Origin of the sequence: Nonomuraea sp. NPDC050022 (assembly GCF_044460705.1) — a bacterium.
Lineage (GTDB): Bacteria > Actinomycetota > Actinomycetes > Streptosporangiales > Streptosporangiaceae > Nonomuraea.
In genome coordinates, this window is sequence record NZ_JBITKE010000001.1 from 1202841 (window position 1) to 1428591 (window position 225751).

A 225751-nucleotide genomic window follows, 5' to 3' on the forward strand; every position below is an offset into this window, starting at 1 on the left:
GGGATATATCCTCCGCAACCGGCACGCCGTCCATAGACAACATATCGGGCTCGACAGCGGACACGGCCGCCACGGCCCAGAAGGCCGACTCCACCCCTACGGCCCCGACCACAGACTCCACGGCGACCACAGGCTCCACCGCGACGGCGGACGCACCCGCGGCCACGACCGACACCGGCGAGTGCCAGGGAACGGACACTGGAACGCGCTCGACTGGCGACGGGTCGGTGGTCACACCGACGGATCCGCCGGGTCAGCAGGTGCCGGACCACAGGGCCGGTCACACAACACCGACCAACCCGCCGGGTCAGCAGGTGCCGGACCACAGGGCCGGTCACACAACACCGACCAACCCGCCAGGCCAGCAGGTGCCCGACAACAGAGCAGGTGACACGACACCGACCAACCCCTCGGGGCAGCGGGCCACGGATGTCTCGATGCCCACTGTCGGCGAACCGGTCGTGGTGCCTCCTACCGAGCCGTCGGCGGATCAGGGTGGCTCCACCCCGCCGCCTGCCACCGACAGCGCGACGCCCCCGCCCGCCGACAGCTCCACCCGCGAGGCCACCGCTACGACCGTCAACGCGGCGCAAGGGGCAGATACCGGGAAGTGGGCCGGCGACGTCGTCTCCATCGACGTGAAGCCGCTGGACACCGACGCGCTCAGGACCCTGGTCGAACACGCCCGTGACGTTCAGCCCATGGACATGCCAAGCGTGCAGGTGCCGCAGGACGAGTACGGCAGGGGCGAGTGGGCGCTCAGAGATGTTCAGCCAGATGGGCCGCCCGGCACGATTGAGCCGGGGACCCACGAGAGGAGCGTGTGATGTACCTGGACCCGCCCGCCCCTCAACCCCGCCAGCCGGGCGAGAACCCACCCGTCAACGGCAACGGAAACCCCCTGGAAGCCCACCCAAGGGCCTGGGAGTTCAATCCCGAGTACCAGCGCCTGGTCACCGCCTGGCAGACCGTCCTACCCCTGCTAGAGAGCCTCACAACGGCCCTTGACAAGGCGTACCAGCTTGCCAAGAGCCCGCAGACGTGGGATGCCCCCGTCGGCACCCGCTACGTCGAGGACATCGGCGCGTGGCGCTCCAGGCTCGCCCTCTACCGCCAGGCTGTGCTGACGTCGATCAGCGAGGAGGCCGCCGACACGCCTCGCTGGGTGCCTAGCGCGATCGGTGCCCCTCACGCGTTCTCCTGACAGCCCGATCCACTGACCGCCTACCTGACCGTCCGAGTGACCGCCCGACTGACCGCCCGGCTGGGCCGCTGCTGGGCCCATTCACTCGACTGGCCGCCACACCGGCTGCTCGGCTGGTCGCCTCCTCGGGGGCGGTGGCCCCAATGGTCCCCCGGTGTTTTGTCACCCGTCCGTCTCAATCTCAGTGACGGTCTGACCTGGCTGGGGTCTTTTGGAGGGATATCCCCTGCGGGGAGTAGGGGAAGGCGGTCCGTGGTGGTTGGGGTCGCTTCGAGCGGCCCCCGCGGCGAGCAGAGGAGATGGTCCGTGGTGGCTCGGGATCCCTTCACGCGGGCCCTGTTGGCAGGAGGAGGCAGCCCGTGGTGGTTGGGGTCTCTTCGGGCGCCCCCCTGTCGGGGGAGCGGGGGAAGGCGGCCTGTCGTGGTTGAGGCCGGGATGCCCCCTGCGAGGAGTGGGGGAGACGATCGTACTGGCTGGGGTCCCTTCGGGCGGGTTCTCCGTCGGGGGAGTGGAAGATGGCGGTCCGTCGTGGTTGGGTCCCCGTCGGGCAGAGGAAGGACGGATGTCCGGCGCACGTTCGTGGAGCGGCGCACTGACGCCCGCCGGACTGCCGGAGCGGCGGCGGGGCATGGGAAAACCGGACAAATGGCCGTACAGTGGGAGGATGGGTGTAGTGCCCTACTACGGTCCCGACTTCGGACGGCTCCAGCGGCAGGACCCCGAGCTGGCTCAGGTGCTGCTCGACGAGCTGGAACGGGTCCGCGGCGGTCTCCAGCTGATCGCGAGCGAGAATCTCGCTTCCCCGGCGGTCCTGGCCGCCCTCGGATCCACCCTCACCAACAAGTACGCCGAAGGTTACCCGGGCCATCGCTACTACGGCGGCTGCGAGGTCGTCGACCGGGCGGAGCGGCTGGCGATCGAGCGGGCCTTGAGGTTGTTCGGGGCCGAGCACGCCAACGTGCAGCCCCACTCGGGCGCTTCCGCCAATCTCGCGGCGTACGCGGCCCTGCTGCAGCCCGGCGACACCATGCTGGCCATGGATCTGCTGCACGGCGGTCATCTCACCCATGGCTCGAAGGTGAACTTCTCGGGAAGATGGTTCGACGTCGTGTCATACGGGGTGCGACGGGACACCGAACTCATCGACTACGACGAAGTACGGGACCTGGCGCTGCGGCACCAGCCGAAGGTGATCGTCTGCGGCGCCACCTCCTACGCCCGGCTGATCGACTTCGCCGTCTTCCGTGGCATCGCGGACGAGGTGGGCGCCTGGCTGCTCGCCGACGTGGCGCATCCGATCGGGCTGATGGCCGGTGGCGCCATTCCGTCCGCCGTCCCGTACGCGGACGTGGTCACCTACACCACGCACAAGGCGCTGCGCGGACCGCGCGGGGGTGGCATCCTCTGTACGGCGGAGCTCGCCGCGCGGATCGACCGGGCGGTGTACCCATTCATCCAGAGCGGTCCCCTCATGCACGCCGTGGCGGCAAAGGCGGTGGCGTTCGGCGAGGCGCTGCGGCCCGAGTTCGGCGAGTACGCCAAGCAGGTGGTCGCCAACGCCCAGGCCCTGTGCGACTCTCTGGCGGCCGAGGGGATGCGGCCGGTGTCAGGCGGTACGGAGACGCATCTGATGCTCATCGACCTGCGCGAACTGGGCGTGTCGGGCGCCGAGGCCGAGCGGCGGTGCGCCGCGGCGGGGATCACGCTCAACCGGAACGTCATCCCCTACGATCCGGAGCCTCCGGCCGTGACCTCCGGGATACGTGTCGGCACGCCGTGTCTCACCACTCAGGGGATGGGGCCCCAGGAGTTGAAGGAAGTGGGGGCCCTGCTCGTGCAGGCGGTACGCCATCCGGGCGCTGCTGCCGAGGTCAAGGGGCGGGTCGCGGCCCTGCTGGGGGCCTTCCAGCCATATGACAGCCAATATTAAGAGCCAAAATTAAGCTGGTGTGTGTCGATTTCCGGTCACAGCCGGTCGGAGCATCCAGGAAACTAGGTCCGTGCGCGAATACCTGTTCATGGCGCTCATTGCGGCAGCGGTGACGTATCTGCTCGTCCCGCTGGTGCGCCGCTTCGCCATCCGCATCGGCGCCATGCCCGAGGTCCGCGAACGCGACGTGCACACCACGCCGACGCCGAGACTGGGCGGTCTGGCCATGTACGGCGGGCTGGTCGTCGGGCTGCTGGTGGCCAGCGAGCTGACCAACACCGGCAAGGTGCTGAGCGAGGCCGAAGGCAACCCGGTGATGGCGTTGATCATCTCGGGCGGCCTCATCACGTTGACGGGGTTCCTCGACGACTGGTGGGGCATGGACGCCTTCATCAAGCTGGCCGGCCAGATCGCGGCCGCCGGCGTGCTCGTCTGGTTCGGCCTGCGGCTCACCTACATCCCGCTGCCCAAGGACTGGGGCGGCTCCACCAGCCTCGACTACACGCTGAGCACCGTCATCACGATCATGGTCGTGGTGGTGGCGATCAACGCGGTCAACTTCGTCGACGGGCTCGACGGCCTGGCGGCGGGCATCGTCTGCATCGCGGGCATGGCCACCTGGGCCTACTCGATCTTCCTCAAACAGAGCATCAGCGGCGACCGCATCGCCACCACGGCGGCCATCGCCGCCATCCTCATCGGCTGCTGCCTGGGATTCCTGCCGCACAACTTCCACCCCGCGAAGATCTTCATGGGCGACACCGGGGCGATGCTCATCGGGCTCGTGCTCGCCTCCTCGATCGTCACCGTGACGCCGGTCGACCCGTCGATCATCGAGGGCATGAACAAGGTGCCGGTGCTGCTGCCGCTGCTCGTGCCCGCCGCGGTGCTGGTGCTCCCGCTCATCGACCTGGTCACCGCCGTCGTGCGGCGCACCTCGCACGGCATGTCGCCGTTCGCGCCCGACCGCGGTCACCTGCACCATCGCCTGCTCGACATCGGCCACTCCCACCGCCGCACCGTGCTGATCATGTACGCGTGGACGTTCCTGTTCGCGTTCGGCATCGTCGCGCTGTCCACGATCGGCGTGCCCGTCCTGCTGTTCCCGGTGGTCATCCTGCTCGCGCTCGGCGTGCTGGTCCTGATGGCCGCGCCGCGCTGGCGGGGCAGGGGCGGCCTCCACTCCCGCGGCAGGTCCGACGACGACGGCCCGCCCACCGGCCCCATGCCGCCGATCGTGCCGGAAGCCGAGGTCAGGCGGCAGGTCCCGCCCTCTGTCGGCCCGCCGCCCGGCCCGTCGCAGGAGCGGGCGAACGCCGCGGCGAAACCGGTCATTCCTGCCGTTCCAGGCCGTTCATGATCGCGAACTAGAAACGGCAGGTAAAAGCGGTCTTCAGTGAGCTTGTGATATCTTTCACGAGCAGGGGCCCCCAATGCACCGGCTTTGGGGGTAGCAAACGCTCGCTTGATAACATGCTTACTGGAGCACCGATGCAGGCCAACGACGTGCGCGTACTCAAGAGTGCCGCGATCCCCACCCTCGCGGTTGGGGTGGTCGCCGTGGTCGTGGCCCTGCTCCTGGCGGGAGCGAAGGGAGCGCTGGGCGCGGCCATCGGCGCGGCGCTCGTCGGTGTCTTCTTCAGCATCAGCGTGGTGGCCGTCTCCTACGCGGCCCGAGTGTCCCCGCAAATCATGGCCATCGTCGCCATGGTGAGCTATCTCATCAAAGTCATCGCCATCATGGCGATGCTGGCGGCCTTCGGTGACACCACGGCGTGGAACAACAAGGCTTTCGCCTGGTCCGTCGTGGTATGCACGCTCGTCTGGACGGCCTTCGAGGTCCGGGCGTTCATGAAGACAAAAATGCTTTATGTCGACCCCGAAGCCAAGGTCCCGGGGAACGGTGGCCCATGAGGCTGGTAAAGGGATGGGGTCCGATATGACTAGTCCTCTACTTGCCTGCTATCGTCGGCCCCGCGATGAGCGAACAGGAACGCCGACCGGAAGACGACGGTCAGGACTTCGCCAACGCCGCATGGTCGATCCCCAGCTACCTGCTCGCCGGGATGGCGATCTACGGCGGCGGCGGCTGGTTGCTGGACCGTTGGCTCGACACGTCCGCGTTCTTCCCTATAGGCGTCGTCCTGGGGATCGTGCTGTCCGTGTACCTGGTCTACCGCAAGTACGGTCGCTAGCCGCACGGCGCGACCACTTCGCTGAGGAAACCCTTGTGATCCGCTACGACGTTGAAGGGAACGCCGCGTGAGTGCGCTGACGGTCCTCGCCGACGATCAGTTCAAGGCGCCGTCGCCTGATGAACTGTTCACTTTCGCCCCCATCATTCCCGGGGTGGACTGGTTCACCAAGCCGGTTCTTCTCGCGATCCTCAGCTCGATCATCGTGATCGGCTTCTGCTGGGCGGCCTTCGCCAACCCGAAGGTCGTGCCACGGGGCGTCCAGAATGTTGCCGAATATGGCTACATGTTCGTCCGCGACCAGGTCGCCCGGCCCTTCCTGGGCAAGGACGCCGACCGGTGGATGGGCCTGCTGCTGACGCTGTTCTTCATGGTCTTCCTGTGGAACATCATGGGCGTCATCCCGCTGCTCCAGTTCCCCGTGGCCTCGCACATCGCCTTCCCGGCCGTGCTCGCGATCTCGATCTACGTGCTGAAGGTCTACCTGGGCGTCAAGCACCAGGGTGCGATCGGCTACTTCAAGAACATGATGTTCCCGCCGGGACTGCCCAAGCCGATCTACGTGCTGCTGTCGCCGATCGAGTTCCTGTCGAACATGATCATCGCGCCGTTCACGCACGCGGTCCGACTGTTCGCGAACATGTTCGCCGGTCACATGCTCCTCGCGTTCTTCAGCATGGTGGGCTTCTGGTTCCTGTTCGAGAAGCTGACCCCGCTGGGCGCCCCCGTCGGCGTCATCGGTGTCATCATGACCATCATCTTCACCGGCTTCGAGATCTTCATCCAGTTCCTGCAGGCGTTCCTGTTCGCCATGCTGGCGTCGATGTACATCGGCGGAGCACTTCACGCAGAGCACTGAGAACCATCCATACCGGAATATCCATGACCGGTGGAGACACGCTTCACCGGCCGTCCAGTAAAGGAATACAGCAATGAGCGTTCTCGCTGAGGTCTCCGGCAACGTCACCGCCATCGGTTACGGTCTCGCCGCCATCGGCCCCGGCATCGGCGTCGGCATCATCTTCGGTCAGGGCGTGCAGGCCATCGCGCGTCAGCCCGAGGCCTACGGCCTGATCCGCCAGAACATGCTCCTCGGCTTCGTCCTCACCGAGGCCCTCGCCCTGCTCGGTCTGGTCGCGCCGTTCATCTTCCAGAACATCTGACGACCAGAAGAATCCCTGACGAAAGGCTGCATCCATGACTATGGCAGCTACGATCCTCGCCGCGGAGGAGGGCTCCAATCCTCTCATCCCGCACACATTCGAGCTCGTCGTCGGTATCTTCTCGTTCCTCGTCGTCCTTTTCGTAGTCGGTAGGCTCCTTGTCCCGCGTATCCAGAAGACGCTGGCCGAGCGGACCGAAGCTATCGAAGGCGGCATAAAGCGAGCGGAAGACGCTCAGGCCGAGGCCCTGAACCTGCAGAAGCAGTACCGCGAACAGCTGGCCGAGGCCAGGCAGGAAGCGGCTCGTCTCCGTGAGGAGGCCCGCGAGCAGGCAGCGGAGATCCGGGCGGAGCTCCGCGAGGAGGCGCAGGCCGAGGCCCGCCGTCTCGTCGAGGCGGCGCACGCCCAGATCGAGGCGGACCGGCAGGCGGCGTTCGCCCAGCTCCGTACCGAGATCGGCCGTCTGTCGACCGACCTGGCCGGCCGCATCGTCGGTGAGTCCCTGGAGGACGAGGCCCGGCAGAGCCGCGTCATCGACCGCTTCCTCGACGAGCTGGAGCGCTCGGACGCGCAGGCGGTGCGGTGAGCGACCAGATGAGGGGCCTCAGCAAGGACTCGCTCGCCGTGGTCGAGGAGCGGTTCAACGCTGTGGCGGGCTCGGCGGACCTGGGCCAGTTGGCCGAGGACCTCAACGCGATCGCGGACCTGCTGGACCGTGAGCACGGACTGCGCCGGGCCCTGTCGGACCCGGCCCGGCCCGGCGCTCAGAAGGCGCAGGTCATCCGGAATCTGCTCGATGGCAAGGTCAGCGCGGCCGCGCTCGCCACGGCCGAGGCCGCGGTCGAGGTCAAGTGGTCGCGCGCCGGAGACCTGGCCGACGTGCTCGAACGGCTCGGCGTCGTCGCCGCGGCCGCGGAGGCCGAGGCGCAGGGCAAGCTGGACGACGTGGAGGACGAGCTCTTCCGCTTCGGCCGGATCGTCGCCGCCAACCCCGAGCTCCGCCTGGCCCTCACCGACGCTGCCGCTCCCGAAGAGGGCAAGCGGCAGCTGCTGCAGGACCTGCTCGGCGGCCGGGTCGCCCCCACCACCCTGCGCCTGATCACGCAGGTGGTCGTGCATCCTCGTGGGCGTAGCCTGGAGGCAGGCCTGGAGGAGTTCAGCCGGCTGGTGGCGCAGCAGCGCCAGCGCCTCGTCGCGACGGTGCGCACCGCGGTCGAGCTGACCGGGGAGCAGAAGCAGCGCCTCACGGCGTGGCTGCGCACCTCCTACGGTCGCGACGTGCACGTCAACGTCGAAGTGGATCCCCGAGTGCTGGGTGGTTTCTCGGTCCGCATCGGCGACGAGATCATCGACACCACCATTGTGGGACGAATCGAAGAAGTCCGCCGCCGGTTGGCCGGCTAGGGCGATAGAGGAGACAGAGAAGAGATGGCGGAGCTTACGATCCGGCCGGACGAGATCCGGGACGCGCTTGAGCGCTTCGTCCAGGCGTACGAACCGGAAGGCGCCGCGCGCGAGGAGATCGGGACCGTCGTCGACTGTGGCGACGGCATCGCCCATGTCTCCGGCCTTCCCTCGGCGATGGCGAACGAGCTGCTCGAGTTCGAGGACGGCACGCGCGGCCTGGCACTCAACCTCGACACCCGCGAGATCGGTGTCGTGGTCCTGGGCGACTTCAGCAGCATCGAGGAGGGCCAGACGGTCCGCCGGACGGGCGAGGTCCTGTCCGTGCCCGTCGGCGATGGCTTCCTCGGCCGCGTGGTCGACCCCCTCGGCAACCCGCTCGACGGCAAGGGCGCCATCGAGTCCGAGGGCCTGCGCGCCCTCGAACTCCAGGCCCCGTCGGTCGTCCAGCGGCAGCCGGTGAAGCAGCCGCTGCAGACCGGCATCAAGGCGATCGACGCCATGACGCCGATCGGCCGTGGCCAGCGTCAGCTGATCATCGGTGACCGTGGCACCGGCAAGACCGCGATCGCCGTGGACACCATCATCAACCAGCGCGACAACTGGGCGTCCGGTGACCCGGACAAGCAGGTGCGCTGCGTCTACGTCGCGGTCGGCCAGAAGGGCTCGACGATCGCCCAGGTGCGGGCTCGCCTCGAGGAGGCGGGCGCGCTCGAGTACACCACGATCGTCGCCGCCCCGGCGTCCGACCCCGCGGGCTACAAGTACATTTCGCCCTACACCGGTTCCGCCATCGGGCAGCACTGGATGTACCAGGGCAAGCACGTTCTCATCGTCTTCGACGACCTGACCAAGCAGGCCGACGCCTACCGCGCGGTCTCGCTGCTGCTGCGCCGTCCGCCGGGCCGTGAGGCCTTCCCGGGCGACGTCTTCTACTTGCACTCCCGCCTGCTGGAGCGCTGCGCCAAGCTCTCCAACGACATGGGCGCGGGGTCGATGACCGGTCTGCCGATCATCGAGACGAAGGGTAACGACGTCTCGGCGTTCATCCCGACCAACGTCATCTCCATCACCGACGGGCAGTGCTTCCTGGAGACCGACTACTTCAACGCCGGTATCCGCCCCGCCATCAACGTCGGTATCTCGGTCTCGCGAGTCGGTGGCTCGGCGCAGATCAAGGCGATGCGGAAGGTCGCGGGCACGCTGCGTCTGTCGCTGTCGCAGTATCGCGACCTGGAGGCCTTCGCGGCCTTCGCGTCCGACCTCGACGCGGCGTCCAAGGCTCAGCTGGAGCGCGGTCAGCGTCTGACCGAGCTGCTCAAGCAGGCGCAATACTCGCCGTTCTCGGTCGAGCGCGAGGTCGTGTCGGTCTGGGCGGGCACCACCGGTGAGCTCGACGAGGTGCCGGTCGAGGACATCCGCCGCTTCGAGTCGGAGTTCCTGGACTACCTGCAGAGCAAGCACAAGGGTGTCTTCGACAGCATCCGTGAGACCAACGATCTGCTGGACGACACGGTGACCGTCCTCAAGGACGCCATCACGGAGTTCAAGAAGTCCTTCACCACCTTCTCCGGCGAGCTCCTGGTCAAGGACGAGCCGGTCGCACCGCTCGAAGAGGGCGAGGTCGGCCAGGAGAAGATTCGCAAGGTCGTCCGCTCGGCGGAGAAGAAGTAGCCCATGGGTGCCCAGCTAAGGCTGCTGCGGCGGCGGATCAAGTCGGTCAAGTCGACCGCCAAGATCACCCGCGCTCAGGAGCTCATCGCCTCTTCGCGGATCGTGAAGGCGCAGATGCGGATGCAGGCGGCGCTGCCGTACGAGCGTGAGATCACTCGCGCCGTCACCGGCGTCGTCAGCAACGCGGCGAGCGTCGACCATCCGCTGACCGTGGCGAAGGACAATCCCACCAAGGCGGGCGTGCTCGTCGTCACCAGCGACAGCGGGTTCTGCGGCGGCTTCAACGCCAACGTCCTGCGCGAGGCCGAGGCCCTGCGCGGACTGCTGAAGAGCCGCGGCCTGGAGGTCATCCCGTTCGTCACCGGCCGTAAGGGTGTCACCTGGCACTCCTTCCGCAACCGGACGATGGGCGGGCAGTGGGTCGGCTTCTCCAGGAAGCCCGCCTACAGTGACGCCAAGGAGATCGCCGAGCTGCTGATCGAGTCGTTCAAGGACGAGAACGGGATCGACGAGATCCACATCGTCTCGACCGAGTTCGTCTCGATGCTCACGCAGAACGTCGTGGTCAAGCGCATCCTGCCGCTGGAGGTCGAGGAGACCGAGGCGAGCGAGAGCGACGCGATCCCGCCCTACTTCGAGTTCGAGCCCACCGCGGCCGACGTACTCGAGTCGCTGCTGCCGCGTTACGTGGAGTCCCGCATCTTCACGGCGCTGCTGGAGTCGGCGGCTTCAGAGGAGGCCGCGCGTCGCCGCGCGATGAAGTCCGCCACGGACAACGCCAACGAGCTGATCCGCGTGTTCACCATGCAGATGAACCAGGCTCGTCAGGCGGAGATCACCCAGGAAATCAGCGAGATCGTCGGTGGCGCCAACGCGCTCGCTGACGCCGCAGCGGGGAAAGAGTGAAATGACTGCAGAGGCTGTTGAGACCGTTGAGACCCCCGCGGCCGGTGTCGGCCGCGTGGCTCGGGTCACAGGGCCCGTCGTCGACGTGGAGTTCCCCGTCGAGGCGATGCCCGACATCTACAATGCGCTGACCATCGACGTAACCCTCGGTGAGGACACCAAGCTGCTGACCCTCGAGGTCGCCCAGCACCTCGGTGACAACATCGTCCGGGCCATCTCCATGCAGCCCACCGACGGTGTGGTCCGGGGTGCGGCCGTCACGGACACCGGCCTGCCGATCTCGGTGCCCGTCGGCGACGTCGTCAAGGGTCACGTGTGGAACACGCTCGGCGAGTCGCTGGACGTGCCGACCGCTTCTCTCAAGATCAACGAGAAGTGGGGCATCCACCGGCCGTCGCCGCCGTTCGACCAGCTCGAGTCGCGCACCGAGCTGCTCGTCACGGGCATCAAGGTCATCGACCTGCTCACGCCGTACGTACAGGGTGGCAAGATCGGCCTGTTCGGCGGCGCGGGTGTGGGCAAGACCGTCCTCATCCAGGAGATGATCCGCAGGGTCGCCCGCAACTTCGGTGGCACCTCGGTGTTCGCCGGCGTCGGCGAGCGCACCCGTGAGGGCAACGACCTCTGGCTGGAGATGGAGGAGGCGGACGTCCTCAAGGACACCGCGCTCGTCTTCGGTCAGATGGACGAGCCGCCGGGCACCCGTCTGCGGGTCGCCCTGTCGGCGCTGACGATGGCGGAGTACTTCCGCGACGTGCAGAAGCAGGACGTGCTGCTCTTCATCGACAACATCTTCCGCTTCACGCAGGCCGGCTCCGAGGTGTCCACGCTCCTCGGCCGTATGCCGTCGGCCGTGGGTTACCAGCCCACGCTGGCCGACGAGATGGGTGTGCTCCAGGAGCGCATCACCTCGACGCGTGGTCACTCGATCACCTCCATGCAGGCGATCTACGTGCCCGCCGACGACATCACCGACCCGGCCCCGCACAACGCGTTCGCCCACCTCGACGCGCAGACCGTGCTCTCCCGGCCGATCTCGGAGAAGGGCATCTACCCCGCGGTGGACCCGCTCGACTCCAACTCCCGCATCCTCGACCCGCAGATCGTGGGCGAGGAGCACTACGCGGTGGCCCAGGAGACCAAGCGGATCCTGCAGAAGTACCGCGAGCTCCAGGACATCATCGCCATCCTCGGTATCGACGAACTGTCGGAAGAGGACAAGGTCACCGTCCAGCGGGCCCGCCGTATCGAGCGGTTCCTGTCGCACCCGATGTACGCCGCCGAGGCGTTCACCGGCCAGCCCGGCGAGAACGTGCCGCTGGAGGAGACCATCCGCTCCTTCAAGGGCCTGTGCGCGGGCGAGTACGACCACCTGCCCGAGCAGGCGTTCTTCATGGTGGGCGGCATCGACCAGGCCATCGCCAAGGCCAAGGAACTCGAGCGCTGATCGCCCGCGGTGGGGGTATGGCGCGAGCCGTACCCCCACTCCTGTCCGGAAAGGAGCCTACGTGGCGAAGCTACGAGTAGGCGTTGTCTCGCCCGAGCGTGAGATCTGGTCGGGCGAGGCCGACATGGTGATTGCCAAGACCGTGGACGGCGAGATCGGTATTATGCCGCAACACGCACCTGTGCTCGGCGTCCTCGTCGAGGGCGGCGTGCTGCGCGTGAAGCGGGAGGGCAAGGGCGACCTGGTCGCGGCGGTCCACGGCGGATTCATCTCCGTGGCCGACGACGAGGTGTCCGTGCTCGCCGAGGTCGCCGAGCTCGGCTCGGAGGTCGACATCGCGGCGGCCCGTGACGCTCTCGAACGGGCGCAGGCCTCGATCGAGGCCGACCAGGCGGACGCCGACGCGGCCGTCGAGGCCAAGCGTGCCAAGGCCCGGCTGCGTGCGGCCGGCGAAGAGGTCTAGATCCTTTGAGGTCTAGATCCTTGAGGTCTAGTTTTTGATGCGGGTTTGATGCAAGGGGGCGGCTTGGTAGCGACGGTTCTCATCTGTGTGCTGCTGGTCGCCGTCCTGGTGGTGTTGCGCGGGCTCCTGGTGGCGCGCTCCCGGGGGAGTGTGCCCTGCCGCCTGCGCGTGGGAGATCACGGCTGGCAGCGCGGGGTGGCCCGCTACGCCGACGGGGAGCTCCATTGGATCCCGCTCATAGGTCTGCGACTCAGGCCCCGCCACGCTATCGCGAGGCGGGGCCTCGTCGTTTCCTCGCGGCGGGAGCTGGACAGCGGGTTCTTCGCGGTGGACTGCTCTGGCACCACGCGGGACATCTCGCTGGCGATGAGTGCGGACGCGCTGACCGGGTTTCTGGCCTGGCTCGAATCGGCGCCGCCGAGCGCTTATCTGGACGTCGCCTAGATCCCCGGCACCGGGCTAGCGGGTGCCGCCTGGCTTCCAGAGGATCTCGTCGCCCGCGTGGGCGACCCTGCACAGGATGAACAGCAGGTCTGACAGGCGGTTGAGGTATTTGGCCGTCAGCGGGTTCATGTCCTCGTGCGCTTCCAGCGCCGCCCACGTCGTACGTTCCGCGCGCCGGACTGTGACCCTCGCCACGTGCAGCCCGGCTATCGACGGGTCGCCGCCGGGGAGGATGAAGCTGCGCAGCGGCTTGAGCTGCTCGTTGAACTCATCGCACCGCGCCTCCAGCCAGTCGATGTAGGACTGCTCGACCCTCAGCGGCGGGAACTCCGGATTGTCCGTGACCGGCGTCGCCAGGTCGGCGCCCACGTCGAAGAGCTCGTTCTGGACGCGGATCAGCACCGCCGTCAGCTCCATCGACAGCGTGCCGTGCGACATGGCCAGGCCCAGATGGGCGTTCGCCTCCTCCACGTCCGCGTAGGCCGCCAGGCGGAGGTCGGTCTTGGCGGTGCGGCTCATGTCGCTCAGGGTGGTCGTGCCGTCGTCTCCGGTGCGGGTGTAGATCCGGGAGAGGACGACCGGCTTGTCCTTGTCGGCACGCGTCATGAGGTCAGCGTAATGACAAAAGTCACCCGGAACGGACGCGGGGCGCATACGGCGTCGGTGATTTCCACGACTACCAGCGTGGGGCGCCACCCGAGACGATTGCTTGCATGACGAAGGAGAGGATCTGATGCTCGAGATCAGCGAGCTGCGTAAGCGCTTCGCCGGTGGGCCGGACGCGCCGGAGGGCAAGGTGGCCCTCGACGGGATCAGCTTCGCCGTACGGGCGGGCGAGATGTTCGGGTTCGTCGGCGCGAACGGTGCCGGCAAGACGACCACCATGCGGATCGTCATGGGTGTGCTGCAGCCCGACGAAGGCTCGGTCGGCTGGCAGGGCCGGCCGCTGGAGTACAACGACCGGCGGCGGTTCGGCTACATGCCCGAGGAGCGGGGGCTGTACCAGAAGATGCGGGTCGCCGAGCAGGTCGAGTACTTCGGCCGGCTGCACGGCATGGACGCCGCGGCGGCCAGGACGGCGGCCGGCGACCTGCTGGAGCGGCTGGGCCTGACCGAGCGGCGGGGTGACGCGGTCGAGGCGCTGTCGCTGGGCAACCAGCAGCGCGTGCAGCTCGCGGTGGCGCTGGTGCACGATCCCGAGGTGCTGGTGCTCGACGAGCCGTTCTCCGGGCTCGACCCGATCGCGGTGGACGCGCTGGCCACGGTGTTGCAGGAGCGGTGTCGCGGGGGCGTACCGGTCATCTTCTCCAGCCATCAGCTGGAGCTGGTGGAGCGGCTGTGCGACTCGGTCGGCATCGTGTCGGCGGGCCGGATGGTGGCCAGCGGCACGGTCGGCGATCTGCGGGCGGCGGAGAGCCGTACGCTCCGCGTCGTGGTCCGCGACCCGGCGCCCGGGTGGGCCGACGGCCTGCCGGGCACCGTCACCGTCACCGGCGACCGGCACGTGCTGCTCACCACCGACGGCGACGGCCAGGAGATCCTGCGCCGCGCCATGAAGGCCGGGCAGGTCGAGCACTTCGGCGCCGAGCAGCCGACCCTGACCGAGATCTTCAAGGAGGCCGTGGCGTGAACAGCGTGATGCTGGTGGCGAGGCGCGAGATCACCACCCATATCCGGACGAAAGCCTTCGTCATCGGACTGCTCATCACCGCCGCGCTGGTGGGCGCGGTGGCGTTCGCGCCGAAGGTCTTCGACCGCCCCGACTCGTACAAGATCGGCACCGTGAACTCCCAGCAACTGCCGCTCAAGGCGGCCCTGCCGGAGGCGGAGTTCGAGTGGCGCGCGTTCCCCGACGAGGCGGCGGCCAGGAAGGCGGTGCTCGACGGCGACGTGGACGCGGCGCTGGTGAACAACGCCAAGGTGCTCACCGACGGCGAGATCGAGTCCGAGCTCGGCGTGCTGCTGCAGAGCACCAACCGGGAGCTCAAGCTGGGCGCCGCGGGCGTGTCGATCCCGCCGCTCCAGATGGTGTCCGTGGGTGCCGACACCCGCTACCAGGCCGCCAGGACCGGGATCGCCGTGGTCCTCGTCCTCGTGCTCTTCATGCTGATCATCGGACAGGTCATGATGGTCGCCATGGGAGTGGTGGAGGAGAAGGGCAGCCGGATCGTGGAGATCCTGCTCAGCTCGGTCCGGCCGTGGCAGCTGCTCGCCGGCAAGATCATCGGCCTGGGCGTGCTCGGCCTGATCAACCTCGTCACGATCCTGGTGGTCGGTGTGTCGGCCTCGCTCGCCTCAGGCATCGCGGTGGACTTCCCGCCCGGCCTGCCGGGGATCGTGGCGGGAGTGCTGCTCTGGTTCGTGCTCGGCTACGCCTTCTTCGCCACACTCGCGGCCGCGCTGAGTTCGCTGGTCTCCCGGCAGGAGGAGGTGAGCAACGTGATGTCGCCCCTGACCATGCTGATCATGGTGACCTATTTCGGGGCCTTCTATGTCACCTCCGACCCCACCGGGACGCTGGCCAGGGTCGCCTCGCTCGTCCCGCCGTTCTCCTCGATGGTCATGCCGGTGCGGATGGCCGCGGCCGACGTGCCGCTCTGGGAGATCGGGCTGTCCACGGTGCTGATGGTGCTCGCCGTGGTGGGCGTGCTGTCCTTCGGCGCGAAGGTGTACGAGCGGGCGGTGCTGCGGACCGGGGCCAGGGTCAAGCTCGGCGACGTGCTGCGCGCGAAATAGCCTGAAATAGATGGGCGCGAAATAGATGGATGCGATCAAGCGAGCGCGGCGCATCTCCCTGTGCGTGCTGAACTCCATGATCGTGATGACGTGGATCGGCATCACCCTGGCGACCATCGGTGGCCTCGCCACCGGCACGGTTTCCTTGCTGCGTATCGTGCCCGCGACGATCGCCTTGATCGTTTTCACCTGGCTCTTCCTGCGCATCACCCGCGCCGCCCTGGAGCGCCGCTACCTCATGAGAGAGGTGGCGGCGGCCGGTGCTCTCGCCGTCCTCGCCGCGGCGTTGGGGGGCGCCGACCCGTTCGGATGGGGCTTCGGGCTGCTGGCCTGGGTGTCGGTGGCGCTGATCGGCATCCGCGCGTGGGCGGCCGTGGGACTGGCGGCGGGTACGGCCGTGGTCGGCACCGGGCTGGGCATCCTCTCCCTCCTCATGGGACGGCCCCTCCTGTCGATCGCCGTTCCCTACGACAATGGGGCGGTCTTCTTCCTGGGCCTCATCTACGCGGTCATGTGCGCCCTGTTGCCGCCGTCCAACCGGTTCTGGGCGTGGATCTACACGCTCGCCGTACAGGCCCACGAGGGCAGGGAAGCGCACACCCGGCTGGCGGTCGCGGAGGAGCGGCTGCGCTTCGCCAGGGACCTGCACGATCTCGTGGGGCACCAGCTCTCGGCCATCGCGGTCAAGACCGAGCTGGCCGTGCGGCTGTCGGGCGCCGACGCCGTCGCCGCGAAGGCGGAGATGGTGGCGGTGAACACACTGACCAGGACGGCGCTGCGGGAGCTGCGCCAGGCGGTGCGCGGCTACCGCGAACTTGACCTGAGCGCTGAGCTGAATAGCGTGAAAGGCGTACTCGAAGCGGCCGGCGTCCGCTGCGAGCTGCGATTGCCCTACCGCGAGCCGCCCGGCGGCGTGGCGCCCGTGTTCGCCTACGCGGTCCGCGAGGCGGCGACGAACGTGCTCAAGCACAGCACGGCCTCGTTCTGCGAGATCACGCTCCGCTTCACCGAGGAGGAGGCGGAGCTGAGCGTGCGCAACGACGGGGTGGTCCGCCATCAGGTGTCCGACCTGGGCAGCGGCCTGACGGGCATGGGGGAGCGGCTGGCGGACATCGGCGGCAAGGTGACGGCCCGTCCCACAGGCGATGGGGAGTTCCTTCTGCGGGCGGTTGTGTCACTTCCGCTGCGTGGGTAGGGGGACGGTGCCGGGTTCACCTCGGCGGACGCCCTGCGGAAGGGTATGAATACGCCGCGTGAGGTGTGCGGCGTGACTGAGGAGGTGGCATGCGCGTCCGGGGCAATCCCAAGGCCCAGGTGGTGCGGATCGGAGCGCGGCTCGACGCGGGCACGTCGGCGGGGGTGCGGGAACGTCTGCACGACGCGGTCGACTCCGGCGAGGGCGACCTGATCCTCGACCTCTCCAAGCTGGAGATGATCGACGCCACCGGTCTCGGGGTGCTCGTGGGCACGCATCGGCGCGCGCTCAGCGTGCAACGCCACCTCGTTCTTCGGGGGGTGCCACCGCGGATCATGCGGGTCTTGGCGGTGACCCGGCTGAATCGGGTCCTGCGGGTAGAGGTTCAGGCAGTCGCGGTGGCCTGAAGCGGCGCCCGGCGGGTGCTCGGGGGTGCGCCGGGATGTCGCGATATATAGGGGCGAGCAGCGATCAGCCGCTGCTCGCCCTCTTTTCCCCGGCCATACTCCCACACGCGGTAGTAGTTTCTGGAACTCAGATATCACCCTTTAGCTTGGTGATTATCTCCTTACCAGATCGCCAGATAAACACGAACCGTAATCAGCGCCTCACCGCGAACGGAGGGATCTGCCGAAGATGTGTACGGCCACACCGACCAGTTCGTCGATGGACGGCGGCTCCTCCGACAGCAGCCATTCGATGAGCAGCTCTTGTAGCGCTCCAATAACCCCGAGCGCCACCAGGCGCCGATTCGGTTCGGCGGCCAGGGGGAATTCCGCCGCCGCCTCCTCGACAAGCCGGGCGAAGGAGTCGACGGCCCGCTGCCGGGAAGCGGTCAGAATGTCGCCCGACCTGCGTACCTCAAGGTGCATGATGCGGGCGCGACGCCAGTCGGCCGTGGAGAACTCGATATACGCGCGAATCCCGGCCTGCATCCTGTCGTCCAGGGTCGCAGGCGCCTCTTGTAACGCCTTGGCCACAACTGCGAGGGTTTCCTCCGCGCACCGCTCGTGCAGCGCCTGAAGAAGTTCCTCACGGCCGCCGAAACATTCGTAGAAGGCGCGGTTCGAGATCCGGGCCTCCGAGCACAGCCTTTCGATGGTCGTAGCCACGAAACCTGGCTTCGCGTATAGCGTGTAGGCGGCTGTCATCAGCCGCTCGCGTCTGTCCGCCAGCCTTTGCTCAGCCGACATTCCCCGGTAAGACCGGTTCACATTCCACCCGTCCAACATGATCGTGGCCCCCAGAGCACACAATTATGGACGGATGATCCGTTTTGGGAAAGAGCATATACTTTATCTCTTACGTCGGCCGTGCAAGAACGTGACAAGCCTGATCAGCCGCTCAAGCTCAGCGGGGGCTCTGCTGAACGAAGTCAGGTTCATGCCGGGCATCGCGAAACGTTGGCGGCTGATCGCTTTGGGCCTGGCGAACTCCCGCAACCCGTCGGCCCCGTGGATGCGCCCGAAGCCCGAATCGCCGATTCCGCCGAACGGCAGCGCGGGCACTCCGGCGAACGAGATGACCGAGTTGACGGCCGTCATCCCGGTGCGCATCAGCCGGGCCAGCTCCGTCGCCCGACGCGCGTTTCCGGAGAAGACCGTGCCGGCCAGCCCATATGCGGAGGCGTTGGCCAGCTCCAGCGCCTCCCGCGCGTCGCGGGTGCGCCGCACGGTGATCGTCGGGCCGAACGTCTCCTCGCGCACCGCGGGGGAGTCCTCCGGCACGTCCTCGACGATCACCGGGTCGACGTACGGCGCCCGCACCGACTCGGGGCCGCCGGTCACGACTTTTCCGGACTTGGTGGCGTCGTCGATGTGGCGCCGGATGATGTCCAGCTGGCCCGGCATGGTGATCGGCCCGTAGTCCGCGCCGGCTCTGACCGTGGCGACCCGGCCCGACAGCTCGCGCATGAAAGTTTCATAGACCGCGTCCACGACGTACACCCGCTCGACACCTACACACGTCTGCCCGGCGTTGGACATCGCCCCCCACAGGCAGGCGTCGGCGGCGGCCTTCAGGTCGGCGTCGGCGTCGACGATGAACGCGTCCTTGCCGCCGCACTCGGCCACGATCGGCGTCAGGTTCTCGGCGCAGGCCGCCATGACCCGCTTGGCCGTGGCGGTCGAGCCGGTGAAGGCCACCTTCTTGACCCGCGGGTCCTTCGCCAGCAGCGCGCCCGTCTCCCCGAGCCCGGTCACGGTCTGGAACACCGGCTGCTCCGGCACCGACTCGGCGAACAGCTCCGCCAGACGTACGCCGACGCCGGGGGTGAGCTCGCTGGGCTTGAAGACGACCGCGTTGCCGGCCGCGAGCGCGTACGCGATCGAGCCCATCGGCGTGAAGACCGGGTAGTTCCACGGCCCGATCACGCCGACCACGCCCAACGGCAGGTATTCGAGCGTGGCGGCCAGGTTGAGGCCGATCATCCCGGTCGAGACGCGGCGCCGCCCCAGGACCTTGGCCGCGTTGCGGGCCGCCCAGTCGAGGTGCGTGATCGCCAGCACGATCTCCAGCGTGGCGTCGCCGACCGGCTTGCCCGTCTCCTCGTGCACGAGCCCGGCCAGCTCCTTGAGGTGCTGGGTGAGCACGGCCTTGTAGTCGAGCAGGCGGCGCCTGCGCTCGGCGGGGGCCAGCCCGGCCCACCAGGTCGCGGCCTGCTCGGCCCGGCCGATGGCATCGCGGACGCCATCGGCGGACTGCTTGGGGTGACTTCCGACGACCTCGCCGGTCGCCGGGTTCAGTGAGTCGAACGTCAGCGTGGTCATGGCGTCACCCTAGACCGGTAAGCCGTCACTTACCAGCTCAGGACGCCGCCCGCCACATGCCCCACACGGGCGGCCCGTCGGGGAGCCGGAACTCTTCGGTGACGTGGAATCCGTACTTCTCGTAGAGCGACACGTTGGACTCCTTGCTGCACTCCAGGTAGACGGGCAGCCCGGCGCATCGGGCCAGACCGGTTCGCAGCAGCGCCCCGCCCACGCCGCGGCCCCGCACTTCGGGCAGCGTGCCGATCTGCGCCAGGTACCAGTGCGGCTCGGCGGGCCGGTGCGCGGCGAACGCCTCCTCCAGCACCATGCCGTACGACACCCGCTCGCCCATGGCCTCGACGAAGCCGGGCAGGCCGGCCTCGTCCGGCTGGTGACCCGGCGGATCCCAGAGCGCGGCCCCCGCCATCGCGCCCTCGGCGTCGTAGGCGGCCTCGGTGATCGCGTGGCTGTAGCGGGCGAGCGTGGTGAACATCAGCGCCGTGCCCGGATCGTCCGGCAGCAGCCACCTGACCACCGGGTCATCGTGGAAGGCCCTGGCCAGCACCTCGCCGGCCAGTTCGGTGACGGCCGGGTCCGCGACGAGTGCGAGGTCCATGGCTCAGCCCTCCGCCAGCCACGTCCCGTGGAAGCCGGCCGGAACGCGCTGCGGCAGCCGGATCGACGCCACGTCCGACAGGTCGCTCGCGTCGAGGACCAGCAGCTCGGAGCTGCCGCCCGTGGTGACCACCGACAGCAGCCAGCCCTCGTCCTCGGCCCGTGCTCCCTCGGCTGCCACGAACACCGCCTCGCCCGTGTCGTCGCCGGTCACCCTGACCTGGGTCGTGCCGGTCCGATGGTCGTACTTGACGATGGAGTCGCGGCTCACCGTGTAGAGGTAGCGGCTCGCGCGGCCGAGCAGGGAGTCGTCGAACGTGGGGAACTCGATGCCCCGGTCGTCCCGCGCCTCCTCCTTGACCAGGCCGGACGCCGGGTCGAGCGTCCACTGGTGCAGTGTCGCGGCGCTGATCGTGGCCGCGTGTCTGGCCGGGTCGCCGGTGTTGCCGATGCGCGCCCAGACCCGGGTGAAGGACTCCCGCGAGTAGCGGGCGCCGTTGAGCACGATCCGGCCGTCCGCGTCCTCCCACGCGTTGCCGACGTGGAAGACATAGCACGGGTCGACCTCGAACCACTGGGTCGGGCCGCCCTGTCTGGGCGTCACGCCGATCCGCGCGCCGTATCCGTCCTCCCAGGCGTACGGCATGCCGCCTGCGCGCCCGGCCTCGAACACGAAGGGCAGGTCCAGCCAGACCAGGTAGTGCTCGGTGACGGCGAAGTCGTGCATCATCGTCGACTTCGGCACCTCGATCTCCCGGCTCTCCACCAGCTCGCCGCCCGCCGACAGGCGGTGGTAGGTGACGTACGGCGGGGCGTAGCCGTAGCCGAAGAAGTGCAGCTCGCCGGTGGCCGGGTCCTCCTTGGGATGCGCGGTCATGGCCGTGGTCAGCCGCCCGCCGAAGTCGCACGGGCCGACTGTGGCCAGTTCCGGCGTCATCTCGTACGGCAGGCCGTTCTCGACGAGCGCGAAGATCCGGTCGGCGTGCCGGATCACGGAGGTGTTGGCCGTGACGGCGGCCAGGTCGATGCCGCGCTCGCCGATGAAGGGCGCGTCGTCGGTGAACTTCTTGGTGCGGACCCACCGGTTTCGGTACCACTCCGCCCGGCCCCGGTCGATCCGTACGCCGTGCAGCATCCCCGCTCCGCCGAACCAGTGGCCGGGGTCGAAGCCCGGCTTTGGATTGGGTCCGTTACGGAAATATCGCCCGGTCAACTCGGCGGGCAGGGCGCCGGAGACGGGGAGGTCGTGGGCTTCGGTCTCGGCGGAGACGGGGGCGAGGTTGCCGCTCAGGTAGAAGGGCGTCGTCATATCACGCTCCAATCTTGATAGGTCAAAACTAGAATGTCTAGTCATGACATGTCAACACAGGAACGTCGCTGAGATCAGAAGAGCGTGGGGTTCTCCGGTTCGATCCCGCGCAGCGCGTCGTAGTCGAGTGTGACGCAGTGAATGCCCCGGTCGGTGGCCAGCACGCGGGCCTGGGGCTTGATCTCCTGGGCGGCGAAGACGCCGCGGACCGGGGTCAGCAGCGGGTCGCGGTTGAGCAGCTCCAGATAGCGGGTCAGCTGCTCGACACCGTCGATCTCGCCGCGGCGCTTGATCTCGACCGCCACCGTCGCGCCGACCGCGTCGCGGCACAGGATGTCGACCGGGCCGATCGCCGTCATGTACTCGCGGCGGACCAGCGTGTAGCCGGCGCCCAGCGTCGTGATGTGCTCGGCGAGCAACTCCTGCAGGTGCGCCTCGACGCCGTCCTTGATCAGGCCGGGGTCGACGCCGAGCTCGTGACTGGAGTCGTGGAGGACCTCGTCCATCGTCAGGACCAGCTTCTCGCCGGACTTGCCGTGGGTGACGGTCCAGGTCTGGCCGTCCTCCTTGAGCTTGCACGGCGGGTTCATCCAGTTGAGCGGCTTGAAAGCCCGGTCGTCGGCGTGGATGGACACGCTGCCGTCCGCCTTGATGAGAATGAGCCTCGGCGCCATCGGCAGGTGAGCCGTGAGCCGTCCGATGTAATCCACGCTGCATCGCGCGATGACCAGCCGCATGACGGCCAACCCTACCGGCTCTGGAAAACTGGACGCATGGCGTTCGCGATGGTGGGAGTGGTCGCCCCCGGCCCAAGGGGCGCGGGGGCCGGCGAGATGTCCGTACGGGCGGAGCCATTCGTACGGGCGGAGCCATGAGCCCGCGCCGCGCCCGCCGCAGGGAGTCCGCTCGCCCGCTCGGCCTGCCCGGAGGCATGGAGCGGGTGGAGGAATGGCCGGACGGCGACTGGAAAGTACGCATGCTCACCGGCTCCTCCTCGACCAAGGACTACCGTTGCCCCGGCTGCGACCAGGAGATCCGCGGCGGACAGCCGCACCTGGTGGCCTGGCCGAGCTGGAGCGGGGGCGACGACGAGCGCCGCCACTGGCATCCGGCATGCTGGCGAAAGCGACTGGATCGCGGCCCCGGCCGCAGCCGCTACTGAGCGGCCCAACCTCCCGCCCCCAGCCCCCGCCCCCAGGGGCAAGATCACACTGAAGGGACCGACCTTGGAGATTCGCGCGGCGACGGTGCTGCCCGCCCGGCGAGAGCCGATCGAGTTGCACACGGCCGACGGCCAGACCCTGGTCGGGGAGCTGGCCCTGCCCCTCGACCGGCCCCCCGTGGCGACACTGGTCACCTTCCACCCGCTGCCCACCCATGGCGGATTCATGGACAGCCATGTCTTCAAGAAGGCGGCCAACCGCCTGCCCGCCCTGGCCGACCTGGCCGTGCTCCGCTTCAACACGCGCGGCACCTCCTCCGAGCGCGGCACCTCCTCCGGCACCTTCGACGGAGGGGAGGGGGAGCGGTTCGACGTGGCGGCGGCGCTGGAGTACGCCGAATACCACGACCTGCCGCACGTGTGGGCGGTCGGCTGGTCGTTCGGCACCGAGCTGACGCTGAAATGGGCCCGCGACCCGCTCGTGGAGGGCGCCATACTCCTGTCGCCGCCGCTGCACCGGGCCACGGACGAGGACCTGGACGCGTGGACCGAATTCGGCCGGCCGCTGGTGGCGCTGGTGCCGGAGTTCGACGACTACCTGCGGCCCGAGGAGGCCAGGCGGCGCTTCGCGCGGGTGCCGCAGGCCGAGGTCATCGGGGTCGACGGGGCCAAGCACCTGTGGGTGGGCGAGCCGTACGTACGCATCGTGCTGGATCAGATCGTCAGCCGGGTGAACCCGGCCGCGGCCCCGCTGCCCGTCGACGCCTGAGTTGGCGATTATTTTCGGACATCGTGCAGTTCTTGATGAAATCCGCCGAAAGATCTAGACGAATCGTCTGTGCCGGGTGACAATCCGATCGTCAATTGAAGATCGAGGAGACGCCGAGCGGGCCTGACCTGCGTGGCGTCTCTTGCTCAGCAGCGGCGAGGGTGAATGCGCGTAGTTCGTGGGCTGGTCGTGGTGATGTTGGCAGGGGCGGTAGTGGCAGGGCCCCTTGATCATCTGGACGCCGTCGCCAGTGCGCGACACAAGAGCACGGACACTACCCTTCGAGAACAGAGCACGAACGGAACCCCCGGGGAGAGGTCCGCTCTCGCCCTGGCCCGCCGGGGCGGCCGGCCGGTCGAGGTGGCGGCGATGCGCACCGAGACGCGCCAGGTCTTCGCCCAGCCGGGCGGCACTCTCCTCCTGGAGCAGTACGCGCGGCCGGTACGCGTCCGCAAGGCGGGCGGCTGGGTGGCCGCGGACGCGGCACTCCGGTTTCAGCCGGACGGGACGATCGCCCCGGTCGCCACCTCGGTGGATCTCCGGTTCTCCGGCGGGGGCGGCGCGCCGCTCGCCCGGATGGCCCGCGGCGGCAAGGCGATGGAACTCAACTGGCCGGGGCAACTGCCCAAGCCGACGCTGAGCGGTGACACCGCGACCTACACCGAAGTGCTGCCGGGCGTGGACCTCCAGGTGAAGGCGGACGTCGACGGCTTCTCACATCTCCTGGTGGTCAAGTCGCGGGCGGCGGCCGAGAACAAGGCCCTGACCGAGCTGAGCTTCCCGATCTCGACCACCGGCCTGTCGATGAAGTCCACCGAAGGCGGCAACCTCGAAGCCAACGACGCGAACGGCGGTACGATCTTCACCGCCTCGCCGCCGATGATGTGGGACTCCTCCGGATCCTCGGCCGCGCGCACGCTGGCCGCCGGGGAAGGCTCACCAGCCGACGCCCGGCACGAGGTGATGGGCCTGCGGCTCGTGGGCAAGAAGCTGCTGCTCAAGCCGCACCGCGGCATGATCGAGGACCCGGCGACCCGCTATCCCGTCTACCTCGACCCGTTCTTCTCGGCGGCCCGGGGCGCGTGGACCTCCGTCTGGAGCAACAACCCCACCTCTAACTTCCTGAACGCCAACGACGTCGCCAGGGCGGGACACGTCCCCGGGCAGACCAACAGGTCGTTCTTCCAGATGAACACCGGCTCGACCATCCACGGCAAGCAGATCATCAAGGGGACGCTGCGGACGTACGAGACGTGGTCCTACTCGTGCACCAAGCGGCCGGTCGAAGCCTGGTCCACCAACTCCATCAGCAAGGCCACCACCTGGAACAAGCAGCCGACGTGGGTCAAGCTCCTCGACACCCAGAACGTGGCTAAGGGCTGGGGATCGTCCTGCCTGCCCGGCGGCGTGGAGTTCAATGTCACCAGCCAGGTCGTGGATGCCGCCGCGAAGAGCTGGCCCAACATCACCATCGGGCTCAGGGCGACGGACGAGGGCGACAACTACGGCTGGAAGAAGTTCAAGAACAACCCCAGCCTGGTGATCGAGTACAACTCGCTGCCGTCCGCGCCCGTCGCCGCCGACATGTGGTCGGACCCGGGAGGCGCCTGCGTCTCCGGCGACGCGCGCCCGGTCATCGGCGGCACGACGCCGAAGCTGTGGGCCAAGCTGCGTGACGTCGACAACTCGGTCAAGGGCCGGTTCGAGTGGTGGACCGAGGCCGGTGTGAAGGTCAGCGAGTACGTCACCGGGCTGCAGAGCACGGGCAGCGCCTTCTACGCGCAGGTTCCCGCGGGCGCCTACGCCGACGGTTCGGTGATCCGTTGGCGGGTCCGCGCTGAGGACGGCAAGGCCAACAGCGCCTGGGGCCCCTGGTGCGAGGCCACGGTCGACGCCTCCGCCCCCGGCAAGGAGCCGGGCGTGACGTCGTCGCAGTATCCCGAGGGCGGCTGGAACGACGGCGTCGGCCGGGCCGGCTCCTTCACCTTCACCTCCAACGGCGTCTCCGACGTCGCCACCTACGTCTACGGGCTCGACACCACGCCGAAGACGGAGGTCGCGGCCGGGCAGGCGGACGGCACGGCGACGATCCAGCTGACCCCGCGGCACGACGGCCCCAACGTGCTGTCGGTACGCAGCAAGGACCGCGCCGGACAGCAGGGCCCGATCCGCACCTACCTGTTCAACGTCAACGCGGGCACCGGCCCCGACGGCCACTGGGCACTCGACGAGGGCCAGGGCACCGTGGCCGCCGACCGTACGAGCGCCCACCACGCCACCCTGTCCGGCCAGGCCACCTGGACGACCGGCAGGACCGGGCTGGGCCTGCGGCTGGACGGAGTGAGCGGCCAGGCGCAGACCAACGGCCCCGCCGTGTCCACCCAGGGCAACTTCACCGTCACCACCTGGGCCCGGCTGACCAGCGCGAACGCCACCGCGACAGCGGTCAGCCAGGGCGGTACGCGGGCCGGCGGCTTCGCGCTGCAGTACTCCAAGGCCGACGACCGCTGGGCGCTGAGCCGTACCGTCGCGGACGCAGACGGGGCGCAGAGCGTGCGCGCGCTGTCGGCGGCGGCGCCGAGGCTCGGCGAGTGGACCCATCTCACCGGCGTGTACGACGCGGCGGCCAGGGAGCTGTCCTTGTACGTCAACGGACGGCTGGAGTCGACGGTCCCGTTCACCCAGCCGTGGGACGCGGCCGGGGCGCTGGCCATCGGCAGGGGGACGGTCAACGGCGCGGCGGCCGAATTCTGGCCCGGCGACCTCGACGAGGTCCGCGTCTATGGGCGGGCCATGTTCGCCGACGAGGTCGCCGATCTGGTGAACAGCGCCGCGACGCTGGTCGGGCACTGGAAGCTGGACGAGGAGTCCGGCACCACCGCCGCCGACTCCTCCGGCAAGGGCACGGCCGCGACACTGGCCGGCGCCGCGACCTGGGGTGAGGGCTGGCTGGACGGCGGGCTGGCGCTCGACGGGGTCAACGGCCACGCGCAGGCCGGCGCGCCCGCCGTCAACACCAAGGCCGGGTTCACCGTCGCGGTCTGGACGCAGCTCGACTACCTGCCGACTCGTGACGCCGCCGCGGTCTCCCAGTCCGGCACCCGGGCCAGCGGTTTCCAGCTCGGCTTCGACAAGGAGCAGGGGCGGTGGGTGCTCGGCATGGCCGCCGCCGACACCGACACCGCCGCGCTGGTGCGCACGCGCTCCGACGCCGTACCCGCGCCGATGGAGTGGACCCATGTGGCCGGGGTCTATGACCCGCTCCAGGGCGAGCTGCGCGTCTACGTCAACGGCCGCCTGTCGACCAGCACCATCACCGACCACGTAAGCGCGTGGAACGCCACCGGCCCGCTGCAGCTCGGCCGGGCCAAGACCGCGGGCGTCTTCGCCGGCTACTGGCCGGGGACCGTGGACGACGTCCGCACCTATGACGGTGTCCTCAACGCCGAGCAAATCTCCCAACTAGCCGCCCAGTAATCCCCCCATAGACCTAGCCGCCCAGTAACCCCCCATAGACCGGGAGAGGTCGAAATGGATCAACCGAGCGAGTTAGACCTGCCGGAAGCCTACTGGAATCGTTTACAGACACCCGCGAAACGGTCGTCGTGGCCCCGCCGGCTGGCGGCCACACTGACCGTGGTCATGGTCTCGACACTGGTGTCGGGGATGCCCGCCCAGGCCGCGACCCGTTCCGCGCCGAACGTGCAGAAAGAGACGCCGGTAACCGGGAAGAAGGTCCCGGTGCTGCCGCCGCAGGCCGATCCGGCGCAGAAACAGGCGTGGAAGGCGCCACCAGGCACGACCTGGCCGAAGGCGCAGACGGTCGAGCTGACCACGACCGGCGACGCGCAGGCCAGAACGCTCGGCGCCGACACCTTCCCGATCCGCCTGGCCGCCCCGAAGGCGGGCACGAAAACCGCCAAGGCGGCGGCCTCTCCCACCCCCGCCCGGGTCGAGCTGCTGGACCCCGCCCAGACCCAGCGGGCCGGCCTGCTCGGCCTGGCCCTGCGGGTCTCACCGGGTCAGGGACTGGCGGCCAAGAGCGGGAAGACCCGCCTGGCGATCGACTACTCGGGCTTCCGCTACGCCTCCGGCGGCGACTACGGCGCCCGGCTGCGGCTCGTACGGCTGGACGAGTGCGTACTGACCGCCACCGCGACCGGCTGTCCGCAGCCGCAGCCGGTGCCGGGCGACAACGACACCAAGGCGGGCACGCTGACCGCCGACGTGGACATGCCGGCGATGTACGCGCTGACGGCGGCCCCTTCGGGCTCGTCCGGCGATCACGCGGCCACCTCACTCGCCCCTTCGGCACAGTGGAGCGTCGGCGCCCAGTCGGGTGACTTCAGCTGGGGTTACGAGCTGCGCGCGCCCCCCGCGCTGGGCGGTGATGAGCCGGACCTGTCGATCGACTACTCCTCCCAGAGCGTGGACGGCCGTACCGCCTCCACCAACAACCAGCCCTCCTGGGCCGGTGAGGGCTTCGAGCTGAACCCCAGCGGCTACGTCGAACGCCGCTACAAGTCCTGCATGATCGACGGCAAGAAGACCGGCGACCTGTGCTGGGACCAGGACAACGCGACGCTCTCCCTCGGGAACTCGGCCGTCGAGCTGGTCAAGGACGCCACCACCAAGCTGTGGCGCCCCAAGCGCGACGACGGCACCCGGATCGAATACCTCACCGGAGCCGTGAACGGCGACAACAACGGTGAGTACTGGCGCGTCACGACCGCCGACGGCACCCAGTTCACCTTCGGCCTGAACCGCCTGCCCGGCTGGGCCACCGGCAAGCCGGAGACGAAGTCGGTCCAGACCGTGCCGGTCTTCGGCAACAACAGCGGCGAGCCTTGCTACAACAGCACCCCGGCCAACGCCTGGTGCCAGCAGGCCTACCGGTGGAACCTGGACTACGCGGTGGACACCCACGGCAACGCCACCACCTACTGGTACGCCCTGGAGAACAACTACTACGGCCGCAACATGAAGCCCGAGCTGGGCACCCTGTACGCGCGCAGCGGCTACCTCACCCGCATCGACTACGGCTACCTGCAGAACGAGCTGTTCACCAAGGCGCCCGCGGCCCGCGTGGTCTTCGACGTGGCCGAGCGCTGCCTGCCCAGCGGGACGATCACCTGCGCCGCCGACCAGCTCAAGAAGGAGACCGCGAGCAGCTGGCCGGATGTCCCCTTCGACCAGATCTGCGACTCCGGTGTGAAGTGCACCGACCGCCTGTCGCCGACGTTCTTCACGCGCAAGCGGCTGTCCAAGGTCACCACCCAGGTGGTCAACACCGACACCGCCAAGTGCGGCGGCGCGCAGTACTGTCCGGTGGACTCCTGGACGCTGACGCACCAGTTCCCCGCCACCGGTGACGGCCTCAGCCCGTCGCTGTGGCTGGCCTCGATCCAGCAGAGCGGCCACGTGGGCGGCACGATCACGCTGCCGAAGATCACCTTTACCGGTGTCCAGCTGCCCAACAGGGTGGACGCCAACGAGGGCCGCGCCCCGCTGGTCAAGTGGCGCGTCCAGGGCGTGAACAACGAGAGCGGCGGCGAGCTGCGCGTCAACTACGCCCCGGCCGACTGCAAGCCGGGCGACCTGCCGGCCGCCGACAAGAACAACAGGCGCTGCTTCCCGCAGCGCTGGGCCCCGCCGAACGAGGCCGAGGTCACCGACTGGTTCCACAAGTACGTGGTGACGCAGACGGTGGAGGCCGACCGGGTCGCGGGCTCGCCGAACGTGGTCACCGACTACGAGTATCTGGACGGCGGCGCCTGGCGCTACGCCGAGAACATCCTCGTCAAGCCCGAGCACCGCACCTGGTCGGACTGGCGCGGGTTCGGCCGGGTACGAGTGCGCGAGGGCGACGGCCAGGACACCAAGCGCACGCTCACGGAGTTCAGGTACTTCCGCGGCATGGACGGCGACCGTCAGGCCGACGGCTCCAAGCGCAGCGCGCAGGTCGTGGACACCGAGGGCGGCAAGCTGGACGACCTCGACCAGCTGTCCGGGTTCGAGCGGGAGGAGATCCTCTACGACGGCGACGGCGGGGCCATCCTGACCGCGACCGCCGAGGAGCCGTGGTCACTCAAGACCGCCGAGTCCACGCAGGGCGGAGTCACCAAGACCGCGTACGCGGTCGAGCCCAAGTCGATGGTCACCCGCACCGCGTTGAGCGGCGGCAAGTGGCGGCGTACCGGCGAGGAGCGCGCGTACGACGCCAAGGGCCTGCTGACCCAGGTGGAGGAGAAGGGGGACCTGGCCAGCGCCGACGACGACCAGTGCACCCGCTACACCTACGCCCGCAACGACACGGCCTGGATGCTCGACTACACCAGCAGGATCCAGAAGGTCGCCGCCGGCTGCGGCACCGGAGTGTCCGCGCTGGCCGCCGGTGACGTGATCTCCGACCAGCGGGTCCAGTACGACGGCAAGGCGTACGGCCAGGCGCCGAGCAAGGGCGACGTGACCGCCGTCCAGCTCGCCACCGGGGACGGCACGACGACCACCGACAGCACCCACACCTACGACACCTACGGCCGCGAGACCAGCGAGACCGACGCGGTCGGCACCAAGTCCGTGACCACCTACACCCCGACCGCGGGCGCGCCCGCGACGGAGATCACGGAGACCAACCAGCTCGGCCACGTCGACCGCACCCTGCTCGAACCGGCCTGGGGCGAGCCCGTCGCCGAGATCGACGCGAACAACCGGCGCGTCGACATGGAGCACGACGCGCTCGGCCGCCTGGTCAAGGTCTGGCAGCCCGACCGGAGCAAGTCGGCCGGGCAGACGCCGAACACCGAGTACTCCTACCTGATGCGCAACGACGGCCCCAGCGTCGTCACCACGAAGACCCTGCGCGCGGACGGCGGCTACACCACCAGCCACGAGCTGTACGACGGTCTGATGCGCGAGCGCCAGACCCAGGAGCCCGCGCCCCGCGACGACCAGACGCAGGACCCCGCGCTGCGTGACGGGCGCACGATCACCGACACCGTCTACAACTCGCTCGGCGAGGCGGCCAAGTCCAACACCGGCTACTTCGCCACCGGAACGCCGTCCACCGATCTGCTCGCGGTGGCCGACGCCGACGTGCCGACCCAGGTGGTGTCGTCCTTCGACGGGGCCGGCGACGTCAACGCCCAGGTCCTCAAGGCGAAGGGCGTGGAGAAGTACCGGGTCAGCGCCACGCAGGAGGGCGACCGGATCCACGTGACGCCGCCGCCCGGTGGCACCGCGACGACCCGCATCGGCGACGCCGACGACCGCCTCATCGAGCTGCGCCAGTACAAGGGCGCGACCCCGACCGGCGAGTACGAGTCCACCAAGTACACCTACGACCCCGGGGGACAGCTGTCCACCGTGACCGACCCCGCGGGCAACGTGTGGCGCCACCACTACGACCTGCGCGGACGGGAGATCAAGACCGAGGACCCCGACAAGGGCGTCACCTCGATGACCTACAACGACGCCGACGAGCTGGTCACCACGACCGACGCCCGTGGCAAGACCCTCTGGTACGGCTACGACGAGCTGGGCCGTAAGAAGGAGCTGCGTGACGGCTCCGCGACCGGTCCGCTGCTGGCCGAGTGGAAGTACGACGCGCTGGCCAAGGGCCACCTGAACGCCAGCATCCGCTACGCGGGCGGGCAGGCGTACAAGGCGGAGATCAACGCCATCGACACGAGCTACCGCTCGCTGCGCCAGACCGTCACCGTCCCCGAGCGGGAGGGCAAGCTGGCCGGTTCGTACCAGCTCAACACCCGCTACACGCTCGACGACCAGGTCCAGTCCGTCAGCTTCCCGGCAGCGGGCGGCCTGGCGGAGGAGTCGGTCGTCTACTCCTACGACGAGCTCAGCCAGCCGACCAAGGTCACCGGCCTGTCGTCGTACGTGACCGCGACCCGCTACTCCAAGCTGGGCGAGACCCTGCAGTACGAGCTGGGCACCGGCGGGAAGAAGACCTGGCTCACCTACACCCACGACGAGGCCACCCGCAGGCTGACCAGGATGCGGCTGGACAGGGAGAGCGCGGCCGCCACCGACCTCGACCTCAACTACACCTACGACGCCGTGGGCAACGTCACCAAGATCGCCGAGCGGGCGGGCGGTCAGGACACGCAGTGCTTCAAGTACGACCATCTGCGCCGCATGACCTCGGCGTGGACGGCCACCGACGACTGCGCCAGCGGCACCCCGCAGTCGGACAAGATCGGCGGTGTGGCCCCCTACGCGACCAGCTACACCTACGACGCCACCGGCAACCGGACCAAGGAGACCAAGCACGCCTGGGGCGGCGCGGCCGAATCCGTCCGCACCTCCGCCTACCCGGCGGCGGGCGGCAAGCAGCCGCACGCGCTCCAGAGCGTCGGGGCGGACGTGTTCGCCTATGACGAGGCGGGCAACACCACCAGGCGCAAGGTCGGCAACTCCGACCAATCCCTGGTCTGGGACGCCGAGGGCAACCTGGAGTCGGTGACGGAGGCGGGCAAGACGACCTCGTTCGTGTACGACGCGGACGGCGAGCGGCTGCTCCGCAAGACCACGACCGACGCCACCCTGTACGTCGACGACATGGAGCTGCGCTTCGACTTCGCCAAGGACGCGGTCGAGCAGACCCGCTACTACACCATCAACGACCAGCCCATCGCGGTCCGCACACCGGACAACCAGGTCTACTTCCTGGCCAACGACCACCAGGGCACCGGACAGGCCGCGGTCAACGCCGGGACCGGTGAGCTGGCCATCAGGAGGATGACGCCGTTCGGCGAGGACCGGGGGTCGCCGCCACCCTGGTGGCCCGGACAGCGCGGATTCGTCGGCGGCGGCAACGACCCGACGACCGGGCTGGTCCACCTCGGCGCCCGCGAGTACGACGCCAAGAACGGCCGCTTCCTGTCGGTCGACCCCATCATCGATGAGGAGGACCCGCAGCAGCTCAACGCCTACGCCTACGCCAACAACAGCCCCGTCACCATGAGCGACCCCGACGGGCAGCTGTTCTGGATCGCCGTCGGCATCGCGGCCAGGATCGCGGCCCGGATCATCGCCAGGAAGCTGGCCCAGGCGGCGGCCAGGCGGGCGGCACTCGCGGCGGCACGGGCGGCGGCCAGACGCGCGGCCATCGCGGCGGCCAAACGCAGGGCGGCGGCACTGGCCAGGAAGAAGGCCCTGGAGCTGGCCAAGAAGAAGGCCGCGGCGGCGGCCAAGAAGAAGGCGTTGGCGGCGGCAAGGAAGAAGGCGGCCGAGAAGGCCAAGAAGGCCGCTGCCGCGGCGGCGAGACGACGGGCCGCGGCGGCGGCGAAACGGCAGGCCAGAAGGGAGGCCGCGGAAGCGGCGGCGAAGAGGCGGGCCGCGGCGGCGGCCAGGGCGCGAAACCACCGGGCCGGCCGGCTCCCGCGCGGGATCCAGCAGGCACGGCAGCGTCCGGCGCACCGGCCGACCAGCCAACGGGCGGTACAGCGGCAGTCGCCGCCCAGGGCGAGCCGGCAGCCGGCACAGCCAAGACCGAGCCAGGTCTATCGCAACGACGGCACCACGCAGCCGACCCAGTCCTACACCGTTTACGGCAACGGCAGGATGTACCCCGAAGGTCGGCCGCCGACGAACCTCCCGCAGCGCGCCGGCGCCGGGCAGGGAGAGAAGCAGCTCTGGAGGAATGAGGAGATCGAGTTGACCAGGAGGTCCGGCGCGATCGCCGAGCTGGGCGCCCGAAGCCAGAAGATCGTGGACAACGTCATCGACACGATCGACACCATCCTGGGTGGCTTGGGTTAGCACCCTGGCCAGCCGATGATGGACCGGCGCGGGGCTCTCGCAGCCCCGCGCCGGTGGCGTTCCCGGACCCTTGGCCCCTAGAATCTTGTTCGGTTCCGAGGCGAGGAGGCTCCCATGGGCGCGTTCGATCTCACCGGTAAGCAAGCCCTGGTCACCGGGGCGTCGAAGGGGATCGGGCGGGCCATCGCGCTGGCCTACGCCGAGGCGGGGGCCGACGTGGCGCTCGTGTCCCGCTCGGCCGACGCTCTGGCCGAGGTCGCCAAGGAGGTTGAGGCGCTGGGCCGGCGCGCCGTCGTCCTGCCCGCCGACCTCACCGACCGCGACGCGGCCGTGGGCGCCGTGGCGGGGGCGATCGACGGGCTCGGCCACCTCGACATCGTCGTCAACAACGCGGGCGGGTCGAATTTCCTGGTCGAGTTCAAGGATCTGCGCCTGTCCGGCTGGGACAAGATCATCCGGCTCAACCTCGACTCGGCCATGGCGGTCTGTCACGCGGTGGCACCCCACCTGCTGGGCCGGGGCACCGGCTCGGTCATCAACGTGGCGTCGGTGGCGGCGCTGGGCGCGCCGTTCCTCGCCTCCTATGCGGCGGCGAAGGCGGGCGTCGTGGCGCTGACCAAGACTCTGGCCGTGGAATGGGCGCGGGCCGGGGTGCGGGTCAACGCCCTGTGCCCGGGGTGGACGGCTACCGGCCTGAACCGGAACCTGTGGGAAGACGTGGCGGCGAACGAGGCGACGGTGTCCAGTGTCCCGATGCGTCGTTGGGGGACGGTGCAGGAAATGGCGCACCCGGCGGTTTTTCTGGCCAGTCCGGCTGCTGCCTATATGACGGGTCAGGTGCTGTTCATCGATGGGGGCGCCACGGCCATCGGATAGGGCAGGGATGGTCAAGAACGCGCACGTCACGGCGCGCAGCCGGGGAACCGGAGGAGCGTTTCCCTGGAGGGGGTCCGGCCGCGTATGGCGGGTGGGGCCGGCCACTGCCGGCCGTAAAAAAGACTGGTGATACAGAAAGCGGTCAGCACAGCGGCGAATATCGGCATAAGCCGTGCAGTGATTGTCGAGGCGAAGAGGTCTACCGTATCGTCCGTGCAGCTTTACACGAGATCAGCCGGTACGGGACTCCCGGTCGTACTGCTTCACGCCTTTCCGCTCTCGTCGGCCATGTGGCTGGCACAGCGCGAAGGATTGGCCAGGTCATGTCGTGTGATCACGCCTGACCTGCGCGGCTTCGGGGGGTCGCGCCTGGGGGAGGAAGAGCCGTCGGTCGAGGTCATGGCCGACGACGTCGCCAGGTTGCTCGACGCGGAGGGAATCGACCGGGCGGTCATCGGCGGCCTGTCCATGGGCGGCTACGTGACGATGGCGTTCTGCCGTCGCCATCCCGACCGGGTGCTGGGCGTGATACTCGCCGACACGAAGGCGAGCCCGGATCCCGAGCCCGCGCGTGCGAACAGGGAGCGTATCGCCCAGGCGGTCCTGGCCGACGGCAGCGCGGTGCTGGTGTCCGAGGTGCTGCCCGCGCTCATCGGGCCGACCACCAAGGAGCGCCGCGCCATGGTGTTCGGCCGGGTCAAGGGGCTCGTGCAGTCGGCTCCACCCGGTGCGGTGGCGTGGGCGCAGCGGGCCATGGCCCGGCGGCCCGACTCCTTCGACACGCTGGCCGCGCTCAAGGTGCCGCTGCTGGTCGTGGTGGGGGAGGAGGACGAGCTGGCGACCGTGGCCGACGCGGAGGCGATGGCGCGGGCCGTACCCGACGGGCGGCTGGAGATCATCCCGAAGGCCGGGCACCTGACGGCGGTCGAGCAGCCGGAGGCGTTCAACGCGGCCGTGGCGAAGTTCCTCGACACCGAACTCGGCGGCGCCACCCGACCTCGCTGACGGCCGCACCGCGTCTGACGACCCGCACCGCGTCTGACGGCTCGTGCGGCGTCTGGCGGCTCTGTGCCGCATCCGTCGGGCTTCGTGCCGCGTCCGTCGGCTCGTGCCGTGCCTGTCGGCCCGCAGCGGGCCGACAGGCGGTCAGGCGCGGGCTTGGCGGGGGAGGACGAACTCGCGGATGATCAGCGCGATGGCGGCCGCGACCGGGATGGCCACCAGCGCGCCCACGATGCCGAGCAGCGCGCCGCCGAACAGCGCGGCGATCACCGTGACCGCCGGCGCCACGTCCACGGAGCGCTTCATGACGCGCGGGTAGATCAGGTAGTTCTCGACCTGCTGGTAGATCACGAAGAACACCGCGCACGCGATCCCCACGGGCAGCGACTGGAGCAGCCCGACCCCCGTCACCAGCACCGCTCCGATGGTGGCGCCGACGAGGGGGATCAGGTCCGTGAGCGCGACCACCAGCGCCAGCGCCAGCGCGTACTTCACGCCCACGATCGACAGGAAGATCCAGGTCAGCACGCCCGCGATGACCGAGATGAGGACGTTGCCGGCGACATAGCCGCCGATGCCGTCGAGAATCTGCTCGGTGATCTCACCGGTCCGCTCCCGCCGGGAGGCCGGGACCAGCTTGAGCATGTACGACTTGATGGTGTGCAGGGAGCCGAGGAAGTAGAGCATGAGCACCAGCAGCGTCACGGTGGTGAACACGCCGTCCAGCACCACCAGCCCAGCCCCCACGACCCCGCTGGCCAGCGAGGGTCCCAGCTCGCTGGTGACGAACGTGGCCAGCTTCGGCAGGATCTGGTAGTCGGCGTCGAGCTGCCGGAGCGTCGGATGGTTGCTGAGCTCGGTCACGTAGCCGGGCACGGCCGCGATGAACTCGGCCAGCTGCTTGCTCACCGGCGGCACCACGGCCAGCCCGAACAGCGCGAACGCCACGATCACCCCGGCGAACACGATCGAGATCGCCCCCCGCCTGGCCAGCCCGCGCCGTTGCAACGCCTCCACGGCCGGGTTCAGCCCGACCGCCAGGAACATCGCCACCACGATCAGGACGATCACGCTCAACGAGCTGACGACCATCTGCGCGATCGCGATCGCGGTCAGCACGCCCAGCCCGCCGATCAGCCCGAACGTGAACGGTCCCCGGGACAGCGGCAGCGCGTACGACGGCGCCTTGGCGACGTCCGCCACGGCAGGGGATTCGGCTTCTGCTGACACGGGGGTCTCCTGGGAATTGCGACAAACCACGACACATGCCGTTCGGAATAACAAAGAGAGCCTAGCGACCCCAAGGTCACCAGGCTCTCTTCAGCCGTCAGCCCACCCCCGTGTAGTCGGATATGTGACGGCTACTCCTGCCACCACTCCGCGTCGTCCTCGCCCTTGGACTCCGCCTTGGCGGGGGCCGGTGCGGGCTTGTCGCCGGCCGGTGCGGGGGCCGCTGCCGCGATCGCCGGCTTCGGCGGAGCCGCCGTGACGGCGGGCTCGGGCTCCATGCCCGGCAGAGCGGCGCCACCGAGCAGCTGACGCAGCTGCGCCAGGTGGCTGGTGATGCTGTCGCGCTGGCGGGTGAGCTCGTCGACCTGGCGCTGCATCGCGGTGCGCGTGCGCTCGGCGTCGTTCTTCGCCTCGGTCACTATCGTGTCGGCGCTGGACTTGGCCTCGGCGACGATCGTCTCGGAGCTCTTGCGGGCGTTGGCGACCAGCTGCTTGGCGTGCAGGTCGGCCTCGCGCCTGGTCTGGTCGGCCTGCTGGGTGGCCTTCGTGGCCCGCGACTCGGCCGTGGCCGCGCGCTGCTCGGCCTCGGCGACCAGCTTCTGCGTGTTGGCCTGCGCGGTGGCGTGGCGCTCGGCCTCCTGGCGCTCGGCCTCCTCACGCCGCGACGCGAGCTGGATCTCGAACTCCGCCTCGTCCTGCGCCCGCTTGGCCTCGGACTCCTCCAGCACCCGCTGAGCCTGCGCCCGCATCTCGTCGGCCTGCCGCTTCGCGGTGGTCAGCACCTCGTCGCGCTCGCGCTTGGTCGAGGCCCGCAGCTGCGCCACTTCGCGCTCGGTCGTCGTGCGCAGCTTGGCGATCTCGCGCTCGGCGTCGGCGCGCTTCTCCGCCACCTCGTGGTCGGCGGTGGCCCGCAGTTTGGCGACCTCGCGCTCGGTGGTGTTGGTCAGCTCGTCGGCCAGGCGGCGAGCGGTCGAGCGGGTCTCCTCCGCGTCGCGCTCGGCGCTGGTGCGCATCTCGTCGCTCTCACGCGTCGCCTGCGCCCGCTTGTCGGCGGCCTCGGCCTCGGCGGCGGCCCGTACGTCGGCGGCCTCGACCTTGGCGGCGGCCTTGATCTCGTTGGCCTCGGACCGCGCGGCCTGGACGAGCTCGGTGGCCTGCTCTTCGGCCAGGCGCAGCAGCTGCTCGATGCGGGCGCCGAGACCTGAGTAGGTCGGACGCTCCTGCTCCTGCAACTGGCGCTGGGAGTCGGATAGATCGCGCTGCAGGGACGTCACCTGCTCGCGGGACTGGCGAAGCTCGCCGTCGAGCTGCTTCAGATGATCGTGGACCTGGTGGCGGTCATAACCACGCAGCACGACGTCGAACTCGCGTGCTGGGGCATCCTCGAAGAAATTGTTGAGCTGGGCGTCGATGTCGGACTGCATGGAGGCTCGATCCTGGGTTGTCGAGACGGCTACACGGGCCGGACGGGGGGTTCGGGACAGCCGAGCCAGGAGCCTGTGCCTCGCGGCAGGCGCCTTGTCCGGTGGAAAGCCAGCGTACTCCGCCAGTGCCGCCTGAGAAGCCCCGTCCGACTATCTGCGTGACTAGTTACATACGAGCGGTTTTGGGGTTTGCTGGGGACTCGGTGGCCTGTACGAGCTCAGTGAGCATTCCTCCCACGTCCTTGGGGTGCACAAACGCGATCTCCGACCCCATCGAGCCGTGTCGCGGGCGCTCATCGAGCAGCCGCACACCCTTGCCCGCCAACCGATCCATCGCCTCGGCCACGTCCGGCACGCCGAACGCCACGTGATGCACCCCCTCGCCCCGTCTCGCCAGGAACTTTCCCACCGGCGTGTCGGGGGCCAACGGCTCCAGCAACTGAATGTAGGAGCTCCCGCCCTCGCCGTCGGCGATGTGGAGCATGGCCTCCCGGACCCCCTGCTCCTCATTCACCTCGCGCGCCACGACGGTCAGCTCGAACGTGTCCGAGAATAGCGCGATCTTGGCGTCAAGGTCGTGACAGGCGATACCGATGTGGTCGATCCGCATGAACATGTGTGGCCTGCCTCCATAGCGAGCGTGCACCTACTCGTGGGTATGGTGTCAAAGAACCCCTCACGTGCACAGGAGGCCGTCGCCATGTCTGGGTCCGTCATCGTAGCCGGAGCTCGTACGCCGATCGGCAGACTGCTGGGCGCTCTGTCCGGGCTGCCCGCCGTGGAGCTCGGGGGCATCGCCATCAAGGCCGCCCTGGAGCGCGCCGGCGTGTCGCCGGAGGACGTCGAATACGTGATCATGGGCCAGGTGCTCCAGGCGGGCGCCGGGCAGATCCCCTCCCGCCAGGCCGCGGTCAAAGCGGGCATCCCCATGACCGTCCCTTCGCTCACCATCAACAAGGTCTGCCTGTCGGGGCTCGACGCCATCGCCCTGGCCGACCAGCTCATCCGCGCGGGCGAGTTCGACATCGTGGTGGCGGGCGGCATGGAGTCCATGACGAACGCGCCGCACCTGCTGCCGGGCATGCGCAAGGGCGTCAAGTACGGCGGCGCCGAAGTGCTCGACTCGATGGCGCATGACGGGCTGTTCTGCGCGTTCGACCAGTGCGCGATGGGCGAGTCCACCGAGCGCTACAACGCCCGCCTCGGCATCGGCCGCGAGGAGCAGGACGCGCTCTCCGCCCGCTCCCACCAGCTGGCCGCCGCGGCCACCAAGAACGGCGTCTTCGAGGACGAGATCGTGCCGGTGGAGCTTCCGCAGCGGCGCGGCGAGCCGGTGGTCGTCAAGGAGGACGAGGGCATCCGCGGCGACACCACCGTGGACACGCTGGCCGGGCTGCGGCCGGCGTTCGCCGCCGACGGCACGATCACCGCCGGTTCGGCCTCGCAGATCTCCGACGGCGCCTGCGCCGTGGTCGTGATGTCCAAGGCCAAGGCCGAGGAGCTGGGGCTGCCCTGGCTGGCGGAGATCGGCAGGCACGGCAACGTCGCGGGGCCCGACACCTCGCTGCAGTCGCAGCCCGCCAACGCCATCAAGCAGGCCCTGGCCAAGCAGGGCCTGAGCGTCGGCGACCTCGACCTGGTGGAGATCAACGAGGCGTTCGCCAGCGTGGTGCTCCAGTCGGCCAAGGAGCTGGGCGTGTCCCTCGACCGGGTCAACGTCAACGGCGGCGGCATCGCGCTCGGCCACCCGATCGGCGCCTCGGGCGCGCGCATCGTGCTCACGCTGGCCCATGAGCTCAAGCGCCGGGGTGGCGGCCTGGGCGCGGCCGGGCTGTGCGGCGGTGGCGGTCAGGGCGACGCGCTCATCATCCGCGTACCCGCGTAACTCTATGCACAGACGGAAGGGGTGAGAGCTCGGCTCTCACCCCTTCGGCCTACGGAGGTAGGTAGGCCCGGCCGCGAGGGAGGTTGCGGCCGGGCTTTTTGGCGGTGGTCATGAGGAGAGGAACTTGGCGAACACCGAGCGGTGACGACGCTCGGCCTTCTGTCCCTTCAGTGCCTCGCGTACCCGGCGGTGCTCGGCCGCGGCCTCGCGCAGCTCGTCCGCGTGGTTCTTCATGACGACGTATTCGAGTTCGGCGTTCATCCGAATGCTCCCGGTTTCTTTCGGTCCTCTTCCCTGGCACTTTCTAGGTTGCTCCTAAGGCCCCTGCCGCCACATCGGGCGGATGCCCTATCTGTGGTCGTAGGCCGACATGAGGAGATACCTAGGGCGCCGGTCGGAGGACCTAAGGCACTTAGGGCTGGTCGGCGAACTTCACCGTCACCTTGGCGAACCCGAGCGACTTGAGCATCCCTTCGAGCATGGCCTTGGTGTTGGTGTCGGCGCGGGCCCGCAGGTCGCTGGACGCCGCGGCTTCGGCGATCTTGGTCTCGGCCAGGACGTACAGCTCCCGCTGGTCATTCGGAGACGACGACAGGAAGCCCTGTACGCGGTCCAGCAGCCCGCGCTGCTGCGCGAAGACGTAGGAACGCCGGTTGTCGAGGTTCGGCTTCTCCAGTTGCGCGCGGGGCAGGCGGATCGTGGCCTCCTTACGGTCCTTGGAGACCGTCACGCCGTTGGCCGCCATGCCGGAGAAGTCGACATAGGCGTCCACGTTGCCCGCTCCCACGAACAGCGTCCGGCTGCCCTTGATGGCGTCGGGCAGGAAGCGGGCGTCCTTCTCCAGGTCGACCACGACCTGGAAGTTGCCGGTCGCCGCCTCGAACCGGCTCAGGTCCTTGATGGACTGCAGGAGCACCGGCTGGCTGCGGTCGATGGTCTGCTCGCCGAACGGATTGAGCCAGGACCAGGCCAGGCGGCCGCCGACCACGAGCAGAACCACCACGACCAGGAACCCGGCCAGATATCGCCACCGGCGGCGCCGCTGCGGGGTGACCGCAGGGGGCGCCGTTTGGGAAGTCGTCATGCCGGTTGACTACCCGACGATCGATCATCATTGCCAGCTTTTAGGTGACATCTCCGATCCCCAGTCGGCAGAGCGCTCTTCGTCGCTGGGATTCGGATAGACCGGATAGACCTGTGGCGAGCCCGTCGAGGCCGCCACCGGAGCCGCCGCGGCACCCGCCGGGCCGCCGCCGAAGTGCGTACTCGACAGCTTGCACGCCTGGAAGTCGCTGAAGAACATGCGCAGCCACTCACGCCGCTGATGCTCGCTCAGCCCGGAGAACCAGGCCGCCGCGTACTGGTGCTCCGGCAGTGGCCCGCCCGGCAGCGGCTCACCGCGCAGCCAGGCCACCACGATCTCGCGGTAGCCGCCGGCGGGCGTGTCGGGGCACTTGGCGGCCAGCGACTCGACGTACTCGTACACGGCCTCGTCGGCGAAGCCCGCCGACAGGTCGGGCACGTGGATCTGCGCGAGCCCGGCGGACGGCTGCAGTGGCTCTTCCAGCGGCCGTTGTTCGACCCGGGTGAACCCGGCGGGCGTGCCCGCCAGCCGCGAGGCGATCTTGGTGAAGGCCGCGCCCAGCTCGGTCAGGCCCGCGCGCATGCCCGGATGCAGGCAGACCGTGATCGGCCAGTCCTGGCAGCTGTAGGCGATCCCCTGGGCGGCGGCGGGCTTGGTCGCGCCCAGCAGCCGGGCCACCCCCGTGCCCGCGGCGAGCACGGCCAGCAGGGCGCACGCCAGCACCAGGGCCTGCCTGGTCACCACCGCCGCCCAGCCGAGCAGCAGCGCCGCCGTGATGCCCAGCAGCCAGACCGTCTGGTCGAGGAACGCCGTGCCGCCGAGCCCCTGGAACAGGTCGTACGGCTCGCCCGTGCCGGGCGCCAGCTTGTCGGCCCAGCCCCGGCCGCCGGCCAGCCAGGTGAACAGCCCGTAGCAGGCCAGCCCGGCCAGTGGCGGCGTGTAGGCCCTGGGCAGCAGCCAGCCCGTGATCCACCCGATCACCGAGTAGAGGGCCAGCCCGGCCATGCCCACGCCGAGCCCGGCCAGGCTCAGCCGCCCCGACTGCTCGGTGAGCACCGTCTTGATGGCCAGCACCAGCACGGTCGCGCTGAACGAGCCCAGCACCACCACGACGATCGCCAGCGGGGCCTTCAGCGCCCGCCAGGTCGTCAGTGAGCGGCCGCGCAGCGCCCTGCGCTTGCGCATCGCCACCCACGCGGCGAAGGCGGCGGCCACGGGCCCGGTCAGCCGGAGCGAACCGATGACCGCGGCCACGATATTTTCCCACGCGTCTACACCAGGAATCAGGACGCTCCACGCCGCGATCAAGCCGAGCGCAAGGAGCACGGCAACCGTGACGGCCGCGCTCTGCTTCAACTCCTCACGTGTAACGCCCGCGTGCTCACGCACCCGTTTTTCCATTGAAGATCACCAAGCACCCCCCGTGCCCCGTGTCGGCGCGGCGGAAGCGATTCAGTTCGGGCCGGTCCCCACGGCGAGTGAACTTGGCTTCCGCGTCACCATCGATGCGAGAACCATAACGGAGCGTGATGATTGACGTCCGGATTCTTGGTCAAGCCGTGAGTCCGATCGCTCTCCGTAACCATACTAATCAGGACGAGCGGCGCGCTACGGTAGCGCTGTGTCGCAGCCCAAGCCGCTCAATCTGCCGTTCGATCCCATCGACCGCGCCGCGGAGACCTGGCGCGCTCACTTCGGGGCCTCCTCCGCCATGGCCGCCGTCACCTCGATCATGAGAGCCCACCAGATCCTGCTGTCGCAACTCGACTCGCTCCTCAAGCCGTACGGGCTGACCTTCGCCAGGTACGAGGCCCTGGTGCTGCTGACCTTCAGCAAGGCCGGCGCCCTTCCGCTGTGGAAGATCGGCGAGCGGCTCATGGTGCATCCGACGAGTGTGACCAACACCATCGACCGGCTGGAGAAGTCGGGATTCGTCTGCCGGATGCCCAATCCGCAGGACGGCCGCGGGGTGCTCGCCGAGATCACCGACGCCGGACGTGATGTCGTGCAACGGGCCACGGCCGATCTGATGGCGGCGGACTTCGGTCTGACCATGTACGGCGAGGACGAGCTGCGGCAGCTCTTTGACCGGTTGCGCACGCTGAGGGTGGCGGCGGGTGACTTCTCCGCCGCGTCCATGCGGCAAGATGAGGAGCATGGCGGACTTCTCTAGGCCTGGGTCGCTCTACGGAGCCGTTGATCTGGGCGCGCGTAAGCAGGCACTCGAGGCACAGTCCCGGCGGGAGGCCGGGGGTCCCCAGGCGGCCGCGCCGGGTTCGATCATCGACGTGACCGAGGAGACGTTCACTACCGAGGTCATCGACCGCTCGATGAGCGTGCCGGTCGTCCTCGACCTGTGGTCGCCACGTGCTCCCGGCAGCGCCCAGCTCAGTCCGGTGCTGGAGAAAGTGGTCGGCGACATGGGCGGCCGGGCGATCCTGGCCAAGGTCAACGTCGATGGCAGCCCGCAGATCGCGCAGGCGCTGCGGGTGCAGGCGGTGCCGACCGTGCTGGCCATCTTCCAGGGGCAGGCCGTCACCGGCTTCCAGCAGGTGCTGCCCGAGCAGGAGGTGCGCCGCTGGCTCGACGAGCTGATGGGCGCCGTCGAGCAGTTCTACCAGGCCAACCCCGACGCCCGCCCGGCAGACGTGGGAGAGCAGCAGGACGAGTCGGCCGGCCCGCCCGCCGACCCCGACGTGCTGGCCGCCGAGGAGGCCGTCGACAAGGGCGACCTCGACGCCGCCGAGGCGGCCTACCAGCGGCTGCTGGCCCGTTCGCCGGGCAACGAGGACGCGAAGATGGGGCTGGCGGGGGTCGGCCTGATCAAGCGGACCGCCGACGTCGACCCGGCCGACGTGCAGCGTCGCCTGCAGGACCCGGCCGACATCGACGCCCAGCTGCTCGCCGCCGACCTGGAGATGCTGTCGGGCGCGATCGACGAGGCGTTCGACCGGATCATCGGCGTGGTCAAGCGCACCTCGGGCGACGACCGGGACAAGGCCCGGCGCCACCTGCTCGGCCTGTTCGACGCGCTACCCGCCGAAGACCCTTCTTTGGCCAAGGCACGTAGAGCTTTGTCCAGCGCGTTGTTCTAACCTGGACATATGCGGGTCGTCACGATCTCGGCGACATATGGCACGGCCGGTAGCCACATAGGTCCGGCCGTGGCCGAACGCCTGGGTGTGCCCTTCGTCGACCGGGCCATTCCCAGCGCCGTCGCCGAGGAGCTCGGCTGCACGCTGGAGGAGGCGCTGGCCCACGACGACCGGGCCGAACACGGCCTCGGCCGGCTGCTCTCCGGCGCGATGCGGCTGCCGACGGTCACCTTCGGCGGCGTCGACATGTACGTCCCCGGCGCGATGCCGATCGCTCAGGAGGAGTTCGTCCGCCGTACCGAACGCCTGCTCGTGGACACTGCGCGGGACCGGGGCGGTGTCTTCCTGGGCAGGGCGGGGGCCCTGGTGCTGGCCGACCATCCCGGCGCGCTGCACGTCAGGCTCGACGCTCCGCTCAAACGCCGGGTGCGGCAGACCGCCACGCTGGGCGGGCTCAGCGAGCGCGAGGCGCGCAAGATCGTCGAGGACAACGACCGCGCGCGCACGGCGTACGTGCGCCACTTCTACCGGGCGGATCCGTCTGATTCGTCCCTGTATCACCTGGTTATCGATAGTACGAGCATTCCTGTAGCGACCTGCGTAGATTTGATCGCGACGGCGGCCGAGGCACTCGACTGACCGAACCCGCCCTACCATGGGATAACTTCTTGGTCAGTCCCGAAGGAGCAATTGACGTGGCGACCGTCCCTAGTGTCTCGTACTCGATCACCGTGCGGCTTGAGGTGCCCGCAGGCGGCAAGGCCGTCAGCCAGCTCACCCACGCCGTGGAGTCGGCGGGTGGTGTGGTCACCGCGCTCGACGTCACCAACGCGGGTCACGAGAAGCTGCGCATCGACGTCACCTGCGCGGCCAGGGACACCGACCACGCGCAGGAGATCGTCGACCAGCTCGAATCCGTCGACGGCGTGGTCATCCACAAGGTCTCCGACCGCACCTTCCTCATGCACCTCGGCGGCAAGATCGAGATGGTGTCGAAGGTCCCGCTGCGCAACCGCGACGAGCTGTCCATGGCCTACACCCCCGGTGTGGCGCGTGTGTCGATGGCCATCGCGCGCAACAAGGAGGACGCGCGGCGCCTGACCATCAAGCGCAACACGGTCGCCGTCGTCACCGACGGCTCCGCCGTGCTCGGCCTGGGCAACATCGGCCCGGAGGCGGCGCTGCCGGTCATGGAGGGCAAGGCGGCCCTGTTCAAACGTTTCGCCGGCATCGACGCCTGGCCGATCTGCCTCGACACGCAGGACGTCGACGAGATCGTCCGTACGGTCCAGGTCATCGCGCCGGGCTTCGGCGGCATCAACCTCGAGGACATCGGCGCGCCGCGCTGCTTCGAGGTCGAGCGGCGGCTGCGCGAACTGCTCGACATCCCGGTCTTCCACGACGACCAGCACGGCACCGCCATCTGCGTGCTGGCCGCGCTCACCAACGCGCTGCGCGTGGTGGGCAAGCCCATCGAGGGTGTCAAGATCGCCATGGCGGGCGCGGGCGCGGCGGGCAACGCGGTGCTGCGCCTGCTGCTCGCGGCGGGCGCGCGCAACGTCATTGTCTGCGACTACCTCGGCGCCGTGCACAAGGGCCGCGACGACCTCGACGAGTCGCTCCACTGGATCGCCGACCACACCAACGCCGAGGGCTACTCGGGCGACCTGCGCGGGGCGGTCAAGGGCGCCGACGTGTTCATCGGGGTGTCCGCGCCGGGCATCCTGACCGGCGACGACATCGCCACGATGGCCGACGGCGCGGTGGTGTTCGCCCTGGCCAATCCGGAGCCCGAGGTGTCGCCCGACGACGCCCGCGAGCACGCGGCCGTGGTGGCGACCGGCCGCTCCGACTATCCCAACCAGATCAACAACGTGCTGGCGTTCCCGGGCGTGTTCCGCGGCCTGCTCGACGCCCAGGCGACCGAGGTGAGCCAGGAGATGCTGCTGGCGGCGGCGCACGCGCTGGCGGCCGTGGTGTCTCCGGAGGAGCTCGGGCCCAACTACATCGTGCCCAGCGTGTTCCACCCGGACGTGGCGACGGCCGTGGCCGCCGCCGTCCGCGACTCGGCGGGGGGCCGTGCGAGAGGCTTTACAGAAGCCTGATTGCTTTTTAGAAGCAGACAATCGCCTCTTTTTACGGCACAGCCGCTCCCACCGCCACCCGCCGACCGTGCTTGAGGGCCTCCAGGAAGACGGCCGCTGACCGGTGGGTGGCGGGGCGCCGTTACGGCGCCTTCTGGGCCGGTGGCGACTCTTTCGTGACCGGCGGGATGATGCGGTAGTCCGACCGGGGGGCGCGGGTGGGCGTCGGCCCGAAGGGCTCGGGTGGGCGTCGGCCGTGGCTATCGCCCGCAGGGTCGGTAACTGGTGCTGGGCGCCCGCCTCGTCGGAGACGTTCAGCGGTCGGCTGGCTGCGTTCTTGTGTGGCGAGGGGCGGTCATGAAGCGTCGATCGAGGGCGCGGCCGCCCGGGGGTCTTCCCTTCTGAGTGCGGTGTGGGCTGCCATGGCCAGGACCAGGGCCGCGTTGATCAGGACCGCGGTCGTTACTCCTTGCAGGATCGTGCCCATGGCGGCCGTCGCTATCGCGCTCATGATCGGGATGCCCATCGTGATGCCGATCTGCTGCGTCATGGTGGCCAGGCCCGTCGCCAGGCCCTGTTCGGAGGCGGGCAGGCCAGAGGTGGCGGTCACCATGAAGGCGACGATCGCCAGCATGTTGCCGACGCCGCCGACGAAGGTGGCCACCAGGAGCAGCCAGATCCAGCCTGCCTCCGGGCCGAGCAGGGCCAACGCCGCCGTCGCCGCGGCCTGCACCGCGAAGCCGGTCGCCAGTGTCCTGCGGTTGCCGAGGCGGGACAGCACGCGCGGGGCCGCGAGCCCGCCGAGAACCGTGCCGAGCCCGAGCACCCCGAACGCCAGTCCCGTGGCCAGGGGCGAGTAGCCGAGGACCTTCTGCAGGTAGAGGGTCATGAGGAAGACCAGTGAGGTTTCCGTGGCGAACGCGACCAACCCCGCGAGGTTGCCCCACTTCACGCTGGCCCTGGCCAGGATCGTCACCGGCACCAGCGGTGCCTGCGCCCGCCGTTCGACGAACCAGAAGGCGACCAGCAGCCCCGCCCCAGCCAGCAGCCCGCCGATCCCGGCCGGGTCGGCGAAGCCGTGTTCGCCCGCGCGGGTGAGCCCGTACACCAGGGCCAGCAGGCCCGTGGTCACCGTCACCGCGCCCGGCAGGTCCATCTTGGGCCGGTCCGCGGGGCGGCTCTCGGCGGGCAGGGCCGGGGCGGCGGCCAGGACGGCGAGCGCGACCGGGACGTTCACGAAGAACGCCCACCGCCAGCTCAGCAGGTCGGTCAGCAGCCCGCCCAGGATCGCGCCGGAGGTGAAACCGGCCGACATGAGCGCCCCGTTCAGCCCCAGCGCCCGCGCCCGCAGCGGCCCCTCGGGGAACGAGGTGGTCAGCAGCGCCAGGGCGGCCGGGGTGACGGCGGCGGTGGCCAGCCCCTGGGCCACCCTGGCGACCAGGAGCATGCCGTGTGAGGTGGCCAGCCCGCCGGCCAGCGAGGAGAGCCCGAGCAGCGCCATCCCGCCCAGGAACAACCGGCGTCGCCCGAACAGGTCCGCGATCCGGCCGAACAGCAACGTGAACCCGGCCGCCGCGAGCGCGAACGCGGTCGCCACCCACTGCAGGTCGGCCAGCTCGAACCCGAGTCCGGCGCCGATCACCGGCAGGGCGACGTTCAGGATGGAGAAGTCGACGGCGAGCATGAACTGGGAGCCGAGCAACAGCACCAGGACCAGCCGCTGCCGCCCCGTCATCCGGACGGCTTGCAAGGCCACGGACATGTCATCCCCCTAATGGGTCTCTAGTTCCGTTAAGATGGGATGACGCTAGCACGCTAAGGAGGCTTAATGGAACAGGATTCCCGTTTGGCTGGAACGGTGCGTCCCGGTGGCCGCACGGCCCGGGTCCGGGCGGCGGTCCTGGAAGCCACCCAGGATGAGCTGGTGCTCCACGGCTTCCACGGCCTCAGCATGGACGCGGTGGCCGCCCGGGCAGGCGTCGGGAAGACCACGGTCTACCGCCGCTGGGCCGGTACGGCGGGCTTGGTGGCCGACCTCATGACGGAGCTGGCCGACCAGTCCGCCGCGCACGCGGACACCGGCACGATCGAGGAGGACCTGCGCGCCAACGCCCTGAGCGTCCTGACCGCCATCACGGACGAACGCCTGGGCGCCACGCTGCAGGCCGTCATCGCGGCGGCCACCTGCGACAAGGAGGCGGCGGCCGCCCTGAGCACCTTCTACGAGCGCCGGATCGCGGAGTGGGGCAAATCGATCGACCTGGCGATCCAGCGCGGCGAACTCCCGGAGGGTACCGACGGCCACGAGGTCATCAGGGCGATCTCGGCCCCTCTCTACTATCGCCTGCTGGTCACCAAGGAGCCGGTGGACAAGGCGACGGCCGAGCGGGCGGCGACGCGCGCTCTTGTCGCGGCCCGCAACGGGGCCTTCATTGGGTGACGGCCTTGCCGGTCGCGTCGCCGTACGGGATCAGGCGCGAGCTGTGGAAGGCGCCCGGCTGCAGGATCGTCCATTCCATCCCGGCCTCCGACGACGCGCCGCCCGGTCCTGCCGGTGGCGCCCAGGACCAGAAATCATGCGACGGGTAAACACCGGCTTGCCGTTGCCAGTTGTTTCAGTCTAGTCTGAAATAACTGGCAAAAAGGTGAACGTTAGGATGACCGCATGAGTACGCAGGACGGCCCCGACCGCGAGCAGGTGCTCGAATGGGTCGAGCGGGTGGCCGGGTTCGTCTCCGCGGAATGGGGCCTCGCCCCGATCACCGGCCGCGTCCTGGGCTGGCTCATGGCGTGCGATCCGCCGGCGCAGACCGCGGGCGAGATCGCCGACGCCATCGGCGCGAGCCGCGCGTCGCTCACGACGAACATGCAGCTCCTGACGTCCATCAAACTCATCCGCAGGTTCCGCAGGCCAGGGGAGCGGACCGTCTACTACCAGATCGAGGACGACGCCTGGTCCAAGGTCATCCGGCGGAAGCTCGCCGCGTTCACCGCGTTCGACGAGGTGGCCGCCGAAGGGCTGCGGCTCGGCTGGACCGACGAGGCGCAGACCAGGCGCATCGAGTCGGCCAGGACCGCCATCGCCGACCTCGCCAAGGTGCTCGACCAGGCCTCCGGCTAAAACCCTGCGCGGACGCGGCGGGCCCCACGCGGGCCACGCCGCCGTCTCGCGTGGGCCATGGGCTGGCGGCCGCGGCCACGCTCTTCGCCGGCCTCAGCGGCGTCGCGCCCCGCCTCGCCGACCAGCCCGGCTGGGTCCTCGACGTCTTCTTGAAGCGGTACGGGGCCCGTCGGGGGATCCGGTGGACGCGTACCTGTGGATCATCGTGCTCCTGCTGGCGTACACGGTCGCGCTCTACCCGGTGCTCGCCACGCTCCGGCTGCACCACGAGGAGGCCTCCGGCCACGCCGAGGCCCTGCTGTCGACCGCGGTGAGCCGGCTGCGCTGGGCGGCGGCGCACCTAGCCGTGGCAGCGCTCGGCACGCTGGCGCTCGGCGGATTCGTCACGGGGCTGATCTATTCGCTGGTCATGGTCGACCCGGCGGTGGGCCGGATGCTGCTCGCCGCGCTCGAACACGTGCCGGCCGCCTGGCTCGTGGGGGCGTTCGCCGCCTTCGCCGTGGGGGTGCTGCCGCGGGCGTCGGTGGCGCTGTCGTGGAGGGTCTGGGCCGTGGTGATCGTGGTGGGTGATCTGGGGGGACCGCTGATCGGGCTGTGGGGCTGGAGCCGCGTCGAGCCCTTCCACTACACGCCGAACACGGTGTCGGGCGAGCCGTACACCGTGGCGCCCCTGACGTTGATCCTCTCGCTGACCGCGCTGCTCACCGCCACCGCCCTGATCCGCCTCCGCGATCGCGACCTGGGTTGAACTGCTTGATTTCCGATTTCCACTAGGTCGTACGGGAACGGGTCGTACGGGCTCGGGTTCTGCGGGCTCGGGTTCTGCGGGCTCGGGTCGTGCGGGCTTGGGTCGTGCGGGCTTGGGTCGTGCGGGATCAGAAGGACCCGCGTGGCCAGATGGAGCTGTACCACCAGAAGGCCGCGCCGGTGAGGAGCAGTCCACCCGCGGTGGCCAGTTTGGCGAGCAGGTCGGTCGGCGGGCCGGTGCGGGGGAGGTGGCCGCTCGTGCGGGGGAGATGACGGCTCGTGCGGGGGAGGTGGCGACCCTGGCGTCCGGAGCAGGTGTTGCGTACCCGCGTCGAGTCGATCAGCGTGTCGGGGTGGTCGGCGGTGACCGAGAACGCCTCGATCTTCATGCTGTGGCCCCGGCGGACGTGGACGTTCCGGGTCACCGACTCGCGGGCGGGGATGGATCCGGTGGCGACACTGGCCGAGTCGGCCTTGAGGTCGAAGCGGGCCGGCTGGCGGCTCTGGTTGCGCAAGGTGACCAGCGCCTGCCCGCTCCCGCAGTCGGTCCGCCCGGCGGACATCGTGAAACGGTCGCCGGGATCGGACGATCTCGCCCAGGCCCCCACCGTCGCGGGGAGGAGCAGCCACGCGCCGAGCGGCAGGAGGGCGAGCGTGCGACGGTCCGCGATGCGCATTAGCTCCTCCCGAGCCCGCAGGATAGCGATCTTTGGTACCTATAGTGCCCGTATGACTACAGAAAGTAACATGCAGGTGGTGGGGGAGCGAGATGTGGGGTTGACCCTTCATGATGGAGGTATGGCGGAAGCGATCTACGTCGGCGGTTTACTGGTGGCGACGCCGCTTCTCGACGACCCCAACTTCCGTCGTAGCGTCGTGCTGATCCTCGAACACGACCTCGACGGCGGCACTCTCGGCGTAGTGCTGAACAGGCCGAGCGACATCTCGGTGACGCAGGTGCTGCCGGTGTGGGACCCGCTGGTGACCGGGCCACCTGTGCTGTTCGAGGGTGGTCCGGTGCAGACCGACAGCGCGCTGGCGCTGGCCGCGGTGCCGAGCGGCGAGGAGCCGCTGGGCTGGCGCAGGCTGCACGCGGGCACGCCCGCCGTCTCCCGCCTGGGCACCGTCGACCTGGACGCGCCGCCCGAGATCCTGCAGGGCGAGATCGCGCAGATGCGGATCTTCGCCGGTTACGCCGGCTGGACGTCCGGGCAGCTGGCGAGCGAGATCGCCGAAGGAGCCTGGTACGTCGTCGACTCGGAGGTAGGCGACACCTTCCACACCGACCCCGGCTCCCTGTGGCGCAACGTCCTGCGGCGTCAGCCGGGCGAACTGGCCTTCGTGGCAACCTGCCCGGACGACCCGACACTGAACTAGCTAGACGTCCCAGCCGGGGCGGAAGGCGTTCTGGGCGAGTTCGAGGGTCTCCTCCATGCGGTCCACGATGATCCGCACGTCCGTCAAGTCGGCCTGCGGGCACTCGAACCCGACCCGGAGGATCGACATCGCGAACGCGACGATAAGGTGCGAACGCTGATCGGTCGTAACGTCGACGCCCCTGCGGGCCGCGATCTCGACGGCCAGGCGCCGCTCCGTCTCCGAGCCTCTGGCGACGGACAGGCCGACCAGGCGCGGATTCTCGTCAAGAAGCCGCCGCAACTTCAGGAATCTCGCCGTGTCCTCGGGTGTTGAGTCGTCCATGTCGTGCGCGACCGCGCGCACCGCGTGGATCATCGAGGTGAACGGGGGCTCATCGGCCGGGCGGCTCCGCAGAGTCTCCTGCATGATCTCCTCGCCCTGGTCGTGGTACCACAGCACGAGATGGTCCTTGCTGGTGAAGTAGCGGAAGAACGTCCGCGGGGAGATCTCGACCGACCCCGCTATCTGGTCCACGGTGGTCGAGTCGTACCCTTGTTCGAGGAACAGGTCGAGCGCGGCGTCGAGGATCGCCAGGCGCGTCTTCTCCTTCTTGCGTTCCCTTAGACCCACTTGCGTCACTCCCTAGATACCTTCCTGGCATAGTGTGCCATAAGTCATAGTCCGACAAATAAAACTCGTTTGTCATCTGTCATGGACTGCCATAGATTACCTGAGGCTTAAGTGACTTATGCCCCGTTATGGGGCGGCATTGAGGGGGACTTCATGGCTCACGCGAGGACGGTCGACGCGCCGTCGTCGCCCGGCCCCAGGGAGACGGGGACCGGGGGCGGCAACCCATGGCTGGTGCTTCTGGCGGTCTGCCTGGGCGTCATCATGGTGATGCTCGACGGCACCGTGGTCGGCATCGCCAACCCGTCCATCCAGCACGATCTGGGCGCGTCGCTGTCTGATCTGCAGTGGGTGACCAGCGGTTACCTGCTGGCGCTGGCGGTGTTCCTGATCACGGCGGGCAAGCTCGGGGACCTGTTCGGACACAAGCGGGTCTTCCTGATCGGTGTCGCCGGGTTCGCGCTGTCCTCGATCGGTATCGGCCTCAGCCAGGAGCTGGCGGACATCGTCCCGGGCGTGTCGCCGATCGGCGCGCTGATCGGCCTGCGCGTGCTGCAGGGCCTGTTCGGCGCCCTGCTTCAGCCCGCCGCCCTGGCTCTGCTGCGCGGTGCCTTCCCCGGTGAGAAGCTGAACGCGGCCATGGGCGCCTGGGGCGCCATCATCGGCCTGTCCAGCGCGGCCGGCCCGATCGTGGGCGGCGTCCTGGTCGAGAACGTCAGCTGGCAGTCCGTCTTCTTCATCAACGCGCCGGTGGGGATCATCGCGCTGATCCTGGGCATCTTCCTCATCAAGGAGAACCGCATCCCGTCGCTGGCCAGGATCGACTGGCTCGGCGTGGTGCTGCTGTCGGGCGCGATGTTCTCGCTCGTCTGGACGATCATCAAGGCTCCCGAGTGGGGCTGGGGCGACAGCACGACGCTCACCTTCATCGCCGGGTTCGTGGTGCTCATCGCCGCCTTCGTCTTCTGGCAGAGCAAGGCCAAGCAGCCGCTGGTCCCGTTGTCGCTGTTCAAGAACCCGTCCATCTCCATCGGCACCGTGCTGATGATGATGGTGGCGTTCGCGATGTTCGGCGCGATGTTCTTCCTCGGCTTCTTCTTCCAGGGCGTTCACGGTCTGAGCCCGCTGGACGCGGGCCTGCGCATGCTGCCGATGAGCGCCGGCATGATCGTGGCCTCGCCGCTCGCCGGCATGATGATCGGCAGGGTCGGTCCGAAGATCACGATGGCCACCGGCCTGCTGATCACCGCGGCCGCGATGTTCCTCATGTCGCAGCTGAGCATCGACGCCTCGTTCATCGAGAGCGGCATTCCGTTCGTGCTGCTGGCGTTCGGCCTCTCGCCGGTATTCGTCGGCGCCACCGAGATCATCGTGGGCAACGCCCCGATCCAGCTCAGCGGTGTCGCGGGCGGTCTGCAGCAGTCGGCCATGCAGGTCGGCGGCGCGCTCGGCACCGCGATCCTGGGCGCCGTCATGGCCTCCGAGATCTCCAGCAAGCTGCCCGGCTACCTCGGCCCGGCGGCCAAGGGGATCCCGGCGGAACAGCTGCCGCTGCTGGAGAAGGCCGCCGCGTTCGGCGGGCTCCCGGCCGGCACCCCGCAGCAGCTCCAGCAGTTGGTGGGCGGGGCCGTGCACAACGCGTTCATGGACGGCATGCACCTGGCCTTCCTGGTCAGCACCTGCGTCGCGGTCCTCACCGCGGTTCTGGCGCTGTTCGTCAAGAGCGGCCGCAAGACCGAGGGCGCGCCGGTGCACATGGGCTGACCCTTCTTTTCATCTGTACGGCCCTCGCCTGATGGCGGGGGCCGTACGCGTGTCCAAGGGGTGGGCTGAACGATCTCGACCGGGAAGACGCGCTCGGAGGCGGGCATAGACTCGGTGGCGTGAGCACGAAGATCCTCCCTGAGCAGGAGACCACCCCGCGGACGTCGCATGGCGACGGCGATCATGAGCGGTTCGCGCACTACGCGGACAAGCACAAGATCACCGAGAGTATGGTAACCGGCACGCCGATCCGGGCCCTGTGCGGCAAGATCTGGGTGCCCAGCCGCGACCCCAAGAAATATCCGGTGTGCCCCGAGTGCAAGGAGATCTACGAGGGGCTGCCGTCGGGCGGCGACGACGACAACGAGTGAGTGTTGATCACGTGTGATCACCCACGGTAGGGCTACGGTCTGCATACGGACCTACTCATACCGTAACGGGGGATTGCATGGCCCGGCGCGCGACCGCCGTCTCGTTGGCATGCCTGCTCGCGGCCGGGCTCACACCGCCGCTTCGTCCCGCCTCCGGGGCCCCCGCACCTGACTGCGCCGCCGCGGACTCGCCGCGCGAGGTGGGTCTGCGCGCTGCCCACGATGGCGCCGTGGCCCGTGAGGGTGGGTCGCCCAGGCCGGGTTGGGGGCTGGGGGACGATCCGCGGTCCTTGGGGCCGCGGCAGCCCCGGCCACGGGACGTCGAGCAGGTGCTGGACGAGCTCGCCCAGCGGCTCGCCGGGGTGACGGTCCCGGACGAGGTCATCGTTCCTACCTGGGTACACGTACTCACCGACGGCGCCAGGCGGGCCTCCAACGCGGACGTCAGGGCGCAGATCGACGCGCTCAACTCCGCCTACAGCGGCGCGCTGGGCGGCGCCGCCACCGGCGTGCGCTTTCGCCTCGACGGCATCTCGGTCAAGGAGGACGCCTCCTGGTTCATCGACCCGATCGGCAACGAGCGCGCCATGAAGTCCGCCCTGCGCCGGGGCGGCCCCGAGACCCTGAACCTCTACATCGGCCAGCTGGGCGACCTCGTCCTCGGCTTCTCCACCTACCCCTACTGGTACAAGGACAGCCCTACTCTCGACGGCGTCGTCATCGACTGGCGCAGCCTGCCCGGCGGCACGCTGGTCAACTACAACCGCGGCTACACCGGCGTACACGAGATCGGCCACTGGCTCGGCCTCTTCCACACCTTCGAGAACGGCTGCGCGTACCCGGGCGACGGCATCACCGACACCCCACCCGAGGCCAGGCCCACGGAAGGCTGCCCCGACTCCAAGGAGACCTGCGCGGAGCGGGGTCTGGACCCCATCCACAACTACATGGACTACGCGCATGACCGGTGCATGTGGGAGTTCACGGCTGAGCAGGCGAAACGCATGCACCAGATGTGGGCCGTCTACCGGGGCCGCGGCTCACTGTCCGCCCTCTGACGGGGCGTCGCGTTGACATGTGCGTCGCGCTGACTGGTGCGTCGTCCTGAAATAGCGGCACAACTAGGATGTTTGGGTGACAGCACCGAAGGCACTCGACACTCCGTACGATCAACCTCGCATCTTCGGTTCGGCCTATCGGACGGCCACCATCGGCATCCTGCTGGTGATCACGCTGATCGCCTTCGAAGGCATGTCGGTGGGCGTGGTCATGCCGGTCATCTCCCAGCAACTCGACGCGCTCGACCTCTACGGCCTGAGCTTCTCGGCCTTCCTCATCGCCAGCCTGTTCGCGAACGTGGTGTCCGGGCTCTGGTCGGACCGGCGGGGGTACACGATCCCGTTCCTGGTCGGGGTGGTGCTGTTCGTGGTCGGGATGGGGCTGGCGGGCGCGGCGTCGACCAAGGTGTTGTTCCTGGCCGCGCGGGCCGTGCAGGGGCTGGGCGCCGGATGCACGATCGTCGCCGTGTACGTGATGATCGCCCGGGTCTATCCGGCCGACGTGCGGCCCAAGGTGTTCGCGGGGCTGTCGGCGGCGTGGGTGGTGCCCGCCATGGTCGGACCGGCCGTGGCCGGGTTCGTGGCGGACACGTTGGGGTGGCGGTGGGTGTTCTTCGGGATCATCCCGCTCGTCGTGCCCGCTCTGGTCATGCTGGTTCCCGCCCTGAACAAGCCCGCCCACGAGCCGGACGGGCCCCGGGCCTCCGGGGACGCGGACGAGCCACACACATCCGGGCGAGCGGCCGTGTCCCACACCTCCGAGGAATCGGCCGTGTCCCGCGCCTCCGGCGACGCGGGCGTGTCCCACACCTCCGGGCATGCGGGCGTGTCCCGCACCTCTGGGGACGCGGGCTCGGCCGACTTGTCCGGCTCGTCGGGGCCGTCCGGGTCATCGAGCTTGCCCGGCTCATCTGGCTCGTCTGGTGCGGGTGGTGGGTCGGTGGAAGGGGCGCGTTCCAGGCCATTCGCGATGACCGTGGCCGCCACCGCGTCAGCTGGTGGGGCGGGTGTGCTGCTGTACGGCGTGGACAAGCTTCATGTCTCGCCGGTGCCGAGCGCCGTCGCGGTCCTGGTCGGGCTGGTCTGCCTCGGGTACGGCCTGGCCAAGCTGCTGCCGCCGGGCGCGCTGCGCTTCAGCCGGGGGCTGCCGACCACGATCATGATGCGCGGCCTGTTCTCGGCCGCCTTCTTCGGCGTGAACTCCTTCATTCCCCTGGCCCTCCAGCAGGTCAAATCGTTCGGCCCCACGGCTGCGGGCATCGCGCTCACGACCGGGGCCCTTGGCTGGTCGACCGGGTCCTACCTGCAGAGCAGGCGCACTGTCGAGCCGCACAGGCGGATCCGAATGGGAGCCGCCTGCGTCATGACGGGTGTACTGCTCGGGCTGCTGTCGGTCCTGCCCGGGGTCACCGGCTGGGTCGCGGTGCCGGCGTGGATCGTGGCGGGGTTCGGCATGGGCATAGGAATGACCACGGTCAGCGTCACGGCGCTCAAGCAGTCGCCGGTCAACGAGCAGGGGGCCAACTCCGCCGCGCTCTCGGTGACGGACATGCTGGGGTCCGCGCTGGCGGTGGGGCTCGGGGGCGCGTTGATCAACGTCATCGGGCACAGCCCGGGAATGATCGCGCGGGGCTTCGTGGTCATCTGCTGTCTCATGTCGGCCATATCCCTCGCGGCGACCCTTCTCGCCTCTCGCACTCGTTCCGACTGACCCGGTTCAAGGGTGATTCTTGTCCCTCCTGTCACAGCGATCACGGAACGCCGGACCCGCGCGGGCAGGAGTGATAGGACAGCGGGCAGGAGGTGTCATGGAGGACGATCACCGCGTTTGGCCGCCGAGCTCGGGAGCCAGGCACCGCCGCACACCTCCCGCACCTCCACCCGACGACGCCGAGCCCCAGCAGTCGTCCGAGCCCCAGCCCCAACACTCATCCGACCCTCAGCCCCAGCAGCCGTCTGACCCTGAGCCCCAGCGGCCATCTGGCACGGCGTCACGGTGGTTGTCCGACACGGCACCCCTGCGGCCACCTGCCCCCGCGCCTCAACGGTCGACCGGCACGGAGGCCCAGCGGTCGTCCGGCACGGCGTCTCAGCGGCGCGAGGAGGCGCCGGGTCCGGGGCGCAGGGGCGCGGATCCGTACCCGCGGGTCGGGCGGCGGGAGCCCGTACGCGATGGCGGGCCCTCACGGCGGGACCCCCTGCGCGGTGATGAGTCCTCACAGCGGGATCCCGTGCGCGAGGACAGTGCCGCGCACGACCCCCAGCGCGATGGCGGGGCCGCGCCGCGGAACCCCCTGCGCGAGGGACAGGCTTCACGGCGGGACCCCCTAGACGATGACGGTTCCTCACGGCGGGGCCCCGGGCGCGATGGCGGGGCCGCGCGGCGAGGTCCCTTGTCCGGGGGGCTCGGGTGGGTGCGGCGGGGGTCTGCAAGTGACGATGACGAGGTCGGTGGGGGGTATTCGTGGCACGGGAGGGGCGATCCCGAGGGCGAGGAGGGGGACGAGCCGGAGGATCTGTGGAATCCGCGGTTGCGGCGGACCGCCGGGCGGGGGCTCGAGCGGGACGACGGCGATCCGCAGGTGCCCTGGGAGTCCCTGCCCCCGTCCGCCCGCCACTACGGGGTGCCCGCCGATCCCGGCCTGTCGGGGCGGGTACGGGGGCGCCGGTGGCGGCGGCCTACCGGGGCGGTGCTCACCCTGCTCCTGGCCACCGGGCTGATCGCGGCGCTGGTCATGGTCGTGCTGCGGCTGGTCGTCCCAGCGCCCGCGACGGCGCGGTTGAGCGACTCCCGGGCGGGGGTGACGATCACGCTGCCGGCGGGGTGGCAGGAGGCCGGGGTGCCGCCTGTGACCGGATTCACTTCGGCCGCCAGGAGCGGTGGCGCGCTCATCATGGCCAAGCCGGTCCCCGATCCCACGGCCGACGTGACGAAGGCCACAAAGGACGCGGCGGAGCTGTACTCCAGGCTGCTGCTCAAAGGCGACAAGGTCGACATCGTGGAGGACAAAGTTCTCCCGCAAGGGCACACGCGTGCGCTACGAGCGCAATACCAGGATGTGGCGAACACACCCGCCTACCTACGTGTCACACTCCTCACCCGGGACGGCAAGGCAGTGCTGCTCGTTGGCCTGCTCCAACCCGAAGAAACCACCAGAAGGCAGGCGCTCGACGCGGTGATGTCGAGCGTGCGATAAGCCCCGTACGCCCCTTAGCACGCAAGGATGAGCTTGGCCAGGATCCCCGGTGCACGGCACGTCTTGTCGGTGGGCCCGATTACTCTTGGGTCACTGTGAGACAGCGAAGCACACGAACCCCAGAGGTGATGCGGTGAGCACCTTCGCCGCATCCCACCTTTCGCCTTCCTACCCCGACCGCGCCGCATGGGGCACCGCCCCCAAGTTGCGTGCCTGGCAGCAGGAGGCGTTCGACCTGTATTTCAGGCGCGAGCCGCGTGACTTCCTCACCGTGGCGACGCCGGGCGCGGGCAAGACGACCTACGCCCTGCGCATCGCCAGCGAGCTGCTCGCCAATGGGGTGATCCGGGCGATCACCATCGTCACTCCCACCGAGCACCTCAAGCGCCAGTGGGCCGACGCCGCCAGCAAGGTCGGCATCGGCATCGACCCCGAGTTCAAGAACAGCCAGGGGGCCACCTCCCGCGACTACACCGGCGTGGCCGTGACCTACGCGCAGGTCGCCATGCACCCGGCCCTCCACAGGGCGCGCACGGAGGCCCGCAAGACGCTCATCATCTTCGACGAGATCCACCACGCGGGCGACGCCAAGTCGTGGGGCGACGGCATCCGTGAGGCGTTCGAGCCGGCCACCCGCAGGCTCCAGCTGACCGGCACGCCGTTCAGGTCCGACGACAACCCGATCCCGTTCGTCGGCTACGAGGAGGACACCGAGGGGCTCAAGCGCAGCGTCTCCGACTTCTCCTACGGCTACGGCCCGGCCCTCGATGACGGGGTCGTCCGGCCGGTCATCTTCCTGGCCTACTCCGGGGAGATGAAGTGGCGCACCCGCGCGGGCGACGAGCTCGCCGCCACGCTGGGCACGCCGCTCACCAAGGACCAGCTCTCCCAGGCCTGGCGCGCCGCGCTCGACCCCAAGGGCGACTGGATCCGCCAGGTCATGGAGGCGGCCGACCGGCGGCTGACGGAGGTGCGGCGCGGCGTCCCCGACGCCGGTGGCCTGGTCATCGCGACCGACCACGAGGCGGCCCGCGCCTACGCCCGCCACCTGCGCAACATCTCCGGCGAGGGCGCCACCGTCGTGCTCTCCGACGATCCGGGGGCGTCGAACAAGATCAAGCAGTTCGCCGCGTCCAATGATCGCTGGCTGGTGGCGGTCCGGATGGTGTCCGAAGGCGTCGACATCCCGCGGCTGTGCGTCGGGGTCTACGCCACTTCGACCTCCACGCCGCTGTTCTTCGCCCAGGCGGTCGGGCGCTTCGTGCGGGCCCGCAAGCGCGGTGAGATGGCCTCGGTGTTCCTGCCCTCGGTGCCGACCCTCATGGGCCTGGCCAACGAGATGGAGCTGGAGCGCGACCACGTGCTCAACCGCCGTCCGCCGGAGGACGGGCTCGACGACAGCCTGCTCGAACAGGCCAACAGGAAAAAGGACAATCCAGACGTCCTGGGTGACGAGCTGCCGTTCGAGATGATGGAGACCTCGGCGACGTTCGACCGGGTGCTCTACGACGGCGGCGAGTTCGGCACCGGGGCGGAGGTCGGCTCGGCGGAGGAGGAGGACTTCCTCGGCCTGCCCGGCCTGCTGGAGCCCGACCAGGTGGCCACGCTGCTGCGCAAGCGGCAGTCGGACCAGCAGGCGGCCAAGGCCAAGAAGGCCGAGAGCGCACCGCCCGCGCTGGCGCCGCACGAGCAGATCGCCGAGCTCCGACGGGAGCTCAACGGCCTCGTGGGCGCCTGGAACCACCGCACCGGCCAACCCCACGGCGTCATCCACTCGGACCTGCGCCGGGCGTGCGGCGGGCCGCCCATCGCCCAGGCCACCGCCGCCGAGATCCAGGAGCGGATCGCCAAGATCCGCCAGTGGGCCACCCAGCGACGCTAGGGCAACCGCCCGGCGAGGGGTTCCCTCCTCGCCGGGCGACCCCAAGACGGCGTGATAGGGATCTTCGCGATCCGGTGGCCATGGGCCCCGAATAGTGTCACGGTTAGGACACGGCAGCGAAGAGCCTGCTCATGGCCGTGCCGGGTGCCGATCCAGAGGTCAGTAACGCGGTTGGTCACACCGCGGTGGCCTTTCGGTGGACGCCCAGCCGCATCGGCTACGACCCACGATGGCTGCCTTGGGATGAACAGAAGGATTTCTTCCATGTCAGCTGGGGCCACGGGTAAATCGACGTTCGTCGTCACTTCCGGCCTCTCGGGAAACGCCATCGTCACCCGGCTGAACGGCGATCTCGATGCCTCCGCGGTGCCCCTCTTCCGGGAGCACATGGAGCGCGTCTGGGCGCACCCGGCGATGCCCGTCCTGATCATGGACCTGCGGGAGATCACCTTCTGCGACTCCCTGGGGATGAGCGAGCTGGTCGAGGTGCTGCAGCGGTGCGAGGCCAGGGGGACCCGGTTGCTGCTGGGCGGGGTTCAAGGGGTCATGGGGCGGGTGCTGTTCATCACGGGGCTGCGGCACGCGTTCGAGGTCTACGCCGATCTGGACGAGGCGCTGCGGCAGGGCTCCGTCATCTCATAGGACGTCGTCTGTCGGTCGCGGCTGGGCCGCCGGGGCGTCCGTCGGTCACGGCTGGGGTCCCAGGACGTTCATCGGTCCCGGCTGAGGTGCCAGGACGTTCATCGGTCCCGGCTGGCGCATCAGGGCGGTCGTCGGTTGCGGCCGGGGTGCCAGGACGATCGTCGGTCGCGGCTGGGATGCGGTGGCCGGTGTGGCCGTCGACCGGGCTGAGCCGCGCGGGGGCGGGCGGGTCGAGTGGCACTCGCAGCGAGGCGGCGCCCCCGACGACGTGTACGGGCACCGTACGCGCCCCCTTGCCCTCGCCCACCGTCGGCCCTTCGCGGATCCAGACGCGCAGCCCGCGTCCCTTGGGGCGGAGCGTGACCTGTGCCGTCGCGCACTCGTCGGGCGCGGCGGGCCAGGACAGCGTGAGATCGTCGCGCGCGCCGCTCAGCCGGGCCGTCTGCGGCATCGGCGTACGCGCCGCGCACGCCATCGAGAACACGCTCGGCGGCGCCTCATGGGCGACGACCGCGGCCTCCTGCTCCTCGGCGGTCATCGCGACCGTGGCCACCTCCAGCAGTGCCAGCGTCATCACCGCCCCGACCCTGGCTCCGTTGCGCCCGCGGACGAGCACCCAGAGGCTGAGCGGGGCGAGCAGCAGCCAGGCGAGGCCGAGGGAAAAGGTGAGCATGGGGAACCTCACACCAGGAAGAAGTCATATCGCTCTCCGTGGCGGGGTGGGCGCGGAGAGCGTTCGCCTTCTGGATATCACATGACCGCAGCGTCGCGCATCGCGTACTCTTCGTGGCCGATGCTTCGCGAGCGCGGGCGGCGTGGGAAAGGCCTCGAACGCGGGCGCTGACGGTCTGCTGGGAGCCCACGCGGCGTGGAAAGGCCGTGCATCGGGCGGCCTGCGATGGGCGGCACACGGACGGCGTGCGAGAGAAAGTTGCCGTGCGAGAGAAAGTCGCCGCGCGAAAGAAAGTCAGCGTGCGGAGGAAGGTCAGCCCACGGACGGTGTGCCCACGGACGGTGTGCCCTGCAGGACGGCGCCCGCGGCCCTCAGTTCCGCCAGCGCGCGGTCCGTGGTCTCCCGTGCCACCCCGGCCGTGAGGTCGAGCAGCACGCGTACGGCCAGACCGTGCTGGACCGCGTGGAGCGCCGTGGCGCGGACGCAGTGGTCCGTGGCGATCCCCACCACGTCCACCTCGCTCACCCCGTGCTCGTCCAGCCAGGCGGCCAGCGACACGTCGTCACCGGAGGTGCCCTCGAACCCGCTGTACGCGGCGGCGTGGGCACCCTTGGAGAAGACCTCCTCCACCGCCGAGACGTCGAACGCCGGGTGGAAGTCCGCCCCAGGCGTGCCCGCGACGCAGTGCGCGGGCCAGGTCGTCACGTAGTCGGGGGCGTCGGAGAAGTGGTCGCCCGGGTCCACGTGGTAGTCGCGGGTGGCCACCACGTGGTTGTAGCCGTGGTCGTCCACGTAGCGGGTGATCGCGGCGGCCACCTCGGAACCGCCCGCCACGGGCAGACTCCCGCCCTCGCAGAAGTCGTTCTGCACGTCCACGATGATCAGCGCGGTCCCCATACGAAGCACCCTACGTCAGGCGAACTCCGTAGCGATCGCCGCATACCCCCTGCCAAGGTGCAGCGCCTCCTGGGGCAGGTGTGCGATCGTCTCGGCGTGTCGCTCGCGGGCCGCGGTCAACGGCTCCCTGCCGATGACCTCGCCGTCTCGTACGAGCTGGTGCAGCAGCCGCACACCGCCCTCCGGCGCCGGCCCCGACGTGGTGATCAGCTCGGTGTCGGCGTGCCCGCTCTCGTCGAACAGGCGGTAGGACTCCTTGCGCCCCCCACGCGACGGCTTGCCGACCGACCGCTTGGCGACCGGCTCCATGACGCCCGCCGCGGTCTCGCGCGCCACCAGCTTGTAGACCAGCGCGGCGGTGGGCACGCCCGAGCCCGTCACCAGCGAGGTGCCCACGCCGTAGCCGTCGACGGGGGCGGCGGCCAGGGCGGCGATGGCGTACTCGTCCAGGTCGGAGGTGACCACGATGCGCGTGTTGAAGGCGCCGAGAGCGTCGAGCTGCTCGCGCACCTCCTGCGCGGCCGCCGCCAGGTCGCCCGAGTCGATCCGCACCGCGCCCAGCTTGGCGCCAGCCAGCTCGATCGCCGTGCGGACCGCGTCGGCCACCTCGTAGGTGTCGACCAGCAGCGTGGTCTCCGGGCCGAGGGAGGCGATCTGGGCCTCGAACGCGTCCCGCTCGGAGTCGTGCAGCAGCGTGAACGCGTGCGCCGCCGTACCGGCCGTCGGGACGCCGTAGACCCGCCCGGCCATCAGGTTGGAGGTGGAGGCGAACCCGGCGATGTAGGCGGCGCGGGCGGCGGCCACGGCGGCCCACTCGTGCGTACGGCGCGAGCCCATCTCGATGATCGGGCGCTTGCCCGCCGCGTTCGTCATCCGGGAGGCGGCGGAGGCGATGGCGCAGTCATGATTGAGGATGGAAAGGGTCAAAGTCTCCAGGAGTACGGCCTCCGCGAACGTTCCTTCCACCACCATGATCGGGGAGGCGGGGAAGTAGACGTCGCCCTCGCGGTAACCGTAGACGTCTCCGGAGAACCGGTAGCCGGCGAGGAAATCGAGGGTCGCCTCGTCGACCACCTCGTTCTCCCGCAGATAGGTCAGCTCTTCGTCACCGAAACGGAAGTTCTCCAGCTCGTCCAGGACACGTCCCGTCCCGGCGACAACCCCGTAGCGCCGTCCGCCCGGTAGATGCCGGGCGAACACCTCGAAAACCGCCCGCCGGTGGGCGGCGCCGCTCCGCAGTGCCGCCTGAAGCATCGTCAGTTCATAGTGATCTGTGAGCAACGCAGTGCTCATGGTCATTGCCACGACTCGAAGACTACGGCCGGGGTAGGGCAGGATGGGGGATGTGGGTAGCACTGCTCCAATGGCCGTCGAGCGTCCGTCAACGGACGTCCGGCCCGACCTGCCATGGGTGACGATCGTCTGGAACGACCCGGTCAACCTCATGTCCTACGTGACGTACGTCTTCCAGACGGTGTTCGGCTACTCCAAGGAGAAGGCCGAAAAACTCATGATGGACGTGCACAAGAAAGGCAAAGCCGTCGTGTCCAGCGGCACCCGGGAGGAGATGGAGCGCGACGTGCAGATCCTCCACTCCTACGGGCTGTGGGCGACGGTTCAGCCGGATTCGGTCAAGTGAGGCGGCACACGTGAACTCGGGGTTCTCGACGCGGGACGGCGGCGGCGTCATCGCGGAGTTCGAGGCGGCGGAGGTGTCGATCCTGCGCTCGCTGGTCACCCAGGTGCTCGGCCTGGTGGCGCCGGGCGAGACGGGCGACGACCCGCTGGAGCGGGCGCTCGGGATCGGCATCGGGGCCGGGACGGTGCCGTCCGATCCGGTGCTCGCCCGGCTGTTTCCCTCGGCCTACCAGGACGAGAAGGAGGCGGCGGAGTTCCGCCGCTACACCGAGGCGACGCTGCGCGACGGCAAGCGCGCCGACGCGCAGACCATGCTCGACAGCGCCCGGCCGGGCCGCAGCGAGCTGACGCCCGAGCAGGCCCAGGCGTGGCTGCGCTCGCTCAACGACGTGCGACTGGCGCTCGGCACCAAGCTCGAGGTGACCGAGGAGATCCACGACGAGATCGCCACGATGTCCGAGGACGACCCCCGCTACCCGGCCTACGTCACCTACGACTGGCTGACCTACCTGCAGGACACCCTGGTCCGGGCCCTCTGGTAATTTCCCCGACATGCTGACGATCTCGCAGGAACTCGTGGACAAGATCGTTGCCCACGCGCGGGCCGACCACCCGGACGAGGCGTGCGGCGTGATCGCGGGACGGGGCGGGGTGCCCGAGCGGTTCGTCCCGATGGAGAACGCCGAGCGCTCGCCCACCTTCTACCGCTTCGACTCGCTGGAGCAGCTGCGCGTCTGGCGCGAGATGGACGACCGCGACGAGGAGCCCGTCGTGATCTACCACTCCCACACGGCGACCGAGGCCTACCCCTCGCGCACCGACGTGACCTACGCCTCAGAGCCGGACGCCCACTATGTTCTGGTCTCGACGAGGGACGAGGACGAGACGGAGTTCCGCTCGTACCGGATCCTCGATGGGGCGATAACAGAGGAAGAGGTAAGGTTCGTACCATGATGGTCCGGCCGGTGCAGAGCTACCTCTTCGCGCATACCCCGGCTGTCGTCGTCTACGACTGTCGCTGATCAGGAATCCGTGTTCAGCCGTCGGCGTTGCTGCCGATGGGACGACGACCTGACCCGAGGAGACTGACCGCGATGGCCATCGAGGTTCGCATTCCGACCATCCTTCGTACGTACACCGCCGGCGCCAAAGCCGTCGACGCCGAGGGCGCCACCCTCGACGAGCTGATCAGCAACCTTGAGTCCCTGCACCCCGGGATCAAGGACCGCCTGGTCGACCAGGGCAACCTGCGCCGCTTCGTCAACGTCTACCTCAACGACGAGGACGTGCGCTTCCTCGGCGGCCTCGGCACGCCCGTGTCCGACGGCGACACGGTGACCGTGCTGCCCGCTGTCGCCGGCGGGTGACATGCGCTTCGAATCGTTGATCGACTCGGTCGGTCGCACGCCGCTCGTCGGCCTTCCCCGGCTCTCGCCGTCGGCCGAGGTACGCATCTGGGCCAAGCTCGAAGACCGCAACCCGACCGGGTCGATCAAGGATCGGCCCGCGCTCTGGATGGTCGAGCAGGCCGAGAAGGACGGGCTGCTCACACCCGGCTGCACGATCCTGGAGCCCACCAGCGGCAACACCGGCATCTCCCTGGCGATGTCGGCCAAGCTCAAGGGCTACAAGCTGATCTGCGTCATGCCGGAGAACACCTCCGAGGAGCGCCGCCAGCTGCTGCGCATGTGGGGGGCGGAGATCATCTCGTCCGCCGCGGCGGGGGGCTCCAACGAGGCCGTGCGAGTGGCCAAGGAGCTCGCGGCCGAGCATCCAGACTGGGTGATGCTCTACCAGTACGGCAATCCGGCCAACTGGCGCTCCCACTACGAGTCGACCGGACCCGAGATCCTTGAGGACCTGCCCACTGTGACCCACTTCGTCGCCGGGCTCGGTACGACGGGGACGCTCATGGGGGTGGGGCGCTTCCTGCGCGAGCGCGTGCCCGGCGTGCGGATCGTGGCCGCCGAGCCGCGTTACGGCGAGCTGGTCTACGGGCTGCGGAACGTGGACGAAGGGTTCATCCCGGAGCTCTACGACGAGTCCGTGCTCACCACGCGGTTCTCGGTGGGCTCGGCCGACGCGCTGCGCCGTACCCGCGAACTGCTCGCCGCGGAGGGGATCTTCGCCGGGGTGTCCACGGGGGCGGCGCTGCACGCCGCTCTGGGCGTGGCCGCCAAGGCGGTGAAGGCGGGGGAGAGCGCCGACGTCGTCTTCGTGGTCGCCGACGGAGGCTGGAAGTACCTGTCCACGGGCGCCTACGAAGGCACCCTGGACGAGGCCGAGCACCGCCTCGAAGGCCAGCTCTGGGCCTGACCGCGACCGCCTGACAGTGACCGCATGACAGTGGCCGCCCCCCGGGTAGGGGGCGGCCACTCGTGTTCGTGCTAGTTGAACAGGACCCGCAGCGAGAAGGTGGCCTCGGTGGCGGTCTGCTTGCCGCTCATACCGACCGCCTTCAGGACCTGGGCGTTGGCCTTGTCGTCGCCCTCCATGCTCGGCAGGTAGTACTTCTCGACCTTGTCGAGGTCCACGAACAGGGCGAAGGTGGCATCGTCGCCCTCCGGGATCGCGGTCTTGAAGGTCTCGCTCTCGCCGAGCGTGCCCTCCCCGCCCAGTGCCTTGGCGTACTCGTCGGTGGTCGCCACGGTGAACGTGCCGTCACCCGCGACCTTGGCGAGCTGGGGAGCGGGCTGGCCGCTGGACGTCATGGCCTTCTGGATCTTGTCGTAGACGGCCTGCGCCTTGGCCGGGTCCGTCGCGATGCGGAGGCCGCCCTTGATCTTGTCGCTGTCCAGGCCCTCGGCGTCGACCGCGAGGGTCAGGTTCTTGCCGAGGATCGTGGCCAGGTCGTCGGGCAGCTGCAGGCCGTAGGTCTGCTTGGCCTGGTCGACGAACTGCTTGAACTGCGCCCCCGCCGGCGACGCCGCTATGGACTGCTCGATCTCGGCCCACTTCTTGGTGATGATCTGGTCGAGGCCCGAGTAGGACAGCGCGCCCGCGGTGGAAGCGGGGAGCGTCGACAGCTTGGTGGGCTCCAGGTCGCCGTCGATCATGCCCTCGGCGCCGCTGACGATACCGGCCAGCTCGGCGTAGGAGCTGTCGAAGCGGAGCGCCCCGGCGAACCTGGCGTTCTTGACCTGCTCGAGCGCCTTGGCCTGCTCGCTCGACTTGTCGGTCAGCGCCAGCTCGCCGACCTTGCCGAGGTGCGCCCAGTACGACAGCACGCCCTGCTCACCGAGCGCGTTCACGTCGTCGTTGAACTCGGCGTTGTCGGCGAGGCTGGTGGTCTCGGCCGCGTACTTGTCGGCCAGCGACTGGCTGGAGGTCACCAGCGCGTAGTCGTCACGGAAGGCCAGGCCGAACTTCTCCTTGCCCATCAGCTTGGTGATGCCCGCCTTGGCCTGCGCCTCGTCCTTGACCTGGACGGCCACGGCGTAGTCGGGCTCCTTGCCGCCCGACGGGACGATGGCCAGGCCGATCCTGCTGCCCAGCCAGGGGTCGACGTCCTTGGCGAAGTCGACCTTGGAGAAACCGCTGTCCTGCGTCAGGTCGAAGAGCGCCTGGCGCGGGTCGTCACCTTTGAAGGTGTCCTTGGTGACGGTGAACTTCCTGGCGATCTGGAACAGCGCCACCTTCTGGTTGGCCGCCGGGTCCAGGTCGAGTCGTACATAGGCGATCGAGCTGGCCGGCAGCACCTCGTGCGGCTGCGTACCGCCGCCGCCGATCGCGCCGACCGCCCAGACCGCGCCGCCGCCGAGCAGGACCACGGCCAGCGCCGAGGCGATGGCGATGATCCAGCCCTTGCGGCTCTTCTTGGCGGGCTCGGCGGGGCCGAAGCCCTCGGGGCCCTGCTGCTGCCAACCGGCCTGGCCGTACTGTTCCTGCTGGCCAAACGCCTGTTGCCCAAGGCTCTGCTGCCCGTACTGCGGAGACTGCTGCTGCCCGTAGGACGGCTGCTGTCCTGTCGGGGCCTGCTGGCCGTATTGGGGGGACTGCTGACCGTACGAAGGCGGCTGCTGCCCATATTGGGGCTGTTGCTGGCCATATGGCTGCTGGCCGTATGAAGGCTGCTGCCCATACTGGGGGCCCTGCTGCCCGTAAGACGCCTGCTGCTCATAGGACGGCTGCTGCCCTGTCGGGGCTTGCTGGCCGTACTGGGGCTGCTGGTAGGACTGCTGCGGAGGATACGGCTGGCCCTGTGATGACAATGGCATTGTCGGTGGGTTCTCGGGCTGCTGCTCCTGGTTCCAGCGGTATGCCGTCGTCCGATTCGGATCCTGGCCACTCGGGGGATTATTAGCAGACATCACTCAACTCACAATGTGGACTTATGACCACAGAGACGGTAGCTGATGTTGCTAGACGGACGCTTGCAATGTACTTAGACGCGTGAGAGTTCCTTTCGAGAAGTGCTGATGTGCACCTCTCCGCCGTCGTGATCGGTGACGCTCGGCCAGGGCACAAAAGTGGATCCCACATAAAGCACCCGCGCCAGCGCCCGGGAGAACCAGCCCCAGCGGCCGTGCAAGTCGCGCGTCAGGCAGAGCAGGGGCCTGCGGTGGGCCGAAACCACCAGGCCGTAGACGGTGGCGCTCTGTTGCAGCTCGCCCCTGTGCTTGATCACGCGGATGTCGACGACGTGGCCGACCCACACCCCGTTGGGGTCCCAGACCGACTGCCCGATGAGTTCGGTAACGCTTCCCATGATCGAACTGTCTCAGCGAGAGGGCGTTTTCGCAGGTAGGCACGCTGATGGCCCAATGCTCTGGGTCTGCAATAGACTGTGTGGCTACTAGAATATAGTTCCGGATTGATTCGAGGGCGGCACCGATGACCAAGTTCGACGAGGCCACGCAGGCGATCCGGGTCGACGAGACCACCTACGACGTCTGCCTCGACCCCGGCTATGTGATCGGTGGCCCGCTCAACGGCGGCTACCTGCTGGCGGTGATCCTGCGCGCGGTCGTGGACGCGTCGCCATTCGAGCACCCGGTGAGCACGTCCGCCCAGTTCCTCAAGGCGCCCGTGCCCGGCCCCGCCCGGGTCCGGATCGAGCAGCTCAAGGCGGGCAGGACGGCGGCCTTCACCCGGGCGACGCTCATCCAGGACGGGGTGGCGCAGATCGAGAGCCTGATCACCACGGCCACGCTGCACGACGTCGAGCCCACTTACGCCGATAAATCCATCTATGTCATGCCGCGGCCGGAAGAATGCACCAAACTGCCCGAGCCTAAGCCCGAGTCCAACATGACGCTCAACGCCCGGATGGAGATGCTCTTCGACCCGCCCACGATCGGCTGGCTGACCGGCGAGCCCAGCGGCCGGCCCGAGTCCAGGGCGTACTTCAGGATGGCCGAGCCCCAGGACCCCGACCCCTACGTGCTCGCGCTGGCCGTGGACGCGCTGCCGCCCGTGGTGTTCTCGGCCGGAGCGCGGGGCTGGGCGCCCACCGTGGACCTCACCTGGCACCTGCGGGCGCTGCCCGCCCCCGGCTGGCTCACGCTGATCGGCAGCGGCCGCCTCATTTCGGACGGCTGGTTCGACGAAGAGGTCGAGGCGTGGGACTCCGAGGGCAGGCTGGTCGCCCAGTGCCGTCAGCTCGCGCGGGTGGGCCGCGGCTGACGCGCTGACTGTGAGCATTCTTACGCAGTGAGAATGTCGCAGGTCGCCTACCCTCTAAAGGTGCCGGACGCGAGCATTGGGATCTTCGACAGCGGGGTTGGCGGGCTGACGGTCGCCAGGGCGATCATCGACCAGCTGCCCCATGAATCCATCACCTATGTGGCCGACACGGCCCGCCAGCCCTACGGGCCCAAACGCCTGGCCGAGGTACGGGCCTACGCGCTGGAGGTGATGGACCACCTCGTCGAGAACGACGTCAAGATGCTCGTGATCGCGTGCAACAGCGCCAGTGCCGCCGTGCTGCGCGACGCGCGCGAGCGTTACGACGTGCCGGTCGTCGAGGTGATCCAGCCCGCCACCCGGCGCGCGGTGCGCGCCACCCGCACCGGCAGGGTCGGTGTGATCGCCACCAGGGCGACCATCGAGTCCATGGCCTATCACGACGCCTTCACCGCGGCTCCCGACGTACAGCTCACCGGCGTGGCCGCCCCACGCCTGGTGGAGTACGTCGAACGCGGAGAGACGGCGAGCGAGGAGCTCATCGAGGTCGTGCGCGACTACCTGGCCCCCATCAGGGCGGCCGGGTGCGACACGCTGATCCTCGGCTGCACCCACTACCCGCTGCTCACCGGCGCGATCTCCTATGTCGCCGGTGACGGGGTGACGCTCGTCTCCAGCGCCGACGAGACGGCCAAGGACGTCTACCGCATCCTGCACGACCGTGACATGGCGGCAGGAAGCGAGGCCACCCCCCGGCATCGCTTCCGCGCCACAGGCGACTCCTTGCTCTTCGCCCGGCTCGGGCGACGTTTCCTCGGCCCGGAGATCGATGCGGTCGAAGTCACACCAGTGGGGGGTACTACCTCTAACGGGAGGCCCACATGAAGGTGACCATCATCGGCTGTTCGGGGAGCTTTCCCGGCCCCGACAGCCCCTCGTCCTGCTACCTCGTCGAGGCCGAGGGGTTCAGGCTGCTCCTCGACTTCGGCAACGGGTCCCTGGGGGTGCTGCAACGCCATATCGGGCTCTACGACGTGGACGCCATCTGCCTGAGCCACCTGCACGCCGACCACTGCCTCGACATGTGCGCCTACCACGTGGCCCGGACCTACGGGCCGGCCGCGCCGTACCCCAAGGTGCCCGTCCACGCGCCCGCCGACGCGCCGCGCCGCCTGGCCGCCGCCTACGGCATGCCGGAGGAGCCGGGCATGGAGACGGCCTTCGACTTCGTACCGCTCGCACCGGGCCCGTTCGAGGTCGGGCCGTTCACGGTGATCGCCGGTCAGGTCAACCACCCGGTCGAGGCGTACGGCTTCCGCGTCACGCACGGGGGCCGGAGCCTGGCCTACTCGGGCGACACCGGCGAGTCCGCCGAAGTGGTGAAGCTGTCCGCCGGCGTCGACCTGATGTTGTGCGAGTCGTCGTTCCTCGACCAGCCGGAGCTGCCCACCGACCTGCACCTGTCGGGCCGCCAGGCCGCCGAGCACGCCGCCAAGGCCGGGGTGGGCCGGCTGGTGCTCACCCACCTCGTACCCTGGAACGACCAGCAGCGGATCCTGGACGACGCCTGCCGGGGTGGCTACAGCGGCCCGATCGACCTGGCCCGCAGCGGGGCCGTCTACGACCTGGCCTGAGCCTGTCTCACGACTTGGCCTGAATCTGCGAGAAGTCCCGCAGCCGCGGCAGCGGCGAGAACATCAGCGGCAGGAACGACAGCAGCCGCGCGCCCATGAACACCCAGAGGGCCTCTCGCACCCCGATGTGCTGAGCCACGATGCCGCCGAGCAGCGCGCCCAGCGGCATCGTGCCCCAGACGATGAACCTGACCGTCGCGTTGACCCGCCCCAGCATGCGCTCCGGTGTGACGGTCTGCCGGTAGGTGAGCTGGCCGACGTTGTAGATGATCGCGCCCCATGAGAGCGCGATCGAGGCGATCGCGAAGAAGGCGACCCGCCAGTCGGCCTGCGTCATGGGCAGCAGCAGGCCGAAGGGCGAGGTGACGGCGATGGCCAGCCAGGTCATCCTCGCCGTGCCGTACCTGCTGAACAACCGGCTCCCGGTGAGACCGCCGAGCAGCCCGCCGACCGCGCCCGACATGAGCATGACGCCGATCAGGCCGGGCGGCAGCCGGACCACGTCGGCCAGGAACAGCACGGACAGGCTGACCACGCCGCTGAGACTCAGGTTCGTCGCCGCGGTCGTGACGACGATCGCCCGTAACAGCCGGTCGCGCCGGACGAACCCGAGCCCCTCGGCGATGCCCTGGCGCATCCGCGGTCGTTCCTCGGCGACCGGCGCCTGGTCGGGCGTCTTGATGGCGCTCAGGAAGACCAGGGACCCCAACGCGGCCAGAGCCGTGGCCAGCATCGTGCGCGAGGCGCCGATCAGCTGTACGAGCGCGCCGCCCAGGCTGGGACCGGCGAGCGAGCCGCTCGACCGGACGAACTCCAGCTTGGAGTTGCCGTCGCTCAGACGGTCTCTGCTCACCAGCTCCGGCAGGTAGGTCTGGTCGGCGACGTCGTTGAAGACCTGGGCGGTGCCGGCCAGCAGCGCGACCACGTACAGCATGCCGACCGACAGCAACCCGAGCGCGTCGCTGACCGGGATGCTCGCCAGCAGCAGGCACCTGACCAGGTCGGAGGTCACCATCACACGGCGCCTGCGCAATCGGTCGACCCAGACCCCCGCGGGCAGGCCGATCGCGAGGAACGCCGCCGTCTGCAACGCCGAGAGCACGCCGACCTCAAGGGGTCCGGCGTGTAGAGCCAGCACGGCGACCAAAGGGAGCGCCACGCGGGAAATGTTGGCTCCGAGCTCGTTGGCCACGTGCGAACTGAGGAACCGAAGAAAGTCAGGGTTTCGCAACACCCCCGTTGTCATTGCGTAAGGATCCATGTGTCGGACACATTCGGTCAAGAGCGTTGCGGCGCGGAGATAGGGTGATCTGCATGTCGCGACAGGATGGCCGAAACCCCGATCAGCTCCGCCCCATCACCATTACCAGGCAATGGATTACCCATGCCGAAGGTTCGGTGCTGGTGGAGTTCGGTGGCACCCGGGTCCTGTGCGCCGCATCGGTCCAGGACAGTGTGCCGCGCTGGCGCCGGGGGAGCGGCCAGGGCTGGGTCACGGCTGAGTACGCGATGCTGCCGCGCGCCACCAACACCCGCAACGATCGCGAGTCGGTCCGCGGGAAGATCGGCGGGCGCACGCACGAGATCTCCCGGCTGATCGGCCGCTCGCTGCGGGCCTGCGTCGACTACAAGGCTTTGGGTGAGAACTCCGTCCTGCTCGACTGCGACGTCCTGCAGGCCGACGGCGGCACCAGGACCGCCGCGATCACTGGCGCCTACGTGGCGCTGGCCGACGCTGTCGCGTGGATGCGCGAGCGCCGGATGTGCCCCGGCGAGCCGCTGGTCGACTCCGTGGCCGCCGTCTCGGTCGGCGTGGTCGGCTCGGTCCCGATGCTCGACCTCTGCTACACCGAGGACGTGGCGGCCGAGACCGACATGAACGTGGTGATGACCGGCGCCGGCAGCTTCGTCGAGGTGCAGGGCACCGCCGAGGGCGCGCCGTTCGACCGCGCCGCGCTCAACCAGCTCCTCGACCTGGCCGTCACCGGCTGCGAGGAGCTCACCCTGATCCAGCAGGAGGCGCTGGGAGCATGAAGATCGTCCTGGCCACCCGCAACGCGGGCAAGATCGCTGAGCTGCGCCGGATCCTGTCGGGGTTCGACATCGTGGGGCTCGAGGAGTTCCCCTCGATCGGTGAGGTGGCCGAGACCGGCGTCACCTTCGAGGAAAACGCCCTGCTCAAGGCACACGCCGTGGCTCAGGGCTCGGGGCTGCCCGCGGTGGCCGACGACTCCGGCCTCTGCGTCGACGTGCTCAACGGCATGCCCGGGGTGTTCTCGGCCCGCTGGTCCGGGCGCCACGGCGACGACAAGGCCAACCTCGACCTGCTGCTGGCGCAGATCTCCGACGTGCCCGCAGACAAGCTGGCCGCCCACTTCGCGTGCGCGGCCGCGCTGGCGCTGCCGTCGGGGGAGTGGCGCGTGGTGGAGGGCACGCTGCCAGGCCACCTGGTCACAACCCCCCGCGGCACCAACGGGTTCGGCTACGACCCGATCCTGGTGCCCGAGGGCGAGACCCGCACCGCGGCCGAGCTGTCCGCCGACGAGAAGGACGCCATCAGCCACCGGGGCCGCGCCTTCCGCGCCCTCGCCCCGATCGTGCGCGACCTCATCGCGAGCTGACTGTGCGAGCTGACTGTGCGGGCTGACGTAACCATCGTGTAAGAACCACCGGCCGCCAGAGGCGTAGCGTCAGAATTGTGCAGAAGAACGATGTGATGCCGGCCTGGGCCGGTGCGCTGGCGGGAGTGGTGGCCGGGGCCGTGGCGCTCGGCGTCGCGCAGCTCGTCGCCGGGGTGCTGAAGCCCGCGGCCTTTCCCGTGGTGGCCGTGGGCAACGTGGTCGTGGACAACACGCCCGCGTGGCTCAAAGAGTTCGCCATCAGCAACTTCGGCTCCAACGACAAGACCGTGCTCATCGCGGGTGTGCTGGTGGTGCTCGCGGTGGTGGCGGCGCTCATCGGGGTGCTGGCGCGGCACCGGGTGGCGTACGGGCTGGTGGGGCTCGGGGTGTTCGGCGTCGTGGGCATCGCGGCGGTGGTGACCAGGCCGGGCGCGGGAGCGCTCGACGTGGTGCCGACCGTGGTGGGGGTCGGTGTCGGGGCTTGGGCGCTCACGTGGCTGTTGGCGCGGGGTGTGCGGGAGTCGTACGAGGGCGCGGGGGCGACGGTCTCGGGCTCGTCCGCTTCGGGCGCTTCGGGTGGTTCGGGCGTCAGGGCGGCGGCTCGGTCGGCTTCGGGCGCGAGGACGGCTTCGTCGGCTTCGGATGTTGAACCTGGCGGCGGCGGCGAATCCTTCACCGATGAGCACCCTTCTCCTGGGGCGCCCGGTGATGAGGCTGAGCGGCCTGCCGTGATGCGGACCGGGTCGGAGCCGTACTCGTTCGACCGGCGGCGGCTGCTCGGCGGCGTCGCGGGCGGTGTGGTGGTCGCGGGGGCGGCCACGCTGGCCGGGCGGGTGCTCGGCGGGCGGCAGACAGCGGAGACCGCCCGGGTGGCGGTCGCACTGCCCAGGCCCAGGGTGGCGGCCAAACCGCTGCCCCAGGGCACAGATTTCGGTATACGCGGCCTCTCCCCGTTCGTCACGAAAAATCAGGACTTCTATAGGGTCGATACCGCGCTCATCGTGCCGCACGTCGATCCCCGGCAGTGGACGCTGCGCATCCACGGGATGGTGGACCGGCCGGTCGAGATCACGTACGCCGACCTGCTGAAGCGCCCTCTCACCGAGTCGTACGTCACGCTGACCTGCGTCTCCAACGAGGTCGGCGGCGAGTACATCGGCAATGCCCGCTGGCTCGGCGCCCGGATGGCCGACCTGCTGCGCGATGCGGGCCTCCAGTCCGGCGCCGACATGCTGCTGTCCACCTCCGACGACGGCTTCACCGCCGGAACCCCGGTCGACGTGGTGATGGACGGGCGCGACGCGCTGTTCGCCATCGCGATGAACGGCGAAGCCCTGCCCGTCGAGCACGGCTTCCCGGTACGCCAGGTGGTGCCCGGCCTCTACGGGTACGTCTCGGCGACCAAGTGGGTGGTGGACATCAAGGTGACCCGGTTCGACAGGGACGAGGCGTACTGGACGCCGCGCGGCTGGTCCGCCAAGGGGCCCATCAAGACGGAGTCCCGCATCGACCTGCCCAAGCCGGGCGCGTCGGTGACGGCGGGCCGTACCACGATCGCGGGGGTGGCCTGGGCCCAGCACACCGGGATCGACGCGGTGGAGGTACGCGTCGACCGGGGCGAGTGGCGGCAGGCGAAGCTGGCCCAGGTGCCGGGCCCCGACACGTGGCGTCAGTGGTCGCTCGACTGGGATCTCACCGCCGGCAAGCACACGATCGAGGTCCGGGCCACGGACGCGGCCGGCCGTACCCAGACCGAGCAGCAGGCGCCGCCGGCGCCTGACGGCGCGAGCGGCTGGCACTCCATCCAGGTCAACGTCGCCTGAGCGCGGCCCTTCTCCCTGTTTGCGCAGGTACGGGGGCTAGCAGGGACCGCCAAAACTTGCCGACTTCCCCTCCTCGGGATGGCTCGTCGCCCTACGATCGGTCGTCGAGCCATGACAGGAGGCAGGACGTGTTCCGCGACCGCAAGTCCAGCGTGCGGTGGGTCCTTCCCGAGGGACATTACGACCCTGTGGTGGGTGACGGGGTCAGGTGGCGCGACTATGAGCGCGCCGCCGACTCGGACCTACTCGCCTCCCCCCTCTCGACCCCGGCCCCGCCCTCTTCCGCCCACCCATCGCCATCTTCCGCCCACGTATCGCCCAGCTCGCCCTCGCCTTCGGGCAGCCTGTCGCCCAGCTCGTCGTCTTCCGGTCGTGTATCGCCCGCCTCACCCTCTCCCGCCCACTCATCGCCCGACTCGCCACCCGAGTGGCCGGGGACTCCGTGGGGCGCCTCACTGACCGCGCTATCGAGTCCGTCGACCGGGCGGTCAGCCGCGCGATGGCCGGCCCCGCCGGAACGATCGGCCGTGGTCGGCGGGTCGACCGTAGGTGGGATGTCGGCTGTGGTGGGCAGGTCGGCCGCAGCTGCGACGTCGCCCGTGGCGGGCGGGTCAGCTGGAGCTGGGAGGCCGGTTGAGCGGGGGGCCACTCCGCAGGCTGGGGAGTCGGTCGCGCCGTGGGCCGACCCGTCTGGTGCTCCGCCTGCCGCGCCATCGGGTGCTCACCCAAGCACATCCTCGGCCAGTTCTGCGTCCGTACGGTCGGGGGCCTCGCCGGGGGCTTCGTCGGTCGGGCGACACGGCGCGCCTGCCACACCCCGGCACTCGGCGTCGAATGGTGTGCCGGGTGGCATGGCGCAAGTGGGGGAATCAGCTGTGGCCCCCGGGCCCGCGAGCGGCTCGGTTTCCGGGGGCGGCTTGGACTCCGGGAGTGGGCCGGACTCAGCGGGTGGCTCGGCGTTCGTGGAGGGCGCAGGGGTTACCGGCGCCGGGGTCAGCGGTGGCGGGGTCAGCGTCGGTGCGGGTGGGCCGGGCGCTGGGCTGACGGGTGGGATGGGGATGTTCGGGGGGTCGGCGGCGGCCATTCTGGGGCTCTCACCCGACAGCGCTTCGACGATCTCGGGCACTGCGGTGCTTGGGCCGCAGGGAGGTGGGGTCGGGTCGGCCGCCCTGCGGGAAGGCGGGGCCGGGGCCAGTGGTCCTGGTCGGCAGGAGGTTGGGGCCGGAGGTTCTGGGTGGCAGGGGAATGGGGCCGGGACAACTGGGCGGCAGACGGTCGCTGAGCGGGACTGGTTCGAGCGGTCGCATCGGCCGCCGAGGTTGGTCGGTTACCGGCCCTACGGTGTGCCTGGGGGGCTGGCGAAGCCCGATGCGCAGGTGGAGCACGATCTGGCGCAGGCGATTCCGCTCGGTACGCGGTTTCCCGATCCACGCGGCACGTGGGTCAGGCTGATCAACGGTGGCGGTCCGGCCGATGACCCGTTTCGTGCGTCCAATGCCGCCGACTGTGCGCTGGCCGTACTGTCCACCTGGCACGGCGAGCCCGCTGCGGCGGCGCCGAGGGTGGCGGAGTACGACCGGATCGGGCGGCCGCAGGTCACCGGTGAGCTCGGGGGCACTGCGCGGATCGAGCGGTGGGTGGGGCAGCGGTTCCAGTACCTGGGACAGGGGCGGCACGCCTATCCGATGGTGGCGCGGCGGCTGCTGGAAGCGGGGCACGGTGCGGCGGCCGTGATCGTGGTGCGCTGGCCCGGTGGCGGGTCTCATGCGTGGAACGCCGTCAACTCGGGCGGCGAGGTGATCTGGATCGATGCCCAGCGGGGCCACATGGCCGTCGAACCGCCCTATACGACCGTGACCGGGGTGTTCTGCGTGATCGTCGACAGGCAGGGGCAACCACGATGAACCTCGACCAGGCCAGGGCGTTGGCGGAGGAGTACTTCAACGGGGTGCGGCGGGCGGACGACTCCGTCTCGGTGGGGATTCATGGGTTCAATGAGGGTTACGTCGCTTGGGTGCGAGAGCCTGAGCTCGATGACCCGGCGACCCTGCCCAGTACGGTCGGCGGGGGCTGCATCGTGATCGACAAGGTGTCCGGCGAGGTGGTCACCCGGCCGCTCCTCGATCCGGAAACGGTCGCCGAGCTGTGGCCCGGCCGCACTCCTCGCTGACCGGCCGTATCTCTCATTGGCCAGGGGAGCGGGGTCTGGGTGTTGCGGGGCGTTGTCTCCGGGGTCGGGAGGCTCGGCTTCTGGTGTCCGCCGGGGCCGGGGTGCGGGACGGCGAGGGATGCGGCTCGCCGCCCCGCATAGTCTCTTTCCGGAAATTGTCGTCTCTATCGTGATTTGTCGGGGTTTATCCGGTTGCTAGTGAGCCCACGATCGACGCCCGAGCCGCCCGCCGCGCAGGCAGTACCGCGGCCAGCACCCCGGCCAGCCCCGACAGCACCACGAACAGCACGATCTGTCCCACCGGCAGCACGAACCAGGCGCCGTCGATCATCGCCCGCATCGCCGCCCACCCGAACACGCCGCCGAGCACCACCCCGACCACCGCCCCGATGAGCCCGAGCACCAGCGCCTCCACCGAGAGCATCCGCCGCAGCTGAGGCCTGGTCAGCCCGAGGGCCCGCAGCAGCGCCGACTCCCTGGTCCGTTCATGTACCGACAGCGACAGCGTGTTGGCGATGCCGAGCAGCGAGATCAGGATCGCCAGGCCCAGCAGCCCGGTGATGATCATCAGCAACATGTCCAGCGTGTCGTCGAACTGCCCGCGCACCTCCGTCGCGCTCGTCACCTGGACCATCGGGTAAGCCGCCGTCGCCGCGTCCACTGCTTTGCGGGCCTGTGCGGTGGGTACGCCGTCCTTGATGTTCACCATCAACCGCGTGTCGGGTATCTGACCGAAGTACTCGTCGAAGGGCCGCTCGGCCACGGTGAACATCGGCAGGGACGCATCGCCCGCGAGAACGGCGACCACCCGCAACGTGACGGTCCCGGCCTTGGCGGTCCGCACCGCGACCGTGCCGCCGACCCGCAGCCCGAACTGGCCGGCCGCGGGGGCGGTCACCGCGACCTGCCCCGGCTCCAGCCGGTCCATCGAACCGGACCGTACCTCCGGCTTGAAGGGTCCGTTGAACGTGCCGACCTGTACCGAATCACCGGAGCCGGAGATCTTGGCCTTGGCCGCGCGGATCTGTACGACCGAGGACAGCTCCGGACTGCGCCGCAACGAGTCGGCCACCGACCGGGGGACGGCGGCCTCGCGCTCCTGAGTGGCCACCAGGTAGTCGACGGGGAACTGGTTGTCGAGCTTGGCCGTCATCGTCACCCGCGTCGAGGCCGTGACCACCGAGATCAGCGTCATGAGCGTCACGCCGATCGTCAGCGCCACGGTCGTGGTGGCGGCCCGGCGGGGGTTGCGTCCGGAGTTGTCCACGGCCAGCCGTCCCGGTACGCCGAACAGCCTGGCCGGGATCCAGCCGATCAGCGCGCTCAGCGGCTTGACCAGAACTGGTCCCAGGACCAGTACCGCCAGGAAGGTCAGCGCGCCACCGCCCATGACGACGAAGAGCGGCACCATCTGGCCCGGCTCCATCACCAGCGCCCCGTAGCCGGCCGTGCCGAGCCCGGCGACGAGGAAGAGCGTGGCGAGGAGCACGCGTACGACGCCGGTACGGAACGTCTGCTCCTCCACCTGCGTGCGCAGCGCCGCGATCGGCGCGACCCGGGTGGCGGCCCGCGCGGGCAGCAGCGCCGCCCCCACGGTGACCAGCAGGCCGAGGCCCAGCCCGCTGAGCATCGCGACCGGCGTCAGCGCGATGGCCGCGTTCGTGGGCAGCGGGGCGTCGAGCGCGCCGAGTACGGCCAGCGTGGCCGCGCCCAGGCCGTAGCCCGCGAGCAGGCCGAGCGCGGACGACAGGAGGCCGACAGCGGTGGACTCCAGGATGATCGAGCCGAACACCTGCCCGCGCGTGGCGCCGATGCAGCGCAGCAGCGCCATCTCCCTGGCCCGCTGCGCGACGAGGATGTTGAAGGTGTTGTAGATGACCAGCGCGGCCACCAGCATGGCCACCAGGCCGAACAGCAGCAGACCGGTGGTCAGCGACTCCATCTGGATGCCGGACGCGGCCGCCAGGCTCTTGGCGAGCTCCGCGCCCGTCTTGACCTTCGCTCCCGCTCCGGCGGCGGCGGCGACCGCCTGCTTGAGCCCCGCGCCGTCGCCCGCGATGTCGATCTCGGCGAAGCCCTTGGCGCCGGTCATCCGCTGAGCCGTGGCCGGGGTGAAGCCGATCGCGCCGGTGTAGGCCAGCTCCTGGTCCAGGCCGGTGTCCATGATGCCGACCAGCCTGAACCGCTGCTCGCGGTGCCGGGAGTCGAGCACGGTGATCGTGTCGCCGAGCTTGAGGCCCTGGGCCTTGGCGGTGTTCTGGTCGAGCACCGCCACCTGGTCCTCGGATCCGGGGCCGGTGCCGCTGATCATGGTGGTGCGGTCGAGCCGGCCGGACACGATCGAGACGGCCGTGGTCGGCGCGTTCCCGACTACCTTGCCGTCCTTGCCCAGCAACGGCGCGCTGCCGCGGATCAGCCCTTGCGCCTCCAGCACGCCGGGCAGGCCGCGCACCTGGTCGAGCAGGCGTTCCGGTAGCACCGCCTCGCGGTCCTCGGGCAGTACGGCCAGGCCGACCTTGTCCGCCTCGGCCGTGGCCTGCTGCGACAGGCCGGCTTTCATGGTGTCGGTCAGCACGAACGTACCCGCGATGAAGCCGACGCCCAGCGTGATCGCCAGCGAGGTGAGCAGCAGCCGCAGTTTGTGCGCGCGCAGCCCGGCCAGCGTCGTCCTCAGCAACTCAGGCCTCCAGCTTCATCAGCGTGTCGAGCACCGACTGCGGTGAGGGCGCGCTGATCTCGCTGACCAGCTCGCCGTCGCGCAGGAACACCACGCGGTCGGCGTACGCCGCGGCCACCGGGTCGTGCGTGACCATGACGATGGTCTGGCCGAGCTCGCGTACGGACGTGCGCAGGAACGACAGCACCTCGGCGCCGCTACGCGAGTCGAGGTTGCCCGTCGGCTCGTCGGCGAAGATCACCTGTGGCTTGCTGATCAGCGCCCTGGCCACGGCGACGCGCTGTTGCTGGCCGCCGGACAGCTCGGTCGGCTTGTGGGCGAGCCGGTCCCGCAGCCCGACCGTCTCGATGACGCGGTCGAAGAGCAGCCGGTCCGCCTGGCGGGCGGAGATCTCCAGGGGCAGGCGGATGTTCTGCTCGGCGGTCAGCGTCGGCAGCAGGTTGAACGCCTGGAAGATGAAGCCGATCCGCTCGCGGCGCAGCAGGGTGAGCTGTTTGTCGTTGAGCCCGGTGAGCTCCACGTCGCCGATGTGCACGGTGCCGGAGGTCGCGGTGTCGAGCCCGGCCAGGCAGTGCATCAGCGTGGACTTGCCGGAACCGGACGGGCCCATGATCGCGGTGAACGCGCCCGTCGCGAAGGCGACGTCCACGCCGCGGAGGGCGTGGACCCGCGCGTCGCCTTGGCCGTACACCTTGGTCAGCGCCTTGGCCACCACCGCCGCGGGGGCTTGTCGGCGGGTATCGGTGAGGGTCACGTTCACTCCTTGTCGTCTGCGGGAACGTGACCAACCTAGAAGCGGAAAATGCAGGAAATATGGGCCCCGAGGAGGGGTTTCGTGTAGGTCCTGAGATGACCCGGGTCAGCCTTTCGGCTGACGTGACGGGACCACCAGGCCCGCCTCGTACGCGTAGACCACCACCTGGGCCCGGTCCCGCAGCCCCAGCTTGGCCAGCACCCGGCCCAGGTGCGTCTTCACCGTGGCCTCCGCCACCTCCAGCTCGGTGGCGATCTCCAGGTTGGACAGGCCGCGGGCCACCATGAGCAGCACCTCGCGCTCGCGTGGCGTCAGCTCCGACGCGGCCGCGAGCTCCTGCGTCGGCAACTGCGCGGCGAACTTGGTGAGCATCCGCTTGAGCGTGCTCGGCGCCACCACGGCGTCGCCCGCGTGCACCGACCTGATCGCGGTCAGCAGGTCGGCCGGCGGCACGTCCTTGAGCAGGAAACCCGAGGCGCCCGCCTTGACCGCCGCGAAGGCGTACTCGTCGAGGTCGAAGGTGGTCAGGATGAGCACCTTGGGGCCGTCGATGCGCCGGGTGGCCTCCACGCCGTCCATCCTCGGCATGCGTACGTCCATGAGCACCACGTCCACCTCGACCTCGCGCAGCACCTCCAGCGCCCGTACCCCGTCACCGGCCTCGGCGACCACCTCGATGTCCGGCTGAGCGCCCAGCACCATCCTGAACCCGGCGCGCAGCAACTCCTGGTCGTCGACCAGCATCACCCGGATCATCAGGCCGCCCTCGTGCCCGGCACCGGCAGCCTGGCCAGCACCTCGAACCCGCCACCCGATCTCGGCCCGGCCGCCACCTCGCCGCCGTACATGCCGACCCGCTCGCGCATCCCCACCAGCCCGTGCCCGTCGGGGCTGCGTGGTGCCGCCGCGCCCCTGCCGTCGTCGGTCACCCGCACGACCAGCTCGCGCCCGGCGTACCGCAGCTCGACCAGCGCGCGGACGCCGGGGCCGCCGTGCTTGAGCGCGTTCGTCAGCGCCTCCTGCACGATGCGGTAGACCGCGAGCTGCTGCCCCTCGGGCAGCTCGCCCGGCGGCCCGCCGACCCGCAGCCGCGCGGGCACGCCCGCGCCGCGCACCAGCTCCTCCAGCTGCGCGAGGCCCGGCTGCGGCGTGTAGTCCGTCCCGTCGGACCCGTCCTCCCGCAGCACGCCGACCAGCCTGCGCATCTCGGCGAGCGCCTCGCGCCCGGTCTTGGAGATGGCGTGTACGGCCTGCCGCGCCTGGTCGGGGTCGCTGTCGATGGCGTACCCGGCGCCGTCGGCCTGGACCACCATCACGCTGACGTTGTGAGCCACCACGTCGTGCAACTCCCTGGCGATCCTGGTGCGCTCGGCCGCGGCCGCCATCCGGGCCTGCTGGTCGCGCTCGCGCTCGGCCCGTTCCGCCCGCTCCTCCAGGCTCTCCAGATAGCGGCTGCGGGTCTTGGCGTACAGGCCGGTCAGCCAGACCGTCACGACGAGGATCGAGCCGCTGAAGAAGAGGCTGAACGTCGGCGCCTGCCAGTGCACCATGACCAGCAGCACGCCGACCTCGGCCACCGCGCCCGCGGCGATCGCCCAGCGGAACCCGCACCGGAAGGCCACCGAGTAGAGCGCCACCAGCACCGCGATGTTGGCCGGCATCGGATCGATCTTGGCCAACCACTGCCCGAAACAGGCCAGTGAGAGGATCGCGAAGACGGTCAGCGGCCAGTCACGCCGCCACAGCAGCGGGACGATCAGCACCGCGCAGAGCCCGAGGTAACCGGCCACCCCGATGTACAGGTTGCCGTTGTCGAACGGGCCGTTCTTCCCGTACGGCACGGCCATGAACAGGCAGAACACCGCCAGCGGCGCCACCCGGAGGGCGTCCATGAGCCTGCCGTGGCGTCCCGACCATCCCATTACCTTGCCGAACACATCATTACGATACGGAGGCTTCGGCGTGGGTTTGTCAGCCTGTAGGGGGAGGTTTGGGTACGACTCAGGTCTTACACCAGCCTTACGGGACGTAGGGCACTCTTGTCGTTGGGAGCGCCCTGAGGGGCGAGTAAAGGGAGATCGTGATGGCGGATCATGATCGTGACGCCGGGTCGCGTGGCGAAGAGGAAGCGCCACGCGACCCGACCCCTGGAGACCCTCCGCGCTCTGACGGCTTCCGCGACTTCTTCCGGCTGAAGCCCACGCCGATGCCCACCAAGACCGGTTAAGGCGCCCGCAGACCAGGCCCGCGGTCCAGGACCAGCAGATCGTGCTGCGCGGCCAGGAACCCGGCGTGAAACCGCGTACGGGCCCCCAGCCGCTCGCACAGCTCCTGCACCCGCCGCTGCACCGTACGCGGGCTGAGACCGAGCTGCCGCGCGATCGCGTCGTCCTTCATCCCCACCGCCAGCAGGGCGAGCACCTCGGTGTCGCCCGGCTGCGGCCATACGTCCCGCTCGATGTGCGCGGCCGGGTCCGCTGACAGCCGCAGTGGCACGGCCGCCTGCCACAGCACCTCGAACAGCCCGACGAGCGCGTCGAGCAACGCCGACGGGTGGACGACCAGCGCGCTCTCCACCGCCCGGTCCTCGTCGGACACCAGCGGCAGCATGGCCGTGCGGCCGTCGGCGATGGCCAGCTTGACGGGCACCTGCCCCAGCCGGGCCTGCTCGCCGTCGGCGATGGCCTGCCGCGTGTGCTCCAGCATGCCGGGCTCCTCGAACGCCAGCGGCCCGTAGATGCCGCGGACGACCGGGCCCTGGTGGGCGGCGCGCTGCTGGTTCTCCTGATCGTCTAGGATGTCGACCGCGTACGGCGGGCGCACCAGCACGAGCATCTCGGCCGTGACGCTGCGTTCGAGCTGGAGGTAGCGGCGGGCGACGGCGTAACGGCCGGTCACCACCTCCAGCACCTCCTCCGGATGCGGTCCGGTGCGGTCGGCCACCTCGGTGGCGAGCAGCGCCGCGGCGGCCCGGCTGTGCGTGATCTCCTCCTGGCGGCGGGCCACCAGCACGTCGATGGCGATGTTCGGCGGCGTGGCGATCAGCCGCAGGGGCCGGCCGGCCACCCGGGAGATCAGCCCGAGGTCCTCCAGCCGGGGCAGCATCCGGCGGATGGCGGCGTTGGACGCGCCGGTCTCGGTGGCCAGCTGGCTCAGCGTCGCGGGCCCGTGGCGGAGCAGCGCACGGTAGGCCGTCTCCTCGGTGACGCTGACGCCGAGGCCCTCCAGTAACCGCCGTTGCGCCATGCCGGCCCCCCGCTGTCCTGTCGTCTCGAACGCGAGCGTAGCCCAGGCGGGTTTACGACAAGTCGGGATCTCGCCAGACGAGTCCTATGGACCGGAACGCCCCCAGATCACTAGGAATTGGGTCGGCACTTTTCTCGCCTTCTGGAGGTGGCCGATGAGGCCCAGGCGTTGGACAGCGGTGGCCGCCTCCCTGGCGGTGGCCGCGGTCACCACGATCACCGGTACGGGCGCGCGGGCCGACGACGCTTCAGCCCTCGCGCGGGCCGACCGCGCTCCGGCCAACGGTGCTCCGGCTCTCGCGCCGGACCCCGCCAAGCACGGCTACGACATCACGCTGATCACCGGCGACCAGGTGCACGTCGCCGTCGCCGCCGACGGCCGCCAGAAGGCGAGCGTCACGGCCGCCCCGCGCGGGGACGGGCCGCCGGCCGGTTTCCGGATCACCGAGGACGGTGGGCAGCTCACCGTGCTGCCCAGCGACGTGGAGGGGCTGGTCCCCGGCCGCCTCGACCCCGAGCTCTTCAACGTGACCGCCCTCGCCGCGCAGGGCTACACCGACGAGCGGTCGGACGCCATCTCCCTCATCGTCACGTACGGGAAACAGAGCGCGATGCCGGCCGTCCCCGCGCTGAAGGCGGTCCGCACGCTGGAGAGCATCGGCGGTTCGGGCGTCCGGCTGGCCAAGAGCGCGGCGCGGGGCTTCGGTGGCCAGCTGTCCGCGCTGGCGGCGGGCCGTACGAAGAGCCCGCTCGATGGCGTCACCAAGATCTGGCTGGACCGCAAGGTGGAGCCGGCGCTGGACCGCAGCGTGCCGCAGATCGGCGCGCCGGCCGCGTGGTCGGCGGGCTACGACGGCGCGGGCACGACGGTCGCGGTCCTGGACACCGGCGTCGACACCGGGCACCCGGACCTGGCGGGGAAGGTCGCCGACGAGCGTGACTTCACCGACAGCGGCAGCGCCACCGACGAGTTCGGGCACGGTACGCACGTCGCCGACATCATCGCGGGCAGCGGCGCGGCCTCCGGCGGCTCGCGCAAGGGTGTCGCGCCCGGCGTCAAGCTGCTCAACGGCCGGGTCCTGGACGCCAATGGCGAGGGGCTCAGCTCGTGGATCATCGACGGGATGGAATGGGCGGCGGGGGAGAAGCACGCCGACATCGTGAACATGAGCCTGGGCGACCCCAGCCCCGGCGGGCCGCTCACCGACGCCTTGGGCGCCCTGTACGCGGGCTACGGAACGCTGTTCGTGGTGGCGGCGGGCAACAGGGGCTGCGAAGCCTGCGTCGGGAGCCCCGGAGACGCCCCCGCCGCGCTGACCGTGGGCGCGGTCGACGGCCAGGACCGGCTGGCCGAGTTCTCCAGCTTCGGACCCGTCGGGCTGGAACGCGCGGTCAAGCCCGACATCACCGCTCCGGGCGTCGGCATCGTCGCGGCGCGGGCGAAGGGCACCTCGCTCGGCGAGCCGGTGGACGAGTACTACACCCGCCTGTCCGGCACCTCCATGGCCACCCCGCACGTCGCCGGGGCCGCCGCGCTCCTGCGGCAGTCACGCCCCGGCATCTCGGCCGGGGAGCTGAAGTCCCTGCTCATGGGTACGGCCAAGCCCATGCCCGACACCCCGGTGGACAAGCGGGGCACCGGCCGGGTGGACGTGGCCACGGCGCTCGGGGAGCCGGTGCTGACCGCCGAGGGCTCGGTCGACTTCGGTCTGTCCGAAGTGTCCTCCGGACAGCCGGTGACCCGCGAGGTCACCTACCGCAATCCCGGCAAGACCCCGGTCACCCTCGGCCTGGCCACCGGCGGCCCGTTCAGCGTCTCGCCCGCCGGGCTGACCCTGCCCGGCGGGGCGCAGGCCACGGTCCGGCTCACCCTCGACCCGGCCAAGGCGCAGGCGGGTCGGCAGCGCGCGGAGCTCGTCGCGACGCCGCGCCAAGGGTCGCCGATCCGTACCTCGCTGACCGGCAACGTCGAGGTCAAGCGGGTCCGGCTGCGGGTGAGCGGGATCGCCAGGGACGGCCGCCCCGCCCAGGCGTACGCCGCCGCGCTGAACGTGGACGACGGGACCCGCGACGGCCGCGAGATGCCAGGGGACCCGGTGCGCCGGTGCGAGAGCGACCCGGGTGACTCGTGCGTGCTGGTGCCGCCCGGCACCTATTCCGTGCTCGGTGTCATCAAAACCCTGCGCCCGTCGGTCGACAGCATGGCCTACGGGGACCGAGGCACCGTGCTCAACCTGAGCTTCACCGGCGAGCCCGAGCTGAAGGTCACCGGTGACACCAAGGTCGTGCTCGACGCCCGCAAGGCGGTCGAGATGCGGGTCGACACGCCCGACCACGTGACCAAGCGGAACAGGGGCACCGCGACCAAGCTCATCTGGACCCGCGCGCCCGCCAAGGGCTCGCCGCTCACCGAGACGATCCTCCAGGACGAGAGCGCCGACGAGACGTACTACCTGCAGCCCACGAAGCGCGTCACCAAGGGCCGGTTCGCCGTCGCCACCCGCTGGCACCTGGAGGCGCCCGCCATCACCCTGCGTACCGCCGGGCTGGAGCTGAACCCCGACTACGTCGACCCCGTCTGGTTCAGCGACGTGTCGGCCGACTTCCCGCGCCTCGACGGCTCCGCGCTGCTCCCGGCCGTGGACGCCGGGACCGCTACGCCCGCGGACCTCAAGGGCCGCGACCTGCGCGGCCGGCTCGCGCTGATCCGCCGCACGGCCGACCTGACGGTCGCCGCCCAGTCCAACGCCGCCGCGGCGGCCGGGGCCCGGATGGTCGCGGTGTACGGAGACCTGCCGGTGTCCGAGAGCGGGGTGAAGCTGAAGGTCCCGACCGTCGCGCTCACCGGCAAGGAGGGCGCCCGGCTGGCCGGACGGCTGCGCAGGCTGCCGGTGCCGGTCCTGGCCAAGGGCGTCGTGGCCAGTCCGTACGTGTACGACCTGTACCTCAGCGAGGAGGGCGGGATCAGGGACCGGCCCGACCACACCCTGCGGACGAAGTCCCTGGCCCGGGTGGACTCGGACTTCTTCAGCCAGCTCGCCGACGACGTGACGCTCTCGGAGAACCGCTTCGGCTGGCAGCCGTGGGAGACCACCTCCTGGGACACCGGCCGGCCCGTCCCCCGTACGCCGCGCGACCGGGTCGACTACCTCACCGCCGGTCCCGGGGTGCGCTGGAGCAGCAGCATGGAGACGCCGGAGCGGCCCTACAACTACACGTGGGAGCACGACCAGGCCCACATCGGTGTCGCGGGCCCCGACGACGCGCCCTTCCGGGCCGGGGAGCGGATCGGCCGCACCTGGTTCAAGCAGCCGCTGCTGCCCGGCCCGGGTAAGGTCCGGCCGCTGCGCAGGGAGGGCGACCTGCTCCAGGTCGACATGTGGGGGCTCATCGACGCGGGGCGGAACACCGGCGTCGCCCAGACCGACAACTTCGAGACCGGCATGAAGACCGGCTGGCGGCTGTACCAGGGGGAGACGCTGCTGGCGCAGACCGAACGGCGCCCCCAGGGCATACTGCTCCTGCCGGCCGCCGCCGCCACGTATCGGATGGAGTACGACGTCGAGAACCGCGCCACCTGGGCCCGGCTGTCGACCAGGACGAAGACGGCCTGGACGTTCCCGTCGCAGCATGACGCCGGGTCGGGCACGACGATCCCGCTGCTGCTCGCCGACTATGACGTGGCGACGGACCTGAAGAACCAGGCCACCTCGCCGCGGCTCGGCCTGACCCTGCGCCACCAGGACGGCTCGGCGGCCGCCCCGATCAAGGACGTGTCGCTGGAGGTGTCGTACGACGACGGCGCCTCGTGGCGCGCGGTCCGGCGGCTCATCTCGAAGGGGAACGGCGCCTACGAGGCCACACTGGACCGGCCACGGTCCGCCGCACTCGTCTCGTTGCGCCTCAAGGCCACCGACACGCGCGGGGCGAGCCTGTCACAGGAGGTGATCAGGGCGTATGCGCTGAGGTAGCCCAGATGTGGGTAGCCGAGGTGCGGGCGGGGGGACTCGAACCCCCACAGTGTCGCCACCAACAGGACCTAAACCTGCCGCGTATGCCATTTCGCCACGCCCGCGCAGCCCCTGCCAGAGCGGGCCTGAGCCGAGTTTAGCGTCCCGGCAGTGCGCTGGGGGCCCGTCGCATGACCGGACGGGCCCCTGGCCTTTCAAGCCAGGCCGAGCTTCTTCTTCAGGCTCGCCACGTGGCCGGTCGCCTTCACGTTGTAGAGAGCTTGCTCGATCTTGCCGTCGGCGTCGATGACGAAGGTCGAGCGGATCACACCGACGACCTCCTTGCCGTACAGCTTCTTGGTGCCGTAAGCCCCGTACGCCTTGTGCACGTCAAGCTCCGGGTCCGACAGGAGCGGGAAGGTGAGCGAGTCACGCTCGGCGAACTTGACCAGCTTGGCCGGCTTGTCCTTCGACACGCCGAGCACCACGAAACCCTCGGCGGTCAGCTGGCCGAGGTTGTCGCGGAAGTCGCACGCCTGCTTGGTGCAGCCCGGCGTCATCGCGGCGGGGTAGAAATAGAGGATCACCCGCCGGCCGCGGTAGGTCTCGAGGGAGACGGTCTCGCCGTCGGCGGCGGGAAGGGTGAACTCGGGCGCGGCGTCGCCGGGCGCGAGCTTGGTTTCGGTCATGGGGCCCTCCAGAGTTCGTCGTGCAAAACCTACCGGCCTGCCCGGAGTGCCGGGCGGGTCGCCGACCTGACAGACTGATCAGCGAAGAGCGCTTCATCGATCACCGGGCGGAGCTCGCACGGAGCGCGGCCGAAAGGAGAGCCATGGCTGACACCGATCCCGACGAGCTGGAGCGGCGGATCGCGCGGACGCGCGCGGAGTTGGCGGACACGGTCGACGCCATCGCCGACCGGGTGAGCCCCAAGCGGGTCGCCGAGCGCACGGTGGCCGACGTGAAGACGCGGGCGAGCAATCTGGTGACCTCGGTCGGCGACGCGCTCGGGGTGACGCAGCGCCCCGTCGAGTACGCCGACGACCCCGACCAGCTGTGGGCCGAGGAGCGGCCCAGCCTTGCGCCGGTGCTGATCGGCGTGGGGGTCGTGCTGGTGGTCGGCGCCGCCATCACCCTCTGGCGCCGCCGTCGCCGCCGCTTCTAACGCGGCCTCCTGGGGCCCCGGGCACGACGGACCTTCCTCTTCCGCTCCCCCAGAGGGGGTATCTCGCCAAAGGGACGCCAGCCACGACGGACCGTCTTCATTCCCTCCCCCGGAGGGGGTATCCCGCCCAAGGGACGCCAGCCACGACGGACCGTCACAGGAGCCGAGACGGTCGTGTGACGAACCTCCCCGGGATCCAGAGCCGGCGTCAGAGGAACGTCCGCCCCTCCCCCCGGTACGTCGGCGCGGTCTCCACGATGGTGTCCCCGTCGACGAGGTGCAGCTCGCTGAAGCGCTCGCACATCTCGCCCGCCTTGGCGTGCCTGAACCAGACCCGATCGCCCACCCGCAGATCCCGGGCCGCCAGACCGAGCAGCGGCGTCTGCACCTCACCCGCGCCCTCGTCCCGCGTGTAACGAAGCCCAGCGGGCAGGTACGGCTGCGGCAGCAGACTCGTCCCCGGCCGCCCGGAGGCCAGATAGCCGCCCCCGAGCACCGTCACCGCGTCCGGCCCCGGCCGCCGTACGACCGGGAGCGCGAACAGCGCGGCCGGCCGGCCGGTGAAGGCGCGGTAGAAGTCGAAGAGCCGCGGATGGAAGAACCCGGAGCCCGCCGCCACCTCGGTGATCGCCTTCTCCCGCACGGTCCGCTCGATGGAGCCGGTGCCGCCGCCGTTGACGAACTCCAGGTCGCAGACCTGCCGGACGGCGTTCACGAGGCGGCCGCGGCGCAGGACCAGCTCGCGGGCCGACAGGCTCTGCATGATCCGGATGGCCCGGACATACGCGGCGTTGCCCGGCTGATCATCGCCGACCCCCGCGATCTGCCCCTCGTACGCCATCAGACCCGCCAGACGGAAGCCGGGCCGCTTGGCGATCTCGGCGGCCAGGTCGGCGGCCTGCTCGGGTTCGCGGATCGTGGAGCGCAGGGTCCCCGCCCGGAACCTGCCGCCCAGAGCGACATATCCCGCGTCGAGGTCCATCGATAACCGGATCTCCGACCGCGAACGGACCGCCGCCACCGCGTCGTCGACATAGTCGAGATGCTCGGCGGCGTCGATGGTCAGCGTGATCTCACCGGCCGCCCGCGCGTCCCCGGCCAGCGTCGCGAGCGCCTGCCTGTCCGCCGTCGGGTAGGCCACGAGTACGTCGGTGAACCCCCGCTCGACCAGCCAGAGCGCCTCGGGCAGCGTGAAGGCCATGATGCCGTGGAAACCGTCCATGGTCAGGATGCGTTCCATGACCGAGCGGCAGCGGATCGACTTGCTCGCCACCCGGATCGGCTTGCCGGCCGCGCGCCGTACGAGATCGGCCGCGTTGGCGCGCATGGCCGCGAGATCGAGGATCGCCAACGGCGGTTCGAGCGCCCTGGTAGCGCTGTCATAGCGGCGGATATCGTTCATAAAGGCAGCTTAACGACATATCGGGCGAATGAATATGAGGGCAGTTCATCTTAATTGCGGCCCTCGTAATGATCCTGCAAACCGGCGGCGAGGGCAGGGTCCGGGCCATGCCCGGTCCGTGTACCTCTGGCGTTGTGACCACCCTCCAGCAGATACTGTCCGGCGCCGGGATCGTCGCGCAGGAGAGCCCGCTGCGCAGGTCGGGCCGGGTGCTCAGACCGGCGCGTACGCCCGCCGGGACCGTCGTGGCACTCACGCTGACCGCCGGGCTGTGGCTCGGCGCCGCCGAGGTGGTCTCCGCCCTGCTGGGCCGGCCGCTCGGCTGGCTGCCGGTGTCCGACCTCCTCGACCTCGCGGCCCATCGCGCCTGGGCGCAGTTGTCCCTGCCCGCCGTGGTGACCATGGCCGTGGGGGTCGTGATGTTGCTGCTGGCCGCCGTACCCGGCCGGTGCAGGCTCGTGCCGGTCGAGACGTCCGACCCGCTGATCGTCATCGGCATCACCCGGGCCGGCCTCCGCCGTACGCTGCGGGCCGTCGCCCAGGAAGTCGACGGCGTGCAACGAGCGCGGGTACGGCTGCGCAGGCGCACGATCGAGGTCGTGGTCATCACCGGCCCGGAGAGCTCCGGTTCGATGCTCAAACAGGTCGGCACCGCGGTCGGTGACCGGTTGGCGGGCGTGGGCACCCTGGCCGCGGGCGAGGTCGTCGTACGGCTGCGCCGGAGAGGGCTGTGATGCGGCCGTACGTAGGCAACCGGAGGCGGCGGTACGTGGGCAACCGGAGGGGGCTGTGATGCGGCAGTACGCGGGCAACCGGATCGGCCTGGCCGTGGTCGGCGGGCTGCTGCTGCTCCTGGGCGGCTACGCCTGGCTGCGCGGCAAGGACAAGCTGCCGGGCCTGTCACCGCGCGCCAAGGTGCTGCCGGACCAGACCGCCCAGACCATCGCCGACCAGACCTGGGCCTTGTGGCTGGTGGCGCTGGTCATGCTGGTGCTGGCGTTGGTGACGTTCCGCTGGCTGCTGCTCTGCCTCGGGTGGGGCCGCCGCGGCACCCGCAGCGGCACGGGCACGGCCATGCTCTGCATCGGCCTGAAGGACGTGGAGGGTCTCACCGGGGTCAGCGCCCGCGTGGTCGGGGACGCCGCCCGCCTGCGCATCTCGCTCTGCTGCCCCGCCTCGGCCGACGTCGGCGCGGTGGTCCACAAACTGGACCGGGAGATCGTCAGCCGGATCCGCCGAGAGGTCCGCGATGACGAGGTCGGCACCGTGGTCCGGGTCCACGTCCGACGGTGTCCCTCAGTCCGCCGGTAGTGCCCGGCGCGGCGGCTCGTACGGCACCGCGGCGCGGTCGGTGTCGAAGGTCTGAACGTCCGGTCCGGTCGAGCCCCCATATGTGGTGATCTTGTACTCGACGGCCGTGAGGGAGAGGGTCAGCTCACGGATCCGGCGGCGGATGGTGTCGCGATGCTCGATCAGCAGGTCGAGCCGCTCGGGTGTGGTGTGCTGCCCGGCGTCGACGAGCGAGATGTAGTGCTGCAGGTCGCGCATCGGCATGCCGGACAGCCGCATCCGGGTGAGGAACACCAGGCGCCGCACCGCCTGGGCGTCGTAGACGCGATGACCGTTGCCGTCGCGGGCCACCTCGACCAGCCCGGCCCGCTCGTAGTAGCGCAGCGTGTGGGGCGAGATGTCGAGCAGGTCGGCGAGCTCGGCGATCGTCATCGACTCGGGTACGTCGGCCAGGTCGGTGAGGCGGTGGATCGCCTCGACCGACAGCGGGCCGTCGTCCCCGAGCGTGTCGAGCGCCCTGGTCATCAGTTCGTCGGTGGCCATGACAACCAGCTTAAATCGGGCGTACCGCGACTGGGACACCCTCGAAGTCGGCGCTGCGCGAGGTCTCGGCCCACCGCTCGACCTCGTCCAGGCCGCGCCGGTACGCGCCCGAGATGCGCTCGACCGCCTCGCGCCCGAGCGGCAGCCGCAGCGGCACCTCGTCACTGTGCGCGAGGGACACGATGATCTCGGCCGCCCGCGCCGGGTCGCCCTCCTGGAGGCCGTCGGCCCCGGCCATGTCCGCCCGGACGTTGGCGAGCAGCTCACGGTAGGTCTCGGACTCCTCGACGAACTCCAGCACGTCGTTGGCGTGGAAGTCGGTCCTGAACCGGCTGGGCTCGACGATCATCACGCGGATCCCGAGCGGCGCGACCTCCCCGGCCAGGGCCTCGGACCAGCCTTCGAGGGCGAACTTCGACGCGGAGTACGCCGACACGCCGGGGAAGGACATCCGCCCACCCTGGCTGCTCATCTGCACGATCGTGCCGGTGCCCCGCGCGTGCATCGCGGGCAGCGCCGCGCGGACGAGCGCGGCCGGGCCGAACAAGTGCAGGTCCATCAGCTCACGCAACTGCGCGTCGCCGATCTCCTCGACCGCGCCGACCATGCCCCGGCCCGCGTTGTTGACGAGCACGTCGAGCTGCCCGAAGTGGTCGAGGGTCTTCTGTACGAGGTCCGCGGCGGCGGTGGTGTCCCGGACGTCGAACGTGGCGATCAGGCAGGCGTCCGGGTACGCGGCCTTCAGGTCGGCCACGCTCTCGGGCCGGCGTACCGCCGCCACCACGTGGTCGCCCGCCGCGAGCGCCGCCTCCGCGAGTGCGCGCCCGAGTCCGCGGGACGCGCCGGTGATGATCCAGGTCTGTGTCTGTGTCTGTGTCGTCATGTCGGCGACGCTATGGCTTTGAGCGCACTCGAACGCAAACCCGCTTTTAACGCGAGCACACGAACGCGAGCGCGCTCGAACCAGAGCGCGCCCGGGTCAGCACTCGATGACGTTGACCGCGAGGCCGCCGCGCGAGGTCTCCTTGTACTTGTCCAGCATGTCCCGTCCCGTGTCACGCATCGTCTTGATGGCCCGGTCCAGGGCGACGAAGTGCTGGCCGTCGCCGCGCAGGGCGATGCGGGCCGCGGCGATGGCCTTGATGGAGGCCACCGCGTTGCGCTCGATGCACGGGATCTGGACCAGGCCGCCGACCGGGTCGCAGGTCAGGCCCAGGTTGTGTTCGATGCCGATCTCCGCCGCGTTCTCCACCTGCTCGGGCGTGCCGCCCAGGACCTCCGTGAGGCCCGCGGCGGCCATGGAGCAGGCCGAGCCGACCTCGCCCTGGCAGCCGACCTCGGCGCCCGAGATCGAGGCGTTCTCCTTGAACAGGACGCCGATGGCCGCCGCGGTGAGGAAGAAGCGGACGATGCCGTCGTCGTCGGCGTGCGGGATGAAGCGGGAGTAATAGGTCAGGACGGCGGGGATGATGCCCGCGGCGCCGTTCGTGGGGGCGGTGACGATGCGGCCGCCCGCGGCGTTCTCCTCGTTGACCGCCAGCGCGAACAGCGACACCCAGTCCATGGCGTGCAGCGGGTCGGTCTTCGGCGACTCGGTCTGCAGGCGGCGGTGCAGGCGGTTCGCGCGGCGCTTGACCTTGAGGCCGCCCGGCAGCACGCCCTCCTTGGCGATGCCGCGTTCGACGCACTCGCACATGACCCGCCACAGGTGCAGGATCTGCGCGCGGATCTCGGCGGCGGAGCGGCCGAACGCCTGCTCGTTCTCCAGCATCAGCGCGGAGATGGACAGGCCCGTGTTGGAGCAGTGCTTGAGCAGCTCATCCCCGGTCGTGAAGGGGTAGGGCAGAACGGTGTCGTCGGGCTTGATGCGATCGGCGCCGGTGGCCTGCTCGTCCACCACGAAGCCGCCGCCGACCGAGAAGTAGACCTTCTCCCGCAGCTTCTCGCCCGATTCGGAGAAGGCGGTGAAGCGCATGCCGTTCGGGTGCTCGGGCAGGGAGATCTTGCGCTCGAAGACGAGGTCCTCGCCCACGACGAAGGGGATCTCGCGCGTGCCGTAGAGCCGGACCGTGCCGGACTCGCGCATCGCGGCCAGGCGCGCGTCGATGGAGTCCACGTCGACCAGCTCGGGCTTCTCGCCCGACAGCCCCAGCAGGACGGCCTTGTCACTGCCGTGGCCCTTGCCGGTCAGGCCGAGCGAGCCGTACAGGATCGCCTCGACGCGGGCCGTACGCGCGAGCAGGTCGTCGTCGTGCAGACCGCGGGCGAACCGGTGCGCGGCGGCCATGGGACCGCCGGTGTGCGAGCTCGACGGGCCGATGCCGATCTTGAACAGGTCGAAGACGCTGATCGCCATTGATGGGCGCCCTTCAGAAGGGCCGGGGCCCGTCAGGACCCCGGCGGGTGGGTCAGGACTCGCCTGAGGTGAGCGCCGAATACTCCTCGGCGGTGAGCAGGTCCTCGGGGTCGCCTTCCACGCGCACGCGGAACATCCAGCCATCGCCGTAGGAGTCGCTGTTGGCCAGCGACGGATCGTCCACGACGGCCTGGTTGACCTCGACGATCTCGCCGCCGACGGGGGTGTAGATCTCGCTCACCGACTTGGTCGACTCGACCTCACCGATGGAGTCGCCCGCCTCGACGGTCGAGCCGACCTCAGGAAGCTGCACGAAGACGACATCACCCAGCGCCTCGGCCGCGTAGGCCGTGATGCCGATGGTCACGGTGATGCCGTCGTCGAGCCCGGCCACCCACTCGTGCTCCTTGGTGTAGCTCAGCTCGTCTGGGATGTTGCTCACTTGTTCCTCCTGTAAAAGGGCAGCTCAATGAGGTCCATAGGTTCATGGCTGCCCCGGATGTCCACGGCCAGACCTGCGTCGGCCCCATTGTCGACGTAGGCCATGGCGATGGGCTTACCCAGGGTCTGGGAGGGTGCCCCGCTGGTGACCTCGCCGACGACGGCGCCGTCCTTGGTCACCGGGTATCCGTGGCGCGGCACCCGGCGACCCCGCGCGACCAGTCCGACGAGCCGGCGCCGCGGCGGCGTGTCCTTGACCGCCTCCAGCGCCGACCTGCCGACGAAGTCGCCCGGCTTGTCGAATTTCACCACTCTGCCCAGCCCCGCGTCGAACGGGGTCAGCTCGACGCCGAGCTCGTTGCCGTACAGCGGCATGCCCGCTTCGAGCCTGAGCGTGTCACGGCTGGACAGACCCGCCGCTCGCAGCCCGTACGGCCGGCCGGCCTCGGTCAGCGCGTGCCAGAGCGGCACGGCGTCCTGGTTGGCCACGAACAGCTCGAACCCGTCCTCACCCGTGTAGCCGGTACGCGCGATGAGCGCCTGCCGCCCGTCGACCAGACCGGGCAGGCCCGCGTAGTACTTCAGCCCGGCGAGGTCGGCGTCGGTGAGCGTGGCGAGGATCTCCTGCGCGCGCGGCCCCTGCACGGCGATCAGCGCGTACTGCTCCGAGCGATCCTCGACCACCGCGTTGTACGACTTGGCGCGATTTTTCAGCTCTTCCCCGACTTTTTCATAGTTGGAGGCGTTAGCCACCACCATGAACTCTTCATCGCCGAACTCCTCGTCCCCGAGCCGGTAGACGATCAGGTCGTCCAGCACCCCGCCATGCTCGTTCACGATCATGGTGTAGCGGGCCCGGCCGGGCGCGAGCGCCGACAGGTGTCCCACCAGCGCGTAGTCGAGCGCCTGGCCCGCCTGAGGCCCGGTCACGAAGATCTCGCCCATGTGGGAGAGATCGAACAGCCCGGCCGCCTGGCGCACCGCGTTGTGCTCGGCGGACTCGCTGCCGTAGCGGAGCGGCATCAGCCACCCGGCGAAATCGGTCAATGTCGCGCCGAGGCTCTCGTGGACGTCTCGGAGCGGTGTAGGACGTGACATATGCGCACCTCAGGGCAGGATCGGATGCCAGACATCCTCCCCCTCTGTCATGGGTGCCTGAGAGCTTCGCCCGTAATTTGCCGGACTTTCACCTTCGGCGAGGCCGCCAGGCCTGCTTTCCAGAGGACACCTCGTCCGTGCGGTCCTTTGCCTTGAGAGGTTCGCGGGGAGGGCTTGCTCCTTCAGGGGACCTGGCCGGATGCCAGGACGCTCTCCCGCACGGTTTCGACGGTGATGTCCGCAAGCCTAGTGCTGTTATGGGGGAGTTGTCGCGTGCGGATCCGGCCGCTTGGGGCCAAAAGGGCTGTACCGGGGGCGGTTCAGCAGGCGGCGACGAGCGCCTCGAACAGCGCGCAGTCCTTCGCCGCCTCCGGATGCCACTGCACGGCCATGGCGAACGTCCTGTAGTCCAGCTCCACCGCCTCGATCGTGCCGTCGTCCGCCACGGCGGACACGGTCAGGCTGGGGGCGAGCCGGTCGATGGCCTGGTGGTGGTAGTGCGGCACGGTCGCCGGCTCGGCGCCGAGCGCCTTGCCGACGAGAGTCCCCGCCACGGGCCGGACGGGCAGGTGGCCGAACTCGCCGGGTGCGGGGGAGTGCCCGGTGTGTCCCACCACATCGGGCAGATGCTGGTGCAGGGTCCCGCCGAGCACGACGTTGAGCACCTGCATACCCCGGCAGATCCCGAGATAGGGCAGGTCGGCCTCAAGAGCCGCCTCGATCACCGCGAACTCCGCCGTGTCCCGAAATTTCCGGATGTAGCCGGTCTGGTCGTGCGGCTCCTGGCCGTACCGCTCGGGCGAGACGTCACCACCACCGGCCAGGATCAACCCGTCCAACCGCGCCACCAGTCGGGCGGGCGACCCGGCGGGCGGCAGGATCACCGGCTGTCCGCCGGCCCGGACCACCTGCTCCACGTACATGTACGGCAGCAGGGCGACGGGCAGCTCCCACACGGTGTAGCGGGCAGGCTCGACATAGGACGTGATCCCGATGACGGGTCGTTCCACAACTTCCCTTCCTTAAGGTCCCTTCCTAAAGGTCCCTTCCTAAAGAGGCGTGACGTGCTCCTAAAGAGGCGTGACGTAGGCGCCCGAGATGCCGCCGTCGACGAGGAACTCCGAGCCCGTGATGAAAGAGGCGTCGTCGCTGGCCAGGAACGCCACCGCCGCCGCGATCTCCGACGCCTCGGCGAAGCGCCCCACCGGCACGTGCACCAGGCGCCGAGCGGCCCGCTCGGGGTCCTTCGCGAACAGCTCCTTCAGCAGCGGCGTGTTGACCGGCCCCGGGCACAGCGCGTTCACCCGGATCCCCTCACGCGCGAACTGGACGCCGAGCTCGCGCGACATCGCGAGCACCCCGCCCTTCGAGGCCGTGTAGGAGATCTGCGACGTCGCCGACCCCATCACCGCCACGAACGACGCGGTGTTGATGATCGAGCCCTTGCCCTGCCGTCGCATATACGGGATCGCGTGCTTGCAGCACAGGTAGACGCTCGTCAGGTTCACCTCCTGCACCCGCCGCCACGCCTCGATGCCGGTCTCCAGGATCGAGTCGTCCTCGGGCGGCGAGATGCCCGCGTTGTTGAAGGCGATGTCGACGGAGCCATAGGTGTCGAACGCCGTCCGGAACATCCGGACGACGTCGTCCTCGCTGGTCACATCGACCTTGACGAAGAGCCCGCCCACCTCGGCGGCGGCCTTGGTGCCCGCCTCCTCGTCGACGTCGGCGCAGACCACCTTGGCACCCTCTTCGGCGAACCGCCGCGCGGTGGCCAGGCCGATGCCGCCGCCCGCGCCGGTGATCACGGCGACGCGGTTGTGCAAACGCTGCATGTGTGTCACTCCGTTGAGATGAAGACGTTCTTGGTCTCGGTGAACGCCATGAGGGCGTCCGGGCCCAGCTCCCGGCCGAGGCCGGACTCCTTGAAGCCGCCGAACGGCGTCCAGTGGCGGACCGAGGAGTGCGAGTTCACCGACAGCGCACCCGCCTCCACGGCCCGCGCGACGCGCAGCGCCCGGCCGACGTCGCGGGTCCAGATGGAGCCGCTCAGGCCGTACGGCGTGTCGTTGGCGATCCGCACCGCCTCCGCCTCGTCCGCGAACGGCACCACCGACACCACGGGCCCGAAGATCTCCTCGGTGAACGCCCGATCGGTGAGCGCCGGCGTCAGGACCGTCGGCGGGAACCAGAACCCCTTGCCCTGCGGGCAGTCGCCCTGCAGGTACGGCGGGCCGTCGATGAAGCCGCGCACCCGCTCCAGATGTTCGGCGCTGATCAGCGGGCCCATCTCGGTGCTCTCGTCGAGCGGGTCGCCGACTCTGATGTTCTGTACGGCCGGCAGCAGCAGCTCCAGGAACGCGTCGTAGATCCCCGCCTGCACCAGGATCCTGGATCGGGCGCAGCAGTCCTGGCCGGAGTTATCGAAGACGGCATACGGCGCCGTTTTCGCCGCTTTTTCCAGATCAGAGTCCGCAAACACGATATTTGCGGATTTGCCGCCTAGTTCGAGGGTTATCCGCTTTACCTGGGTTGCCGCCTTGGCGGCGATCTCCTTGCCCACCTCGGTCGAGCCGGTGAACACGATCTTGGCCACCCGCGGATGCTCGACCAGGCGGGCCCCCGCGACCTCCCCTGCCCCAGGCAGCACCTGGAGCACCCCCTCGGGGAGGCCCGCGGCGAGGGCCAGCTCGGCCAGCCTCAGCGCGGTCAGTGGGGTCCATTCGGCGGGCTTGACGATCACCGTGTTGCCCGCGGCCAGGGCCGGGGCGACGCCCCAGCTCATGATGAGCATCGGGAAGTTCCAGGGCACGATCACGCCCACCACGCCCAGCGGCTCCTGGAAGGTGATGTCCACGCCGCCGGGCACCGGGATCTGCTTGCCGTGGTTGCGCTCGGGGGCGGCGGCGTAGAAGTGCAGCACGTCGCGTACCGCGCCCGCCTCCCAGCGGGCGTTGCCGATCGGGTGGCCGGAGTTCGTGAGCTCCAGCAGGGCCAGCTCGTCCCGGTGCTCGTCCACCAGGTCGGCGAAGCGGCGCAGCAGCCGCGCCCGGTCGCCGGGCGCCACGTCGCGCCAGCTCTGATAGGCCCGCCTGGCACGCTCCACGGCCCGGTCGACCTCGGCCGCGTCGGCCAGTTCCACGTCGGCGAGGATCTCCTCCGTCGCCGGATTGATGATCTGCATCGTGCTCACATCCGCTCGAAACCCCGGAACAGCTCCCAGTCCGTGACAGCCGCGTCGAAGGCGGCCAGCTCGATCCGGGCGTTGTTCGCATAGTGCGCCACCACGTCGTCGCCGAACGTCTCACGCGCCAGCTTCGACCCCTCGAACAGCGCCAGCGCGTCCCGCAAGGTGTGGGGCACGGTCTCGGCGCCGGAGTCGTAGGCATTGCCCCCGAACGCGTCCTCCAGCGGCAACTCCTCGTCGATGCCGCGCAGCCCGGCCGCGATCAGCGCCGACACCGCGAGGTAGGGGTTCACGTCGCCGCCCGGCACCCGGTTCTCGATGCGCAGCGACTCCCCGTGGCCGACGAGCCTGAGCGAGCAGGTGCGGTTGTCCACGCCCCACTTGACGGCCGTGGGGGCGAAACTGCCGGGGACGTAGCGTTTGTAGGAGTTGATGTTCGGGGCGTAGAAGAGCGTGAGCTCGCGCATGTGAGCCAGCTGCCCGGCGATGAAGCGGGCACCGAGCTCGGACAGCCCGTGGGGGCCGTCGCCCGCCATTACCGGGTCGCCGTCCACGCTGCGCAACGAGATGTGGATGTGGCAGGAGTTGCCCTCGCGCTGGTTCGGCTTGGCCATGAAGGTGATCGACTTGCCCTCCTGAGCCGCGATCTCCTTGGCGCCGTTCTTGTAGATGGAATGGTTGTCGCAGGTCTTCAGCGCCTCGTCGTAGCGGAAGGCGATCTCGTGCTGGCCCAGGTTGCACTCGCCCTTGGCGGACTCGACGTACAGCCCAGCTCCCTCCATGTCCCGTCTTATCCGGCGAAGGAGGGGTTCGATGCGGGCCGTACCGAGGAGGGAGTAGTCGACGTTGTAGAGGTTCGCGGGGGACATGTCGCGGTACGCGCGCTTCCACGCGTCCTCGTAGCTGTCCTCGTACACGATGAACTCCAGCTCGGTGCCCACGAAGGCGGCCAGGCCGCGGTCGGCGAGGCGGGCGAGCTGCGCGCGCAGGATCTGCCGCGGCGAGGCGGTCACGTCGTCGCCGCTCTCCCAGGTCAGGTCCGCCATGAGCATGACGGTGCCCTCCTGCCACGGCACCCACCGCAACGTGGAAATATCGGGCTTCATCACGAAATCGCCGTAGCCGCGCTCCCAGGACGACATCGCGTAGCCGTCGACCGTGTTCATGTCCACGTCCACGGCGAGCAGGTAGTTGCAGCCCTCCGAGCCGTGCCCCAGCACCTCGTTCAGGAAGTAGCGCGCCGACAGGCGCTTGCCCTGCAACCTGCCCTGCATGTCGGCGAGCGCGAGCAGCACGGTGTCGACCCGCCCGGCGGCCACCTCGTCACGCAACTCGTCGACGGACAGTGGTCCGGGCTGTGGAAGACCTCGCTCGCTCACAGAAGTTCGCTCGCTTTCCCGCTAATTGGGCTACTCTTAGACCATTGATGTGCATATAGGGATCGCTTGTCAAGACCTGAGGACACGTTGGACGACTCGGCGCGGTTGATGACGGTGTTACGGCCGGTCAGGGCAGGAAACGCCTTCGAGGAGACGGTAGAACGGCTGCTCCAGGCGATCAAGCTCGGCGTGGTCGCGCCGGGCCGGAAACTGCCCCCGGAGCGTGAGCTGGCCGTTCAGCTCGGCATCAGCCGGGTGACGCTGCGCGAGGCGATCCGGGCGCTCCAGGACGCGGGTTACCTCGACGTACGGCGCGGCCGCTACGGCGGCGCGTTCGTCACCTACGCCCCGCCTCCGCCGGAGAGCGGCGACCTGCGCAGGGTCGTGGCCGACATGGGCACGGCCGACCTCACCGACGCGCTGACCTTCCGCATGGCGGTCGAATGCGGTGCGGCGGCGGTGCTGGCGGCGGCCACGCTGACCGACGACCAGCGCTCCCTCCTGCGCGGCCGGCTCGCGGCGCTCAACAAGGCGGGCATCGGGGACTACCGGCGGCTGGACACGGCCTTCCACCTCTCGATCGCCGAGCTGACCGGCTCCGCCCTGCTGGCCACCGCCTGCGCCGACGCGCGCCTGCGGGTCAGCGACCTTCTCAACGCCATCCCGATGCTCCAGGTGAACCTCGACCACTCCGCCCGCCAGCACGAGGCGATCGTGGCGGCCATCCTGGCGGGCGACCCGGAAGGGGCCCGCCGAGCAGTGGCGGAGCACCTGGAGGGCACGGCGGCGCTGCTGCGCGCGTTCCTGTCTTGAGTTCGTTTCCCGGTCCAAATGGTCAAGGGATGACGATTGGCCTCGTAGCATCGTTTTCAAGGTCATGGGGAACTGGTTCGAGCTGAGCATTGTCGACACGGGACGGCTGCCGCTGTTCTGTTTCTTCGTCGCGCTCATCGGGGCCTTCGTGGCCACCCGCGTCAACGTGCGGCTGATCAGGGCGAAGGTCGGCTGGTTCCGCAACGTCAACGTGGGCGAGATGCACATCCACCACGTGGTGTTCGGGGTCGTGCTCATGCTGGTCGGCGGGGTCAGCGGGCTGATCGTGTCCTCGGCGTCGCAGGTGGCCTACGCCGCGGCGGCCGCCGTCTTCGGGATCGGGTCGGCGCTGGTGCTGGACGAGTTCGCGCTGATCCTGCACCTGCACGACGTGTACTGGGAGGAAGAGGGCCGCACCTCGGTCGACGCGGTGTTCATCGCGGTCGCGATGACGGGGCTGCTGCTCACCGGGCTCCGGCCGCTGTCGTTCGACTACGGGACCCCGGTCAATCCAGGCGCGCTGCTCGTGGCGAACATGGTGCTCGCCGTGACCACCCTGTTGAAGGGCAAGATCTGGACCGGGATAGTGGGCCTGTTCGTGCCCGTACTGCTGCTGGTGGGCGCGGTGCGGCTGGCCAGACCCGGGTCTCCATGGGCCCACCTGTTCTACCAGAAGCGGCGCCCGCGGAAGCTGGCCACGGCCGCGCACCGGGAGGAACGGTGGCGCCGGCCGGTGATCAGGGCCAAGATCGCGGTCCAGGAGTTCGTCTCGGGGCGCCACGACCTGCCCTCCACCCGGCGCGGACGCCGGCAGATCTAGCCCGCGCTGTAGACGGGTTCGTCCCAGTCGATGTGGTGCTCGTAGATCCACCGGCTCGGGTTGTCGCCGGTGCGGGCCATGCGTCTCATGGCCAGGCTCATGATCAGGTCACGCGGCACCCGGGCGACGGGACCGAGTGTCTTCCAGCCGCCGGTCCGATTGCCCTGCGCGACGACGCGTTCCACGCGCTCGCGCCGTAGCCGCTGGTAGGCGGCGAACGCGGTGGCGATGTCCGGGCTGTCCCGCAGGCACTTGGCCAGCACGACGGTGTCCTCGATGGCCATGGCCGCGCCCTGCCCGATCGAGGGGGCGGTCGCATGGGCCGCGTCACCGATGATGATCATCCGATCGTTGTGCCACTTCGGCACGGTCGGCACGTCGTAGGTGCTCCAGCCCGCGAAGATCTCGCCGGTCGCCGCGATGATGTCCGCGGCGGGCCCGCGATCGTGCCGGAACAGGCCGATCAGCCGGGACCGCCACTGTTCGGGGGTGATCGCGGCCAGTTCGGCGGGGTCGGGCTCGGCGGCCTGGGCCGGATTCGCCGCCCACCACACCTCGCCGCTCGGATGCGTCGTATGGGTGAAGAAGCAGCGCTTGCCGAAGATCGCGTTCATGGTGCCCGGCTCGCAGCCGGTGGAGACGCCGCGGGCGTAGCCGCCCGTGTTGAGCAGCCCGCCGTAGCGCGCGTCCGGCGCGTGCGGGTCGATGATCTCGCGGGTACGTGACCGCAGGCCGTCCGCGCCGATGAGCAGGTCGCCGCGGACGGAGGTGCCGTCGGCGAACCTGGCCAGCACCCCGTCGTCGGTGCTCTCGGCGTCGACGAGCCGCTTGCCGTACTCGATGTGCACGCCGGATCCGACGGCCCGGTCGCGGAAGGCGCGGTAGAGGTCGGCCCGCTTGACGGTCCGGGTCACCATGCCGTCCAGCAGGGTGGTGCCGTACGGCAGCTCGCCGAGCCGCCTTCCGGAGCCGTTGGTGAACACGATGCGCGGCGTGTCGAAGCCGATGTCGCCGAGGTCGACGTCGAGGGCGCGCAAGGCGTCGAGCGCGTTCACCGCGAGCGTCAGGAAGGCGCCCGTGTGGTCGGCGGTCCGGTCGTACGCCTCATAGACGACCGGCGTGATCCCCACCTTGCGCAGGGCGACCGCGCATAACGAGCCCGCTATCCCACCACCGATGATCAGTGCTGTGTATGTCATACACCGAGTGTATGACATACACTTGGCGGGAGCGCAAGCGTGCGGCCCAGCTCGTCGGCGTCGGCGTCGGCGCCGGACGGACGTCGCGAAAGGCGAGGGCGATGGGCGAAGGTGAGGACCATGAACGACAAGCTGCCGCCGGGGCTCGACCTGCTCTGGGGAAGACTCGACGAGCCGGCGCCTGAGCCCAGGCAGGGGCTCAGCCCGCCGCGCATCGCCCGCGCGGCGGTCGAGCTGGCCGACGCCGGCGGCCTTGACGCCGTGTCGATGGCCAGGGTCGCCGAGCGGCTGGGCTTCACCACGATGTCGCTCTACCGGCACGTCAAGAGCAAGAACGAGCTGCTGCTGCTGATGCTGGACACGGTCGCGGCCGTGCCCGCCGAGCTCGACGAGCCCTGCGACGACTGGCGGCGTGGCCTGGAGCGCTGGTGCGCGGCGCAGTGGGTGATGCTGCGCGCCCACACCTGGATCGTGGATCTGCCCGTCACCGGACCGCCGATCACCCCCAACCAGCTGACGTGGACCGATCGCGCCCTGAATGCGCTGCGCGACACCGGGCTCCCCGAAAGCGACAAGGCGGGCGTGGTCCTGCTGATCGCCAACTACATGCTCACCACCGCGCGGATGAGCGCGCATCTCGGCCCCGCCGCCTCGGGGGAGTCGATCGCCGCCTACAGCGCGCTGCTCGGCGACCTCGTCGACGCGCGGCGCTTTCCGGCCCTGCGTACGGCGGTCGACGCGGGCGCCTTCGACTATCCGGAGGACACCGCCGAGCCGGATCGGCGCTTCGACTACTCCTTCGGCCTCGCCCGGATCCTGGACGGCGTGGACACACTCATCCTGCAGCGCGGCGGCCCCGGGCCGGGCTAGAGCGCGATGGCCGGGCGGAGGAAAAAACGGCACTCCAAGTGGTGCTGAAGCCTGTCGGAGCGTCCCGCCGGGTGCCATCCCTCTGCAAGCAGAGTGCTCCGGCGACAGGGCGGCAGCTACGTTCAAGCCCGACGAAGAGCATGATCACTTCCCTGAAGGGAGGAGGGCTTCGCATGCGGCACGACTGAGGATGCCTTGCGTGGTGGCGGACAAGCCAAGACGATTCCAATGGAAGATCACGAGGTGGGTGAGGACGTGCCGGACACCCCGGTCCAGATGGCCGGCGGACGCGGCTTCACCGAGGGACTGCCCGGCATCGCGAAAGACGGCTGCCCAGGGCGCGGCGAAGGCGCACGGCCCATCCAGGGCGATCGAGCCGGTGGGGGAGGCGACGAGGGGGCGGATCCGCTCGGCCAGGTCCTCCAGACAGGCGGAGGGAGCGTCGGTGGGAAGGGGGCGCAGTTCCGCGATGCGGTTCCAGGTGTCTCCGCGCTCGAACCGATCCAGTCCGGCCGCGCTCAGCAGGGTGGCACACAGCAGCATCGACACTTCTTTACGGCCGACGTCCGGCGGGGGCTGCCGCAGGTAGGCGAGGATGTGGCGGCTGTCGGTGCTGAACAGGGCGTGGGCGATCTCGGTTCCGACCGGCCCGCCGAACGAGGCGGTCTCCGGCTCGTAGATGGTCGGCCACCAGCGGGTGAGCACCCCGGACCCGGTCAGGTCGTTCAGCACGGCGTTGACGGCGGCCTTCACATCGGGGACGAGGCCATCGAGCGGGCGTAGCCGGAGCCGCCAGCATGGATGCTTGCGGATGAACCACCATCCGCTGATCAGCTTGCGCTCGCACAGGCGATCCAGGCGTGGGCTGAGGTGCGTCATGGCAGCCTGCTCGGCGCTCTCCCAATCGGCGAACTGGACGCGGATGCTGTACCAGCCATGATCAGCCGTGCGGGCTTCCAACGCCTGGTATCCGGCGGCCTGGTAGGCATCGACTGCGTCGGTGAGAGTCTCCGTGCGGGCGCTGATAGCGGCTGCGGCCACCTCGGCAGGGGTGCCGGACAGTACCGCGAGCACGGCATCGGCCATCTTGCTGGGTGGTACGGGTGGGCGTGAGGGGATCGAGTGTTGAGTAGGCATGTGTTCTCCAGGGTGCGGAGGCGTCGTTCGAGAAGCGCCCGGTAGGTGGCCAGCGCTGTACGCCTCCGTTCGATCAGTGCGGTCGCAGCCTGAGGGTTAGCCGTGGCGCGTAGCTGCGCGACCGCGACCGCGGAGTCGGCGGCGAACACGCCTTCGGCGGCGGCCAGGGCTGGGCCGGTGCCGAACCGGCCGATTTCCGGCCGGTAGGTGTCCAGGCAGAGATCGCGCAGCAATCCGGCACGGTGCACGGTGCGTGCCCACTGTCCGAACGACCGAGTGGCGGGCCCATACCGGTCGCCATCATGCAGGGGCAGCCGGATCCGCAGGTGCGGTGCAGGAGTGTTGTAGCGGATGAACCACCAGTTATCGCAGGGCCCATGCTCCCAATCGGCGAGCAGCCCCGGCAGATGGGTCGTGAGGAGTTCGGCTTGTCGTCCGGGGTGGCCGAACAGTTTCACGTACAGCCACGGTGAGTCTCCGGGCAGGTGGCCGGGACCATGATGGGTTCGCTCGCGCCGCAATGGTCGCGGCCAGGGGTGGGGCGGAGTGGTGGAGGCGAGGGGGACGACGATTTCGTGGGGGCGCCCGCCGAGCCAGGCGTCGTCGCTCACGTCCTCAATCAGCCGGGCTTCGCCGGTGCGGTCCAGGTGGTGGCGTAGCAGCGCCAGGTGTGCGCCCTCGGTCAGGTCCAGGCGGATCAGGACGTCATCGTCGCCCAACCGCACCACGTCCGGGATATGGCGTGAGTGCCGGTGCTCCTGGAAGCGCTCGGCCCATTCCCCGGTGGTGGCGGCCGCTGCGGGCAGGTCAGGGGCGGCGAGGTTCCACCGAGCCGGGCTGAGGACCGTCCGGCCGTACCGGACGCGTGGAAGGAAGGCGAACCGGTCGGCGATACGACCCCACCTGAAGGTGGTGCAGGGTGTCGAGGTCGCGGTGCTGACTTCGCACAAGAACCGGGCCAGGGGGTGGGCGCTGTGGTGCAGGTTGGTCGCGTTCAACATCAACGGCTCCACGGCGCGGCCGCGTGTGAGCGACATCAGGATCAGGCGGCGGGCGTCGGCAGTGACCGCCAAGTCGTCGAGATCAACCGCCGAGTCGCGCAGGTGGCGATGTTCTCCCAGCGACAGCACCGGCAGCACATCCGGAGTGCGGGCCAGGCCGTCCGTGCGGGCACGTAGCGGAGGGACCGACAACTGCACGGCCATCGCGCCGTCCGTGCTGGTCGGGAGGCGACGGTAGGCGCCGATGATCCGCTCCCGGTCCGCGGCGGGCAGAAGGTGCAGAAACCGGCCCACCGAGGTGCCGGCGTGCCGCGACGCGCACACCACCATGAGGGTGAAGTTCCCGGCGTCCAACGCGGCGGGAGTCGGGGCGCTGACGGCGACCCGCACCTCGGTGTGCGGGACGCCCGGCGCTGCCCCGCCGCCCGTCTTCTCCAGCTCGGCCACCATGTCATCGGTAAAGACCAGCTCGGCGTACCCGCTCAGGGCAGCCTTGTGTGCAAGGGCCGCCAGCGCGGTGTGGTACCCCTGCCACGCGGGCTGTCTGGGGGCCAGCCGAACCAGGATCGCGGCGGCCGCCTCGACCTCCTCGATCACCGGGGGAGGCAGGCTGATCGAGCAGTCCAGCCGCAGACCGACAGCCAGCCGGGAGCCCGGATCAAGGTCAGCAGAAGTGGCGGCCGGGCCTTGCAGTTGGGCAGTGATGTGAGCGACGGGGTCGGTGACGGTCATCGGCGGTCGCACGCTGGTGAGCAGGATCCGCAACCGCACCAGTTCGGTGAGCATGCCCTCGATGACCGTGACCGGTGCCTGCGGAGACTCGGCGGCCAGCTTCGCCAGCAGATCGCCGAAGACGACCGGAGTGGCCGCCTCCTCCAGGGCCATGCGGACCGCCGTGGTGTAGCGCACGGACACCTCCGACACCGTCCCCTCAGCGCTGGGCTGGTAGGGCAGCACCCAGTCCGCGCCGCGCGCGAACCCCAGGTTGTTCGCCTGGACCGGCAGAACTCGCAGCAAAGCTGGATCGTCTTCCAGCGCGCTGATCGTCTCGGCGAGCCACAGGGAATCCGGCCGCAGTACGGCGGTATGCCGGTCACCGAACGCGACCGAGGTAGCGGAAGCCAGGGTGACAGGGGCGATTCCGGCGAACAGGCCGAACGGTGTGGCCCGGCTCGTCCACCGCAGGAGATAACGCATCAGCGCCTCGGCCGCGCGATGGATCTGACGCGGCCGGAAGGCGTTCGGGTACGCGCACATCGCGGTGAGGACGTGAGCCAGATCAGGGCTGGCGATTGTGACGGCGTCGCCTACCCCTGGCATCGGCCAGACCTCGCAGATCCAGCCGGCAGCGTCGCGAGCATCGTTCCCGGTGAGGTCGGGCCATGGCGGCAGAGCCAAGTCTTTCGGGTAGGCGGCGACGCGAACGACGGCGGCGTCCACGGCTCGGAAGCGATGCATCTGGCCGTTCCTCCGTTCTCGAGGGGGTGTTCCCGGCCATGCGGAGTGGCCGGGAACACGGGGAGGGGTTAGCAGTTGGCGATGCCGGCGCTGCCGGGGGTCTCGCCGCAGCCGTCGCTGGTGCAGTCGTCGGAGTCGAGTCCTATGGACGCGGGTGCGGTCTTCAAGAAGCGGACGTCGAGGGTGAACTCGTGCGGCTCCATGTACCGGATCCTTTCGATCGGAGGGTGGGGCTACCTGGCCGTCGGCCAGGAGATCACGAGACGGGCGTGTTCCTTGTCCAGGACGTGCCCGTCTGGTAGTTCGCCGTTCGGTGTGTCTGCCGGGTGGACCGACAGGCGGGGTTCCGGCCGACTGGCCAGGTTCCACGCGGCGATCTGGTCGGCCAACCGCCGCGCGGACTGCTCGGCTTGCGGGCCGTGCGCGAACGCGCCGAATTCAAAGACGTCGCCGTCGATGGGGCGGGGCTTGGGGCGGTAGGCCAGGTTGGGGCCGTCCACGAGCGCCGGTGTGCCGTACTGCCATGGCAGCGCCACAATGCCGTGGTCGATCGCTTTCTGTGACGCGGTGATCAAGCTGAAGCCGGGCAGGGTCGTGGCGAGCCATAGGTCCTGGTCGCTGTACCGGATCCGGGCACCCACCGTGATGCCGGTCCACACCTCCGCGCGCGGCAGGTTCAGCACTCCAGATAGCGCCGCCGCGTCAATGGTGTCTTTTTCATCCCGCCACAGCCCGACCGTGTGATCTCTGTCAGCGTCGAGCAGCGGGGTCGCGGTGCCCTTGTGGGCTCCCGCGCCCTGCATCGAGACGAAGCCGCACACCTGACGATCACGGCTCACCAGGGCGCCGTCCTGATGTTCCAGGACCCAGGACCTGGTCAAGCCCCAGGTGCGCAGCGGGACGACCAGTCTGCCGCCCTTGGCGAGCTGCGAGGGCCAGGCCGGGGGAACGTCCCACGAGCCGACCGTGACGATGATCGCGTCGAACGTGCGGCCTGGCTCGATCTCGAACTCGGCGTCCGCGCAGATCACCTCCACGTCGCCGTACCCGGCATCCGCCAGGAACCGCTGGGCGCGGTCGGTGACCTCAGGGTCGATGTCGATCGTGGTCACCGAGCCCGTCGGCCCGACGACCTCTCGGATCAAGGCCGCGTTGTAGCCGCCGGATCCCACTTCCAGAACCCGGTCGCCGGGCTTGAGCTTTGCCTGGCCCAGCATCACCGCCTGCAGCCAGGGCGCCGACACCGAGCTCATGGAGGCGCCGCGCTCGTTGCGCTTGGTGACGACCGCGGTGTCCTCGTAGGCGGCTTGCAGATCGACGTCGCCCGTGAACAGATTACGAGGCACCGTCCGCAGCGCCCGCTCGACCTCAGCCGGCAGCACCAAGCCCAGCGCCTGGTGGCGAAGGGCGATCTTCTCGATCATGGCGGTGCGTAGCGCTGTGACGTCTTGGACGTCATTGTCGGTGGTCACAGGTTGGATCCCCTCTTCTCGGTGGTGCTGGGCAACTGGTCGATCGTGGCCGCTGGCGGGATCCTCCGGGCTCAGCCACGCCGTCCCCGTCCTTCAGGAAGGTGTCGGGCTCCGGCGTCTCCCCACGGCGCAGATGCTCGGCGTGGTGCGCTTCGGCGAGAGCGATGTAGATGTCGAGGGCCTGGCGGTAGAGGCCGCGGCCGGTCTCCTCGTAGCGGTCGCCGGTGCGGCGCAGCACGAAGAACTGGCCGCCCTCGGACGCCCACTCCCACCGGCCGCAGCATGAGGTGTGTGAGACGCGTAGCTGGCTGCCGACCGTCCTGTACGGCTCCCACCTGAACGCGGGTTCATTTTGCTCGTGCTGCGGTTGTCGGGCTCTGGTCATCGTCTGCTCTCTCCACGCGGGTCTGACTGCCTGATGCCGTGGGGAGAGCGGTAATGGGAGGGTTGTAAGCGTCGTCGCTGGCGAGCGGCGGTCGCTGGCCCTCCTGCCAGATGTTGTGGATGAGGAAGGCGAGTGCGATACCGGCGTCCATGACATGACCTTCGCGTGAGGAGCCGGGGCGTTGTACGCCCCCTGGCGGCCAGGGGAAGACGGACGAATGCACATCCAGGTGTCCGCCTTCCCCGGCACGGTCGCCCAACCACGGCGAAGCGGCCAGGCTCGCGCAGTGGGGAAGAGGACGACCGAGAGGTGGATCTCGCGGCCCACAGCCGGGCTTGTCCCCGTACGTGGGCCGCGAGACGAGTCGGCGCGGGTCCGAGGAAATGGAGAGTTCGGATGGTCGGCCCGCGCCGGAGTGCACGACCGTGGAGGGGTTCGCCCCTCCGGCCGGTCGCGCCGGGACGTGGGGAGTTGCTGCCGGACCTTTCGGTGGGCAGCGTGCTGGGCCACGTCTCGCTTGCTCACCCGGCCATCTCCTGAAAGAAGCCGGGGGGAATGTGGACGACCGTGGGAGGATGCGCCGGGATGGCCTCGGCTACGGCCAGCAGCAGTTCCGGATCGACATTGAGGACGTTGCGCCACAGTTCGCGGAGGCTTCTGCCGTCGACTGGAGCGTTGACGTCCATGTCGTAGGCCGGGAACGCCCTGAACTTGCGGCCCCACGGCTCCCACATCACCTGCCAGCGGCCGTCCCACGACTCCTGCAACTGCGCGGCCAGGAGGTGGGCATTCTCGTCGCTCAGCACCTCGCTGGCGCGGTGCTGGAAGTCCTCGACGTGCTGCTGGACTACCGTGCTGGGCGTGTTCGGATCCACTCCGGGTGGCGGTGAGGTGCGGTCATCGGTCATGGGGGCCTCGGGTAGTTCTGTGCTGACTTCGCAGTCGGTTGTGGACGTGTCGTTCTTCTCGTCGGGATCTGATGTATCCACAGAAAGGTGGCGATCGTTGTCCATGTCACCGTGGAGTGCGTCGTACACCGTGTCCTGCCGTGGGATGTCTCCGGGCGGTGGGGAGCCATGGCGGTGCCGTGGGGTGCCGCTGCCGTTGCCGTTGCTCATGGCCCGTCTCCTTCCGTTCATCCCGCGCTTAAGCAGCAAACCAAGCCGCCCGAGGTAGCTCCAGAGCGGTTTCGCGGCATCAGAGGTGGCAGAAATGAAGCACCATGCCCGATGAGCAGGGCACTTGAATGGCTGGCGCTTTACGCTTGGTGGTGGCGGAGGGAGCTCAGCGCGTGGCACTGAAGCGGGTTCGGTTCATCCAGAGGCGCAAGGCCATTGGGTTGACGCAGGAGGCGTTGGCCGACGCGCTGGGTGTCGAACGTTCCACTGCCAGTCGCTGGGAGCGGGCCGAGACGGAACCGCAGCCATGGTTGCATCCCAAGATCGCCGCCCTGCTCAAGGTCACAGCGGCTGAGCTGGAGGAACTGCTGGCCGACATCGTTACGCTGCCGGGCAAGTCAGGCGACTACATCTTGCACTCGTCGGTGCCGCTGGATTTCTCACTCACAAATCAGCACACCGTAGAGATCATGGAGAGTTTTACAGGCTACGACATCGCGTCTCGGCGACAGGTGGTCGCGCAACTGGCGGTACTGGCCGGCTCCGCTTTGCTGCAACCTATACGCCAGTGGGTAGCCGGCTTGCCGGTCATACCTGTCAGCAGTGAGGCGCGCCCGGAGGCGCTAGCAGAGCTGGAACAGGCGGTAGTGCTGTTTCGGCGATGGGATGCCTCCGGCGCCGGTGGTTTGCGCCGGAAGGCCGTTGTCGGGCAGTTGAACGCTGTCACTGAAAGCCTGAACGAGCACAACTCCCCTGAGGTTACGCGGCGGCTGTTCCATGTGGCTGCCGAGCTGGCACAGTTGGCCGGATGGATGGCCTACGATCAAGGGCTCCACGGCATGGCCCAGCGCTATTACTTGCTGGCACTGCACGCCTGCCGTGAAGCGGCTGCGCCGGCACTGGGCGCAAAGATCACCGGCGATATGACGCAACTGTCTACCGCGCTGGGTAAATTTAGCGACAGTTTGAGCTTGACACGCACCGCGCTATGCAGCCTGCCGCACGGTGCGAATGATCTGGTACGCGCCGAACTGCTGGGGTTGGAAGCCCGTGCTTATGCCCAACTGGGAGAACGAGAAGCCGGGAACGCCGCGCGCAGCGCCGATGCCTGTGTTGAAATCTGGCAAGAAGCGCAAGCTGACACCCGCCCGGACTGGGTCCATTACATGAATCAGGCAGAGGTGGATTGTCTGGCGGCCAACGCTTTCACCGAGTTGGCGCTGCGAAGCACGCAGCCGGCACGTTGGCAGCAGTACGCGACGCGGGCCGAAAGCCACACCCTGAGTGCGCGCGCCAGCCGGGATGAGGGATACACGCGCAGTCGCATCTTCGATGAAGTCCGGCTGGCGAAGGTTCGGTTGGCTCAGCGTGAGCCGGTGGAGGCCGCGATCGTAGCTCACACCTCCTTGCAGATGGCCCAGCAAGCACGCTCAACACTGGTGGTGGATTGGTTCATCCGCTTGGATGGCGCACTGGTGGGCCGCTACCCCGATTGCTCCGAGGTCGCCACGTTCCACGAGCAGTTGCGGGATTACCTGCGGCGGGCCGCCCCGGCGAGGGAGTGTGAACTCGTTGCTCGCCATTAATTACCAGTCGCTCAGCAGCGAACGGGCCGCCCAGCAACTAGACGAACTCACCGAGCTGTACAGCGAGGTCTACGCCGGGCCGCCGTATGCGTGGGGGCCGGAGCACGCCCAGCTATTCCGGGAACGCTTTGAAGTGCAGCGTCAGCAAGAGGGATACCGGCTCATCACGGCAAGAGAGGACGGCCACCTCGTCGCTTTTGGTTTCGGTGTGACGCTGCAGCCGACAACGCCGTGGTGGCGCAACCTGGTGGCTCCGCTCCCCGAGGAGATCACCGCCGAATGCCCCGGCCGTACCTGGGCGTTGGTCGAGCTGTTGGTACGCGCGCCGTGGCGACGCCAGCATGTGGCCGAAACCATCCATGACATGCTGCTGACTAGCAGACCGGAAAAACGGGCCACTTTGACCGTGCTGCCAGCGGCTACGCCTGCCGTAGCTGCGTACCGCAAATGGGGATGGTACAAGGTAGGCGAGAAACGGAACCCGTTGCCGGGAGCACCGGTGTTTGCGGTCATGGTAAGAAATTTGCGCTTGGAGTGAGACGACCGCCGCGCGGCTGAGGAACGAGGTTCCCGTTCGCCCGCCGGATAGGTGCCGTCAAGGATCTTGGTCCGGAGGTCGGCCAGGATTTAGAGCGCGATGGCCGAGCGGAGGGCCAGGCCCGCGCCCAGCAGCATCACCATGCCGGCCGTGCCCAGCGGTGCCAGGGTGGACAGCCGGGCGGCGAGGCCCCGTCCCCGTGAGGCGCGGCGTTCGAGGCGGTCGACGAGCTTGACCAGCAGCAGGCCCGTCACGGTGAGTGTCGCGGCCATGCCGATGCCGTACGCGGTGACCAGCGCCACCCCGAACCAGGTACGACCCAGCGCGATCGCCCCCAGCAGCACGATGAGCGCCGACGGGCTCGGCACCAGCCCGCCCGCCACCCCCATCCCCAGCAGCCCGGCCCGCGTCGAGCCCTCGTGCCCATGCCCGTGGCCGTGCTCGTGTTCGTCCGCATGCCCGTGGCCGTGCCCGTGGCCGTGCCCGTGGCCGTGCCCGTGGCCGTGCCCGTGGCCGTGCCCGTGGCCGTGCCCGTGGCCGTGCCCATGGCCGTGACCGTGACCGTGGCCATGTCCGTGGCCGTGCCCGTGTCCGGTGGCGCGGCGGGTGGACAGGAGCAGGCGCAGGCCGATGATGGCGATCAGCACGCCGCTGGCCACCCCCAGCCACCCCAGCACCGCCTCCCCGGCCAGCGCCGTGAACGCGCTCAGCAGCAGGCCCACCACCAGCACCCCGACCGTGTGCGTGGCCGTCACCGTGGCCCCCACGACCAGGGCGTCACGCGGCCGTCCGCGCCGCCCGGCCAGGTACGCGGCCATGATCGTCTTGCCGTGTCCGGGGATCAGCGCGTGCCCGGCCCCGAGGAGCATCGCCAGGGCCACGGCCAGCAGCCCGAGCGGCACCGTGAGCGAGTCGGCGCCGATCAGGCCGGTGAACGTCCGGTCCAGCGCCGCCAGCGCGTCCCCGACCGGTCCACCGACGCTGATCGTGCCGAGCCCGGAAGTCGTGCCGCCGGAGCCGGGGGAGCCGTCGCCGGACAGGGCGGAGGCGGCGCCGCCGACGGTGACGGCGGCCGTGCGCTGGTCGAGCGGGTCGGTCAGCAGGTCCTGCGGGTACTTGCGCAGCTCGTCACTCACGCTGACCGACGGCACGGACGACCGGGTCAGCCGTACCCCGTCGCCGACGGCGGTGATCTCGCGCCAGCCGATCCGTTCCTGCTCGAACGCGTCGGTGAACGACACCGCGCCCGACACCCGGATCTCGGCGACCAGCCCGCAGGTCAGGCGGCTGGTCTGCAGACCGCCCTGCCCCGGCGCGTAGGCGAACGCCGAACGCGACACCCGCCACGGCACCGCCGTACCCCCGACGGTGAGCCGCTGGGCGGCGGCCAGCGTGGCGCAGGTCCTGGCCGCGTACGAGCCGTCCACGCCTGGTTTCGCCTGGAGCGTCGGCAGTTCCGCCGCGTCCACGACCGCCTCGTTCTCCACCCGGTCGGGCCGCAGGCGCAGTCCGTTGTAGTGGTTGACGGTGAAGTTCCCGAGCGGATGCCGGGCCACCGTCTCCGCCCGCGCCGCGGCCACGAACAGCACCGAGGCGCACGTCGACAACACCAGGCCCGCGACGGCGGACAGCAGGCCGAGCCGGAGCACCCTCATGAGAACCTCGCCAGTGCGGGCAGGGACGGATCGAAGCCCGGGGGCACGCGCGCGGGCTTGCCGAGTGCGCGCTCGATCTGGGCGCGGTGGTAGCCGAGCAGCGGGTTGCGCCAGCCGGTCGAGGTGGCCTTCTTCGCGTACGGCAGGGCCTCGCGCGGCTTGCCCGCCTTGAACAGGGCCCAGCCGAGGGCGTCGGCGGCGATGAGGTTGGGATTGCGCGCGTACTCGGCCCTGGCATGCCGTACGGCCAGCGGCGGGTCACCGTGATCGGCCTCGAACTCGGCCCAGGTGAGGTCGTCCCGCACCCCGGCGGCCCGCAGCAGCTTCCGCTGGGCCTCCAGCAGGGTCCAGTCCGGTTTCAGCCCCGCCTTGATCCGGGTCTCGCCCTGCTCGATCAGGTACTGGGACAGCGGCAGCCGCTCGACCACCCGCTGGTAGAGGTCGAGGGCCTCGGCCGTCCGCCCGCCGAGCGCCGCGACCCTGGCCTGTCCGGCGAGCGCGGGGGTGTAGGCGGGGTAGGCCTGGAGCGCCTTGGCGTACCAGCCGCCGGCCGCGGCCAGGTCGCCCGAATGCAGGGCCAGTTCGCCCAGGTAGTAGCGGGTGTAGGCGACGTCCGCCGGGGCGTAGGCGTCGTTCTGGGCGTACTCCAGGAACTTGCGCGCCCCCGTCCGGTCGCCGCGCAGCTCGGCCGCGTAGGAGGCACGGGCGAACGACGCCACGCCCGGACGCAGCCCCATCATCGCGTCCACGGCCTTCGAGGCCCCGCTCAGGTCGCCGAGCTGCGTCTTCGCGTCGGCCAGCACCCCGTGCGCCGCCGCGCTGTAGGGGTTGGCGCCGATGGCCCGCCGCGCCAGCCGTACCGCGTCGGAGAACTCGTGGCGGCCGGCGGCGAGCGCCGCCTGGCCGGTCAGGACCGCGTCATCGGCCGGGTTCAGCCGGGCGGCGGTGGCCAGGGCCCCTTGAGCCTTGGTGTAGTACGACGGGTCGCCGGTGACCCTGGCCTGGTCGACGTACTCCAGGCCGAGCTGGGCCCAGCCGCGGTAGTCGCCGGGCAGGCGCTTCAGGCGGGCCTGCAGCGTCTCCGTGAAGGTCACGGCCTGCGTGGTTCCAGTAGAGGTCGCCGGCGGGGCGTAGACGGCGTAGGCCGTGACGGCCAGCGCGCCGGCCACGACGAGGCCACCGGCAAGGGCGAGGGATCGCATCCAAGGCTCCGAAGATCGGAAGGGGTCGGCGCGGACGGGTCGAGGGCCGGCCGGCCCTGACGGGGGACAAGGCCGGCCGGCCGGGGGCGCGGCGGGAGTTTGGGAGACGGGCCCGCCGCGGGGGGACCGGCCGGCCCGGAGAGGAGGCCGACCGGTCGGGGCTCACCGCTGGTTCACAGCCACGTTGCTGGGCAGCGGGATGTACGGGAACGAGTCCAGGATGGGCTTGTCGTTCTTGTCGACCTTGTCCGTCAGACCAGGGACGAGCTTGCCGGACAGCGCGGCGCCCGCCACGGCCTGCAGCGAGATGTCCACGACGTCGTCGGACAGGCGGCGGCCGTTCGGGAAGCCCGCCAGATCACCGGCCAGCACACCGAGCCGGTTGGGGTCCTTGGACGGCGGGACCGCCATGTTGAGCCGCAGCATCTCGGCGGGCCGCAGCCGGCCGGCGTCCTTGTTGAGGGTCTGCGAGTTCAGGTCGGCCTTGATCGGCCCGTTGCCCTTGGCGATGCCGGTCAGGAAGATCTCGACCAGGTCGCCGCGCGGGGTCGCCGGCGCCTTGATGCCGTAGATGCCCTCCAGCAGCTTGGCCACCTCGGGGTCGGTGACGCGCTTGACCACCTCGGGGATGCCGGCGTCCTTGACCGGGGGCAGCGAGTTGAACGCGTCCTTCAGACCAGCCGGCATCACGACCTCGTTGACCAGCGGGTTGCCCAGGCGCGAGACCTGGACGTAGCCGTTCGGGCGCCACTTGTCCGTGGTGGACCAGATGCCGACCACCGGGTTGCGCCGGGCGTCGCCCCGGAGCGCCAGGTCGTGGGCGGGCACCTGGACGGCCAGGGTGCTCACGTTGTAGCCCTTGGTGGTGTCCTGGCCGACCTCGGACAGGTTGCCGCCGTAGAGCAGGTCGAAGACGCGCAGGTCCAGGAAGAACGCCTCGTCGGACTGGCCGGCGTAGGCCTTGCCGCCGTTCGGGAGGCTCTTGAGGGACTGGGCGCGCAGCGTGCCGTAGTCGGGCATCGAGGCGGGGCCGACGTTGCTCGGCGCGACGATGCCGTCCGAGACGAGCGTCCTGCTGCCGTCCTCGGTGATCCGCTTGAGCGTGTAGTGCTGGCGGAAGAGCAGGTTCTCGTCGTGGAGCGAGGTGACGGGCCCGTTGTTGTACAGGAACGTGGCGTTGCCGCGCCGGTCCTCATCGCGGAAGGTCCACTGGTAGACGATGTCGGGCTTGGCGTCGCCGTCGTTGTCGATCTTGATGTTGTAGCGGGACTTGGTGTCGAACGTGTAGAAGTTCGGGCCGCCCTGCGGCTCCTGGAACGGGATCCAGTTGGCCAGCAGGGTCACCGTGTCGGCCTTGTCGGGGCTGACGAACGCGTACACGTCGGTGTTGTCGTTACGCGGGTCGCCCGCGATCATCGGCGCCTCGCGGTGCGAGGAAGCGGTGCCGGAGTCGGTACGGAGCAGGGCGAACGAGGAGGCGGTCAACGCCGCCGCGACGCCCAGTCCGACTAGAGCGCGCCGGTTGATCCGGAGCTCCATGTTCGGTCCTTTCGAGAGTGCTGATCGAGATCGAGAGGTTCCGGCCGGGTTCCTCGACGGCGTATTCGTCGCAACTCCGCGAACGGATGTGTCTTCTCCTCCTCGAGAATGAGAGGTCAACGAAGGTTGACATACTTTGGTCGTCAATTTAGGTTGACGGGTGCGGATCGCGATCCGCCGTTCGTTGGGTTTTCGGGATATATCGCGAGAGGAGAAACGGTGATCAGAGAGCTGCTCGCCTACATGCGCCCGCACAGGAAGATCCTGGTACTCGGGGGGTTACTCGGCCTGGTCGGCTCGGCGGCCGGCCTGGCGATGCCGTTGCTGGCCAAGTACGTGGTGGACGCCTTCGGGCAGGATCGGTCGATGGCCGGGCCGTTGGTCGGGCTGACCGTGGCGGTACTGGTCGGAGCGGTGGTGTCGGCGCTGGGCACGTACCTGATGGAGCGCACCGGCGAGGGCATCGTGCTGGGCGCGCGGCGCCGGCTCATCGACCGGATGTTCCGGCTGAAGGTCGCCGACGTGGACCGGCTCAAGCCCGGCGATCTGCTGTCGCGGGTGACCGGTGACACGACGCTGTTGCGGGCCGTACTGACCAACGGGGTCGTGAACTCGATCGGCGCGGTGTTCATGCTGGCCGGCGCGATCATCATGATGGCGACCATGGACGGCGTGCTGCTGCTGGTCACGCTGCTCGTGGTGGTGGTGATCGGCGGGCTGACCGGGCTGGTGATGCCCAGGATCCAGCGGGCGCAGAAGCAGGCCCAGGAGGCCGTCGGCGAGATGGGCGCCGTGCTCGACCGGGCGCTGCAGGCGTACCGGACGGTCAAGGCCAGCGGCGCGGAGGAGCGCGAGATCGCGGTCGTCGGCGGCGCCGCCACGCGCGCTCGCGACCGGGGGCTGCAGGTGGCCGGATGGACCTCGCTGGCCGGGGTGGCGACCTGGATGACGGTGCAGATCGCCTTCCTGTGTGTGCTGGCCGTCGGCGGGGCGCGGGTCGCCTCGGGCGTGCTGGAGGTCTCGTCGCTGATCGCGTTCCTGCTGTACCTGTTCTACCTGGTCGCGCCCATCGGGCAGATCGTCGAGGGTATGGTGCAGCTGCAGCAGGGCCTGGCGGCGATGAAGCGGATCAAGGAGATCGAGGACCTGCCCGCCGAGCCCGTCGGCGCCACGGTTCCGGCGGCCCTCCTCGCCGCGCGGCCGGCGGGCGTGCGGTTCGACGACGTGGTGTTCCGGTACGGGGACGACCGGCCGATCGTGCACGACGGGGTCAGCTTCGAGGTGCCGCCGGGCGGGCTGACCGCGCTCGTCGGGCCGTCGGGCGCGGGCAAGTCGACGGTGTTCGCCCTGCTGGAGCGGTTCTACGAGCACCAGGACGGATTGATCACGGTCGACGGCCGGGACATCCGCGACTGGCCGCTCGCCGAGCTGCGGGCCACGCTGGGCTATGTCGAGCAGGACGCGCCCGTGCTGGCGGGCACCCTCAAGGAGAACCTGCTCTTCGCCGCCCAGAACGCCACCGAGGAGGAGCTGCGGCGCGCGATCACCCGCACCCGCCTGGACGACCTGGTCGCCAGGCTGCCGGAGGGGCTCGACACGGCCGTCGGACATCGGGGCGTGCTGCTGTCGGGCGGCGAGCGGCAGCGGGTGGCGATCGCCAGGGCGCTGCTGCGCAAGCCCAGGCTGCTCCTGCTCGACGAGGCCACCTCGCAGCTCGACGCGGTCAACGAGCTGCGGCTGCGCGAGGTCATCGCCGAGGTGGCCGCCGAGACGACCGTCCTCGTCATCGCGCACCGCCTCTCCACGGTGACCAACGCGGACCGCATCGTGGTTATGGAGGCGGGCGGGGTACGCGCGGTCGGCACCCACGACGAACTGGTGGGCCAGGACGACCTCTACCGCGAACTGGCCGCGACCCAGTTCCTGGTGAGCTAGCACTCTGGCGGTGACATAGGCGAATAACTTCATTCAGAAGGTGCATGAGCCGCCGAGCGCGGCGTCTGCATTCCGATACGGGAGGGATGAGAAGTCGGACAGATGGTGTTGGAGCTGCTGTGACAGGTGGATACCACAGTGGTCTGGCCGGGCTTCTCGACGGGCGGCGGCTCTCTCCGGTGCAGCGGCGGATCGCCCACTACCTGTCCGAGCATCTCGACGAGGCGATCTTCCTGTCCAGCGTCGAGCTGGCCGAGCGGTCAGGGGTGAGTCAGCCGTCCGTGACGAGGTTCGCCATGGTGCTCGGCTTCGCCGGCTATCCGGAGCTGCGGCAGGCGCTGCGTCCGCTGGTGCTGGGCGGGCCGCCGGAGGAGAGCCTGCTCCATGGCGCCGTCGACAATGAGATCCGTAACCTGGCCGCCGTCAGGGAGCGGCTGGCGGGCCTGCCCCTGAAGGAGCTGGGGGAGTCGCTGGCCGCCACCGAGCCGCTGCCGGTGCTGGGGCTGCGGGTCTCCTGCGGGCTGGCCACCACCTTCGCCTACTACGCGCGGCGGATCCATCCGGAAGTGCGGCTGCTGACCCACGGCGGCTCCGAGCTGATCGAGGGGCTGCACGCCGCGCGGCGGGCGGGCGCCGAATGGCTGCTCGCCGTGGTGCTGCCGCGCTATCCGGCCGAGGTCATGCACGCCCTGGAGTACGCCGAGAAGCAGGGGCTGCGGATCGCCGCCATCTGCGACAAAGCCGACTTCCCCGCCGAGGTGGTGCTCGACGCGCCGGTGGGGGACCGGCTGGTGTTCGACTCCCACGCGGCGCCGCTCACGCTGGCCATGGCCCTGGTCGAGGCCATGGCCGACGCGGCGCCGCTGCGTACCCAGGCCCGGCTGGAGGAATACGAGCGGATGGCTGACGAGACCGGCACGTTCGTCACTGCGGATCCGTCCGATCCGGCCTGACCGGCGATCCGGCGCGAGCACGCGAGCCACGCCGACACAGCGACCGCCACGGACATACCGAAGAGAGCCGCCGTTTCCCTTCTTGGAACGGTGGCTCTCTCGTGCGGGCGACCGGATCGCTACCCGGAAGCGATCGATTTCCACACGTCTTCGGTATCGCGGCGATAGCCGCGCGCTGTTTCCATCACGACGACATGACCGTTCTTGCGCTCAGTTCGTTTAATGACATACTGCCCGCCTTCGGCGCATAATTCGTATTCGACATTGCCGCGCACGAAGAATTGCTTCATTCGGCTGGCCATCCCGCGCGAGTCGTACTCAGTCCATGTCAGAGCCACTGGAACCACCATTGCTCTGTTCAGGGTTCTGCCGACGTGAATTTCAGTTGATTCGGATGTTTCGTCGGGCCGTCGATCCTGCCAAGATCATGAGACCAGCGAGGATTGCTCTTGATCAGAACATCGAATGCGACGACTTTGCCCCAACCGCCATCGGCGAGACCTTCGATCAACCAAGTCCACGCGAACATGAGATCGGTCGTCAGGATGGCGCCCGTGACGGCCTTCGGTGCTTGGTCGTCGGTATGGACTTCGATGAGGTAGACGTTCGCGATGTTCTTCGGGACATAGATCATGTTGCCGTTGATCTCAACGGCCACCTTGTCCGAGTCCGCACGCTGAGGGGACATCAGGCCACTTTCCTACTATTGGGAGATATGATCAGATCCGCCCGAATGGTTCTAATCTTGGTCATGGATCAGGACCTCACTTCCTGATCAAGGGAGCCGTACGGCGTGTCCCCCGCTTTGCGGCTCCCGCTATCTCGGCGCGTTCGCCCTTGCGAACTCAGTCCACCGTTCGGAAGCCGTGCACACATGCTGCGCCTAGAGGACACTGGAGGGCAGAAGCAGACCGCGCCGACTGAGAGGTACGTACGTGGCTTCCAAGCAGCGTCCGGCATGGGCTGAACGCTTGCGCAACGAACGGCGTAAGCGTTGGTGGTCCCAGAACGATATGGCCAGCGAACTGGAGAAGGCCGCCGATAAGCATATTCGTGCGACTCTCCCAGAACGTGCGTCAGTTATCCGCAGGATTCGCGACTACGAATCCGGCAAGCACCAACCCCGAGACCCGTACCGTCTTCTGTACTGTCGCGTGCTCAACATGAGCGAAGCTGAGTTGTACGGCGACGGACCCGTTCAAAACGGGCGACCCCCTGGGGACGTCCTCAGGGATCTATTGCGCGAGCCCGAACCGCTTCGTCCCAATGACAACCGCACGGGATCGCGTCTTGGAATCGGCAATGTCGAAGACCTCGGCGCACGGGTTCACGGCTTGCGGCTGGCTGACGACGTTCTCGCCGGTGGTGATCTGATACAGCCCGCATTCCGTGAACTCGACGCAGCGATACGGGTCTACCGAACGAGTACTTATGCGCAGGATGTTGGCCGTCGCTTGCTCTCGACTATCGGCGAGTTCGCTCAGATCGCCGGATGGGTGGCCAGCGACGCCGGACAGCACGAACAAGCGGCCCGCACATACCGGCTCGGGATCAGTGCGGCACATGAGGCCGGTGACGGAACCCTTGAATCCAATCTGATCGGTTCGCTTGCTTATCAGGTCTCTAACACGGTAGACGTTCAAGAAGGGATCGCGTTTGCCCGCGCGGCTTTGGATGCTGCCGGACCGTATGCACCGGCGCGAGCCCGGGCGCTCGCTTGGGATCGGATCGCATGGGCGCACGCTCGCGCCGACGAAACACAGCCGACCATGCGAGCACTCGGCGAAGCTGAAACGGCTCTTGCTCAACATGGCGGGGAAGACGAAGCGGGATATCTGTATTGGGTCGATCCCGGCGAATTGCAAGTGATGGAAGCACGTTGCTACACGGAACTACACCGCCCACTTCGCGCCGTTCCCCTTCTTACCGACGTGCTCGCTCGTTATGACTCGACGCATACCCGGGAACTCGCGCTCTACCTTTCGTGGCTCGCCGACGCGAACGAACCGGAGGAAGCCGCACGAGCAGCGGCGCGCATGTTCGAGCTGTCCGCCGATATCGCCAGCGATCGAACGGCACAGCGGGGGCACGTTGTCCGTGCGCGTTTGGAGTCCTACCGATACGTTCCCGAAGTGCGCCGAGTATTGGATGCATCGGGGTTCTGATCATAGCCGTCGAGTAGGTGAGGCTGGTATTGGATCTTCTTGAGTTTGCGTTTGTTGATCCGGACGAGTCCGTGTAGGTCGGCGACGACGAAGTTGGCCATGGCCCGGCGGAGCAGGGGCCAGATTCCTTCTGCCGGGTTCAGTTCGGGGGTGTAGGTGGGGAACTGATAGATGCGCACCCAGTCGGCGTTGGCCTGGGCGAACTCGGTCAGTTCCGTGGCCAGGTGGATGTTCAGATTGTCCCAGCACCACACGAGCGGGCGCCGAGCTGCATGTGGGTGGAGATGATCAGATCGCGGTGTGTTTACCTCGGACAGTCACCCTCGGGCGGGCGCCGTGTGGTGTCCAGGTTCGTCCTTTGGGCGGCCTCAGCCCCTGACCGGCCTCGTCCTCGAAGCAGATGTAGGTGCCCAGGTCCGCCGCGGTGGCTTTATGGCCAGCCACACCTGCTCTTTCCAGGCGGTGATCGCCTCTTCGTCGCGCTCCAGCGCGCATTTTACCGGCACCTGCACCGACCAGCCGTGCCGGTGCAGCAGCTTGCCGACCCCCTCGATGGTGTACCCGACGTGGAACAGCTTGCCGATCAGCGTCTTGATCCGGGCCAGCGTCCAGCGCTGGTCATTGGCGAACCCGTGCGCCAATGGCCCACGGCCCAGTTCGGCTTCCACCCGCGCCCACTGTACGGTGCTCAGCTTCTCCCGCGAGACGGGCCCCTGCGACGGCAGCGCCTGGATGCCGCCCCGCTGCCAGGCCGCGCGCCAGCGACCGACCGACCGCTCACTGATCCGTAACTCCCGCGCGATGTCCCGGGTGGACTCCCCCTCGGCGAACCGCTCGGCCGTCCGGAGCCGTAACCGCTCACGTCGTTCCTGCTCGGCGGGGGTGTGCCCGCCCCTCTGCTCGTACCTCATGGCTCCGGCATACACCAGAAACAGCAGGTAGTCACAACTCTATGACTCTACGAATTCATTCTGTGTAGCTCTCCGGGATGTGGACAAAATGTAGACACATCAATACGGAGAATTTAAACATCAATCTTTCCTGATTGCGCTGGATCAACAGCGGCTATTGACATCGCGATCTAAGCGGGATGTCTTTGCGATCATCGGCTGTACCACCAGGGACGACAGTTCCCAAAACGACAGGAGGCACTTTATGTGGAGCGGCATTAGACGCTTCTTATTGGTTGCACTCGCCATATTCGTTGGGCTCGTGGCGACTGAAGGGCCAGCACTCGCGCATGCAATCCGGACGTACGGAACCCTCTACAAGTCCACCGACCTCTGCACTAAAGGCAGGATCTCGATGGACCACAGCAGCAGCGCGCCCGGAGGCTGGATCGATACAACAACCTATTCGGAGACTCGCACGTTCACTGGCGGCACCTGGGTGCAGTGCGGAACCCCATGGATCCGACCCTCAGGCAACATCCGAGTCTCGATGAACATGTGGGTATGGTCGGGCTCGGGTTCGACCTTCTACCTCTGCGACACGTTCGGATGGATATACAACACCGCCAGCGTAACACGAATCACGTTCTCCAAGCAGTATGCCGATCCCCCTTGCGGCGATAATTACTATCTCTCGCAAGGCTTCTTCGAGGTGAAGAACAGTTCCTGGTACGGGGGCGACTACATGAGCGACGACAACCATTACTATCCGACGACCGCCCTGGCTCCCTCGTCTCCGAAGGCCGCGGCTCCACCTTCGCTGCCCGACTTCAGCAAGATGCCAGCTAAGGTCCAAAAAGCGGGACTCGACGGAAAACCACTCATGGACGCACAAGGAAATCCCGTTCTCGTTGACCTGCGCCCATCGAGCGACATGAATACAGCAAACGTTCAGCGTGAGCTGCGGACGGATGAATCAGGGCAACTCGAGGAGAGGGTTACCCTGCGCTAACGCTATAAGCATCTCCAGCCCATGCTAGGCTGCGGACTCCATCCCGGCCTAGCATGGAGCTTCATGTTTATAGGTACTTTGCGGTTGGTAACATCGGAGGAAGGAAGTTTGGCGAACTCTCGATGCACTCCTGCAACGTACGACCCATTTGCGAACGGAAGGTAACTTCCGTACCTTCAAGGAGGGGTTATGCCGGAGAAACGTAGGCCATCTGAACACTCGAAGCCAGGGGGTTTTACCCCCAGTCCGGATCAAGCTCCCGTGATGGGCAGGGATGGTCAGCTCCTTCTGGACGAAGACGGCAACCCCATCATGCGTGCCGTCCGGCCTCACGAACATGGCGACCATAGCGAGCATCTCGAAAGGAGCTTCGAGGGGCTCGCTGACGGCGGCCTCGAGGAGAGGGCAGAGGATAGGCAACGCCCGAAGGAAAGATAGCGCAAGTCTCTCCTCGAGATGAATGATCACTGACTCTTTTCCATCCTCGCGCGGCGTGTGTGATGCGGTGGTTTTGAAGGACGGCGATGGCCTTGCACAGGTGGCCGGTCTTGCTGGGGCTGCAGCGTAGCTTTCGCAGGATGCGCCAGCTTTTGAGCTGGGCGTTTGCGCGTTCGCCGGGTCCGCGAAGGCGGGCGTGGGAACGGTTGGCCCGTTTCTGGGACTCGGGCTTGTTCTTGCCCTTGACCCTGCTGGCTAACTCGCGGCGTGTATGGTGTGGTTCGTGATCTGCTGGGTCAGGTGGATCATGAAGGGCGGCCGTCATTCCCTCATCCCGGCTGCGTTTGGGGTGTTTCGGTGTCTGTGCAGCCATGTCCGTGGCCGGAGCCGTCGCCGTTGGTGGCTGAGGCGATCCGAGCGATGTATCGGGGGCGGCGGGAGATGCCGTTACCGGTTCGGGTGCGGGATGAGCTGGGCGAGTTGTTCGCCGATGAGCAGTTCGTGGCCGCGTTCGGGACGGAGGGGCGGCCGGGCTGGTCTCCGGGCCGCCTGGCGTTGATCACGGTGTTGCAGCGGGTGGAGAACCTGACCGATCGGCGGGCCGCTGAAGCGGTCCGGACGGATCTGTCGTGGAAGTACGCGCTGGGGCTGGAGCTGGACGATCCGGGGTTCGACGCGAGTGTGCTGAGTGAGTTCCGGTCCCGGGTGATCGCCCATGGGCTCGAAGAGCGGGTCCTGAACCTGCTGCTGGAGACGCTGCAGGCCAAGGGACTGGTGAAAGCGGGCGGGAAACAGCGCACCGATGCCACGCATGTGATCTCGGCGGTGCGAGACCTGAACCGGGTGGAGCTGGCCGGCGAATGCGTGCGGGCCGCCTTGGAAGCTCTCGCCGCAGCCGCGCCCGGCTGGGTGGAAGAGGTGCTGGAGGTGCCGGGCTGGGCGGATCGGTATCGAGCACGAGTCGACTCCTGGCGGCTGCCGGCCTCCGAGACCGCGCAGGAGCAACTCGCCCGGGCCTACGGCGCTGACGGGTACGCGCTCTGCGCGGCCCTCTACGCGCCGTTCTCCCCTGCCTGGCTGCGGGAACTGCCCGCGGTGCAGGCGTTACGCGTGATGTTGATCCAGAACTTCGTCCGGACCGTTGATGCCCGCGGGCGGGAGGTGGTCGAACGGCGGCGGCCCCTGCGCGACGGCGGAGCGGGGCTGCCGCCCGGCAGACACCGGCTGGCCTCGCCCTACGATCCAGACACCCGCTGGTCGGCCAAAGCCGACGTGTTCTGGAACGGCTACAAGGTCCACATCAGCGAAACCTGCGCCACCAGCAGGAACGACGAGGACGGCGACGCGAGCTCGCCGCCGAACCTGATCACGAACGTGGCGACGACCGACGCGACCGTCGCGGACATGGCCATGACCGCCTCGATCCATCAAGGACTCCAGCGGCGGGATTTGCTTCCGGCCGAGCACTATGTCGATTCCGGATACGCCACAGCCGAGCTGATCGTCTCAGCCCGTGATCTTTACGGGCTGGCCCTGGTCGCACCGGTGCGGTTCGACTCCTCGCCCCAGGCCCGCGCCGCTACCGGATACGGCCGGGCCGCGTTCACCATCGACTGGACCGCGAAGCAGGCCACCTGCCCCCAAGGACAGACCAGCATCTCCTGGACTCCGACCATCCAGCGCGGCCTGGACACCATCGTGGTCAGATTCTCGGCGAAGACCTGCACGCCCTGCCCCGCCAGGACCGAATGCACCAGCAGTAACAGCGGCCGACGCCAGATCACCCTGCGCCACACACAAGCCCAGCAACAAGCCCTCGACGCCGCCCGCACCCAGCAGAGCAGCCAAGACTGGCAGCGCAAGTACAAGATCCGCGCCGGAGTAGAAGGCACTATCCGGCAAGCCATCGCCATCACCGGCATCCGCCGAGCCCGCTACCGCGGACTCCGCAAAGTCCACCTCGAACACGTCATCTCAGCTACTGCTCTCAATCTCACCCGGCTCGATGCCTGGTGGAACGACCACCCTCTCGACAGCACTCGTACCAGCCACCTCGCCCGCCTCGATCAGACCCTCGCCGTCTGAACCCAAGTTAGCCAGCAGGGTCGCCCTTGTACGGAGTGACGAGCGGGCCCTCGGCGCCCTGGTACGCCTTGTCGGCCAGGGTGACGATTCCGGCCTGCTCCAGCGCGCGCAGGATGCCCCAGAGCCGGGCGGCGCTCAGGTCATGGGCCTTGCCCGGCAGCGCGCCCGAGGTCCACAGGATCGTCCCGTCCGGCGAGGCGATGACCTGGACGTTCATTCCGTGCACGCGATGCTTTCCGGAGAAGTACGGGCGGTCTGCTTTGACCCGGTCGGTGTGGATCAGCGTCCCATCAAGCACCAGGTAGTGCAGCCCGTCCCGCTTGGCCTTGCGCAGTGCCTGCGCGAGCTTGGGCGAGCGGGCTGACAGCAGCATGACCGTCTCTTCCACATACCGCCAGGCGGTCACCGTCGACACCCCGAAACCTGCTCCCAACTCGGCGAACGTCTCGCCTTTGCGCAGATAGACCAGTACCAGCAGGGCTTGCTGTCCCGGGTCGAGCAGCCGCCAAGCCGACCCGATTACCTTGCGGTGCCGGCGGATCAGGCCCGCGACGTAGTTCAGGGTTGAGAGCGACAAATCGACCGCAGCACGGTAGAAAAGCATCCGAGGCCCCTGGTTGTGACGGATGGATTGTGGTGATCAACCCGTCTACCAGGGGTTTCGCTATGCGGTCAGGGGAACACCGACCTCGGGATCATGCTGTGACCGCCACGCCGCTGCCAGGGGATGAAAACGGCTCACTGGGACAGAAGTCGAGACGACTGAGTGCGCTGAGTGACGCCTCGATTGGGGAGAGCGGTCAGCGGGCTGATGCGGCGATAGAGCCGACGGAGCGCGGCACATAATCACAATGCACTCCATAGTGCACCAAACCAACGCATGCACAGGCTGAGGCCGTGACGATCCGCTGAATCGGATGTACGACCGAGGCATGCGGTATGGGCAGAGGGGCGGGTACACACCCGCCGAGCAGGAGAGGCGGGGACGGTTGCGGCTGGAGGCGGCCGGGTGGTTAGAGACTGGGCAGTCCGCCAAGGACATCGCCCGTGACCTGCGGGTGCACGAGCGGACGGTGGACAGGTGGCGCAAGGCATGGCGGGATGGCGGGATCGAGGCGCTGCGGTCCAAGGGGCCGGTGTCACGAGAGAAGCTGGCGTCGGCGCAGTGGGCGCGGCTGGAGAGCGAGCTGGGCCGGGGACCGCTGGAGCACGGGTTCGGCGATGACCAGCGCTGGACGCTGGCCTGGATCAAGACGCTGATCGGCAAGCTGTTCCACGTCGGGTACACCATCGAGGGGGTCGGCAAGCTGCGGCGGCGGCACGGCTGGTCGTGCAGGTGCAGGTGCCGGTGCAGCGCGCTCTGGAGCGCGATGAGGGGGCCAACGACGCCAGGCGGCAGGAGGTGTGGTCGGTGGTAAAGCCACCGCGGCGGACCTGGGCACCTACATCTGCTTCGAGGACGAGGCAGGTCAGGGGCTGAGGCCGCCCAAAGGACGAACGTGGACGCCGCGGGGCGCCCGCCCGGTGATGACCGTGCGTGACAGGAGGGCTGGTCGGGTCAACATCGCCGGTGTGGTCTGCTACCGGCCCGGGCAGCGTCCGCATCTGCTGTACAAGCTGCTCATCTACCACGGCCGCAGCCGAATGGCTGCTCGCCGTGGTGCTGCCGCGCTATCCGGCCGAGGTCATGCACGCCCTGGAGTACGCCGAGAAGCAGGGGCTGCGGATCGCCGCCATCTGTGACAAAGCCGACTTCCCCGCCGAGGTGGTGCTCGACGCGCCGGTGGGGGACCGGCTGGTGTTCGACTCCCACGCGGCGCCGCTCACGCTGGCCATGGCCCTGATCGATGCCATGGCCGACGCCGCGCCGCTGCGTACCCAGGCCCGGCTGGAGGAGTACGAGCGGATGACCGACGAGACCGGCACGTTCATCACCGGCGATCTCCCCTGACCGGTTCCGGCCTTAATGGTAGGACCGGGGCTAACCGGCGATCCGGCGTAGCGATCGCACCGACCAGGTCACCGTCAGCGCGGCCAGCACCAGCATGACCGCGAACGCGATCGGGATCGACGCGTCGGTCAGATTCCCCGCGAACAGCGCCCGGCCCGCCACCACCGGGTGGTACATCGGATTGAACACGGCCACCTTCCGCATCCACTCCGGCGCCAGCGTCATCGGCAGCAAGGCCCCCGACAGCAGCATGACGGGCAGGGCGAAGAACTGCATGATCTGCGCCATGCCGTTCTCGTCCCGCAGCGACAGCGCCAGACCGTACGCGATGCCGGAGGAGAACAGGCCGGTCACCGCGATGAGCAGCACCATGATGGCGAGTCCGGGCAGGCTGGCGTGCATGCCCATGACCAGCGCGATCACGATCACCACGACCGACTGGAGCATGAGCACGACCCCGTCGCGGAGTGTGCGGCCGAGCACGATCGACGGGCGCCAGGCGGGGCTGACCGCGATGCGCTCCAGGACGCCGCTGCGCAGCTCGTAGATCATGCCGTAGCCGACGCCGATCGCGCCGAACAGCGCGGTGATCACCAGCATGCCCGGCGCGAAGCTCGTGAGCTGCGCGGAGATGGGCTGTCCGGCGGCACCCGCCACCAGCGGGCCGAACAGCAGCAGGTACACCACCGGCTGGACGATGCCGAACAGCGGCCAGATCGGGTTCCTGAACGTGTCGCGCAGCTCGTACGCCAGAAAAAGCAGCGTGTGGCGGATCATGCGGCGGCTCCGGTGTCGCGCAGGGATCGGCCGGTCTTGGCCAGGAAGACGTCGTCGAGGGTGGCGCGGTCGAGCGCGATCGAGGACAGGGCGAGGCGCTGCTCCTGCAGCGCCCGCAGCAGTGTGGGCAGGGTGTGCTCGCCGTCGTCGACGTACACACGCAGCACGTCGTCGTCGACGCGCGTCTCGCGGGCGTACGGCTTGAGCGTCTCGGCGGCCCGGTCCGGCTCGTCCAGCCTGAGCGTGACGACGTCGTCGGCGACCTCGCGCTTGAGCTCGCCCGGTGTGCCATCGGCCACCACCAGGCCGTGGTCGACGATCACCAGCCGGTCGCACAGCGCGTCGGCCTCGTCGAGGTAGTGGGTGCTGAGCAGCACGCTGGTGCCGAGCTCGCGCAGTTGCCTGATGCGGTCCCAGAGGTTGGCCCGGTTCTGGGGGTCGAGCCCGGCGGTGGGCTCGTCGAGGAAGAGCAGCGGCGGGCTGTGCACCAGACCGAGCGCGATGGCCACGCGCCGCTTCTGGCCGCCGGAGAGCGTACGGCCGGGCCGGTCGGCGATCTCCGTCAGGTCGAACCTGGCGAGCACGTCGGCCGTGGCCCCGGCCGGGTCGGGCACACTGTGGATCTTCGCGGCCATGATGATCTGCGCCCGTGGCGTGGTGTTCTCTTCCACCCCGCCGGCCTGGCTGACGTAGCCCAGGTTGCGCCGGACGGCGCCGGGCGCCTTGAGCAGGTCGTGCCCGGCGACGGTGGCCGTGCCGGCGTCGGGCGTGATCAGTGTGGCGAGCATTCTGATCGTGGTCGTCTTGCCGGCGCCGTTCGGGCCGAGGACACCGAAGATCTCGCCCTTGCCCACCTGGAGGTCGACGCCACGGACCGCTTCCACGGTCTGGGTGCCCTTCCTGCTCCTGGTGGTGAATGTCTTGCGTAAGCCATGCGCATCAATGATCATTTGCGGCTCCTTACGGTAGTTCGTCGTTCTCGACTCTGATGACCGCCTTCTCCGCCCAGTCGAGGTGTGCGGTGAGCATGGCGACGGTCAGGCGAAGGTTCTCGTCGACATGCCGGGGAGCGCCGTAGCGCTGCTTGACGCCGTAGATGCTCTCCATCGTCTCGATCGACATCCTGAGCTGCCGGATCCTGCCGCCGAGCGCGTCGAGGATCTCCTGCTTGGACAGGCGGTCCATGAACGTGAGCGCCACCTGGAAGGGATCGATGATCGGCCTGACGTCGTACCAGGTCTCGAGCAGCTGGCGGTGGAACTCCCTGCGGCCCGCCTCGGTGATCTCGTAGACCGTCTTGCCGCCCTTGCCGCTCTCGATCACCTCAAGCAGGCCCTCTTCGGCCATCTTGCTCAGCCCGTGATAGATCGAGCCGAACGCCACGTTGGCCCAGTGCTCCGCGCCCATCACCTCCAGATGCCGGCGGACCTGATATCCGTTGAGCGGCTTGTCGAGGAGGCAACCGAGGATGAGCACACGGGTTGAAGAAGACATATACAAGTTTGTAGTCAAATTTGAACCCCTGTCAAGGTCATAAACTGAGCCGCATGACTGAACGACCGATCGCGCTGGTCACCGGCGCCTCCCGTGGTGTCGGCGAAGCGATTGCCAGGGCACTGGGGCCCACGCACCACGTCATCCTCGGCGGCCGCGACCATGACGCGCTGGCCGCCCTGGCGGCCGAACTGCCCGACGCCAGAGCGTGGCCGGTCGAGCTGACCGAGGTCACCGAGGCCGACGTGGCGGGCGTCGAGCGGCTCGACCTGCTGGTGCACAGCGCCGGCATCGGCCTGCTCGGCAAGGTCGCGGAACTGAAGACCGACGTGTGGCGCAGGACGATGGAGCTCAACGTGATCGCCGTCGCCGAGCTCACCCGGCTGCTGCTGCCCGCGCTCAGAGGGGCCGGCGGTCACGTGATCTGCGTCAACTCCGGCGCCGGGCTCCGGGCGAACCCCGGCTGGGGCGCCTACGCGGCGAGCAAGTTCGCGCTGCGGGCCTTCGCCGACGCGCTGCGCCAGGAGGAGGCCGAGCTCAGAGTGACCACCATTTTCCCGGGCCGGGTGGACACCGACATGCAGCGCGGTGTCCGTGAGCAGGAGGGCGGCGACTACGAGCCCGACAAATACCTCAAGCCCGAGTCCGTGGCCCGCGCGGTGCTGGCCATCGTCAACGCCGGGCCCGACGCGCACCTGACCGAGCTCACGCTGCGGCCCAGCGCGGGCCCGGTCAACTGAATGGATTCATTCACTACCGCGTTCTCGCCCCCGCTGGGGTCGTACGCGGTCCCACCGGCGTGTCCCACTCCCCGGACGAGCATGCCGAGCAGGCAGACTGCGAGGCGGGGGTCGTCGCTCTCGCGAACGTTCTGGAGGACCTGTGTCGGTGACCTACTGGTGCGAGCACGCCTGGCTGCCCGACGGCGTCCACGAAAGCGTGCTCATCAGGGTCGACGGGACCCGGATCTCCGACGTGACGCGGGGCGACCCTGACGGCGCCGAACGCCTGGCGGGCCTGACGATGCCCGGCCTGGCCAACGCCCACTCCCACGCCTTCCACCGGGCGCTGCGCGGCATCACGCAGGCGGGCGCGGGCGACTTCTGGACGTGGCGCGAGCGGATGTACGAGGTGGCCGCGGCGCTCGACCCGGACCGCTACCTCGCGCTGGCCAGGGCCGCCTACGCGGAGATGGCGCTGGCGGGGGTGACCTGCGTGGGCGAGTTCCACTACCTGCACCACGCGCCGGACGGCCGGCCGTACGACGACCCGAACGCGATGGGCCACGTGCTCATCCAGGCCGCCCGGGACGCGGGCCTGCGCATCGCGCTGCTCGACACCTGCTACCTGACGGGCGGCATCGGCACGGGCGCGGCGGCCGGTGGCGGCACGGGACTGGTGGGGGCGCAGGTGCGCTTCGGGGACGGGGACGCCGACCGGTGGGCCAGCCGGGCCGACCAGCTGGCCGCCGCCTACAAGGGGCAGCCCGACGTGGAGATCGGCGCGGCCGTCCACTCGGTGCGGGCCGTGCCGGCGGAGCAGATGCCGGTGGTCGCCGAGTTCTCCCGCCACCACGCGGCGCCGCTGCACGCGCACGTCTCCGAGCAGCGGGCCGAGAACGCCGCGTGCGTGGAGATGTACGCGGCCAGCCCGGTGCAGGTGCTGCACGAGCGGGGCGTGCTCGGACCGCGCTCCACCGCCGTCCACGCCACCCACCTGAGCGACGTCGACATCGAACTGCTCGCCCAGTCGGGCACGCACATCTGCATGTGCCCCACCACCGAACGCGACCTGGCCGACGGCATCGGGCCCGCCAGGACGCTGTTCGACCGGGGCGCGCCCATCACGCTCGGCTCCGACAGCCATGCCGTCGTCGACCTGTTCGAGGAGGCCAGGGCGGTCGAGCTGGACGAGCGGCTGGCCACCGGCGAGCGCGGCCACTGGCGCGCCGAGGAGCTCCTGACCGCCGCCACGGCCGCGGGCCACACCTCGCTGGGCTTCCCCGACGCCGGGCTGCTGGTGCCGGGCGCCTGGGCGGACCTGGTCTCCGTACGCCTCGACTCGGTTCGTACGGCGGGCGCGGGCGGGGTGGAGGCGGTGGTGTTCGCGGCGACGGCGGCCGACGTGCACTCGGTGATCTCAGGTGGCCGGCGCGTCGTGTCGGACGGGCGGCACACGCTGGGCGACGTGGGCGCCATGCTGACCGAGGCGATTGGATGGGTTCGATGACCTCTGTGCTGTTCGACGGGATCAAGCTGCTCTACACCGGGGATCCGGAGCGGGAGGAGATCGAGGACGCGGCGCTGGTCGCCGAGGACGGCCTGGTCGCCTGGGTGGGCCCGGCGGAGCGGGCGCCGGACGCCGACGAACGGGTGGACGCCGGGGGCCGGGCCGTCATCCCGGGGTTCGTGGACAGTCACGCGCACCTGGTGTTCGCCGGTGACCGGACGCACGAGTTCCAGGCGCGCATGTCCGGCGTGCCCTACACCGGTGGTGGCATCAGGACCACGGTCGCCGCCACGCGCGCCGCCTCCGACGCGGAGCTGGCGACGAGGGCCGCCACCCTGGTCGCCGAAATGCGGGCGCAGGGCACCACGACCGTGGAGATCAAGAGCGGTTACGGGCTGACCGTCGAGGACGAACGGCGCTCACTGGAGATCGCCACCGGGCTGACCGACGAGACCACCTACCTCGGGGCGCACGTGGTGCCCTCGGGCATCGGGGCCGACGACTACGTGCGGCTGGTCACCGGCGAGATGCTGCGGGCGTGCGCGCCGTACGCCAAGTGGGTGGACGCCTTCTGCGAGAGTGGCGCCTTCGACGGCGACCAGACCAGAGCGGTGCTGGAGGCCGGGATCAAGGCGGGGCTGCAGGCCAGAGTGCACGCCAACCAGCTCGGCGAGGGGCCCGGCGTGCGGATCGCCTGCGAGCTGGGCGCCGCCTCGGCCGACCACTGCACCCACCTGAGCTCCGCCGACGTCGACGCGCTGGCCGCCTGCGCCCCGAAGGACGCCCCTGGCACCGTGGCGACGCTGCTGCCCGGCGCCGAGTTCTCCACCCGCTCGCCCTACCCCGACGCCAGGAGGCTGCTCGACGCGGGGGCGGTCGTCGCGCTGGCCACCGACTGCAATCCCGGCTCCTCCTACACCTCGTCGATGGCGTTCTGCGTGGCGCTGGCCGTACGGGAGATGGGCATGACGCCGCTGGAGGCGATCAGGGCCGCGACCCGTGGCGGGGCCCGCGCGCTGCGGCGTACGGACGTAGGCTGGTTGCTACCGGGAGCCCGCGCGGACCTCGTCGTGCTCGACGCTCCTTCCTACGTCCATCTCGCCTATCGGCCGGGTGTTCCCCTCGTTCACCAGGTGTTTCTCGGTGGTCTCCTCCTTTAGGAGGACATCCAGAACCGTCCCCTGGTCGTAGCCCTTTAGGGAATCTTTGCATCTGGCCGGACGTTGGCCGGATAAGAACGTAGCTGCGGAACGAGGTGCCTGGGGATGGCAAGGCCTACGGGGAGTCGCACGCAGGAGCAGCACGTCGCTGATCGCGATCTGCTGGGGACCTACCTGGCGGAGATCGGGCGGGTCCCGCTGCTCACGGCGGAGGAAGAGGTGGAGCTCGCCAAGCGCATCGAGGCGGGCCTCTTCGCCGAGCAGCTGCTCGACAGCGGGGGTGCGGAGCCGCGCATCGGTGACGCGGCCGATGAGGAGCTGGAGCGCGTCGCGGTCTCCGGCCAGCGGGCGAAAGACGAGTTCATCCAGGCGAACCTTCGCCTGGTGGTGGCGGTGGCCCGCAAATACTCGGGCCGCGGGATGCCGCTGATCGACCTGGTCCAGGAGGGGAACCTGGGGCTGGTCCGGGCGGTGGAGAAGTTCGACTACAAGCGGGGCTACAAGTTCTCGACGTACGCCACGTGGTGGATCAGGCAGTCCGTGGGCCGGGCCATCCACGAGCAGGCGCGGCCGGTGCGACTGCCCACCCACGCGGGTGAGCAGATGACCAGGCTGATGCGGGTGCGCCGGGACATGCTGGCGGAGTTCGACGTCGAGCCGACCGACGAGGACCTCGCCGGGATCCTGGAGCTGCCGATCGAGCGGGTCCGGGAGCTGCGCCGCTGGGCGTCCGACCCGGTGTCGCTGCAGCTCGGTGTGGGCGACGAGGACGAGACCGAGCTGGGCGACATGATCGCCGACGAGACCTGGGCCGATCCGGAGCAGCAGGCGATCGACATCCTGGAGCGCGAGCGGCTCGACCAGTGGCTCACCGACCTTGAGGGCGACACCCGCGACATGCTGCGCTGGCGCTACGGGCTGGTGGACGGTCGCGAGCACACCCTGACCGAGGTGGGCGAACGCTACGGCATCGGTCGCGACCGTGCCCGCCGCATCGAGCGCGACGCGCTGGCCCGGCTGCGCAAGATGGCCACCGCGGCGGCGTAACCAACCAGCTTCTTTTACGGCAGGGCACGGTGGGCCCCACCCACCGTGCTCGGTTGCCGTCTGTCCAGGGGCACGCTCCTCCGGTGGAGCGGGCTGGGCGCCGTGACGTGCGCATTCTTGGCCCCGTCCGTGGGCCGAACCCCTGACCCCGGCTTGTGGATCGAGCCCCTGGTCGCCCGAGCCCTCCTCAGGGGCTGCGCAGGATACGCCGGAGGAACTCCTCTACCGCCGCCTCAGCCGTTTCGCGGGCGCCGCCTCTGGCGACCAGCAGGACGCTCTCGTTGATCGCGGCCAGCAGCATGTGGGCGTGCAGGTCCAGGAAGTCAGCGGGGATGGCGTCCGTGGCGCGTAGCGCGGCCTTCAGCATGCCGAAGGAGTAGCGCTCCTCCATCGCCCGCCACCGCTCCCACCCCAGCACCGACGGCGCGTCGATCAGCACGATGCGCTGGATCACCGGATCGCCCGCGAGCCTGATCCAGGCCAGAACGCCGGCCCGCAGCGCCTCGGCGGGGTCGGTGATGCCCGCGACCGCCTCGACAATCTTGACGCCGATCCCCGCCTCCGTCGCCTCCAGCACCGCCTCGAACAGCGCGTCCTTGCCCGCGTAGTGGTGGTAGAGGGCGCCTCGGCTCAGCCCCGACTCCTGGAGGACCGCCTCGATCGAGGTGCCCTCGTAGCCGTGCTCGGAGAACAGCCGCGTGGCGATCGCGAGGAGCTGGTCGCGGGTGGCCGCGCCGCGTTCCGCCTTGAGGTTCATGGAACCACTGTAGGAGCGGACCTCCGCCGACCGGCCATGGACAAACCGACAGTCGGTCTGTAATTTCATAGACCGACAGTCGGTTTGTAATCCAGGCATGGGGAGACAAGACCATGAACGACATCAGCTACGTGGACGTCGGCGACGGGCCGGTCGCCCTGTTCGTGCACGGCGTCGCCACCAGCTCGTACCTGTGGCGCAACGTCATCGCCGAGCTGCGCGACGAGCGCCGGTGCGTGGCGATCGACCTGCCCCTGCACGGTGGCAGCGCGCCGCGCGACGACCTGTCGATCCCCGCGATGGCCGAGGCGGTGGAGGAGCTCTGCGCCGAGCTCGGGCTGGACCAGGTCGACCTGGTCGCCAACGACACGGGCGGCGCGGTGGCGCAGGTCTTCGCCGTACGCCACCCGGAGCGGCTGCGCTCACTCACGCTCACCAACTGCGACGTCCACACCAACACGCCGCCGGAGTCGTTCCAGCCCACGGTCGACCTGGCCGCCCGGGGCGAGCTCGCGCCGCTGACCGCCGCGCTGCTGGACCAGCCGGAGCTGCTGGCCCAGACGGCGTTCGGCGACGGCTACGAGCGCATCGACGATCCGGCGGACCTGGTCGACCACTACCTGCGGCCGATCCTCGACAAGCCCGACGGCCCGCGCGCCTTCGAACGGCTGCTGACCTCGATCGACGCCAAGGACATGGTCGCGATCGAGCCGCTGCTCACCGTGCTGGCCGTGCCGACACTGGTGGTCTGGGGGACCGGCGACGTCTTCTTCGACGTGAGCTGGGCCCGCTGGCTGCGCGACACGATCCCGGGCGTCAAGGAGATCGTGGAGATCGAGGGCGGGCGGCTGTTCTTCCCCGACGAGCGGGCCGGCGAGCTGGTGCCGCACCTGCGCCGGTTCTGGGGCTGATCAGGCGAGCGAGCTGATCAGGCGAGCGGGGCCAGGTACTTGTCCAGGTCGTCGAGGATCCCGCCGGCGGCCGTGACGCCGATGCCGAGCATCCAGACCTCGTCGTCCACGTTGTGGGCGTTGCCCGACTTGACCGCCCCGAGGTTCTTCCAGAGCGGGCCGCCGGTCACCGACGCCTGGCTCTTGGCCGCGGCCTGGCCGTAGGCGGTGTAGAAGACGGCGTCGGCGTCGGCCTGGGCGATGTTCTCCTGGCTCAGCTTGCCGAAGCGCTTGTCCTGCTGTGTGGCCAGCATCTGTGTCTCCGGGCGGGGGATGCCGGCGTCGCCGACGACGATGCCGCTGAAGGACTCGGGGCCGTACATCCGGATCTCCGTCGGCATGAAGCGGACGATGCTCACCTTCAGCTTGGCGTACTTGGCGCCGACCTGCTTGGCCCGCGTCTCGTAGGCCGACAGCAGCCCGGTCGCCTGGTCCTTCTTGCCCAGGGCTTCGGCGTCGAGCAGGAAGTTCTGCTTCCAGGTGACGCCGACCTTCTCCGTGAACACGGTCGGGGCGATCTTGCTGAGCTTGTCGTAGAAGGCCGCCTGCCGGAACTTGGTGCCGAGGATGAGGTCCGGCTTGAGCGCCATGATGGCCTCGATGTTCGGCTGCTGGAGGGTGCCGACCGCCTTGGTCGCCGTCAGCGCCGAGCCGAGGTACTTCGGCCACGCCTGGCTCTCGGTGGCCTGGGCCGCGCCCACGGGGGCCAGGCCCAGCGAGACCATCGTGTCGAGCTTGTCGGTGTCGAGCACCACGACCCGCTTCGGCTCCAGCGGCACCTTCGTCTGGCCCATGGCGTGGGTGACCGTCCTGGTCGGCCCCGCCTGCTGGGCAGTGGTGGAGGTGCCGCAGGCGGCGAGCGCGAGAAGGGGCAGCAGGAACGCCAGACGCATTGGGGGATCCCTTGATCGATTAGGTTAGGCAAGCCTAAGTCTATGCCCGAATATTCGGCACGCGCTGTCCGAAACATGGACGAAACACCAGTGGGACGAGATTCACGAATGTGAAACACACCCGGTCGAGCCACGAAACGCCGGGCGAACACGCTGTGGCCACACGTCACATGTAAGGAGGGTCGCGTCGTGAAGATCGACAGCGGCACGACGGCCTGGATGCTAGCGGCCACCGCGCTGGTGCTGCTCATGACACCAGGGCTCGCGTTTTTCTACGGGGGCATGACCAGGGCCAAGAGTGTCCTGAACATGATGATGATGTCGTTCGTCAGCATCATCACCGTCACCATCGCCTGGGTGCTCTACGGGCACTCGCTGGCGTTCACCGACAACAGCATGTCGTGGCTGAACAACTTCGTCGGTGGGTTCGACGCCCTCGGGCTGCAGAGCCTGGTCGAGACGGCTACCAAGACCGACGGCACCGGCATGCCCAGCCTGGTCTTCTCGGCCTTCCAGCTGACGTTCGCCATCATCACCGTCGCCCTCATCAGCGGCGCCATCGCCGACCGGGCCAAGTTCGGCGCGTGGGTGCTGTTCAGCTTCATCTGGGCGAGCATCGTCTACTTCCCCATCGCTCACTGGGTGTGGGGCACCGGCTGGCTGAACGCCCTGGGCATCGAGGACTTCGCCGGAGGCACGGTCGTCCACATCAACGCCGGTGCCGCGGCGCTGGCGCTGGCCCTGGTGCTGGGCAAGCGCAAGGGCTGGCGCAAGGAGCCGATGCGGCCGCACAACCTGACACTGGTGCTGCTCGGTGTGGGCCTCCTGTGGTTCGGCTGGTTCGGTTTCAACGCGGGCTCCGAGCTGGCGGTCGACGGCACGGCCGGCCTGGCGTTCATGAACACCCAGATCGCCACCGCCGTCGCGGCCGGCGCCTGGATCGTGGTGGAGAAGCTGCGTGACGGCCACGCCACCAGCCTCGGTGTCGCCTCCGGCGCGGTCGCCGGTCTGGTCGCCATCACCCCCGCCTGTGGGTTCATCGACCCCTGGGCCGCGATGCTGCTCGGCCTGATCGCCGGTGCGGTGTGCGCCTACGCGGTCGGCCTGAAGTACCGCTTCAACTTCGACGACTCGCTCGACGTGGTCGGCGTGCACCTGGTCGGCGGCGTGATCGGCGCCGTCTCGCTCGGCTTCTTGGCCGTGTACCCCTTCCTGGACCAGCAGAACAAGGGCCTCTTCTACGGCGGCGGCTTCACCCAGCTCGGTCTCCAGGTGCTCGGCCCGATCGCGGTCGGCGGTTACTCCTTCATCGTGACCTGGGTCGTCGGTAAGATCATCGACAAGACGATGGGCTTCCGCATCCCGGTCGAGGACGAGGTCACCGGCATCGACGTCACCACCCACGCCGAGACGGGATACGACCTCGGCACGGTCCACGCCTCGGGCGTGAGCTCCCCGAACGGCCCTCTGGCCCCGGTAACCAAGAAGGTGGAAGCATGAGGCTCATCACCGCCGTCATCAAACCGTTCAAGCTGGACGACGTGAAGGCCGCCCTCGAACAGTTCGGCGTCAAGGGCATGACGGTCAGCGAGGCCAGCGGCTACGGCCGCCAGCGCGGCCACACCGAGGTCTACCGCGGCGCCGAATACCAGGTGGACCTGGTCCCCAAGGTGCGCCTAGAGGTGCTGACCGAAGAGGAAGACGCCGAGGACGTGATCGACGTCATCGTCAAGGCGGCCCAGACAGGCAAGATCGGTGACGGCAAGGTGTGGTCCGTCCCGGTCGACACGGTGATCCGGGTCCGCACCGGAGAGCGGGGTCCAGAGGCCCTGTGAGGGGTGAGGCTCGTACCTACGCCGCGGCCCGCAAGGAGCGGGCCGCGGACACTGACCGCTGGCTCAAAGACCTCTTCCGTACGGCGAGTGACGGCGAGCACGTCGCACTGGTCGCCGTAGGGAGCCTGGGGCGCGGCGAGCTGGCCCCCGGCAGCGACCTCGACCTCGTCCTCCTGCACAACGGCAGGGACGACGTGGCGCGGATCGCCGACCGCGTGTGGTATCCGATCTGGGACTCCGCCGTCGGCCTCGACCACTCGGTGCGAACCGTGGACGAGGCCGTGGCGGTCGCCCGCGACGATCTCAAGGCCGTGCTGGGCCTCATCCAGGCCAGGCACATAGCGGGCGATCCCGAGCTGACGAAGAAGGCCAGGGAGTCCGTGCTCGCCGAATGGCGCGCCGACTCCCGCCGCCGGCTCGGCGAGCTGCGTGAGGCGGCGGACCGGCGCGCACAGGTCAGCGGCGAGCTGGCCTTCCTTCTCGAACCCGACCTCAAGGACGGCCGCGGCGGCCTTCGCGACGTCCAAGCCATGCAGGCCGTGGCAGCGGCCTGGGTCGCCTCCGCGCCCGGTCCCCGGGCGCGTGAGGCTTATGAGTTCATCCTCGACGTACGCCACGCCCTGCACACTGTCACCGCGCGGGGCGCCGACAGACTGGTGCTCCAGGAGCAGGAAGCCGTCGCCGGGCTGCTCGGGCTGCTCGACGCCGAAGCCCTGATGCGCAGGCTCGCCGAGGCGGGCCGGACGATCTCCCACGCCTTCGACGCCACCTGGCGCACGGTTGACAGGCTGGTGTCGGGACCGGCTCCACGGGGCCGCCGACCGCTGGCCGACGGCGTGGTCGAGCACGGTGGTGAAGTGGTCCTCGCGCGTGGCGTCGACCCGCGCAAGGACCCGGTCCTGGTGCTGCGCGCCGCCGCCGCGGCGGCCGACTCGGGGCTGCCGCTCGCCCCCGCCACCATGTCCGTACTGGCCGCTCAGTCGCCCCCCATGCCCGTGCCGTGGCCCGAGGAGGCCCGTGACGCGCTGGTGTCCATCCTGGGCGCGGGCCGCGCCGCCGTTCCGGTCTGGGAGGAGCTTGACCAAGCGGGCATTCTGGTCAGGCTGCTTCCTGACTGGGAGCGCGTACGGCACCGCCCGCAGCGCAACCCGATCCACCGTTTCACCGTCGACCGGCACCTGATCGAGGCCGCCGCCAACGCCGCCAGCCACACCCGCGAGGTATCCCGCCCCGACCTGCTGCTGATCTCGGCGCTGCTGCACGACATCGGCAAGGGCTGGCCCGGTGACCACTCGGTGACCGGCGAGGTCGTGGTCCGCGACATCGGGACCCGCATCGGCCTGCCCGCCGCCGACGTCGAGACGCTGGCCACCGTCGTACGCCACCATCTGCTGCTGCCCGAGACCGCGACCCGCAGGGACCTCGACGACCCCGTCACGATCGAGAAGGTCGCCGGCACGGTCGGCTCGCGCGAGGTGCTGGACCTGCTCGCCGCGCTGGCCGTCTCCGACGGGCACGCCACCGGCCCGGCCGCCTGGAACGCCTGGAAGGCCGGGCTCGTCGCCGACCTCGTGCGTCGCGTCCGCTCCGTGCTGTCCGGCGCGCCGCCGCCCAAGGCGCCCAGCCTGTCGGCCGAGCAGGCCGCGCTGGCCCGGCACGGCGGCGCCGCCATCCGCGTCCATGGGGGAGCCGTCACTGTCGTCGCCCCCGACCGGGCCGGGCTTCTGTGGAGCGCCGCCGGTGTGCTGGCCGCGCATCGCTTGATCGTCCGCTCCGCCTCGTCCGCCGCCGCCGGCTCCACCGCGGTGATCGAGTTCTCCGTCATCCCCGAATACGGCACCCCGCCGGACCCCGCCACACTGGAGGCCGATCTCCGTCTGGTCCTTGCTGGGCGCCTTGACATCGAGCAGCGTCTTGCTCGCCGTACGAGGTCTATGAGACCCCCTCGTGTTCCTGTCGCTCCACCCCGTGTCACCTTGGTAGACGATGCCTCGGCGACCGCTACCGTCGTTGAAGTCAGGGCCCATGACAGACCGGGACTCCTGTGGCGCATTGGACGGGCTTTCGGCGAATGTGGTCTTGACGTGAGGGCCGCTCGCGTGGAGACTCTCGGCGCGGAGGCGGTGGACGTCTTCTACGTGGTCGATCGTGCCGGACGGCCCCTCAGCGACGGCGCCCAGCGGACCTTGGTCCGCGATCAGGTGCTTGCGGCACTTCGATAACCAACAGCACACACGAGTTACGGGTATGTTTTGCAGCGACGTGCCCGTTTTGCCGGGAAAGTCGGGTGCTTTACCTAGTGGACGGGCTCAACCCGCCGACGGAACGGGATGATTGAGGGGTAGCGGAAGTAGTGACTACGGGGAACTCCGAAGGCGGCCAAACCGCCAGGCAGGCCCGCGGAAAGCGGCTGCTGCCCCGGCTGGGGCTGCGTAACTGGCGCGTGCGATGGCGCCTTACCGCGCTGGTCCTGGTTCCCACCATGGCGGGAGTCGTGCTCGGGGGAGCGCGCGTGGTGGGCTCGGTTCAGAGCATCGGCGACTACGACCGCACGGCGCTCGCCGCGGAGCAGGCAGGTCACATCCGTGACCTGGTACAGGCGCTCGGGCTGGAGCGTGACACCGGCGGCTGGCTGGCCGCCTCCAGCAGGGTGCGCAAGAAGCTCACCGAGCCGTACAAAGAGCGCAAGGCGAAGGTCGACGCGCTGGTCAAGACCGTGCAGGCCGACATGGCGGTCATGGACGAGTCCTACGGCGACCGCGTGCTCAACGCGGTCAAGCGGGCCCGCTACGACTTCAACGTCCTGAACAGGACCCGCAGCGAGGGCCAGAAGGACACCACCCGCTACGACTCGCTGCTCGACACGCTGCTCAAGCTGCACGACGAGCTGAGCCTGCTCAGCGACGACTCGCAGATCATCGGCCAGTTCCGCGCGCTGAGCGCGCTGGCGCGCGCGAAGGAGGAGGTGTCCAAGCAGCGCGTCCAGTTGCTCAAGGGCTACTACAACTCCGCGAGCGTGGACGCCAAGGAGGTCGAGCGGTTCATCGCCTCCAACGCCAGGCAGCGCGCGGAGATCGCCTCCGTCGGCCAGGAGGCCGGACCGGTCGTCGGCCTCGCGCTGTCGAAGGCGCTGACGGCGCCCGAGTACTACAACACCGAGCTGACCAAGGCCCGCGCCATCACGCTCGCCGCAGGAAAGGCGCCCGGCGTCAGGATCAGGGACGACCTGCTCGCCCAGACCGACCGCAAGAAGCCGGCGCCGGACCAGTGGTTCGACGACAACGCCACCTCCATCGACATCCTGCACTCGATCGAGGGCGACCTGAGCCAGAAGGTGGCGCTGCGCAGCCAGGAGCTACGCGACTCTGAGACCCGCAACGCGATCATCGCCGGTGTGCTCATCGTCGCGCTGCTGCTGCTCGTCCTGCTGTTCACCGTCGCGATCGCCCGCTCGATGGTCACGCCGCTGCGCCGCCTGCGCACCGAGGCCCTGGAGATCGCCGGGTTCCGGCTGCCCGACGTGGTGCGCAAGCTCCGCGTCACCGGTGACGCCCCCGCCGACGTCCGCCCGATCGAGATCGAGGGCGACGACGAGATCGGCGACGTGGCCAGAGCCTTCGACCAGGTGCACCGCCAGGCCGTACGGCTGGCGGGCGAGGAGGCCGACCTCCGCAGCAACATCAGCTCGATGTTCGTCAACCTCTCGCGCCGCACCCAGACGCTGGTCGAGCGGCAGATCTCACTGATCGACGGCCTGGAGAAGGGCGAGCAGGACGGCGCCCGCCTGGCCGACCTGTTCAAGCTCGACCACCTGGCCACCCGCATGCGGCGCAACTCGGAGAACCTCCTGGTCCTGGCCGGGCACGAGGCCACCCGCCGACGCAGCCAGCCGGCCAAGCTGGTCGACGTGGTCCGCGCGGCGCTGTCGGAGGTCGAGGGCTACGAGCGCGTCCAGGTCAAGGTGCACCGAGCCACCTCGGTGCTCGGCAGCGCGGCCAACGACCTCGTCCACCTGGTGGCCGAGCTGGTCGAGAACGCCATCCAGTTCTCCCCGAACAACTCCAACGTCGTGGTGTCGAGCAGCCTCATCGAAGGCGGCGGCGCGCTGCTGTCGGTGAACGACGTCGGCATCAGCATGACCGACGACGAGCTCGCCGAGGCCAACCGCCGCCTGGCCGAGCCGCCGGTCGTGGACGTGTCGGTGTCGCGGCGCATGGGCCTGTTCGTGGTCGGCCGGCTGGCGCTGCGCCACGGCATCCGGGTCCAGCTGCGCAAGGGCGAAGGCACCGGGCTGATCGCCATGGTGCTGCTGCCGCCGTCGCTGATCCCCGACGGCTCCCGGCCGTCGCTGCCCCAGCGGCCCGCGTTCGGCGCCGCCACGCCCGCGAACGGCATGCCCGCGAACGGCGCGCCTGCGGCCACGCCGTCCAACGGGGTGCCCGCGCCCAACGGCACGTTCCGGTCGTTCGCCAGCTTCGACTCCTTCGACACCGGCTCCGGGGCATCGCGTCCCCCCTTCACGGCCGACACGGACGGCGGGGCGCACCGGCCCTCCTTCGACACGGGCGGCTACCCGTCGTACCCGAGCCAGTCGCCGTCGTACCCCAGCCCGAGCCAGCCGCCGTCGTATCCCACTCCGGACCAGGGGGGGCGCTCGCCGGGCCGCGCGTATCCGGTGCAGCCGCCGGCGTCCGGGCCGCAGTATCCGGCTCAGCCCCCGTCGTACCCCAGTCAGGAACGTACTGGTGCCTTCCCCTCCTATCCCGGTCCCGGCTCTGATGGCGCGTTCCAGACGCCCTACAGCACCGGTGAGCCGCGTAGGCAGGACGTCCCGCCATCGGTGGACGTCTCGCCCATGGAGCCCGGTCAGGAGGAGTTCCTGCCGATCTTCGCCGCCGTGGAATCCGCCTGGTTCCGCCGGCCGACGGAAGAGCGGGCACCGGATTCACCGAGCCGGGATGAGTCGACCCCCACACAAGCCATACTCTCTGTGGAGGATTCGTGGCGAAACCCCGCTGACGCCGGTTGGCAGGCGGCGGCCGCCGCGAGCGATCCCAGCCTTGGGGGCACCACGTCCTCGGGGCTACCCAAGCGCACTCCGAAGGCGAACCTGGTTCCTGGTACGGCCGGCCAACCGCAGCAGTCGCAGCGGCAGGTCCCGATGCCACCAGTCTCCGCCGAGCGGTCGCGCAGCAGGTTGGCGAGCTTCCAGCAGGGAGTACGCCGGGGTCGTGCGGAAGTACGTGGACAGGAGGAACAACAGTGATGGAGCGTCCTGCCGGGGAGGGCGAGTGACCACCCTTAGCCATGAGGCCCACAGGTTCGACTGGCTGATCACCGACTTCGTGCGGAACACGCCCGGAGTCGCGCATGCCGTCGTCGTCTCGGCCGACGGCCTCTGCCTGGCCAGCTCCGAGGGCTTCCCGCCGGACCGCGCCGACCAGCTCGCTGCGGTGTCCGCGGGCCTGCTGAGCCTGACCGTGGGCGCGTCCCGGGTGTTCGAGGGCGGCTCCGTGTCGCAGACCGTCGTCGAGATGCAGCGCGGGCTGCTCGTCGTGATGGCGATCAGCGACGGCTCGGTCCTCACCGTGTTGGCGGGGATCGATTGCGACATGGGACTGGTGGCGTACCAGATGACGCTGCTCGTCGACAGGGCGGGCCAGGCGCTGACGCCGGCCCTGCGCGCGGAGCTTCAGGCGGCCAGGACGCGGTGATGCAATGGAACTGATGGGGGAGGGCCGTGTACGGCATTGACGGAACCGGGGACGATGAGCCCCTGTTCCGTCCGTACGCGGTGACCGGCGGCCGGTCAGAGCCGCGCTACCACCTGGCGATGGAGACGCTGATCTCGTCGATGTCCATACCGGATGACGAGATGTCCATGCTCACTCCCGAGCAGGAGGCCATCATGCAGCTCTGCCGCTCGTTCCGGTCGGTCGCCGAGATCTCGGCCCTGCTCCGCGTCCCGCTGGGCGTGGCTCGAGTGCTCGTGGCGGACATGTCCGACGAAGGACTTGTCCGCCTGCACCAGCCACGTCTCAGCGAGGGACAGCCAGACCTCAATATGCTCGAAAGGGTGCTCAGTGGACTACGCAGGCTCTAGCCCCGGCCTGACGTCGACGAAGATCGTCGTCGCGGGCGGGTTCGGCGTCGGCAAGACGACGTTCGTGGGGGCGGTGTCCGAGATCCTGCCGCTCACCACGGAAGCGGTGATGACCGACGCGTCCGCGGGCATCGACGACCTCGGCATGACGCCCAACAAGCAGACGACGACCGTCGCCATGGACTTCGGGCGCGTGTCGTTGGACCGTGACCTGATCCTCTACCTGTTCGGCACGCCCGGACAGCACCGGTTCTGGTTCATGTGGGACGACCTCGTGCGCGGCGCGATCGGCGCCGTGGTGCTGCTCGACACGCGGCGCCTGGCCGACAGCTTCCCGGCGATCGACTACTTCGAAGAGGCCAAACTGCCGTTCGTGGTCGGCGTAAACGGCTGGGAGGGCCAGTTCCCGCACTCGGAGGAAGAGGTGCGCGAGGCGCTGGCGCTGTCGTCGAACGTGCCGATCGTGCGTACGGACGCGCGGCACCGCGAGTCGGTGAAGGGGACGCTGATCTCCCTCGTCGAGCACGTCGTTCGCCTGCGTGCGGCGCCCGTCTCCTAGCGGGCATCATGTGGATCGCGCTCGCCGCCGCCGCGGTGGTGCTCGGCGTGGCCGTCTGGTGGGCCCGCCGTGTCTTTGTACCGGGATCATCCGGCGTGCCCGAGGCGGGGCACAGGGCGGGGTGGGAGGCGCGGCTGGACGAAGAAGCCGCGACCGCGCTGCTGGAGGGTCTGAGGGCCTACGCCGACGCGGGGAACACGGTGGACATCGGCGGGGAGTGCGGCGTCCTGACGGTGTTCGAGCCGCCGCGGCTCATCTCACTCGACCTGCTCGCCGGCCGCTTCGCCGCCCGGGGGCAGGAGGCCATGCACGACCCGCAGACCACGGTCGGCGCGCTGCTGGCCGGCTTCCTGGCCACCGAGGAGCCAGGGGTGCTGCACGTGCGCCCAGGCTGGACGGATGGCGACGGCTTCGCCGCCAGGGTGCGCGCGATCGTCCACTCCGAGGTTGCCGTACCTGGTGGGGGTGCCTTGGGCGTGCTGGGGGTCGCCGTGCCGGGTGGGGATGGCCTGGATGCGCAGGGCGTCGCCGCACCGGGTGACGACGGGCGGCCTGGCACCACGCTGCTGCTCGACCTGGCCCGAATCCGTGACCAGTACGAGGAGTCGCGGGCCCGGCAGCCGGGGGCACCCGACGAGGTGGTGCTCCGCAGCGTGCTGACCAGCGCGATCGCCAACGGCGGCCCCGGCCTGACCTGGACCGTGCCGCCTACGGAGCGGCAACTCGGCAGCGCGCTCGCCACCGCGGGCCTGCCTGATCGCCGCCCCGCACCCACCGTCAAGGAAGCGGCCGACCACTAGCGGAACCGGCGAAGCGGGGACTGTCAGCCAAGCGAGTCGAACTCGCCATCTGCGAGGCCACGCCGGAAGGCCTCCCACTCGGAAAGGGTGAAGTGCAGTTGGGGGCCGTCCGGATCTTTGGAGTCGCGCACCGCGATCATCGAGCGATGCTTACGCACTTCCACGCAGTTGCCGTTGCCGCCGCTGTACGAACTCTTCAGCCATCCGTCCGCATCACGCATCCCGCTCCCCCTTCGTAACCGTTTCATGTGAGAGCTTCCGATGCTTCCATCAGCATAGTCGCTGAGTCGTTCGGGCTCAGGGCCGCAGCTCGCAGGTAGTCGAACACTGACCCATAGCTCCGCACTCCAGGAGCTTCTTCCAGGTAGACGGCGCTGGTCATGTTCTCCAGGTAGACGACGTCCATGTCGCTGGAAGCAGGGAAGCCTACGAGGCTGAACGAGCCGGTCAGCGCTGGGTGCGCTCCTGCTCGAAAGGGAAGGACCTGCACCATGACGTTGGGTTTTCGGCTGGCCTCAGCCAGGCGGCTCAACTGTTCAGCCATGATCGCCGGCGTTCCGATGCTCTGCCGGAGCACGGCTTCACCCAGGATCACGGACAGCTCGAACGCGCTGTCATCCAGTCGTTCTTGACGCTTGAGCCGGACTGAAACGAGTCGGTCTATCTCCTCGGGGGAGTCGGCAGGACGGAAGACGGTCGTGACCGCCCGCGTGTAGGCCTCCGTCTGCAACAGACCGGGAACGAGGGCCTGCTCGTAGTTGCGGATGGTGCTCGCCTCAGCCTCCAATCCGATCAGCGTCGCGTACTCGGTGCTCAGGACATTGCCGTACTGCTGCCACCACCCTTTTTGCCGGGCCTCCCGGGCAAGATCGAGGAGCGCTTCCTGGTCCGCCTCAGGGACCTCATAGAGGCCAAGAAGAGCTCGAAGGTCGCGCGGTTTGATCCCTCGGCGTCCTGTTTCGATGCGGCTGAGTGACGCGGCTGTCATCTCCATCCGGTCCGCCACCGTTTGCATGGCAAGGTCGCGCTCAGTCCGCAGCCGTCGTAGCTCAGACGCAAGCCGGCGTCTGCGCACCGTAGGGCTTGTCTCTACTGCCATCCACGCTCCTTTTTGGAAACTACCAAAGGAAACTTCCATTGGAAGCTACCAACGGAAGCTGTGCTGAGGTAACTTCCAAAACGTAAACCACTGCTACGCACCGTAGCTGATTGATGACAGTGGGAGTGCGTAGTCGTGACGGCCCCTGTCGCGTACGGCATGGATGAGGCCGCGCGGGTGAGAGAGGTGGTGCAATGAACGAGCGGTTTTTGGGCGAGGTCGTGTTGCCCGGGGTAGCGCATTCGGTGGCGGTGGCTCGCCATTGCGTCGGCGGGATGCTGACGGCGGCCGGGCATCTGGACGTGGACGACGTTCGGCTGGTGGTGAGTGAGCTGGTGGCCAACGCTGTGCTGCACACCGCTTCTGGGCTGTGTGGCGGCATGGTCGCCATCGAGGTCATCGCCGTTGGAGTCGCCACGGCTCGGGTCGATGTCACCGATGACGGGGCGGGCGCTGTTCCTCGGCCGCGCGTGGTCGACGACGATGGCTGCACGGGACGGGGGCTGTTGCTGGTCGATCAGTACTCGGCCACGTGGGGCGTGCGTGTGCTGGGCGGGGGGCGGCGCGCGACTTGGGCAGAGGTGTCCACGGGTCCGGAGACGCCTGTCTGTGCCGGGGAGTGCGTGATAAGCGGAGCCGTACGCGGAGGTGGCAGGTGATGCCGGTGAGTTGGGTGTTCGATCCCGATCCGCATCCCCCGCATTGCGCGGCGCCTCCGCCTGCGCCCCGGTATGCGGACGGCGAGTCTGGGAGACCGGCGCCGGGGTGCCGGTTGAGGCGGTGGCTTGACCTCGTCAGGTCGATTCGGCCCGGCGGGTGATCAGGGCGTCGATGCCGTCCAGGACGCGTTCGAGGCCGAACTCGAAGGCGTGTTCCGCGCTGTAGGCGCCGCCCAGGGCCTCCGCCGCGGCCTGTCCGACGCGGGAGGCCGTGGGCCAGCGCGACGCGTCAGTGATTCGGCTGAGGAACGGGGCGTGCGCCGCCCACCACTGCTCGTCCGTCAGCCCGGTCTGGCTCTCCGCCTGCGCGGCCTCCACCGCTCCTCGGGCCGTGCCGTGCACGAACCCGGTCACCAGGGTGATCACCGAGTCCATCTCCACGTCCGTCAGCCCGATGCCGTCGACGGCGCGCAGCTCGTAGTCGTATTTGGCCGTGGTGTTCGGTCCCAGCACCGGGCGGTTCGTCGCCACCTGCAAGAGCCAGGGGTGGCGCTGGTAGAGCGCCCAGTTCTCCTTAGCGATGAGCGTCAGCCTGGCCCGCCAGTCGCCGGGCGATTCCTCCGGCCCGGCCGTCTGGCCGTACCCAGTCTGGCCGTACCCCGTCTCGCCGTACACGGTGTCGAGCATGACGTCGAGCAGTTCCGGTTTGCCCGGCACGTACGTGTACAGCGACATCGTGCCGACGCCCAGCCGCTCGGCGACGCGGCGCATCGACAGCGCCTGGAGGCCCTCGGCGTCGGCCACTTCGATGGCGGCGCGGACGATCCGGTCGACGCTCAGGTCGGGCTTGCCCTTGCGGCTGGTCCGCTCGCTGGTGCGCCAGAGCAGGGCCAGGCTGCGTGCCGGGTCGCCCTTGCCGGAGTACTCGATGGTCACCTTCGTACGGTACACCGTACGGTTGCCGGGATTGAATCGTATGTTGTACGGTACGGCGTACGGAATTCAAGGAGGCGTTATGGCGGCGGTGCTCGCACAGGGCCTGCGCAAGGCGTACGGCAAGAAGACGGCCCTTGACGGCTTCGATCTGGAGGTGGCCGAGGGCACGGTCTGCGGGCTGCTCGGCCCGAACGGCGCGGGCAAGACCACGGCCGTCAGGATCCTCACCACGCTCCTGCGCCCGGACGGCGGCCGCGCGGAGGTGGCCGGGTTCGACGTGGCGGCCCGCCCCCGGCTGGTACGGCAGAGCATCGGCCTCGTCGGCCAGCACGCGGCGGTGGACGAGGTGCTGACCGGCAGACAGAACCTGGAGCTGTTCGGCCGCCTCTACCACCTGGACGCCGGCGCGGCCAGGAGGCGGGCCACCGAACTGCTGGACGCGTTCGGCCTGGAGCATCCGGGTCCCGTCAAGGAATACTCGGGCGGTATGCGGCGCCGGCTCGATCTGGCGGCCGGTATGATCCTCTCCCCGCCCGTGCTCTTCCTCGACGAGCCCACCACGGGGCTCGACCCGCGCAGCCGCGGCGAGGTGTGGAAGGCGGTGCGCGCCCTCGTCGCCACCGGCACCACGGTGCTGCTCACCACCCAATACCTGGAGGAGGCCGACCAGCTCGCGGACCGCGTCTCGGTCATCGACACCGGAAGGGTCGTCGCCGAGGGCACGCCGGGCGAGCTCAAGTCCGAGCTCGGCGGCGACCGGCTCGACGTGGTCGTCAGGGACGCGGCGCGGCTGGCCGAGGCCGCCGGGATCGTCGGCCGGGTGGCCGCCGGGCCCGCCGAGATCGACGAGGACACCCGTCACGTGAGCGCACCGGTGAGCGAGCGGGTTCAGGCGCTCACGGCGGTCCTGACGGCGTTCTCGGCCGCGGGCATCGAGGCCGAGGACGTCGCGCTGCGCAGGCCGACACTCGACGAGGTCTTCCTGAGCCTCACCGCCGCCTGAAACCCGACGGACTCACCGCCGCCTGACCCCACGGACCTCACGGCCGCGTGAGACCCCACGGACCTCACGGCCGCGTGAGACCCCACGGACCGCATCGCCGAGTGAACTCCTCGGACCTCAACCGACCTTAGGAGCTCCGACATGACCGCAGTAGCTTCCGACCTGACCGCGACCGCTGTGGACGGGCCGCTCACCCGGCTGCGCTGGGCGCTGGCCGACGGGTGGGCGGTCGCGCGGCGTGACCTGATCCACTGGATCGCCCAGCCCATGACGATCGTGTTCGGGGTCGCGTTTCCCGTGGTGATCACCCTCGCGTTCGGCTATCTGTTCGGCGGCGCGGTGGACGTGCCCGAGGGAGCCGACTACTTCGCCTTCCTCATGCCCGGCATGTACGGCATGACCATGCTGTTCGGACTCGGTGCCACCATGGTCGCGATCACCACGGACCTCTCCCGTGGCGTGACCGACCGGTTCCGGTCCATGCCGATGGCCCCCTCGGCCGTCCTCATCGGCCGGGCCCTCGCCGACCTGCTCAACTCGGTGCTGGTCCTGGCGGGCCTGCTGGCCTGCGGCTTCGCGGTGGGGTGGCGCCCGGCGAGTCTCGGCGGGGCGCTCGGGGCCGTGGGACTGCTCCTGCTGCTGCGCTTCGCCCTGCTGTGGGTGGGGATGTACCTCGGTCTGGTGACCAAGGACCCGGGGGCGGTGACGGTCATCCAGACGTTGGAGTTTCCGATCGGGTTCCTCTCGAACGCCTTCGTCGCCCCGGCCACCATGCCGGGCTGGCTGGGCGCCGTCTCCGAGTGGAACCCGCTGTCGTCGACCGTCGCGGCGGCCAGGGAACTGTTCGGCAATCCCGGCTGGGGCGGCGAGTCGTGGATCGCCCAGCACGCGGTGACGATGGCGATCGTCTGGCCGCTGGCGATCACCGCCGTCTTCTTCGTCCTGTCGGTCCGCCTCTACCAGCGCCTGGACCGGTAGCGCGGTAGCCACCATGGTTCCCTGGGTGTTTTCTCCAGCACCAGCACCGACGCAGAGGGATCGGCGCTGAGCCGGTTGGCCAGAGCGCACCCCGCCGACCCGCTGCCCACGATGACGTAGTCGAACCTCAACGGGGGATCCAGTCCTTCCACACGATCTTGTTCTCGTCGACCCACTTCTTGGCGGCCTCGTCGGCGCTCATCTTGCCGTTGATCATGTCACTGGCGACCGCGTTCTGGTTGTCGTTGCTCCAGGTGAAGTTGCGGACCAGCTCGTACGCCGGGCCGCCGGTCTCGGCGAACTTCTTGCTCACGATCTTGTCGAGCAGGTACGGCGGATAGTCGCAGGCGACCTTGGTGGCGGCGGCGTCGCAGCCTATGGAGTAGGCGGGCAGGTTGATCTTGACGAGTTTGACCTTGGTGAACAGCCACTGGGGTTCGTAGAAATACATCAGCACCGGCGTACGATTCTTGGTCGCCACCTGTGCCGCCTTGATCAGAGCGTCCTCGCTGCCGGAGTAGACGACCCGGTAATCGAGGCCGAGGTTCTTCACGAGCGCCTCGTCATTGGTGACGAACGACTGATCGCCGTCGAGCACCTGACCGAAATTTCCGGATTTAGCGGTCCGAAATAGGCTCGAATACTTGTTCAAGCTCCGCCAGTTCGTGATGTCCGGATATTTCTTGACCATCCACTCGGGGACGTACCATCCGATCACACCTTTGTTTCCGGTGAGACCAGCGGAGAGCGCGACCTTCTTGTCCTCGATGTACTCCTTCTTAAGATCGCTGTGCCCCCAATTCTCGACGATCACGTCGACCTGGCCGGTCTCGAAGCCCTTCCAGGAGTCCTCCTCTTTCATCTTGCGCTTCTGGACCTTGTATCCCAGCTCGTGTTCGAGCAGGTAGGCCAGTACGGCGGCCTGGGCCTCGTAGCCCACCCAGCCGTGCACGTCGATGCGCACCGTGCCCTTCGCCGCGGCGGCGGGCGACGGCGCCCCGCTGGAACAGGCCGTCAGCAACAGGGCCGCCACCAGCGGCCCGGCGATCGTCTTGGTACGCAGGTGAAGCATGTGAGGCATGTGAGGCTCCACGACCGCGGCCCGCCCGGGGCCGCGGTCAAGAGGGGTTAAGACGGTTACTTGGGGATCCACGCCTGCCACTTGGCGGTGTTGGCCTCGACCCACTTCTTGGCGGCCTGCTCGCCGGTCATGCCCGCGTTGGTCATGTCGTTGGCGACGGCGTTCTGGTCCTCGTTGGTCCAGCTGAAGTTCTTGACCAGGTCGTAGGCCTTGCCGCCGGTGTCGGCGAACTTCTTGCTCACGATCTTGTCGAGGTCCAGCTCCGCGTAGTCGCAGGCGACCTTCTTGGCATCGCTGTCGCAGCCCTGGGTGTAGGCGGGCAGGTTGACCCGGACGAGATCGACCTTGTCGAACAGCCAATGCGGCGTCCAGAAGTAGAACAGCAGCGCCTTCTTCTGCTCCTGCGCCTGGGTCGCCGACTTGAGCAGGGCCGCCTCGCTGCCGCCCGTGACCACCTTGAAGTCCAGTTTGAGGTTCTTGACCAGGGCCTCGTCATTGGTGACATAGCTGGGGTCGCCGTCAAGAAGCTGGCCCTTGCCGCCGGACTCCGACGTCTTGAACAGACTGGCGTACTTGTTCAGGTTCTTCCAGTCGGTGATGTCCGGGTACTTGTCGGCCATCCACTTGGGCACGTACCAGCCGATGACGCCCTTGTTGCCGGTCGAACCGGCCGACATGGCGACCTTCTTCTCCTCGATGAACTTCTTCGCCAGGTCCGGGTGACCCCAGTTCTCGATGATGACGTCCACGTCGCCGGTCTCGAAGCCCTCCCAGGCGAGCTGCTCCTTGATCTCCGGGAGCTGGACGTCGTAGTGGAGCTCGTTCTTCAGCAGGTACGCCACCACGTTGGCGCTGGCCTCGTAGCCCACCCACGGGTTGATCGCTATCTTGACGGTCCCGGCGCTCGAAGCGCTGCCCTGGGCCTTGGGCGCGGCGGAGCTGGACGGCTCTTCGACCTTGGCGCCGCCGCATCCCGCAGCCGCGAGCCCGAGCGCGAGAAGGCCTGCGAGCAGGCGAATCTTCATGTGGTTTTCCTTCTTTGGGGGGAAGGGCGCCTGTCGGCACCCTGCGTGATGCGGTCGAGCATGACCCCGAGCAGGACCGTCGCGATGCCGGCGACGAAGCCCATCCCGAAGTCGGTCCGCTGGGAGAAGCCCACGACCACGTCGTAGCCGAGGGCGCCGGCCCCGACCAGGCCGCCCACGACGACCATGGCCAGCGTCATCACGATGCCCTGGTTGGCGGCCAGCAGGATCGCCCGGCGGGCCATCGGCAGCTGCACCTTCCACAGGAGCTGGCCCGAGGTGGACCCGGCGGCCGTGGCCGCCTCCACCACGGTCGCGGGCACCGCCCTGATGCCGTCCTCGACCAGGCGGACGACCGGGGGCACCGCGTAGATGACCGAGGCGAAGATCGCGGTGAACCTGGTCGTCTCGAACAGGGCGAGCGCGGGCAGCAGGTAGACGAAGGCCGGCATGGTCTGCGCGGCGTCGAGTATCGGGCGCTGCACGGCCGAGTAGCGGGACGACCGTGCGGCCGCCACACCCAGCAGCAGGCCGATGACCAGGGTGACGAGCACCGCGACCGCGACGGTGGTGAGCGTCTGCATGGCGTGCTCCCAGATGCCGAGCAGCGCGATCGCCAGCAGGCAGCCGAGCGCCGTGAGCGCCGGTCGTACGCCGCTCACCCGCCAGGCCAGCAGCAGCGCGGCGGCGGCGATCAGCCACCACGGCGCCGAGGTGAGCAGGCTCTCCAGCGGGTTGAGCAGGAGGTCGGTGGTGACGTCCTTGACGAACGTCGTGACGCCGTACCAGCTGGTCTCGGCCCAGTGCACCGCGTCGTTGACCTGGACGACGAAGTTGACCGTCCAGTCCTCGGGCCACTCGGCGGGCAGCAGCGGCGTCAGCGCCAGCCCTGCGGCGGCCAGCGCGGCGGCAATGATCAGCTGGACTCGGCCGATTCGGCGGTGTGGGTCTTTTCTGGCGAGCGCGACCAGCATGCGGTCCAGCACCACCGCCATGACGACGATCGCGATGCCGGCCGGGAGCATGATGCCGACCTGGGCGCGTGACAGGCCGCGGATGATGTCGCCGCCCAGGCCCGGCGCCGAGATGAGGTTGGCGATGACGACCATCGACAGTGCCATCATGATGGTCTGGTTGATTGCTAGGGCCATCGTGGACCTGGCCAGCGGCAGGTAGACCTTGAACAGCGTCTGGCGGCCCGTGGCGCCCAGCGAAGACGACGCCTCGACGGCGGTGGGGGAGACCTGCTCGATGGCCAGCGCGGTGATGCGGATGGCCGGCGGGATCGAGTAGATCATCGTCGCGATGGCGCCGGCGGGCGCGCCGATGTGGAAGAACAGCACCAGCGGCGCCAGATAGGCGAACGTCGGCATGATCTGCATGACGTCCAGGACCGGAGTGATCGCCCGGCGCACCCGTGGCGAGAGCCCCGCCCAGATGCCCAGCGGGATCCCGATCGCCAGCGACAGCAGCACCGAGGCCGCGACCAGGGCCAGCGTGTCGACGCTCGACTGCCAGAGCCCGAGCACACCGAACGAGCCGACTCCGGCGACCGCCGGCAGCGCGATCCGCCAGCCGCCCGCGAGCCAGGCCAGCGCGCCCATCACGCCGATGAGTCCGGGCCAGCCGAGCGCGTACAGCCCAGCTTGGAAGGCCGTGTAGACCGAGCCGACGAAGATCCGGATGTAGTTCAGGAAGTACAGGAACAGCGGGTTGGAGTTCCGGTGGTCGTCGATCCACTCGCGCAGGTCGGTGAGCGCCAGGAACTGCGGCGCCGACTTGTCGTGCGGGAGCGTTCCCGTGCCGCGGAAGAGGAGGTAGGCGACGGCGAACAGCACCGCGATCCCCGCCGGCAGCGCCCACCTGGGCACACGCAGCCTGGAGGGAGTCGTGACGGCCGTGGTGCTCATGCGCTCGCCTGTACGGCGTTCGCCGCGCCCTGCCCCGCGAGGAAGGTGAGCATGTCCACCCGGTCCACGACTCCGGCCAGCTCGTCACCGTCGACGACCCGGATGGGCCGGGAGGAGGACGACATGGCGCCGATCGCGTCCTTGATGACCGTGTGCGCGGGCAGGACCGGGCCGTCGAGGGGCTCGCCGGGCTCGGGCGGGCGGCAGATCCAGCGCAGCGTGAGCACGTGGCTCCGGGGGATGTCGCGGACGAAGTCGGCCACGTAGTCGTCGGCCGGCGCGCCCACCAGCTCCTCCGGCGTGCCGAGCTGCACGATCGCCCCGGCCCGCATGATCGCGATGCGTTCGCCCAGCTTGAGCGCCTCGGACAGGTCGTGGGTGATGAACACCATCGTCTTGCCGACCTCGCGGTGCAGGCGGATCACCTCGGCCTGCATGTCGCGGCGGATCAGCGGGTCCAGCGCGCTGAACGGCTCGTCGAAGAGCATCACCCGAGGGTCGACGGCGAGCGCGCGGGCCAGGCCGACCCGCTGCTGCATGCCGCCGGAGAGCTGGTCGGGGTAGGCGTCGGCGTGCCCGTCGAGGCCGACGAGGGAGAGGATCTCCCCGGCCCGCGCGTGCCGCGCGGCCTTGGCCAGGCCCTGGACCTCCAGGCCGTAGGCGACGTTGTCGATCACCCGCCGGTGGGGGAGCAGGCCGAAGTGCTGGAACACCATGCTGACCCGGTGGCGGCGGATCTCGCGTAAGCGGGCGGGGGCGGCGCGGCCGATGTCCTCGCCGTCGATCCTGACCTCGCCCGCGCTCGGCTCGATGAGCCTGGTGAGGCAGCGGACCAGGGTGGATTTACCGCTTCCTGAAAGGCCCATGACGACGAAGACCTCGCCAGGCCGTACCTCGAAACTGACATCTCTGACCGCGGCGGTGCAACCTGTCTTCTCTCTCAGTACGGCGGGTTCGAGATACCTGTCATCGCACTCCAGGACCCTTTCCGCCTTTGGGCCGAAGATCTTCCACAGCCCCTCGACTTCGATGGCCGCACTGTCGGGAGAAACCGCCACACTCGCCTCCTCGCTTTGCCGGGGCTCAACCTATGTCTTGGATAACGCAAATCTCAACGCTGTGACCTTTAGGAGACATCTGCGCCTCTCCGGTGTTATAGCCATGGAACGGTACAAACGCCCACAAGCGGACACTTGTTCAGTTATTGGAATATTTCTCGGCCAATGGTCAGCATAAATGGGGCTCCAGGTTCTCGTCCCATGTGCCACACAACTCAACTTTTGTGGCCTTATGTTCGCTTGGCCGAGCTGGTAGGTATGTGTTCCAATTACCGGCACTTGCTGATTTTCCCCAGGGGCCTCAGGCGCCCTTCATATACGCCGATTCGGGCGAGAGGTTGCGTTCGGTGAGTACTCAGTTGGGTGAACGGCAGGCGGACGAGGCAAGCTGGCGTCTGCGCAACTGGCGTGTCCGGGCGCGGCTGGTCGCCCTCATCGTCATCCCGACCGCCGCCGCCGTCCTGCTCGGCGGCTTCCAGGTGTTCGCCTCGATAGGCGCCGCCGGTGACTACACCCGTACCAACCGGCTGGCGCAGCTGTCCCAGCAGGTCGGCGCGCTCACCCACCTGGTCGCCGGCGAGCGCGCCAGGACCTCGTGGTTCATCGCCAGGGGCCGGCCCGTGACGGGGCTGGCCGCCGTGCGCAACCAGATGGACCAGGTGGACGAGTCCACCAAGGAGGTACGCGCCAGCGCCGAGCTGTTGGTGGGCGACGTCACCGGCCGTACCGCCGACCAGATCGAGAACATGCTGAGCCGCCTGAACGACCTGGCCGGCCTGCGCGAGCAGGCGCTCGAAGCCGAGCTGCTGCCCGGTGCCTGCGTCGAGCTCTACACCACGGTGATCAATGAGCTGCTGTCGGTGCACAACGAGCTGATCAAGGGCAGCCAGGACGACGAGCTGTTCCGGCAGACCCGCATGCTCGACTCGCTGGCCCAGGCCAAGGAGAGCGTCTCGCTCCAGCAGGCGCTGGTCACCACCGGCCTGGTCGAGGGGAGTCTCGACCAGGAACAGCTCAAGCGCTTCCTCGGCGAGCTGTCGCGCGAGCGCAACGAGCGCAAGAGCTTCGGCGACGAGGCCACCGCTGAGGAGCGCCGCTTCTTCGACGAGACCGTCAACGGCAGGCCCGCCGACCGCATGCTGTTCCTGCGCGAACTGGTGCTGATCCGGGCCACGGCCGGGCTGCCGCTGAGAGGGCTCGACCAGGCCAACCGCGGAGACGACGCCAAAGAGTGGTACGACGCGGGCAACGTCGTCGTCGACGCCTTCCGCAAGGTCGAGCAGCGCCAGGCGGCCGGCATCCTGACCCGCAGCGAGGCGTTGGGCGCGGCCGAGCGCCAGCGTGCCCTCATCATCGCGGGCGCCGTGCTCGCGCTGCTCATCGCCGTCCTGCTGATCACCACAGGGGTGGCCAGATCGCTGGTCCGCCCGCTGCGCCGGCTGCGCGGCGAGGCGCTGGAGATCGCCGGCCGGCGGCTGCCGGAGTTCGTCCAGCACCTGCGCGAGTCGCGCGACGGCGCGCTCAACGCCGAGGTGCCGCCGATCGGCATCTTCTCCAAGGACGAGGTGGGGGAGGTCGCGCGGGCCTTCGACGAGGTGCACCGCGAGGCCGTACGACTGGCCGGCGACGAGGCGCGGCTGCGCTCGAACGTCAACGCGATGTTCGTCAACCTGTCGCGGCGCAGCCAGACCCTCGTCGAGCGGCAGCTCACGCTGATCGAGCGGCTGGAGCGCGGCGAGCGCGACGACACCCGGCTCGGCGACCTGTTCCTGCTCGACCACCTGGCCACCCGCATGCGCCGCAACAGCGAGAACCTGCTGGTTCTGGCCGGCCAGGAGGCGGCGCGCAAGTGGAGCGAGGCCGTCGAGCTGATGGACGTCGTACGCGCGTCGCTCGGCGAGGTCGAGAGCTACGACCGGGTCAGCGTCCAGGTGCAGTCGGCGGCCGCCATCGCCGGCCAGGCGGTCAGTGACGTCGTGCATCTGCTCGCCGAGCTGGTCGAGAACGCGGTCTCGTTCTCCCCGCGCGACACCAAGGTCATCATCTCCAGCAGCCACATCGACGGCGGCGGGCTGATGGTCTCGGTCACCGACCACGGCATCGGCATGGGGCCGGAGGAGCTGGCCCAGGCCAACTGGCGGCTGGCCAACCCGCCGGTGGTCGACGTCTCGGTCTCCCGGCGGATGGGCCTGTTCGTGGTCGGCCGGCTCGCGCTGCGGCACAGCATCAGGGTGCAGCTGCGTCCCCAGGACACCGGCGGCCTGACCGCCATGGTGCTGATCCCTGAGATGCTGCTCACCGCGGTCCCCGGGCCGGCGGCGACTCCGGAGCCGCCGCCGTTCGTCCAGGTGCCGATGCAGGCCACACCGGCGATGCCCGGCCTCGGCCACCCGTCGTACGACCCCGCGTTCGACCAGCCGCTCGATTCGGCGTCGTGGTTCAGCTCACAGCACACGCATTCGGTGGAGGTGCCGATGCCCGATCTGGCCTCCTCCCCACCGCCGCAGGCCGACAACGAGTTCTACTCCTCTTTCGAGTCGAGCTGGTTCACCAAGGCGACGCCGACGCCGGACCAGCGCGACCCCGCCTGGACCTCGCCGGCCGACACCGGATGGCAGGCGGCGGGAGCGATCGGCGAACCCGCGCAGAGCGGGACGACCACATCCGGACTGCCCAAGCGGACGCCGAAGGCCAACCTCGTGCCCGGCTCCGCCACGCCCCCGCCGACGCCCGTGCAGGCGCCGCCGGTCTCGCCCGACCGGTTGCGCAGCAGGCTCGCCAGCTACCAGCAGGGCGTGCGCAAGGGCCGCGAAGAATTAGAGGAGGAATGATGATGAAGAACCTGAGCCAGGCGGCCAGGGATCTGAACTGGCTGGTCAGCGGTTTCGTGGAGCAGGTGCCCGGCGTCGCCCACACGGTGGTGGTCTCCGCCGATGGGCTTCCGGTGGCCATCTCCCGGGGATTCCCCCAAGACCGCGCCGACCAGCTCGCGGCCATCGCGGCGGGGCTGATCAGCCTCACCCAGGGCGCCGCGCGCGTCTTCGAAGGCGGCGGAGTCACCCAGACCCTCATCGAGATGGACCGCGGGCTGCTTCTGGCCATGGCCATCAGTGACGGTTCGTGCCTGGCGGTGCTGGCCGCACCCGATTGCGACATGGGCCTGGTGGCCTACCAGATGACGATTCTGGTCGAGCGCGCGGGGCAAGTGCTCACGCCCGCCGTCCGCGCGGAACTCTCGGCCGCGCGAACCTGGTGATGGGAGCGGACTGTTGGCAGCGTGGGACGACCGCGGACCGGAGCCCGAGCGCAGCTCGTTGGTCCGGATGTACGCCGTCACGGGCGGCCGGACCGCCCCACGCGGTGGCCTGGCGATGGAGGCGCTGGTCTCCTCGTCGACCTCGATGCGGCTCGGTATGGCCTACACCCGGGAGTACCGGGCGATCAGCGAGCTGTGCCGTCAGGTCCGCTCGGTGGCCGAGGTGTCGGCTATGCTGCGGATCCCGCTCGGAGTGGCGCGGGTGCTGATCGCCGACATGGAGTCGGAAGGGCTGGTACGCGTCTACCAGCCACAGCTCGAGGCAGGAATCCCGGACACGGGCCTGCTCGAAAGGGTACTCAGTGGACTTCGCAGGCTCTAGCGGGCTCACCTCGACGAAGATCGTCGTCGCGGGTGGGTTCGGCGTGGGCAAGACCACCTTCGTCGGCGCGGTGTCGGAGATCATGCCGCTGACCACGGAGGCGGTGATGACGGACGCCTCGGCGGGCATCGACGACCTCGCGCACACGCCGGGCAAGACGACCACCACCGTGGCCATGGACTTCGGGCGTGTGTCGCTCGACCGTGATCTGATCCTCTACCTGTTCGGTACGCCGGGACAGCACCGGTTCTGGTTCATGTGGGACGACCTGGTGCGGGGGGCGATCGGGGCCGTGGTCCTGGTGGACTCCCGGCGGCTGGCCGACAGCTTCCCCGCGATCGACTACTTCGAGAACGCCGGGTTGCCGTTCGTCGTCGGGCTCAACGGGTGGGACGGGCAGTTCCCGCATGTGGAGAGCGAGGTCAGGGAGGCGCTCACGCTCTCCCCGCACATCCCGATCGTGCGCACCGACGCGCGGGCCCGCGAGCCGGTCAAGAACACACTCATCGCGCTGGTCGAGCACGCGCTGAACGCCCGCGCCGCGTCCGGCGCCCGCTGACGGCTTTCAGGACGCTCTTTCAGGACGCCGCTCACCCTTCAGGACGCCGCCCACCTTTCAGGACACGGCCGACCACCAGTCGGCGGCGACCAGCTCCGCCACCAGCGTCTCCGTGAGCAGTGCCACGTCCGCGTCGCCGTCGTGCGCGTAGCGGATGGCGGCCGTGGCGTCCTTGAGATCTCCGCCGAGCAGATCGCCGCCGATGAGGTCCCCACCGACCGTGACGACCGTCGAGCCGCGCTGCCGCACCCAGTCCATGGCCTGGTCCTCGTAGCCGGAGCCGCGGAAGAGCAGCGCGCGGTAGTCGAGGGTCTTGGTGAGGTAGACGTCCACGTGGGCCCAGTCGCCCGTCTCGCAGGCGTCGGCCGGCCGGCGCGGACCCTCGCGGAACATCAGCGCCGACTGCTCCGCCGACGACAGGCGCTCCACGGGCGCGATGGTGTAGACGCCGTCCGGGCCGTCCAGCAGCTCCAGTGTCAGGGGCAGCCACTCATCCCGGCGGTCGAGGAGGTCGGCCGACGCCTCGGCGCTGCGTCGTACGAGGTCGGCCAGGTCGCGCCCGTCGCCCGTGAGATGGGCCTCCAGCGCGAGCAGGAGAGCGAGCGTGTGCTGGAACGTCCGGCAGGACACCCCGCCCCGCTCCTCGCCCGCGTGCATGGGCACGACCAGGTCGGCCGCCTTCGCGAGAGCCGAGTCAGGATGGTTGGTGAGCGCCGCCATGAACGACGGGCCGCCCGCGTAGCGGGCCACCGCGTCGAGCGTCTCGCGGCTGGTGCCCGTCGCCGAGATGGGCACCACGAGCGTCTCCGGCCCCGCCGGGTAGGACGCGGCGGCCGAGGCGTAGTCGGCGTAGGCATCGATGCCCGCCGCGCGCAGGCGGAGCGCGGCCACTCCGGCGGCATAGCGGGAGCTGCCCATGCCGAGGAACAGCACCCGCCGGACACCGGTGGGCAGCCCCTCGTACAGGCCGCCCGCCGCCAGCGCGTCCGCGAGGGTGGCGAGAGCCGCGGGCTTGGCCTCCAGATCGGCCAGGTAGAGCTCGGAATTCACGGGGTCTCCTCAGAAGTGTCTGCCTGGCAGGGCTCGGGGTTCACGGGGTCTTGTCGGGATAGCGGGCGCGCAGCACGCCCATCGGGGCGTAGCGCCAGCGGGGCAGGTGGCGGGCGGCGTAGACCAGCTCCCGGCATTCCTGCTCGATCTCGAACGGGCGCAGCAGCGACTCGTCCAGGAGATCCGGCCGCCCGCACTCGGCCAAGCGGTTCCGGTAGGCGGCCAGCAGGCGCTCGCGGGCTTCGCCGGCCCAGCCGAGCGCCTGGTCCGGCGGGGTGCCACGGCGCTCGATCGCCACCTGGGCGACGTGCTCCAGGCTCGTGGCGAGCTGGGCGAGGTCCCTGGCCGCCGGCTGGTACGGCGCGGCCTCCATGACGGTGGGGTTGCCGTCGAAGTCGATCACGGCGTAACCGTCGCGCCATCGCAGGATCTGGCCGACGTGCAGATCGCCGTGAATGCGGATCAGCGGCGTGGTGATCGGCCTGGTCAGCGGGGCCAGCTCGGCTCTGAGGGCATCGGCCCGGCCAGCCAGCCACGCGCCGTCCGCGCCGTCCGTCAGGGCGAGGGCCTCGGTCAGCGCTCGCTCGGCCCTTTCCGCCAGACGGGAAACCGGCAGACCGGAAATGGGTGTAACGGCTGGGGGAGTGGCGACGATGGAAGGGGGTGGGAAAGTGGAGAGCGCCAGGTGGAGGTCGGCGGCCAGGCGGCCGAGGGCTTCCGCGAAGGCGGTGCGGCCGGCAGCGGCCTCGTCGGCGCACCACTCCCAACCGTCCCTGGCCTCCGGCAGGTAGCCCGTGACCAGCGCGAGTAGCCTCTCGCCCGTCTCGTCCACCCGGGTCAGAGCGGCGTACGGCGGAGCCGTGTCCCGGAACCCGGCCCCGGCCAGGTGCGCGAGCAGATCGGGAGCGGGATGCGGCAGCGCCGCCGGCGGCGTCAGCCACTTGACGACCACTCGATCGGCCACGACCACGGAGTAGTTCGTCTGGTCGACATGTGCGCCGAAATCCCGTTCGACCGGCACCCCAGTGTCGAGATCCCCAGCCTCGTACGAGAGGCTGGGCAGCGCGGAGAAGCGGCGGACCGCGAACGGCGGCGGCACGTCGTCCCCTCCCCCCAGCGCCGTCACGAGCGCGGCCGAGACGCCGCGGTCCCGTGATGTGAGGGGCTTCTCACCGAGAGAGAGCAACCGCCTCCAAATTGAATCCATGTTCAACAGGAATACCAAACATCCAGGTAACAGTGTCCGCAAAAGTCTTGCTCATGTTGATTTCTGCTGCAACACTCCTCGTCTGGTCTGCCGTGCCCGGTTGGTCGCGCGACCCCTCATCCACCGGAACCCTGAAGGAGTAGCGGCCGTGTTCCGTACCCGGTTCACCCGTCGTCTTCCGGCCGCCATAGCGGTGGCTGGCCTCGCGCTCGCCGCCGCGGCGTGCGGCGGTGAGTCGACCAACGCAGGCGCGGCGCCGGCGGCGACCGCCGACCAGCTCAACCCGAACGCCGACCTGTCGAAGCAGTCGGTCAACGTGACGGTCTGGGACGGGTACACGCCCAAGGAGCTGCCGCAGAAGGTCAAGGACAAGCTCAAGTTCCCGCTGAAGATCGCGATCCACGACACCAACGAGACCGCGATGACCAAGCTGACCGCCGGTGGCGACAGCGGCATCGACGTGGCGTTCGTGTCCGGACAGTACGCCCAGGCGCTCAACGAGCAGGGCCTGCTGGAGCCGATCCACCCCGAGCTGATCCCGAACCTGTCGAACCTCTACCCCGAGGCGACCCAGCTGTCCTACGACAAGGGCAACAAGTACTCGGTGCCCTACACCTGGGGCACGACCGGCATCTGCTACCGCAGCGACCTGGTGAAGACGCCGCCGACGAGCTGGAAGGACCTCCTGCAGCCCCCGTCGTGGGCCGACAAGAAGGTCACCATGATGACCACCGAGCGCTGGCTGGCCCTGCCCGCCCTCAAGGCGCTCGGCTACTCGGTCAACACCGACAAGGACGCCGAGATCGCCAAGGCGAAGGACCTCCTCGTCGCGGCCAAGCCGCACCTGCTCGGCTACGACGACACGACCTTCGGCGACAAGCTCAAGTCCGGCGAGGCGGTCATGGTCGAGGCGTGGGACGGCTGGTGCCCGACCACGGACGCGAAGCAGAACATCAAGTTCGCGGTGCCGAAGGAGGGCAGCGACCTCTGGGTGGACACCATGGTGATCATGAAGTCCTCCAAGAACAAGGAGGCGGCGCACGCCCTGATCAACTACATCCTCGACCCCGAGATCCACAGCTGGGCCGCTGTCAACATCAACTACAAGGTGCCCAACAAGGCCGCCATGGACAAGGTGGAGATCGCCAAGGGCTCGCTGCTGGACATCAAGCCGGCCGAGCTGCTCAATGGTGAGTCGCTCATCGACCTGGGCCAGGCGTCGGTGAAGTACACGCGCCTGGCGACCGAGATCAAGGCGCAGTCGTAGTAGCAGTGAAGTCAGAAGCTGAATCCCGGCCGGTGTCCCCTTCGAGAGGACGCCGGCTGGGTGCGTTCGTTTTCCTGTCACCCGGCCTGACGTACCTGGTCGTGCTCCTGCTGGTGCCGCTCGTGCTGGTGCTGAGTTACACGCTCTTCCAGCGCGGCCGGTTCGGCGGTGTCGTCTACGAGGTCACCGGCGAGAACTTCAGCCGCCTGATCGACCCGCTCTACCTCAGCGTGGTGGGCGCCTCCCTGAAGATCGCGGGGCTCACGACGCTGCTCGCGTTGCTGCTCGGCTACCCGACGGCGTACTTGATCGCGCAGTTGCCGCGCAAGTGGAAGACGGTCGCGCTGGTCGCCGTCGTGCTGCCGTTCTGGACGAACTTCATCATCCGCGTCTACGCCTGGATCATCCTGCTCAACGGTCCCGGCCTGCTGAACTCGGGGTTGAAGGCGCTCGGCCTGGGGCCGTACGAGCTGCTCTACAACCAGGGCGCCATTGTCCTCGGGCTGCTCTACTCCTACCTGCCACTGATGGTGCTGCCGCTCTACGCGGCGATCGAACGGCTCGACCCGCAGTTGCGCGAGGCGTCGGCGAACCTGGGCGCCTCGGCGTTCAGCACCTTCCGCAAGGTGACGCTGCCGCTGACGGTGCCGGGCGTGCTGACCGGGTGCCTGTTCGTGTTCGTGCCCAGCTTCGGCAACTTCGTCATCCCCGAGATGCTCGGCGGCGGCAAGTCGGTCATGGTGGGCAACCTGATCCGCACCGAGTTCCTGCAGGCGCGCGACTGGCCCTTCGGCTCCGCGCTGACGCTGGCCCTCGTGGCGGTCCTGGTGGTGCTGCTGATCGCGCAGTCCTGGGTGGCCCGTCGTGCGTAGGTCGAAGTGGCTGCACGTCCCGTTCTGGGCGACGTACGTCTTCCTGTACGCGCCGATCGTCGTGCTCGTCGTGATGTCGTTCAACTCCGGCAGGTCGGCCTACACCTACGAGGGCTTCAGCCTCAAGTGGTACGGCGAGCTGGCCCAGGACGAGCGCATCAGGGACGGCGTGGTCAACACGCTCATCGTGGCCGCGGGCTCGACCGTCGTGGCGACCGTGCTCGGCACGCTGCTGGCCGTCGGCCTGGCCAGGTACACCCGGTCGAAGACGCTCGACGCGCTCGCCCTGATGCCGGCCGTCCTTCCCGACCTGGTGCTGGCCATCGGGCTGCTGGTCTTCTACGGGATGATCCAGCTCACCCTGGGGCTCTACTCGGTGATCCTCGCGCACGGCGTCTTCTCGATGGCGTTCGTCGCCGCGGTGGTGCGTACGAGGCTGTCGAACACCGACACCTCACTGGAGGAGGCCTCGCGCGACCTCGGGGCGGGTCCGGTCGTCACGTTCATGAAGGTGACGCTGCCGCAGCTCACGCCCGGCATCATCGCGGGCGCGCTGCTGGCCTTCACGCTGTCGCTGGACGAGTTCGTCATCGCCTTCTTCACGATCGGCAACAACGAGCAGACGCTGCCGATCGTCATCTATTCGATGATCCGTTTCGGGGTGACCCCGAAGATCAACGCGCTGGCCGCGATCCTGCTCCTGGTGAGCTTCACCGCGGTGATCGTGGGCCAGCGGATGACCAAGATCGGGGAATCACGTGCTGAAGATTGACGGGATCACCCGGCGGTTCGGTGACGTCACCGCGCTCGACGGGGTCTCCCTGGAGATCCGCCAGGGTGAGTTCTTCGCCCTGCTGGGTCCCTCCGGCTGTGGCAAGACCACGCTGCTGCGCATCCTGGCCGGATTCGAGACGCCCGACGGCGGCACGGTGACGCTGGACGGCGAGGACCTGCTCGGCAAGCAGCCGAACCGGCGGCCGATCAGCCTGATGTTCCAGTCGTACGCGCTGTTCCCGCACATGACCGTGGCCAAGAACGTGGCCTACGGCCTGGAGCGCGAGAAGCTGCCGCGCCAGGAGATCAAGCAGCGCGTCGGCGAGGTGCTGGAGACCGTCGGCCTGTCGGACCTCGGCGGCCGCAAGCCCGCCCAGCTGTCCGGCGGTCAGCGCCAGCGCGTCGCGCTCGCCCGCTCCATCGTCAAGCGCCCGCGTCTGCTCCTGCTCGACGAGCCGCTCTCCGCGCTGGACAAGAAGGTCCGCGCCGACATGCAGCTGGAGCTCAAGCGGCTGCAGCACGAGGTCGGCATCACCTTCGTGGTCGTCACCCACGACCAGGAGGAGGCCATGTCGCTCGCCGACCGCATCGCGGTCTTCGAGCGCGGCGGCGTGCGCCAGGTGGACCAGCCCGTCGAGCTCTACGAGCGGCCCCGCACCCCCTTCGTGGCCGACTTCGTCGGCGCCAACAACCTGTTCGAGGGTACGGCCGGCGGCGCCGAGGCCCTGCGGACCGAGGACTTCGGCCTGCTGCCCGGCACCCCGCTGGAGGAGCTGGAGACCGGAGCCAAGGCGCTCCTGGGCGTCCGCCCCGAGAAGATCGAGCTGCGCGAGGAGACGGCCGCGCACGGCCTCAAGGGGACCGTGCTCGACGTCAGCTTCTACGGCGGCGTCTCCCACGTCTCGGTCGACCTGCCCGGCCGCGTCAAGCCGGTCCTGGTGGCCGTGCAGGGCGCCAGCGCCGTGGAGCAGGGCGCCAAGGTCAAGCTGCACTGGCGGCACGACGACGCCGTCATCATCCCGGCGGACCAGGGAACGACTCAGTGAGCGGCGGGCCAGGGAACGGCTCAGTGAGCGAGGCCGTGGCCCGTCGCCGTGCGCGCGTAGGACAGGATCAGCTCGGCCGCCTCCTGCGGGCCTATCACCGGGTGCCGGGCGGTGATCCGATAGCCGTAGGCGTCCTCCAGGGCCACCAGGTTGCGCGAGATCGTCAGCGAGTCGGAGCTCAGCGTGAAGACGCCCAGCGCGGCCCCCGTGTCCAGGATCGACTGGTACATCGACACCTGCCGGTCATAGAGGGACGTGAGCAGCACCCCGTAGACCCGGCTGCGCCCCGCCGCCCCGCCCAGCTCGTTGAGCAGCCGGACGTCGGGGTCGAGCGGGCCGGTCGGCAGCCCCGACCTGATCGTCATGACCAGCTTCTCCGCCGGGTCGGTGAGCGCCGAGAGCTGACGCATCCGCTGCTCGTAGAACCGCTCCATCCCGGCGTGCTGCGCCTCGACCAGCAGCTCGCTGAGGTCGGGATAGTGATACAGCACGGCGCCCGAGGTAAGCCCCGCCTCCTCGGCCACGTGCGAGAGCTGGACGCGGTCGATGCCGTGACGGATGATGGCCCGCCGGGCCGCCTCGATCAGGTCGATGCGCCGGTCGCTGCGGCTCTTTCGCTGGGTCACACTCACCGCCTTGTTCGTCTGCCGTTCAGGAAGCCGTGACCATAGTGCCTTGAAGTTGACCGGCCCGCTAGATGAGTATTTGAATTCCCCTTCAAATTGATGCCACCTCGGAGCGCGTGATGTCCCTCACCATCCTGTTCATGCCGGAAAGCGCCTACGGGCCCACGAACAACAGCATCGGCATCGGCGACATTCTCCGTCGCCGCGGTCACCGCGTCGTCTTCGCCGCCGAGGCCTCGTGGAAGGGCAAGCTCGAAGCGCTCGGCTTCGAGGAGGACCTCGTCGACCTGGCGCCGCCGGCCGAGGGCGACGAGGAGCAGGACGCGGGGCAGTTCTGGAAGGACTTCATCCGCGAGACCGCCCCGGAATACCGCAAGAGCACGCTGGAGCAGCTCGAAACGGTGACCAAGCCCATCTGGGACTCCCTCATCGAGGGCGCCAAGTACTGCGAGCCGCAGCTCAAGGCGATCATCGAACGGGTCCAGCCGGACGTCATCGTCGAGGACAACGTCATCACCTTCCCCGCGCTGCTCACGACCGGCAAGAAGTTCGTCCGCATCGTGTCCTGCAACCCGCTGGAGGTGCGTGGCGACGACGTCGCTCCGGTGTTCTCGGGTCTGCCCGCCGACCACCGCACGGAGTGGGACGCCTTCCGCGCCGAGTACGACCGTACGCACCGCGAGATCTGGAACGCCTTCAACGAGTGGTGCGTCGAGCAGGGCACCGAGCCGCTGCCCGACCTCGACTTCATCCACGAGGGCGACCTGAACCTCTACGTGTTCCCGGAGCTCCTCGACTACACCGACGCCCGCCCGCTCGGCCCCACCTGGCACCGCCTCGACTCCTCGGTACGCGAGACCGAGGAGGACTTCCAGTTGCCCTTCCAGCGCACCGGCGGCGCGCTGGTCTACTTCTCGCTCGGCTCGCTCGGCTCCTCCGACGTGGAGCTGATGCAGCGGGTGATCGACGTGCTGGCCACCACCCCGCACCAGTTCATCGTCTCCAAGGGCCCGCTGCACGAGGAGATCAAGCTGGCCGACAACATGTGGGGCGCCGAGTTCCTGCCGCAGACGAAGATCATCCCGCTCTGCGACCTGGTCATCACGCACGGCGGCAACAACACCACCACCGAGGCGTTGCACTTCGGCAAGCCGATGATCCTGCTGCCGCTGTTCTGGGACCAGTACGACAACGCCCAGCGCGTGGACGAGCTCGGCTACGGCGTCCGGCTGTCGACCTACGCCTTCACCGACGAGGAGCTGACGGGCGCCCTCGACCGCCTGCTCGGCGACGAGCAGCTGCGCGCCCGGCTGGCCGCCGAGGGTGAGCGGATCCGCGGCCTCGACGGGCTGCGCAAGGCCGCCGACCTCATCGAGGAGCTGGGGCAGCCGTCCGATGCGTGAGCTGATCAACCCCGCGACGGGGCTCGTCTTCGACAAGATCCCCGACACCCCCGTCGAGGACGTGACGCGGGCCGTGGGGGCGGCGCGCGCCGCCTTCGAGGAGTGGTCGCAGGCCACCCCGGCCGAGCGGGCCCGGGTGCTGCTGCGGCTGGCCGACCTGGTCGAGGCCGACGCCGAGGAGCTGACCCGGCTGGAGGTCGAGGAGACGGGCAAGCCCGCGGCCGTCTTCAGGGACGGCGAGCTGCCGTTCGCGGCCGACAACCTGCGCTTCTTCGCCGGGGCCGCGCGCTCGCTCGAAGGGTCGGGCGCCGGGGTGTTCAGCCGCGGCTACACCTCGGTCATGCTGCGCCGCCCGGTCGGCGTGGTGGGCTCGATCGCGCCGTGGAACTTCCCGTTCGTGATGGCCGTGTGGAAGCTCGGCCCGGCCGTCGCCGCGGGCAACGCGGTGGTCATCAAGCCCGCCCCGCCGACGCCCCGCGCCACGCTGCGCCTGGCCGAGCTGTTCGCCCAGGCGGGCGCGCCGGCCGGCCTGGTACGGGTGGTCACCGGCGACGCCGAGGTGGGGGAGGCGCTGGTCACCGATCCGGGCGTGGACATGGTCAGCGTCACCGGCTCGACGGAGACCGGCCGAGCCGTCATGAGCGGCGCCGCCAAGACGCTCAAGCGGGTGCACCTGGAGCTCGGCGGCAAGGCGCCCGCGCTGGTCTTCGAGGACGCCGACCTGGAGGAGACGGCCCGCGGCGTGGCCATGGGCGCCACCTACAACACCGGCCAGGACTGCACCGCCGCCACCCGCGTCTACGTGGCCCGGCCGGTCTACGACGACGCGGTGGAGGCCATCAGGCAGACGCTCGCCGGCATCACCGTGGGCGACCCGTGGGACCCCGCCACCGACGTCGGCCCGCTGATCTCGGCGGCCCACCGCGACCGGGTGCACGGCTTCGTCGCCGGCTCCGGCGGGCGCGTCGTGCACGGCGGCGCGCCGGTCGACGGACCCGGCTTCTACTACCTTCCGACACTTGTTAACGAAGTGTCACAGAACAGCGATATCGTCCAGGGAGAGCTATTCGGTCCCGTCCTCGTGGTCCTGCCGTTCGACACCGAGGACGAGGCGGTCACGCTGGCCAACGACACGCGTTACGGTCTGGCCTCGTCCGTGTGGTCACGAGACGTTGCCAGGGCGATGCGGGTCTCGCACCGCCTCGATGTGGGTGTGACCTGGATCAACGACCACCTGCCGATAGCCAGCGAGGCCCCGCACGGCGGGGTCAAGGGCAGTGGTTTCGGCAAGGACATGAGCCAGGAGGCGGTGCAGGAGTATTCGGTGACCCGTCACCTGATGGTCAAGCACGCGGCGCCGGTGGAGCGAGACTCCTTTCGGCCCGCCTGAAAACGCGCGCGGCGAAATGCGACCTTGTGGGCACGTTTGGTCGTATTTGATGGGATATGTACGGTTGGCCGTCTGGTACGGGTTGTGTTCCAATTACCCAGCCCGCAGAAATCCCATGCGCCCCAAGCGTGTCAGATTTTCGAGCACGTAACGGCGAGAGGTTGCGAGAGTCAGTGAGGACGGATAACCCCAGGCACACCAGGTCCGGGGAGTACACAGGCGGACGGTTCCGGCTGGCGAACTGGCGCGTGCGCTCCAGGCTGGTGGCGCTGATCCTCATCCCCACGATCGTGGGTGTGCTCCTCGCCGGCGTCCAGCTCGCGAACGCCATCGGCACCAGCGCCGAGTACCGCCGGCTGACCCAGGTCGCCGAGCTGGTCCAGCGCGCCTCCGCGCTGTCGCACGAGCTCGCCAAGGAACGCACGCTCACCGCGTGGTACATGGCCGACCGCCGGCGTCCCATCCGCCTGAGCCAGCTCAAGACCCAGCGCGAGGCGTCCGACGCGGCCAAGCAGCGCGTGCTCGCCGCCACCACGTCCATCGACGCCACCCACACCACCCGCGTCCAGCAGGAGGTCGTGGAGATCCGCCGGTGGCTGACCGGACTCGATGGCCTGCGCAGGTCGATCGCGGGTGAGGCGAGCGTGCCGCCCCGAGCCGCCATCCGCACCTATTCCTCCCTGATCGAGGTCCTCGAGCGCCTCCAGAACGACCTGGGCGACGGCATCAGCGACGACGCCCTCCAGGGCGACGTGGCCGCGCTGGCCGCCCTCGACCAGACCAGGGAACAGGTGCTGCGCCAGCAGGGCATCCTCGTCGTGGCGCTGATCGAGCGGCGGCTGGACTATGACGACCTGTCCGACTTCCTCGGTTCCTGGAACAGTCAGCAACTGCAGCTGACCGCCTTCGAGCAGGAAGCCACCCGTGCGGACCTCCTGGCGTACAAGAAGGGCGTGCGCGGCCCGCAGATCGACCGCGCGGACGCGATGCGCCAGCGGGCCCTGGCCCAGCTGCGCGAGTTCAAGACCATCAGGGACCTGGACATCACGACTCGCCGTGACCTCCAGCTCTGGTACGAGAGCACCTCGCTGTCCGCCAACGCCATGCGCAAGGTCGAGGACGGCCTGACCACCAGGATCGTGGCCACCACCCGGGACCTGAGCGACACCGAGCAGCGCAACGCCATCATCTCCGGCGCGACCATCCTGGTCCTGCTGCTCCTCGTCCTGGTGATCACCACCCGGGTGGCCGGTTCGCTGGTCCGCCCGCTGCGCCGGCTGCGCGCCGAGGCGCTCCAGGTGGCCACCACCCGGCTGCCCGAGACCGTCCGCCTGCTGCGCGAGTCCGGGGACAGCGCCGAGGTGCCCGACGTACCCTCCGTCGGCGTCAACACCCGCGACGAGATCGGGGAAGTGGCCCGGGCCTTCGACGAGGTCCACCGCGAGGCGATCAGGCTGGCCGGTGACGAGGCCAAGCTGCGCGCCAACGTCAACTCGATGTTCGTCAACCTCTCCCGGCGCAGCCAGACGCTCGTCGAGCGGCAGCTGCAGCTCATCGAGGGCCTGGAGCAGGGTGAGGAGGACGAGAACCGGCTGGCGAACCTGTTCCGGCTGGACCACCTCGCCACCCGCATGCGCCGCAACAGCGAGAACCTCCTGGTCCTCGCCGGCCAGGAGGCCGCCCGCAAGTGGAGCGAGCCGGTGCCGCTGGTCGACATCGCCCGCGCCTCGCTGTCCGAGGTCGAGAACTACGAACGGGTCCAGATCCAGATCCCGTCCGGCATCGAGGTCGCCGGCCCGGCCGTCACCGACGCCGTGCACCTGCTCGCCGAGCTGATCGAGAACGCCATCTCCTTCTCCCCGCGCGAGAGCAAGGTCCAGGTCACCAGCTCGCCCATCGAGGGCGGCGTCCAGGTGACGATCACCGACCTGGGCATCGGCATGTCGGCCGACGAGCTGGCCGAGGCCAACTGGCGGCTGGCCAACCCGCCGGTGGTCGACGTGGCCGTCTCGCGCCGCATGGGCCTGTTCGTGGTCGGCCGCCTGGCGCTGCGCCACGGCATCAGGGTCCAGCTCGGGATGCGGGACGCGGGCGGCCTGGCCGCGCTCGTCATGCTGCCCGACATGCTCCTCGGTGGCGGTGCCACCGGCGGGGTGCCCCAGCAGCGCGGCCAGTACGAAGCCTTCACCAACTTCGACCCGAGCCAGCTGGAGCCGTCCTCGACGAACGGCTCGGGCGTCTACGCCGCGCCCCAGGGCACTATCGACACCCCCGACATCCGCGACGACGCGCCGGTCGACACGCAGTGGCCGGGCACGCTGCCCGTGCCGGGCGGTGGCGGCAACTGGCCGCCGTTCGGCGAGGAGCAGCCGCCGAGGCAGCAGCCCGACGAGCAGCGCTGGCCGTCGTTCGCCGAGGAGCCGCCCGCGGCCGCCGCCCCGGGCGAGCAGCGCTGGCCCTCCTTTGCCGAGGAGGCGCCGCGGCAGGACGAGCAGCGCTGGCCCTCCTTCGCCACCGAGCCGCCGCCTCCGGCGCAGGACGAGCCGCGCTGGCCGTCCTTCGCCACGGAGCCGCCCCCGCCTTCGTCCTCGGAGGAGACGCGCTGGCCGTCCTTCGGCTCGGCCGAGGAGCTGCCGCCCAGGTCGCCGTTCGTCGAGCTGCCCAAGCCGTTCGACGCCGAGCCGCGGCCGGCGTACGGGTTCGAGGAGCAGCGCTGGCCGTCGTTCGCCGACTCGCCGATCCCGCCCGTCGAGCCCTTCACGCACAACGGCCGCGGCGCCTTCAACCCCTTCGGTCCCGGCGAGTACTCCTCCAAGGACTTGACCGGCCCGCTCCCGGCGGTGCGCAACAACTCGCCGCTGGAGCAGAGCGACGACTTCCTGCCGATCTTCTCCTCGGTCGGCTCCGACTGGTTCCGCAGGCCGGAGCCGGAGCCCGAGCCGATCAAGCCGGAGCCGGAGCAGTACTCCGAGATCTCCGCGCAGGAGGAGACGCAGATCGGGGGCATACCGGCCGTGCCGCCGATCGGCCAGCTCCCGCAGCAGCCCGCCGCGCAGCCCTATGCCCAGCCTTACGCTCAGCTACCCGTGCCTCCCGCGCCCGCCGCGCCTCCGCCGGTCGCCGCGTCTGCCGCCTCCGCCGGGACGTCGGACAAGCCCTCGCTGCCGCAACGCGTGCCGGGCCAGTCCGGCGCGGGCTCGACGTGGTCCTCGCCCGCCGACACCGGCTGGCAGGCCGCGCAGGCCGCCGCCGAGCCGGCGATGGGCGGCACGACGGCCTCTGGCCTGCCGCGGCGCGTGCCGAAGGCCAACCTGGTTCCCGGTACGGCCAGCCTGGCCGAGCCGCAGGCGACGTCACCGGCGCCACAGATCTCTCCCGATCGATTGCGGAGCCGGCTGTCCAGCTTCCAGCAGGGGGTACGGCAAGGCCGCGCGTTCACCCGCGGAGAAGACAATGAGGAGGAGCAATGAGAGAACTGAGCCAGGGAGCGCGTGGCATCAGCTGGCTGATCACCGATTTCGTCAATAACGTGCCTGGAGTCGCGCACACCGTGGTGGTGTCGTCCGACGGCTTGCCGCTGGCTTTCTCCGAGGGTTTTCCCAAGGACCGGGCCGACCAGCTGGCCGCGGTCGCCTCGGGTGTGATCAGCCTGACGCAGGGCGCGGCTCGTGTGTTCGAAGGCGGTATGGTCACCCAGACCGTCATCGAGATGCAGCGCGGACTCCTGATGATCATGTCCATCAGCGATGGCTCCTGCCTCGCTGTGCTCGCCGCGCCCGATTGTGACATGGGCCTGGTCGCGTACCAGATGACGCTGCTCGTGGAGCGGGCGGGCCAGGTGCTCACCCCGGCCGTGCGCGCCGAGCTGCAGGCGTCCCGCCCGCGTTAGTGGGACGGTGACAGGAGAAGAACATGATGTCAGGTCAGGGTTGGGCTGGTGATAGCACTCCGCCGCATCCGTCGGCGCCGCGTCCGCAGAAGCCGAGCTCCCTTGTCCGGCCATATGCCGTGACAGGGGGCCGCACGGCCCCACGGATGAAGTTCGCCATGGAGGCCCTCGTGTCCTCCGTGACCTCGGAATATAAAGACATTTCACTATTAAGTCCGGAGTATCAGGCGATCATTCAGCTAACCCGGAACGTCAGGTCGGTTGCCGAGATCTCCGCCCTTTTACGGCAGCCTCTTGGGGTGGTCCGGGTGCTGATCGCCGACATGGCGTCGGAGGGCCTGATCCGCGTGCACCAGCCTGCGCTGGACGCGGGAAAGCCGGACCTCAACTTGCTCGAAAGGGTGCTCAGTGGACTTCGCAGGCTCTAGCCCCGGCCTAACCTCGACGAAGATCGTCGTGGCCGGCGGCTTCGGCGTGGGCAAGACGACGTTCGTGGGTGCGGTCTCGGAGATTCTGCCGCTCACCACGGAGGCGGTGATGACGGACGCGTCGGCGGGTGTCGACGACGTCTCTCTCACGCCCAACAAGACGACCACGACCGTGGCGATGGACTTCGGCCGGGTCTCGCTCGACCGTGACCTGATCCTCTATCTGTTCGGTACGCCCGGACAGCACCGGTTCTGGTTCATGTGGGATGACCTGGTGCGTGGTGCGATCGGCGCGGTGGTGCTGGTGGACACGCGGCGGCTGGCTGACAGCTTCCCCGCGATCGACTACTTCGAAGAGGCCAAACTCCCCTTCGTCATCGGCATCAACGGCTGGGACGGCAACTTCCAGCACCAGCAGGAGGAGATCCGGGAGGCGTTGTCACTCAACCCGCACACCCCGATCGTCCGCCTGGACGCCCGAGTCAGGGACTCGGTGAAGGGCACGCTGATCACGCTGGTCGAACACGCCCTGACCCGCCACTCCCACACTCCGGCCTGACTTCCTCTGCACCAGTGCCGCCGGGCTGGACGCCCGGCGGCACTGGTGGTTCGGCCTGTGTTCCAGTTATGGGTGCGCCCTCAGACGGACGCGTCTTACAGAGACGCGCTCGGTCTGAGGGCGTACAGAGACGCGCTCAGACGGAGGCCACGCCGCGCACCAGACGCCCCACCTCGGCACGCAGGTGGACGAAGTCCGGGTGCTCGCGGGAGCTGATCTGGTCACGGGGACTGGGCAGCTCCACCTTCAGGTCGCCCACGACGTGCGCGGGCGCCTTGGACAGCACGACGACCCGGTCACCCACGTACACGCTCTCGTCGATGTCGTGCGTGATGAGCACGATCGTCATCTGGTGGTGCCCGCGTACCTTCAGCACGAGGTCTTCGAGGTCCTCACGCGTCTGCGCGTCGACCGAGCCGAACGGCTCGTCCATGAGCATCAGCGCCGGCCGGTAGGCCAGCGCGCGGGCGATCGACACCCGCTGCTGCATGCCGCCCGACAGCTGGAACGGATACTTGCGACCGGCCTCCGCCAGCCCCACCGACTCCAGCGCCTCGTGCGCCGCCTCGCGGCGCTGCTGCTTGGTCATGTCCTTGCGACGCAGCGGCAGCGCGACGTTGTCGGCCACCGACATCCACGGGAACAGTGACCGGCTGTAGTCCTGGAAGACGACGGCCAGGTTGGCGGGCGTCTGGCGGACCAGCTCGCCCTGGACCTTGATGGCGCCGCCCGTGGGCTTGATCAGGCCCGCGATGGAGCGCAGGAGCGTCGACTTGCCGCACCCGGAGGGCCCGACGATGCACAGCAGCTCGCCCTCGGCGACGCTCAGGTTCAGGCCGTCGATGGCGTGGTGCCGTGTCGGGCCCTCGCCGTAGACGTGCGTGAGGTTGTCTATCTCAAGCAAGGGGTTTCCTTTCAGCCCAGCGGCCGGGAGATGTACTGGCCCATCGGACGACCCACGATCTTGCCCGCGTCGAGGACGTGGTTGCCTCTGACGAACGTGTCGGTGACCTTCGCGCTCAGCTCGAAGCCCTCGAATGGGGTGTACTCCTGCGTCGACTCCGACTCGGCGGCCCGGACGGTCCACGTGCTGCCGGTGTCGACCAGGCAGAAGTCGGCGTCGAAGCCGGGCGCGATGGTGCCCTTGCTCCGCAGGCCGTACCTGCGGGCGGGGTTCCAGGAGGTGAGGGCGGCGATGCGCCCGTAGGACAGGCCGCGGCGGCGGCCCTCGGTGATCAGGCCGGGCAGCAGGTATTCGGCGCCGCCGAACCCGGCCTTGGCCAGGAACACGTCGTCGGCCTGAGCGCCGAACTTGAGCTCCTCCCGGCAGCAGGCGTGGTCGCTGACCACCCAGTCGACGGTGCCGTCGAGCACGTACTCCCACAGCGCCTCGACATCCTCGCGCGGCCTGATGGGCGGGTTCACCTTGGCGCCGATCCCGTTGGCCGTCTCGATGTCGGCGAGAAGATGCCCGATCGTGACCTCGCGGCGGAAGTCGATGTGCGGGAAGGTCTTGGCCATCCGCACGGCCGCGTCGAGTGCCTTGCGCGAGGACAGGTGGAGCAGGTTGATGTTGGCCAGGCCGGTCTCGTGGGCGAGATAGGAGGCGATGAAGACCGCCAGCCCCTCGGAGTGCGGCGGCCGGGAGGCGCTGTAGGCGGCCAGGCCGCTGAGGTCGCCGGCCTCCTCCACCAGCTTGGTGTAGGCGGTCATGATCTCGGCGGTCTCACAATGTAGCGACAGTGAGATCTCGTCGGCCAGGTGCGGGAAGCGTTCGCGGGCCTCCTGCACTCCACGCATCACGAACTCGAAGTGCCCGTAGTCGTAGCGCTCGCCCTCGGGCAGCATCAGGAACTTGCTCTGGTCGGCCGAGCGCCCGTGCAGCCCGTGGCCGCCGTAGAACATGAAGATCTTGAACGACGAGACCCCGAACTTCTCCACCAGGTCGGGCAGCTCGCCGATGTGCGTGCTCGACATGGGCGCGAGGTGGAAGCCGTAGTCGATGTAGGCCTGTCCCTCGGCCTGCCTGCGCACCTCGGGGAAGAACTCCGCGTACGAACCGCCTCTGTTGAGGTAGTACTGGCCGGTCCGCATGTAGGTGAGCGCCGTGGTGACGCCGCCCTGGGCGCTGGCCATGCTCTCCGAGGCGGTGTCCTCGGGCAGCGGGTTGTAGATGCCCCAATGCTGGTGGGCGTCCACGACGCCCGGGAAGGCCAGCTTCCCGTCGCCGTCGAGCACCTCCTCGACGCCCTCGGCGGACAGGCCGGCTTCCACCTGCTCGATGCGCCCGCCGGTCACGGCGATGTCCGCGACGACCGGTTCGTCTCGGTCGTGCGTAACAATACGCACGTTCTTCAGCAACAGGTCAGTCACATCCGCCTCCTACGCGGTACGGCGAGCGCCACGGTGCCACGTGAGCATCCGGCGTTCGACCATGAGGAACAGGGTGTTGAGTACGTAACCGAGCACTCCGAGCACGACCACTCCTCCCCAGAGAGCCGGCATGTCGGAGCGGTCGCTCGCGCTGGCCAGCAGGTAACCGATGCCGTCGGTGGCGCCTTTGAGCTCGGAGACGATCATGAGGATCAGCGCCAGCGAGACGCTCAGCCGCAGACCAGCGAAGATCTTCGGTGAGGCGGCGGGCAGGATGATCCGGACCAGGCGCAGGCTCGCCGGGACGCCGAAGACGGTTGCGGTCTCAATCTGGAGACGATCCACGTTACGCGCGCCATCGATTGAATTCAGCAGGATCGGCCAGATGACGCCGAAGACGATCGTCGCCACCTGGACCTGCGTGCCCATGGTGAAGAGCACCAGGAACACGGGGAACATCACAGGTGGCGGCACGGCCCGGGCGAACTCCACCAGCGGGTCGATGTAGTCGGACAGCCAGGCGGTCCTGCCGATCGCGACACCGAGTGCTATCCCGAGGGCCACGGCCACGCTCCACGAGCCGACCAGCCTGATGATGCTGGGGACGAAGTTGTCCACCGCCTCGTCGGTGAGGATGAGGGGCCCGGAGAACCACATCTCGTACATGCGCGCCACGATGACCGTGGGGCGGGGCATGAAGGGGTCGTCCACCGCCCTGGTGATCAGCTCCCACGCGACGAGGGCCACCGGCACCAGCCAGAGCCGTTTGACCAGGGTTTTGATCATGCGTTCCGCCACTTGAACAGCCGCCGCTCGGCACGCAGCAGCAGGGTGTTGACGACCAGTCCGATGGCGCCCGACCACACCAGCACGGCGATCACGTCGACCATCGCCGAATCGTCCAGGGCGGTGCTCGCCTGGATGAGGAAGGCGCCGATCCCGCCGGCGCCGCCGACGACGTACTCCACGCTGATGGCCAGGATGAGCGTGATCGAGGCGGCCAGCCGGATGCCGGTGAAGATGAACGGCGCGGCGCTCGGCAGCGACACCCGCCAGACGACGGCCGCGGAGCCGAAGCTGAAGGAGCGCAGCGTCTCCGCGGCCAGCGGGTCGACGTCGCGCACGCCGTAGAGCGTGTTGATGAGGATCGGCCAGGACGCGGCGTAGACGATGAGCGCGACCTTGGCGTTGATGTCGGGCTGGAACAGGAACAACGCCAGCGGGATCAGCGCCACCGAGGGGATGGGACGCAGGAACTCGACGATCGCCCGGGTCATCTCCTCCACGACGGGAACGGTCCCAAGAAGCAGCCCTACGGGGACGGCCAGCAGGATGGCCAGCGGCAGGCCGATGACGGCGGCGAGCATCGTGGAGCTCAGGTCGGCGAGATATTCGGGGTCGAACGCCAGGCCGACCACTCTGGCCAGGCAGGTAGAGGCCGGGGGCAGCCATTCGACCAGGCCGGTCCTGCTGGCGAGCTCCCAGACAAGCAGAAAAACCGCCACGCCGATGGCGTGGCGGATGAGCTTTCCGACCCTGGCGCGGGCGAGCGTGGTACGCCCGCCCCGCGTCAGTGTTGTGGCAGCGGTCATCCCTGCGACGTAACGATCATCGAGGAGACGTCGATCTTGTTCTTGATGAAGCCGTACTCGGCCATCAGGTCAGCCACCCGCTGAATGCGCTGGGCGTTCAGTGAGGTCGGGTAGTTGCCCAGGTTGATCGTGGCAGCGGTCGCGGCCGGGATCTGGGTGAAGGTCGGCAGGATCTTCGTCACGGCGCTGCGGTCGGTGGCGGCGACGTTCTGCGCCTTCGCCATCGCCCGCTGGAAGGCGGCCATCGTCTTGGGGTTCTTGCCGATCCACTTCTCCGTGGCCGCCCAGCCCGTGATCGGCAGGCTGTCCGTGGGGCCGGACATCGTGTCGAGCAGCATCGTCGCGCCGTCTTGGTTCTTGGCCTGGCTGACGTACGGGTCGGTCATCCAGACGGCGTCCACGGCACCGCTCTTCAGCGACTTGAGCCAGTCGGTGCTCGGCACGACGACGTACTTGACGTCCTTGGTGGGGTCGAGTCCGGCGATCTTGAGGTGGGGGTTCATGGTGAGAACACCCAGGCCGACGAGCGCGTTGACGCCGATCTTCTTGCCCTTGAGGTCACCGACGCTCTTGATGGGCGAGTTCTTCGACACCATCACGCCGAAGGCCCCCGCAGCTCCCTGGTAGGAGTCCGCGATGTACTTGAACTTCTCCAGCCCCTGGGACTGGATGGACAAGATGGTGGCGTAGCTGCCCAGCACCACGTCCATGCTGCCGTTGGCGAGCTTGGGCAGTACGGCCTGCGGAGCCTGGATGGCCTCCGTCTTGACATTGAGGCCCTGCTCCTTGAAGAAGCCGCGCTCGATCGCGATGAACAGCGGGGCGGCGTCCGCCCCGGGGTACTCGCCGATCAGGAGGTCTGTCTTCTCAAGACCGTTGGCATTCGAGGCGCCTCCGGTCTTGCTATCTGAGCTGGAACACCCCGTAATGACAAGGGTGGCCACAAGTCCAATCAGGGCGGTGCGCCCTAGTGCACCGAACCTCATGTCGCGTCTCCTTCGAACGGGGGGTGATCGACGACGGTCGCACCCTAGCGCAGCTAACTCTTGCGCATGGTCCCCCGATTCTGGAAATTACCAATATATATACGGAAATGATGATCACAATGTACGTTTGGGATGATTGTCCGAATCAAGGAGGTGGCAGCCCGGCATCCACCAGGAGGATGTGGCATTTGTCCGGGTTTGGCATGTTCTGCGAAGAGATGGGTTGACTGCGACCTTTGCGGTATTGGCCGATCTCCTGTTGTTGTGCTCAAATAAGCTCTCGCCCCATGGGTGCGTCGGCGTCACACGGCAAACACAATGCATGACGTGATCCTCTTGCACCAGACCATCAGAGGAGAGGTTGCGGAGGCCAGTGAGGAACGCATTCCCCCCAGCAGGTGGGGATCCCGGCTTAACTGCTGAAGCGCCCGCTCCTGCGGCACTTCACGCCAAGTCAAAGCCCAAAGCACGGGCCGGGCGTGCGAAGAAGACGGGCGGCCTCGCGCTGCGCAACTGGCGCGTGCGCTCGAAGCTGCTCGTTCTGGTTGTCATTCCCACCTTGGCGGCCCTGGTCCTGGGCGGCTTCCGCGTAGCCACCTCGATCAGCAGCGCCACCGAGTACGAGAAGGTCAACGAGGTCGCCGTTCTGGCGAGCCAGCTGACCGCGCTCGCCCACGAGGTCGAGCTCGAACGCGACCTCACCGCCAGCTTCGTCGCCCTCGGGCGCAGGAGCAGTGGCAAGGCCGACGTCGACGCCCAATACAGCACGGTCAACAAGCTTCGCGACAGCGTACGTGGCCCGGTCGACGCGCTCGCCGCTTCTGACAGCCCCCAGCGCGCGCAGGCCATCCGCATCAAGAACCGTCTGATCGAGCTCGACCAGTCACGCAAGACCGCGGTGGACTCGCAACTGAACGTCGGCTCCGTCATCGAGCTGTATGACCGGAGCATCTCCGACTTCATCGGGCTCAACGACAACATCGACCTGGGTGCCGCTGACAAGGAGCTCGCCGACAGCGTCTCCGGCTTCGCCGCTCTGTCCAGGGCCAAGCAGTTCCTCTCCACCCAGCGCGCGCTCCTGGTGGCCGCGCTGGCCGCCAGGCGATTCAGCAAGGACGAGCTCGACTCCTTCATCGCCGCGCGCGCCCAGCGCAACAGCGAGCTGGCGACGTTCAGGGCCCAGGTGCCGCTGAACATCCGCCAGGCGTACGACGACGTCGTCAGTGGTTCGGCCGTCGACAAGTCCGAGCTGATCCAGGCCCGCGCCCTGTTCCTGCAGGACTCGGGGGCGCAGCTGGTCGACCCTGAGGTCGGCCTCCAGCGCGACGGCGATGAATGGCTCAAGGCCGTGGGCAAGGCCATCGACGGCATGCGCAAGATCGAACAGCAGGTCTCCGACTCGATCCTGCTGCGCAGCCGCACCCTGCAGGGCCAGGAGCAGCAGGGTGCGATGATCATCGCGATCGCGATCGCCATCCTGTTGATCCTGGTGCTGGTGATCACCTCGTTCATGGCGCGCTCGCTCAGCGGCCCGCTGCGCCGGCTGCGCAGGGAGGCGCTGTTCATCGCCAGCCGCCGCCTGCCGGAGACGGTCCAGCAGCTGCGCGAGTCCGAGGCGAGCGGCCCGATGGAGGTCGAGCCGATCGGCGTCATGTCCCAGGACGAGATCGGTGAAGTCGCGCGGGCGTTCGACGAGGTACACCGGGAAGCGGTACGGCTGGCGGGCGAGGAGTCCCGACTCCGTAGCAACGTCAACGCGATGTTCGTCAACCTGTCTCGCCGAAGCCAGACGCTGGTCGAGCGGCAGATCACCCTCATCGACGGGCTGGAGCAGGGCGAGCAGGACGAGAGCCGGTTGGCGAACCTGTTCAAGCTGGACCACCTGGCCACCCGTATGCGCCGTAACAGCGAGAACCTGCTGGTCTTGGCCGGTCAGGACCCGCCGCGCCGCTGGAGCCAGCCGGTCAAGCTGGTCGACGTGGCCCGCGCCTCGCTGTCGGAGGTCGAGAACTACGAGCGGGTCGTGCTGCAGGTGCCCGACGGCGTGTCCGTCGCGGGTCAGGCCGTCAACGACGTCATCCACCTGCTGGCCGAGCTGGTGGAGAACGCGCTGTCGTTCTCGCCCCGCGAGACCCGCGTGACGGTCTCCGGCAGCCGGATCGATGGCGGTGGCGTGATGCTGTCGATCACCGACTCCGGCATCGGCATGACCCAGGACGAACTGGCCGCGGCCAACGACCGCCTCACCGACGCGCCCATCGTGGACGTCTCGGTGTCGCGCCGCATGGGCCTGTTCGTGGTCGCCCGACTGGCGCACCGCCACGGCGTCCGCGTACAGCTGCGCCCGCACGGCTCCGGCGGTCTGACCGCCATGGTGCTGGTGCCCGAGAGCCTGCTCGGCAGCCAGTCCCCGGCCTACGCCGGGACGCAGGGCGGCATGCCCGTGCGCGAGGAGACCTACGCGGCTCCCGCTCCCACGGCCGCGCCCCCCGCGCCTCCGCAGTGGCAGGGCGGCGGCTATCAGATGGGCCCGGGACACCCGTCCTACCCGTCCAACCCGGAGCCCGCCGGTGCGGGCGCGGGCGCCTGGCCGTCCATGCCTCAGTGGCCGTCCGACGTCAACGGCTGGCCCTCCGACCCGCGCGCCAGCAGCGGCGGTTACGACACCGCCGACGTCTGGGTGCCGTCGCGAGGCCAGGGTGGTGGCGGCGGTGGCGGCTGGGGCGGCGACAACGGCCTGCCCAAGCGGCCCACCGGCGACCAGCCGCCGTTCCAGCCGCCACAGGACTGGAGCTTCGGCAACCGGCCGGTGGAGCAGAGCCTGCCGCCCAGGCCGAGGTACGACTTCCCGGAGACGGAGTCGGCCGCGACCGGCCCCATCCCGGTGGTCAACCCGCCCTCGTCGGGTGACGAGTACCTGCCGATCTTCGCTTCGGTGGAGTCGGCCTGGTTCGAGCACGGTGGTGAAAGCGGCGCGAACTGGGGTTCCTCCAAGGCGGATGCCGGTTGGAACGCCGCGGCGGCCGCGGTCGAGCCGGTACGTGACGGCTCGACGGCCGCCGGGCTGCCCAAGCGGGTGCCCAAGGCCAACCTCGTGCCGGGTTCCGCCGACACCGCCTCGGCGCCGAAGGGGGTCGCCCCGATGCCCTCTGTCTCGCCCGATCGTGTCCGCAGCCGCCTGTCCAGCTTCCAGCAGGGCTTCCGCGCGGCACGTGACGACATCAGCGAGGGCAAGGCGTACCCCGCCGGCTCGAGGCCCGTTGATAGCAGGGAGGAGGGCGTATGAACGACCTGAGCCACGCGGCACGCGGAGTCGACTGGTTGATAACCGACTTCGTCAGTACCGTTCCAGGTGTCGCCCACGCGGTCGTTGTCTCGTCCGACGGTCTGCCGCTGGCGGCATCGTCGGGCTTCCCCGTGGACCGGGCTGATCAACTGGCCGCGATCGCGTCCGGCCTGGTGAGCCTGACGCAGGGAGCGGCCAGGGTCTTCGAGGGCGGCGCGGTCAACCAGACCATCGTCGAGATGCAACGCGGGCTGATGCTGATCATGTCGATCAGCGACGGCTCCTGCCTGGCCGTGCTGGCGGCGCCCGACTGCGACATGGGCCTTGTCGCGTACCAAATGACGCTTATGGTCGATCGTGCCGGTCAGGTACTTACTCCGGCGGTGCGCGCCGAGCTGCGCGCCAGCCAGACCAGGTGATGTAGGTGACGGACCCAAGGTGGAACAGCGGTGGCTGGGATCCCCATCCGCAACCCCAGCCGCAGCTGAGCTCAGATCCCGCGTCGCCGGTCCGTCCTTACGCCGTGACGGGAGGACGGACCGCGCCCCGGGTCAAGCTGGCGATGGAGGCCCTGGTCTCGTCCGCGACGGCCGAGCACCGGGAGTTCTCCCACATCACGCCGGAGTATCAGGCGATCAGCCAGCTCTGCCGGCAGGTCCGGTCGGTGGCCGAGGTGTCGGCCCTGTTGCGGATCCCGCTCGGCGTGGTGCGCGTGCTGATCGCCGACATGGCGGCCGAAGGTCTGGTACGCGTACACCAGCCAGCGCTGGAGTCCGGACGGCCAGACGTAAACCTGCTCGAAAGGGTGCTCAGTGGACTTCGCAGGCTCTAGCCCCGGCCTCACCTCGACGAAGATCGTGGTGGCCGGAGGGTTCGGGGTGGGCAAGACGACGTTCGTCGGCGCGGTGTCGGAGATCATGCCGCTGACGACCGAGGCCGTCATGACGGACGCTTCGGCGGGCATCGACGACCTCGGTATGACGCCGCTGAAGTCCACCACGACCGTGGCGATGGACTTCGGCCGGGTCTCGCTCGACCGTGACCTGATCCTCTACCTGTTCGGCACGCCCGGACAGCACCGGTTCTGGTTCATGTGGGATGACCTGGTGCGTGGTGCGATCGGCGCGGTGGTGCTGGTGGACACGCGGCGGCTGGCCGACAGCTTCCCCGCGATCGACTACTTCGAAGAGGCGCAGCTGCCGTTCGTCGTGGGCGTGAACGGGTGGGATGGGTCATACCCGCACAGCGACGCGGAGGTGCGCGACGCTCTCACACTGGCGCCGCACATCCCGCTGGTGCGACTGGACGCCCGGTCGAAGGACTCGGTCAAGAGCGCGCTCATCAACCTGGTCGAACACGCGCTGACGGTCCGGATGGCGGTGCCGGGCTGGAGCGGTAGCTGACCTCGCCTGCTACCTGGCAGGCCGCCGTCCGGGATGTCGCCGTCTGGGGCATGCTGACAGACCGGATGGCCGAGCCAGGCTGGAAGGGCTGCCGGAGCGGATAGGCTGAACCATTAGACCAACATTCGCTTCGAGGACTGGCCTACCACGTGTTCGAGACGCTTTCCGACCGGCTGACATCGGTCTTCTCCTCCCTCCGCTCCAAGGGTCGGCTGTCTGAGGCCGACATCGACGCCACCACCCGCGAGATCCGCATCGCGCTGCTCGAGGCCGATGTCGCGCTGCCGGTGGTCAAGGCGTTCGTCGCCCAGGTCAAGGAGCGCGCCCGCGGCATCGAGGTCTCCCAGGCGCTCAACCCGGCGCAGCAGGTCGTCAAGATCGTCAACGACGAGCTGATCGAGATCCTTGGCGGCGAGACGCGCCGGCTCCGCTACGCCAAGACGCCGCCGACCGTCATCATGCTCGCGGGCCTGCAGGGCGCCGGTAAGACCACCCTGGCGGGCAAGCTCGCCAAGTGGCTGCGCGAGCAGGGCCACGCGCCCATGCTCGTCGCCGCGGACCTCCAGCGCCCCAACGCCGTGCAGCAGCTCCAGGTCGTGGGCGAGCGCGCGCAGGTGGCCGTCTACGCGCCCGAGCCCGGCAGCGGCGTCGGCGACCCGATCGGGGTCGCCCGCCGGTCGATCGACGAGGCCAAGCGCGCGCAGCACGACGTCGTCATCATCGACACCGCCGGCCGTCTGGGCATCGACCAGGAGATGATGCGGCAGGCCGCCGACATCCGCGACGCGGTCTCGCCCGACGAGGTCCTGTTCGTGGTCGACGCCATGATCGGCCAGGACGCCGTGACCACGGCCCAGGCGTTCATGGAGGGCGTCGGCTTCGACGGGGTGGTGCTCACCAAGCTCGACGGCGACGCCCGCGGCGGTGCCGCGCTGTCGGTCAGGCACATCACCGGCCGGCCGATCATGTTCGCCTCGACCGGTGAGAAGCTCGAGGACTTCGACGCCTTCCACCCCGACCGGATGGCCTCCCGCATCCTCGACATGGGTGACATCCTCACCCTGATCGAGCAGGCCCAGAAGACCTTCGACGAGGAGCAGGCCGCCAAGATGGCGGGCAAGCTCACCTCGGGCGAGAACTTCACGCTCGAGGACTTCCTCGAGCAGATGATGATGGTCCAGAAGATGGGCCCGATCAAGAACCTGCTCGGCATGATGCCCGGCATGGGGCAGATGCGCGACCAGCTCAACTCCATCGACGACCGCGACCTCGACCGCATCGCGGCCATCATCCGCTCGATGACGCCGGGCGAGCGCCAGGACCCGAAGATCATCAACGGCTCCCGCCGGGCCCGCATCGCCGCCGGCTCCGGTGTGACGGTGAGCGCCGTCAACAACCTGGTGACGCGGTTCTTCGACGCCCAGAAGATGATGAAGAAGATGGCGGGGGGCATGGGCATCCCCGGCATGCCGGGCGGCCGGGGCAAGGCGGCCAAGGCCCAGAAGAAGACCAAGAAGGGGCGGCGCGTGAGCGGCGACCCGCGCAAGGCCGCTCTGGGCAAGGGCGACTCGGCTCCGGCCGAGCCGCAGCAGCCGGCCAAGGGTGGTCTGCTGGGCAACCTGGGCGGGAAGCTGCCTCCGGGCATGGAGCTGCCGCCGGGCTTCGACCCCAGCAAGTTCAATCTCCCGGGCCAGAAGTAGCAACTTTTCTGGATATTCCGGGTTTACGAGTGCGGCGACCCGCGCCTGCGGGTCGTGCGCAGTCCTGTGCGTCTGGCACAATGACATGTTGGAACATCGTGGCCAGGTGGGTGCCCTCTCATCTCCCGCCGGTCATGCCTGTCCCTGGAGCGGACTCCCATCGTGCCCCACTCGATGTGATGCCGTTCACCCACGCTCGAATGCAGGAGAGACCACACCAGTGGCAGTCAAGATCAAGCTCAAGCGGCTCGGCATGATCCGTAGCCCTCAGTACCGCATCGTCGTCGCCGACAGCCGCACCAAGCGTGACGGCCGGGCGATCGAAGAGATCGGCCTGTACCACCCGAAGGAAGACCCTTCGCGCATCGAGGTCAACGCCGAGCGCGCGGCCTACTGGCTCGGTGTCGGCGCGCAGCCGACCGAGCCGGTGCTCAAGCTGCTCAAGCTGACCGGTGACTGGCAGAAGTTCAAGGGCGAGGCCGCCCCTGCGCCGATGAAAGTCGCCGAGCCGGCGCCCGACCGTCACGCCCTCTACGAGGCCGCGGCCAAGGAGACCCTGTCCGGTGGCGACACCGGCACGGCCGCCACCACGCCGAAGAAGGCTCGCAAGAAGGAGGAGACGGCCGAGGCCGCTCCCGTCGAGGCCGCCCCCGCCGCTCCCGCCGAGACCAAGACCGAGGGCGAGGCCTGAAGTGCTCGAGGAGGCTCTCGAGCACCTCGTTAAGGGCATCGTCGAACATCCAGACGATGTCCGGGTCCGCGCACGCCGCATTCGCAGCGGGCGCGTCCTGGAGGTCCGGGTGCACCCCGAGGACCTGGGTAAGGTCATCGGTCGCGGTGGGCGCACCGCCAAGGCGCTGCGCACTGTCGTGAATGCCCTGGCCGACGGGAAGTACGTCCGGGTCGATCTGCTCGACCTGGACGAAGCCGTCCGTTAGCGTCAGGTTCCTGCGCCCTCATCGGTTTCTTGCCGATGGGGGCGCTTGCGTTAGAAAAGGTGGGAGTTCACGTGCAGTTGGTCGTCGGCCGGATAGGCCGCCCGCACGGAGTACGCGGCGACGTGACCGTGGAGGTGCGCACCGACGATCCCGAGCTTCGCTTCGCCGTCGGCGCGGCCGTCGCCACCGATCCCGCCGACAGGGGGCCGCTGGTCATCGAGAGCCGCCGCTGGCACAAGGGCGCGCTGCTGATCACTTTCGCCGGGGTGACCCAACGCGACACGGCCGAGGAACTGCGCGGCACGATGCTGGTCATCGACTCCGACGAGGTGACGCCCTCCGACGACCCCGACGAGTTCCACGATCACCAGCTCATCGGGCTCGCGGTCGTGACCGTCTCCGGGGAGGCCGTCGGCGAGGTCACCGACGTGCTCCATCACGGTCAGGACCTCCTGGTCGTACGGCGGAGCGGCCAGGACGACGCGCTCATCCCGTTCGTCAAGGCCCTGGTGCCCGAGGTCGATCTCGACGGCGGCCGGCTCGTCGTCGACCCGCCCGAAGGGCTGCTGTGATGCGGCTCGACGTCGTCTCGATCTTCCCCGAATACTTCGCGCCGCTCGACGTCTCCCTCATCGGCAAGGCCCGCGAGCGCGGCACCCTCGACGTCCGGGTGCACCAGCTCCGCGACTGGGCGCACGACGTGCACAAGACCGTGGACGACACGCCCTACGGCGGCGGACCCGGCATGGTCATGAAGCCCGAGGTGTGGGGCGAGGCCATCGACGCGGTGATCGCCGGCGGCTCGCCGGCTGCGGTCGCTGGGGGCGGCTTGCCGCGTCTGATCGTGCCCACGCCGAGCGGGCGGCCGTTCACCCAGGAGCTAGCCCAGGAGCTCGCGGACGAGCCCTGGCTGCTGTTCGCGTGCGGGCGCTACGAGGGCATCGACTCGCGTGTCATGGCCGAATACGGCACGCGCCTGCGCGTCGACGAGATCAGCATCGGCGACTACGTGCTGGCCGGCGGCGAGGTCGCGACGCTGGTGATGGTGGAGGCCATCGGCAGGCTGCTGCCCGGCGTGCTCGGCAACGCCCACTCGGCCGTCGACGACTCCTTCGCGCCGGGGGCCATGCGCAACCTCGTCGAAGGCCCCGTCTTCACCAAGCCGCCGGTCTGGCGGGGACACGAGGTGCCGCCCGTACTCCTGTCCGGGCATCACGGCAAGGTCGCGCGGTGGCGGCGTGACGAGGCGCTGCGCCGTACTGTAGCCAACCGGCCCGAGCTGGCGGCGGCGCTCGACCCCGAGGCGCTCGACAAGCACGACCGGCGGCTGCTGGAGGAGCTCTCGTTTCGCTTCCAGCCGGAAGATATGGCAAACTGAAGCGCTACCGACCATCATGTGGTTGGTCTGCCATGCCCGGGGGACAGTCCCGGGTTCATCGAATCAGCAGGCGCGTCCGCCGCGAGCTCAGGCCGGGTGGACCTCCGCGTGCTCGCGAGGACTTGAGGACAGCTCTCATGCACACGAAGATCCAGGAGCTCGAGAAGGCGACCCTGCGCGGCGACGTGCCGGATTTCCGCCCCGGTGACACGCTCGAGGTTCACGTCCGCGTCGTCGAAGGAAACCGCTCCCGCGTCCAGGTCTTCAAGGGCTTCGTGCTGCGCAGGCAGGGCAGCGGCGCCCGCGAGACCTTCACGGTCCGCAAGGTCAGCTACAGCGTCGGCGTCGAGCGGACCTTCCCCGTGCACAGCCCGATCATCGAGAAGATCGTGCTCGTGACCCGTGGTGACGTGCGTCGCGCCAAGCTTTACTACATGCGTGATCTGCGCGGCAAGGCCGCGCGGATCCGCGAGAAGCGCGAGGCCGTGCCCGCCAAGTGACACAGACCTTTCCGAATGGCCCGCGTCTTGCGCGGGCCATTCGGCTTTGCAGGGGCATTTCCTTTATGTGGAGCGACTCGGGCGCGGGTGTAACGTCGGTCGAGACTTGTCGAGCCGACGCATCATCTAGGCTCGTCAGCGATGACTAGCGAGAGCCAGGAGCACGGCGCGTCGCGCCGCCCTGTCAAGGACGAGGTGGACGTGGTCGCCGAAGAAACAGAGAAGCCAGCAAAGGGCGGCAAGAAGGACAAAAAGGGATCGTTCTGGAAAGAACTTCCCGTCCTGGTCGTCGTGGCGCTGGTGTTGGCCCTGATCATCAAGACGTTCGTGATCCAGGCCTTCTACATCCCGTCGGAGTCGATGGAGAACACTCTCCTGAAGAACGACCGGGTCCTGGTGAACAAGATGGTCTACCACACGCGTGACATCGAGCGCGGCGACGTGGTGGTGTTCTCGGGCGTCGACTCCTGGGACGGCGAGTTCGAGATGGAGGAGCCGTCCAACCCGGTCGCGGCGTTCTTCCGCTGGGTCGGCACCGCGTTCGGCGTGGTGCCCGGTGAGAAGGACTACATCAAGCGGGTCATCGGCGTCGGCGGCGACCACGTCAAGTGCTGCGATCCCAAGGGGCGCATCACGGTCAACGGCGTGGCGATCGACGAGGGTAGCTATCTCTATCCGGGCAATGTGCCCTCCGACAAGTTCTTCGACATCAAGGTGCCTGAGGGGCGGCTGTGGGTGATGGGCGATCACCGCTCGGTGTCGCTCGACTCGCGCTCGCACCAGGGTGACCCGGGCGGCGGCTCGATTCCCGTGGGCCAGGTGGTCGGGCGGGCGTTCGTCATCGTATGGCCGTTCAACAGGGCGACCACGCTGCCCATCCCCGACACGTTCGCGCAGCCGGCATTGCAGGCGATGGGCGGCTCCGTGCCGCTGGTCGCCGGGTTCGCGGGAGCACTACCCTTGGTGCTGATCCGTCGGCGCAGGCGAAGCAGGAGGCCCTGATGTCCTTCACCAAGAAGGCGGCGGCGGGGGACAACAAGAAGAAAAAGGGCGGCTTCCGCGAGACGATCCTGCTGCTGGTCCTCGGCGTCGGCATCGCGCTGCTGTTGCAGGCGTACGTCATCGGATCGTTCTACATCCCGTCGGAGTCGATGGAGAACACCCTGCTGATCAACGACCGGGTGTTCGTCAACAAGCTCTCGGGCAAGCCCGAACGCGGCGACATCATCGTGTTCAAGGGCTGGAACGGCGAGGACACCATCAAGCGGGTCATCGGCATCGGCGGTGACAAGGTGGCCTGCTGCGACGCCAAGAAGCGGGTGACGGTCAACGGCACGGCGCTGGACGAGGAGTCCTACCTCTATCCGGGCGACTTCCCGTCGGGCGACACGTTCAAGTACACCGTGCCGCCGGGCAAGTTGTGGCTGATGGGCGACCACCGCAGCGCCTCCGCCGACTCGCGCAGCCACGTCGAGGAGCCCGGGGGCGGGTTCATCTCGGAGGACGCGGTGGTCGGCAAGGCCATCATGCGCTACTGGCCGCTGTCGCGAGGCAGCATCTTCATGCACCCTGACACCTTCGCCAAGGTCAAATAGCGGCGGCTCCCGGTCGCGGTTTGCGGCGATTGGGGCGTACGCTGCCTCTTGTCATGACAGTTGCGTTCCGCCCTCGGCCCAGCGTTGTCCGGCGTGATTCCGGACTCTATGCCTATGAGCGGGCATTGGCCCGCCGTGGCCTGACCCCGATCGCCGGTGTCGACGAAGCAGGCCGGGGGGCCTGCGCCGGCCCGCTGGTGGTCGCCGCGACCATCCTGCGCAGGCCGATCGAGGGTCTCAACGACTCGAAACTGCTGGTGCCGGCCGTACGAGAACGGCTCTATGAGCTGATCATGGACTCGGCGCACGTCGGGATCGTCGTCATTCCCCCGGCGGAGATCGACGCGCGGGGGCTGCACAAGAGCAACGTGGCCGGAATGCGCCGGGCCGTCGCGCGGTTGACCTGTGACCCGGGGTACATCCTCACGGACGGCTTCCCCGTCCCGGGCCTGCCGGCGCCTTCGCTGGCGGTGTGGAAGGGGGACCAGGTGGCCGCCTGCGTGGCGGCGGCCTCGATCGTGGCCAAGGTCACCAGGGACCGCATGATGATCGAACTGGACGCCGAGTTCCCGGGTTACGGCTTCGCCGAGCACAAGGGGTACGTCACCCCAGGACATCGGCTGGCGCTGGAGACGAACGGGCCATGCTCCCACCACCGTTACTCCTTCGTCACGGTGGCCAGGGAGATGGGGGAAAATGAAATGGGGGCCGGGGTTGCCTGACCAGGCGAACCGGAAGACCGGTACGACAGGAGGACCGCGATGAGCGCAGAGGATCTCGAAAAGTACGAAACCGAGATGGAGCTGCAGCTTTACCGCGAATACCGCGATGTCGTCGGGCTGTTTACGTATGTCGTGGAGACGGAACGGCGCTTCTACCTGACCAACTCGGTAGACCTCGACGTCCGGACCGCGGAGAACGGGGACGTGTTCTTCGATGTGAAGATGCAGGATGCCTGGGTTTGGGATATGTACCGGCCGGCGCGGTTTGTGAAGAATGTGCGGGTGGTCACGTTCAAGGACGTCAACGTCGAAGAACTGGCCAAGGCCGACCTGGAGATGCCGAAGGAGGGGTTCTCGGGGTAGGCGCTTTTTGAGGATGTTCGTACGGGGTGGCTCGGCTTGCTGGAGCGGGGGGCTGCCTGACGGGAGGACAGTGCCTGTGGGGGCCGGAACGCCCATGGCCGGGGCCCTTGGCAGCCCTGAGGCCCGTCCAGGCCCGCCCTGAAGGACCACCGTCCAGGCCCGTCTCGAAGGGTTACCGTCCGGCTCGGCCCTAAGGGTTGCCCATGGGCCAGCATGGCCACCCAGCTGCTCGGCCGCCCACCCGCTGGGCCACACACCCCCTCGGGGTCAGTCGCCCCGGTTCCCGCCCGCCAACGGGTGACCAGCCGCCTGGCCGGCCTGGCCAATCCACAGTCGCTGGCCGAGGCCTATCCGTAGCCAGTTGCCGGACCACGGGGTCACGGGGTCACCCGCTGGGCTCCCCGCCCCCTGGGCCACTCATTCACTCAGGGGGCCGACACCCCGGGTCTTCGCCCGCCCGTGACCAACTGCCCGGCCGTCCCGGCTCATCCACCGGGCCAATCCACAGCCGTGCGCCGGGGATTACCCGCAGCCAGCCACCGGGCACCGCAACGACATGGCCACCAGCCCGGGTCCCTTCCCCATGGCCGCTCGCGGGATCCCCATACGATTACCGGCAACGGCCGCCGGCCCTTCATGGACCCAAGCACAGCCGCCTACCGGGCCACCCGTCGCCCTCTCCATGGCCCGTCTCCCGGTGGCCCGTGGATCCCCATGGTCCGTAAACCCGCCATGGTCCGTAAGCTCGCCATGGTCCGTAAGCTCGCCACGGTCCGTAAGCTCGCCACGGGCCGTGAGCCTGCCACGGGCCGTTGCCCACAGTGAACGGCTCAACCGAGGACAAGCGGGAGCTTAGCGGCGAAATCACCCAGCGCGACCTTCTCTGCGTCGGTCGGCATACGACGTCCGGTGCCGATCAGCAGCGCGTCCTTGTCGGAGAACGAGGCGGGAAATGAGGTCCCGCCGATCTTCTCCAGCGACGCGCGCGCCGCCACGAGGGTCTCGGTGGGCGGCTCGGCGGCCGACGGTAGATGCGCGATCAGGTCGAGGTGGTGCAAGGTCCATTCGAGCACGTACGCGGACAGATAGTCGCCGACGGTCAGCACCTCGTCGCGGGTACTGACGCGCACGGCGGGATCGGCGAGTTCGGCAGCACGACCAGCCGCGGAACCGACGTCGTCGAGATGGAACTTGAGCAACCGCGGCTCCCCATACGCGGCGGCCAACCGGGGGATCAGCGCATCGAGCGGATCTTCTCCGGTCGGGGGTTCGACAAGGTTCCAGTAGGTGACCGCGTCGACGGTCGGCTCGGTTTCGGCGGGCGTGACCAGCGTGATCAGTACGTCCTGGGCGTCGATGACCAGGTGACACACCAAGTCTCGAACGAGCCAGCCGACACAACCGGACGGCCGCTCGAAGTCCTCATCCGAGATTTCGGCGACCGCCGTACGCAACGCCGTCCAAGAGCGTGAGAAGAGATCCACTGCGGCACGGTAATGCCGGACCGGAACGGCGGACAAGCGTACTCGTACGCCCGATTCACGTACCCGGACGGTTGGTCGCGCATCTCGGCGGCCTCTCACGCCAACTAGCGCAGCCCCCCACCACAACACCCGCACCGCCAAAGACCACCCGCACCCCCCGCAGTCACCCGCATCGCCACAAGCCACCCGCACTTCCCGCAGTCACCCGGCACCCGCACTCGCGCTGCCACCCGCACTCGCACCGCCCCAGGCCACCCGCACCGCCACAAGCCACCCGCACCGCCCCAAGCCACCCGCACCGCCCCAAGCCACCTGCGCTTCCCGCACTCGCGCTGCCGCCCGCACCCGCACCTGCACCGGCCGCCCGCACTGCCCGCAGTCACTTGCCACTGCCGACTCGTAGCCGCCATGGGTCACCCGCACCGAGACAGGCCGGTCACCCCGCACTGCCACTGGCCACCTGCACATGCAGGTCACTCGGGGCGGGTGAGGTGCTCGGGCCGATTCGCTCTGGGCGAATGGATCACCTGGGTCGGCTCACTCAGAGCGGGTGGATCACCCGGCGAGGCCATCTGGAGCGGCCATCCGGCGAGGCCACGCGGGGCGGCAGCGCACCTCACCCGGCGCGGTGCCAGCTGCCCAACCCCGTCCCCGACTTATCCACAACCCCCCGGACCCACAGCCCCCTCTGTCCACAGAACCTCGCTCGGCCCCAATCTCCCATCCCCGATCCGCGAAAGTCAGGGCCCGGAGGTGCCACATGGCCGCGAGGAACGACCTCGGCAAACACGGCGAGCAACTCGCCGTCAACTACCTGGAAGCCGAGGGAATGACCATCATCGAACGCAACTGGCGTTGCCGCCACGGCGAGATCGACGTCATCGCCGAGGACGGCCCCAACCTGGTCGTGGTAGAGGTCAAGACCAGATCCAGCCGATCACACGGCACAGCCTTGGAGTCGGTACGACCGGCCAAACTGGCCAAGCTCCGCATGCTCGCCGCCAAATGGCTCATGACCCAGCCCCGCGCCTTCGACACGGTCAGGATCGACGTGATCGCCCTGGAACGTTTCGCCGGCGACTACTCCCTCCAGCACGTACGGGGGGCGATCTGAGATGGCAGTGGCGAGGACCCGCAGCGTGGCCCTGGTCGGCGTCAAAGGCCGCAGCGTGGAAGTGGAAGCCGACGTGGGCAACGGCTTGGCGGGAATCCACCTAATCGGCCTGCCGGACATGGCACTCAGCGAGGCCAGAGAACGGGTCAGATCGGCGATGGTCAACAGCCATTTCCCGTGGCCAGACGCCCGCATCACGGTAAGCCTGTTCCCCGCAAGCCTCCCCAAGCGTGGCAGTCAGTTCGATCTCGCCATAGCCGTGGCCATACTGGGTGCCGCCGGGGTGGTCCCCGCCGACCGGGTCGCGGAGCCGTTCTTCCTCGGCGAACTCGGCCTCGACGGACGCCTGAGACCCGTGCGTGGCGTTCTCCCGTCGGTGCTGGGCGCGGCCGAGCACGGAGACGTCACGGTGGTCGTCCCGGCCGCGAACTCGGCGGAAGCGGCGCTGGTGCCCGACGTCAAGGTGGCGCCGTTCACCGACCTGCGCCAGCTGGTGGAGTGGCTACGACGGGGAGACGACCTGCCCGAGTGGCACATCCAAGACGTTCCAGAGTCGCCTCAGCCGACCATCCAGCCCGCTGTCGACCTGTCCGACGTGGCCGGCCAGCCGGTCGCCCGCCGAGCACTCGAGATATGCGCGGCGGGAGGCCACAACCTCTGGATGCTCGGCCCGCCCGGCACAGGCAAGACCCTGCTCGCCGAACGCCTGCCCACACTCCTCCCCGACCTGGAGCTGGACCACGCTCTTGAGGTGACGGCCATCCACTCGGTGGCAGGCGTACTGCCGGCCAGCAGCCCCATGCTGAGCAGACCACCGTTCGTCAGCCCTCACCACACCGCCACGGCGGCGGCCATCATCGGCGGCGGCAGCACCGTCATACGCCCCGGCGCGGTCTCCCTCGCCCACCGGGGAGTCTTGTTCATGGACGAAGCCCCCGAATTCCCCCGCCACATCCTCGACTCCCTCCGCCAGCCCCTGGAGGCCGGTCGCGTGACGGTGTGCAGATCAGCCGGCTCCGTCACCTTCCCGGCCCGCTTCATGCTCGTCCTCGCGGCCAACCCCTGCCCCTGCGCCCAGCCCCAGGACCAGGGGGAAAGCTGTCAGTGCTCACCCACGATGAGACGCCGCTACCTGGCCAGACTGTCCGGCCCGCTTCTCGACCGCGTAGACATGAAGGTCACAGTCGCCCGTACGTCCAGACGCGAGCTCATGGCCGACCGCCAGTTCGTCGAACCGAGCAAGATCGTGGCCGAGCGCGTGCTGGCAGCCCGCCATCGAGCCGCCAAACGCCTGGCCGGCACAGCCTGGCGCACGAACGCCGAAATCCCGTCCGCCGCCCTCCACGCCGACTACCGCCCTTCAGATGCCGCCATGAAGTGCATGACGACCGCCCTCGACTCGGGCACCCTCAGCGCGCGCGGCCTCGATCGCGTCCTACGAGTCGCGTGGACCCTTACGGACTTGGCAGGCAAACCCCGCCCCGAAGACGCGGAAACGTCGACAGCCCTCGCCTTGTGGCTGGGGGTGAACACGTGACCCCTCAACCCGCCGCGCAGCCACCACCGAGGCTCGGCGCACCCGAAGCCCACATTCCCACCCCTCAGGAGCGTCGATGACGAGAGCAGAAGTGGAGGCGAGGGCCGCCCTCATGCGCGTAGCCGACGCTGGAGACCCGACGATGGGTCGCCTCGTCGCCTGCTGCGGCGCCGAGGCAGCAATCGACGCTGTACGCACGGAGACCCTCCCGCCCGATTTCATCACCCAGGAAACCCAAGACCACTACATCCCGGACCCCACCCAATATCGACTGGCGGACCTCAACGGGCAGCACCTCCCGGACCTCACCCAACCCCAACTGGCGAACCCCAACGGGCGGCACCTCCCGGACGCCACCCAGCACCAACTGGCGGACCCCACCCGGCAACACCTTCCGGACCCCACTCAGCAACACATCGCGGACCCAACATGGCGGCACATCGCAGCCGACCTCACTAAACGTCCGCCAAATGACCCAAGCTGGCAACTCAGAGACAATCCCACCCAGAGGCAGACCACAGACTCCGGGGGGCAATGCGGAACGACCATCCCTCAGCAACGGATCTCCGACTCCACTCAGCAACACGTCACAGGCCTCGCCCAGCAACTCGGCACAGCCCTCACAGAGCGCCGCATAACAGAGCTCACCCAGCGACTTCGCGCCTGGCGCGCCCGTCTGGAGTCCGCCGATCCCGCAGCCGACCTCGCCAACGGCGAACGAAGCGGCGCAAGATTCATCATCCCCGGCAGCCCAGAATGGCCTACTCAGCTGGACCAACTCGGACCGCGCCGCCCGCTCGGCCTGTGGCTCCACGGCTCGGCCGACCTGCGCTTCTCCTGCCTGCGATCGATCGCCGTAGTCGGCGCACGGGCTGCCACGGCGTATGGTGTGCACGTCGCGGCTCAGTTCGCCGTGGGATTCAGTGACTCCGGCTGGACAGTGGTCTCGGGCGGTGCGTTCGGGATCGACGGCGCGGCCCATCGCGGCAGTCTGGCCGCCGACTCCCCGACGGTCGTCGTCCTGGCCTGCGGCGTCGACGTCAGCTACCCGACCGGACATCACGAACTGTTCGCAGCCGCCCGCGACCAGGGCGTTGTAGTCAGCGAGTGCCCTCCCGGCGTACACCCCACCCGTGCGCGCTTCCTCATCAGGAACCGCCTGATCGCCGCCCTGTCACGAGGCACCGTCGTAGTGGAGGCGGCACTCCGCAGCGGCGCACTCAACACAGCCGGTCACGCTTTGTCACTGCAACGCCACCTGGCGGCCGTGCCAGGCCCGATCACCTCCACCATGTCGGCCGGCTGCCACCGCCTACTTCGCGAACGCAAGGCCGTCTGCGTCACCTCGCCCGAGGAAGTGATCGACCTGGTCGGTTCGATAGGCGATGACCTAGCCCCCCAAACTCGCGGCCCGGTCGTCCCACGAGACACACTGAGCGAGACGACCAGCCGGGTCCTCGACGCCATCCCCACACGCGGCGCCGCAGGCCCCGCCTCCATCGCCGTAGCGGCCGGAGTCTCTCTGGACACGGCTCTGAGCGCACTGGGCGGCCTGGCCGCCGCAGGCTACATAGAACGAGTAGCCAAGGGCTGGCGCACCCGCAAAACGCCACCAAGGACGTACGTGAAAGCCGACGAAACAGCACCTCCTAGGCAGTACGCCTCAGACCTAACCGATGACGACGATCTCCCACCTTCACCCGACGATGCATGAACTTCCCGCGGGCAGTCCACACCCATGTGCCAACGAGCCGCCCATGACCGTAAGCGATACTGCCCGGCGAAGGGGCGAAGGGGCGAAGGGGCGAAGGGGCGAAGGGGCGAAGGGGCGAAGGGGCGAAGGGGCGAAGGGGCGAAGGGGCGAAGGGGCGAAGGGGCTACCGATCTGGCCCCTGGGCGGCCACCCGTTGTCTTATGTCCCGGATGACCACGCCACTCACGACGGCTCGCACCCCTTCGCCCGATCTACGAACGCAGCCTCCGATCCGATGCTGTTGCGGCGGCGGCGATTCCGGTGGAGCGGATCAACGGGCCGGTGCTGCTGGTGACCGGGGAGGACGACCAGGTCTGATCGGCCAAGCGGTTCGCCCGTGAGCCCGAGGCGCGGCGTGGCGCGGCGGGCTGGTCTGCTGACCCAGATGCGGATCGGGTCGGGGGCGAGGGTCAGCGGGTCTTGCTATCGGGAGAGTTGCTGCTCGGCCTGGCGGTCGTGCATGGTGGCTCACCGGAAGAGGGCGCGGCGTTGGGCGAGGGTCATCGGGTCTTGCTGCCGGGAGAGTTGCTGCTCGGCCTGGCGGTCGTGCATGGTGGCTCACCGGAAGAGGGCGCGGCGTTGGGCGAGGGTCATCGGGTCTTGCTGCCGGGAGAGTTGCTGCTCGGCCTGGCGGTTGTTCACGGTGGCTCACCGGAAGCAGACGCGCCCCGCCGCTCGGCTGCCCCGTGGCCCGGCGGCGTTCGGGGCGCTGGTTTGGCCGCGCCGGCTGGAGCTGTTGCGGTCGCCGGCCGCCGAGGGGTGCCGCTGACAGGGCTGCATCGCCTGCATGACCTAGCGACTCATGGGGGTCTGCGCGTCTTCGACGAGTACGTTGATCAGCCTGTGGGCTGGGTTGTCTCCGGCGAGCATCTCGTAGATCTCGGCCCCCTCGGCGGCGACTTCGGTGCTGCGGAGGAACATGGCCTGCTCGTACTCGGTGAGGGCGGCCTCGATGTCGTCGGGGTGCGCGGCGATGGCCTGGCCGAGTTCGGCGCCGTCGTACATGGCCAGGTTGGCGCCTTCGCCGTTCGGGGCCGAGAGGTGCGCGGCGTCGCCGAGCAGGGTCACTCCCGGCAGCCGATCCCACTGGTGCCCGATCGGCAGGGCGTAGAAGGGGCGCAGGACCGGTGCGGTGTCGCTGTCGGTGATCAGCGCGGTGAGCTCCGGCGCCCAGCCATGGAACTCCTGCGCGATCCGCGCGCCGGACGCGGCGGCATCGGTGAAGTCGATGGCGGCGAACCAGTCCTGCGGTTCGGTGAGCGCCACGTAGGCGTGCAGGGTGCCGCCGCTCTCGCGGTGAGCCAGGATCGCCTTGCCCGGCGCGGGTGCGCCCATCGACCCGCCGCCGACCGCTTTCGCGGCGGCGGGGTGCCGGGTGTCGGCGTCGAACAGGTAGGTCTCGACGAACGACATGCCGGTGTACGCGGGCGTGGCGGTCGAGAGCAGCGGCCGGACCCGGGACCACGCGCCATCCGCACCGACCAGCAGGCTCGTGACGATGGTGGTGCCGTCGGCGAAGGTCACTTCGTGGCGGCCCTCGCCGAGAGCACGGGCACCGCTGACCTTGTGGCCCCACCGGACGGTACCGGCGGGGAGCGAGTCGAGCAGGGTCTGCCGCAGGTCGCCGCGCTGCACCTCGGGGCGTCCACCCGTGCCGTTGTCGGCTTTGTCGAACAGGACGGTCCCGTCCCGGCCGAGGACCCGCATCGCCTGGCGGCCCTCCAGGACAAGGCCACGGAACTCGTCCATGAGGTCTGCCGCCTCAAGGGCGAGTTGCCCGTTGTAGTCGTGGATATCGAGCATCCCGCCTTGAGCGCGCGCCGTCGGTGAGGCCTCCGCCTCGTAGACCGTGGCCGGGATGCCGTGGACGTGCAGGACACGGGCCAGAGTGAGGCCGCCGAGACCGGCGCCGATGATCGTGACGGGAGAGTGCATGGTAGCTCCTTCGGGCAGGTTCGAGCTCTCGGGCAGGTTCGAGCTCTCGGGCAGGTTGGAGCTTCTAGGCAGGTTCGAGCTCTCGGGCAGGTTGGAGCTTCTGGGCAGGTTGGAGCGCACGCCGGCGGACGCCAGAGCGGGTTGCGGATGCGCGTGTTGCGGATGCGCGGCCTGGCCGCGCATCCGCGGTTACGACCGGGTCGGTTGCCGCAGTCTCGCGGTGATCTTCGCGAGCAGGGCGTGCAGGGTGTCCCGCTCGTCCTGGTCCAACGGGGCGAGGATCGTCTCGTCGGCGGCGGCCATCGCGGTGTCGAGCCCGGCGATGAGCTCGATGCCGACCGGCGTCGCGTAGACGCGTTTACTGCGCTCGTCGCCGCGCTCCGTGCGGCGCTCGACCAGGCCGCCGCGTTCGAGTCCCTGCAACAGGCCCGAGACGCTGGACGCGGTCGTGTGGGTCATCTGTGCGATGTCGCGCTGGATCGCGCCAGGGTTCTCGATCAGATAGCCGAGTACGAAGGCCTGCTCGAAGCTGAGCTCGCGGGCCCGGATCCAATCCTCGCCGGCCTTCCGCTGAGCCCAGACGATCCAGCGCATCAGCTCGAAGCTGCGGCTGCGCGTACTCTTCGGCTCGTCCATGATAAGGACCCTAACTGTTCGGATCCGAACTGTAAATGCCCGAACTGCTCAGTGCGTTGCTGCCGCCCGCCTGTACGGCCCTGGGCCACGCATCTGGCAAGGTCGTGATCTCCCTCTGAGATCACATTCGGATATTCTCATATATTGGACCTATTTGTCTTAGAAAGAGAGATGCGCTCTAGAGTTCCGAGCATGACACCACTTGAGGTGGTCGCGGTGCTGGCGGCCGGAGTCGCGGGCGGGGCGATCAACACCGTCGTCGGTTCCGGGTCACTGATCACGTTCCCCACACTGCTGGCCGTCGGCCTGCCGCCGATCACGGCGAACGTCTCCAACAACATCGGCCTGGTCCCCGGCGGCCTGTCCGGTGTCATGGGCTACCGGGCCGAGCTGAAGGGCCAGCGGGAGCGGCTGCTCAGGCTGGCCCCGGCCTCCGTCATCGGCTCGCTGGCCGGCGGGCTGCTGCTGCTCACCCTGCCCGAGGGCAGCTTCAACGTGATCGTGAGCGTGCTGATCGCGCTGTCCTGCGCGCTGGTCATCATTCAGCCCAGGCTGAGCCGCCTGCTGTCCGCCCGGCCGGGGCGCGCGCACGGCGGGCCGTGGCTGTGGCTGGGCACGCTCGCCGCCGGCGCGTACGGTGGCTATTTCGGCGCGGGCCAGGGCATCCTGCTCATCGGCCTGATGGGCATCATGCTGGACGAGGAGCTGCAGCGCATCAACGCGGCCAAGAACGTGCTCGCCCTGCTGGTCAACTTCACCGCCGCTGTCCTGTACATCCTGGTCGCGGAGGTCGACTGGCAGGCGGTGCTGCTGGTGGCGCTGGGCTCGATGATCGGCGGCTTCTTCGGCGCGCGCCTGGGCCGCAGGCTGCCCGCGCCGATCCTGCGCGGCGTGATCGTCTGCATCGGCGTCGTCGCGATCGTCAAGCTCCTGGCGACCTGATCGGCCGGAGGGTGGCCGCGGGCATCCACCGGTTGTTCTCCGCTCCCGAGCGCTAGTTTGCCCTGTGAAACTTTCAAGCATTTTGCCTGGTCACAGCCATAGGACCCACGGTGCGTTGACGAGCGTGAAGACGGCAGCCGAGCATGACGCCGCGTTCTCCCTCTCCGAAAGGCATCCCCATGCACTTGTCCAAGGCGCTGACGGCCGCCCTGGCCACGCTGGTGGCCGGAGCGGCAGTCGCTGTCGCGGTGACCACGGTCGCCCCGGCAGGCGCGGCCGCCGGTACGGGCACCGGCTACCTGCACACCAGCGGCAACAAGATCGTTGACAGCACGGGCGCGACCGTGCGCCTGACCGGCCTCAACTGGTTCGGCATGGAGACCGACAATCGGACCTTCCACGGCCTGTGGTCGAGCACTCCCTGGAAGGGCCACCTCGACAAGATGGCCTCGCTGGGCTACAACACGATCCGGGTGCCGTACTCCAACGACGCGCTCAAGTCCGGCGCCACGGCCACCGGCATCAACGACTACGTCAACCCCGACCTGATCGGCCTGTCGCCGCTGCAGATCCTGGACAAGATCATCGCGTACGCGGGCGGCAAGGGCATGCGGATCATCCTCGACCGCCACCGCCCGACCGCCGCGGGCCAGTCCGCGCTCTGGTACGTCTCCGCCACGCCGGAGAGCACCTGGATCAACGACTGGAAGGCGCTGGCCCAGCACTACGCGAACAACCCCACCGTCATCGGCGCCGACCTGCACAACGAGCCGCACGCCGAGGGCACCAACCCCAACGCGACCGGCTCCTGCTGGGGCTGTGGCGACCAGGCCCGCGACTGGCGGCTGGCCGCCGAGCGGGCCGGCAACGCGGTCCTGTCGGTCAACCCCAACTGGCTGATCTTCGTGGAGGGCGTGAGCTGCCCGAGCGGCGGTCTGTCCAACGTGTGGGACGGCGATCCCAGCAACGACGAGGACTGCGGCTGGTGGGGCGGGAACCTGTCGAAGGCGGGCCAGTATCCGGTACGGCTCAACGTGGCCAACCGCCTGGTCTACTCACCCCACGACTATGCGACCTCGGTCTACCACCAGACCTGGTTCGACGCCCCCGACTACCCCGCCAACCTGCCGGCCATCTGGGACAAGTACTGGGGTTACCTGTACAAGCAGAACATCGCGCCGATCATGATCGGCGAGTTCGGCACCACCCTGGCCGCGAACGTGGACAAGATCTGGCTGCAGGAGCTCCTGAAGTACACGGGTACCGGGGTGAACGGGATGTCGTTCACCTACTGGTCGTGGAACCCGAACTCCGGTGACACAGGGGGCATCCTCAACGACGACTGGACCACCGTCAACCAGGCCAAGCAGGCCATCCTCCAGCCGTACCTGATCCCGCCGACCGGCGGCACCGGGCAGCCCTCCGATACGCCCACGCCCAACCCTCCCGGGCAGTGCACGGTGACGTACAAGCAGACGAACTCCTGGCAGGGCGGCTTCCAGGGTGAGCTGACGGTGAAGAACACCGGCACCGGCACGATCAGCGACTGGACCGCCACCTGGACGTTCCCGTCGGGGGTGACGCTGGTCAACGGCTGGAACGCGGTCGTCACCCAGTCGGGCACCACGTGGACCGCCAAGGGCCCCGACTACGCCAAGAACCTCGCCCCCGGCGCGTCGGTCGCCGTCGGCTTCACCGCCAACGGCCCGGCCGCCCAGCCCAGCAACGCAACCTGCTCCTGACCCTTCCCGCCAACGCAACCTGCTCCTGACCTTTCCCACCGTCCTGAACTCGCGCTCATTCCGACCGTCACGGGCCCCCGCTTCGCCCCATCGTCGCGGGCTCCCGACTCTTCCCACCGTCAGAGGCTGCCGGCCTTGCGACCGTCGCGAGCTCCTGACCCTCCCACCGTCGCGGGCGGACCCGCTCCCGCCCGCGGCCCCTGAACGAGCACCCGCCCCGCGATCCACGACCGAGCACCGCGGGGCGGGCGCTCGCCTTCCCTCTCCAAGGGGTGGCACTTAACGGTCCTCTCCAAGGGGTGGCACTCAACGGTCCTCTGCAAGGGGTGGCACTCAACGGTCCTCTCCAAGGGGTGGCACTCAACGGTCCTCTCCAAGGGGTGGCACTCAACGGTCCTCTCCAAGGGGTGGCACTCAACGGTCCTCTGCAAGGGGTGGTACTCAACGGTCCTCTGCAAGGGGTGGTACCCAACGGCCCTCCCCAAGTACGGCGAACTCCAACGCATGCAAGGTCTCTGGCTGGGGTGGCCGGGCGGCCGGCGCAGATGGCACTGACAGCCGCTGGCGGAGCATGGGGTTGCTTTGCCCATCCCTCTACGGGCGAGGCGCTGCCGCGAGCAAGGGATCATCGGGGCGGGCCCAGCGGGCGTGGGCGCGTGATCGCGATCTGGGCCGCTTCCGGCCAGGGCAGCGGGTGGTGTCCCACCCAGTGGTGGATCAGTGATCTCGTTGTGTGTTTCCTAGGTGGGCGAACAGGACGAGCGCGCAGAAACTACACCGCTCTGCGGGACGTCATCTTTGGCTCGACCGCGGTGGACAGGTCCTGCCGGAGGTGGAACCGGTCGGTGACTTGGACGCTTCTGGTGCGCTGGTGCGAGCGGGCGATCTCGGCTTTCAGCTTGGCTAGATCGCTGATCCGCCGGTGGCGTCCCATTGAGTGGTGGATCCACGAGCTCGCCGCATGGCTTGGTTGCTACCAGGGAGGATCGGGTCCGAGTGGCCGAGAACCGCGCCACTCCGCGGATCATCATCGATCCGCGACCAACGAGACACCGCCCCATCGGTCGGCTGCTGGTCGTGGACCAATGTGTAAAGGTGAAAGAAGTGAGGCGACGGTAGGCCCATATACGGGTACAAGCCCGGCCGTGGACTGTCGATCGCCTGGTCGCGTGGCTCCGGCAGCGGTCGGCGTCTGTGAGAGGGGAGGCGCTTGTGGCCGACGGGTGGCTGGGGGCGGATGAGGTGACAGCCGAATTCGGCAGGTACTTGCGGTTTGAAAGAGACCTGTCGCCGCATACCGTGCGTGCTTATCTCTCCGACGTCACGGCCCTGTTCGAGCACCTGGACGGTCAGCTCCACGGTCTTGATATCGGTACGTTGCGCGAATGGCTGGCCGAGCAGCATGCCGACGGTAAGGCGAGGGCGACGCTGGCGCGCAGGACCGCCTGCGTACGTACCTTCACGGCCTACTGCCATCGCAGAGGCTGGTTGCCGGACGACCCCGGCCTGCTGTTGGGCAGTGCCAAGGCTCCCCGCCCGTTGCCTGCCGTACTCAATCTGGAGCAGGTTCAGGCCACCCTTGAAGTGCCGTCGGACGGAGAGCCCAAGGAACTGCGGGATCAGGCCATCCTGGAGCTGCTTTACGCCACGGGGGTGCGGGTGAGTGAGCTGTGCGCGCTGGACGTCGACGATGTCGATCGGGATCGGCACGTCATCAGGGTGCTGGGCAAGGGCCGTAAGGAACGGTCAGTGCCGTTCGGGTTGCCCGCGCTCCGTGCTCTGGACAGATGGTGCGTCCACGGACGCCCCCGGTGGATCCGCGCTGGCTCGGGGGCGGCGGTGTTTCTTGGGGTACGAGGCGGGCGTATCGACGCGGGTACAGTGCGCCGGGTGGTGCACGCTCGCTTGCGTGAGGTCGAGGGAGCACCGGATATGGGCCCGCACGGGCTGCGACACACCGCGGCGACGCACCTGCTCGAAGGCGGCGCCGACCTGCGCAGCGTCCAGGAGCTTCTCGGACACGCATCGCTGCACACCACCCAGATCTACACGCACGTCTCGATCGAGCGCCTCCGCACGGCATACCGCCAGGCACACCCCAGGGCGTGACCGGACATCGGTTCGGGGCCCAGCGGGGGATTGGGTGCGGGTCCAACGGGGACCGGGTTCCGGGTCTAACGGGGATGTTGCTGGGGCTGGGGTCCGGCCGGGGGACGAGGTTGTCGAGGTTGTGGGGTTCAGCGGGGTGGACCTAGTGCGCGATGGCGTATGACCGACTTCGCTCGGTGAGATTTGGCGAGTTGGTCGGGCCGACTGGCCCTCATGGCCGTGTCAGCTGGGCCCCGTGTGGCAAGGCCTGGATGACGTCCTGCGGAGCGGTGCCGCTTCTCGGTCACTCGGCTCCTCGGTCACTCAGCTCCTCGGTCACTCTGCTCCTTGGCTCCTCGGCCCTGTGAGTCCCCGGTAGAAGCCCTACAGCGAGATCGTGGTTCCACCACTCAGCGGGACGCTGCCCACAGCCCCAGGCAGGCGGTCGCCCTGGGTTATCGCTTGGTGGGCCTGGCTCTGCGTCGGCGCTTTCGTGGGGGTCGATTGCGCTGCTGTTTGCGGTGCTGACCTCGTGTGGCGCGCGGGTGCTGCGTGCGCGTACTTCGATGGCGGCGGATCAGGGTCAACAGCAGTAATGCGCTGAACAGCGTGCCCACGCTGATGACTGAGATGGCGGGTGTCGAGGCGGAACGTGCCGCGAAGCGGAAGGCGGGGCTGGCGGCTTGGGGCGAGGTGGGTTCGCTCGAAACGGTGGGGCCGGGCGCAGGGGTGCGACCTGACTGAGGTGGCGATGTCAGCGGTCGGGTGGTTGCCGTAGAGGGAGCCATGTCGGTGGGTGCCGGGTGGAGGCGTTTGGTGCTTGAGGGTGGTGGCTGTGTCCAGAGGGCGGCGGTGTCCAGGGCGTCCAGGTTCCAGTAGGGGAGGAGGCGGATGTGGGCTCGGCCGAGGAGGAGCAAGGGGTCGAGGTAGTGGGAGCCGCGCAGGAGGCCCCAGTGAAGACAGGATTCTCGGCAGTGGCCAGTTGGACGTTCGATGACTCCGAGGCGGGTGCCGGGCATTACGCGCTGGTGCCGGCGTACTGATGCGTTGACAGGCAGATACGTCGTGCGTAGGCCATCCGTGTGCTCGATGGTGACCACACCCCGGCCTGCGAGGGGGCCGGCGAAGCGGACGATGCCTGGGCCTGCGGCTACGACAGGGGTGCTGGGTGGGGCGCCGAGGTCGATGCCCCGGTGGCCCGACAGCCATGGCTCGGGTGGGCGTGCGAACTGGCGGAGGACCCTGGGGTGTCCGTCCAGTGGCCATCGCCAGGTGGGGCGGTCGGCGGCGGCGGGGCTTGCGAGTGCCAAGGGGATCAAGGGAATGGCGAGGGCGAGGAGGGCGGCCAGAAGCGTCATCGGGCCTGAAGCCAGAAGCGTCATCGGGCCTGAAGACGCGCCTCTCCGGAGGAGCTTTGTTGGTGGGGGATGCGTTGACCTGCTGCCGTCGCAGGGGTGCCGGTGGCTTGTGGGGTTTTGGTGGTTGAAGGGGTGACAGTGAGTTGGGGGGTTTTGGGGGCTGAAGGGGTGAGGGTGGGTTTTGGGGTTTTGATGGCCGATGGGATGCGGGGAATTGGGGTTGAGGGGGCGCGGGGAATTGGGGCTGGAGTGGCTTCTGGGAGCAGTGGGGTGGGAGTGAAACGGTGCTGGATGGGTGGGGTTGGAGTGGGTAAGTGGTGACGAACCGTGGGGGGTGGCGTGGATGGGCATGCGGTGAGTTTGCGGGAGAGGTGGGGGCGGTCGGAGGGGCGAACGTAATTCTGTGGAAAAGGGGGCGCGGGTCAGTAAGCCTGTGGATAACCGCTGGCATCGTGGCGCGGGCGGGGTTAAGGAGGCGGCATGGTTGAGCTGCGTGGGTCCCGGGTGATCCTGAGGGAAGTTGTACGGGATGACGAGGCGCGGCTGCGGGAGATCGCGGGGACGCCGGAGGTGGCCAAGTGGTGGGGGCCGGTCGATGAGTTCGATGACATGCTCGCCATCACCCTCGGCGGCGAGGTGATCGGGGCGATCCAGTACGAGGAAGTCGAGGATCCGATGTATCGCAGCTCAGGGATCGACATCTTCCTCGGGCCGCGGTGGCACGGACGGGGGTTCGGGCAGGAAGCCGTTCGTACGTTGGCGCGATGGTTGATCGAGGAGCGGGGGCATCACCGGCTGACCATCGATCCTGCGGTGCACAACTCGGTGGCCATCAATGCCTACGAGCGGGTGGGGTTCAAGCGGGTGGGGATTATGCGGGCCTATGAGCGGGATCCGGTGACTGGAGAGTTTCACGACGGGTTGCTTATGGACCTACTGGCGGACGAGCTGATCTAGCTGTACTGACCGCGGACGTCGGTGGCTGAAGGGCCGCGCTCGAAGGGTTGGTGGCTGAGGCTGGGGTCTAGCTGCCTGAGCCGTATGTCACGGATGGCGTCGCTGGATGCTCCATGCTGCGGTGTTCGCAGAGCTGGGCTCTCAGGTTGATGCTCGGTCGCCGTGGTGCGTCGGGTGGGCGGTGAAGGTCGGTCGCCGTGGTGCGTTGGGCGGGCGGTGAAGGTCGGTCGCCGTGGTGCGTCAGTTCGATGGGGAACATCAGGGGATGGCACTGGACGAGGTGTTCTCGTCTGGAAGGTCAGGACTTCGAGGGCTCCGGCGAGGGCTGGGTCGGTGCCGGGTCAGTGGGGTCCGCGAAGCGATGGCGGCGGCCTGGGCGCAGGGGAGAGGCCCAGATCCAGACCGTACTGAGTGCGATGCCGACCGCTGAGACGAGAATGACGGGACGCAGGCCCACGAACTCGGCCAGCGCGCCACCCGCGAGGCCGCCCAGAGCCATGACACCCTGTACGGCGAACGTCATGGTGGCATTGACGCGGCCCCGGAGTTCGGGGGCGGTTTCGCGCAGGACGATCGCGCCCATGCAGGTCGCGAACGCGACTACGACGCCACCCGTGACGACGCCGGTGAGCGTGAGCAGAGCCAGCTTCCACCAGAGGGGGCCGCTGAGCAGGCCCACTGCCAGGATTTCGATCGGGAAGAAGAGTACGGAGACGAGGAGCACGCGGTTCTCGCCGTAGCGTTTGGCGGCGCGGGTGGTGATCCAGGCGCCGATGAGCCCGCCGACGCCGCCGAGGGCGATGAGGGCGCCGATGAGGCCCCTGGGGATGCCGAGGGTGTTCACCATGTACAGCATGTAGACGGCCGTGTAGGCCAGGGCGAAGAAGTTGATGGTGACGCCCGCGCCGAGGAGGGCACGGAGTACGGGATGGGTGGCGCTGACGCGAAGCCCTTCGGTCACGTCTCGCCACATGCCTCGGGAGGGGGCCGGCTCGTTCTTCTCCGGGGTACGGATCGAGCGCAGCAGCAGCGCCGAGGCCAGGAACGACAGCGCCTCCGTGAGCACCGCCAGCGGGGCCGTCAGCAGCTGTACGAGGAGCCCGGCCAGGCCGGGGCCGCCCACGGAAGCCACTGAGTAGGAGGCGTGGAAGCCGGCCATGGCCTCCGTTCGCTGTTCAGGGGAGACGATCGCGGCTACGTGCGGAAAGTTCGCGGCCCTGAAGAGCACGCCTGCTGAGCCGATGACCAGGGCGACGGCGATGAGCCAGAAGGCGTTGAGTACGCCCAGGAGCCAGGCCACAGGGACCGTCAGCGCGGCGGCGCAGGAGACGAGTTCGCAGGTGATCATGAGGGGGCGGTGGCGCGAGAGGCGGTCGGCGATCGCACCCGACTGGAGGCCGAGGAGCAGGGCGGGTAGTGAGGCCGCCCCGGTGAGCAGGCCCATTTCCATGGGGGAGGCGGCGAGCAGGGTGACCGCGGTCAGCGGCACGGCCAGCTTGGACACCTCGGAGCCGGTTACGGAGATGGTGCGAGCGGTCCAGAGCAGTCGATAGTCGCGCTGTTTGAGGAGCGGGATGAGGTCTGGCGCCGGTGGGGCGTCCCCAGGCGAGGCTGCGTCCGTGGGTGATAGCACCCCATCGGGTGCGATCGGGTCGCGAGGTGGCGGCGATTTGTGAAGGGAACGCTTCATAACTATGAAAGTAACCCTTCAGAGTTATGAAGGCAATACTTCACATCACTTCCGGGTACCTTGGTGCCATGACGCGGGAGAGCCTCAGTGACCCCAAGGCGATGCGGGCCCTGGCGCACCCGGCCCGGCTGGCGATCCTGAACCGGCTGGGTGTCGACGGCAGCGCCACCGCCACCGAGGTCGCCGAGGTCGCCGGCATCACTCCGAGCGCCGCCAGTTACCACCTGCGCATGCTGGCCAAGTACGGGTTCGTGGAGGACGCGCCGCCGCGGGGCGACGGGCGGGAGCGGGTCTGGAAGCCGACGAGTACGCCCCTGTCGGTCGGCGTGCAGCCCGGTGATCAGCCGGAGGTGCGTGAGGCCAAGCACCTGCTGATCCAGGCGTTTCGCAAGGAAGCGGACGAGGAGGCCCGGCGGGCGCTGGAGAACATCGACCAGGAGCCCGAGGAGTGGCGCGAGGCGGCCCGCTTCAGCCGACTGATGCTGCGGCTCGACGCCGAGGAGATGGCGCGGCTCAATGTCGAGGTCGAGAAGCTGTTCGAGCCGTACCTGGCGCGCCATCGCGATGAACGGGCGGCGCCTCCCGGCGCCAGGATCGCCGAGGCCCAGGTCAATCTCTTCCCGCATGTGCGGAGGGCGGCGCCGGGGCTGCCCACGGAGGACCACGACGCGGGCTGACCCGAGACGGTCAGGCCGGGGCGGCGTGGGAGGTAGACTTTTGGGTGGCCTGTGTATCACAGGCCGACTTCGCATGCCCCATCGCGGACCGCGCCATCGGTCCGAGCCACGGCTCGGCTGGAGCGGGTTCGGGGCATCAGGGCGACAGCCACTGGGCTGCCGCGGCACAACCGAGAACCGCGCCCGCCCGCACGGGCGCCCAGACCTGGAGGACCATCACATGGCCCCCGTCGTCACCATGCGACAGCTGCTCGAGAGCGGCGTTCACTTCGGGCACCAGACCCGCCGCTGGAACCCGAAGATGAAGCGCTTCATCTTCACCGAGCGCAACGGCATCTACATCATCGACCTGCAGAAGTCGCTGTCGTTCATCGACCGTGCCTACGACTTCGTCAAGGAGACGGTCGCCCACGGCGGCACGATCCTGTTCATCGGCACCAAGAAGCAGGCGCAGGAGGCCATCTCCGAGCAGGCGGCTCGCGTCGGCATGCCGTACGTCAACCAGCGCTGGCTGGGTGGCATGCTCACCAACTTCTCCACCGTGCACAAGAGGCTTCAGCGTCTGAAGGAGCTCGAGGAGCTCGACTTCGACAACGTCGCCGCCTCGGGGCTCACCAAGAAGGAGCTCCTCATGCGCCGGCGTGAGAAGGACAAGCTCGAGCGCACGCTCGGCGGCATCCGTGACATGGGCCGCGTGCCCAGCGCGGTGTGGATCGTCGACACCAAGAAGGAGCACATCGCGATCAGCGAGGCCAAGAAGCTTGGCATCCCTGTCGTCGCGATCCTCGACACCAACTGCGACCCCGACGAGGTCGACTACCCGATCCCCGGCAACGACGACGCCATCCGCGCCGTCGGTCTGCTGACCAGGGTCGTCGCCGACGGTGTCGCCGCCGGCCTGATGGCTCGCTCGGGCGCCGCCCGCGGTGACGAGAAGCCCGCTGCCGCCGAGCCGCTGGCCGAGTGGGAGCGCGAGCTCATCGAGCAGGGCGCCGCCGAGCAGGCCGCCCCTGAGTCGGCCGCCGAGGCCGCCGCTCCCGAGGCCGCTCCCGAGGCCGAGGCCGCTGCCCCTGAGGCTGAGGTCGAGGCTCCGGCCGAGGTCACGGCTGAGGCTGAGGCCGCTCCGGCCGCCGCCGAGGGCGAGACCGAGCAGCAGCAGGCCTGACCGCTCACACCTCGGGTAAACACCGAGGTGGCGAGCAGTCGCCTACCGAGCCCGGCTCCGTGGAGTGACCCGCACGCGAGGCCGAGCGGAAATCGCAGACGCTGAGCCCGGCGCCGGGGGTCAAGACCCCCGGCGCCGGGCAAGGCCGGAAGAGCCGGGACGGCCGCGAAGGCAGGGCTGCTCACCAGGTAAGACTTTGAGCTCCTGTACGGCAGCCGCCGGCCGTTCGAACCATAGGGTGGGTGCCGGAAGGTCGGCGCCCACCCGATCCACGACGAAATCCCACAAGGAAAAAAGCAATGGCTTCCGTGAACATGGCCGACGTCAAGCGGCTTCGCGAGATCACCGCGGCCGGAATGATGTCTTGCAAGAAGGCGCTCGAAGAGGCTGACGGCGACATCGACCGCGCCATCGAGCTGCTGCGCCTCAAGGGCGCCAAGGACGTGGGCAAGCGCGAGGCGCGCACCGCCTCCAACGGCCTGGTCGCGCTCAAGCAGGACGGCGACTCCGCCGCCGCGCTGCTGGAGCTCAACTGCGAGACCGACTTCGTGGCCAAGGGCGAGCGCTTCCAGGAGCTGGCCGGTCAGGTCGTCGAGCACATCCTGGCCACCAAGCCGGCCGATGTGGCGACGCTGCTCGAGTCCTCCTTCGACGGCAAGACCGTCAAGGAGCACCTCGACGTGGCCAACGCCGCGCTGGGCGAGAAGATCGAGATCCGCCGGTTCTCGGTGCTGGAGGGCGGCTACATCGGCGCCTACATGCACCGCACCGACCCGGCGCTGCCGCCGGCCGTCGGCGTGCTGGTCCAGCTCGACAAGCCGAACGCCGAGGTCGCCAAGGACATCGCGCAGCACGCCGCCGCGATGGCCCCGCAGTACCTCAACGCCGCCGCCGTGCCCGCTGACGTCGTCGAGAAGGAGCGCAAGCTCTTCGAGGAGATGACGCGCGAGGAGGGCAAGCCCGAGGCCGCCATCGGCAAGATCGTCGAGGGTCGCGTCAACGGCTGGTACAAGGACTTCACCCTGCTCCAGCAGGCGTTCGTCAAGGACAACAAGAAGACCGTCGGCAAGTACGCCGAGGAGAACGGCTCCGAGGTGCTGGCCTTCGTTCGCTTCAAAGTCGGCCAGGCTTAGGCTTGAACGAAATTCCAGCCCATCGAACCGCCTAAGAGGGAGGCCGCCGCCGTGCAGGAGAACCAGGAGCCAGCTACGTCGGCGGCTTCTTCGTATCAGAACCCGCTCCGGTGGAAGCGGGTCATGTTGAAGCTGTCAGGTGAGGCGTTCGCCGGTGGCGACCCGCTGGGGATCGACCCGCTGGTGGTCGACCACCTGGCCGACTCGATCGCCGAGGCCGTACGCGAGGGTGTGCAGGTGTCGGTGGTGGTCGGCGGCGGCAACATGTTCCGCGGCGCGGCGCTGTCCGAGCAGGGCATCGACCGCGCCCGCGCCGACTACATGGGGATGCTGGGCACCGTCATCAACTGTCTCGCGCTGCAGGACTTCCTGGAGCGGCGTGGCGTCGAGACCCGCGTGCAGACCGCCATCACCATGCAGCAGGTCGCCGAGCCGTTCCTGCCGCGCCGCGCGATCAGGCATCTGGAGAAGGGGCGCGTGGTCATCTTCGGCGCCGGGCTCGGCTCGCCGTTCTTCTCCACCGACACCGCGGCGTCCCAGCGCGCCCTGGAGATCGGCGCCGAGGCGCTGCTCAAGGGCACTCAGGTGGACGGAGTCTACGACTCCGATCCACGGAAGAATCCCGACGCGGTCAGGTTCGACCACCTCGACTACGGCGAGGTGCTGATCCGCGACCTCCAGGTCATGGACGCCACCGCGATCAGCCTGTGCAAGGACAACGACCTCCCGATCGTCGTCTTCGACCTGATGGGCGAGGGCAACATCCTGCGAGCGGTCCGCGGTGAGAAAATCGGCACGCTGGTGAGTCCCGCAGGCAAATGAGGGAGCGCGCCCGACATCGCCAGCTAGAAGACAGGGAGCCGCTGTGATCGACGAAACCCTCCTCGAAGCCGAGGAAAAGATGGACAAGGCCGTTACGGTCGCGAAGGAGGACTTCGCGGGCATCCGGACGGGCCGGGTAACCCCTTCGATGTTCAACAAGATCAATGCCGAGTACTACGGCACGCCGACCCCGATCCAGCAGTTGGCCTCGTTCCATGTGCCCGAGGCCCGCATGGTGATCATCCAGCCCTACGACAAGGGTTCGATGGCCGCGATCGAGAAGGCGATCCGTGACTCCGACCTGGGCGTCAACCCCGGCAACGACGGGGCGGTGATCCGCGTGTCGTTCCCCGAGCTGTCGGAGGACCGGCGCAAGGAGTACATCAAGGTCGCCAGGAACAAGGGCGAGCACGCCAAGGTGTCCGTGCGCAACATCCGCCGCTCCGCCAAAGAGATCCTCGACAAGATGATCAAGGACGGGGAGGCGGGCGAGGACGAGGTCCGCCGCGCGGAGAAGGAGCTCGACGACATCACCCAGAAGCACGTCGCCAAGATCGACGAGCTGCTCAAGCACAAGGAAACCGAGCTGCTCGAGGTCTGAGCGGCGCGCCGCACGGCCCTCGCCCGGTGGCGGGGGCCGTGGCTCATGGAAGACCCGGGAAGAGATCTGTGGACGAAAGTACGGCTGGCACCAGCCCGAGCGGCGGCAGCCGTACCGGACGGAACCTTCCTGCCGCCATAGCGGTGGGCTTGGGGTTGGGCGCGCTGGTCATCGGCACGCTCTACACCGTCAAAGAACTCTTTCTCCTGGTGCTGGCGGGGGCCGTGGGCGTCGGGGTCGTGGAGCTGACCCAGGCGTTCGGGAGCCGCGGCATCAAGGTGCCGACCGTGCCGCTGCTCGGTGGCATGGTCGCGATGTTCGCCGGTGCCTACTGGGGCGGGCCCGTATGGCTGCTCGGCGCGTTCGTGGTGGTCGTCTTCGTCCTGCTGATCTGGCGGATGTTCAGTGACGGCACCGACGGCTACGTACGCGACACGACCGCTTCGGTGTTCATCCTGGTCTATCCGCCGCTGCTGGCCGGGTTCGCGGCGTTGCTGCTGGCGCCTGTCGACGGCCGTGATCGGGTGGTCATCTTCATCGCGGTGACCGTGGCCAGCGACATCGGCGGCTACATCGCGGGCGTGCTGTTCGGCAAGCACCAGATGACCGTCATCAGCCCGAAGAAGACCTGGGAGGGGATGGCCGGGTCCATCATCGCGTGTGTGGCGGTGGGCGCCTGGCTGGTGAGCTGGCTCATGGACGGGCAGCTCTGGCAGGGCGCCCTGATCGGCGCGCTCGTGGCGGTGCTGGCGACCGTCGGTGACCTGATCGAGTCGATCATCAAGCGGGATCTCGGCATCAAGGACCTGGGCACGCTCCTGCCGGGCCATGGCGGTCTCATGGACCGGCTCGACTCGCTGGTGACCACGCTGGTGCCGGTCTGGCTGCTGATGACGCTGTTCTTCTGACGCGTCTGACGCTAGTGGCGGTGTTCTTCCATCGCCTCGATGGTGACCGGCTGGAGCCAGAGCCAGCGGACAGCCTCACCACCAAAGGCGAATCCTGATAAATCCGGCATGGCGGGTGGGTCGGCGACCATCATGACTCCCGCGTACTGCGGGCCCAGCGGGAACGTGGCCGGTTCGTGATACCACTTGGCCGTATGCCCGTGCCCTAGCCACGTGACCGAGTGCCACGGATACTGCGACAGCCACACGAGCAGCAGCGCCGCCTCGCGCGGATCCTCACGGGTGGCCACGGCCAGCTCGATCCTGGCGTACGCGCCCGGCCGGTCGATCCACTGCTCGACGGTGGGCATCCGCTGGCAGCTCATCCCGACCGTCGACAGCACCGTGAACCCCCGGCGCCCGTACGGCGGCCGCTCGGTGACGCCGACAGCCGGCAGCCGTTCCCCGCTCACGTCCCAGTAGCGCCCGGCCGGCCCGAGCCCCCGTTCCAGATGCCCCATGACGAACTCCTGGAACGACGCCCAGGACCCCTCCCCATGCCGCCAGCGCCAATAGGACCTGGCGTTGGAGATGCGCGGCCGCAGCCCTTCGAGCGCCTCGGACAGCGCCCAGGCGAACGGCGTCTCACCCACGGCGTCACGGGCGTAGCCGGGCATGCCCCTGCTCATGTCGGCCCACCCGGGGATGACCGCCAGCAGGTCCTCGTCCTCATAGACGGCGACCCCGTCGCCCTCCTCGAACCACAGCGCCGTCAGCTGCCCGAGCGGCCGGCGTCCGGCCGGGTGCGTGGTGTTGGGCCGGGGCATGAGCGGCGGCAGCCCCGAGTTGAGCCTGGCCAGATCGACGACCTCGGGCGCGGGACGGTGGTTGGCCAGCCACACGGCGCCGTGCACGGCGCCGTCAGGCGAGCACAGGTAAGCTACCGAGGCGTCCTCGTCCCGCTCGACCACGAGCGTTCGGCTGCCGTACGGGTTGCCGGCGGTGAGGACAACCTCGGTCTGCCCCTCGCCAGAAGCCGACCGGAAAATCGCCATACGAGATGCACTCTAGATCGGCCCCTACCCTCATGCGAGAGCTTCCGCCACCCGGAGCTCCCTCATGGAATGACACCTGGGAGCCGAACGTTCACTAACCTGGTCGGTAACCACCCAAGCAAAGGCAGGAACGTGTCCCAGCAGCCAGGCCAGCTCACCTTCGTCGCGCCGCGCAGGGCCAAGCCGGCTCGGCACCTGGCGGACCTGTCCATGCCCGACCGCCGCGCGGCGGTGACGGAGCTCGGGGAGAAGGCCTTCCGCGCCGACCAGCTGTCCCGGCACTACTTCGAGCGCCTGAACGCCGACGTGCACGCGATGACCGACCTGCCCGCGGCGGCCCGCGACAAGCTGTCGGTGCTGCTGCCGTCGCTGCTCACCCCCGTCAAGGAGCAGACCACCGACGCCGGCACCACCCGCAAGACGCTGTGGCGCCTGTTCGACGGCGCGCTGGTCGAGTCGGTGCTGATGCGCTATCCCGACCGGGTGACGATGTGCGTGTCGTCACAGGCCGGCTGCGGCATGAACTGCCCGTTCTGCGCCACCGGCCAGGCCGGGCTGACCCGCAACATGTCCACCGCCGAGATCGTCGAGCAGGTGGTCTCCGGCGCTCGCGCGCTGGCCGCGGGCGACGTGCCCGGTGGCACGGGGCGGGTGAGCAACGTGGTCTTCATGGGCATGGGCGAGCCGCTGGCCAACTACAAGCAGGTCATCGGGGCCGTACGCCGGATGGTGGAGCCCGCCCCGCACGGCCTCGGCATCTCGGCGCGCGGCGTCACGGTCTCCACGGTCGGCCTGGTGCCCGCCATCGGCAAGCTCGCCGACGAGGGCCTGCCGGTCACGCTCGCCCTGTCCCTGCACGCACCCGACGACGAGCTGCGCGACACGCTGGTGCCGATCAACACGCGCTGGAAGGTGTCGGAGGTCCTCGACGCCGCCTGGGCGTACGCGGCCAAGACCAAGCGGCGGATCTCGATCGAGTACGCGCTGATCAAGGACATCAACGACCAGGAGTGGCGGGCCGACCTGCTCGGCAAGCTGGTACGCAACAAGCTGGTGCACGTCAACCTGATCCCGCTCAACCCGACGCCCGGCTCCAAGTGGACCGCCTCCCGGCCGGAGGACGAGCGGGCGTTCGTGCGGCGGCTTGAATACCACGGTGTGCCGGTGACCGTCCGCGACACCCGCGGCCGCGAGATCGACGGCGCCTGCGGTCAGCTCGCCGCCGCCGAATAAGCCCTGGGAAGAGCTCGGAAGCCCAGGGAGGAGCTCTGGGAAAGCCACGGAAAAGCTCAGGAAGAGCGCACGACGCCCTCGATCAGGTCCGCGATCATCCCGGCGCCGCGGCTGTTCAAATGGACGGTGTCCGTGGTCAGCAGCAGGCCGCGGCTCTTGGCGATCGAGTCGAAGCCGCGTCCCAGAAAGAAGTGCTGCATCGCGGCGGTGGGCGCCAGCAGGCTGTCAGGCCGGTAGTGGACGCGCGGCTTGCGGTCCGACTTCTCCAGGTGCGCCACCATCTGCTCGTTGAGCGGGAGATACTGCACGAACTGCTCGGCCGCCACCTTACGTACGATCTCCCCGAACTCCGACGTCCGCCGCAGCACCACCGAATCGAGGTCTTCGCCGAGCACCGGCGGCGAGATCAGCGCGATGCGGGCCCGGGTCTCGTTCTTGAGCCGGGTGGCGATGGCGGAGAGGTTCGCCGCGTAGCCGTCGGGGCTGATGTCCTCGGCCAGCTTCCACCGGTCGCGCAGCTTGCGGGCGGTCGTCTCGCCCAGTGTGGCGGTGGCGTCGTTGGTGCCGATGAGTACGGTGACCACGTCGGGATCCTGGTCGACGACCTCGGAGAGCCGGTCCAGCACATGGGCGGAGACGTCGTAGTTGACGCCCGCGTTGATCACAGTGGTGCCCGGCAGTCTGGACTCCAGCATTTTCACGTAGTTCGCGCTGACCTGACCACGCGTGATGCTGTCGCCGACACAGATCACCTTCATGACGCCTGCTCCTCGTAGGTGGGTGAGTACTCACTAACCTAGCGGCTAAAAGGGGCACGCGTGACGTTCCCCTCGTTTTTTCAGGGTCGCGTACGGCGCAGCCAGGCGTAACAGCCCAGGCCGAGCAGGCACCACCCCAGCGAGATGGTCGCGAGCTCAGGCAGCCGGGCGGTCAGCTCGGCGGAGTTCGCGGACTTCATCCAGGTGATGACCGGGACCGTGAGCCAGTACAGAGGCGAGGCGCTGAGCATCAGCATGACCAGGAAGCCCAGCAGCAGCGACATGATGGAGATCGCGGGGGAGCGCAGGATCGCCCGGCTGGTGAGCGCGCCGAGCGTGACCCCGGCGAGCGTCGCGAGGCCGTACAACGTCAGGACCGCGGCGAACTCCTCAGGCGCCGGGACCGTGCTGACGCCCAGTGCCAGGCCCCAGCCCAGGGCCAGCGCGATGAGCACCAGAGACGTCGCGAAGGCCGCCAGCAGGCCCGCGCTCAGCTCGCGCAGCCGGCCGCCCACGCTGATCGCCGACATGGCGCGCTGCTGATCCGGCTCGGTGTCGAGCAGGCTCCTGCTGGACCAGGCCAGGATCGGGATCACCAGCACCGCGGCGTCCGTGAGGACCTCGGTCTCGGCGCCCTTGGGCGCGCGGCTGCCGTAGAGGATGGCGACCAGCGCGAGCATGAGCAGGAGCGCCTGGAAAATGCGGTGGGACCGGATGTAGGCCGCGACGCGGAAGACAGTCAGGGCGATCATCGCTGCTCCTCGGTGACCTCGGTGACCTCGGTGACCTCGGTGACGTCGGTGACGTCCGCGACGTTGGCGTCCGCGTCCGCGACCTCCGCGAGGTGGGCGGCCTCCGCGGCGGATGTGACGGCTGTGGCGACGGACACGTCCTGGACCCGGTAGCCCTCGTCGCGCATCCTGGCCACGAAGGACCGGACCTCGTCCACCGGCAGATCCACCCGCACGGTCGCCCGCTGCCCCGCCGTACCCTCCTTGACCAGGCCGTCCACCACCGTCCAGTGCCGGATGGAGGGAAGGTGGCGCAGGCCGCCCTGGTGGTCGCTGGCGACCACGATGGCGCCGCCCTCGGAGAGCTCCGTGACGATGGACGGCAGCACCTCGCGGGTGTCGGCGTCGAGCCCCGCGAACGGCTCGTCCAGGATGAGCAGGCCGGGCCCGCACATCAGGGCCTGGGTCAGCCCGACCTTGTGGGCGCTGCCCTTCGATAACTCGCCCAGCCGCAGGCCGAGCAGGTGAGCCATGCCGAGGCGCTCCGCCCAGGGCTCCCAACGGGCGCCGCCGCGTATCCGGGACATGTGGCGCAGGTAGCCGGAGACCGTGAAGGGTTGTTCGAGCGGGAAGCGGTCCGGGGCGAAGCCGACCACCGCCGGGCGGTCGGTGATGGTGCCCGACGACGGCTTGGTGAGCCCGGCCAGCAGGCGGAGCAGCGTGGACTTGCCCGCACCGTTGACGCCGGCGACCTCGATCACATCACCGGGATCAAGGTGCGCGTCCACGTCCTTCATGACAGAAGGATCACGTCTTCGATAACGGAAAGAGACCTTGGTCAATCGCATGGTGCAGTAACGGTATATCTCAGTTCGCATTGTCAGGATAAAGAGCCCCACAATATGAGCAGCCCCTAGCACACCGCAGAAGGAGTGAGCTTGAACCGCTTTCCACGCGTCATGGGTATGCGTTCAGGCTACGACCCGGTCGAGGTCGACGCCCTGATCGGGCGCATCGAGGCGACACTGGGCAGGGGGCCGCGCGACATCGAGCAGGTCACGGCCGACGACGTACGCAGAGCGACGTTCCGGGCCAGGCGCGGCGGTTATCAGGAGACCGCGGTGGACTTCGCGCTGGAGGCGTTCGTGGTGGCGCTGGAGACGCGGGCCAAGAGTCCCGTACGGCTGGCCATGACCGAGCCGACCGGTGAGATGCTGCGCGAGGAGTGGTTCGAGACGCAGGCGGCGCGGGTGGAGCGGGTGGCCTTCCGGCCCGGGCGGATGGGCACGGGCTACAACGAGGACGAGGTCGACGCCTTCCTGGACCGGATCGTGGCCACGCTGCGCGGCACCACCGACTACCCGGTGACGGCCAAGGATGTCCGCGAGGCGAAGTTCTCGACCGTGCTGCTGCGGCCCGGCTACCTGATCGCGGACGTCGACTCGTTCCTGGCGGGCATCGCCGACGTCCTGAAGCAGCGGGCCTGAAGCAGCGGGCCGGAAGCAGCGCCCCTTCTGTCAGGTGGGCGTGATGTGTGGCTTCTGGGCGCTCTTCTCGGACTCGTACGAAGCGCGCACCATAGGGCCTTCCGGCGCGGTCGAGAGCTCGGCGACCGGGACGTCCCACCACGCCTCCGACGAAGGACTGTCGAGCATGGGGTCGGCGCGGACATAGATCACGGTCGTCTCCTCGGCCGCGCGGGCCGCCTCCAGAGCCTTGCGGAAGTCGGTCAGCGTGTCGGGCCGCAGTACGGTGGCGCCGAGGCTGGCGGCGTTGGCGGCCAGGTCCACCGGCAGGCAGTCGCCGTCGTAGCGGCCGGTGCCCCGGTAGGCGTAGGAGGTGCCGAGCCGCTGGGCGCCGACGCTCTCCGAGAGGCGGCCGATCGAGGCGAAGCCGGAGTTGTCCACCAGCACCACGATCAGCTTGATGCCCTCGGAGACGGCCGTGACGATTTCCTGGGCCATCATCAGGTAGGACCCGTCGCCCACCATGACGAACACCTCGCGGTCAGGGACGGCCATCTTGACGCCCAGCCCGCCGGCGATCTCGTAGCCCATGCAGGAATAGCCGTACTCCACGTGATAGCTGCCAGGACCGCTCGGCCGCCACAGTTTGTGCAGGTCGCCGGGCATGGAGCCGGCCGCGCAGACCACCACGCCGTCGTCGCCGGCCGCGGCGTTGACCGCGCCGATCACCGCCGACTGCGGCATCGGCCGGCCGTCCAGCGCGTACGCCTCGTCCACCACCGCGTCCCAGGCCGCCGACAGCTCGGCGGCGCGCGAGCGGTAGGACTCCGCGGTGCTCCAGCCCGCGCAGGCCTCGGTCAGCTCGGTCAGGCCCTCGCGGGCGTCGGCCACGAGCTGGAGCCCCGACAGCTTGGCCGCGTCGAAGCCGGTGATGTTCAGATTGACGAACCGGGCCTCAACCGAGAAGAGCGTGCGGGAGGCCGTGGTGAAGTCGCTGTAGCGGGTGCCGACGCCGATGATCAGATCGGCCTCGCGGGCCAGCGCGTTGGCCGCGGTGGTGCCGGTCGCGCCGACCGCGCCCATCGCGAGCGGATGCCCGTACGGCAGCGCGCCCTTGCCGGCCTGTGTCTCGGCGACCGGGATGCCGTACGCCTCGGCGAAGGCCCACAGCTCGGCCGTGGCCTCGCTGTAGATCACCCCGCCGCCGGCGATGATCAGCGGCCGGCTCGCCGACTTGATCAGCTCGGCCGCCCGCGCCAGGGCCGCCCGCTCGGGTCGGGGTCGCGGCATGTGCCAGAGGCGGCGCTCGAACAGCTCCTCCGGCCAGTCGTACGCCTCGGCCTGGACGTCCTGCGGCAGCGCCAGGGTCACCGCGCCCGTCTCGGCCGGGTCGGTGAGGACGCGCATGGCGGCCAGCAGCGCCGAGGGGAGCTGTTCGGGCCGGTTGATCCGGTCCCAGAAGCGCGACACCGGCTTGAAGCAGTCGTTGACCGAGATGTCGTACGAGCGGGCGTCTTCGAGCTCCTGGAGCACCGGGTTGGCGACCCGGGTGGAGAACACGTCGCCGGGCAGCAGCAGCACGGGCAGCCGGTTGATCGTCGCGCCCGCCGCGCCGGTGATCATGTTGGTCGCGCCGGGGCCGATCGAGGTGGTGCAGGCCAGGGTGGACAGCCGGTTGGCGGCCCGCGCGTAGGCGGCGGCCGCGTGCACCATGGCCTGTTCGTTGCGGCTCAGGTGGTAGGGCAGGTCCTCGGTCGAGGTGGCCAGCGCCTGGCCGAGCCCGGCCACGTTGCCGTGGCCGAAGATGCCGAAGCAGCCGCCGAACAGCCGGTGCTCGACGCCGTCGCGCTCGCTCCACTGGTGAGCCAGGAAGCGCACCACGGCCTGTGCCACGGTCAAACGGGTCATGAAGTCCTCCCGAACGGCAGTCTCGCATCGATGGCCTGGCCGTCCCAGGAAGAGCGGATCCAGGCGTGCCGGGGGTCGTCGCAGAACGCCATCGACCGCTCATCGGCGGGACCGGCCAGGACGTTCAGGTAGTACAGGTCGTAGCCGGGTGCGGCCATCGACGGGCCGTGGTAGCCATAGGGCACCAGCACCACGTCACCGGAGGAGACCTCGGCCAGCGTGTCGATCTGGCCCCGCTCGGAGGAGTAGACGCGCTGGTAGCCCAGGCCGCCGTCGGCCACCTCGAAGTAGTAGATCTCCTCCAGCACGGCCTCGCCCTCGTTGGGGGTGTCGTGCTTGTGCGGGGGATAGGACGACCAGTTGCCGCCCGGCGTGAGCACCTCCACGGCCACGAGCTTGTCGCACTCGAAGACGCCAGGGGCGCAGAAGTTGTTCACCTGGCGGCTGGCCTGGCCCGCGCCCCGGATCTCGACCGGCACCTCCGAGGCCGGAACATACCGTGGAGCCAGCCGCCGGGTCGCCCGAGCGGAGGGGAACGCGATGCGGCCCAACCCCTCCACCGTCACATCCGTAGAAATCGGGATATAGGCGAAATCAGAAGGCCCAGCGAAGACCGACGCGCGGCCTGTCAGCTCGAACCGCTCGCCACCGCACGTCACCGTGCACGAACCCGACAACGGCAGGACCAGCATCTCCTCCTCCCCGGTCGAAAAGGTGACGGCGGTTGGAGAGGTGACGGCGGTTGGAGAGGTGACGGCGGTCGAGGTGGCGCCGGTTGAGGGGGAGGCCGCGTCGCCGCCGAGGTCGGCCACCCGCAGCCCCGAGTAGGTCCAACCGGCCAAGGCGGGCGTGATCTCCACCGACCACGACCCGCCGGCGGCCTTGCCGTACGGAAGGTATGTCATGAGCGCACCTCTCGAACCAGAGCGGCCGCGCCGTCCACCGCGGCGGCCACGTCGTCGTCCGGAGGGTAGAGCAGCGCGCGGCCGATGACGAGCCCGCGCACCCCCGGCAGGCGCAGCGCGCGGTCCCAGTCGGCGTAGGCGGCGTCGATGTCGGGCGGGTCGCCGCCGAGCAGCAGCGCGGGCAGCGTGGTGGCGGCCATGACGCGCTCCATCTCGGCGACCGCGGGGATCTTCAGCCAGGTGTAGGCGGAGGTCGTGCCGAGTGCCTGGGCGACGCTGATCGACCGGATGACCGCCTCGGGCGACAGGTCGTTGCGCAGGACGCCCGCCTCCGTACGCGCGGCCCAGAACGGCTCGACCATCGCCAGCAGCCGCCGGCGGGCCAGGTCGGAGACCGCGTGGGCGCATGATTCGAGTGTGGTGACCGTGGCGTGGTCGGCCGGGTCGATGCGGCAGAGCATCTTGCCGCCGTCGAGGCGCATGGCGTCGATGGCGGCCGCGTCGAAACCGGTGAACCGGTCGTCCAGTTCGAACACCGAGCCCTGCAGACCGCCCCGGTTCATCGAGCCGAAGGCCAGCTTCTCCTCCAGCGCGCCGAGCAGCAGCAGGTCCTCCAGCACGTCGGGGGAGGCCAGGATGCCGTCCACGCCGGGCCTGGCCAGCGCCGTCTGGAGCCGGTCGAGCAGGTCGGGGCGGCTGGCCATGGCCAGCGGCCGGTCGCGGACGCCGAGCGACCCGCGCGCCGGATGGTCGGCCGCGATGATCAGCAGGCGCTCGCCCTCACCTGGCAGCCCCCGGCGCTGCCGGCGGGCGGCGGCGCGCTCGATCTCCTCCGGCCGGGTGGCCCGGATGTGGGTCAGGTGGTCGTAGCGGGCGGTTCGGGGCAGCGTCATGTCGCTCATAGGAGTGCCTGCACCTCGTCAGTCGTGGGCATCGCGTCGGCGCAGGCCAGGCGGGCGGCCACGTAGGCCCCGGCGGCGTTGGCGAAGCGGATCGTCCGCTCCAGCGGCCAGCCGCTCAGCAGCCCCAGGCAGACGGCGCCGCCGAACGCGTCGCCCGCGCCGATGCCGTTGACCACGTCGACCTTGACCGGCTCCGCCACCACGTACTCGTCCCTGCTGCGGGCCAGCACCCCGTTGGGGCCCATCTTGACGATGGCGACGCGCATCCCGGCGTCGAGCAGCGCCTGCGCGGCCGCCTCCGGGTCGCGGGTGCCCACCGCGTTCTCCACCTCGTCGAGGTTGCCGACGGCCACGTTGGCGTACGGAAGCGCCTGGCGTACCGCCTCCTGGGAAGCCTCGGGCGACTCCCACAGCATGGGGCGGTGGTCCAGGTCGAAGACGGTCAAGCCGGACGTGCGCGCGGCCAGGGCGGCGGCGTGCGCGGCCCGGCTCGGCTCCTGGCTCAGGCCGGTGCCGGTGAACCAGAACAGCTTCGTGTCCCGGATCGCGGCCAGGTCCAGCGACTCGGCGGTCAGTTGCAGGTCCGGTGGATGCTCGCCCCGGTAGAAGTAGAGCGGGAAGTCGTCCGGCGGGAAGATCTCGCAGAACGTGACGGGCGTCGGGGGACCTTCGACGGTGGCCACGAAGGAGTCGTCCACGCCGAAACCGCGGATCGCCTGCCGTACGTACTCCCCGAAGGGGTCGGCGCCGACCGCGGTGATCACGGCGGCGCGCAGCCCGTGGCGCGCGGCCGCGACCGCGACGTTTGTCGGGCTCCCGCCGAGGAACTTACCGAAGGTGTCGACGTGGGCCAGGCCCACGCCGGTCTGCAGCGGATAGACGTCGACCCCGGAGCGGCCGATCGTGATCAGGTCGTACAACGCACCTCCAGTGACGGAGCCTTCGTGCCTACTATGGCATATTGTCATGACATTCGGATGTCCGCTAT

Annotated in this window: 216 protein-coding genes, 1 tRNA gene, 2 pseudogenes and 1 riboswitch (1 of these 220 running past the window's edge); of the genes and pseudogenes, 130 read left to right on the forward strand and 89 right to left on the reverse strand. The window is 69.1% G+C overall.

The genetic code is table 11. From position 1 onward, the window contains the following. The 15 genes from ACIBO2_RS05200 to ACIBO2_RS05270 all read left to right on the forward strand — a co-directional run. Positions 1-827, forward strand: the final stretch of a protein-coding gene (locus ACIBO2_RS05200) for a hypothetical protein (protein ID WP_397295490.1). It extends 1162 nt beyond the left edge of the window; 827 of the gene's 1989 nt are visible here — the last part of the coding sequence; the start codon falls outside the window, past its left edge; it ends in the stop codon at positions 825-827. Continuing rightward, positions 827-1204, forward strand: a complete 378-nt coding sequence (locus ACIBO2_RS05205; RefSeq protein WP_225290361.1) for a hypothetical protein — start codon at positions 827-829, stop codon at positions 1202-1204. Before ACIBO2_RS05200 ends, ACIBO2_RS05205 begins: the two co-directional genes overlap by 1 nt. A gap of 664 nt (positions 1205-1868) precedes the next feature. Continuing rightward, on the forward strand, positions 1869-3134 hold the full coding sequence (gene glyA / locus ACIBO2_RS05210; RefSeq protein ID WP_358537179.1) for a serine hydroxymethyltransferase: 1266 nt from the start codon (positions 1869-1871) through the stop codon (positions 3132-3134). Between the two features lie 70 nt (positions 3135-3204). Then, on the forward strand, positions 3205-4494 hold the full coding sequence (locus ACIBO2_RS05215) for a glycosyltransferase family 4 protein (RefSeq protein WP_397295493.1): 1290 nt from the start codon (positions 3205-3207) through the stop codon (positions 4492-4494). Positions 4495-4625: 131 nt separating this feature from the next. Next, complete coding sequence (locus ACIBO2_RS05220; RefSeq protein ID WP_358537185.1) at positions 4626-5048, forward strand: hypothetical protein; 423 nt, start codon at positions 4626-4628, stop codon at positions 5046-5048. A gap of 65 nt (positions 5049-5113) precedes the next feature. Next, complete coding sequence (locus ACIBO2_RS05225) at positions 5114-5329, forward strand: AtpZ/AtpI family protein (RefSeq protein ID WP_214641702.1); 216 nt, start codon at positions 5114-5116, stop codon at positions 5327-5329. Between the two features lie 67 nt (positions 5330-5396). Beyond that, positions 5397-6188 carry a F0F1 ATP synthase subunit A gene (gene atpB, locus ACIBO2_RS05230; protein WP_397295496.1) on the forward strand — a complete coding sequence of 264 codons (792 nt, stop codon included), beginning with the start codon at positions 5397-5399 and terminating at the stop codon, positions 6186-6188. Positions 6189-6261: 73 nt separating this feature from the next. Next, positions 6262-6492: an ATP synthase F0 subunit C gene (gene atpE, locus ACIBO2_RS05235; RefSeq protein ID WP_225290366.1), complete on the forward strand. Its 231-nt coding sequence runs from the start codon at positions 6262-6264 to the stop codon at positions 6490-6492. Positions 6493-6526: 34 nt separating this feature from the next. Next, complete coding sequence (locus ACIBO2_RS05240) at positions 6527-7078, forward strand: F0F1 ATP synthase subunit B (RefSeq protein ID WP_358537189.1); 552 nt, start codon at positions 6527-6529, stop codon at positions 7076-7078. Then, the gene (locus ACIBO2_RS05245) at positions 7075-7896 is read left to right on the forward strand and encodes a F0F1 ATP synthase subunit delta (protein WP_397295498.1); all 822 of its coding nucleotides are present in this window, start codon (positions 7075-7077) and stop codon (positions 7894-7896) included. Before ACIBO2_RS05240 ends, ACIBO2_RS05245 begins: the two co-directional genes overlap by 4 nt. A 24-nt stretch (positions 7897-7920) precedes the next feature. Further along, positions 7921-9570 carry a F0F1 ATP synthase subunit alpha gene (atpA, locus tag ACIBO2_RS05250; RefSeq protein WP_358427038.1) on the forward strand — a complete coding sequence of 550 codons (1650 nt, stop codon included), beginning with the start codon at positions 7921-7923 and terminating at the stop codon, positions 9568-9570. Between the two features lie 3 nt (positions 9571-9573). Then, positions 9574-10476, forward strand: coding sequence for a F0F1 ATP synthase subunit gamma (locus ACIBO2_RS05255; protein WP_358537194.1), 903 nt, complete (start codon positions 9574-9576; stop codon positions 10474-10476). A gap of 1 nt (position 10477) precedes the next feature. Beyond that, positions 10478-11923, forward strand: coding sequence for a F0F1 ATP synthase subunit beta (gene atpD, locus ACIBO2_RS05260; RefSeq protein WP_357942674.1), 1446 nt, complete (start codon positions 10478-10480; stop codon positions 11921-11923). A 61-nt stretch (positions 11924-11984) separates the two neighbouring features. Further along, the gene (locus tag ACIBO2_RS05265) at positions 11985-12386 is read left to right on the forward strand and encodes a F0F1 ATP synthase subunit epsilon (RefSeq protein ID WP_225290371.1); all 402 of its coding nucleotides are present in this window, start codon (positions 11985-11987) and stop codon (positions 12384-12386) included. Between the two features lie 63 nt (positions 12387-12449). Then, positions 12450-12830 carry a DUF2550 domain-containing protein gene (locus tag ACIBO2_RS05270; RefSeq protein ID WP_357942676.1) on the forward strand — a complete coding sequence of 127 codons (381 nt, stop codon included), beginning with the start codon at positions 12450-12452 and terminating at the stop codon, positions 12828-12830. Between the two features lie 15 nt (positions 12831-12845). On the opposite strand, the gene ACIBO2_RS05275 is transcribed toward ACIBO2_RS05270, so the two are convergent. After that, positions 12846-13436 carry a cob(I)yrinic acid a,c-diamide adenosyltransferase gene (locus tag ACIBO2_RS05275; RefSeq protein ID WP_358537196.1) on the reverse strand — a complete coding sequence of 197 codons (591 nt, stop codon included), beginning with the start codon at positions 13434-13436 and terminating at the stop codon, positions 12846-12848. 127 nt (positions 13437-13563) lie between these two features. Between ACIBO2_RS05275 and ACIBO2_RS05280 the strand changes: the two genes are divergently transcribed. The 4 genes from ACIBO2_RS05280 to ACIBO2_RS05295 all read left to right on the forward strand — a co-directional run bounded on the left by ACIBO2_RS05280 (position 13564) and on the right by ACIBO2_RS05295 (position 17168). Beyond that, positions 13564-14460, forward strand: coding sequence for an ATP-binding cassette domain-containing protein (locus tag ACIBO2_RS05280; RefSeq protein WP_357942680.1), 897 nt, complete (start codon positions 13564-13566; stop codon positions 14458-14460). Beyond that, the gene (locus tag ACIBO2_RS05285) at positions 14457-15566 is read left to right on the forward strand and encodes an ABC transporter permease (RefSeq protein WP_397295501.1); all 1110 of its coding nucleotides are present in this window, start codon (positions 14457-14459) and stop codon (positions 15564-15566) included. The genes ACIBO2_RS05280 and ACIBO2_RS05285 overlap by 4 nt, the downstream gene beginning before the upstream one ends. A 25-nt stretch (positions 15567-15591) precedes the next feature. Then, positions 15592-16761, forward strand: coding sequence for a sensor histidine kinase (locus tag ACIBO2_RS05290; protein ID WP_397295503.1), 1170 nt, complete (start codon positions 15592-15594; stop codon positions 16759-16761). Between the two features lie 89 nt (positions 16762-16850). After that, positions 16851-17168: an STAS domain-containing protein gene (locus ACIBO2_RS05295; RefSeq protein ID WP_358537204.1), complete on the forward strand. Its 318-nt coding sequence runs from the start codon at positions 16851-16853 to the stop codon at positions 17166-17168. 201 nt (positions 17169-17369) lie between these two features. On the opposite strand, the gene ACIBO2_RS05300 is transcribed toward ACIBO2_RS05295, so the two are convergent. The 5 genes from ACIBO2_RS05300 to nucS all read right to left on the reverse strand — a co-directional run bounded on the left by ACIBO2_RS05300 (position 17370) and on the right by nucS (position 22172). Next, the gene (locus ACIBO2_RS05300; RefSeq protein WP_358537207.1) at positions 17370-17993 is read right to left on the reverse strand and encodes a TetR/AcrR family transcriptional regulator; all 624 of its coding nucleotides are present in this window, start codon (positions 17991-17993) and stop codon (positions 17370-17372) included. A 63-nt stretch (positions 17994-18056) separates the two neighbouring features. Next, the gene (locus ACIBO2_RS05305) at positions 18057-19529 is read right to left on the reverse strand and encodes an aldehyde dehydrogenase family protein (RefSeq protein WP_358537210.1); all 1473 of its coding nucleotides are present in this window, start codon (positions 19527-19529) and stop codon (positions 18057-18059) included. 37 nt (positions 19530-19566) lie between these two features. Beyond that, the gene (locus ACIBO2_RS05310) at positions 19567-20127 is read right to left on the reverse strand and encodes a GNAT family N-acetyltransferase (protein WP_358537213.1); all 561 of its coding nucleotides are present in this window, start codon (positions 20125-20127) and stop codon (positions 19567-19569) included. Between the two features lie 3 nt (positions 20128-20130). Next, on the reverse strand, positions 20131-21435 hold the full coding sequence (locus tag ACIBO2_RS05315; RefSeq protein ID WP_397295506.1) for a carotenoid oxygenase family protein: 1305 nt from the start codon (positions 21433-21435) through the stop codon (positions 20131-20133). A gap of 74 nt (positions 21436-21509) precedes the next feature. Next, positions 21510-22172 (reverse strand): endonuclease NucS, encoded by a 663-nt coding sequence (gene nucS, locus ACIBO2_RS05320; RefSeq protein WP_358537218.1) that lies wholly within the window; start codon positions 22170-22172, stop codon positions 21510-21512. 134 nt (positions 22173-22306) lie between these two features. Between nucS and ACIBO2_RS05325 the strand changes: the two genes are divergently transcribed. The 6 genes from ACIBO2_RS05325 to ACIBO2_RS05350 all read left to right on the forward strand — a co-directional run bounded on the left by ACIBO2_RS05325 (position 22307) and on the right by ACIBO2_RS05350 (position 35027). Next, entirely contained in the window at positions 22307-22597 is a 291-nt protein-coding gene (locus ACIBO2_RS05325; protein ID WP_358537223.1) for an ATP/GTP-binding protein, read from the forward strand. A gap of 64 nt (positions 22598-22661) precedes the next feature. Then, on the forward strand, positions 22662-23366 hold the full coding sequence (locus ACIBO2_RS05330) for an alpha/beta fold hydrolase (protein WP_358537226.1): 705 nt from the start codon (positions 22662-22664) through the stop codon (positions 23364-23366). A gap of 369 nt (positions 23367-23735) precedes the next feature. Then, entirely contained in the window at positions 23736-26843 is a 3108-nt protein-coding gene (locus tag ACIBO2_RS05335; protein ID WP_397295509.1) for a LamG-like jellyroll fold domain-containing protein, read from the forward strand. A 165-nt stretch (positions 26844-27008) separates the two neighbouring features. Further along, positions 27009-33146, forward strand: a complete 6138-nt coding sequence (locus ACIBO2_RS05340; protein ID WP_358537231.1) for an RHS repeat-associated core domain-containing protein — start codon at positions 27009-27011, stop codon at positions 33144-33146. A gap of 114 nt (positions 33147-33260) precedes the next feature. Beyond that, a complete protein-coding gene (locus ACIBO2_RS05345) occupies positions 33261-34022 on the forward strand; it encodes an SDR family NAD(P)-dependent oxidoreductase (protein ID WP_397295512.1) in 762 nt (253 codons plus the stop codon). Positions 34023-34235: 213 nt separating this feature from the next. Continuing rightward, positions 34236-35027: an alpha/beta fold hydrolase gene (locus ACIBO2_RS05350; protein WP_358537237.1), complete on the forward strand. Its 792-nt coding sequence runs from the start codon at positions 34236-34238 to the stop codon at positions 35025-35027. A 141-nt stretch (positions 35028-35168) separates the two neighbouring features. Here ACIBO2_RS05350 and ACIBO2_RS05355 read toward each other — a convergent pair whose 3' ends face one another. From ACIBO2_RS05355 to mce, 3 genes are all read right to left on the reverse strand, one after another. After that, on the reverse strand, positions 35169-36254 hold the full coding sequence (locus ACIBO2_RS05355; RefSeq protein WP_358537239.1) for an AI-2E family transporter: 1086 nt from the start codon (positions 36252-36254) through the stop codon (positions 35169-35171). Between the two features lie 131 nt (positions 36255-36385). After that, positions 36386-37678, reverse strand: a complete 1293-nt coding sequence (locus ACIBO2_RS05360; protein WP_358537241.1) for a DivIVA domain-containing protein — start codon at positions 37676-37678, stop codon at positions 36386-36388. A 166-nt stretch (positions 37679-37844) separates the two neighbouring features. Further along, positions 37845-38294: a methylmalonyl-CoA epimerase gene (gene mce, locus ACIBO2_RS05365; RefSeq protein WP_358537244.1), complete on the reverse strand. Its 450-nt coding sequence runs from the start codon at positions 38292-38294 to the stop codon at positions 37845-37847. 84 nt (positions 38295-38378) lie between these two features. Between mce and ACIBO2_RS05370 the strand changes: the two genes are divergently transcribed. After that, entirely contained in the window at positions 38379-39563 is a 1185-nt protein-coding gene (locus ACIBO2_RS05370) for an acetyl-CoA C-acetyltransferase (protein ID WP_358537246.1), read from the forward strand. Between the two features lie 108 nt (positions 39564-39671). Here ACIBO2_RS05370 and ACIBO2_RS05375 read toward each other — a convergent pair whose 3' ends face one another. From ACIBO2_RS05375 to ACIBO2_RS05385, 3 genes are all read right to left on the reverse strand, one after another. Next, positions 39672-39824, reverse strand: a complete 153-nt coding sequence (locus tag ACIBO2_RS05375) for a hypothetical protein (RefSeq protein ID WP_357646632.1) — start codon at positions 39822-39824, stop codon at positions 39672-39674. 151 nt (positions 39825-39975) lie between these two features. After that, complete coding sequence (locus ACIBO2_RS05380) at positions 39976-40647, reverse strand: DUF4230 domain-containing protein (RefSeq protein ID WP_358537249.1); 672 nt, start codon at positions 40645-40647, stop codon at positions 39976-39978. A gap of 27 nt (positions 40648-40674) precedes the next feature. Beyond that, the gene (locus ACIBO2_RS05385; RefSeq protein ID WP_358537251.1) at positions 40675-42036 is read right to left on the reverse strand and encodes a hypothetical protein; all 1362 of its coding nucleotides are present in this window, start codon (positions 42034-42036) and stop codon (positions 40675-40677) included. A gap of 232 nt (positions 42037-42268) precedes the next feature. Between ACIBO2_RS05385 and ACIBO2_RS05390 the strand changes: the two genes are divergently transcribed. From ACIBO2_RS05390 to ACIBO2_RS05405, 4 genes are read left to right on the forward strand one after another with little or no spacing between them, the layout of a single operon-like run. Then, entirely contained in the window at positions 42269-42820 is a 552-nt protein-coding gene (locus tag ACIBO2_RS05390; protein WP_358537253.1) for a MarR family transcriptional regulator, read from the forward strand. Beyond that, positions 42804-43742, forward strand: a complete 939-nt coding sequence (locus ACIBO2_RS05395) for a tetratricopeptide repeat protein (protein WP_397295519.1) — start codon at positions 42804-42806, stop codon at positions 43740-43742. The genes ACIBO2_RS05390 and ACIBO2_RS05395 overlap by 17 nt, the downstream gene beginning before the upstream one ends. Before the next feature lie 9 nt (positions 43743-43751). Further along, positions 43752-44381 (forward strand): cytidylate kinase-like family protein, encoded by a 630-nt coding sequence (locus ACIBO2_RS05400; protein WP_358537258.1) that lies wholly within the window; start codon positions 43752-43754, stop codon positions 44379-44381. 56 nt (positions 44382-44437) lie between these two features. Continuing rightward, entirely contained in the window at positions 44438-45847 is a 1410-nt protein-coding gene (locus ACIBO2_RS05405; RefSeq protein ID WP_357942727.1) for an NAD-dependent malic enzyme, read from the forward strand. A 334-nt stretch (positions 45848-46181) separates the two neighbouring features. Here the strand turns inward: ACIBO2_RS05405 and ACIBO2_RS05410 are convergent, their stop codons facing one another. Beyond that, the gene (locus ACIBO2_RS05410; RefSeq protein WP_397295522.1) at positions 46182-47588 is read right to left on the reverse strand and encodes an MFS transporter; all 1407 of its coding nucleotides are present in this window, start codon (positions 47586-47588) and stop codon (positions 46182-46184) included. A 66-nt stretch (positions 47589-47654) separates the two neighbouring features. Between ACIBO2_RS05410 and ACIBO2_RS05415 the strand changes: the two genes are divergently transcribed. From ACIBO2_RS05415 to ACIBO2_RS05425, 3 genes are all read left to right on the forward strand, one after another. Continuing rightward, on the forward strand, positions 47655-48266 hold the full coding sequence (locus ACIBO2_RS05415) for a TetR/AcrR family transcriptional regulator (RefSeq protein ID WP_358537262.1): 612 nt from the start codon (positions 47655-47657) through the stop codon (positions 48264-48266). A gap of 225 nt (positions 48267-48491) precedes the next feature. Continuing rightward, positions 48492-48947, forward strand: a complete 456-nt coding sequence (locus ACIBO2_RS05420) for a transcriptional regulator (protein WP_358537264.1) — start codon at positions 48492-48494, stop codon at positions 48945-48947. Between the two features lie 181 nt (positions 48948-49128). Beyond that, positions 49129-49695 carry a hypothetical protein gene (locus ACIBO2_RS05425; RefSeq protein WP_358537266.1) on the forward strand — a complete coding sequence of 189 codons (567 nt, stop codon included), beginning with the start codon at positions 49129-49131 and terminating at the stop codon, positions 49693-49695. 127 nt (positions 49696-49822) lie between these two features. Here the strand turns inward: ACIBO2_RS05425 and ACIBO2_RS05430 are convergent, their stop codons facing one another. Continuing rightward, complete coding sequence (locus ACIBO2_RS05430) at positions 49823-50371, reverse strand: hypothetical protein (protein WP_397295525.1); 549 nt, start codon at positions 50369-50371, stop codon at positions 49823-49825. A gap of 121 nt (positions 50372-50492) precedes the next feature. Here ACIBO2_RS05430 and ACIBO2_RS05435 point away from each other — a divergent pair, with 121 nt between their 5' ends. Next, complete coding sequence (locus tag ACIBO2_RS05435) at positions 50493-51071, forward strand: YqgE/AlgH family protein (RefSeq protein WP_225290402.1); 579 nt, start codon at positions 50493-50495, stop codon at positions 51069-51071. Here the strand turns inward: ACIBO2_RS05435 and ACIBO2_RS05440 are convergent, their stop codons facing one another. Then, the gene (locus tag ACIBO2_RS05440) at positions 51072-51683 is read right to left on the reverse strand and encodes a TetR family transcriptional regulator (RefSeq protein WP_358537270.1); all 612 of its coding nucleotides are present in this window, start codon (positions 51681-51683) and stop codon (positions 51072-51074) included. Between the two features lie 153 nt (positions 51684-51836). On the opposite strand from ACIBO2_RS05440, the gene ACIBO2_RS05445 reads away from it, so the two are divergent. The 7 genes from ACIBO2_RS05445 to ACIBO2_RS05475 all read left to right on the forward strand — a co-directional run bounded on the left by ACIBO2_RS05445 (position 51837) and on the right by ACIBO2_RS05475 (position 60597). Next, positions 51837-53447 (forward strand): MFS transporter, encoded by a 1611-nt coding sequence (locus ACIBO2_RS05445; RefSeq protein WP_358537272.1) that lies wholly within the window; start codon positions 51837-51839, stop codon positions 53445-53447. Between the two features lie 119 nt (positions 53448-53566). Next, positions 53567-53818, forward strand: coding sequence for a DUF3039 domain-containing protein (locus ACIBO2_RS05450; protein ID WP_358537274.1), 252 nt, complete (start codon positions 53567-53569; stop codon positions 53816-53818). Positions 53819-53895: 77 nt separating this feature from the next. Continuing rightward, the gene (locus tag ACIBO2_RS05455; protein ID WP_358537277.1) at positions 53896-54876 is read left to right on the forward strand and encodes a zinc metalloprotease; all 981 of its coding nucleotides are present in this window, start codon (positions 53896-53898) and stop codon (positions 54874-54876) included. Between the two features lie 76 nt (positions 54877-54952). After that, positions 54953-56587: an MFS transporter gene (locus ACIBO2_RS05460; RefSeq protein ID WP_358537279.1), complete on the forward strand. Its 1635-nt coding sequence runs from the start codon at positions 54953-54955 to the stop codon at positions 56585-56587. 820 nt (positions 56588-57407) lie between these two features. Continuing rightward, positions 57408-58073, forward strand: coding sequence for a hypothetical protein (locus ACIBO2_RS05465; RefSeq protein WP_358537281.1), 666 nt, complete (start codon positions 57408-57410; stop codon positions 58071-58073). A gap of 133 nt (positions 58074-58206) precedes the next feature. Continuing rightward, positions 58207-59955 (forward strand): DEAD/DEAH box helicase, encoded by a 1749-nt coding sequence (locus ACIBO2_RS05470; protein ID WP_357942745.1) that lies wholly within the window; start codon positions 58207-58209, stop codon positions 59953-59955. Positions 59956-60219: 264 nt separating this feature from the next. Continuing rightward, positions 60220-60597: an anti-sigma factor antagonist gene (locus ACIBO2_RS05475; protein WP_358537283.1), complete on the forward strand. Its 378-nt coding sequence runs from the start codon at positions 60220-60222 to the stop codon at positions 60595-60597. Here ACIBO2_RS05475 and ACIBO2_RS05480 read toward each other — a convergent pair. The 3 genes from ACIBO2_RS05480 to ACIBO2_RS05490 all read right to left on the reverse strand — a co-directional run bounded on the left by ACIBO2_RS05480 (position 60587) and on the right by ACIBO2_RS05490 (position 63466). Further along, positions 60587-61270: a hypothetical protein gene (locus tag ACIBO2_RS05480; RefSeq protein ID WP_358537286.1), complete on the reverse strand. Its 684-nt coding sequence runs from the start codon at positions 61268-61270 to the stop codon at positions 60587-60589. The genes ACIBO2_RS05475 and ACIBO2_RS05480 overlap by 11 nt on opposite strands. 312 nt (positions 61271-61582) lie before the next feature. Beyond that, positions 61583-62167, reverse strand: a complete 585-nt coding sequence (locus ACIBO2_RS05485) for an isochorismatase family protein (RefSeq protein WP_358537288.1) — start codon at positions 62165-62167, stop codon at positions 61583-61585. A 15-nt stretch (positions 62168-62182) separates the two neighbouring features. Next, positions 62183-63466 carry a nicotinate phosphoribosyltransferase gene (locus ACIBO2_RS05490; RefSeq protein WP_358537290.1) on the reverse strand — a complete coding sequence of 428 codons (1284 nt, stop codon included), beginning with the start codon at positions 63464-63466 and terminating at the stop codon, positions 62183-62185. Positions 63467-63530: 64 nt separating this feature from the next. On the opposite strand from ACIBO2_RS05490, the gene clpS reads away from it, so the two are divergent. The 5 genes from clpS to ACIBO2_RS05515 all read left to right on the forward strand — a co-directional run bounded on the left by clpS (position 63531) and on the right by ACIBO2_RS05515 (position 66121). Beyond that, positions 63531-63806, forward strand: a complete 276-nt coding sequence (gene clpS / locus ACIBO2_RS05495) for an ATP-dependent Clp protease adapter ClpS (protein ID WP_372454859.1) — start codon at positions 63531-63533, stop codon at positions 63804-63806. A 10-nt stretch (positions 63807-63816) separates the two neighbouring features. Next, a complete protein-coding gene (locus tag ACIBO2_RS05500) occupies positions 63817-64347 on the forward strand; it encodes a DUF2017 domain-containing protein (protein WP_358537292.1) in 531 nt (176 codons plus the stop codon). A 10-nt stretch (positions 64348-64357) separates the two neighbouring features. Continuing rightward, the gene (locus ACIBO2_RS05505) at positions 64358-64759 is read left to right on the forward strand and encodes a M67 family metallopeptidase (RefSeq protein WP_358537294.1); all 402 of its coding nucleotides are present in this window, start codon (positions 64358-64360) and stop codon (positions 64757-64759) included. Between the two features lie 140 nt (positions 64760-64899). After that, on the forward strand, positions 64900-65172 hold the full coding sequence (locus ACIBO2_RS05510) for a MoaD/ThiS family protein (RefSeq protein ID WP_225290416.1): 273 nt from the start codon (positions 64900-64902) through the stop codon (positions 65170-65172). A 1-nt stretch (position 65173) separates the two neighbouring features. After that, positions 65174-66121: a cysteine synthase gene (locus ACIBO2_RS05515; protein WP_358537296.1), complete on the forward strand. Its 948-nt coding sequence runs from the start codon at positions 65174-65176 to the stop codon at positions 66119-66121. A gap of 71 nt (positions 66122-66192) precedes the next feature. On the opposite strand, the gene ACIBO2_RS05520 is transcribed toward ACIBO2_RS05515, so the two are convergent. Further along, positions 66193-68022: a DUF3352 domain-containing protein gene (locus ACIBO2_RS05520; RefSeq protein ID WP_358537298.1), complete on the reverse strand. Its 1830-nt coding sequence runs from the start codon at positions 68020-68022 to the stop codon at positions 66193-66195. A 167-nt stretch (positions 68023-68189) separates the two neighbouring features. Then, the gene (locus ACIBO2_RS05525) at positions 68190-68513 is read right to left on the reverse strand and encodes a hypothetical protein (RefSeq protein ID WP_358537300.1); all 324 of its coding nucleotides are present in this window, start codon (positions 68511-68513) and stop codon (positions 68190-68192) included. Between the two features lie 125 nt (positions 68514-68638). On the opposite strand from ACIBO2_RS05525, the gene ACIBO2_RS05530 reads away from it, so the two are divergent. Genes ACIBO2_RS05530 through ACIBO2_RS05540 form a run of 3 tightly spaced genes read left to right on the forward strand, consistent with a single transcriptional unit; the run spans position 68639 to position 71064 of the window. After that, positions 68639-69430 (forward strand): thioesterase family protein, encoded by a 792-nt coding sequence (locus ACIBO2_RS05530; protein WP_397295532.1) that lies wholly within the window; start codon positions 68639-68641, stop codon positions 69428-69430. Between the two features lie 60 nt (positions 69431-69490). Next, the gene (murI, locus tag ACIBO2_RS05535) at positions 69491-70315 is read left to right on the forward strand and encodes a glutamate racemase (protein WP_225290421.1); all 825 of its coding nucleotides are present in this window, start codon (positions 69491-69493) and stop codon (positions 70313-70315) included. After that, the gene (locus ACIBO2_RS05540) at positions 70312-71064 is read left to right on the forward strand and encodes an MBL fold metallo-hydrolase (protein WP_358537304.1); all 753 of its coding nucleotides are present in this window, start codon (positions 70312-70314) and stop codon (positions 71062-71064) included. The genes murI and ACIBO2_RS05540 overlap by 4 nt, the downstream gene beginning before the upstream one ends. 7 nt (positions 71065-71071) lie before the next feature. Here the strand turns inward: ACIBO2_RS05540 and ACIBO2_RS05545 are convergent, their stop codons facing one another. Continuing rightward, a complete protein-coding gene (locus ACIBO2_RS05545) occupies positions 71072-72325 on the reverse strand; it encodes an MFS transporter (RefSeq protein WP_358537307.1) in 1254 nt (417 codons plus the stop codon). A gap of 53 nt (positions 72326-72378) precedes the next feature. Here ACIBO2_RS05545 and rph point away from each other — a divergent pair, with 53 nt between their 5' ends. From rph to ACIBO2_RS05570, 5 genes are all read left to right on the forward strand, one after another. Then, positions 72379-73098: a ribonuclease PH gene (gene rph, locus ACIBO2_RS05550; protein WP_225290424.1), complete on the forward strand. Its 720-nt coding sequence runs from the start codon at positions 72379-72381 to the stop codon at positions 73096-73098. Next, complete coding sequence (rdgB, locus tag ACIBO2_RS05555; RefSeq protein ID WP_397295536.1) at positions 73095-73685, forward strand: RdgB/HAM1 family non-canonical purine NTP pyrophosphatase; 591 nt, start codon at positions 73095-73097, stop codon at positions 73683-73685. The genes rph and rdgB overlap by 4 nt, the downstream gene beginning before the upstream one ends. A gap of 77 nt (positions 73686-73762) precedes the next feature. After that, positions 73763-75508, forward strand: a complete 1746-nt coding sequence (locus ACIBO2_RS05560) for a molybdopterin-dependent oxidoreductase (RefSeq protein ID WP_358537312.1) — start codon at positions 73763-73765, stop codon at positions 75506-75508. Between the two features lie 1376 nt (positions 75509-76884). Continuing rightward, the gene (locus tag ACIBO2_RS05565) at positions 76885-77412 is read left to right on the forward strand and encodes a toxin glutamine deamidase domain-containing protein (protein ID WP_358537314.1); all 528 of its coding nucleotides are present in this window, start codon (positions 76885-76887) and stop codon (positions 77410-77412) included. Continuing rightward, the gene (locus tag ACIBO2_RS05570) at positions 77409-77678 is read left to right on the forward strand and encodes a hypothetical protein (RefSeq protein ID WP_357942781.1); all 270 of its coding nucleotides are present in this window, start codon (positions 77409-77411) and stop codon (positions 77676-77678) included. The genes ACIBO2_RS05565 and ACIBO2_RS05570 overlap by 4 nt, the downstream gene beginning before the upstream one ends. Positions 77679-77862: 184 nt before the next feature. Here the strand turns inward: ACIBO2_RS05570 and ACIBO2_RS05575 are convergent, their stop codons facing one another. The 4 genes from ACIBO2_RS05575 to ACIBO2_RS05590 form a co-directional block, all read right to left on the reverse strand. Further along, positions 77863-80355: an ABC transporter permease gene (locus ACIBO2_RS05575; RefSeq protein WP_397295539.1), complete on the reverse strand. Its 2493-nt coding sequence runs from the start codon at positions 80353-80355 to the stop codon at positions 77863-77865. A 1-nt stretch (position 80356) separates the two neighbouring features. Continuing rightward, positions 80357-81109 (reverse strand): ABC transporter ATP-binding protein, encoded by a 753-nt coding sequence (locus ACIBO2_RS05580; RefSeq protein ID WP_358537319.1) that lies wholly within the window; start codon positions 81107-81109, stop codon positions 80357-80359. Between the two features lie 105 nt (positions 81110-81214). Further along, entirely contained in the window at positions 81215-81865 is a 651-nt protein-coding gene (locus tag ACIBO2_RS05585; RefSeq protein ID WP_358537321.1) for a response regulator transcription factor, read from the reverse strand. Further along, positions 81865-83046 carry a sensor histidine kinase gene (locus ACIBO2_RS05590; RefSeq protein WP_358537324.1) on the reverse strand — a complete coding sequence of 394 codons (1182 nt, stop codon included), beginning with the start codon at positions 83044-83046 and terminating at the stop codon, positions 81865-81867. The genes ACIBO2_RS05585 and ACIBO2_RS05590 overlap by 1 nt, the downstream gene beginning before the upstream one ends. Positions 83047-83192: 146 nt before the next feature. Here ACIBO2_RS05590 and ACIBO2_RS05595 point away from each other — a divergent pair, with 146 nt between their 5' ends. Further along, on the forward strand, positions 83193-83336 hold the full coding sequence (locus tag ACIBO2_RS05595; protein WP_358537326.1) for a hypothetical protein: 144 nt from the start codon (positions 83193-83195) through the stop codon (positions 83334-83336). Here ACIBO2_RS05595 and ACIBO2_RS05600 read toward each other — a convergent pair. Continuing rightward, entirely contained in the window at positions 83333-84355 is a 1023-nt protein-coding gene (locus ACIBO2_RS05600; protein WP_358537329.1) for a helix-turn-helix domain-containing protein, read from the reverse strand. The two genes, ACIBO2_RS05595 and ACIBO2_RS05600, sit on opposite strands and share 4 nt — an antisense overlap. Positions 84356-84509: 154 nt before the next feature. Here ACIBO2_RS05600 and ACIBO2_RS05605 point away from each other — a divergent pair, with 154 nt between their 5' ends. After that, positions 84510-88325 carry a S8 family peptidase gene (locus tag ACIBO2_RS05605; protein ID WP_397295543.1) on the forward strand — a complete coding sequence of 1272 codons (3816 nt, stop codon included), beginning with the start codon at positions 84510-84512 and terminating at the stop codon, positions 88323-88325. A 21-nt stretch (positions 88326-88346) separates the two neighbouring features. Here the strand turns inward: ACIBO2_RS05605 and ACIBO2_RS05610 are convergent. Together ACIBO2_RS05610 and bcp are read right to left on the reverse strand one after the other, a co-directional pair. Then, a tRNA-Leu gene (locus tag ACIBO2_RS05610) sits at positions 88347-88429 on the reverse strand. A gap of 90 nt (positions 88430-88519) precedes the next feature. Beyond that, positions 88520-88993, reverse strand: a complete 474-nt coding sequence (gene bcp, locus ACIBO2_RS05615) for a thioredoxin-dependent thiol peroxidase (RefSeq protein WP_358537333.1) — start codon at positions 88991-88993, stop codon at positions 88520-88522. A gap of 143 nt (positions 88994-89136) precedes the next feature. On the opposite strand from bcp, the gene ACIBO2_RS05620 reads away from it, so the two are divergent. After that, positions 89137-89469: a DUF3618 domain-containing protein gene (locus ACIBO2_RS05620; protein ID WP_357942799.1), complete on the forward strand. Its 333-nt coding sequence runs from the start codon at positions 89137-89139 to the stop codon at positions 89467-89469. A 208-nt stretch (positions 89470-89677) separates the two neighbouring features. Here the strand turns inward: ACIBO2_RS05620 and ACIBO2_RS05625 are convergent, their stop codons facing one another. Then, positions 89678-90871: an amino acid deaminase/aldolase gene (locus tag ACIBO2_RS05625; RefSeq protein ID WP_397295545.1), complete on the reverse strand. Its 1194-nt coding sequence runs from the start codon at positions 90869-90871 to the stop codon at positions 89678-89680. 134 nt (positions 90872-91005) lie between these two features. Between ACIBO2_RS05625 and ACIBO2_RS05630 the strand changes: the two genes are divergently transcribed. Together ACIBO2_RS05630 and ACIBO2_RS05635 are read left to right on the forward strand one after the other, a co-directional pair. Next, the gene (locus tag ACIBO2_RS05630; protein ID WP_358537338.1) at positions 91006-91605 is read left to right on the forward strand and encodes a DUF6286 domain-containing protein; all 600 of its coding nucleotides are present in this window, start codon (positions 91006-91008) and stop codon (positions 91603-91605) included. Between the two features lie 58 nt (positions 91606-91663). Then, the gene (locus ACIBO2_RS05635; protein ID WP_358537341.1) at positions 91664-92182 is read left to right on the forward strand and encodes a hypothetical protein; all 519 of its coding nucleotides are present in this window, start codon (positions 91664-91666) and stop codon (positions 92180-92182) included. Here ACIBO2_RS05635 and ACIBO2_RS05640 read toward each other — a convergent pair. The 9 genes from ACIBO2_RS05640 to ACIBO2_RS05680 form a co-directional block, all read right to left on the reverse strand. Beyond that, on the reverse strand, positions 92168-92704 hold the full coding sequence (locus ACIBO2_RS05640; protein ID WP_358537343.1) for a MerR family transcriptional regulator: 537 nt from the start codon (positions 92702-92704) through the stop codon (positions 92168-92170). The two genes, ACIBO2_RS05635 and ACIBO2_RS05640, sit on opposite strands and share 15 nt — an antisense overlap. A 10-nt stretch (positions 92705-92714) precedes the next feature. Beyond that, positions 92715-93587, reverse strand: a complete 873-nt coding sequence (locus ACIBO2_RS05645; protein ID WP_397295548.1) for an SDR family NAD(P)-dependent oxidoreductase — start codon at positions 93585-93587, stop codon at positions 92715-92717. A gap of 96 nt (positions 93588-93683) precedes the next feature. Then, positions 93684-95060 (reverse strand): L-serine ammonia-lyase, encoded by a 1377-nt coding sequence (locus ACIBO2_RS05650; protein WP_397295551.1) that lies wholly within the window; start codon positions 95058-95060, stop codon positions 93684-93686. Positions 95061-95112: 52 nt separating this feature from the next. Next, positions 95113-95502: a glycine cleavage system protein GcvH gene (gene gcvH, locus ACIBO2_RS05655; protein ID WP_358537349.1), complete on the reverse strand. Its 390-nt coding sequence runs from the start codon at positions 95500-95502 to the stop codon at positions 95113-95115. Further along, positions 95499-96599: a glycine cleavage system aminomethyltransferase GcvT gene (gene gcvT / locus ACIBO2_RS05660; RefSeq protein WP_358537351.1), complete on the reverse strand. Its 1101-nt coding sequence runs from the start codon at positions 96597-96599 to the stop codon at positions 95499-95501. Before gcvT ends, gcvH begins: the two co-directional genes overlap by 4 nt. A 130-nt stretch (positions 96600-96729) precedes the next feature. Beyond that, positions 96730-96827: riboswitch (glycine riboswitch) on the reverse strand. A gap of 92 nt (positions 96828-96919) precedes the next feature. Further along, entirely contained in the window at positions 96920-97609 is a 690-nt protein-coding gene (locus tag ACIBO2_RS05665; protein ID WP_358537353.1) for a gamma-glutamyl-gamma-aminobutyrate hydrolase family protein, read from the reverse strand. A gap of 60 nt (positions 97610-97669) precedes the next feature. Then, a complete protein-coding gene (locus tag ACIBO2_RS05670; protein ID WP_358537355.1) occupies positions 97670-98434 on the reverse strand; it encodes a 3-oxoacyl-ACP reductase in 765 nt (254 codons plus the stop codon). 5 nt (positions 98435-98439) lie between these two features. Continuing rightward, positions 98440-99783, reverse strand: a complete 1344-nt coding sequence (locus tag ACIBO2_RS05675) for an aldehyde dehydrogenase family protein (protein ID WP_397295554.1) — start codon at positions 99781-99783, stop codon at positions 98440-98442. Between the two features lie 5 nt (positions 99784-99788). After that, positions 99789-101165 carry a glutamine synthetase family protein gene (locus ACIBO2_RS05680; protein ID WP_358537360.1) on the reverse strand — a complete coding sequence of 459 codons (1377 nt, stop codon included), beginning with the start codon at positions 101163-101165 and terminating at the stop codon, positions 99789-99791. Positions 101166-101273: 108 nt separating this feature from the next. Between ACIBO2_RS05680 and ACIBO2_RS05685 the strand changes: the two genes are divergently transcribed. Both ACIBO2_RS05685 and ACIBO2_RS05690 read left to right on the forward strand, forming a co-directional pair. Beyond that, positions 101274-101978 carry an FCD domain-containing protein gene (locus ACIBO2_RS05685; protein WP_357943110.1) on the forward strand — a complete coding sequence of 235 codons (705 nt, stop codon included), beginning with the start codon at positions 101274-101276 and terminating at the stop codon, positions 101976-101978. A gap of 64 nt (positions 101979-102042) precedes the next feature. Then, positions 102043-102798: a hypothetical protein gene (locus ACIBO2_RS05690; protein ID WP_358537362.1), complete on the forward strand. Its 756-nt coding sequence runs from the start codon at positions 102043-102045 to the stop codon at positions 102796-102798. Here ACIBO2_RS05690 and ACIBO2_RS05695 read toward each other — a convergent pair. Further along, positions 102795-103997 (reverse strand): FAD-dependent oxidoreductase, encoded by a 1203-nt coding sequence (locus ACIBO2_RS05695; RefSeq protein ID WP_397295557.1) that lies wholly within the window; start codon positions 103995-103997, stop codon positions 102795-102797. The genes ACIBO2_RS05690 and ACIBO2_RS05695 overlap by 4 nt on opposite strands. Before the next feature lie 120 nt (positions 103998-104117). On the opposite strand from ACIBO2_RS05695, the gene ACIBO2_RS05700 reads away from it, so the two are divergent. Beyond that, entirely contained in the window at positions 104118-104867 is a 750-nt protein-coding gene (locus ACIBO2_RS05700; RefSeq protein ID WP_358537371.1) for a TetR/AcrR family transcriptional regulator, read from the forward strand. Positions 104868-105011: 144 nt separating this feature from the next. Here the strand turns inward: ACIBO2_RS05700 and ACIBO2_RS05705 are convergent, their stop codons facing one another. The 6 genes from ACIBO2_RS05705 to ACIBO2_RS05730 all read right to left on the reverse strand — a co-directional run bounded on the left by ACIBO2_RS05705 (position 105012) and on the right by ACIBO2_RS05730 (position 111438). After that, positions 105012-105746 carry a thiopeptide-type bacteriocin biosynthesis protein gene (locus ACIBO2_RS05705; protein ID WP_358537374.1) on the reverse strand — a complete coding sequence of 245 codons (735 nt, stop codon included), beginning with the start codon at positions 105744-105746 and terminating at the stop codon, positions 105012-105014. Then, positions 105743-108463 carry a lantibiotic dehydratase gene (locus ACIBO2_RS05710; protein ID WP_397295559.1) on the reverse strand — a complete coding sequence of 907 codons (2721 nt, stop codon included), beginning with the start codon at positions 108461-108463 and terminating at the stop codon, positions 105743-105745. The genes ACIBO2_RS05705 and ACIBO2_RS05710 overlap by 4 nt, the downstream gene beginning before the upstream one ends. 68 nt (positions 108464-108531) lie before the next feature. Further along, the gene (gene fxlA, locus ACIBO2_RS05715; RefSeq protein ID WP_397295560.1) at positions 108532-108666 is read right to left on the reverse strand and encodes an FxLD family lanthipeptide; all 135 of its coding nucleotides are present in this window, start codon (positions 108664-108666) and stop codon (positions 108532-108534) included. Between the two features lie 30 nt (positions 108667-108696). Beyond that, positions 108697-109935 carry a methyltransferase, FxLD system gene (gene fxlM, locus ACIBO2_RS05720; protein ID WP_358537383.1) on the reverse strand — a complete coding sequence of 413 codons (1239 nt, stop codon included), beginning with the start codon at positions 109933-109935 and terminating at the stop codon, positions 108697-108699. After that, entirely contained in the window at positions 109919-110320 is a 402-nt protein-coding gene (locus ACIBO2_RS05725; RefSeq protein WP_358537386.1) for a hypothetical protein, read from the reverse strand. The genes fxlM and ACIBO2_RS05725 overlap by 17 nt, the downstream gene beginning before the upstream one ends. 521 nt (positions 110321-110841) lie before the next feature. Continuing rightward, entirely contained in the window at positions 110842-111438 is a 597-nt protein-coding gene (locus tag ACIBO2_RS05730) for a hypothetical protein (protein ID WP_358537389.1), read from the reverse strand. A gap of 173 nt (positions 111439-111611) precedes the next feature. Here ACIBO2_RS05730 and ACIBO2_RS05735 point away from each other — a divergent pair, with 173 nt between their 5' ends. Both ACIBO2_RS05735 and ACIBO2_RS05740 read left to right on the forward strand, forming a co-directional pair. Continuing rightward, positions 111612-113024, forward strand: a complete 1413-nt coding sequence (locus tag ACIBO2_RS05735; protein WP_358537392.1) for a helix-turn-helix transcriptional regulator — start codon at positions 111612-111614, stop codon at positions 113022-113024. After that, positions 113002-113562 (forward strand): GNAT family N-acetyltransferase, encoded by a 561-nt coding sequence (locus tag ACIBO2_RS05740; RefSeq protein ID WP_358537395.1) that lies wholly within the window; start codon positions 113002-113004, stop codon positions 113560-113562. Before ACIBO2_RS05735 ends, ACIBO2_RS05740 begins: the two co-directional genes overlap by 23 nt. A gap of 89 nt (positions 113563-113651) precedes the next feature. Here the strand turns inward: ACIBO2_RS05740 and ACIBO2_RS05745 are convergent, their stop codons facing one another. The 3 genes from ACIBO2_RS05745 to ACIBO2_RS05755 all read right to left on the reverse strand — a co-directional run bounded on the left by ACIBO2_RS05745 (position 113652) and on the right by ACIBO2_RS05755 (position 117958). Further along, entirely contained in the window at positions 113652-115217 is a 1566-nt protein-coding gene (locus ACIBO2_RS05745; RefSeq protein ID WP_397295561.1) for a nickel/cobalt transporter, read from the reverse strand. Next, the gene (locus ACIBO2_RS05750; RefSeq protein ID WP_397295562.1) at positions 115214-116419 is read right to left on the reverse strand and encodes a tetratricopeptide repeat protein; all 1206 of its coding nucleotides are present in this window, start codon (positions 116417-116419) and stop codon (positions 115214-115216) included. Before ACIBO2_RS05750 ends, ACIBO2_RS05745 begins: the two co-directional genes overlap by 4 nt. A 162-nt stretch (positions 116420-116581) precedes the next feature. Beyond that, a complete protein-coding gene (locus ACIBO2_RS05755; protein ID WP_397295563.1) occupies positions 116582-117958 on the reverse strand; it encodes a DUF4331 domain-containing protein in 1377 nt (458 codons plus the stop codon). A 219-nt stretch (positions 117959-118177) separates the two neighbouring features. Between ACIBO2_RS05755 and ACIBO2_RS05760 the strand changes: the two genes are divergently transcribed. Both ACIBO2_RS05760 and ACIBO2_RS05765 read left to right on the forward strand, forming a co-directional pair. Next, positions 118178-119893 (forward strand): ABC transporter ATP-binding protein, encoded by a 1716-nt coding sequence (locus ACIBO2_RS05760; protein WP_358537407.1) that lies wholly within the window; start codon positions 118178-118180, stop codon positions 119891-119893. A 119-nt stretch (positions 119894-120012) separates the two neighbouring features. Further along, the gene (locus ACIBO2_RS05765; protein ID WP_397295564.1) at positions 120013-120846 is read left to right on the forward strand and encodes a MurR/RpiR family transcriptional regulator; all 834 of its coding nucleotides are present in this window, start codon (positions 120013-120015) and stop codon (positions 120844-120846) included. A gap of 119 nt (positions 120847-120965) precedes the next feature. Here ACIBO2_RS05765 and ACIBO2_RS05770 read toward each other — a convergent pair whose 3' ends face one another. Both ACIBO2_RS05770 and ACIBO2_RS05775 read right to left on the reverse strand, forming a co-directional pair. Then, a complete protein-coding gene (locus tag ACIBO2_RS05770) occupies positions 120966-121136 on the reverse strand; it encodes a hypothetical protein (RefSeq protein ID WP_397295565.1) in 171 nt (56 codons plus the stop codon). Between the two features lie 68 nt (positions 121137-121204). Next, a complete protein-coding gene (locus ACIBO2_RS05775; protein WP_358537416.1) occupies positions 121205-121534 on the reverse strand; it encodes a hypothetical protein in 330 nt (109 codons plus the stop codon). 247 nt (positions 121535-121781) lie between these two features. Here ACIBO2_RS05775 and ACIBO2_RS05780 point away from each other — a divergent pair, with 247 nt between their 5' ends. Further along, on the forward strand, positions 121782-123011 hold the full coding sequence (locus ACIBO2_RS05780) for a transcriptional regulator (protein WP_358537419.1): 1230 nt from the start codon (positions 121782-121784) through the stop codon (positions 123009-123011). Here the strand turns inward: ACIBO2_RS05780 and ACIBO2_RS05785 are convergent. Together ACIBO2_RS05785 and ACIBO2_RS05790 are read right to left on the reverse strand one after the other, a co-directional pair. Then, complete coding sequence (locus ACIBO2_RS05785) at positions 122960-123328, reverse strand: transposase (protein ID WP_397295720.1); 369 nt, start codon at positions 123326-123328, stop codon at positions 122960-122962. The two genes, ACIBO2_RS05780 and ACIBO2_RS05785, sit on opposite strands and share 52 nt — an antisense overlap. A gap of 51 nt (positions 123329-123379) precedes the next feature. Beyond that, positions 123380-123922 carry a winged helix-turn-helix domain-containing protein gene (locus tag ACIBO2_RS05790; protein WP_358537425.1) on the reverse strand — a complete coding sequence of 181 codons (543 nt, stop codon included), beginning with the start codon at positions 123920-123922 and terminating at the stop codon, positions 123380-123382. 529 nt (positions 123923-124451) lie between these two features. Here ACIBO2_RS05790 and ACIBO2_RS05795 point away from each other — a divergent pair. After that, the gene (locus ACIBO2_RS05795; RefSeq protein WP_358537428.1) at positions 124452-124913 is read left to right on the forward strand and encodes a hypothetical protein; all 462 of its coding nucleotides are present in this window, start codon (positions 124452-124454) and stop codon (positions 124911-124913) included. A gap of 496 nt (positions 124914-125409) precedes the next feature. Here the strand turns inward: ACIBO2_RS05795 and ACIBO2_RS05800 are convergent. Beyond that, a pseudogene (locus tag ACIBO2_RS05800) lies at positions 125410-125595 on the reverse strand (transposase family protein); the annotation flags it as partial. A 197-nt stretch (positions 125596-125792) separates the two neighbouring features. Between ACIBO2_RS05800 and ACIBO2_RS05805 the strand changes: the two are divergent. Continuing rightward, positions 125793-127436, forward strand: coding sequence for an IS1182 family transposase (locus ACIBO2_RS05805; RefSeq protein ID WP_358537431.1), 1644 nt, complete (start codon positions 125793-125795; stop codon positions 127434-127436). A gap of 22 nt (positions 127437-127458) precedes the next feature. On the opposite strand, the pseudogene ACIBO2_RS05810 reads toward ACIBO2_RS05805, so the two are convergent. After that, a pseudogene (locus tag ACIBO2_RS05810) lies at positions 127459-128040 on the reverse strand (transposase family protein); the annotation flags it as partial. Between the two features lie 328 nt (positions 128041-128368). Between ACIBO2_RS05810 and ACIBO2_RS05815 the strand changes: the two are divergent. Together ACIBO2_RS05815 and ACIBO2_RS05820 are read left to right on the forward strand one after the other, a co-directional pair. Next, positions 128369-128854 carry a helix-turn-helix domain-containing protein gene (locus ACIBO2_RS05815; protein ID WP_358537434.1) on the forward strand — a complete coding sequence of 162 codons (486 nt, stop codon included), beginning with the start codon at positions 128369-128371 and terminating at the stop codon, positions 128852-128854. Between the two features lie 239 nt (positions 128855-129093). Beyond that, positions 129094-129387 (forward strand): hypothetical protein, encoded by a 294-nt coding sequence (locus tag ACIBO2_RS05820; protein WP_358537437.1) that lies wholly within the window; start codon positions 129094-129096, stop codon positions 129385-129387. 30 nt (positions 129388-129417) lie between these two features. Here the strand turns inward: ACIBO2_RS05820 and ACIBO2_RS05825 are convergent, their stop codons facing one another. The 3 genes from ACIBO2_RS05825 to ACIBO2_RS05835 are packed head-to-tail and all read right to left on the reverse strand — an operon-like array spanning position 129418 to position 131658. Beyond that, entirely contained in the window at positions 129418-130164 is a 747-nt protein-coding gene (locus ACIBO2_RS05825) for an ABC transporter permease (protein ID WP_397295569.1), read from the reverse strand. After that, complete coding sequence (locus ACIBO2_RS05830; protein WP_397295571.1) at positions 130161-131114, reverse strand: ATP-binding cassette domain-containing protein; 954 nt, start codon at positions 131112-131114, stop codon at positions 130161-130163. Before ACIBO2_RS05830 ends, ACIBO2_RS05825 begins: the two co-directional genes overlap by 4 nt. Positions 131115-131124: 10 nt before the next feature. Then, positions 131125-131658 (reverse strand): PadR family transcriptional regulator, encoded by a 534-nt coding sequence (locus ACIBO2_RS05835; protein ID WP_397295573.1) that lies wholly within the window; start codon positions 131656-131658, stop codon positions 131125-131127. 53 nt (positions 131659-131711) lie between these two features. Between ACIBO2_RS05835 and ACIBO2_RS05840 the strand changes: the two genes are divergently transcribed. From ACIBO2_RS05840 to ACIBO2_RS05855, 4 genes are all read left to right on the forward strand, one after another. After that, positions 131712-132398, forward strand: coding sequence for an SDR family oxidoreductase (locus tag ACIBO2_RS05840; protein WP_397295575.1), 687 nt, complete (start codon positions 131712-131714; stop codon positions 132396-132398). Between the two features lie 142 nt (positions 132399-132540). Next, the gene (locus ACIBO2_RS05845) at positions 132541-133887 is read left to right on the forward strand and encodes a formimidoylglutamate deiminase (RefSeq protein WP_397295576.1); all 1347 of its coding nucleotides are present in this window, start codon (positions 132541-132543) and stop codon (positions 133885-133887) included. Then, a complete protein-coding gene (gene hutI, locus ACIBO2_RS05850) occupies positions 133884-135047 on the forward strand; it encodes an imidazolonepropionase (protein ID WP_358537455.1) in 1164 nt (387 codons plus the stop codon). The genes ACIBO2_RS05845 and hutI overlap by 4 nt, the downstream gene beginning before the upstream one ends. Before the next feature lie 105 nt (positions 135048-135152). Continuing rightward, positions 135153-136094, forward strand: a complete 942-nt coding sequence (locus ACIBO2_RS05855; protein ID WP_358537458.1) for a sigma-70 family RNA polymerase sigma factor — start codon at positions 135153-135155, stop codon at positions 136092-136094. 187 nt (positions 136095-136281) lie between these two features. On the opposite strand, the gene ACIBO2_RS05860 is transcribed toward ACIBO2_RS05855, so the two are convergent. Further along, positions 136282-136851: a TetR/AcrR family transcriptional regulator gene (locus ACIBO2_RS05860; RefSeq protein WP_358537461.1), complete on the reverse strand. Its 570-nt coding sequence runs from the start codon at positions 136849-136851 to the stop codon at positions 136282-136284. A gap of 113 nt (positions 136852-136964) precedes the next feature. On the opposite strand from ACIBO2_RS05860, the gene ACIBO2_RS05865 reads away from it, so the two are divergent. Then, complete coding sequence (locus ACIBO2_RS05865; protein WP_358537464.1) at positions 136965-137762, forward strand: alpha/beta hydrolase; 798 nt, start codon at positions 136965-136967, stop codon at positions 137760-137762. Between the two features lie 17 nt (positions 137763-137779). On the opposite strand, the gene ACIBO2_RS05870 is transcribed toward ACIBO2_RS05865, so the two are convergent. Continuing rightward, positions 137780-138694, reverse strand: coding sequence for an iron-siderophore ABC transporter substrate-binding protein (locus ACIBO2_RS05870; RefSeq protein WP_358537467.1), 915 nt, complete (start codon positions 138692-138694; stop codon positions 137780-137782). Positions 138695-138883: 189 nt separating this feature from the next. On the opposite strand from ACIBO2_RS05870, the gene ACIBO2_RS05875 reads away from it, so the two are divergent. From ACIBO2_RS05875 to ACIBO2_RS05910, 8 genes are all read left to right on the forward strand, one after another. Next, positions 138884-140194: an ammonium transporter gene (locus ACIBO2_RS05875; protein ID WP_358537470.1), complete on the forward strand. Its 1311-nt coding sequence runs from the start codon at positions 138884-138886 to the stop codon at positions 140192-140194. Continuing rightward, positions 140191-140529, forward strand: a complete 339-nt coding sequence (locus ACIBO2_RS05880; RefSeq protein WP_184756141.1) for a P-II family nitrogen regulator — start codon at positions 140191-140193, stop codon at positions 140527-140529. The genes ACIBO2_RS05875 and ACIBO2_RS05880 overlap by 4 nt, the downstream gene beginning before the upstream one ends. After that, the gene (locus tag ACIBO2_RS05885) at positions 140526-142751 is read left to right on the forward strand and encodes a [protein-PII] uridylyltransferase (protein WP_358537473.1); all 2226 of its coding nucleotides are present in this window, start codon (positions 140526-140528) and stop codon (positions 142749-142751) included. Before ACIBO2_RS05880 ends, ACIBO2_RS05885 begins: the two co-directional genes overlap by 4 nt. Before the next feature lie 131 nt (positions 142752-142882). After that, positions 142883-145795: a nitrate- and nitrite sensing domain-containing protein gene (locus ACIBO2_RS05890; protein WP_358537476.1), complete on the forward strand. Its 2913-nt coding sequence runs from the start codon at positions 142883-142885 to the stop codon at positions 145793-145795. Positions 145796-145820: 25 nt separating this feature from the next. Beyond that, positions 145821-146243, forward strand: a complete 423-nt coding sequence (locus ACIBO2_RS05895; RefSeq protein WP_214641598.1) for a roadblock/LC7 domain-containing protein — start codon at positions 145821-145823, stop codon at positions 146241-146243. 26 nt (positions 146244-146269) lie between these two features. After that, a complete protein-coding gene (locus tag ACIBO2_RS05900) occupies positions 146270-146632 on the forward strand; it encodes a DUF742 domain-containing protein (protein WP_357942881.1) in 363 nt (120 codons plus the stop codon). Next, the gene (locus tag ACIBO2_RS05905; protein WP_358537479.1) at positions 146613-147191 is read left to right on the forward strand and encodes an ATP/GTP-binding protein; all 579 of its coding nucleotides are present in this window, start codon (positions 146613-146615) and stop codon (positions 147189-147191) included. The genes ACIBO2_RS05900 and ACIBO2_RS05905 overlap by 20 nt, the downstream gene beginning before the upstream one ends. Before the next feature lie 8 nt (positions 147192-147199). Continuing rightward, positions 147200-147991: a hypothetical protein gene (locus ACIBO2_RS05910; RefSeq protein ID WP_397295581.1), complete on the forward strand. Its 792-nt coding sequence runs from the start codon at positions 147200-147202 to the stop codon at positions 147989-147991. Between the two features lie 23 nt (positions 147992-148014). Here the strand turns inward: ACIBO2_RS05910 and ACIBO2_RS05915 are convergent, their stop codons facing one another. Together ACIBO2_RS05915 and ACIBO2_RS05920 are read right to left on the reverse strand one after the other, a co-directional pair. Continuing rightward, complete coding sequence (locus ACIBO2_RS05915) at positions 148015-148212, reverse strand: DUF397 domain-containing protein (protein ID WP_358537485.1); 198 nt, start codon at positions 148210-148212, stop codon at positions 148015-148017. A 23-nt stretch (positions 148213-148235) separates the two neighbouring features. Then, positions 148236-149129: a helix-turn-helix domain-containing protein gene (locus tag ACIBO2_RS05920; protein ID WP_397295583.1), complete on the reverse strand. Its 894-nt coding sequence runs from the start codon at positions 149127-149129 to the stop codon at positions 148236-148238. 155 nt (positions 149130-149284) lie between these two features. Between ACIBO2_RS05920 and ACIBO2_RS05925 the strand changes: the two genes are divergently transcribed. Next, on the forward strand, positions 149285-149749 hold the full coding sequence (locus ACIBO2_RS05925; RefSeq protein ID WP_397295585.1) for an ATP-binding protein: 465 nt from the start codon (positions 149285-149287) through the stop codon (positions 149747-149749). Positions 149750-149884: 135 nt separating this feature from the next. On the opposite strand, the gene ACIBO2_RS05930 is transcribed toward ACIBO2_RS05925, so the two are convergent. Next, a complete protein-coding gene (locus ACIBO2_RS05930; RefSeq protein ID WP_358537494.1) occupies positions 149885-150685 on the reverse strand; it encodes a TetR/AcrR family transcriptional regulator in 801 nt (266 codons plus the stop codon). Positions 150686-150764: 79 nt separating this feature from the next. Here ACIBO2_RS05930 and ACIBO2_RS05935 point away from each other — a divergent pair, with 79 nt between their 5' ends. Both ACIBO2_RS05935 and ACIBO2_RS05940 read left to right on the forward strand, forming a co-directional pair. Beyond that, the gene (locus tag ACIBO2_RS05935; protein ID WP_397295588.1) at positions 150765-151688 is read left to right on the forward strand and encodes an ATP-binding cassette domain-containing protein; all 924 of its coding nucleotides are present in this window, start codon (positions 150765-150767) and stop codon (positions 151686-151688) included. Between the two features lie 141 nt (positions 151689-151829). After that, positions 151830-152666, forward strand: a complete 837-nt coding sequence (locus ACIBO2_RS05940) for an ABC transporter permease (RefSeq protein WP_358537500.1) — start codon at positions 151830-151832, stop codon at positions 152664-152666. Here ACIBO2_RS05940 and ACIBO2_RS05945 read toward each other — a convergent pair. The 5 genes from ACIBO2_RS05945 to ACIBO2_RS05965 are packed head-to-tail and all read right to left on the reverse strand — an operon-like array spanning position 152645 to position 157740. Then, positions 152645-152842 carry an NAD(P)-binding protein gene (locus tag ACIBO2_RS05945; protein ID WP_397295590.1) on the reverse strand — a complete coding sequence of 66 codons (198 nt, stop codon included), beginning with the start codon at positions 152840-152842 and terminating at the stop codon, positions 152645-152647. The genes ACIBO2_RS05940 and ACIBO2_RS05945 overlap by 22 nt on opposite strands. Beyond that, positions 152794-153747, reverse strand: coding sequence for an ABC transporter substrate-binding protein (locus ACIBO2_RS05950; protein ID WP_358537503.1), 954 nt, complete (start codon positions 153745-153747; stop codon positions 152794-152796). The genes ACIBO2_RS05945 and ACIBO2_RS05950 overlap by 49 nt, the downstream gene beginning before the upstream one ends. 56 nt (positions 153748-153803) lie before the next feature. Continuing rightward, positions 153804-154772, reverse strand: a complete 969-nt coding sequence (locus ACIBO2_RS05955; protein WP_397295592.1) for an ABC transporter substrate-binding protein — start codon at positions 154770-154772, stop codon at positions 153804-153806. Then, complete coding sequence (locus tag ACIBO2_RS05960; protein WP_397295594.1) at positions 154769-156682, reverse strand: ABC transporter permease; 1914 nt, start codon at positions 156680-156682, stop codon at positions 154769-154771. Before ACIBO2_RS05960 ends, ACIBO2_RS05955 begins: the two co-directional genes overlap by 4 nt. Continuing rightward, the gene (locus ACIBO2_RS05965; RefSeq protein ID WP_397295596.1) at positions 156679-157740 is read right to left on the reverse strand and encodes a glycine betaine/L-proline ABC transporter ATP-binding protein; all 1062 of its coding nucleotides are present in this window, start codon (positions 157738-157740) and stop codon (positions 156679-156681) included. Before ACIBO2_RS05965 ends, ACIBO2_RS05960 begins: the two co-directional genes overlap by 4 nt. A gap of 347 nt (positions 157741-158087) precedes the next feature. Between ACIBO2_RS05965 and ACIBO2_RS05970 the strand changes: the two genes are divergently transcribed. From ACIBO2_RS05970 to ACIBO2_RS05985, 4 genes are all read left to right on the forward strand, one after another. Then, complete coding sequence (locus ACIBO2_RS05970) at positions 158088-160571, forward strand: nitrate- and nitrite sensing domain-containing protein (protein WP_397295598.1); 2484 nt, start codon at positions 158088-158090, stop codon at positions 160569-160571. Positions 160572-160573: 2 nt separating this feature from the next. Beyond that, positions 160574-160996 (forward strand): roadblock/LC7 domain-containing protein, encoded by a 423-nt coding sequence (locus tag ACIBO2_RS05975; protein ID WP_225290600.1) that lies wholly within the window; start codon positions 160574-160576, stop codon positions 160994-160996. Between the two features lie 67 nt (positions 160997-161063). Next, on the forward strand, positions 161064-161378 hold the full coding sequence (locus ACIBO2_RS05980) for a DUF742 domain-containing protein (RefSeq protein ID WP_358537562.1): 315 nt from the start codon (positions 161064-161066) through the stop codon (positions 161376-161378). Further along, positions 161359-161937, forward strand: a complete 579-nt coding sequence (locus ACIBO2_RS05985) for an ATP/GTP-binding protein (RefSeq protein ID WP_358537518.1) — start codon at positions 161359-161361, stop codon at positions 161935-161937. The genes ACIBO2_RS05980 and ACIBO2_RS05985 overlap by 20 nt, the downstream gene beginning before the upstream one ends. Positions 161938-161994: 57 nt before the next feature. Here the strand turns inward: ACIBO2_RS05985 and ACIBO2_RS05990 are convergent, their stop codons facing one another. Together ACIBO2_RS05990 and ACIBO2_RS05995 are read right to left on the reverse strand one after the other, a co-directional pair. Beyond that, positions 161995-162987, reverse strand: a complete 993-nt coding sequence (locus tag ACIBO2_RS05990) for an SIS domain-containing protein (RefSeq protein WP_397295600.1) — start codon at positions 162985-162987, stop codon at positions 161995-161997. 40 nt (positions 162988-163027) lie between these two features. Then, complete coding sequence (locus tag ACIBO2_RS05995) at positions 163028-164173, reverse strand: hypothetical protein (RefSeq protein ID WP_358537523.1); 1146 nt, start codon at positions 164171-164173, stop codon at positions 163028-163030. A gap of 169 nt (positions 164174-164342) precedes the next feature. Between ACIBO2_RS05995 and ACIBO2_RS06000 the strand changes: the two genes are divergently transcribed. The 4 genes from ACIBO2_RS06000 to ACIBO2_RS06015 are packed head-to-tail and all read left to right on the forward strand — an operon-like array spanning position 164343 to position 168153. Beyond that, a complete protein-coding gene (locus tag ACIBO2_RS06000) occupies positions 164343-165461 on the forward strand; it encodes a spermidine/putrescine ABC transporter substrate-binding protein (protein ID WP_358537526.1) in 1119 nt (372 codons plus the stop codon). A gap of 32 nt (positions 165462-165493) precedes the next feature. Then, complete coding sequence (locus tag ACIBO2_RS06005) at positions 165494-166333, forward strand: ABC transporter permease (protein WP_357942911.1); 840 nt, start codon at positions 165494-165496, stop codon at positions 166331-166333. Beyond that, positions 166326-167105, forward strand: a complete 780-nt coding sequence (locus tag ACIBO2_RS06010) for an ABC transporter permease (RefSeq protein ID WP_358537529.1) — start codon at positions 166326-166328, stop codon at positions 167103-167105. Before ACIBO2_RS06005 ends, ACIBO2_RS06010 begins: the two co-directional genes overlap by 8 nt. Next, on the forward strand, positions 167092-168153 hold the full coding sequence (locus ACIBO2_RS06015) for an ABC transporter ATP-binding protein (protein WP_358537532.1): 1062 nt from the start codon (positions 167092-167094) through the stop codon (positions 168151-168153). The genes ACIBO2_RS06010 and ACIBO2_RS06015 overlap by 14 nt, the downstream gene beginning before the upstream one ends. Before the next feature lie 20 nt (positions 168154-168173). Here ACIBO2_RS06015 and ACIBO2_RS06020 read toward each other — a convergent pair whose 3' ends face one another. Then, a complete protein-coding gene (locus tag ACIBO2_RS06020) occupies positions 168174-168779 on the reverse strand; it encodes a helix-turn-helix domain-containing protein (RefSeq protein ID WP_358427410.1) in 606 nt (201 codons plus the stop codon). Positions 168780-168898: 119 nt separating this feature from the next. Here ACIBO2_RS06020 and ACIBO2_RS06025 point away from each other — a divergent pair, with 119 nt between their 5' ends. The 6 genes from ACIBO2_RS06025 to ACIBO2_RS06050 all read left to right on the forward strand — a co-directional run bounded on the left by ACIBO2_RS06025 (position 168899) and on the right by ACIBO2_RS06050 (position 176448). Continuing rightward, the gene (locus tag ACIBO2_RS06025) at positions 168899-170182 is read left to right on the forward strand and encodes a glycosyltransferase (protein ID WP_397295605.1); all 1284 of its coding nucleotides are present in this window, start codon (positions 168899-168901) and stop codon (positions 170180-170182) included. Next, on the forward strand, positions 170175-171572 hold the full coding sequence (locus ACIBO2_RS06030) for an aminobutyraldehyde dehydrogenase (protein ID WP_397295607.1): 1398 nt from the start codon (positions 170175-170177) through the stop codon (positions 171570-171572). Before ACIBO2_RS06025 ends, ACIBO2_RS06030 begins: the two co-directional genes overlap by 8 nt. 173 nt (positions 171573-171745) lie before the next feature. Continuing rightward, the gene (locus tag ACIBO2_RS06035; protein WP_358537537.1) at positions 171746-175042 is read left to right on the forward strand and encodes a nitrate- and nitrite sensing domain-containing protein; all 3297 of its coding nucleotides are present in this window, start codon (positions 171746-171748) and stop codon (positions 175040-175042) included. Continuing rightward, positions 175039-175461, forward strand: a complete 423-nt coding sequence (locus ACIBO2_RS06040; RefSeq protein ID WP_246650111.1) for a roadblock/LC7 domain-containing protein — start codon at positions 175039-175041, stop codon at positions 175459-175461. The genes ACIBO2_RS06035 and ACIBO2_RS06040 overlap by 4 nt, the downstream gene beginning before the upstream one ends. A gap of 26 nt (positions 175462-175487) precedes the next feature. Continuing rightward, the gene (locus ACIBO2_RS06045) at positions 175488-175889 is read left to right on the forward strand and encodes a DUF742 domain-containing protein (protein ID WP_225290601.1); all 402 of its coding nucleotides are present in this window, start codon (positions 175488-175490) and stop codon (positions 175887-175889) included. After that, positions 175870-176448, forward strand: coding sequence for an ATP/GTP-binding protein (locus ACIBO2_RS06050; protein ID WP_357646440.1), 579 nt, complete (start codon positions 175870-175872; stop codon positions 176446-176448). The genes ACIBO2_RS06045 and ACIBO2_RS06050 overlap by 20 nt, the downstream gene beginning before the upstream one ends. A gap of 136 nt (positions 176449-176584) precedes the next feature. On the opposite strand, the gene ACIBO2_RS06055 is transcribed toward ACIBO2_RS06050, so the two are convergent. From ACIBO2_RS06055 to ACIBO2_RS06075, 5 genes are read right to left on the reverse strand one after another with little or no spacing between them, the layout of a single operon-like run. Beyond that, the gene (locus ACIBO2_RS06055) at positions 176585-177352 is read right to left on the reverse strand and encodes an ABC transporter ATP-binding protein (RefSeq protein ID WP_357942924.1); all 768 of its coding nucleotides are present in this window, start codon (positions 177350-177352) and stop codon (positions 176585-176587) included. Between the two features lie 11 nt (positions 177353-177363). After that, entirely contained in the window at positions 177364-178821 is a 1458-nt protein-coding gene (locus ACIBO2_RS06060; protein ID WP_397295610.1) for a dihydroorotase family protein, read from the reverse strand. A gap of 9 nt (positions 178822-178830) precedes the next feature. Continuing rightward, positions 178831-179607 carry an ABC transporter permease gene (locus ACIBO2_RS06065; RefSeq protein WP_357942928.1) on the reverse strand — a complete coding sequence of 259 codons (777 nt, stop codon included), beginning with the start codon at positions 179605-179607 and terminating at the stop codon, positions 178831-178833. Next, positions 179604-180413: an ABC transporter permease subunit gene (locus ACIBO2_RS06070; RefSeq protein WP_358537543.1), complete on the reverse strand. Its 810-nt coding sequence runs from the start codon at positions 180411-180413 to the stop codon at positions 179604-179606. Before ACIBO2_RS06070 ends, ACIBO2_RS06065 begins: the two co-directional genes overlap by 4 nt. Then, positions 180410-181399 carry an ABC transporter substrate-binding protein gene (locus ACIBO2_RS06075; protein WP_358191450.1) on the reverse strand — a complete coding sequence of 330 codons (990 nt, stop codon included), beginning with the start codon at positions 181397-181399 and terminating at the stop codon, positions 180410-180412. Before ACIBO2_RS06075 ends, ACIBO2_RS06070 begins: the two co-directional genes overlap by 4 nt. 559 nt (positions 181400-181958) lie before the next feature. Between ACIBO2_RS06075 and ACIBO2_RS06080 the strand changes: the two genes are divergently transcribed. The 14 genes from ACIBO2_RS06080 (at position 181959) to ACIBO2_RS06145 (ending at position 193284) form a co-directional block, all read left to right on the forward strand. Continuing rightward, complete coding sequence (locus tag ACIBO2_RS06080) at positions 181959-184685, forward strand: nitrate- and nitrite sensing domain-containing protein (RefSeq protein ID WP_397295613.1); 2727 nt, start codon at positions 181959-181961, stop codon at positions 184683-184685. After that, positions 184682-185104 carry a roadblock/LC7 domain-containing protein gene (locus tag ACIBO2_RS06085; RefSeq protein ID WP_214641568.1) on the forward strand — a complete coding sequence of 141 codons (423 nt, stop codon included), beginning with the start codon at positions 184682-184684 and terminating at the stop codon, positions 185102-185104. The genes ACIBO2_RS06080 and ACIBO2_RS06085 overlap by 4 nt, the downstream gene beginning before the upstream one ends. 65 nt (positions 185105-185169) lie before the next feature. Continuing rightward, positions 185170-185517, forward strand: a complete 348-nt coding sequence (locus tag ACIBO2_RS06090; protein ID WP_214641717.1) for a DUF742 domain-containing protein — start codon at positions 185170-185172, stop codon at positions 185515-185517. Continuing rightward, positions 185498-186088 (forward strand): ATP/GTP-binding protein, encoded by a 591-nt coding sequence (locus ACIBO2_RS06095; protein ID WP_214641567.1) that lies wholly within the window; start codon positions 185498-185500, stop codon positions 186086-186088. Before ACIBO2_RS06090 ends, ACIBO2_RS06095 begins: the two co-directional genes overlap by 20 nt. 149 nt (positions 186089-186237) lie before the next feature. Further along, the gene (gene ffh, locus ACIBO2_RS06100) at positions 186238-187788 is read left to right on the forward strand and encodes a signal recognition particle protein (protein WP_225290502.1); all 1551 of its coding nucleotides are present in this window, start codon (positions 186238-186240) and stop codon (positions 187786-187788) included. A gap of 220 nt (positions 187789-188008) precedes the next feature. Beyond that, complete coding sequence (gene rpsP, locus ACIBO2_RS06105; RefSeq protein WP_358553728.1) at positions 188009-188479, forward strand: 30S ribosomal protein S16; 471 nt, start codon at positions 188009-188011, stop codon at positions 188477-188479. A 1-nt stretch (position 188480) separates the two neighbouring features. Further along, positions 188481-188726, forward strand: a complete 246-nt coding sequence (locus tag ACIBO2_RS06110) for an RNA-binding protein (RefSeq protein WP_020546537.1) — start codon at positions 188481-188483, stop codon at positions 188724-188726. Positions 188727-188797: 71 nt separating this feature from the next. Then, the gene (gene rimM, locus ACIBO2_RS06115; RefSeq protein WP_358553730.1) at positions 188798-189298 is read left to right on the forward strand and encodes a ribosome maturation factor RimM; all 501 of its coding nucleotides are present in this window, start codon (positions 188798-188800) and stop codon (positions 189296-189298) included. Continuing rightward, a complete protein-coding gene (gene trmD / locus ACIBO2_RS06120) occupies positions 189298-190104 on the forward strand; it encodes a tRNA (guanosine(37)-N1)-methyltransferase TrmD (RefSeq protein WP_358553732.1) in 807 nt (268 codons plus the stop codon). The genes rimM and trmD overlap by 1 nt, the downstream gene beginning before the upstream one ends. Before the next feature lie 137 nt (positions 190105-190241). Continuing rightward, positions 190242-190604 (forward strand): 50S ribosomal protein L19, encoded by a 363-nt coding sequence (gene rplS / locus ACIBO2_RS06125; RefSeq protein WP_214641562.1) that lies wholly within the window; start codon positions 190242-190244, stop codon positions 190602-190604. Between the two features lie 141 nt (positions 190605-190745). Further along, a complete protein-coding gene (gene lepB, locus ACIBO2_RS06130; protein ID WP_358553734.1) occupies positions 190746-191606 on the forward strand; it encodes a signal peptidase I in 861 nt (286 codons plus the stop codon). Next, the gene (gene lepB, locus ACIBO2_RS06135; protein WP_358553736.1) at positions 191606-192199 is read left to right on the forward strand and encodes a signal peptidase I; all 594 of its coding nucleotides are present in this window, start codon (positions 191606-191608) and stop codon (positions 192197-192199) included. Before lepB (ACIBO2_RS06130) ends, lepB (ACIBO2_RS06135) begins: the two co-directional genes overlap by 1 nt. Before the next feature lie 53 nt (positions 192200-192252). Continuing rightward, entirely contained in the window at positions 192253-192921 is a 669-nt protein-coding gene (locus ACIBO2_RS06140) for a ribonuclease HII (protein ID WP_358553738.1), read from the forward strand. A gap of 39 nt (positions 192922-192960) precedes the next feature. Further along, complete coding sequence (locus tag ACIBO2_RS06145; RefSeq protein WP_026215037.1) at positions 192961-193284, forward strand: DUF2469 domain-containing protein; 324 nt, start codon at positions 192961-192963, stop codon at positions 193282-193284. Positions 193285-194114: 830 nt separating this feature from the next. Here the strand turns inward: ACIBO2_RS06145 and ACIBO2_RS06150 are convergent. After that, entirely contained in the window at positions 194115-194768 is a 654-nt protein-coding gene (locus ACIBO2_RS06150; RefSeq protein ID WP_397295723.1) for a maleylpyruvate isomerase N-terminal domain-containing protein, read from the reverse strand. Positions 194769-195528: 760 nt separating this feature from the next. On the opposite strand from ACIBO2_RS06150, the gene ACIBO2_RS06155 reads away from it, so the two are divergent. The 3 genes from ACIBO2_RS06155 to dprA all read left to right on the forward strand — a co-directional run bounded on the left by ACIBO2_RS06155 (position 195529) and on the right by dprA (position 199133). Further along, positions 195529-195882, forward strand: coding sequence for a YraN family protein (locus tag ACIBO2_RS06155; RefSeq protein ID WP_357942951.1), 354 nt, complete (start codon positions 195529-195531; stop codon positions 195880-195882). Between the two features lies 1 nt (position 195883). Then, positions 195884-197419, forward strand: coding sequence for a YifB family Mg chelatase-like AAA ATPase (locus ACIBO2_RS06160; protein WP_358553740.1), 1536 nt, complete (start codon positions 195884-195886; stop codon positions 197417-197419). Positions 197420-197561: 142 nt separating this feature from the next. Beyond that, complete coding sequence (dprA, locus tag ACIBO2_RS06165; RefSeq protein ID WP_397295619.1) at positions 197562-199133, forward strand: DNA-processing protein DprA; 1572 nt, start codon at positions 197562-197564, stop codon at positions 199131-199133. Between the two features lie 831 nt (positions 199134-199964). On the opposite strand, the gene ACIBO2_RS06170 is transcribed toward dprA, so the two are convergent. Both ACIBO2_RS06170 and ACIBO2_RS06175 read right to left on the reverse strand, forming a co-directional pair. After that, positions 199965-201107: an NAD(P)/FAD-dependent oxidoreductase gene (locus ACIBO2_RS06170; RefSeq protein WP_358553744.1), complete on the reverse strand. Its 1143-nt coding sequence runs from the start codon at positions 201105-201107 to the stop codon at positions 199965-199967. Between the two features lie 189 nt (positions 201108-201296). Then, positions 201297-201743 (reverse strand): MarR family transcriptional regulator, encoded by a 447-nt coding sequence (locus ACIBO2_RS06175; RefSeq protein ID WP_358553746.1) that lies wholly within the window; start codon positions 201741-201743, stop codon positions 201297-201299. A 192-nt stretch (positions 201744-201935) separates the two neighbouring features. Here ACIBO2_RS06175 and ACIBO2_RS06180 point away from each other — a divergent pair, with 192 nt between their 5' ends. Further along, on the forward strand, positions 201936-202685 hold the full coding sequence (locus ACIBO2_RS06180) for a sulfite exporter TauE/SafE family protein (protein WP_358553748.1): 750 nt from the start codon (positions 201936-201938) through the stop codon (positions 202683-202685). 179 nt (positions 202686-202864) lie between these two features. Then, positions 202865-204427 carry a cellulase family glycosylhydrolase gene (locus ACIBO2_RS06185; RefSeq protein ID WP_358553750.1) on the forward strand — a complete coding sequence of 521 codons (1563 nt, stop codon included), beginning with the start codon at positions 202865-202867 and terminating at the stop codon, positions 204425-204427. A gap of 119 nt (positions 204428-204546) precedes the next feature. On the opposite strand, the gene ACIBO2_RS06190 is transcribed toward ACIBO2_RS06185, so the two are convergent. Continuing rightward, entirely contained in the window at positions 204547-205056 is a 510-nt protein-coding gene (locus tag ACIBO2_RS06190) for a DUF4573 domain-containing protein (protein ID WP_397295622.1), read from the reverse strand. Between the two features lie 613 nt (positions 205057-205669). Between ACIBO2_RS06190 and ACIBO2_RS06195 the strand changes: the two genes are divergently transcribed. Further along, the gene (locus tag ACIBO2_RS06195) at positions 205670-206536 is read left to right on the forward strand and encodes a tyrosine recombinase XerC (protein WP_397295725.1); all 867 of its coding nucleotides are present in this window, start codon (positions 205670-205672) and stop codon (positions 206534-206536) included. Between the two features lie 434 nt (positions 206537-206970). Here ACIBO2_RS06195 and ACIBO2_RS06200 read toward each other — a convergent pair whose 3' ends face one another. Continuing rightward, positions 206971-208224 (reverse strand): peptidoglycan DD-metalloendopeptidase family protein, encoded by a 1254-nt coding sequence (locus ACIBO2_RS06200; RefSeq protein WP_358553754.1) that lies wholly within the window; start codon positions 208222-208224, stop codon positions 206971-206973. 129 nt (positions 208225-208353) lie between these two features. On the opposite strand from ACIBO2_RS06200, the gene ACIBO2_RS06205 reads away from it, so the two are divergent. Further along, on the forward strand, positions 208354-208830 hold the full coding sequence (locus ACIBO2_RS06205; protein ID WP_397295624.1) for a GNAT family N-acetyltransferase: 477 nt from the start codon (positions 208354-208356) through the stop codon (positions 208828-208830). A gap of 298 nt (positions 208831-209128) precedes the next feature. Here the strand turns inward: ACIBO2_RS06205 and ACIBO2_RS06210 are convergent, their stop codons facing one another. Further along, complete coding sequence (locus tag ACIBO2_RS06210) at positions 209129-210520, reverse strand: MFS transporter (protein WP_397295626.1); 1392 nt, start codon at positions 210518-210520, stop codon at positions 209129-209131. A gap of 68 nt (positions 210521-210588) precedes the next feature. Here ACIBO2_RS06210 and ACIBO2_RS06215 point away from each other — a divergent pair, with 68 nt between their 5' ends. The 6 genes from ACIBO2_RS06215 to ACIBO2_RS06240 all read left to right on the forward strand — a co-directional run bounded on the left by ACIBO2_RS06215 (position 210589) and on the right by ACIBO2_RS06240 (position 215826). Further along, on the forward strand, positions 210589-211197 hold the full coding sequence (locus ACIBO2_RS06215; protein ID WP_358553758.1) for a winged helix-turn-helix domain-containing protein: 609 nt from the start codon (positions 210589-210591) through the stop codon (positions 211195-211197). A 220-nt stretch (positions 211198-211417) separates the two neighbouring features. Beyond that, positions 211418-212362, forward strand: coding sequence for a 30S ribosomal protein S2 (gene rpsB, locus ACIBO2_RS06220; protein WP_397295628.1), 945 nt, complete (start codon positions 211418-211420; stop codon positions 212360-212362). A 299-nt stretch (positions 212363-212661) separates the two neighbouring features. Next, positions 212662-213495 carry a translation elongation factor Ts gene (tsf, locus tag ACIBO2_RS06225; protein ID WP_358553763.1) on the forward strand — a complete coding sequence of 278 codons (834 nt, stop codon included), beginning with the start codon at positions 212662-212664 and terminating at the stop codon, positions 213493-213495. A 123-nt stretch (positions 213496-213618) separates the two neighbouring features. Next, on the forward strand, positions 213619-214317 hold the full coding sequence (pyrH, locus tag ACIBO2_RS06230; RefSeq protein ID WP_225290523.1) for a UMP kinase: 699 nt from the start codon (positions 213619-213621) through the stop codon (positions 214315-214317). Between the two features lie 43 nt (positions 214318-214360). Continuing rightward, complete coding sequence (frr, locus tag ACIBO2_RS06235; RefSeq protein WP_358553766.1) at positions 214361-214918, forward strand: ribosome recycling factor; 558 nt, start codon at positions 214361-214363, stop codon at positions 214916-214918. Between the two features lie 68 nt (positions 214919-214986). Then, positions 214987-215826 carry a phosphatidate cytidylyltransferase gene (locus ACIBO2_RS06240; RefSeq protein WP_358553768.1) on the forward strand — a complete coding sequence of 280 codons (840 nt, stop codon included), beginning with the start codon at positions 214987-214989 and terminating at the stop codon, positions 215824-215826. Positions 215827-215837: 11 nt separating this feature from the next. On the opposite strand, the gene ACIBO2_RS06245 is transcribed toward ACIBO2_RS06240, so the two are convergent. Beyond that, positions 215838-216860, reverse strand: a complete 1023-nt coding sequence (locus tag ACIBO2_RS06245; RefSeq protein WP_358553770.1) for a suppressor of fused domain protein — start codon at positions 216858-216860, stop codon at positions 215838-215840. A gap of 132 nt (positions 216861-216992) precedes the next feature. Between ACIBO2_RS06245 and rlmN the strand changes: the two genes are divergently transcribed. Next, positions 216993-218093: a 23S rRNA (adenine(2503)-C(2))-methyltransferase RlmN gene (rlmN, locus tag ACIBO2_RS06250; RefSeq protein ID WP_357942983.1), complete on the forward strand. Its 1101-nt coding sequence runs from the start codon at positions 216993-216995 to the stop codon at positions 218091-218093. Between the two features lie 56 nt (positions 218094-218149). Here the strand turns inward: rlmN and ACIBO2_RS06255 are convergent, their stop codons facing one another. The 3 genes from ACIBO2_RS06255 to ACIBO2_RS06265 form a co-directional block, all read right to left on the reverse strand. Continuing rightward, complete coding sequence (locus ACIBO2_RS06255) at positions 218150-218851, reverse strand: GDSL-type esterase/lipase family protein (RefSeq protein WP_358553772.1); 702 nt, start codon at positions 218849-218851, stop codon at positions 218150-218152. An 80-nt stretch (positions 218852-218931) separates the two neighbouring features. After that, on the reverse strand, positions 218932-219603 hold the full coding sequence (locus tag ACIBO2_RS06260; RefSeq protein ID WP_358553774.1) for a hypothetical protein: 672 nt from the start codon (positions 219601-219603) through the stop codon (positions 218932-218934). After that, positions 219600-220379 (reverse strand): ATP-binding cassette domain-containing protein, encoded by a 780-nt coding sequence (locus tag ACIBO2_RS06265; protein ID WP_397295631.1) that lies wholly within the window; start codon positions 220377-220379, stop codon positions 219600-219602. The genes ACIBO2_RS06260 and ACIBO2_RS06265 overlap by 4 nt, the downstream gene beginning before the upstream one ends. A gap of 141 nt (positions 220380-220520) precedes the next feature. Here ACIBO2_RS06265 and ACIBO2_RS06270 point away from each other — a divergent pair, with 141 nt between their 5' ends. Further along, entirely contained in the window at positions 220521-221069 is a 549-nt protein-coding gene (locus tag ACIBO2_RS06270; RefSeq protein ID WP_357656443.1) for a DivIVA domain-containing protein, read from the forward strand. A 30-nt stretch (positions 221070-221099) separates the two neighbouring features. Here the strand turns inward: ACIBO2_RS06270 and iolD are convergent, their stop codons facing one another. From iolD to iolC, 4 genes are read right to left on the reverse strand one after another with little or no spacing between them, the layout of a single operon-like run. Continuing rightward, positions 221100-222956, reverse strand: coding sequence for a 3D-(3,5/4)-trihydroxycyclohexane-1,2-dione acylhydrolase (decyclizing) (gene iolD / locus ACIBO2_RS06275; protein ID WP_397295633.1), 1857 nt, complete (start codon positions 222954-222956; stop codon positions 221100-221102). Beyond that, positions 222953-223861 (reverse strand): 5-deoxy-glucuronate isomerase, encoded by a 909-nt coding sequence (gene iolB / locus ACIBO2_RS06280; protein WP_397295635.1) that lies wholly within the window; start codon positions 223859-223861, stop codon positions 222953-222955. The genes iolD and iolB overlap by 4 nt, the downstream gene beginning before the upstream one ends. Further along, entirely contained in the window at positions 223858-224763 is a 906-nt protein-coding gene (locus tag ACIBO2_RS06285; RefSeq protein ID WP_397295637.1) for a deoxyribose-phosphate aldolase, read from the reverse strand. The genes iolB and ACIBO2_RS06285 overlap by 4 nt, the downstream gene beginning before the upstream one ends. Continuing rightward, positions 224760-225683, reverse strand: a complete 924-nt coding sequence (iolC, locus tag ACIBO2_RS06290) for a 5-dehydro-2-deoxygluconokinase (protein WP_358553782.1) — start codon at positions 225681-225683, stop codon at positions 224760-224762. Before iolC ends, ACIBO2_RS06285 begins: the two co-directional genes overlap by 4 nt. Positions 225684-225751: the final 68 nt, after the last annotated feature.

Coding starts and splice junctions, on each gene's coding strand:
- ACIBO2_RS05955 (WP_397295592.1), bottom strand. CDS start 154,772: ATGAAGATTCGCCTGCTCGCAGGCCTTCTCGCGCTCGGGCTCGCGGCT.
- ACIBO2_RS05220 (WP_358537185.1), top strand. CDS start 4,626: ATGCAGGCCAACGACGTGCGCGTACTCAAGAGTGCCGCGATCCCCACC.
- ACIBO2_RS05490 (WP_358537290.1), bottom strand. CDS start 63,466: ATGACCATGAGCACTGCGTTGCTCACAGATCACTATGAACTGACGATG.
- ACIBO2_RS05745 (WP_397295561.1), bottom strand. CDS start 115,217: ATGAGGGTGCTCCGGCTCGGCCTGCTGTCCGCCGTCGCGGGCCTGGTG.
- rplS (WP_214641562.1), top strand. CDS start 190,242: ATGCACACGAAGATCCAGGAGCTCGAGAAGGCGACCCTGCGCGGCGAC.
- ACIBO2_RS05650 (WP_397295551.1), bottom strand. CDS start 95,060: ATGGCGATCAGCGTCTTCGACCTGTTCAAGATCGGCATCGGCCCGTCG.
- ACIBO2_RS06155 (WP_357942951.1), top strand. CDS start 195,529: ATGGCCGCGAGGAACGACCTCGGCAAACACGGCGAGCAACTCGCCGTC.
- ACIBO2_RS05360 (WP_358537241.1), bottom strand. CDS start 37,678: ATGCAGTCCGACATCGACGCCCAGCTCAACAATTTCTTCGAGGATGCC.
- ACIBO2_RS06205 (WP_397295624.1), top strand. CDS start 208,354: ATGGTTGAGCTGCGTGGGTCCCGGGTGATCCTGAGGGAAGTTGTACGG.
- trmD (WP_358553732.1), top strand. CDS start 189,298: ATGCGGCTCGACGTCGTCTCGATCTTCCCCGAATACTTCGCGCCGCTC.
- ACIBO2_RS05975 (WP_225290600.1), top strand. CDS start 160,574: ATGAAGAACCTGAGCCAGGCGGCCAGGGATCTGAACTGGCTGGTCAGC.
- ACIBO2_RS06200 (WP_358553754.1), bottom strand. CDS start 208,224: ATGCCCATCCACGCCACCCCCCACGGTTCGTCACCACTTACCCACTCC.
- ACIBO2_RS05540 (WP_358537304.1), top strand. CDS start 70,312: ATGAAGGTGACCATCATCGGCTGTTCGGGGAGCTTTCCCGGCCCCGAC.
- ACIBO2_RS05645 (WP_397295548.1), bottom strand. CDS start 93,587: ATGACGACACAGACACAGACACAGACCTGGATCATCACCGGCGCGTCC.
- rdgB (WP_397295536.1), top strand. CDS start 73,095: ATGAAGATCGTCCTGGCCACCCGCAACGCGGGCAAGATCGCTGAGCTG.
- atpD (WP_357942674.1), top strand. CDS start 10,478: ATGACTGCAGAGGCTGTTGAGACCGTTGAGACCCCCGCGGCCGGTGTC.
- ACIBO2_RS05825 (WP_397295569.1), bottom strand. CDS start 130,164: ATGATCCGCCACACGCTGCTTTTTCTGGCGTACGAGCTGCGCGACACG.
- ACIBO2_RS05400 (WP_358537258.1), top strand. CDS start 43,752: ATGCGGGTCGTCACGATCTCGGCGACATATGGCACGGCCGGTAGCCAC.
- ACIBO2_RS06175 (WP_358553746.1), bottom strand. CDS start 201,743: ATGGACGAGCCGAAGAGTACGCGCAGCCGCAGCTTCGAGCTGATGCGC.
- ACIBO2_RS05225 (WP_214641702.1), top strand. CDS start 5,114: ATGAGCGAACAGGAACGCCGACCGGAAGACGACGGTCAGGACTTCGCC.
- ACIBO2_RS05750 (WP_397295562.1), bottom strand. CDS start 116,419: ATGCGATCCCTCGCCCTTGCCGGTGGCCTCGTCGTGGCCGGCGCGCTG.
- ACIBO2_RS05515 (WP_358537296.1), top strand. CDS start 65,174: ATGCGCTTCGAATCGTTGATCGACTCGGTCGGTCGCACGCCGCTCGTC.
- ACIBO2_RS05640 (WP_358537343.1), bottom strand. CDS start 92,704: ATGGCCACCGACGAACTGATGACCAGGGCGCTCGACACGCTCGGGGAC.
- ACIBO2_RS05475 (WP_358537283.1), top strand. CDS start 60,220: ATGTCAGCTGGGGCCACGGGTAAATCGACGTTCGTCGTCACTTCCGGC.
- ACIBO2_RS05455 (WP_358537277.1), top strand. CDS start 53,896: ATGGCCCGGCGCGCGACCGCCGTCTCGTTGGCATGCCTGCTCGCGGCC.
- ACIBO2_RS05240 (WP_358537189.1), top strand. CDS start 6,527: ATGACTATGGCAGCTACGATCCTCGCCGCGGAGGAGGGCTCCAATCCT.
- ACIBO2_RS06140 (WP_358553738.1), top strand. CDS start 192,253: ATGACAGTTGCGTTCCGCCCTCGGCCCAGCGTTGTCCGGCGTGATTCC.
- tsf (WP_358553763.1), top strand. CDS start 212,662: ATGGCTTCCGTGAACATGGCCGACGTCAAGCGGCTTCGCGAGATCACC.
- ACIBO2_RS05255 (WP_358537194.1), top strand. CDS start 9,574: ATGGGTGCCCAGCTAAGGCTGCTGCGGCGGCGGATCAAGTCGGTCAAG.
- ACIBO2_RS05860 (WP_358537461.1), bottom strand. CDS start 136,851: ATGAACCTCAAGGCGGAACGCGGCGCGGCCACCCGCGACCAGCTCCTC.
- iolB (WP_397295635.1), bottom strand. CDS start 223,861: ATGACATACCTTCCGTACGGCAAGGCCGCCGGCGGGTCGTGGTCGGTG.
- glyA (WP_358537179.1), top strand. CDS start 1,869: ATGGGTGTAGTGCCCTACTACGGTCCCGACTTCGGACGGCTCCAGCGG.
- ACIBO2_RS05880 (WP_184756141.1), top strand. CDS start 140,191: ATGAGGCTCATCACCGCCGTCATCAAACCGTTCAAGCTGGACGACGTG.
- ACIBO2_RS06025 (WP_397295605.1), top strand. CDS start 168,899: ATGTCCCTCACCATCCTGTTCATGCCGGAAAGCGCCTACGGGCCCACG.
- ACIBO2_RS05830 (WP_397295571.1), bottom strand. CDS start 131,114: ATGATCATTGATGCGCATGGCTTACGCAAGACATTCACCACCAGGAGC.
- ACIBO2_RS06145 (WP_026215037.1), top strand. CDS start 192,961: ATGAGCGCAGAGGATCTCGAAAAGTACGAAACCGAGATGGAGCTGCAG.
- ACIBO2_RS05505 (WP_358537294.1), top strand. CDS start 64,358: ATGCTGACGATCTCGCAGGAACTCGTGGACAAGATCGTTGCCCACGCG.
- ACIBO2_RS05280 (WP_357942680.1), top strand. CDS start 13,564: ATGCTCGAGATCAGCGAGCTGCGTAAGCGCTTCGCCGGTGGGCCGGAC.
- ACIBO2_RS05510 (WP_225290416.1), top strand. CDS start 64,900: ATGGCCATCGAGGTTCGCATTCCGACCATCCTTCGTACGTACACCGCC.
- ACIBO2_RS05325 (WP_358537223.1), top strand. CDS start 22,307: ATGAGCCCGCGCCGCGCCCGCCGCAGGGAGTCCGCTCGCCCGCTCGGC.
- ACIBO2_RS05310 (WP_358537213.1), bottom strand. CDS start 20,127: ATGGACCTCGCACTCGTCGCGGACCCGGCCGTCACCGAACTGGCCGGC.
- ACIBO2_RS05805 (WP_358537431.1), top strand. CDS start 125,793: ATGCCGTTACCGGTTCGGGTGCGGGATGAGCTGGGCGAGTTGTTCGCC.
- ACIBO2_RS06065 (WP_357942928.1), bottom strand. CDS start 179,607: ATGATCAAAACCCTGGTCAAACGGCTCTGGCTGGTGCCGGTGGCCCTC.
- ACIBO2_RS06170 (WP_358553744.1), bottom strand. CDS start 201,107: ATGCACTCTCCCGTCACGATCATCGGCGCCGGTCTCGGCGGCCTCACT.
- ACIBO2_RS06180 (WP_358553748.1), top strand. CDS start 201,936: ATGACACCACTTGAGGTGGTCGCGGTGCTGGCGGCCGGAGTCGCGGGC.
- ACIBO2_RS06255 (WP_358553772.1), bottom strand. CDS start 218,851: ATGAAGGTGATCTGTGTCGGCGACAGCATCACGCGTGGTCAGGTCAGC.
- rpsB (WP_397295628.1), top strand. CDS start 211,418: ATGGCCCCCGTCGTCACCATGCGACAGCTGCTCGAGAGCGGCGTTCAC.
- ACIBO2_RS05485 (WP_358537288.1), bottom strand. CDS start 62,167: ATGGGGACCGCGCTGATCATCGTGGACGTGCAGAACGACTTCTGCGAG.
- ACIBO2_RS05620 (WP_357942799.1), top strand. CDS start 89,137: ATGGCTGACACCGATCCCGACGAGCTGGAGCGGCGGATCGCGCGGACG.
- ACIBO2_RS05340 (WP_358537231.1), top strand. CDS start 27,009: ATGGTCTCGACACTGGTGTCGGGGATGCCCGCCCAGGCCGCGACCCGT.
- ACIBO2_RS05375 (WP_357646632.1), bottom strand. CDS start 39,824: ATGAACGCCGAACTCGAATACGTCGTCATGAAGAACCACGCGGACGAG.
- nucS (WP_358537218.1), bottom strand. CDS start 22,172: ATGCGGCTGGTCATCGCGCGATGCAGCGTGGATTACATCGGACGGCTC.
- ACIBO2_RS05730 (WP_358537389.1), bottom strand. CDS start 111,438: ATGAGCAACGGCAACGGCAGCGGCACCCCACGGCACCGCCATGGCTCC.
- ACIBO2_RS05595 (WP_358537326.1), top strand. CDS start 83,193: ATGGCGGATCATGATCGTGACGCCGGGTCGCGTGGCGAAGAGGAAGCG.
- ACIBO2_RS06215 (WP_358553758.1), top strand. CDS start 210,589: ATGACGCGGGAGAGCCTCAGTGACCCCAAGGCGATGCGGGCCCTGGCG.
- ACIBO2_RS05865 (WP_358537464.1), top strand. CDS start 136,965: ATGAACGACATCAGCTACGTGGACGTCGGCGACGGGCCGGTCGCCCTG.
- ACIBO2_RS05775 (WP_358537416.1), bottom strand. CDS start 121,534: ATGTCCCCTCAGCGTGCGGACTCGGACAAGGTGGCCGTTGAGATCAAC.
- ACIBO2_RS05370 (WP_358537246.1), top strand. CDS start 38,379: ATGTCTGGGTCCGTCATCGTAGCCGGAGCTCGTACGCCGATCGGCAGA.
- ACIBO2_RS05315 (WP_397295506.1), bottom strand. CDS start 21,435: ATGACGACGCCCTTCTACCTGAGCGGCAACCTCGCCCCCGTCTCCGCC.
- atpE (WP_225290366.1), top strand. CDS start 6,262: ATGAGCGTTCTCGCTGAGGTCTCCGGCAACGTCACCGCCATCGGTTAC.
- ACIBO2_RS05980 (WP_358537562.1), top strand. CDS start 161,064: ATGTACGCCGTCACGGGCGGCCGGACCGCCCCACGCGGTGGCCTGGCG.
- ACIBO2_RS05675 (WP_397295554.1), bottom strand. CDS start 99,783: ATGCAGATCATCAATCCGGCGACGGAGGAGATCCTCGCCGACGTGGAA.
- ACIBO2_RS05835 (WP_397295573.1), bottom strand. CDS start 131,658: ATGTCTTCTTCAACCCGTGTGCTCATCCTCGGTTGCCTCCTCGACAAG.
- ACIBO2_RS05910 (WP_397295581.1), top strand. CDS start 147,200: ATGTGGATCGCGCTCGCCGCCGCCGCGGTGGTGCTCGGCGTGGCCGTC.
- ACIBO2_RS05520 (WP_358537298.1), bottom strand. CDS start 68,022: ATGCCATTGTCATCACAGGGCCAGCCGTATCCTCCGCAGCAGTCCTAC.
- ACIBO2_RS06085 (WP_214641568.1), top strand. CDS start 184,682: ATGAACGACCTGAGCCACGCGGCACGCGGAGTCGACTGGTTGATAACC.
- ACIBO2_RS05420 (WP_358537264.1), top strand. CDS start 48,492: ATGAGTACGCAGGACGGCCCCGACCGCGAGCAGGTGCTCGAATGGGTC.
- ACIBO2_RS06285 (WP_397295637.1), bottom strand. CDS start 224,763: ATGAGCGACATGACGCTGCCCCGAACCGCCCGCTACGACCACCTGACC.
- ACIBO2_RS05695 (WP_397295557.1), bottom strand. CDS start 103,997: ATGACATACACAGCACTGATCATCGGTGGTGGGATAGCGGGCTCGTTA.
- rph (WP_225290424.1), top strand. CDS start 72,379: ATGTCGCGACAGGATGGCCGAAACCCCGATCAGCTCCGCCCCATCACC.
- ACIBO2_RS05605 (WP_397295543.1), top strand. CDS start 84,510: ATGAGGCCCAGGCGTTGGACAGCGGTGGCCGCCTCCCTGGCGGTGGCC.
- ACIBO2_RS05335 (WP_397295509.1), top strand. CDS start 23,736: ATGCGCACCGAGACGCGCCAGGTCTTCGCCCAGCCGGGCGGCACTCTC.
- ACIBO2_RS05435 (WP_225290402.1), top strand. CDS start 50,493: ATGGCGGAAGCGATCTACGTCGGCGGTTTACTGGTGGCGACGCCGCTT.
- ACIBO2_RS05925 (WP_397295585.1), top strand. CDS start 149,285: ATGAACGAGCGGTTTTTGGGCGAGGTCGTGTTGCCCGGGGTAGCGCAT.
- ACIBO2_RS05290 (WP_397295503.1), top strand. CDS start 15,592: ATGGATGCGATCAAGCGAGCGCGGCGCATCTCCCTGTGCGTGCTGAAC.
- ACIBO2_RS05525 (WP_358537300.1), bottom strand. CDS start 68,513: ATGGGAAGCGTTACCGAACTCATCGGGCAGTCGGTCTGGGACCCCAAC.
- ACIBO2_RS05415 (WP_358537262.1), top strand. CDS start 47,655: ATGGAACAGGATTCCCGTTTGGCTGGAACGGTGCGTCCCGGTGGCCGC.
- mce (WP_358537244.1), bottom strand. CDS start 38,294: ATGTTCATGCGGATCGACCACATCGGTATCGCCTGTCACGACCTTGAC.
- ACIBO2_RS05410 (WP_397295522.1), bottom strand. CDS start 47,588: ATGTCCGTGGCCTTGCAAGCCGTCCGGATGACGGGGCGGCAGCGGCTG.
- lepB (WP_358553736.1), top strand. CDS start 191,606: ATGTCCTTCACCAAGAAGGCGGCGGCGGGGGACAACAAGAAGAAAAAG.
- ACIBO2_RS05545 (WP_358537307.1), bottom strand. CDS start 72,325: ATGGATCCTTACGCAATGACAACGGGGGTGTTGCGAAACCCTGACTTT.
- ACIBO2_RS05840 (WP_397295575.1), top strand. CDS start 131,712: ATGACTGAACGACCGATCGCGCTGGTCACCGGCGCCTCCCGTGGTGTC.
- ACIBO2_RS05940 (WP_358537500.1), top strand. CDS start 151,830: ATGACCGCAGTAGCTTCCGACCTGACCGCGACCGCTGTGGACGGGCCG.
- ACIBO2_RS05600 (WP_358537329.1), bottom strand. CDS start 84,355: ATGGCGCAACGGCGGTTACTGGAGGGCCTCGGCGTCAGCGTCACCGAG.
- iolD (WP_397295633.1), bottom strand. CDS start 222,956: ATGACCCGTTTGACCGTGGCACAGGCCGTGGTGCGCTTCCTGGCTCAC.
- ACIBO2_RS06070 (WP_358537543.1), bottom strand. CDS start 180,413: ATGACCGCTGCCACAACACTGACGCGGGGCGGGCGTACCACGCTCGCC.
- ACIBO2_RS05935 (WP_397295588.1), top strand. CDS start 150,765: ATGGCGGCGGTGCTCGCACAGGGCCTGCGCAAGGCGTACGGCAAGAAG.
- ACIBO2_RS06045 (WP_225290601.1), top strand. CDS start 175,488: ATGTCAGGTCAGGGTTGGGCTGGTGATAGCACTCCGCCGCATCCGTCG.
- atpA (WP_358427038.1), top strand. CDS start 7,921: ATGGCGGAGCTTACGATCCGGCCGGACGAGATCCGGGACGCGCTTGAG.
- ACIBO2_RS06030 (WP_397295607.1), top strand. CDS start 170,175: ATGCGTGAGCTGATCAACCCCGCGACGGGGCTCGTCTTCGACAAGATC.
- ACIBO2_RS06210 (WP_397295626.1), bottom strand. CDS start 210,520: ATGAAGCGTTCCCTTCACAAATCGCCGCCACCTCGCGACCCGATCGCA.
- ACIBO2_RS06260 (WP_358553774.1), bottom strand. CDS start 219,603: ATGATCGCCCTGACTGTCTTCCGCGTCGCGGCCTACATCCGGTCCCAC.
- ACIBO2_RS05305 (WP_358537210.1), bottom strand. CDS start 19,529: ATGACCACGCTGACGTTCGACTCACTGAACCCGGCGACCGGCGAGGTC.
- ACIBO2_RS05710 (WP_397295559.1), bottom strand. CDS start 108,463: ATGCATCGCTTCCGAGCCGTGGACGCCGCCGTCGTTCGCGTCGCCGCC.
- ACIBO2_RS05570 (WP_357942781.1), top strand. CDS start 77,409: ATGAACCTCGACCAGGCCAGGGCGTTGGCGGAGGAGTACTTCAACGGG.
- ACIBO2_RS05795 (WP_358537428.1), top strand. CDS start 124,452: ATGAACATGTGGGTATGGTCGGGCTCGGGTTCGACCTTCTACCTCTGC.
- ACIBO2_RS05480 (WP_358537286.1), bottom strand. CDS start 61,270: ATGCTCACCTTTTCCCTCGGCCTCGCCTGGCTGCTGCTCGCCCCGCTC.
- dprA (WP_397295619.1), top strand. CDS start 197,562: ATGGGTCGCCTCGTCGCCTGCTGCGGCGCCGAGGCAGCAATCGACGCT.
- clpS (WP_372454859.1), top strand. CDS start 63,531: ATGGCCGTCGAGCGTCCGTCAACGGACGTCCGGCCCGACCTGCCATGG.
- ACIBO2_RS06160 (WP_358553740.1), top strand. CDS start 195,884: ATGGCAGTGGCGAGGACCCGCAGCGTGGCCCTGGTCGGCGTCAAAGGC.
- ACIBO2_RS05295 (WP_358537204.1), top strand. CDS start 16,851: ATGCGCGTCCGGGGCAATCCCAAGGCCCAGGTGGTGCGGATCGGAGCG.
- fxlA (WP_397295560.1), bottom strand. CDS start 108,666: ATGGAGCCGCACGAGTTCACCCTCGACGTCCGCTTCTTGAAGACCGCA.
- ACIBO2_RS05725 (WP_358537386.1), bottom strand. CDS start 110,320: ATGACCAGAGCCCGACAACCGCAGCACGAGCAAAATGAACCCGCGTTC.
- ACIBO2_RS06075 (WP_358191450.1), bottom strand. CDS start 181,399: ATGAGGTTCGGTGCACTAGGGCGCACCGCCCTGATTGGACTTGTGGCC.
- ACIBO2_RS05205 (WP_225290361.1), top strand. CDS start 827: ATGTACCTGGACCCGCCCGCCCCTCAACCCCGCCAGCCGGGCGAGAAC.
- ACIBO2_RS05755 (WP_397295563.1), bottom strand. CDS start 117,958: ATGGAGCTCCGGATCAACCGGCGCGCTCTAGTCGGACTGGGCGTCGCG.
- ACIBO2_RS05950 (WP_358537503.1), bottom strand. CDS start 153,747: ATGCCTCACATGCTTCACCTGCGTACCAAGACGATCGCCGGGCCGCTG.
- ACIBO2_RS06040 (WP_246650111.1), top strand. CDS start 175,039: ATGAGAGAACTGAGCCAGGGAGCGCGTGGCATCAGCTGGCTGATCACC.
- ACIBO2_RS06265 (WP_397295631.1), bottom strand. CDS start 220,379: ATGAAGGACGTGGACGCGCACCTTGATCCCGGTGATGTGATCGAGGTC.
- ACIBO2_RS05345 (WP_397295512.1), top strand. CDS start 33,261: ATGGGCGCGTTCGATCTCACCGGTAAGCAAGCCCTGGTCACCGGGGCG.
- ACIBO2_RS06190 (WP_397295622.1), bottom strand. CDS start 205,056: ATGATCCCTTGCTCGCGGCAGCGCCTCGCCCGTAGAGGGATGGGCAAA.
- bcp (WP_358537333.1), bottom strand. CDS start 88,993: ATGACCGAAACCAAGCTCGCGCCCGGCGACGCCGCGCCCGAGTTCACC.
- ACIBO2_RS05300 (WP_358537207.1), bottom strand. CDS start 17,993: ATGTTGGACGGGTGGAATGTGAACCGGTCTTACCGGGGAATGTCGGCT.
- ACIBO2_RS05790 (WP_358537425.1), bottom strand. CDS start 123,922: ATGAGGTACGAGCAGAGGGGCGGGCACACCCCCGCCGAGCAGGAACGA.
- ACIBO2_RS06185 (WP_358553750.1), top strand. CDS start 202,865: ATGCACTTGTCCAAGGCGCTGACGGCCGCCCTGGCCACGCTGGTGGCC.
- ACIBO2_RS05635 (WP_358537341.1), top strand. CDS start 91,664: ATGCGGCAGTACGCGGGCAACCGGATCGGCCTGGCCGTGGTCGGCGGG.
- gcvT (WP_358537351.1), bottom strand. CDS start 96,599: ATGTCACGTCCTACACCGCTCCGAGACGTCCACGAGAGCCTCGGCGCG.
- lepB (WP_358553734.1), top strand. CDS start 190,746: ATGACTAGCGAGAGCCAGGAGCACGGCGCGTCGCGCCGCCCTGTCAAG.
- ACIBO2_RS05670 (WP_358537355.1), bottom strand. CDS start 98,434: ATGCAGCGTTTGCACAACCGCGTCGCCGTGATCACCGGCGCGGGCGGC.
- ACIBO2_RS05705 (WP_358537374.1), bottom strand. CDS start 105,746: ATGACGCACCTCAGCCCACGCCTGGATCGCCTGTGCGAGCGCAAGCTG.
- ACIBO2_RS05275 (WP_358537196.1), bottom strand. CDS start 13,436: ATGACGCGTGCCGACAAGGACAAGCCGGTCGTCCTCTCCCGGATCTAC.
- pyrH (WP_225290523.1), top strand. CDS start 213,619: ATGTTGAAGCTGTCAGGTGAGGCGTTCGCCGGTGGCGACCCGCTGGGG.
- hutI (WP_358537455.1), top strand. CDS start 133,884: ATGACCTCTGTGCTGTTCGACGGGATCAAGCTGCTCTACACCGGGGAT.
- ACIBO2_RS05585 (WP_358537321.1), bottom strand. CDS start 81,865: ATGATCCGGGTGATGCTGGTCGACGACCAGGAGTTGCTGCGCGCCGGG.
- ACIBO2_RS05815 (WP_358537434.1), top strand. CDS start 128,369: ATGCGGTATGGGCAGAGGGGCGGGTACACACCCGCCGAGCAGGAGAGG.
- ACIBO2_RS05855 (WP_358537458.1), top strand. CDS start 135,153: ATGGCAAGGCCTACGGGGAGTCGCACGCAGGAGCAGCACGTCGCTGAT.
- ACIBO2_RS05685 (WP_357943110.1), top strand. CDS start 101,274: ATGACGGTGTTACGGCCGGTCAGGGCAGGAAACGCCTTCGAGGAGACG.
- ACIBO2_RS05770 (WP_397295565.1), bottom strand. CDS start 121,136: ATGAAGCAATTCTTCGTGCGCGGCAATGTCGAATACGAATTATGCGCC.
- ACIBO2_RS05430 (WP_397295525.1), bottom strand. CDS start 50,371: ATGCGCATCGCGGACCGTCGCACGCTCGCCCTCCTGCCGCTCGGCGCG.
- ACIBO2_RS05380 (WP_358537249.1), bottom strand. CDS start 40,647: ATGACGACTTCCCAAACGGCGCCCCCTGCGGTCACCCCGCAGCGGCGC.
- ACIBO2_RS05625 (WP_397295545.1), bottom strand. CDS start 90,871: ATGAACGATATCCGCCGCTATGACAGCGCTACCAGGGCGCTCGAACCG.
- ACIBO2_RS06245 (WP_358553770.1), bottom strand. CDS start 216,860: ATGGCGATTTTCCGGTCGGCTTCTGGCGAGGGGCAGACCGAGGTTGTC.
- ACIBO2_RS05395 (WP_397295519.1), top strand. CDS start 42,804: ATGGCGGACTTCTCTAGGCCTGGGTCGCTCTACGGAGCCGTTGATCTG.
- ACIBO2_RS05960 (WP_397295594.1), bottom strand. CDS start 156,682: ATGAGCACCACGGCCGTCACGACTCCCTCCAGGCTGCGTGTGCCCAGG.
- ACIBO2_RS05530 (WP_397295532.1), top strand. CDS start 68,639: ATGACCAAGTTCGACGAGGCCACGCAGGCGATCCGGGTCGACGAGACC.
- ACIBO2_RS05690 (WP_358537362.1), top strand. CDS start 102,043: ATGGGGAACTGGTTCGAGCTGAGCATTGTCGACACGGGACGGCTGCCG.
- ACIBO2_RS05870 (WP_358537467.1), bottom strand. CDS start 138,694: ATGCGTCTGGCGTTCCTGCTGCCCCTTCTCGCGCTCGCCGCCTGCGGC.
- ACIBO2_RS05920 (WP_397295583.1), bottom strand. CDS start 149,129: ATGGAAGTTTCCTTTGGTAGTTTCCAAAAAGGAGCGTGGATGGCAGTA.
- ACIBO2_RS05445 (WP_358537272.1), top strand. CDS start 51,837: ATGGCTCACGCGAGGACGGTCGACGCGCCGTCGTCGCCCGGCCCCAGG.
- ACIBO2_RS05915 (WP_358537485.1), bottom strand. CDS start 148,212: ATGCGTGATGCGGACGGATGGCTGAAGAGTTCGTACAGCGGCGGCAAC.
- ACIBO2_RS05700 (WP_358537371.1), top strand. CDS start 104,118: ATGAACGACAAGCTGCCGCCGGGGCTCGACCTGCTCTGGGGAAGACTC.